The sequence below is a fragment of the Sulfurimonas lithotrophica genome (assembly GCF_009258225.1).
Taxonomy (GTDB): Bacteria; Campylobacterota; Campylobacteria; order Campylobacterales; family Sulfurimonadaceae; genus Sulfurimonas; species Sulfurimonas lithotrophica.
On the sequence record NZ_CP043617.1, the window covers coordinates 340401 to 571086 of the forward strand.

227 protein-coding genes, 2 tRNA genes and 6 rRNA genes (2 of these 235 only partly in view) are annotated in these 230686 nt (G+C 33.3%); 167 read left to right on the top strand and 68 right to left on the bottom strand.

All coding sequences use genetic code 11. The features are described 5' to 3' along the window. Positions 1-294 carry the final stretch of a primosomal protein N' gene (locus FJR48_RS01845; protein ID WP_152306477.1) on the top strand. Its footprint begins 1551 nt before the window's first position, so only the last 294 of its 1845 coding nucleotides appear in the window; its start codon lies off the left edge, out of view; its stop codon occupies positions 292-294. A gap of 8 nt (positions 295-302) precedes the next feature. Continuing rightward, positions 303-1145 (top strand): esterase-like activity of phytase family protein, encoded by an 843-nt coding sequence (locus FJR48_RS01850; protein WP_152306478.1) that lies wholly within the window; start codon positions 303-305, stop codon positions 1143-1145. Here FJR48_RS01850 and trpA read toward each other — a convergent pair. Together trpA and FJR48_RS01860 are read right to left on the bottom strand one after the other, a co-directional pair. Further along, positions 1142-1882 (bottom strand): tryptophan synthase subunit alpha, encoded by a 741-nt coding sequence (trpA, locus tag FJR48_RS01855; RefSeq protein ID WP_152306479.1) that lies wholly within the window; start codon positions 1880-1882, stop codon positions 1142-1144. The two genes, FJR48_RS01850 and trpA, sit on opposite strands and share 4 nt — an antisense overlap. Further along, positions 1879-2283, bottom strand: coding sequence for an Hpt domain-containing protein (locus FJR48_RS01860; RefSeq protein WP_152306480.1), 405 nt, complete (start codon positions 2281-2283; stop codon positions 1879-1881). The genes trpA and FJR48_RS01860 overlap by 4 nt, the downstream gene beginning before the upstream one ends. A 57-nt stretch (positions 2284-2340) precedes the next feature. On the opposite strand from FJR48_RS01860, the gene panB reads away from it, so the two are divergent. The 4 genes from panB to FJR48_RS01880 are packed head-to-tail and all read left to right on the top strand — an operon-like array spanning position 2341 to position 5367. Beyond that, on the top strand, positions 2341-3132 hold the full coding sequence (panB, locus tag FJR48_RS01865; protein WP_152306481.1) for a 3-methyl-2-oxobutanoate hydroxymethyltransferase: 792 nt from the start codon (positions 2341-2343) through the stop codon (positions 3130-3132). Positions 3133-3139: 7 nt separating this feature from the next. Then, positions 3140-3319 (top strand): hypothetical protein, encoded by a 180-nt coding sequence (locus FJR48_RS01870; RefSeq protein WP_152306482.1) that lies wholly within the window; start codon positions 3140-3142, stop codon positions 3317-3319. Beyond that, entirely contained in the window at positions 3320-4330 is a 1011-nt protein-coding gene (gene ruvB / locus FJR48_RS01875) for a Holliday junction branch migration DNA helicase RuvB (RefSeq protein ID WP_152306483.1), read from the top strand. After that, positions 4327-5367 carry an AI-2E family transporter gene (locus FJR48_RS01880; RefSeq protein WP_152306484.1) on the top strand — a complete coding sequence of 347 codons (1041 nt, stop codon included), beginning with the start codon at positions 4327-4329 and terminating at the stop codon, positions 5365-5367. The genes ruvB and FJR48_RS01880 overlap by 4 nt, the downstream gene beginning before the upstream one ends. Positions 5368-5604: 237 nt before the next feature. Here FJR48_RS01880 and FJR48_RS01885 read toward each other — a convergent pair whose 3' ends face one another. After that, positions 5605-6492, bottom strand: coding sequence for a lipid A biosynthesis lauroyl acyltransferase (locus FJR48_RS01885; RefSeq protein ID WP_152306485.1), 888 nt, complete (start codon positions 6490-6492; stop codon positions 5605-5607). Between the two features lie 116 nt (positions 6493-6608). Between FJR48_RS01885 and FJR48_RS01890 the strand changes: the two genes are divergently transcribed. From FJR48_RS01890 to FJR48_RS01920, 7 genes are all read left to right on the top strand, one after another. Continuing rightward, positions 6609-7517 (top strand): PDC sensor domain-containing protein, encoded by a 909-nt coding sequence (locus tag FJR48_RS01890; RefSeq protein WP_152306486.1) that lies wholly within the window; start codon positions 6609-6611, stop codon positions 7515-7517. Further along, positions 7514-8134 carry an imidazole glycerol phosphate synthase subunit HisH gene (hisH, locus tag FJR48_RS01895; RefSeq protein WP_152306487.1) on the top strand — a complete coding sequence of 207 codons (621 nt, stop codon included), beginning with the start codon at positions 7514-7516 and terminating at the stop codon, positions 8132-8134. Before FJR48_RS01890 ends, hisH begins: the two co-directional genes overlap by 4 nt. Positions 8135-8242: 108 nt before the next feature. Further along, entirely contained in the window at positions 8243-8953 is a 711-nt protein-coding gene (hisA, locus tag FJR48_RS01900) for a 1-(5-phosphoribosyl)-5-[(5-phosphoribosylamino)methylideneamino]imidazole-4-carboxamide isomerase (RefSeq protein WP_152306488.1), read from the top strand. Between the two features lie 75 nt (positions 8954-9028). Then, complete coding sequence (locus FJR48_RS01905) at positions 9029-9403, top strand: response regulator (RefSeq protein WP_152306489.1); 375 nt, start codon at positions 9029-9031, stop codon at positions 9401-9403. Further along, complete coding sequence (locus FJR48_RS01910) at positions 9403-10236, top strand: 50S ribosomal protein L11 methyltransferase (RefSeq protein WP_152306490.1); 834 nt, start codon at positions 9403-9405, stop codon at positions 10234-10236. The genes FJR48_RS01905 and FJR48_RS01910 overlap by 1 nt, the downstream gene beginning before the upstream one ends. After that, positions 10237-12201, top strand: coding sequence for an ATP-dependent zinc metalloprotease FtsH (ftsH, locus tag FJR48_RS01915; RefSeq protein WP_152306491.1), 1965 nt, complete (start codon positions 10237-10239; stop codon positions 12199-12201). Further along, entirely contained in the window at positions 12191-12814 is a 624-nt protein-coding gene (locus FJR48_RS01920; RefSeq protein WP_152306492.1) for a phosphatidylserine decarboxylase, read from the top strand. The genes ftsH and FJR48_RS01920 overlap by 11 nt, the downstream gene beginning before the upstream one ends. Here FJR48_RS01920 and FJR48_RS01925 read toward each other — a convergent pair whose 3' ends face one another. Together FJR48_RS01925 and tpx are read right to left on the bottom strand one after the other, a co-directional pair. Next, on the bottom strand, positions 12815-15148 hold the full coding sequence (locus tag FJR48_RS01925; RefSeq protein WP_152306493.1) for a tetratricopeptide repeat protein: 2334 nt from the start codon (positions 15146-15148) through the stop codon (positions 12815-12817). A 75-nt stretch (positions 15149-15223) separates the two neighbouring features. Then, complete coding sequence (gene tpx / locus FJR48_RS01930; RefSeq protein ID WP_152306494.1) at positions 15224-15733, bottom strand: thiol peroxidase; 510 nt, start codon at positions 15731-15733, stop codon at positions 15224-15226. Between the two features lie 213 nt (positions 15734-15946). On the opposite strand from tpx, the gene FJR48_RS01935 reads away from it, so the two are divergent. Next, a complete protein-coding gene (locus FJR48_RS01935) occupies positions 15947-17947 on the top strand; it encodes a diguanylate cyclase domain-containing protein (RefSeq protein ID WP_152306495.1) in 2001 nt (666 codons plus the stop codon). A gap of 59 nt (positions 17948-18006) precedes the next feature. On the opposite strand, the gene serS is transcribed toward FJR48_RS01935, so the two are convergent. Beyond that, positions 18007-19257, bottom strand: coding sequence for a serine--tRNA ligase (serS, locus tag FJR48_RS01940; protein ID WP_152306496.1), 1251 nt, complete (start codon positions 19255-19257; stop codon positions 18007-18009). 10 nt (positions 19258-19267) lie between these two features. Beyond that, positions 19268-20179: a methylenetetrahydrofolate reductase gene (locus FJR48_RS01945; RefSeq protein WP_152306497.1), complete on the bottom strand. Its 912-nt coding sequence runs from the start codon at positions 20177-20179 to the stop codon at positions 19268-19270. Positions 20180-20230: 51 nt separating this feature from the next. Here FJR48_RS01945 and serB point away from each other — a divergent pair, with 51 nt between their 5' ends. Beyond that, on the top strand, positions 20231-20860 hold the full coding sequence (gene serB / locus FJR48_RS01950; RefSeq protein WP_152308352.1) for a phosphoserine phosphatase SerB: 630 nt from the start codon (positions 20231-20233) through the stop codon (positions 20858-20860). Further along, positions 20860-21189, top strand: a complete 330-nt coding sequence (locus tag FJR48_RS01955; protein ID WP_152306498.1) for a hypothetical protein — start codon at positions 20860-20862, stop codon at positions 21187-21189. The genes serB and FJR48_RS01955 overlap by 1 nt, the downstream gene beginning before the upstream one ends. Here FJR48_RS01955 and FJR48_RS01960 read toward each other — a convergent pair whose 3' ends face one another. Together FJR48_RS01960 and FJR48_RS01965 are read right to left on the bottom strand one after the other, a co-directional pair. Continuing rightward, positions 21190-22914 carry an OmpA family protein gene (locus tag FJR48_RS01960; protein WP_152306499.1) on the bottom strand — a complete coding sequence of 575 codons (1725 nt, stop codon included), beginning with the start codon at positions 22912-22914 and terminating at the stop codon, positions 21190-21192. Positions 22915-22969: 55 nt separating this feature from the next. Beyond that, positions 22970-25876 (bottom strand): PAS domain S-box protein, encoded by a 2907-nt coding sequence (locus FJR48_RS01965; protein ID WP_188108603.1) that lies wholly within the window; start codon positions 25874-25876, stop codon positions 22970-22972. A gap of 159 nt (positions 25877-26035) precedes the next feature. Between FJR48_RS01965 and FJR48_RS01970 the strand changes: the two genes are divergently transcribed. Next, on the top strand, positions 26036-28432 hold the full coding sequence (locus FJR48_RS01970; RefSeq protein ID WP_152306501.1) for a PAS domain-containing protein: 2397 nt from the start codon (positions 26036-26038) through the stop codon (positions 28430-28432). 39 nt (positions 28433-28471) lie between these two features. Here the strand turns inward: FJR48_RS01970 and rpsR are convergent, their stop codons facing one another. From rpsR to rpsF, 3 genes are read right to left on the bottom strand one after another with little or no spacing between them, the layout of a single operon-like run. Continuing rightward, entirely contained in the window at positions 28472-28735 is a 264-nt protein-coding gene (gene rpsR / locus FJR48_RS01975; RefSeq protein WP_152306502.1) for a 30S ribosomal protein S18, read from the bottom strand. Positions 28736-28763: 28 nt separating this feature from the next. Next, a complete protein-coding gene (locus FJR48_RS01980) occupies positions 28764-29339 on the bottom strand; it encodes a single-stranded DNA-binding protein (protein ID WP_152306503.1) in 576 nt (191 codons plus the stop codon). 42 nt (positions 29340-29381) lie between these two features. After that, positions 29382-29780 (bottom strand): 30S ribosomal protein S6, encoded by a 399-nt coding sequence (rpsF, locus tag FJR48_RS01985; RefSeq protein WP_152306504.1) that lies wholly within the window; start codon positions 29778-29780, stop codon positions 29382-29384. A gap of 240 nt (positions 29781-30020) precedes the next feature. On the opposite strand from rpsF, the gene FJR48_RS01990 reads away from it, so the two are divergent. Further along, complete coding sequence (locus tag FJR48_RS01990) at positions 30021-31013, top strand: divergent polysaccharide deacetylase family protein (RefSeq protein WP_152306505.1); 993 nt, start codon at positions 30021-30023, stop codon at positions 31011-31013. Continuing rightward, on the top strand, positions 31014-31793 hold the full coding sequence (locus FJR48_RS01995) for a DNA-processing protein DprA (RefSeq protein ID WP_241856085.1): 780 nt from the start codon (positions 31014-31016) through the stop codon (positions 31791-31793). A gap of 5 nt (positions 31794-31798) precedes the next feature. Here the strand turns inward: FJR48_RS01995 and queA are convergent, their stop codons facing one another. The 5 genes from queA to hemW form a co-directional block, all read right to left on the bottom strand. After that, positions 31799-32821, bottom strand: coding sequence for a tRNA preQ1(34) S-adenosylmethionine ribosyltransferase-isomerase QueA (gene queA, locus FJR48_RS02000; RefSeq protein ID WP_152306506.1), 1023 nt, complete (start codon positions 32819-32821; stop codon positions 31799-31801). After that, complete coding sequence (gene tatC, locus FJR48_RS02005; RefSeq protein ID WP_152306507.1) at positions 32818-33630, bottom strand: twin-arginine translocase subunit TatC; 813 nt, start codon at positions 33628-33630, stop codon at positions 32818-32820. The genes queA and tatC overlap by 4 nt, the downstream gene beginning before the upstream one ends. Further along, positions 33623-34030, bottom strand: coding sequence for a Sec-independent protein translocase protein TatB (gene tatB, locus FJR48_RS02010; protein WP_152306508.1), 408 nt, complete (start codon positions 34028-34030; stop codon positions 33623-33625). The genes tatC and tatB overlap by 8 nt, the downstream gene beginning before the upstream one ends. Before the next feature lie 62 nt (positions 34031-34092). Then, positions 34093-36249, bottom strand: a complete 2157-nt coding sequence (locus FJR48_RS12430; RefSeq protein WP_152306509.1) for a methyl-accepting chemotaxis protein — start codon at positions 36247-36249, stop codon at positions 34093-34095. 80 nt (positions 36250-36329) lie between these two features. Continuing rightward, positions 36330-37391, bottom strand: coding sequence for a radical SAM family heme chaperone HemW (gene hemW / locus FJR48_RS02020; RefSeq protein WP_152306510.1), 1062 nt, complete (start codon positions 37389-37391; stop codon positions 36330-36332). A 57-nt stretch (positions 37392-37448) separates the two neighbouring features. Between hemW and FJR48_RS02025 the strand changes: the two genes are divergently transcribed. The 6 genes from FJR48_RS02025 to folP all read left to right on the top strand — a co-directional run bounded on the left by FJR48_RS02025 (position 37449) and on the right by folP (position 43652). Continuing rightward, entirely contained in the window at positions 37449-39605 is a 2157-nt protein-coding gene (locus tag FJR48_RS02025; protein WP_188108604.1) for a bifunctional diguanylate cyclase/phosphodiesterase, read from the top strand. A 72-nt stretch (positions 39606-39677) separates the two neighbouring features. Next, on the top strand, positions 39678-40148 hold the full coding sequence (locus FJR48_RS02030) for an RNA pyrophosphohydrolase (protein WP_152306512.1): 471 nt from the start codon (positions 39678-39680) through the stop codon (positions 40146-40148). Continuing rightward, a complete protein-coding gene (locus FJR48_RS02035; protein WP_152306513.1) occupies positions 40149-41360 on the top strand; it encodes an aspartate kinase in 1212 nt (403 codons plus the stop codon). It abuts the gene before it with no gap. A 4-nt stretch (positions 41361-41364) separates the two neighbouring features. Further along, the gene (locus FJR48_RS02040; RefSeq protein WP_241856086.1) at positions 41365-41928 is read left to right on the top strand and encodes a HobA family DNA replication regulator; all 564 of its coding nucleotides are present in this window, start codon (positions 41365-41367) and stop codon (positions 41926-41928) included. Then, positions 41915-42523 carry a DNA polymerase III subunit delta' gene (locus tag FJR48_RS02045; RefSeq protein ID WP_152306514.1) on the top strand — a complete coding sequence of 203 codons (609 nt, stop codon included), beginning with the start codon at positions 41915-41917 and terminating at the stop codon, positions 42521-42523. Before FJR48_RS02040 ends, FJR48_RS02045 begins: the two co-directional genes overlap by 14 nt. Beyond that, complete coding sequence (gene folP, locus FJR48_RS02050) at positions 42513-43652, top strand: dihydropteroate synthase (RefSeq protein WP_152306515.1); 1140 nt, start codon at positions 42513-42515, stop codon at positions 43650-43652. The genes FJR48_RS02045 and folP overlap by 11 nt, the downstream gene beginning before the upstream one ends. Positions 43653-43654: 2 nt before the next feature. Here the strand turns inward: folP and FJR48_RS02055 are convergent, their stop codons facing one another. From FJR48_RS02055 to grpE, 3 genes are all read right to left on the bottom strand, one after another. Beyond that, complete coding sequence (locus tag FJR48_RS02055) at positions 43655-44668, bottom strand: cytochrome-c peroxidase (protein WP_152306516.1); 1014 nt, start codon at positions 44666-44668, stop codon at positions 43655-43657. 171 nt (positions 44669-44839) lie between these two features. After that, positions 44840-46732 carry a molecular chaperone DnaK gene (gene dnaK, locus FJR48_RS02060; protein ID WP_152306517.1) on the bottom strand — a complete coding sequence of 631 codons (1893 nt, stop codon included), beginning with the start codon at positions 46730-46732 and terminating at the stop codon, positions 44840-44842. A gap of 184 nt (positions 46733-46916) precedes the next feature. Then, positions 46917-47480, bottom strand: coding sequence for a nucleotide exchange factor GrpE (grpE, locus tag FJR48_RS02065; RefSeq protein WP_152306518.1), 564 nt, complete (start codon positions 47478-47480; stop codon positions 46917-46919). A gap of 196 nt (positions 47481-47676) precedes the next feature. Between grpE and FJR48_RS02070 the strand changes: the two genes are divergently transcribed. Further along, on the top strand, positions 47677-49968 hold the full coding sequence (locus FJR48_RS02070) for an EAL domain-containing protein (RefSeq protein WP_152306519.1): 2292 nt from the start codon (positions 47677-47679) through the stop codon (positions 49966-49968). Positions 49969-49972: 4 nt separating this feature from the next. Here the strand turns inward: FJR48_RS02070 and FJR48_RS02075 are convergent, their stop codons facing one another. The 7 genes from FJR48_RS02075 to FJR48_RS02105 form a co-directional block, all read right to left on the bottom strand. Continuing rightward, complete coding sequence (locus FJR48_RS02075; protein WP_152306520.1) at positions 49973-50545, bottom strand: ComF family protein; 573 nt, start codon at positions 50543-50545, stop codon at positions 49973-49975. After that, a complete protein-coding gene (locus FJR48_RS02080) occupies positions 50542-52470 on the bottom strand; it encodes an EAL domain-containing protein (RefSeq protein WP_152306521.1) in 1929 nt (642 codons plus the stop codon). Before FJR48_RS02080 ends, FJR48_RS02075 begins: the two co-directional genes overlap by 4 nt. Then, a complete protein-coding gene (locus FJR48_RS02085; RefSeq protein WP_152306522.1) occupies positions 52464-52895 on the bottom strand; it encodes a hypothetical protein in 432 nt (143 codons plus the stop codon). Before FJR48_RS02085 ends, FJR48_RS02080 begins: the two co-directional genes overlap by 7 nt. Next, positions 52896-54758 carry a TonB-dependent receptor plug domain-containing protein gene (locus tag FJR48_RS02090; RefSeq protein ID WP_152306523.1) on the bottom strand — a complete coding sequence of 621 codons (1863 nt, stop codon included), beginning with the start codon at positions 54756-54758 and terminating at the stop codon, positions 52896-52898. A 32-nt stretch (positions 54759-54790) separates the two neighbouring features. Then, the gene (gene lepA, locus FJR48_RS02095; RefSeq protein WP_152306524.1) at positions 54791-56581 is read right to left on the bottom strand and encodes a translation elongation factor 4; all 1791 of its coding nucleotides are present in this window, start codon (positions 56579-56581) and stop codon (positions 54791-54793) included. A gap of 10 nt (positions 56582-56591) precedes the next feature. Beyond that, complete coding sequence (locus FJR48_RS02100; RefSeq protein ID WP_152306525.1) at positions 56592-57518, bottom strand: ribose-phosphate pyrophosphokinase; 927 nt, start codon at positions 57516-57518, stop codon at positions 56592-56594. 70 nt (positions 57519-57588) lie between these two features. After that, entirely contained in the window at positions 57589-58425 is an 837-nt protein-coding gene (locus FJR48_RS02105; RefSeq protein ID WP_152306526.1) for a hypothetical protein, read from the bottom strand. A gap of 87 nt (positions 58426-58512) precedes the next feature. Between FJR48_RS02105 and rpmH the strand changes: the two genes are divergently transcribed. Genes rpmH through ruvX form a run of 7 tightly spaced genes read left to right on the top strand, consistent with a single transcriptional unit; the run spans position 58513 to position 63504 of the window. Continuing rightward, positions 58513-58647 (top strand): 50S ribosomal protein L34, encoded by a 135-nt coding sequence (gene rpmH / locus FJR48_RS02110; RefSeq protein ID WP_152306527.1) that lies wholly within the window; start codon positions 58513-58515, stop codon positions 58645-58647. Between the two features lie 14 nt (positions 58648-58661). Further along, the gene (gene rnpA, locus FJR48_RS02115) at positions 58662-58973 is read left to right on the top strand and encodes a ribonuclease P protein component (protein WP_152308356.1); all 312 of its coding nucleotides are present in this window, start codon (positions 58662-58664) and stop codon (positions 58971-58973) included. Next, positions 58954-59277 carry a membrane protein insertion efficiency factor YidD gene (gene yidD, locus FJR48_RS02120; protein ID WP_152308355.1) on the top strand — a complete coding sequence of 108 codons (324 nt, stop codon included), beginning with the start codon at positions 58954-58956 and terminating at the stop codon, positions 59275-59277. Before rnpA ends, yidD begins: the two co-directional genes overlap by 20 nt. Positions 59278-59285: 8 nt before the next feature. Continuing rightward, on the top strand, positions 59286-60914 hold the full coding sequence (gene yidC / locus FJR48_RS02125; RefSeq protein WP_152306528.1) for a membrane protein insertase YidC: 1629 nt from the start codon (positions 59286-59288) through the stop codon (positions 60912-60914). Beyond that, positions 60907-61788: a Jag N-terminal domain-containing protein gene (locus FJR48_RS02130; RefSeq protein WP_152306529.1), complete on the top strand. Its 882-nt coding sequence runs from the start codon at positions 60907-60909 to the stop codon at positions 61786-61788. The genes yidC and FJR48_RS02130 overlap by 8 nt, the downstream gene beginning before the upstream one ends. After that, positions 61769-63118 carry a tRNA uridine-5-carboxymethylaminomethyl(34) synthesis GTPase MnmE gene (mnmE, locus tag FJR48_RS02135; protein ID WP_152306530.1) on the top strand — a complete coding sequence of 450 codons (1350 nt, stop codon included), beginning with the start codon at positions 61769-61771 and terminating at the stop codon, positions 63116-63118. The genes FJR48_RS02130 and mnmE overlap by 20 nt, the downstream gene beginning before the upstream one ends. Next, positions 63118-63504, top strand: coding sequence for a Holliday junction resolvase RuvX (ruvX, locus tag FJR48_RS02140; protein WP_152306531.1), 387 nt, complete (start codon positions 63118-63120; stop codon positions 63502-63504). Before mnmE ends, ruvX begins: the two co-directional genes overlap by 1 nt. Here the strand turns inward: ruvX and rraA are convergent. Continuing rightward, positions 63501-63980, bottom strand: coding sequence for a ribonuclease E activity regulator RraA (rraA, locus tag FJR48_RS02145; RefSeq protein ID WP_152306532.1), 480 nt, complete (start codon positions 63978-63980; stop codon positions 63501-63503). The two genes, ruvX and rraA, sit on opposite strands and share 4 nt — an antisense overlap. Positions 63981-64073: 93 nt before the next feature. Here rraA and FJR48_RS02150 point away from each other — a divergent pair, with 93 nt between their 5' ends. Beyond that, positions 64074-64439 carry a thioredoxin family protein gene (locus FJR48_RS02150; protein WP_152306533.1) on the top strand — a complete coding sequence of 122 codons (366 nt, stop codon included), beginning with the start codon at positions 64074-64076 and terminating at the stop codon, positions 64437-64439. Between the two features lies 1 nt (position 64440). Here FJR48_RS02150 and FJR48_RS02155 read toward each other — a convergent pair whose 3' ends face one another. The 4 genes from FJR48_RS02155 to FJR48_RS02170 form a co-directional block, all read right to left on the bottom strand. Next, positions 64441-64746, bottom strand: a complete 306-nt coding sequence (locus FJR48_RS02155; RefSeq protein WP_152306534.1) for a c-type cytochrome — start codon at positions 64744-64746, stop codon at positions 64441-64443. A 61-nt stretch (positions 64747-64807) separates the two neighbouring features. Next, positions 64808-65989 carry a sensor histidine kinase gene (locus FJR48_RS02160; RefSeq protein ID WP_152306535.1) on the bottom strand — a complete coding sequence of 394 codons (1182 nt, stop codon included), beginning with the start codon at positions 65987-65989 and terminating at the stop codon, positions 64808-64810. Then, the gene (locus FJR48_RS02165; RefSeq protein WP_152306536.1) at positions 65946-66617 is read right to left on the bottom strand and encodes a response regulator transcription factor; all 672 of its coding nucleotides are present in this window, start codon (positions 66615-66617) and stop codon (positions 65946-65948) included. Before FJR48_RS02165 ends, FJR48_RS02160 begins: the two co-directional genes overlap by 44 nt. A 23-nt stretch (positions 66618-66640) precedes the next feature. Further along, positions 66641-66955, bottom strand: a complete 315-nt coding sequence (locus tag FJR48_RS02170; protein WP_152306537.1) for a hypothetical protein — start codon at positions 66953-66955, stop codon at positions 66641-66643. Between the two features lie 184 nt (positions 66956-67139). On the opposite strand from FJR48_RS02170, the gene glmS reads away from it, so the two are divergent. The 5 genes from glmS (at position 67140) to FJR48_RS02195 (ending at position 72787) form a co-directional block, all read left to right on the top strand. Beyond that, positions 67140-67553 (top strand): methylaspartate mutase subunit S, encoded by a 414-nt coding sequence (gene glmS / locus FJR48_RS02175; RefSeq protein WP_152306538.1) that lies wholly within the window; start codon positions 67140-67142, stop codon positions 67551-67553. Beyond that, positions 67550-68914, top strand: coding sequence for a methylaspartate mutase (locus FJR48_RS02180; protein ID WP_152306539.1), 1365 nt, complete (start codon positions 67550-67552; stop codon positions 68912-68914). The genes glmS and FJR48_RS02180 overlap by 4 nt, the downstream gene beginning before the upstream one ends. Continuing rightward, the gene (locus FJR48_RS02185; RefSeq protein ID WP_152306540.1) at positions 68911-70092 is read left to right on the top strand and encodes a glutamate mutase L; all 1182 of its coding nucleotides are present in this window, start codon (positions 68911-68913) and stop codon (positions 70090-70092) included. The genes FJR48_RS02180 and FJR48_RS02185 overlap by 4 nt, the downstream gene beginning before the upstream one ends. Before the next feature lie 3 nt (positions 70093-70095). Beyond that, positions 70096-71667 carry an AMP-binding protein gene (locus FJR48_RS02190; protein ID WP_152306541.1) on the top strand — a complete coding sequence of 524 codons (1572 nt, stop codon included), beginning with the start codon at positions 70096-70098 and terminating at the stop codon, positions 71665-71667. A 79-nt stretch (positions 71668-71746) separates the two neighbouring features. After that, complete coding sequence (locus FJR48_RS02195) at positions 71747-72787, top strand: hypothetical protein (protein ID WP_152306542.1); 1041 nt, start codon at positions 71747-71749, stop codon at positions 72785-72787. Between the two features lie 81 nt (positions 72788-72868). Here the strand turns inward: FJR48_RS02195 and FJR48_RS02200 are convergent, their stop codons facing one another. Together FJR48_RS02200 and FJR48_RS02205 are read right to left on the bottom strand one after the other, a co-directional pair. Further along, the gene (locus FJR48_RS02200) at positions 72869-73597 is read right to left on the bottom strand and encodes a hypothetical protein (protein ID WP_152306543.1); all 729 of its coding nucleotides are present in this window, start codon (positions 73595-73597) and stop codon (positions 72869-72871) included. Then, the gene (locus FJR48_RS02205; protein ID WP_152306544.1) at positions 73597-74241 is read right to left on the bottom strand and encodes a hypothetical protein; all 645 of its coding nucleotides are present in this window, start codon (positions 74239-74241) and stop codon (positions 73597-73599) included. Before FJR48_RS02205 ends, FJR48_RS02200 begins: the two co-directional genes overlap by 1 nt. Before the next feature lie 181 nt (positions 74242-74422). On the opposite strand from FJR48_RS02205, the gene ilvC reads away from it, so the two are divergent. Beyond that, on the top strand, positions 74423-75445 hold the full coding sequence (ilvC, locus tag FJR48_RS02210; protein WP_152306545.1) for a ketol-acid reductoisomerase: 1023 nt from the start codon (positions 74423-74425) through the stop codon (positions 75443-75445). Between the two features lie 134 nt (positions 75446-75579). Here ilvC and holA read toward each other — a convergent pair whose 3' ends face one another. Genes holA through FJR48_RS02225 form a run of 3 tightly spaced genes read right to left on the bottom strand, consistent with a single transcriptional unit; the run spans position 75580 to position 79279 of the window. Then, positions 75580-76545, bottom strand: coding sequence for a DNA polymerase III subunit delta (gene holA / locus FJR48_RS02215; RefSeq protein ID WP_152308357.1), 966 nt, complete (start codon positions 76543-76545; stop codon positions 75580-75582). Beyond that, positions 76538-78469, bottom strand: coding sequence for an RNB domain-containing ribonuclease (locus FJR48_RS02220; RefSeq protein ID WP_152306546.1), 1932 nt, complete (start codon positions 78467-78469; stop codon positions 76538-76540). The genes holA and FJR48_RS02220 overlap by 8 nt, the downstream gene beginning before the upstream one ends. Before the next feature lie 6 nt (positions 78470-78475). Continuing rightward, entirely contained in the window at positions 78476-79279 is an 804-nt protein-coding gene (locus tag FJR48_RS02225; protein WP_152306547.1) for an HDOD domain-containing protein, read from the bottom strand. A 113-nt stretch (positions 79280-79392) separates the two neighbouring features. Here FJR48_RS02225 and FJR48_RS02230 point away from each other — a divergent pair, with 113 nt between their 5' ends. The 3 genes from FJR48_RS02230 to purL all read left to right on the top strand — a co-directional run bounded on the left by FJR48_RS02230 (position 79393) and on the right by purL (position 82649). After that, positions 79393-79725 (top strand): hypothetical protein, encoded by a 333-nt coding sequence (locus FJR48_RS02230; RefSeq protein WP_152306548.1) that lies wholly within the window; start codon positions 79393-79395, stop codon positions 79723-79725. Positions 79726-79739: 14 nt separating this feature from the next. After that, positions 79740-80246 (top strand): GreA/GreB family elongation factor, encoded by a 507-nt coding sequence (locus FJR48_RS02235; protein WP_347402094.1) that lies wholly within the window; start codon positions 79740-79742, stop codon positions 80244-80246. Positions 80247-80432: 186 nt separating this feature from the next. Beyond that, a complete protein-coding gene (gene purL / locus FJR48_RS02240) occupies positions 80433-82649 on the top strand; it encodes a phosphoribosylformylglycinamidine synthase subunit PurL (RefSeq protein WP_152306550.1) in 2217 nt (738 codons plus the stop codon). A gap of 5 nt (positions 82650-82654) precedes the next feature. Here purL and FJR48_RS02245 read toward each other — a convergent pair whose 3' ends face one another. Then, positions 82655-82924 carry a hypothetical protein gene (locus FJR48_RS02245; protein ID WP_152306551.1) on the bottom strand — a complete coding sequence of 90 codons (270 nt, stop codon included), beginning with the start codon at positions 82922-82924 and terminating at the stop codon, positions 82655-82657. A gap of 206 nt (positions 82925-83130) precedes the next feature. Here FJR48_RS02245 and FJR48_RS02250 point away from each other — a divergent pair, with 206 nt between their 5' ends. Genes FJR48_RS02250 through FJR48_RS02260 form a run of 3 tightly spaced genes read left to right on the top strand, consistent with a single transcriptional unit; the run spans position 83131 to position 86829 of the window. Beyond that, entirely contained in the window at positions 83131-83400 is a 270-nt protein-coding gene (locus tag FJR48_RS02250; RefSeq protein ID WP_152306552.1) for a hypothetical protein, read from the top strand. Position 83401: 1 nt separating this feature from the next. Continuing rightward, a complete protein-coding gene (locus FJR48_RS02255; protein ID WP_188108605.1) occupies positions 83402-84853 on the top strand; it encodes a DUF3373 family protein in 1452 nt (483 codons plus the stop codon). After that, positions 84853-86829 carry an EAL domain-containing protein gene (locus FJR48_RS02260; RefSeq protein ID WP_241856087.1) on the top strand — a complete coding sequence of 659 codons (1977 nt, stop codon included), beginning with the start codon at positions 84853-84855 and terminating at the stop codon, positions 86827-86829. The genes FJR48_RS02255 and FJR48_RS02260 overlap by 1 nt, the downstream gene beginning before the upstream one ends. Here FJR48_RS02260 and FJR48_RS02265 read toward each other — a convergent pair. Next, complete coding sequence (locus FJR48_RS02265; RefSeq protein ID WP_152306554.1) at positions 86824-87771, bottom strand: 6-phosphofructokinase; 948 nt, start codon at positions 87769-87771, stop codon at positions 86824-86826. The two genes, FJR48_RS02260 and FJR48_RS02265, sit on opposite strands and share 6 nt — an antisense overlap. 92 nt (positions 87772-87863) lie before the next feature. Here FJR48_RS02265 and purH point away from each other — a divergent pair, with 92 nt between their 5' ends. Then, on the top strand, positions 87864-89402 hold the full coding sequence (purH, locus tag FJR48_RS02270; RefSeq protein WP_152306555.1) for a bifunctional phosphoribosylaminoimidazolecarboxamide formyltransferase/IMP cyclohydrolase: 1539 nt from the start codon (positions 87864-87866) through the stop codon (positions 89400-89402). Between the two features lie 51 nt (positions 89403-89453). Here purH and FJR48_RS02275 read toward each other — a convergent pair whose 3' ends face one another. Together FJR48_RS02275 and FJR48_RS02280 are read right to left on the bottom strand one after the other, a co-directional pair. Next, positions 89454-90623, bottom strand: a complete 1170-nt coding sequence (locus FJR48_RS02275; RefSeq protein ID WP_152306556.1) for a PepSY-associated TM helix domain-containing protein — start codon at positions 90621-90623, stop codon at positions 89454-89456. A gap of 34 nt (positions 90624-90657) precedes the next feature. After that, complete coding sequence (locus FJR48_RS02280; RefSeq protein ID WP_152306557.1) at positions 90658-92850, bottom strand: TonB-dependent receptor; 2193 nt, start codon at positions 92848-92850, stop codon at positions 90658-90660. A 304-nt stretch (positions 92851-93154) separates the two neighbouring features. On the opposite strand from FJR48_RS02280, the gene FJR48_RS02285 reads away from it, so the two are divergent. After that, the gene (locus tag FJR48_RS02285) at positions 93155-94036 is read left to right on the top strand and encodes a DnaJ C-terminal domain-containing protein (RefSeq protein WP_152306558.1); all 882 of its coding nucleotides are present in this window, start codon (positions 93155-93157) and stop codon (positions 94034-94036) included. Positions 94037-94045: 9 nt separating this feature from the next. Next, positions 94046-94423: a heat shock protein transcriptional repressor HspR gene (locus FJR48_RS02290; protein ID WP_152306559.1), complete on the top strand. Its 378-nt coding sequence runs from the start codon at positions 94046-94048 to the stop codon at positions 94421-94423. Here the strand turns inward: FJR48_RS02290 and FJR48_RS02295 are convergent, their stop codons facing one another. The 5 genes from FJR48_RS02295 to FJR48_RS02315 are packed head-to-tail and all read right to left on the bottom strand — an operon-like array spanning position 94424 to position 101044. Then, positions 94424-94993 carry a methyltransferase domain-containing protein gene (locus FJR48_RS02295; RefSeq protein ID WP_152306560.1) on the bottom strand — a complete coding sequence of 190 codons (570 nt, stop codon included), beginning with the start codon at positions 94991-94993 and terminating at the stop codon, positions 94424-94426. Between the two features lie 3 nt (positions 94994-94996). Further along, the gene (murA, locus tag FJR48_RS02300; protein ID WP_152306561.1) at positions 94997-96259 is read right to left on the bottom strand and encodes a UDP-N-acetylglucosamine 1-carboxyvinyltransferase; all 1263 of its coding nucleotides are present in this window, start codon (positions 96257-96259) and stop codon (positions 94997-94999) included. Positions 96260-96297: 38 nt separating this feature from the next. Further along, positions 96298-98670, bottom strand: a complete 2373-nt coding sequence (locus FJR48_RS02305) for a GGDEF domain-containing phosphodiesterase (RefSeq protein ID WP_152306562.1) — start codon at positions 98668-98670, stop codon at positions 96298-96300. A 2-nt stretch (positions 98671-98672) separates the two neighbouring features. Then, positions 98673-99212 (bottom strand): YfiR family protein, encoded by a 540-nt coding sequence (locus tag FJR48_RS02310; RefSeq protein ID WP_152306563.1) that lies wholly within the window; start codon positions 99210-99212, stop codon positions 98673-98675. Then, positions 99212-101044, bottom strand: coding sequence for a TonB-dependent receptor plug domain-containing protein (locus FJR48_RS02315; RefSeq protein ID WP_152306564.1), 1833 nt, complete (start codon positions 101042-101044; stop codon positions 99212-99214). The genes FJR48_RS02310 and FJR48_RS02315 overlap by 1 nt, the downstream gene beginning before the upstream one ends. 63 nt (positions 101045-101107) lie before the next feature. Between FJR48_RS02315 and FJR48_RS02320 the strand changes: the two genes are divergently transcribed. The 5 genes from FJR48_RS02320 to rsmD are packed head-to-tail and all read left to right on the top strand — an operon-like array spanning position 101108 to position 103682. Further along, positions 101108-101542: a hypothetical protein gene (locus FJR48_RS02320; RefSeq protein WP_152306565.1), complete on the top strand. Its 435-nt coding sequence runs from the start codon at positions 101108-101110 to the stop codon at positions 101540-101542. Positions 101543-101579: 37 nt separating this feature from the next. Next, positions 101580-102038, top strand: a complete 459-nt coding sequence (locus FJR48_RS02325; RefSeq protein ID WP_241856088.1) for a hypothetical protein — start codon at positions 101580-101582, stop codon at positions 102036-102038. Further along, a complete protein-coding gene (locus FJR48_RS02330) occupies positions 102032-102718 on the top strand; it encodes an exonuclease domain-containing protein (RefSeq protein ID WP_152306567.1) in 687 nt (228 codons plus the stop codon). Before FJR48_RS02325 ends, FJR48_RS02330 begins: the two co-directional genes overlap by 7 nt. A gap of 9 nt (positions 102719-102727) precedes the next feature. Beyond that, the gene (locus FJR48_RS02335; RefSeq protein WP_152306568.1) at positions 102728-103099 is read left to right on the top strand and encodes a hypothetical protein; all 372 of its coding nucleotides are present in this window, start codon (positions 102728-102730) and stop codon (positions 103097-103099) included. Then, on the top strand, positions 103089-103682 hold the full coding sequence (gene rsmD, locus FJR48_RS02340; protein ID WP_152306569.1) for a 16S rRNA (guanine(966)-N(2))-methyltransferase RsmD: 594 nt from the start codon (positions 103089-103091) through the stop codon (positions 103680-103682). The genes FJR48_RS02335 and rsmD overlap by 11 nt, the downstream gene beginning before the upstream one ends. On the opposite strand, the gene FJR48_RS02345 is transcribed toward rsmD, so the two are convergent. Beyond that, on the bottom strand, positions 103673-104557 hold the full coding sequence (locus tag FJR48_RS02345) for a GGDEF domain-containing response regulator (RefSeq protein WP_152306570.1): 885 nt from the start codon (positions 104555-104557) through the stop codon (positions 103673-103675). The two genes, rsmD and FJR48_RS02345, sit on opposite strands and share 10 nt — an antisense overlap. A 140-nt stretch (positions 104558-104697) precedes the next feature. On the opposite strand from FJR48_RS02345, the gene FJR48_RS02350 reads away from it, so the two are divergent. The 21 genes from FJR48_RS02350 (at position 104698) to ccoS (ending at position 126072) form a co-directional block, all read left to right on the top strand. Beyond that, a complete protein-coding gene (locus FJR48_RS02350) occupies positions 104698-105741 on the top strand; it encodes a flagellar basal body P-ring protein FlgI (protein ID WP_152306571.1) in 1044 nt (347 codons plus the stop codon). A gap of 11 nt (positions 105742-105752) precedes the next feature. Beyond that, positions 105753-106052: a rod-binding protein gene (locus tag FJR48_RS02355; protein WP_152306572.1), complete on the top strand. Its 300-nt coding sequence runs from the start codon at positions 105753-105755 to the stop codon at positions 106050-106052. An 81-nt stretch (positions 106053-106133) separates the two neighbouring features. Further along, positions 106134-106352, top strand: coding sequence for a flagellar biosynthesis anti-sigma factor FlgM (locus FJR48_RS02360; protein WP_152306573.1), 219 nt, complete (start codon positions 106134-106136; stop codon positions 106350-106352). A gap of 23 nt (positions 106353-106375) precedes the next feature. Further along, the gene (locus FJR48_RS02365) at positions 106376-106804 is read left to right on the top strand and encodes a hypothetical protein (protein WP_152306574.1); all 429 of its coding nucleotides are present in this window, start codon (positions 106376-106378) and stop codon (positions 106802-106804) included. Positions 106805-106814: 10 nt separating this feature from the next. Then, positions 106815-108701: a flagellar hook-associated protein FlgK gene (gene flgK, locus FJR48_RS02370; RefSeq protein ID WP_152306575.1), complete on the top strand. Its 1887-nt coding sequence runs from the start codon at positions 106815-106817 to the stop codon at positions 108699-108701. A 7-nt stretch (positions 108702-108708) separates the two neighbouring features. Continuing rightward, positions 108709-109506, top strand: coding sequence for an ABC transporter permease (locus FJR48_RS02375; RefSeq protein ID WP_152306576.1), 798 nt, complete (start codon positions 108709-108711; stop codon positions 109504-109506). Positions 109507-109515: 9 nt separating this feature from the next. Continuing rightward, complete coding sequence (locus FJR48_RS02380; protein WP_152306577.1) at positions 109516-110547, top strand: AI-2E family transporter; 1032 nt, start codon at positions 109516-109518, stop codon at positions 110545-110547. Positions 110548-110584: 37 nt separating this feature from the next. Then, a complete protein-coding gene (locus tag FJR48_RS02385; protein ID WP_152306578.1) occupies positions 110585-111154 on the top strand; it encodes an anthranilate synthase component II in 570 nt (189 codons plus the stop codon). Further along, a complete protein-coding gene (locus FJR48_RS02390; protein ID WP_152306579.1) occupies positions 111151-112341 on the top strand; it encodes a hypothetical protein in 1191 nt (396 codons plus the stop codon). Before FJR48_RS02385 ends, FJR48_RS02390 begins: the two co-directional genes overlap by 4 nt. Positions 112342-112430: 89 nt before the next feature. After that, positions 112431-113762, top strand: coding sequence for an ATP citrate lyase citrate-binding domain-containing protein (locus tag FJR48_RS02395; RefSeq protein ID WP_152306580.1), 1332 nt, complete (start codon positions 112431-112433; stop codon positions 113760-113762). A gap of 9 nt (positions 113763-113771) precedes the next feature. After that, positions 113772-115586 (top strand): citrate/2-methylcitrate synthase, encoded by a 1815-nt coding sequence (locus tag FJR48_RS02400; RefSeq protein WP_152306581.1) that lies wholly within the window; start codon positions 113772-113774, stop codon positions 115584-115586. A gap of 103 nt (positions 115587-115689) precedes the next feature. Further along, positions 115690-116358, top strand: coding sequence for a type II secretion system protein (locus FJR48_RS02405; protein ID WP_152306582.1), 669 nt, complete (start codon positions 115690-115692; stop codon positions 116356-116358). A 363-nt stretch (positions 116359-116721) separates the two neighbouring features. Beyond that, positions 116722-118234: ribosomal RNA gene (locus FJR48_RS02410) — 16S ribosomal RNA — on the top strand. Positions 118235-118373: 139 nt separating this feature from the next. Continuing rightward, positions 118374-118449 (top strand) — tRNA-Ala (locus FJR48_RS02415). Positions 118450-118646: 197 nt separating this feature from the next. Next, positions 118647-121538, top strand: a 23S ribosomal RNA gene (locus FJR48_RS02420). A gap of 114 nt (positions 121539-121652) precedes the next feature. After that, positions 121653-121768 (top strand): 5S ribosomal RNA (rrf, locus tag FJR48_RS02425). The 16S, 23S and 5S rRNA genes sit together here with 1 tRNA gene alongside, the layout of an rRNA operon. A gap of 111 nt (positions 121769-121879) precedes the next feature. After that, entirely contained in the window at positions 121880-122467 is a 588-nt protein-coding gene (locus FJR48_RS02430; protein ID WP_152306583.1) for a D-sedoheptulose-7-phosphate isomerase, read from the top strand. 3 nt (positions 122468-122470) lie between these two features. Next, on the top strand, positions 122471-122983 hold the full coding sequence (gmhB, locus tag FJR48_RS02435) for a D-glycero-beta-D-manno-heptose 1,7-bisphosphate 7-phosphatase (protein WP_152306584.1): 513 nt from the start codon (positions 122471-122473) through the stop codon (positions 122981-122983). Next, complete coding sequence (locus FJR48_RS02440; RefSeq protein WP_152306585.1) at positions 122977-123459, top strand: asparaginase domain-containing protein; 483 nt, start codon at positions 122977-122979, stop codon at positions 123457-123459. Before gmhB ends, FJR48_RS02440 begins: the two co-directional genes overlap by 7 nt. Then, positions 123452-125842: a heavy metal translocating P-type ATPase gene (locus FJR48_RS02445; protein WP_277872381.1), complete on the top strand. Its 2391-nt coding sequence runs from the start codon at positions 123452-123454 to the stop codon at positions 125840-125842. The genes FJR48_RS02440 and FJR48_RS02445 overlap by 8 nt, the downstream gene beginning before the upstream one ends. Positions 125843-125856: 14 nt before the next feature. Beyond that, positions 125857-126072: a cbb3-type cytochrome oxidase assembly protein CcoS gene (gene ccoS, locus FJR48_RS02450; RefSeq protein ID WP_152306586.1), complete on the top strand. Its 216-nt coding sequence runs from the start codon at positions 125857-125859 to the stop codon at positions 126070-126072. 59 nt (positions 126073-126131) lie between these two features. Here ccoS and FJR48_RS02455 read toward each other — a convergent pair whose 3' ends face one another. Further along, positions 126132-126416, bottom strand: coding sequence for a c-type cytochrome (locus tag FJR48_RS02455; protein ID WP_152306587.1), 285 nt, complete (start codon positions 126414-126416; stop codon positions 126132-126134). 157 nt (positions 126417-126573) lie between these two features. On the opposite strand from FJR48_RS02455, the gene FJR48_RS02460 reads away from it, so the two are divergent. After that, the gene (locus tag FJR48_RS02460; RefSeq protein ID WP_152306588.1) at positions 126574-127173 is read left to right on the top strand and encodes a YfaZ family outer membrane protein; all 600 of its coding nucleotides are present in this window, start codon (positions 126574-126576) and stop codon (positions 127171-127173) included. Here FJR48_RS02460 and FJR48_RS02465 read toward each other — a convergent pair. After that, entirely contained in the window at positions 127157-128422 is a 1266-nt protein-coding gene (locus tag FJR48_RS02465; protein WP_152306589.1) for a glycosyl hydrolase, read from the bottom strand. The genes FJR48_RS02460 and FJR48_RS02465 overlap by 17 nt on opposite strands. 75 nt (positions 128423-128497) lie before the next feature. On the opposite strand from FJR48_RS02465, the gene FJR48_RS02470 reads away from it, so the two are divergent. The 18 genes from FJR48_RS02470 to FJR48_RS02555 are packed head-to-tail and all read left to right on the top strand — an operon-like array spanning position 128498 to position 145764. Next, entirely contained in the window at positions 128498-129613 is a 1116-nt protein-coding gene (locus FJR48_RS02470) for a capsular polysaccharide export protein, LipB/KpsS family (RefSeq protein WP_152306590.1), read from the top strand. An 18-nt stretch (positions 129614-129631) separates the two neighbouring features. After that, on the top strand, positions 129632-130522 hold the full coding sequence (rfbA, locus tag FJR48_RS02475; protein ID WP_152306591.1) for a glucose-1-phosphate thymidylyltransferase RfbA: 891 nt from the start codon (positions 129632-129634) through the stop codon (positions 130520-130522). 1 nt (position 130523) lies between these two features. Continuing rightward, positions 130524-131099, top strand: a complete 576-nt coding sequence (gene rfbC, locus FJR48_RS02480; RefSeq protein WP_152306592.1) for a dTDP-4-dehydrorhamnose 3,5-epimerase — start codon at positions 130524-130526, stop codon at positions 131097-131099. Then, the gene (gene rfbD, locus FJR48_RS02485) at positions 131092-131958 is read left to right on the top strand and encodes a dTDP-4-dehydrorhamnose reductase (protein ID WP_152306593.1); all 867 of its coding nucleotides are present in this window, start codon (positions 131092-131094) and stop codon (positions 131956-131958) included. The genes rfbC and rfbD overlap by 8 nt, the downstream gene beginning before the upstream one ends. Further along, a complete protein-coding gene (gene rfbB, locus FJR48_RS02490; protein WP_188108606.1) occupies positions 131958-132974 on the top strand; it encodes a dTDP-glucose 4,6-dehydratase in 1017 nt (338 codons plus the stop codon). Before rfbD ends, rfbB begins: the two co-directional genes overlap by 1 nt. Next, positions 132964-134421, top strand: coding sequence for an MBOAT family O-acyltransferase (locus FJR48_RS02495; RefSeq protein ID WP_152306594.1), 1458 nt, complete (start codon positions 132964-132966; stop codon positions 134419-134421). Before rfbB ends, FJR48_RS02495 begins: the two co-directional genes overlap by 11 nt. Positions 134422-134431: 10 nt before the next feature. Further along, complete coding sequence (locus FJR48_RS02500) at positions 134432-135502, top strand: hypothetical protein (RefSeq protein ID WP_152306595.1); 1071 nt, start codon at positions 134432-134434, stop codon at positions 135500-135502. Then, positions 135495-136577, top strand: coding sequence for an alginate O-acetyltransferase AlgX-related protein (locus tag FJR48_RS02505; RefSeq protein WP_188108607.1), 1083 nt, complete (start codon positions 135495-135497; stop codon positions 136575-136577). Before FJR48_RS02500 ends, FJR48_RS02505 begins: the two co-directional genes overlap by 8 nt. Continuing rightward, a complete protein-coding gene (locus tag FJR48_RS02510) occupies positions 136570-137652 on the top strand; it encodes an alginate O-acetyltransferase AlgX-related protein (RefSeq protein WP_152306597.1) in 1083 nt (360 codons plus the stop codon). The genes FJR48_RS02505 and FJR48_RS02510 overlap by 8 nt, the downstream gene beginning before the upstream one ends. Next, on the top strand, positions 137645-138688 hold the full coding sequence (locus tag FJR48_RS02515) for a hypothetical protein (protein ID WP_152306598.1): 1044 nt from the start codon (positions 137645-137647) through the stop codon (positions 138686-138688). Before FJR48_RS02510 ends, FJR48_RS02515 begins: the two co-directional genes overlap by 8 nt. Continuing rightward, entirely contained in the window at positions 138666-139517 is an 852-nt protein-coding gene (locus FJR48_RS02520) for a hypothetical protein (protein ID WP_152306599.1), read from the top strand. Before FJR48_RS02515 ends, FJR48_RS02520 begins: the two co-directional genes overlap by 23 nt. Further along, positions 139514-140572 carry a hypothetical protein gene (locus tag FJR48_RS02525; RefSeq protein ID WP_152306600.1) on the top strand — a complete coding sequence of 353 codons (1059 nt, stop codon included), beginning with the start codon at positions 139514-139516 and terminating at the stop codon, positions 140570-140572. The genes FJR48_RS02520 and FJR48_RS02525 overlap by 4 nt, the downstream gene beginning before the upstream one ends. A gap of 40 nt (positions 140573-140612) precedes the next feature. After that, on the top strand, positions 140613-141011 hold the full coding sequence (locus FJR48_RS02530; protein ID WP_152306601.1) for a sugar 3,4-ketoisomerase: 399 nt from the start codon (positions 140613-140615) through the stop codon (positions 141009-141011). Beyond that, positions 141008-141517 (top strand): acyltransferase, encoded by a 510-nt coding sequence (locus FJR48_RS02535; RefSeq protein ID WP_152306602.1) that lies wholly within the window; start codon positions 141008-141010, stop codon positions 141515-141517. Before FJR48_RS02530 ends, FJR48_RS02535 begins: the two co-directional genes overlap by 4 nt. Positions 141518-141520: 3 nt before the next feature. Beyond that, positions 141521-142621, top strand: coding sequence for a DegT/DnrJ/EryC1/StrS family aminotransferase (locus FJR48_RS02540; protein WP_152306603.1), 1101 nt, complete (start codon positions 141521-141523; stop codon positions 142619-142621). Further along, complete coding sequence (locus FJR48_RS02545) at positions 142608-143507, top strand: glycosyltransferase (protein WP_152306604.1); 900 nt, start codon at positions 142608-142610, stop codon at positions 143505-143507. The genes FJR48_RS02540 and FJR48_RS02545 overlap by 14 nt, the downstream gene beginning before the upstream one ends. Then, positions 143443-144471 carry a glycosyltransferase family 2 protein gene (locus tag FJR48_RS02550; protein WP_152306605.1) on the top strand — a complete coding sequence of 343 codons (1029 nt, stop codon included), beginning with the start codon at positions 143443-143445 and terminating at the stop codon, positions 144469-144471. Before FJR48_RS02545 ends, FJR48_RS02550 begins: the two co-directional genes overlap by 65 nt. 9 nt (positions 144472-144480) lie before the next feature. Then, the gene (locus tag FJR48_RS02555; protein ID WP_152306606.1) at positions 144481-145764 is read left to right on the top strand and encodes an O-antigen ligase family protein; all 1284 of its coding nucleotides are present in this window, start codon (positions 144481-144483) and stop codon (positions 145762-145764) included. Here FJR48_RS02555 and FJR48_RS02560 read toward each other — a convergent pair. Next, positions 145750-146580: a glycosyltransferase gene (locus FJR48_RS02560; RefSeq protein ID WP_188108608.1), complete on the bottom strand. Its 831-nt coding sequence runs from the start codon at positions 146578-146580 to the stop codon at positions 145750-145752. The two genes, FJR48_RS02555 and FJR48_RS02560, sit on opposite strands and share 15 nt — an antisense overlap. Positions 146581-146649: 69 nt before the next feature. On the opposite strand from FJR48_RS02560, the gene FJR48_RS02565 reads away from it, so the two are divergent. From FJR48_RS02565 to waaF, 6 genes are read left to right on the top strand one after another with little or no spacing between them, the layout of a single operon-like run. After that, a complete protein-coding gene (locus tag FJR48_RS02565; protein WP_152306608.1) occupies positions 146650-148257 on the top strand; it encodes a glycosyltransferase family 2 protein in 1608 nt (535 codons plus the stop codon). After that, positions 148247-148993, top strand: coding sequence for a glycosyltransferase family 2 protein (locus FJR48_RS02570; protein ID WP_152306609.1), 747 nt, complete (start codon positions 148247-148249; stop codon positions 148991-148993). Before FJR48_RS02565 ends, FJR48_RS02570 begins: the two co-directional genes overlap by 11 nt. After that, positions 148990-149898 carry a glycosyltransferase family 9 protein gene (locus tag FJR48_RS02575; protein WP_152306610.1) on the top strand — a complete coding sequence of 303 codons (909 nt, stop codon included), beginning with the start codon at positions 148990-148992 and terminating at the stop codon, positions 149896-149898. The genes FJR48_RS02570 and FJR48_RS02575 overlap by 4 nt, the downstream gene beginning before the upstream one ends. Positions 149899-149917: 19 nt before the next feature. After that, complete coding sequence (gene rfaD / locus FJR48_RS02580) at positions 149918-150928, top strand: ADP-glyceromanno-heptose 6-epimerase (RefSeq protein ID WP_152306611.1); 1011 nt, start codon at positions 149918-149920, stop codon at positions 150926-150928. Further along, a complete protein-coding gene (gene rfaE1 / locus FJR48_RS02585) occupies positions 150928-152343 on the top strand; it encodes a D-glycero-beta-D-manno-heptose-7-phosphate kinase (RefSeq protein ID WP_152306612.1) in 1416 nt (471 codons plus the stop codon). Before rfaD ends, rfaE1 begins: the two co-directional genes overlap by 1 nt. Next, positions 152344-153282 (top strand): lipopolysaccharide heptosyltransferase II, encoded by a 939-nt coding sequence (gene waaF, locus FJR48_RS02590; protein WP_188108609.1) that lies wholly within the window; start codon positions 152344-152346, stop codon positions 153280-153282. Here the strand turns inward: waaF and waaC are convergent. Further along, positions 153266-154258 (bottom strand): lipopolysaccharide heptosyltransferase I, encoded by a 993-nt coding sequence (gene waaC / locus FJR48_RS02595; protein WP_241856089.1) that lies wholly within the window; start codon positions 154256-154258, stop codon positions 153266-153268. The genes waaF and waaC overlap by 17 nt on opposite strands. A 74-nt stretch (positions 154259-154332) precedes the next feature. On the opposite strand from waaC, the gene FJR48_RS02600 reads away from it, so the two are divergent. Continuing rightward, complete coding sequence (locus tag FJR48_RS02600) at positions 154333-156045, top strand: ABC transporter ATP-binding protein (protein ID WP_152306614.1); 1713 nt, start codon at positions 154333-154335, stop codon at positions 156043-156045. A gap of 6 nt (positions 156046-156051) precedes the next feature. On the opposite strand, the gene FJR48_RS02605 is transcribed toward FJR48_RS02600, so the two are convergent. Next, on the bottom strand, positions 156052-156552 hold the full coding sequence (locus FJR48_RS02605; protein WP_152306615.1) for a transcriptional regulator, SarA/Rot family: 501 nt from the start codon (positions 156550-156552) through the stop codon (positions 156052-156054). A gap of 100 nt (positions 156553-156652) precedes the next feature. Between FJR48_RS02605 and FJR48_RS02610 the strand changes: the two genes are divergently transcribed. From FJR48_RS02610 to rrf (FJR48_RS02665), 12 genes are all read left to right on the top strand, one after another. After that, a complete protein-coding gene (locus FJR48_RS02610) occupies positions 156653-157891 on the top strand; it encodes a TolC family protein (RefSeq protein ID WP_241856090.1) in 1239 nt (412 codons plus the stop codon). Next, a complete protein-coding gene (locus FJR48_RS02615) occupies positions 157891-159009 on the top strand; it encodes an efflux RND transporter periplasmic adaptor subunit (RefSeq protein ID WP_152306616.1) in 1119 nt (372 codons plus the stop codon). Before FJR48_RS02610 ends, FJR48_RS02615 begins: the two co-directional genes overlap by 1 nt. Before the next feature lie 10 nt (positions 159010-159019). Further along, on the top strand, positions 159020-162148 hold the full coding sequence (locus tag FJR48_RS02620; protein WP_152306617.1) for an efflux RND transporter permease subunit: 3129 nt from the start codon (positions 159020-159022) through the stop codon (positions 162146-162148). A 178-nt stretch (positions 162149-162326) separates the two neighbouring features. Continuing rightward, a complete protein-coding gene (gene rpsP / locus FJR48_RS02625) occupies positions 162327-162554 on the top strand; it encodes a 30S ribosomal protein S16 (RefSeq protein ID WP_152306618.1) in 228 nt (75 codons plus the stop codon). A 1-nt stretch (position 162555) separates the two neighbouring features. Continuing rightward, positions 162556-162792 carry a KH domain-containing protein gene (locus FJR48_RS02630; protein WP_152306619.1) on the top strand — a complete coding sequence of 79 codons (237 nt, stop codon included), beginning with the start codon at positions 162556-162558 and terminating at the stop codon, positions 162790-162792. 5 nt (positions 162793-162797) lie between these two features. Next, positions 162798-163331 (top strand): ribosome maturation factor RimM, encoded by a 534-nt coding sequence (gene rimM / locus FJR48_RS02635; RefSeq protein WP_241856091.1) that lies wholly within the window; start codon positions 162798-162800, stop codon positions 163329-163331. Next, positions 163332-164036 carry a tRNA (guanosine(37)-N1)-methyltransferase TrmD gene (gene trmD, locus FJR48_RS02640; RefSeq protein ID WP_152306620.1) on the top strand — a complete coding sequence of 235 codons (705 nt, stop codon included), beginning with the start codon at positions 163332-163334 and terminating at the stop codon, positions 164034-164036. Continuing rightward, on the top strand, positions 164026-164385 hold the full coding sequence (gene rplS, locus FJR48_RS02645; RefSeq protein ID WP_152306621.1) for a 50S ribosomal protein L19: 360 nt from the start codon (positions 164026-164028) through the stop codon (positions 164383-164385). Before trmD ends, rplS begins: the two co-directional genes overlap by 11 nt. Positions 164386-164896: 511 nt before the next feature. Beyond that, a 16S ribosomal RNA gene (locus FJR48_RS02650) occupies positions 164897-166409 on the top strand. A 245-nt stretch (positions 166410-166654) separates the two neighbouring features. Further along, a tRNA-Ile gene (locus tag FJR48_RS02655) sits at positions 166655-166731 on the top strand. A 335-nt stretch (positions 166732-167066) separates the two neighbouring features. After that, a 23S ribosomal RNA gene (locus FJR48_RS02660) occupies positions 167067-169962 on the top strand. Between the two features lie 114 nt (positions 169963-170076). Then, a 5S ribosomal RNA gene (rrf, locus tag FJR48_RS02665) occupies positions 170077-170192 on the top strand. A gap of 11 nt (positions 170193-170203) precedes the next feature. Here rrf (FJR48_RS02665) and aat read toward each other — a convergent pair. From aat to FJR48_RS02685, 4 genes are read right to left on the bottom strand one after another with little or no spacing between them, the layout of a single operon-like run. Beyond that, positions 170204-170884: a leucyl/phenylalanyl-tRNA--protein transferase gene (gene aat / locus FJR48_RS02670; RefSeq protein WP_152306622.1), complete on the bottom strand. Its 681-nt coding sequence runs from the start codon at positions 170882-170884 to the stop codon at positions 170204-170206. Next, positions 170866-173046 carry an AAA family ATPase gene (locus FJR48_RS02675; RefSeq protein ID WP_152306623.1) on the bottom strand — a complete coding sequence of 727 codons (2181 nt, stop codon included), beginning with the start codon at positions 173044-173046 and terminating at the stop codon, positions 170866-170868. The genes aat and FJR48_RS02675 overlap by 19 nt, the downstream gene beginning before the upstream one ends. A 1-nt stretch (position 173047) precedes the next feature. Further along, positions 173048-173347 carry an ATP-dependent Clp protease adaptor ClpS gene (locus tag FJR48_RS02680; protein WP_152306624.1) on the bottom strand — a complete coding sequence of 100 codons (300 nt, stop codon included), beginning with the start codon at positions 173345-173347 and terminating at the stop codon, positions 173048-173050. Continuing rightward, positions 173347-174582: an aminotransferase class I/II-fold pyridoxal phosphate-dependent enzyme gene (locus FJR48_RS02685; RefSeq protein ID WP_152306625.1), complete on the bottom strand. Its 1236-nt coding sequence runs from the start codon at positions 174580-174582 to the stop codon at positions 173347-173349. Before FJR48_RS02685 ends, FJR48_RS02680 begins: the two co-directional genes overlap by 1 nt. Positions 174583-174632: 50 nt before the next feature. On the opposite strand from FJR48_RS02685, the gene bioD reads away from it, so the two are divergent. The 17 genes from bioD (at position 174633) to dxs (ending at position 192911) form a co-directional block, all read left to right on the top strand. After that, positions 174633-175292, top strand: coding sequence for a dethiobiotin synthase (gene bioD, locus FJR48_RS02690; RefSeq protein ID WP_152306626.1), 660 nt, complete (start codon positions 174633-174635; stop codon positions 175290-175292). A 22-nt stretch (positions 175293-175314) separates the two neighbouring features. Further along, positions 175315-176193 carry an aspartate carbamoyltransferase catalytic subunit gene (locus FJR48_RS02695; RefSeq protein ID WP_152306627.1) on the top strand — a complete coding sequence of 293 codons (879 nt, stop codon included), beginning with the start codon at positions 175315-175317 and terminating at the stop codon, positions 176191-176193. Further along, positions 176180-177118 carry an aminodeoxychorismate synthase component I gene (locus FJR48_RS02700; RefSeq protein ID WP_152306628.1) on the top strand — a complete coding sequence of 313 codons (939 nt, stop codon included), beginning with the start codon at positions 176180-176182 and terminating at the stop codon, positions 177116-177118. Before FJR48_RS02695 ends, FJR48_RS02700 begins: the two co-directional genes overlap by 14 nt. Positions 177119-177131: 13 nt before the next feature. After that, complete coding sequence (locus FJR48_RS02705; protein WP_152306629.1) at positions 177132-178448, top strand: sensor histidine kinase; 1317 nt, start codon at positions 177132-177134, stop codon at positions 178446-178448. A 361-nt stretch (positions 178449-178809) separates the two neighbouring features. Beyond that, the gene (locus tag FJR48_RS02710; protein ID WP_152306630.1) at positions 178810-179790 is read left to right on the top strand and encodes a transaldolase; all 981 of its coding nucleotides are present in this window, start codon (positions 178810-178812) and stop codon (positions 179788-179790) included. After that, the gene (locus FJR48_RS02715; RefSeq protein WP_152306631.1) at positions 179787-180986 is read left to right on the top strand and encodes a type IV pilus twitching motility protein PilT; all 1200 of its coding nucleotides are present in this window, start codon (positions 179787-179789) and stop codon (positions 180984-180986) included. Before FJR48_RS02710 ends, FJR48_RS02715 begins: the two co-directional genes overlap by 4 nt. 69 nt (positions 180987-181055) lie before the next feature. Next, a complete protein-coding gene (locus FJR48_RS02720) occupies positions 181056-181592 on the top strand; it encodes a 50S ribosomal protein L25/general stress protein Ctc (protein WP_152306632.1) in 537 nt (178 codons plus the stop codon). A gap of 2 nt (positions 181593-181594) precedes the next feature. Continuing rightward, positions 181595-182155, top strand: a complete 561-nt coding sequence (gene pth, locus FJR48_RS02725; protein WP_188108640.1) for an aminoacyl-tRNA hydrolase — start codon at positions 181595-181597, stop codon at positions 182153-182155. A 22-nt stretch (positions 182156-182177) separates the two neighbouring features. Next, complete coding sequence (locus FJR48_RS02730) at positions 182178-183242, top strand: LptF/LptG family permease (RefSeq protein WP_152306634.1); 1065 nt, start codon at positions 182178-182180, stop codon at positions 183240-183242. A 114-nt stretch (positions 183243-183356) separates the two neighbouring features. Beyond that, on the top strand, positions 183357-184562 hold the full coding sequence (gene lysA, locus FJR48_RS02735) for a diaminopimelate decarboxylase (RefSeq protein WP_152306635.1): 1206 nt from the start codon (positions 183357-183359) through the stop codon (positions 184560-184562). A 4-nt stretch (positions 184563-184566) separates the two neighbouring features. Further along, positions 184567-185346 (top strand): HAD-IIA family hydrolase, encoded by a 780-nt coding sequence (locus FJR48_RS02740; protein WP_152306636.1) that lies wholly within the window; start codon positions 184567-184569, stop codon positions 185344-185346. Further along, a complete protein-coding gene (gene pheA / locus FJR48_RS02745; protein ID WP_152306637.1) occupies positions 185343-186431 on the top strand; it encodes a prephenate dehydratase in 1089 nt (362 codons plus the stop codon). Before FJR48_RS02740 ends, pheA begins: the two co-directional genes overlap by 4 nt. Then, positions 186421-187518 carry a histidinol-phosphate transaminase gene (hisC, locus tag FJR48_RS02750; protein WP_152306638.1) on the top strand — a complete coding sequence of 366 codons (1098 nt, stop codon included), beginning with the start codon at positions 186421-186423 and terminating at the stop codon, positions 187516-187518. Before pheA ends, hisC begins: the two co-directional genes overlap by 11 nt. Before the next feature lie 15 nt (positions 187519-187533). Then, positions 187534-189252 carry a flagellar basal-body MS-ring/collar protein FliF gene (fliF, locus tag FJR48_RS02755; protein WP_152306639.1) on the top strand — a complete coding sequence of 573 codons (1719 nt, stop codon included), beginning with the start codon at positions 187534-187536 and terminating at the stop codon, positions 189250-189252. Positions 189253-189255: 3 nt separating this feature from the next. Continuing rightward, entirely contained in the window at positions 189256-190281 is a 1026-nt protein-coding gene (gene fliG / locus FJR48_RS02760; protein ID WP_152306640.1) for a flagellar motor switch protein FliG, read from the top strand. A gap of 3 nt (positions 190282-190284) precedes the next feature. Beyond that, positions 190285-191091, top strand: a complete 807-nt coding sequence (gene fliH, locus FJR48_RS02765; protein ID WP_152306641.1) for a flagellar assembly protein FliH — start codon at positions 190285-190287, stop codon at positions 191089-191091. Positions 191092-191096: 5 nt separating this feature from the next. Next, on the top strand, positions 191097-192911 hold the full coding sequence (gene dxs, locus FJR48_RS02770) for a 1-deoxy-D-xylulose-5-phosphate synthase (RefSeq protein ID WP_152306642.1): 1815 nt from the start codon (positions 191097-191099) through the stop codon (positions 192909-192911). Here dxs and pgeF read toward each other — a convergent pair. Continuing rightward, on the bottom strand, positions 192908-193606 hold the full coding sequence (gene pgeF / locus FJR48_RS02775) for a peptidoglycan editing factor PgeF (RefSeq protein WP_152306643.1): 699 nt from the start codon (positions 193604-193606) through the stop codon (positions 192908-192910). The two genes, dxs and pgeF, sit on opposite strands and share 4 nt — an antisense overlap. Positions 193607-193634: 28 nt before the next feature. Here pgeF and ovoA point away from each other — a divergent pair, with 28 nt between their 5' ends. From ovoA to FJR48_RS02790, 4 genes are read left to right on the top strand one after another with little or no spacing between them, the layout of a single operon-like run. Next, positions 193635-195737, top strand: a complete 2103-nt coding sequence (gene ovoA / locus FJR48_RS02780) for a 5-histidylcysteine sulfoxide synthase (RefSeq protein ID WP_152306644.1) — start codon at positions 193635-193637, stop codon at positions 195735-195737. Continuing rightward, entirely contained in the window at positions 195734-196921 is a 1188-nt protein-coding gene (locus tag FJR48_RS02785; RefSeq protein ID WP_152306645.1) for a PatB family C-S lyase, read from the top strand. Before ovoA ends, FJR48_RS02785 begins: the two co-directional genes overlap by 4 nt. Further along, positions 196914-197144 carry a hypothetical protein gene (locus FJR48_RS12260; protein WP_241856092.1) on the top strand — a complete coding sequence of 77 codons (231 nt, stop codon included), beginning with the start codon at positions 196914-196916 and terminating at the stop codon, positions 197142-197144. Before FJR48_RS02785 ends, FJR48_RS12260 begins: the two co-directional genes overlap by 8 nt. Beyond that, the gene (locus FJR48_RS02790; RefSeq protein ID WP_241856093.1) at positions 197145-197558 is read left to right on the top strand and encodes a pyridoxamine 5'-phosphate oxidase family protein; all 414 of its coding nucleotides are present in this window, start codon (positions 197145-197147) and stop codon (positions 197556-197558) included. It abuts the gene before it with no gap. Here FJR48_RS02790 and FJR48_RS02795 read toward each other — a convergent pair. Beyond that, on the bottom strand, positions 197555-197734 hold the full coding sequence (locus tag FJR48_RS02795; protein ID WP_152306646.1) for a uracil-DNA glycosylase: 180 nt from the start codon (positions 197732-197734) through the stop codon (positions 197555-197557). The genes FJR48_RS02790 and FJR48_RS02795 overlap by 4 nt on opposite strands. A gap of 60 nt (positions 197735-197794) precedes the next feature. On the opposite strand from FJR48_RS02795, the gene FJR48_RS02800 reads away from it, so the two are divergent. The 3 genes from FJR48_RS02800 to FJR48_RS02810 are packed head-to-tail and all read left to right on the top strand — an operon-like array spanning position 197795 to position 199841. Continuing rightward, on the top strand, positions 197795-198487 hold the full coding sequence (locus FJR48_RS02800) for a dUTP diphosphatase (RefSeq protein WP_152306647.1): 693 nt from the start codon (positions 197795-197797) through the stop codon (positions 198485-198487). A gap of 11 nt (positions 198488-198498) precedes the next feature. Beyond that, positions 198499-199071, top strand: coding sequence for an ATP-binding cassette domain-containing protein (locus FJR48_RS02805; RefSeq protein WP_152306648.1), 573 nt, complete (start codon positions 198499-198501; stop codon positions 199069-199071). A gap of 11 nt (positions 199072-199082) precedes the next feature. After that, complete coding sequence (locus FJR48_RS02810; RefSeq protein WP_152306649.1) at positions 199083-199841, top strand: DUF481 domain-containing protein; 759 nt, start codon at positions 199083-199085, stop codon at positions 199839-199841. Here the strand turns inward: FJR48_RS02810 and crcB are convergent. The 7 genes from crcB to FJR48_RS02845 are packed head-to-tail and all read right to left on the bottom strand — an operon-like array spanning position 199838 to position 204967. Beyond that, positions 199838-200227 (bottom strand): fluoride efflux transporter CrcB, encoded by a 390-nt coding sequence (gene crcB / locus FJR48_RS02815; protein WP_152306650.1) that lies wholly within the window; start codon positions 200225-200227, stop codon positions 199838-199840. The two genes, FJR48_RS02810 and crcB, sit on opposite strands and share 4 nt — an antisense overlap. Beyond that, entirely contained in the window at positions 200196-200894 is a 699-nt protein-coding gene (locus tag FJR48_RS02820) for a lysophospholipid acyltransferase family protein (RefSeq protein WP_152306651.1), read from the bottom strand. The genes crcB and FJR48_RS02820 overlap by 32 nt, the downstream gene beginning before the upstream one ends. After that, a complete protein-coding gene (locus FJR48_RS02825) occupies positions 200872-201993 on the bottom strand; it encodes a hypothetical protein (RefSeq protein ID WP_241856096.1) in 1122 nt (373 codons plus the stop codon). The genes FJR48_RS02820 and FJR48_RS02825 overlap by 23 nt, the downstream gene beginning before the upstream one ends. After that, on the bottom strand, positions 201993-202667 hold the full coding sequence (purQ, locus tag FJR48_RS02830; RefSeq protein WP_152306652.1) for a phosphoribosylformylglycinamidine synthase subunit PurQ: 675 nt from the start codon (positions 202665-202667) through the stop codon (positions 201993-201995). Before purQ ends, FJR48_RS02825 begins: the two co-directional genes overlap by 1 nt. Beyond that, on the bottom strand, positions 202668-202910 hold the full coding sequence (purS, locus tag FJR48_RS02835) for a phosphoribosylformylglycinamidine synthase subunit PurS (protein WP_152306653.1): 243 nt from the start codon (positions 202908-202910) through the stop codon (positions 202668-202670). It abuts the gene before it with no gap. A 14-nt stretch (positions 202911-202924) separates the two neighbouring features. Next, a complete protein-coding gene (purC, locus tag FJR48_RS02840; RefSeq protein ID WP_152306654.1) occupies positions 202925-203638 on the bottom strand; it encodes a phosphoribosylaminoimidazolesuccinocarboxamide synthase in 714 nt (237 codons plus the stop codon). A 6-nt stretch (positions 203639-203644) separates the two neighbouring features. After that, complete coding sequence (locus FJR48_RS02845) at positions 203645-204967, bottom strand: S41 family peptidase (RefSeq protein ID WP_152306655.1); 1323 nt, start codon at positions 204965-204967, stop codon at positions 203645-203647. A 188-nt stretch (positions 204968-205155) separates the two neighbouring features. On the opposite strand from FJR48_RS02845, the gene FJR48_RS02850 reads away from it, so the two are divergent. From FJR48_RS02850 to nosD, 12 genes are read left to right on the top strand one after another with little or no spacing between them, the layout of a single operon-like run. After that, positions 205156-205941: a cytochrome C gene (locus tag FJR48_RS02850; protein WP_152306656.1), complete on the top strand. Its 786-nt coding sequence runs from the start codon at positions 205156-205158 to the stop codon at positions 205939-205941. Positions 205942-205947: 6 nt separating this feature from the next. Then, the gene (locus FJR48_RS02855) at positions 205948-207159 is read left to right on the top strand and encodes a nitrous oxide reductase family maturation protein NosD (protein WP_152306657.1); all 1212 of its coding nucleotides are present in this window, start codon (positions 205948-205950) and stop codon (positions 207157-207159) included. 2 nt (positions 207160-207161) lie between these two features. Next, positions 207162-207902, top strand: a complete 741-nt coding sequence (locus tag FJR48_RS02860; protein ID WP_152306658.1) for a 4Fe-4S dicluster domain-containing protein — start codon at positions 207162-207164, stop codon at positions 207900-207902. Continuing rightward, a complete protein-coding gene (locus tag FJR48_RS02865; protein WP_152306659.1) occupies positions 207877-208488 on the top strand; it encodes a c-type cytochrome in 612 nt (203 codons plus the stop codon). The genes FJR48_RS02860 and FJR48_RS02865 overlap by 26 nt, the downstream gene beginning before the upstream one ends. 1 nt (position 208489) lies before the next feature. After that, positions 208490-208969, top strand: coding sequence for a c-type cytochrome (locus tag FJR48_RS02870; RefSeq protein WP_152306660.1), 480 nt, complete (start codon positions 208490-208492; stop codon positions 208967-208969). 9 nt (positions 208970-208978) lie between these two features. Continuing rightward, on the top strand, positions 208979-209884 hold the full coding sequence (locus FJR48_RS02875) for a NapH/MauN family ferredoxin-type protein (RefSeq protein WP_152306661.1): 906 nt from the start codon (positions 208979-208981) through the stop codon (positions 209882-209884). Between the two features lie 2 nt (positions 209885-209886). Next, positions 209887-210525 carry an ABC transporter ATP-binding protein gene (locus FJR48_RS02880; RefSeq protein WP_152306662.1) on the top strand — a complete coding sequence of 213 codons (639 nt, stop codon included), beginning with the start codon at positions 209887-209889 and terminating at the stop codon, positions 210523-210525. Continuing rightward, complete coding sequence (locus FJR48_RS02885) at positions 210512-210958, top strand: hypothetical protein (RefSeq protein WP_241856098.1); 447 nt, start codon at positions 210512-210514, stop codon at positions 210956-210958. The genes FJR48_RS02880 and FJR48_RS02885 overlap by 14 nt, the downstream gene beginning before the upstream one ends. Further along, positions 210958-211785: an ABC transporter permease gene (locus tag FJR48_RS02890; RefSeq protein WP_152306663.1), complete on the top strand. Its 828-nt coding sequence runs from the start codon at positions 210958-210960 to the stop codon at positions 211783-211785. The genes FJR48_RS02885 and FJR48_RS02890 overlap by 1 nt, the downstream gene beginning before the upstream one ends. An 8-nt stretch (positions 211786-211793) precedes the next feature. After that, entirely contained in the window at positions 211794-212264 is a 471-nt protein-coding gene (locus tag FJR48_RS02895) for a nitrous oxide reductase accessory protein NosL (RefSeq protein ID WP_152306664.1), read from the top strand. 1 nt (position 212265) lies between these two features. Continuing rightward, entirely contained in the window at positions 212266-212790 is a 525-nt protein-coding gene (locus tag FJR48_RS02900; RefSeq protein WP_152306665.1) for a PAS domain-containing protein, read from the top strand. 9 nt (positions 212791-212799) lie between these two features. Further along, positions 212800-214014: a nitrous oxide reductase family maturation protein NosD gene (gene nosD, locus FJR48_RS02905; RefSeq protein ID WP_152306666.1), complete on the top strand. Its 1215-nt coding sequence runs from the start codon at positions 212800-212802 to the stop codon at positions 214012-214014. 1 nt (position 214015) lies between these two features. Here nosD and FJR48_RS02910 read toward each other — a convergent pair whose 3' ends face one another. Next, positions 214016-214453 (bottom strand): nitrous oxide reductase accessory protein NosL, encoded by a 438-nt coding sequence (locus tag FJR48_RS02910; RefSeq protein WP_152306667.1) that lies wholly within the window; start codon positions 214451-214453, stop codon positions 214016-214018. A gap of 103 nt (positions 214454-214556) precedes the next feature. Here FJR48_RS02910 and FJR48_RS02915 point away from each other — a divergent pair, with 103 nt between their 5' ends. The 5 genes from FJR48_RS02915 to FJR48_RS02935 are packed head-to-tail and all read left to right on the top strand — an operon-like array spanning position 214557 to position 218390. Beyond that, on the top strand, positions 214557-214994 hold the full coding sequence (locus tag FJR48_RS02915; protein WP_152306668.1) for a hypothetical protein: 438 nt from the start codon (positions 214557-214559) through the stop codon (positions 214992-214994). A 9-nt stretch (positions 214995-215003) separates the two neighbouring features. Then, positions 215004-215666 carry a Crp/Fnr family transcriptional regulator gene (locus FJR48_RS02920; protein WP_152306669.1) on the top strand — a complete coding sequence of 221 codons (663 nt, stop codon included), beginning with the start codon at positions 215004-215006 and terminating at the stop codon, positions 215664-215666. Continuing rightward, positions 215663-216628 carry a hypothetical protein gene (locus FJR48_RS02925; RefSeq protein ID WP_152306670.1) on the top strand — a complete coding sequence of 322 codons (966 nt, stop codon included), beginning with the start codon at positions 215663-215665 and terminating at the stop codon, positions 216626-216628. Before FJR48_RS02920 ends, FJR48_RS02925 begins: the two co-directional genes overlap by 4 nt. Position 216629: 1 nt before the next feature. Further along, positions 216630-217712 carry a PAS domain-containing sensor histidine kinase gene (locus tag FJR48_RS02930; RefSeq protein ID WP_152306671.1) on the top strand — a complete coding sequence of 361 codons (1083 nt, stop codon included), beginning with the start codon at positions 216630-216632 and terminating at the stop codon, positions 217710-217712. Between the two features lie 3 nt (positions 217713-217715). Then, positions 217716-218390: a response regulator transcription factor gene (locus FJR48_RS02935; RefSeq protein WP_152306672.1), complete on the top strand. Its 675-nt coding sequence runs from the start codon at positions 217716-217718 to the stop codon at positions 218388-218390. Here FJR48_RS02935 and FJR48_RS02940 read toward each other — a convergent pair. After that, entirely contained in the window at positions 218377-220074 is a 1698-nt protein-coding gene (locus tag FJR48_RS02940) for a nitrite/sulfite reductase (protein WP_152306673.1), read from the bottom strand. The two genes, FJR48_RS02935 and FJR48_RS02940, sit on opposite strands and share 14 nt — an antisense overlap. 133 nt (positions 220075-220207) lie before the next feature. Between FJR48_RS02940 and FJR48_RS02945 the strand changes: the two genes are divergently transcribed. The 4 genes from FJR48_RS02945 to FJR48_RS02960 are packed head-to-tail and all read left to right on the top strand — an operon-like array spanning position 220208 to position 222633. Continuing rightward, positions 220208-220651, top strand: a complete 444-nt coding sequence (locus tag FJR48_RS02945; protein WP_152306674.1) for a low molecular weight protein-tyrosine-phosphatase — start codon at positions 220208-220210, stop codon at positions 220649-220651. Positions 220652-220662: 11 nt separating this feature from the next. Next, complete coding sequence (cysK, locus tag FJR48_RS02950; protein WP_152306675.1) at positions 220663-221592, top strand: cysteine synthase A; 930 nt, start codon at positions 220663-220665, stop codon at positions 221590-221592. Beyond that, complete coding sequence (locus FJR48_RS02955) at positions 221582-222178, top strand: aminotransferase class IV family protein (RefSeq protein ID WP_152306676.1); 597 nt, start codon at positions 221582-221584, stop codon at positions 222176-222178. The genes cysK and FJR48_RS02955 overlap by 11 nt, the downstream gene beginning before the upstream one ends. Continuing rightward, positions 222172-222633, top strand: a complete 462-nt coding sequence (locus tag FJR48_RS02960) for a hypothetical protein (protein WP_152306677.1) — start codon at positions 222172-222174, stop codon at positions 222631-222633. The genes FJR48_RS02955 and FJR48_RS02960 overlap by 7 nt, the downstream gene beginning before the upstream one ends. A 6-nt stretch (positions 222634-222639) precedes the next feature. Here the strand turns inward: FJR48_RS02960 and FJR48_RS02965 are convergent, their stop codons facing one another. Then, the gene (locus FJR48_RS02965; RefSeq protein WP_152306678.1) at positions 222640-223542 is read right to left on the bottom strand and encodes a LysR family transcriptional regulator; all 903 of its coding nucleotides are present in this window, start codon (positions 223540-223542) and stop codon (positions 222640-222642) included. Positions 223543-223668: 126 nt separating this feature from the next. Between FJR48_RS02965 and FJR48_RS02970 the strand changes: the two genes are divergently transcribed. The 9 genes in view from FJR48_RS02970 to FJR48_RS03010 are tightly spaced (at most 59 nt apart) and all read left to right on the top strand, a layout consistent with a single transcriptional unit that may run on beyond the window. After that, a complete protein-coding gene (locus tag FJR48_RS02970) occupies positions 223669-225717 on the top strand; it encodes an ATP-dependent helicase (protein ID WP_152306679.1) in 2049 nt (682 codons plus the stop codon). A gap of 7 nt (positions 225718-225724) precedes the next feature. Beyond that, positions 225725-226549, top strand: coding sequence for a tRNA pseudouridine(55) synthase TruB (truB, locus tag FJR48_RS02975; RefSeq protein ID WP_152306680.1), 825 nt, complete (start codon positions 225725-225727; stop codon positions 226547-226549). Further along, positions 226543-226773, top strand: a complete 231-nt coding sequence (csrA, locus tag FJR48_RS02980) for a carbon storage regulator CsrA (RefSeq protein ID WP_152306681.1) — start codon at positions 226543-226545, stop codon at positions 226771-226773. Before truB ends, csrA begins: the two co-directional genes overlap by 7 nt. A gap of 3 nt (positions 226774-226776) precedes the next feature. Beyond that, complete coding sequence (locus FJR48_RS02985; RefSeq protein ID WP_152306682.1) at positions 226777-227544, top strand: 4-(cytidine 5'-diphospho)-2-C-methyl-D-erythritol kinase; 768 nt, start codon at positions 226777-226779, stop codon at positions 227542-227544. A gap of 59 nt (positions 227545-227603) precedes the next feature. Next, positions 227604-228056 carry an SsrA-binding protein SmpB gene (gene smpB, locus FJR48_RS02990; protein ID WP_152306683.1) on the top strand — a complete coding sequence of 151 codons (453 nt, stop codon included), beginning with the start codon at positions 227604-227606 and terminating at the stop codon, positions 228054-228056. Next, positions 228056-228886, top strand: coding sequence for a peptidoglycan metallopeptidase Pgp3 (pgp3, locus tag FJR48_RS02995; RefSeq protein WP_152306684.1), 831 nt, complete (start codon positions 228056-228058; stop codon positions 228884-228886). Before smpB ends, pgp3 begins: the two co-directional genes overlap by 1 nt. Further along, on the top strand, positions 228886-229512 hold the full coding sequence (locus FJR48_RS03000) for a tetratricopeptide repeat protein (protein WP_152306685.1): 627 nt from the start codon (positions 228886-228888) through the stop codon (positions 229510-229512). The genes pgp3 and FJR48_RS03000 overlap by 1 nt, the downstream gene beginning before the upstream one ends. A 3-nt stretch (positions 229513-229515) precedes the next feature. Further along, positions 229516-230238: a Nif3-like dinuclear metal center hexameric protein gene (locus tag FJR48_RS03005; RefSeq protein WP_152306686.1), complete on the top strand. Its 723-nt coding sequence runs from the start codon at positions 229516-229518 to the stop codon at positions 230236-230238. A 13-nt stretch (positions 230239-230251) separates the two neighbouring features. Beyond that, positions 230252-230686 carry the 5' portion of a zinc ribbon domain-containing protein gene (locus FJR48_RS03010; protein ID WP_152306687.1) on the top strand. Its footprint extends 279 nt past the window's final position, so the window shows 435 of its 714 coding nt (coding positions 1-435); the start codon lies at positions 230252-230254; its stop codon lies beyond the right edge, outside the window.

The following is a 230686-nucleotide window of genomic DNA, read 5'->3' on the forward strand; positions in this document are numbered from 1 at the left end:
AAAATATACAGAGAGGGCTTATATCCACCGTATAAAAAACTCTCACGTCTGCTTTTTAGCCATAAAAACGGTGCAAAAGCACGTGAATCTATGGAAGAGGTATTAGATAGTTTAAGAGATTATAATGGAATAGAAATAGTCGGATTTGGTAAATGTGCAATAGAAAAAATAGCAAATAAGTACCGTTTTGAGATACTGTTGCGTTCAGATAAAAGCACAGATTTAATAAAAGCTATCAGTAGATGCAAAAACGACTTATGTGAGGTGGATATGGACCCTATAGAGTTCGGATAGGATTAGTTATGAGAATATTTTTAATTTTATTGACTTTCACTTTATCTCTTTATGCAACACATAGTTTAAAAGTACTTGATATTTATGAATATAAAAATAAAGATATAAGAGAACTCTCGGCACTTGCATATGATGGAAATATACTTTATGCTTTAAGTGACTATGGGCAGTTGCATCATTTTAAATTAGATATTAAAAATAAAAAGATAAAACTCTCACTTGTAAAGAGTTTTAAACTTAGAAATAAAAAGAATAAACCCTTAAAAAAGAAAGAAAGTGATGCCGAGAGTTTAGTTTACAAAGATAAAAAATTATATATATCTTTTGAGAGAAAGCATAGGATAGATGCTTTTACTTTAGATGGCAAAAAAATCAAAAAATTAAAACTAAATGAAGAATTGTTAGACAAAGATAAGTATAAATCAAAAAACAAAGGTTTAGAAGCTCTGGCATACAGTGAAAAATACGGCTTTATAACAGCCCCAGAGGCTCCGTTTATAGATAACGGGACACATATACTATATACGGTAGATAATAGCTTCAAAATAAAGAAAAACGGATATATAACCGCCTTAGAGTTTATGAGTAAAAATAAGCTTATAGTTTTGGAAAGAGATTTTAATAATCTAACGAGAAGACAGCTTATCACCATTAGTCTTGTAAATTTGAAAAAATGTAATTTTGGTAAATGTAAAAAGCAGATTTTAAAAGTATTTGACAGTTACAAAGATAAAAACGTCGATAATTTTGAGGGTTTGACGAAGCTGGATAATAACTTGTTTTTAATGGTAAGTGATGATAATGCCAATTTCCTTCAAAAAACACTGTTCGTGCTTTTTGAAGTTGATTAAGAGTTAATCTCGTTTTTTATAACACGAGCCAGTTCTGAACACTCTTCTATTTTTTTTGTGTAGTTAAGATTCTCTTTTAGTAAGATATCTATAAATGCACTCCCTACAATTACACCATCAGCACCATGTACTTTATCTTTTGCAGTTTTTGCATTTACACCAAAACCTACATATACCGGTGTTTTTGTGTATTTTTTTATAGAGCTTAAAAATGGTTGCAGATCTTCTGCTTTGCCACTACCTGTTATACCGGTATATGCAACCATATATATAAATTTTTTTGCATCTGCTACGACTTCTGCAATTCTCTCTTCTGTATCTGTAGGTGCTACAAAAGAGATGTTTGCCAAGTTGTTTTGTTCAAATAAATCTTTGTATTTTAAAGCCTCTTCATGCGGTAAATCAGGAATAATTAATCCATTTATACCCATTTCACTTGCCTCTGGAAGAAGCTTGGTAAGATTTTGTTGGTAAAAAGAGTTAAAATAACCCATCCATAAAGTATCTACTTTTGGTGCTACTTCACGTGATATTTCTCTAAGGTGTTCAAATTTAAATCCAAGTTCAAGAGCTTTATGGTTGGCTTTTTCTATTAAAGGTCCATCCGCCACAGGATCAGAGAAGGGTACACCGAGTTCAAGCGTATCAACACCACTCTCACCTAGGGCTAAAGATAAATCTATACTAAAAGATTTTTCAGGATACCCTGAAGTTATATATGCTACTAAATTTTTCAATTATCATCCAAGTCAGGTATTTTAAGTAGAGAATATTTTACGCGAGTAAGCTCATTGTCGTTTTTTATATCTTCTTGCCAATCGGCAAAGATATCGCTGATTTGTAAAAGCCAGTTAAGAGTTTCTTCACTAATCGGTTTATCTTTTTGTCTTAGCTCTTCTAACACTTCTTCTACAAAAGTAGAGAGTCTTCTCATAGGTTCAATTTCTAAGAAACCAGAAGCTGATTTTATGTTATGAAACACACGAAATAATTCATCTATACTACGTTTATATGTATTAGGTTTTGAAAGGTCTATTATCATCACTTCCATACTCTCTACCATCATAGTATAATGGTCATAAAACTCGTCAACTACTTCGTAATCAAAATTAGAATCTAAGTGACTTCTTATCCCCATAAAATATTTCTCCCATTACTTAACCAAATTGTATCAGTTTTTGGTTAAAATACGTTTATGAAGAAAAAAATGACAATAACATCGATTAAAAAATCAAAAGGTAACAAACCTTTAGTGATGGTGACTGCTTATGATGCACTTTTTGCCAGACTAATAGAGCCATCTGCAGATATAATACTTGTCGGAGATTCATTAAATATGAGTTTTGCCGGTAAAAGCGATACTCTAAGTGCTACACTTGAACAGATGATTTATCATACAAATGCCGTCTGCATGGGTGCTGAAAATAGTTTTGTAATATGCGATATGCCGTTTGGAACTTATGTAAACAAGGACGATGCTTTAAAAAATGCTATTAGAGTTTTTCAGGAGACTAATGCAGACAGCGTTAAAATAGAAGGCGGTGTCGATAAAGCTGAAATTGTCAAGCATCTAACAAGCAACGGCATCGCGGTTTGTGGGCATATAGGATTATTGCCTCAAGCTTTTAGAAGTGAAGGCGGTTATAAAATCAAAGGTAAAACCGAAGAAGAAAAACTATCTCTTATAGAAGATGCAAAAGCCATTGAAAAAGCGGGTGCTTTCTGCATCGTTATAGAGGGTGTAAAAGCTGATGTTGCCAAAGAGGTTGCAAAAAGCGTGGATATACCTTTAATAGGTATAGGTGCCGGTGTAAACGTAGATGGTCAGGTACTCGTATTTTCGGATATGTTAGGGTTGTTTGAAGAGTTTACGCCTAAATTTGTAAAAAAATATTTAAACGGTTCTACTCTTGTAAAAGATGCTATCAAAAACTATAAACAAGAGGTAGAAACAGGTGCGTTTCCACAAGATATACATACTTATTAAGCTTTGCATGGCTATATTTACTTTAAACATTATTACGGGTTGTACAAAAATGGCATATGACACTTTGCATAATGTTTCAAAAAAACAATGTTACGATAATCCAAATTTTGAAGAGAGACAAGAGTGTATTCGCAAGTATGAAGATATGAACTATGAAAAATATCAACGAATATACAAAGAGAAATAGATGGATAGATTAGTAGAGATTGAAAAGTTTGATACCGAAGAACAAAGTGAGTTAAGCCTTCGTCCTGATGCATGGAATGAATATATAGGTCAGGATAAAATCAAAAAAAATCTTGACGTTTTTATAAAAGCTAGTAAAAAACGCTCAGAGGCACTTGACCATGTTCTTTTTTTCGGACCTCCGGGACTCGGAAAAACTACTCTGGCTTTAATCATAGCAAACGAGATGGAATCAAATATAAAAGTAACGGCAGCTCCCATGATAGAAAAAAGCGGAGATTTAGCTGCGATTTTAACAAATTTGGAAGAGGGCGATATCCTTTTTATAGATGAGATCCATCGTTTATCACCTGCAGTTGAAGAGATACTTTACTCATCTATGGAAGATTTTCGCATAGATATAATTATAGGAAGCGGTCCCGCTGCACAAACCGTAAAAATAGACTTGCCAAGATTTACTTTAATAGGTGCTACTACACGTGCCGGTATGCTCTCAAACCCGCTTCGCGATAGGTTTGGAATGAATTTTCGTCTGCAGTTTTACAACAACGAAGAGTTGGCAAAAATAATCTCTCAAGCTTCAAAAAAACTAGATCGTGAGATTATACACGAAGCAGCAATAGAGATAGCAAAAAGAAGTAGGGGCACTCCACGTATAGCATTGCGACTCTTAAAACGTGTCAGAGATTTTGCAGATGTTGCTGATGAATTAAATATAGGGCATCATAGAACAAAGTTTGCTTTAGATGAACTTGGAATTAACTCTTATGGATTTGACGAGATGGATTTAAAGCTTTTAAAACTTCTTGTAGATGCAAGGGGAAAGCCTATGGGACTTAGTACAATTGCGGCAAGTTTGAGTGAGGATGAAGGTACGGTTGAAGATGTATTGGAACCATATCTTTTGGCAAACGGATTTTTAGAACGCACGGCGAAAGGGCGTAAAGCCACAAGAGCCACTTATGATGTTTTAAATATGGACTGGGTAAGCGAAGAAGGAACTTTATTTTGAAACCACAATATTTTGTAGCTATATTATTTGCTACATCGCTTTATTGGATGTATCTTTTGTATGCACCTTTTTTACTGAGCATCACGATAGCTGCACTTTTAGCAATTTCAACTTCAAATATTCAAGATTTTTTTGAAAATAAAACAGGTTCCAAGTTTAGTGCTGCATTGATTTCTAGTATATTACTTGGCGTATTGTTTTTTGTTCCCCTTGGATACTTTTTGGCTACTCTTACTATAAAGTTAAATACACTTGATCAAATTAGCGTAAAAAATCTTGAGAGTTTTATTTTAAATTTTATGAATACCCCGCCTCCGTATTTAGAGTTTTTACAACCGTATATACAAGAAACGATAAGCGATATAGACGTAAAAGGTATAACGTCTAAGACTATCTCTTTTGCAGGCAGTATCGGTGCTTTCTCCGCAAGCTTTTTGAAAAATGCTTTTTTAGTGATTGTTTTTTATTTTTTTGCTCAATATAACGGTGAAACTATAGTGGAGTATTTAAAAAGAGTTGTACAAGTATCGGTCGAGGAAGCAAATACCCTCACAAAAGAACTCTCTTCTGTTATGAGTGTTGTGTTTTATTCTATTATTATCAATGCCATGTTTCAAGGAGTTCTTTTTGGTGTAGCTATATCCTTTTTTGGATATGATGGAATTTTATTTGGGATAATGTACGGATTTGCTTCTCTTATTCCGGTAGTCGGCGGGACACTTATGTGGTTTCCGTTTATGATGTATGAATTTTATTTGGGAAATAATTTTAATGCTTTTTTTATAGCTCTTTATTCAATTATTATGATATCTATAATTGCAGATACGTTTATAAAACCGATAATTATAAAAGAGATAAATAACCGTCTTTTAAAAGAAGACGATACTAAGTTAAATGAGCTTGTTATTTTCTTTGCAATAATCGCAGGTCTTGCGACTTTTGGGTTTTGGGGTATGATTTTAGGACCTGCAATTACGGCATTTTTTCTAACTATTCTTAAAATCTTTGAGGCACGTACGGCTGATTGTGCCACTTAGTCCAGCGCATGGAATATATTTCGTAGAAATATGTTCACGGGAGCTGAAATAGACTAAGTGGTATTCGGATAAGAATATTGAAGATTCCCTTTTAATATACTCACGGGAGCTTGTAAAAGTTAAGGGGTATTCGGCCAACCAAGTGAATGAAAGCAAAGACAAAACACCTAAAGGTGTACATCTAAGTCTTCTTATAAGCTCCCGTGAGCATTTTATTTAAAATGCTCCATACGCTTATTACTTAGATGCATAAATTTCCGGATAATCCGTTTTAAAGCGTCTGTGAATCCAAAACCAAAACTTAGGTTCTTTCTCTATCAAAGAGCCTAACCAGTCGGCTTGAGCTTGAGTTGCTTTTTGAATATCGGCTGATTCATCATCTGTTTTTTCTACTTTTATCTCATCAAAAAGCATCAGTGTATAATTTTCTTCATCATCCGTTCTTATAGTTACAGGAATAATTGCGGCATTAAATTTTCTAGCTAAATATGCAGGAGTTGGAGTTTGTGAGATTTTTTTACCCATAAAGTCAACTTCAACACCCTCTCTTTTATTTAGGTTAGTATCTATTAAAATACCACTGCCTTTTTTCTCTTTTATGTATCTAATAAGCGGTTTAATAACTTTTGATTTTTCAAGATTTATATTTCCAAATTTTGCACGACCTTCCAGTAACCACTCTTGCATTGTCGGATTTTTCATCTTCCTATAAACTGCTACGATAGGCTCTATAAAAGCTCCTATACTAGCCCCGCCTAACTCCCAAGAAGAGTAATGAGTAGTTACATATATAACGGCACGTCCTTCTTTATGAACTTTTTCTACGGCTTCTATATTTTGTATTTTAACTATTTTTGAGAGCTCGTCTTTTGACATATGTCTTAGTTCCATTACATGATGAAAGTTCAGTAGTAGGTTTTTAAAACTGTATTTTGTAATCTCTGTTTTTTCTTGCTCTGAGAGTTTGTTTGAAAAAATAAAATTCAAGTTATCAAAAGATACTTTTCTGTATCTTGAAGATATATAATATCCCAGAGTTCCAAGAGATGTAAAAAACCATTTTCTAACTTTTCTCGGAAAAAGCATTAAAAAACTCTCAAATACTAAAAAAATTTTATAACCCATACGCTAAAAACCTATTTTTTAATCGAATTATATCATTAAAACTGTTGTCAGTAGCTTTTTTTAATACCATTTTGCTATACTTCCAAGTATATATAATATACAGGGATTAAAGTATCATGGTTGCATCTGATATTCAAAATTTTTCAGAAGGTAGAACAAAAGCAAGAGCTTATTTTTGTTACCTTTTTTCCAAAAATATTCCAAATCGTTTGCCTTCGCTGAGTGTAGATATGATAATGCCCCGCCTTTTAAAAATAAAGGCAGATTTGGGTATAACAGAGGGTGTTTACCTACTTGACTATAAGGGTGTTCAAGTTACACCTACTTTTACTAAAAAAGAACAAATAGATGAGGATATTGGTTTAATCAGAGCTGATCGTGCATATTATTATCGTGCAGTCAGAGAGGCACGTTGTACTATTACCGACCCTTATCCGTCTTTAATAACGGGTGATTTGTGTATAACCGCATCTCAACCAATATATGATGAAAACGGTGATTTAAAATATGTAGCATGTTTAGATATGTCTTTGGATGAGGTTTTGAAAATATCTCAACAAAACTCTAATGACATATTTTTTGCAAAATTATTTAAATATTCATACGGAACATTTGCTTTTGCTCTTATTGCAATATCTATGTTACTTTTTTTTAAAGGTTTGACAAGTTTCTTTATTCATGAGATTACACCTTTTCACTTTAAAATAAAAGATGTTTTTGAAGCCACTATTCTTTTAACTTTGGCACTGGCGATATTTGATCTTGCCAAAACTATTATTGAAGAAGAAGTTTTAGGACGTATAAAAGATACATCCACTTCAGGTACTCATAAAACAATGGTTAAATTTATAGGTTCGATTATTATCGCTTTATCGATTGAAGCATTGATGCTTGTATTTAAGTTTGCCATAACAGATCCAAGTCAGCTTTTATACTCGGTATATATAGTCGGCGGAGTTGGAATATTATTATTTGGTCTGGCATTTTATATTAAATTTACAAAAGATAAAGAGACTCTTATATGAAACAAAATATAGCTATAGTTGATTATAATATGGGAAATTTGGCAAGTGTTCAAAATGCACTGAGTAAATTAGGACAAAGAAGTGTAATTGAGAGCGATCCTGAAAAATTTTTAGAGTATGATAAGTTAATACTTCCGGGTGTAGGTGCTTTTGGCGATGCAATGGAGCATTTACATGAACGTAATATGATAGATGCAATTAAAGCATATGCCAAAAGCGGAAAATATATGTTTGGCATCTGTTTAGGGATGCAACTTCTTTTTGAATCGTCTCAGGAATTTGGAAGCAATGAGGGCTTAGGACTTATAAAGGGGCAGGTAGAAGCTTTTAATACTAAAAAGTTTAGCGAACCTTTAAAAGTACCTCACATGGGATGGAACAGAATGTTTACAAAAGAACACCCTCTTTTTAACGGTTTGGATGACAACCACTATTTATATTTTGTTCATTCATTCCATGCAGTATGCGATAATGAAGATGATATTATAGGTCGTACTGTATATGGTTATGAGTTTACATCTAGTGTGGCAAAGGACAATGTACTGGGGATTCAGCCACACCCTGAAAAAAGCCATAATAATGGTTTAAAAATACTAGAGAATTTCATTAATTTGTAACGCTATCGGAAGTAAATTCCTATTAGCTACGTTAACACTGGATTCACTTCGGCAGTGAGCCCTCGCCACTAGTGGCTCTAAAAAAGATACTTAAAGGACAAAACAGATATGACACTTTACCCGGCAATAGATTTAAAAGATGGAAAAGCAGTTCGCCTTACAAAAGGTTTGATGGATAGTGCAAAAATATACTCAAACGAGCCGTATGAGCTTGTAAAAAAATTTGAAGATATGGGTGCCGAGTGGGTGCATTTAGTTGATTTAAACGGAGCATTTGCAGGTGAGCCTAAAAATTTAGAACAGATTATTAAAATTCGTCAAAACTGTAATGTAAAACTTGAACTTGGCGGCGGTATCCGTGACGAAGCCACAATTCAAAAGATGTTAGAAATAGGAATAGACAGAGTTATACTGGGTTCAATCGCAGTTAAAGACTCACAATTTGTAAAGGATATGGCGGCAAAATATCCGATAGCAGTAGGTATAGATGCAATAGACGGTTATGTAGCGGTTGAAGGTTGGGGTGAAGTGAGTGAGATGAAGGCAACTGATTTGGCACGTGAGTTTGCAAATGCTGGTGTTGAGGCAATTATATGTACAGATGTTGGAAAAGACGGTACTTTAAGCGGTGTAAATGTTAAGTTTACCGTCGATATTGCCGATGCTAGTGGTGTGAGTACTATTGCAAGCGGCGGTGTTAAAGATGAAAGCGATATAAGGGCACTGATAGATACCAATAAAGTAGATGGTGTTATAATAGGAAAAGCTTATTATGAGGGTACATTAGACTTGCCAAAGATGTTTAAACTGCTTGATTAATAGAAAAAAAATAAAAAATTTGTTATCATACAGATAATAAATTTTGCAAAATATATATAAAAAAAAGGATTTTAGTTGAAAATACTTGTTGTTGATGACAGCTCTACAATGCGTCGTATTATTAAAAACACTTTAGCTAGACTTGGATACAAAGATGTTTTAGAAGGTGGTGACGGTGTTGAGGGTTGGGACGCTATGAATGATAATCCGGATGTTGAAATGTTAATTACCGACTGGAATATGCCGGAAATGAATGGTCTTGAACTTGTAAAAAAAGTTCGTGCGGACGAGCGTTTTGTAGATTTGCCTATAATTATGGTTACAACAGAGGGTGGTAAAGCCGAAGTTATCACTGCACTAAAAGCCGGTGTTAATAACTATATTGTAAAACCATTCACACCACAGGTTTTAAAAGAAAAACTTGCAGCAGTAATGGGTGTATCTGATTAATGCAAGAGAGCTATTATGAGCTCACGATATCCGTATCTTCTCATCATGAACTTTTTTCTGACTTTTTAGCCGATACCATTCCCGTCGGCTTTGAAGAGACGGAAAATGGTTTTATAGTTAGAAGCGAAGATGACCTTCAAACTATAGCTTGGGGAGTTGAACAGTTTGCTCAAGCGTTATCAAAAGCATTATCGTTAAATATAGAATGTGAATGTAAACAACAAAAACTAAAAGCAAGTGATTGGGTAAAAGAGTATCAACAAAGTATAAAACCTATAGAGATAGATAAGTTTTATATACATCCGACATGGGATGAGCCTAGCACCGAGCATATAAATATAGAGATTGATCCTGCTTTAGCTTTTGGAACAGGGCATCACCCTACAACAGCTTCATCTCTTCGTGCAATATCAAAGTATGTAAAAGAGAATGACAGAGTTATAGATGTAGGTAGCGGAAGCGGAATATTAGGTGTTGGAGCCATTAAGCTTGGAGCGAGTGTAGATGCATGTGATACCGATCCCGTATCGGTTGAAAATACCTTGGAAAATGCAAAATTAAACGGTGTAGAGTTTAATAGAGTTTGGGAAGGTTCGTGTTCACTTGCAAACGACCAATATGATGTTGTCGTAGCAAATATTGTTGCGGATGTTTTGACTTTTATAGCAAAAGATTTAAAAGCAGCCTTAAAAGATTCAGGTGTATTAATACTATCAGGTATTTTAGATAAATATGAAGATAAAGTTATAAAATATTATAAAGATATGAAAGTAGTTCAAAGAATAGCCCAAGAAGAGTGGGTAACAATAGTTTTACAAAAGGAAAATGCATAGATGCAAAATAATAAAAAGAGTCCAAAAAATAATCCGAATAATTTTTTTAATCAAAATCCATTAATAACTTTTGCAATATTCTCTGTTGTAGTTATTTTACTGTTTAAAGCGTTGGTAGGTGAAAACAGTTCTATGGAGGGACAAACCGGTTCAAAAAGAACCCAACAGGTTTCATACTCTGAATTTAAAGAGTTGGTATCAAATAAAACATTAAACAAGGTTGAGATAGGACAGACTTTTATAAGAGCTAAATCAACCGACGGTACACTTTATACAACCAGAATCGTAAAAGGTGATACGGAATTAGTAAAAGAACTTGATAAACAAGGTATAGATTACAGCGGATTTAGTGAAACAAACTGGTTTACGGAGATGTTTGGATGGTTATTTCCGTTTTTAATCATTATGGCACTGTGGATGTTTTTTGCAGGACGTATGCAAAAAAGTATGGGTAACGGTATCCTTGGTATGGGTGGAAGTAAAAATATGGTTAATTCCGAAAAGCCTAAAACCAAGTTTGACGACGTAGCAGGAGTCGAAGAAGCTAAAGAGGAAGTTCAAGAGATTGTTGACTTTTTAAAGCATCCTGGGCGTTACGTTGAGATTGGTGCAAAAATCCCTAAAGGTGTCCTTTTAGTCGGTAGTCCCGGTACAGGTAAGACACTTTTGGCTAAAGCAGTAGCAGGTGAAGCAGATGTACCTTTTTTCTCGGTAACGGGTTCTAGTTTTATAGAGATGTTCGTAGGTGTCGGTGCTGCACGTGTTAGAGACTTATTTGAACAAGCAAAAAAAGACAGCCCTAGTATTATATTTATCGATGAGATAGATGCTATCGGTAAAAGTCGTGCTGCAGGCGGTATGATGGGTGGAAACGATGAACGTGAACAAACTCTGAATCAGCTTTTGTCTGAGATGGACGGTTTTGGTACGGATACTCCGGTTATAATTTTGGCAGCTACCAATAGACCGGAGACACTTGACCAAGCACTTATGAGACCTGGTCGTTTTGATAGACAAGTTTTAGTTGACAAACCTGATTTTGAAGGTCGTATCAAAATACTAAAAGTTCACACAAAGGGTGTGAAGATGGATGATGATGTTGAGCTTGAAGAAGTCGCACGTTTAACTGCAGGTTTGGCAGGAGCAGACTTGGCTAATGTTGTAAACGAAGCCGCACTACTAGCGGGTCGTAAAAACCAAAAAACAGTTAAACAACAAGATTTATTTGAATCGGTTGAGCGTGCACTTGCAGGTTTAGCTAAAAAATCACGCCGAATAAACCCTAAAGAGAAAAAAATAGTAGCATACCATGAAAGTGGTCATGCCCTACTTGCAGAGACTACAAAGGGTGCTAAACAAGTATCTAAAGTCTCTATTGTACCTCGCGGTTTAGCAGCTCTTGGTTATACACTTAATAAACCTGAAGAAGATAAGTTTATGATGCAAAGACATGAACTTTGGGCTGAAGTAGATGTGTTATTAGGCGGTCGTGCAGCGGAGCAGGTTTTTATAGGTGAGATATCAACCGGTGCCGGAAACGATTTAGAACGTGCAACCGATATTATTAAATCTATGGTTCAAACTTACGGTATGACTGATGTAGCAGGACTTATGGTTATGGAAAAATCGCGTCAGTCATTTTTAGGTCCACAAGGTGGCAGTAGTCGTGAGTACAGTGATAAACTAGCTCAAGATGCAGATGAGTTTATAAAAGCATCTCTGGATGAGCATTATAAAGCAGTAGTAGCTAGGCTTGAAGAGTATCGCGGTGCTATTGAAGATATGGTTAAACTTCTTTATAAAAAAGAAAACATTACAGGTGAAGAGGTTAGAAATATAATACTTGACTTTGAAAAAGAAAACGGTATTGAATCAAAAGTTCAAGAGCATATCAATGAGATAGAAGATGAACTTAAAGAAGACGCTTCTATGAGTGAAAAAGAAAGTAAAGTCGATGAACAATAATCTATTTCCGATTTCTAAAGAGGGTTGGAGTTATATTGGATATTCAGTAGCACTGTTTTTAGTGCTTGGTTTTTTTGATTTAGAATTTTTGCAGTTTTTTTCTTTTTTATTAATTTTATTTTTTCTTTACGTATTTAGAAATCCCGAACGAGAGATGCCTGCATTTGAAAAGGGCGGTGTTGTCAGCCCAGTAGATGGTAGAGTGACAGATATACACGAAGATACAAAAACTACGCAAATTACCCTAGAGAGTAACTATCTCGACGTATCCGTACTTAGAGTTCCTATAGGGTCTGTAATATCAGAGATAAAAGAACAAAAAGGTGCATCTCTATCTAAAAACTCTTTAAAATCAAAGTTTTTAAACGAGCAATTAAACATCTCATTTGAAGATTCCCAAAAAAGAGTAGTTAATGTGTCTCATGTCGTAAATTTAAATTTTTTAGGTGTCTTACATTATTTAATAAACTCTCAAAAAGTAATTCAGGGTTCTCGTTACGGTGTAATGTTAAAAGGTACTACTGTAGTTTCAATACCAAAGAATTCAAAAGTGAATGTCCAAATCGGTAGTGAAATAAAAGCTTGCGAGAGTGTTATAGCTTATCTTTCTTAGCTAAATCTGCCCTAATGTCTTTTGCAAATATAGTTTATCGGTATCTATATCAAAAGTGAAGTATTTTGATCTAAATCCGCTATCTCCAACCATATTTAATTGAATGGAAGCTCCTGCATTATTTTGTGTCTCTAGGTATAATAAACCTAGTGCATAACGACTTTGTTTAAAAGTTTTGTTTTTCATTTTAGATAATTCCAAAAGTGCTATTGCATTCGCATTATGTCCCGCTGCCGTAGAAGCTACCGCACCTAAAAACAGCGTGTAAGAATCTCTAACTTTTAAAGTGTCGATAAGGTTGTTATATAGAACGTAAGATTCCTCATAAGACTTATCATATAAAGAAGCTAGAGCTAATGCACTTGTCAATTCCTCCGTATTTTTTCTTGTAGTTTCCAGTTCATCACGAAGTATTTTTCTTACAAAATATAGATTACCGGTAATTAAACTTTGTTGTATGTAGAGTTGTCTTGTAATAAACGGACCGTAAAATAAATCTTTATAATTAAAGTTTTGTTTTTTAAGATACTTTAAAACTTCAAATGCATATTTTTTTGGTTTAAGTTCATTAAAGTGAGTATCTATATACATAATTTGCGGCAGTATATCGTTTGGAAAGAGTGTACTCAATGTGGTGGTAGCTTTCTTTGCTATTGCCTTGTTATTCAAGTCGTCTGCTATTATTGCTTCAAGAGCCAGATATATAGGTCTTTGTTTATAATCGTGATACAGCCAGTCGGATGCACTGGATGAGTTGTTGTTGCTAATAAACATAAGTGTTTTATAAAATTGAATCTCTTCGGAATCATTTTCCAACAATATAGATTCTTTTAAAGTGTTTAAGAGTCTTTTTTTATCTTTATCAAGTAAGTCCGCACATAAAGAGGCATAGATTCCGGAGAGATAATTTTTTGCATCCAGATGATATGATTTTAAAAAATGTTGATATGCATTTGTAATATCACCCATTTGTGCATAAGTCAAAGCTAGATTATAGTGTAAAATAGAGTGTCTAGGCTGGATATTTACGAGGTTTTGAAGCTTTTGGTTAGCATCTCTTAAATCAAACGACAATGCCATTTTTATAGCTTGCACGATGCCTTTGTTAACACTTGATGTAGCTTTACTTCTTTTAAGATAGTTTTTTGCACTGTGGACATTATCTATATATATATTCGTATTTCCTTTTCTAATATAATCAATTGTACTGTTGGCATTAAAAATCTTATATGGAGAGAAATAAAATATTTTATGATACTTTATTAGATTACTTTTTTTGATATCCTCTTTGTAGCTAGCCTGGGCTTTTTCTGGATCAAAGAGTTCATCTTTTAGTTTTACTTTTATAGGATAGGGTTTATACACCTCTTCGGGGAACATATCGGTCGTATTTTGAATAAGTTTTCCCGCAGATGTAACACGACCTGATTTTAGATATATATAACTAAGTGCCAATGCCGATTTAACGGGTTCGATATTATTACTTAAGGCTTCTTGTATATACTTTTCAGCCAAGCCTATATCACCTATTCTTCCGTATAACAAACCTAAAGAGAGAGAGTCTTCTTTTTCATAATCTTTCTCCAGTTCCTCAATAGCTTTAAAATTATTATTGTACAGTGCATTTATTTTGGACTTTAAGTGTTTTTGTATATTTGGATACTCATCTGTTGTAGGATTATTCAGTGCACTTAAGGCTTCAAAATAGTTGTTTTTATAGTACTGAATCAAAGCATAGTAGTATGAATAAAGAGGTGATTTGTTTTCTGAAGGAAGATAAGCGTATGCTAAATTAATATAGTAATCAAAACTTTTTTTATTGTTCATATGAAGTGAACAAACAGCGGCATTTATAGCACTTACGCATCTTTTTTCTCCATTTTGTATAGCTTTGGAGAATGTTTTTAGGGCAGTATCGTACTGCTCGTTTTTAAGTTGTGCTACACCTAAGTTGTATTGCGAAATCGATTCACTGAATTGTGCTATTTTTTCATACAGATGCAAAGCTTTTGCTTGTGAGCCGTTTTCATATAGATAAGCAGCTTTGGCTATCATGTTCTCAAGCTCGCTCATCTCTAGATTTTGCTTTTTGTCTTGGTTATCGTTAAGTTTTTCTTCGATGGAGTCAATCGAATATTTTTGAACTTCTTCTTTTTTATCTGATGAAAATATTAGGATAAGAGTGACTATAATAATGACGATTAAGACGGCACTGATTGCGGAAAAAATAATTATCTTTTTCTTTTTATCCGAATCGTCGGATTCTTCTTGTTTTAGACTTTTGATTACATCATCGTCTTCTATGATAATTATTTCTTCTTCAAATTCAGCCATCACTTACCTTATTTTAGTCCTGTACTTAGTTTGATAAAGCAAAATTAGTGCCAAATTATAGAAAAAGTATCTATACTATCTGGCTTGTTTTATAGCCTCTAGTGCTGCTTCATAGTTTGGTTCTGCCGTAACTTCAGGGACAATCTCTTTATATACGATTTTTCCGCTTCTATCTATAACAAAAACTGCTCTTGCACTTAAGCCTTTTAGTTTATTATCATCCATTAAAACACCGTAGGCACGACTTACTTCTTTATCCATATAGTCAGATGCTACACTTAAATTCTCAATACCTTCGGTTGAACAAAAACGCTCAGATGCAAAAGGCAAATCCATAGAAACGACAGTCGTTTCGCAAATATCAAGATTGTTAACATCTACGTTAAATCTTCTGGTTTCTGCTGCACATGTATCCGTATCTAGTGAAGGAACCGTTATAAGAAGTTGAACTCTGTCTTTAGCTCCGCCTACTTCTACCTCGTTTAAATCAGTCCCTATAGCTTTGGCTATCGGTGCATTATCACCTACATTTATTTCATTTCCTGCTAGTTTTACTTCCGTACCTTTAAACATTGTCATCTGCATATTTAAACCTTTTAAAAAATATATTATTTATATTAACATTATTTTTACTTGTAACGATTAAGAAATATAAAAGTTTAAAATTTTTTTGTGTAAGTGAGTAAATTTTCTCTATGGCGGATACATTCTTGATGTATTATTAAACTTAAAAGAAAATTAAACTACTTTGCATTATAATGTAAAAGTAAGGAAGAGTATTTTTTTAAAAGAGCAGCAGTGGATATAAAACAAAAAGTAGCACCGAATCTATATAAAATAATCGACACTATAGAATCAGACAGAGTTAAAATAGCCGATGAATGGATGAAAGTAGAGACGGTAGCCGATATATTTAAAAAATATAAAATCTCTATAAACAAGTTCAAAGAGAAATTTGCCGTAAAAATTATTGAGTATTTTATATCCGTTGTAAGAGAGGAAAAAGAAGCCGGCGACTGTCCGATTATGACCAAGTTTGTAAATTATATGATTGATAAAAATATTACCCCTAGACAAGTTTTTCAAATATGTATGGGAGTAAGAAAAGCATTAAGGGTTTATATATTTAACAAAGATTTTACTTTAGAAGAAACACAGGGGATACTAACTGAGACAGCCGATTTGTTTGATGCAAATCTAGCAGGTGTTTTAGATATCTTTACCTCTCTTTATGAAAAACAACAACAGCTCATAGTAGAATCGCGTGAGAGACAAAATAAATTTCAGGAATTTTCTAAAATAATCAACTTTATTCATTCTAAAATAATTATTGTTAAAGACGGAAAAATTGTTACGGCGAACAAATCGTTTTTTGAATTTACAGGGACATCTAACTTGGATGAATTTTATGAAGTTTTAAAATATGAACAGATTAAACATGAAAAAGATAGTAAAGAAAAATTTACCCTAAGCAATATAGATGATTGGCTCGAAGATGCATGTAAAAAAGACAACTCTTTTAATGTAGATGTGTATCATCAAAAATATCAAAAACTTTTTACCTATAATGCCAGAGTAACGGAACTGCCGGGCAAAGAAGTAAAATATATTATCAGTTTTAACAACATATCAAACTTTATAGGAGACAATGAGAAACTTAAAATGTCTCTTGAAAAAGATAAACTGACAGGTTTATATAATTATGTAAAATTTGAGAGTTTACTAGGTAATTCAAGAATACAAAACCAAGACGGTAAAAAAAGTGCACTTGCAGTTATAGATTTGCCTGATTTAAAAACATTAAATGCAAAAGGCGAAACTAAACAGTGCTCGGACATTATTGTCCAAACTGCAAATAAAATAAAAGACTTCGTAAGTAAAGATATACAAGTTGCCCGCGTGCAAGATTGTAGATTTGCTTTATATATACCTATGAACACTAAGCAGTCTTGCTATGATTGGTGTTTTTCTTTATTTAGTAAATTAAATCAAGAAAAGCATCGAGTTACCTTTGCCTTGTCTTGGTTTGATACATCAGAAGATGAAAATGTTTCACTCCTTAACGTATTTAGTTTAATAGAAAAAGCAAATAAATCTATAAAGAAAAAAATATTTACCGATTTTGAAGGCATTAGAGAATCAGAATTGTTAGAAGATCAGGAAAAGTTTGTATCTGCTATAGATAAATTAAAAAAAGTAAATATGATAATTTACTATAAAGAGTTGCCTATAGTCAGTAAAAATACGCTTTTACATAAAGATTCCAAAAGTGTATCTTTTCATATCTCTAAGAAACAGTGCGTAACTATACGTGAAGATTCAAAGGTATATTTTCATTTAGAAAATATAGGTGATGTAGAAGCTGAGATAAAAGATTTTGACGTAGTTAAAAACGAAATGGCTATCCATAATTTCAGAGTAGCAAAAAGCTCGCCTATTCATAGAACTATGTTTAGGGTTAGAGCAGAAGAACAAGATGTTAAAATCATTCCTGAGGATGATGACATAATTTATTCTACATTGCTGGATTTAAATATAAAATCAATGGCTGTTTCAATGAAAAGAAAATATGATATCTCCGTCGGTGATAAAATTCAGATAAAAACCGTATTGAGTATCGATAAAAAGCCAAATAATATTAAAGCTTTAGGTGAAGTTATTAAAATAGAAAAAAATAAACAAAATAAAAAAGTAGTTATAGAGTGTAAGTATGATTCTCAGACCGAAAAAGCTATTAGCAGTTATATCTCTATTCGTCAGATGCAAATTGTAAAAGAGATACAGTGTGTTGACACTTAATGACAGATGGAGTTTTAAAAATCTTCTATTTTAAAAACTTCATATGCCACTTAAAATTACTAAATACCTAGATAAGGTTTCAGTACCTCTGGAATATTTATGCTTCCGTCTTCGTTTTGAAAGTTCTCCATTATAGCTACTAGTGTACGACCTACTGCTAAAGATGAACCGTTTAATGTATGTACGAAAGTATTTTTTTTACCGTCTTTAAAACGTATCTTCGCACGTCTTGCCTGGAACTCTCTTGTATTTGAGATAGAGCTTATCTCACGGTAAGTGTTCTGACCCGGAAGCCATACTTCAATGTCTGTAGTATGTGCAGCTCCAAAACCTAAATCACCGGTACATAGGTTTACTAAACGATGAGGTAATTTTAGTGCAGTTAGTATATCGGATGCAGTTTGAACCATTTCATCAAAGATTTTCTCACTCTCGTTTGGATGAGATATAGCTACAAGTTCAACTTTATGAAATTGGTGTTGGCGTATCATACCGCGGGTATCACGTCCTGCAGCTCCTGCTTCTTTTCTAAAACATGATGTATATGCAGTCATCTTTTTAGGAAGTTCATCTTCACGTAAAATCTCATCTTGGAAAAGATTAGTTACGGGAACTTCTGCCGTTGGGATTAAAAAAAGTTCTTGATCTTGCATCTTATATAAATCATCTTCAAATTTTGGAAGCTGCCCGGTACCTTCTAATGCCGTACGGTTTACTATAGCAGGTACACTTACTTCATCAAATCCTCTACTTCTGTTAAAGTCAAGCATAAAGTTTATAAGTGCACGCTCTAATCTTGCACCCATGCCAAACTGAACAGAAAAACGGCTAGTTGCAAGTTTAACACCGCGCTCGAAATCTATCCAGCCGTTTTGTTCAGCTAACTCCCAGTGCTCTTTCGGAGTGAAGTCAAACTTTCTTGGTTCAAGAACTTTTTTTAACTCTACATTATCTTTCTCGTCTTCACCGTCCGGTACATCATCGTCCGGCATATTTGGAATAGCCATAGCAAGACTCTCTAGCTCTTCTTGACGCTCTCTTTGAATTTCGAGTGCATCTGCTATTTTTAGTTTGTTCTCATCTAGTTTAGCTTTAAGCTCAGCTATATCGCGACCCTCTTTTTTGTATATCGGGAACTCTTTACTCATAGCATTTTGTGCAGCTTGTAGTGTTTCATAAGCTTGTTTAGCGGATTTTAGATGCTCATTTTTTAGTTTTAATTCTTCCAAGAGTGTAGCATCTACACCTTTACGAACAAGCTTTTTACTTACTGTATCAAAATCTTTTTGTAATAGTTTTAAATCTATCAATTTCTATCCTCTATATTAATATATCTTTAGCAATTTTAAATTGGTTTGCAGTCATCAGATGCATCTTCGGATGCAACTCTTTTAAGTCTTCAAAAAGTTTTTTACTAAGCTCAAATCCTACTTTATACTCTTCACTCTCTCCGCCTTTTGAAGCAATACGCAATTTTTCTATCCATTCATCGGGTACGTTTATACCCGGTACGTGGGCGGATAAAAACTGTGCAGTTCTTAATTTTGTTATAGGGAACAGTCCTAAAACCAGTTCAGCTTTTTTATGCTCTAAACAACATTCATTGTTTGCTTTTTCAATCAGGTCAAGAAGTTGTTTTGCACTTTCTACGTCGTAAACAGGCTGGCTGATTATTCCAAGCGCACCGTGTTTAATCTTCTTTTGCATCTTCTTTTGAAGAGTTTTCGGGTTTTTTGCATAGCTGTTTATAACAGCAAATGGGTATATCTCTTTAGGTTTTTCTGCAAAAGGTTTTCCCGCATAACTCATACCGGAATTAAATGCACCTATCATCTCAAGTAAAAGTGTGCTATCACCTTCAAATACCCCTTTTACGTGAGGTTGATCAGAAAGATTTGCAGGATCACCCGTAAGTGCTAAAATTGCGCGTATATCTACTTCATTTGCAGCTAGTAAATCCGACTGAAGTGCTATTTTATTACGATCACGCATACTCATCGTAGCAATTACGGGTTTATTAAATCTCTCTTGAAGCATCTTAGCTGCAAAAAGGGAGTTGTATTTCAGTTTTGCAAGCGGGTTGTCGGTCGTGCTAAATCCATCCACATACTTGTCAAGTTCCAACTCGGCTATTTTATCTATAGTCGGATTAAAACGGGCAGAATGACCGGGTGTTGTTTCCAGAGTTATATATGTTGAATTTTTAAGTTTATCTATTAGTGTATTAAACAAAAACAAGTCCTATACTTGATATAATTGCATTATTATAACAAAAGGTACTATATAAATATGTTGAAATTAGCAGTATTTGATTTTGATTCTACGCTTATGGACGGTGAGACGATAGATTTTTTCGCAGAAGAATTAGGACTTGGCGAACAAGTAGCGCACATAACCGAAGAGGCAATGAGCGGAAGACTTGATTTTTTTGAGTCTCTTCAACAAAGAGTTTCTTTATTAAAAGGGCTTGATTTCTCGGTTGTAGAGAAAATATCTCATAATCTTCCGTATATGAAAGGTGCAAAGGAGACTATAGCCGAGCTTAAAAAACGCGGTATGACCGTTGTTTGTTTTTCCGGCGGGTTTAGAACGGCAACTTCTTATGCAAAAGATATACTTGGTTATGATGCGGATTTTTCGAACGCACTGCATGAAAAGGATGGAAAACTTACAGGTCTTGTGGGAGGTGACATGATGTTTAACTTCTCAAAAGGCGATATGTTGGTTCGTCTTCAAAATATTTTGGGTGTAAGTGAAGAGGAAACTCTTGTGTGTGGTGACGGTGCAAATGACTTAAGTATGTTTGCACATGCAGGTACGCGCGTGGCTTTTTGTGCAAGAGAGATACTTGAACGTGAAGCAAATATAATCATAAAAGAGAAAGATTTAACAAAAATTTTGGAGCAAATATAATGAGTGAATCAGTACTAGATAGTTCTGTATGGAGACAATATAACAAAGATAACAGCTTTAGAGAGAAGCTTGCAGAGTTTTGTGTTATGGATGAGACAGAATTTATAAGTGACGATAAAGAACTGTATGCAGTTATGAAATCAAAACTTACAAAAAAAGAGTTAAAACTTTTTGCAATGGATAGTGCAGGTATGTCGGAAGCAGAGTTATGTAAAAGTTTTTCTTATAACGAAGAGGAACTTGAAAAAGCGAAATTTAAACTATATAAAAAGCTAAAACAGGATAAAACCCGTCTTAGTTTTAGAGCTACTGCAATAGACGAAGAGTAGTTATTTTTTCTCATTTAAAATTATTTTAAATGAGACTCTTCTTGATTTTTCTCTATCTTCCATATTATCAAGCATTATTTTTTTTGAAAATCCGTAACCGCTACCTTTAAAAACGTCGCCTAAGTATTTTTGCAGTTTTTCAGTTTGATTTTTAAAGATAAAACTCATTGTAGCATATGCTCTGTTCATAGAAAGTTTTTCGTTTTTAAGGAAGTTTTGCGAGAAACCTACATTGCCCCATTCACTTGATGTGTGCCCGTTTATTTCTAAGGTATCTACCATATCCTGATGCTTATGTAAAAAAGGTATCAGCTTATTTGAAAACTTTTTTAAAAATATTTTTTGAATTTTGTTTAGTTCATATTCGGATACTTTAAAAAGTAGTCTTTTATCTAAAAGTTCTATGGTCAAATCTTTTTTTATTCTTATCTTATTTGTATTTATCTCATCTGAAAAAAGCTGACATAGTTTTTCGTAAAACTCATTTGTATTAGATGCTATTTGTGCTATGGATGCATCGCGGTTTAATTTCAGAATCCACATATTTGATTCTTGAGAATTTTTAGAGGTATGGATACCTGCTGCGGCAATTTGAGAATTATTTAAAATTACAAGGGAGTTTAATAAATCAAAATTATCATCACCGTAATGTTCTTGATAGAGCATATTTAATTTTGAATCAAACATCATAGCAAGTGCGTCGGTATTAAATGTATCTTTAACATAACCGACACCTACGATTCCTTCATCGGAAAATTCTTGTATATCCAGAAGTGCCGAGCCGTATAGCGTATATATTTTTTTATCGGATAAAATATTTTTATTTATATCAAATTTTAGCAGTCTGACCTGATCTTTGTTTAATTCGTTTTTATATGAAAGGGAGAGTAAAAAGTTTTTATCGCGAAGTTGTATGATTTTTCTAGGTGTAACTGTAGGGTCATCATTATATTGTTTTAGCCATACTTTATCTCCGTTTTCATCAATACGCATAAGCATTAAATTTTTGCCGCTATTTTGCATAGTCTGAGCGACTATGATTAATGAACCGTCATTTGCTTCAACACCGTCTATCCCGATGTCGTCAAATTCCGTTCCGTATTTCTTACTCCAAAGTTTATAGCCGTTTTTACTGAATCTTGTTACATATATATCGCTCATACCAAGACCCGTGTTAAATAACGGATCGTTAGAATCTCTTGAAGTCGCTGACGTACCGATTGCTAAAACACCGCCGTCTCTTAGCTTAACAAGTGTTTTTAACCTGTCTAAATTTTTTGTTCCAAATATTTTTTTAAATATAATATTTGCATGGGCATCCAGCTTTAGAAGTATAAGCTGACCATCCATCGTATGACCGCCGACATAGTAGCCGTTAGCAGGTGTCTTAACTAAAGATACGGCTTCTGAAAAACTTGATAATGATTTTGTTTTATCAAGTAAGATATTTGCACCGGCATCTACTTTTATAAGCTGCATCTGAGTTGAATGTGCACTAGATACGCTTTCTAAATAGTCAAAAGCATTAGTATATCTATTTGTGCTATTGGAACTTGTTTTATAGTTTTTGACAAAACCTACCGCACTTATGCTGCGATCGTAATCTTGGTCTATATCTAATAGTTGATTATTGAATGCTTTATCGATAATAAGTGAATACTCAGAGCCTTTTGCAAAAGCAAAGCTTGATAAGAATAATATAGCAAAGATAAAAAGTAGTTTCATGTATAGGCTTTTTTATCTATTTTAAAAGCAATTAATATTCCATCTATATATAACTTTATTTTTCTTTTAAATAAAGTTGCAGTACACCTTGTATATCTTTCTCCGTATAGGGTTTGCTTATATAATCGTCCATTCCTGTATCTAAAAACCTTTCTTTGTCATTGGATAAGGCATTTGCGGTAACGGCAATTATGGGAGTTTTTTCCAAGTTTTTCTCTTTTTCTATGATTCTTATCTGTTTCGTTGCTTCTATACCATTCATATTCGGCATATTCTCATCCATAAAAATAATATCGTAATGTTTGTCTTTAAACATATTTAGCGCTTCTATGCCGTCATTTGCTACTTCGTAAGTTATATTTGATTCTTCTAAAATCATACCCAGTAATAACTGGTTGGTTTTATTGTCTTCTACAATTAATACATTGGCTTTAAATGAAGAGACTTTTGATTTTATTGTATTTTTAACTGTATTGTTTATAGCTTCTTTACATAGCGGCGCAGATATTTCAAATGAAAAGGTACTCCCTTCCCCAAGAGTACTTGTAACATTAAGTTCACCGTCCATTAAAGCAAGCAGTTTGGATGAGATAGACAGTCCTAATCCTGTCCCTCCGAATTTTCTTGTGATTGAACTGTCTTCTTGGTTAAATGCGTTAAAAATTTTATTTAGGTTTTCTTTTGCTATACCGACTCCCGTGTCCTTTACACTGCATTTTAATTTTTTTGTTTGCTCTATATATTCTACTTCTAATATTATCGTACCGTTTTGAGGGGTAAACTTTATCGCATTACTTAATAGATTAAAAATAATCTGATTAATTCGTATAGGGTCTATAATAAGACATTTTGGCAGATTTTTATCGATATTGAAATTTAGTTTTTGCTCTTTTTTTAGAGTTAAAATTTCAAAAAGCGATTTTAATTCATTAAGCAATTTTTTAAGATTGGAAGGATGAGCTTCAATATCCATTTTTCCGCTTTCTATTTTTGAAAGGTCAAGTATGTCGTTTATAATATTTAAAAGGTTTTTACCCGAACTTGTTATTATCTCAAATTGCTCAAGACGTTTTGAATCTTTCTCATTTTTAGATAATTGTTCTACAAAACCTAAAATAGCATTCATAGGCGTTCGTATTTCATGGGACATATTTGCTAAAAATTCGGACTTTGCACGATTTGCATCTTCGGCATCCGTTTTAGCCTGAATTAGCTCTTTTTGTATTTTATTGCTTTGTGTTACATCCCTTGCACTTGCTACCAAGTGTTCTCCGTCTGGCATCATGGCTATGGACATATTCACCGTGACTATTTTGTTGTCTTTTCTTATACATGATTTTTCTATATTTGTTATATAGCCTTTTTTTACAACCTCTTTTATAGCCTCTTTAGTTTTTTCAACATCTTCTTTAACACTTAAACCTATACATGATTTTTTAAGAAGCTCTTCACGTGTATAACCGCTTATTTCTAAATATGCATCGTTAAAATTTAAAAAGTTCGTATCTAAATCTAAAATAGCCAAAGCATCTTTAGCCGTGTAAAAAATTGTCTCCACTTCTTCTTTTTGCTTTTGTTGAGTAGTGATATCTGATATATAACCTAAAAAATGTGTAGTTTCACCTTTTTTATTTTTTGATAACACGGTATAGTCAAGTATCCATTTTACAGAACCGTCTTTTGCAATAATCCTATAGGGTTCATGTTTAAAAAAACCTTCTTTGTTGTTTACATTATCTTTTACTTCTTTGCTGACTCTAGCTAAATCATCCGGATGTATGCAATCGGCATAAAGAACATCAGATGACAAAAAATTATCCCTTGAATAACCGAGCAGTTTTGTTACACTTTTAGAAACATACTCTATACTCCAGGATTTATCATTTTTCCATCTAAATAACACACTGTCACCGGTATCAAAAAGAGATAATAAATTTTTTTGTTCCGTGTTTACGATATCGCTTTTTTCTATTGCAACTTCTAGTTGATTTAGTGTCCTTAAAATCTCTTTTTCATGTGTTTTTATCAATAAAAAACCGATAGCCAGTAAGAATATGGAACTAAAGACTATAATTGAAGTAAAGTTAATATAAGTACCTATAAAATCATTATACTTTTCTGTTATATCGATTAAAAACAGTATTCTTCCGAGTTCTTTTTCAGAAACATCCCTAAGAACTTTGTTATAACTTATATAAACCTGATTATCTGTTTTGATCCACTCTGTTTCAGTTGAATTTACCAGCTCTGAAAAGTTATTTGGAATTTTATTTGTCTTATATACGATATATTGTTTATCCGTAGTATGCAGTTTTAATAGTTTCTTTTTAATAAATTCTGCCGAATTAGTAAAAATGGACTTGTTGATTGCATAATAGATTTCAACGTCAAGTTGATTAGAGAGTGTTTGGGTTATTTTATCTATTTCTTTACCGATTTCGATAAATCCTATAAGTTTAGAATCTATTATCCACGGATGCACGACACGTAAAGTATAGTTTTTTTTAAGACCGAATTCCAAACCGTGAAAAGGAGTTAAGTTATTTTTGGCTTGTAAAAAGGTATGACGTTTTACTATATCACCGTTGCGGTATTTATCATGTACGCGTAATAAGACTTTTCCGTTTGGTTTTAAAAAATAAAAATGGGTAATGTCATTGTTTTTATTTATATTATCAAAAATAGGTTTAGCAAGTGAAAATAGCTTTTCTTTATCATCGGTAACAAAAGGTTTAACAAATTCACTTTTATTTTTAGCCAAATGAATGATACTGTTCATCATTCCAGCTTCAGATTGTATATATCTTGTAAATTCTATATTGTATTTTTTTAGTGTATGTATTGTCTCGTGTTCAATTGCATTTTTTTGAAAATAATAACTGCTGATTAAACCCAAACCGCTTAATAAAATAACGATAAATGTCAAAATAACAAAAGCATATTTTGATTCTTTTACAGCCATATTTCCCCATTTCCATAGCAATAATGATAATCTTACAACATTAATAACGTATTTTAACATATTGTTTATTTAAAAAAATTTATTAACGACAGTAAGATTTTAATATAAAAAAATTGTAGTATAATACATTAAGAAGGATAGGGGAAAATAAATATTATTATGAAATTTTTTGCTAAAAGTTTGTTGAATTTTGATTCTGTTAATAAGCTCAACAAAGAATTGGAAGAAAAAAATAAAGAATTAAAAAAACTTACACAACGACTTGATTATGCTTTAAAAGGTAGTACAGACGGTTTGTGGGATTGGAATATAAAAACTTCCGAAGTTTATTTCTCGCCACAATGGAAAAGTATGCTCGGTTTTTCAGAAGATGAAATAAGCGGATCTCTAAAAGAATGGGAAGATCGTATTCATCCTGATGATATAAAAAACGTATATAAAGATTTACAAAAGCATATGGATGCCAAGTCGGATCGTTATGTGAATGAGCATCGAGTATTATGTAAAGACGGCAGTTACAAGTGGATTCTTGACCGTGGTAAAATAGTCGAATATGACGAAGACGGAAAACCATCCCGTATGACCGGTACTCATACCGATATCTCCAAACAAAAGAAATTCGCACAAGAGCTAAACAACCAAAATATTAAACTTGAAATACTAACTAAAGAACAAAATAGCCTACTTTCCCTTTTTGATAAAGGGGATTTAACACTTTTTAAATGGAATAACGATGCAAAATGGAGTATAGAATATGTATCAGGAAACGTAAGTAAACTTATGGGATATACAAAAGATGAGTTTTTATACTCTAACGTCGTATATTCTTCGTGCATCCATCCCGATGATTTGTCATATGTTTTTGAAGAAGTTCAAGATGCTATAAAAAATAATATGGATTTTTTTAAACATAATCCGTATCGTGTCGTAACCAAAAACGGTGATATTAAGTGGGTACTTGATTATACCGTTACACAAAAAAATAAAGATGGACAAATCACACATTTTATAGGTTATATTTCAGATGTTACCGAGCAGAAAAATACCGAAGATAATTTTAGAAACTATATGGTTTTAGCATCTGATGCTATACATGTATTGAATGAAAAAGGAGATGTTGTTGAATGTAGTCACTCTTTTGCAAATATGCTTGGTTATACATATGAAGAGGCACTGAGACTAAATGTAAAAGACTGGGATATTAATTTTAAAAATGATGAATTAGTAGCTAGAATAAAACAGTTTATGAGTGACCCTCAAACTTTCGATACTAAACAAAAGCGAAAAGACGGTGTAGAAATAGATGTACAAATAAATGCAAAAGGTATTGATATTAACGGCAAAAAGTATTTATATGCATCTGCACGCGATATTTCCGAACGTAAAAAACATGAACAAGAGATTATCATAGCCAAAGAAGTCGCCGAAGAAGCAAACCGCTCAAAGTCCGAATTTTTAGCAAATATGTCCCATGAGATACGCACCCCTATGACAGGGATACTAGGTTTTGTAGAGCATCTCTCAAAATCAGAACATAATTCTGAACGCATTAAAGAGTTTGAAGCAATTAAAAATTCCGGAGAAACTTTACTGCATATTATAAACGATATCCTTGATTTTTCTAAAATAGAAAGCGGAAAAATGGATATTGAATTTCATCCTTATAATATTCAAAACCTAATTGATAATACCAAAGCCATATTCGATGAACTGGTAAAAGATAAAAAAATTCACTTTGAAAAAAATATAGATAAAAATCTTCCCGAATGTATCATAATGGATGAGACACGGCTTAAACAGATTATTTTTAATTTGCTTAGCAATGCAATTAAGTTTACATCCCAAGAAGGAAGTGTAAAACTTCATATAAAATATTTGCAAGAGAAAAACATGATGTACTTCAGCGTAAGTGATACCGGAATAGGTGTTGCCAAAGAGAACGTCGAAAAGATATTTGAAGCTTTCGGACAAGAAGATACATCTACAACAAGACGTTTCGGCGGAACCGGACTCGGTCTGTCAATCTCTCATAAACTAGTAGGTATGATGGGAGGAGAACTAAAAGTAGAGAGTAAATTAGGTAAAGGAAGTAAATTTTATTTTGAACTGCCTGTAACGGTATGTGAAAAACAAAGTCAATTTGAAAAAGATAGTTCGACAAATATGTCAAAGACTCAAAACTTCTCAGGACATATACTGGTAGTTGAGGATAATAAAACAAACCAAATGCTTATGAGTATGATTTTAGATGATTTTGGTATAACGTATGATATTGCAAATGACGGAGTTGAAGCAATAAAGTGTTACCAAAAAAATTCATACGATATAATTTTAATGGATGAAAATATGCCGAATATGAACGGTATAGAAGCAACTAGGCAGATTCGGATTTTAGAGATGGAGAAAAACCTAGACTCAACGCCTATTATTGCTGTAACGGCTAATGCCATGACTGATGACAGACAACGTTTTATAGATGCAAAAATGGATGATTATATCAGTAAGCCGTACACGGAAAAAGATATTAAAACTGTTTTGGAAAAGTATTTGATTTAATTTTAAAAGCTCCCTAAAGTCAGGGAGCTATATGAGAACTTATTTTAAGTTCTCAAACGGTGCAGTTACAACTGTTTTACGAGTTACCGTATATGGAACAAGTGCTGCCGCACGAGCTCTTTTGATTACTGTAGCTACCATATCTTGGTGACGTTTGCAGTTACCTGTTAAACGACGAGGCATGATTTTGTATCTCTCAGATAATGAAAAACGCAATCCTGCTACATCTTTATAATCTATGAAGTCAACTTTTGCTTCACAGTATTTACAATATCTTTTTTTGTATTTTCTTCTTTCTGCCATGATTTTATCCTTAATTATTTATATTTTTCTAAAACGGAATCTCATCTTCATCGATGTCGATCTCAGGGACTTGATGAGCATTTGGCATCTGTTGTGCAGGCTGCCCATATGGCTGTTGTTGCTGCTGCCCATAGCTTTGTTGTTGCTGTGGCGGTTTGTTGTAGTTTTGTTGTTGCTGCTGTTGTGGTGCTTGATAGCTTTGTTGTTGTTGTGCAGGTTGAGCATATGTCTGCGGTTGTGTTGCATTATCTTGTGGATATGCATTTGCCGAAGGATTGTCACCTTTGCTATCTAGCATCTGCATAGTTTCAACTACAACAGAGTGCTTGCTTCTTTTTTGTCCGTTTTGATCAACCCACTGGTCAAAGTTAAGTCTGCCCTCAACAAGAATTTTACTTCCTTTGCGAAGATATTGATTAGCTATTTCAGCCGAACGTGCAAAAAAAGTGATGTCTACAAAACAAACCTCTTCTTTTTTTTCGCCGTTACTAGTATATTTGCGAGAAGTAGCTATTGCAGTGTTTGCAATACCCATACCGCTCTGAGAGTATCTAAGTTCAATATCGCGTGTTAAGTTTCCTACTAAAATAACTTTGTTAAACATGAGTTTCCTTTTAAATTAATGCTTTATAAATAAAGCTACTTATTACTCTGCTGCCGCTTCAGTTTCTTCAGCTTTAGGTGCTTCTTCTGCTTTAGGTGCACTTGCTTTAGTCTGAGCTTTTTTAACCATTTCGTTCCATGCAGCTACTTCACGGTTAGTATCATACTTGATAGTAACAAAACGAAGTAAATCTTCATTTAAACGAAATCTTCTTTCGATTTCAGAGATTGACGAAGGCTCTGCCGAGTAATAAATAACCTGGTAAAATCCACGTTCTTGTTTTTCAATCGGGTATGCTAATTTTCTCATTCCCATATCATCAGTTGTAGCTATTTCGCCACCGTTTGAAGTAATAACTTCCTGGACGGCTTTTAAGCTTTCTTGAATCTCTTCTGCTGTTAATGTCGGTTTTACGATTACTAAGTTTTCGTAATTTCTCATGTGAGTATAGTCTCCTCTTGGTATTTGCCTTATAGGCTTAATGTTTCCCTTTCGGTTTAAAATATATCATCTGTTTTTATGATACAAAGAGAAAGGAACTCGCAATTATACCCAAATATACTTAAAAGAGTATGATGATAATTTTATACTTTAACTAAATATATCAATTTGCAATATTTATATTTATGTTTGGGCTTTTTTGATATAGTTTTAAAAACTTAAGAAAAATATAGAGATTATATGACAAAAAGAAAACACAAAAAAAGTAAAACAAAATCACATTTTCTTACCTATATAGCATGGACCTTGGCTTTTGTAACCGTTATTTTAGCTTCACTGGCAATAGGTTACTACGTAGGTTTTAGCGACGCACAAGCCCAAACAAAAAAACAGCTTTCGCAAAAAGAAAAAAAACGTTTGGCTCTTTTAAAAAAACTTGACGAAGCAAATGTAAAAGAGGGTACAAAAAGTGTAAACGAGAGGTTGAAAGAGGTTTTAAAAAATGTACAAAATATAGATGCTACACATGAATACGATTCAGATGAACTTGCCAAACCCCCTGTAAGAAAAAAAATTATAGCTACTACGCAAAAACCAAAACTTGCGATTATATTGGATGACGTTTCGGTTAGAACTCAAGTAGATGCTATAAAAAACTTGAACTTGCCTCTAACTATGAGTTTTTTACCTCCTTCAAAGGCAAGACCAAATTCGGCAAGGTTAGCTAAAAAAGAGCCGTTTTATATGGTGCATCTGCCGATGGAAGCAATGAGTTTTACAAAAGAGGAACCTTTTACCTTGCGAGTTGATGATTCACAGTCTAAAATTTCTAATAGAATCCAAAAAGTAAAAGAACTTTTTCCTAGGGTAAAATATATAAATAATCATACGGGAAGCAAGTTTACTTCGGATGAAAGAGCCGTAAATAAGCTTGTTTATGAACTTAAAAAAAGAAATATATACTTTGTAGATTCACGTACAATAGCAGATACTAAAGTTCCTAAAGTTATGAAAAATTACGGTTTAAAATATGTAGGTCGTGATGTCTTCTTAGATCACCATTCAGACAAAAAATATGTAAAAGGTCAAATCAAAGAAGCGATAAGAATAGCAAAAGAACACGGAACGGCAATAGCAATAGGTCATCCACATAAAAATACTCTCTTAGCAATATCTGAATCAAAAGCACTTTTTAAAGACGTAGAACTGGTTTTGATTGACAAGGTGTATTGATTGCAGTTAGTTAAGGGAGTCGTAAAAGAGTTACAAAGTATGAAAAAATACCCAAAGGAACTCTTTTATGATGGAGACCTTGAACTGCTAAAAAAAACTAAAGTCTCAATCGTAGGAAGCAGACGACCTTCTAAATATTCAAAAACTCAAATTAACTCTCTTGCTTCTAAACTTTCAGATATCGGTGTATGTGTTGTAAGTGGCGGTGCTATGGGTATAGATGCCGTGTCTCATCAAGGTGCGGGTGCACAAAATACAATCTCTGTTTTACCGTGCGGAATAGACGTAAGATATCCAAGCGTAAATAAAAATCTTTTAGACTCTATAGCTAAAGAGGGATTGCTTTTATCGCAGTTTGTGTTAGGTGAAAAAGCACGCCCGTATAGCTTTGTTTTAAGAAACGAAATAGTTGTAGCACTAGGCGATGTTTTGATAGTAGGTGAAGCGGATGAGGGTAGTGGAACTATGAGAAGTGTCGAGTTTGCTTTGGAGATGGGAAAAGATATATATGTACTCTCACACAGAATAGGGGAGAGTAAAGCTACAAATAAACTCGTACAAGAGGGCAAGGCAAAAGCTATAACAGATATAGATGAATTTGTTTATTCTTTATATCCTGATGCACAAAATAGTGCTCATTCAAATACAGATGAGTTTTTAGAGTATTGTGCTAGTAACCCAAACTATGAAGAAGCTGTAGCAAAGTTTCCAACTCGTATTTTCGAATCGGAACTATCAGGAGAGATTCTTATAAAAGACGGTAGGATACTGCTTAATTAAATATGTTATAAAATCAACATAGCATCGCCGTAAGAGTAAAAACGATATTTTTCTTTTATAGCTTCAGCATATAATTCTTGTGTTTTTTCAACTCCAACAAATGAAGCTACAAGCATCAACAGTGTTGATTTTGGCAGGTGAAAATTAGTAAGCAGATGATTAACTCGACTTGGTTTATTGTTCGGATGCAAAAATAGATTTGCTTCACCTCTTTGAATTTTTCCGTGCTTGGCATAAAACTCGATTGTACGAGTAGAGGTGGTTCCTACACTTAAAACCGGTATATCCGAATCTAATATCTCTTTAGCCGCATCTGAAATATCATAATACTCCGAGTGCATCGGATGCTGTGTTATCACATCTACATCTACGGGTTTGAAAGTTCCACTACCTACATGAAGAGTCACATATGCATATTTATGCTTTTTACATATACGCTTATGTTGTTCGGGTGTAAAATGAAGTGATGCCGTAGGAGCTGCAACCGCACCCTCATTAGACGCAAATACACTTTGATATTCATCTTCATCGCTTTTATCATCTTTTCGGTTTATATAAGGCGGTAGCGGGACATGACCTATTTTATCTATTATAGGAAGTAAATCCTCAAATCTTAGCTTTATATAGTTTTGGTAAAACTCAACCACACGACTTCCGTCATCCTCTAATTTTATAACTTTTGCAACTAAATCATTATCGAATAAAATCTCTGTTTGGGCTTTTACTTTTCCACGAATATATACGTTTATATTATATGCATCTAACGGACGGTTTATAAGAAGTTCTATCTTACCTCCGCTTGGTTTATGACCGTATAGTCTTGCTTTTATTACTTTTGTATCGTTAAATATAAGTGCACAGTTTTTTGGAATATATTTTTCGAGTTCATAAAAGTATGTATGGATTATTTTATCTGTTTTTCTGTTATATACTAAAAGTTTTGCATGGTCTCTCGGGTTTGCGGGATGGCTTGCTATGAGTTCATCAGGTAGATAAAAATCATAGCTGGAGGTTAAAAGCGGGTCTATTTTTTATCCTCCAAACCAAGTATTTCGGAAAGACTTTCATCATCTTCGCCTTCATCCTCATTTTCTTCCTCTTTTGGAGCAGGATTTACCAGTCTTACTATAAGTATTGAAAAACCGTAAAGGATTATAAGCGGACCTGCCATGAGAAGTTGAGTTAAAACATCAGGAGGTGTTAGAAGTGCAGCGACTATAAATATGATTACGATAGCATATTTAAAAAACTCTGCCATTTGACGGTCGTTAATCATTCCAAGTAAGGCTAAAAAGTATGCAAATATAGGAAGCTCAAATGCTAAACCAAATCCAAACATAATTTTTGTAAAAAAACCTACATAATCTTCTATATTTATAAGCGGAGTAAATTTAAAAGAACCAAAGGTGATTAAGAAGTCAAATCCAAAGGGAGTAACTACATAGTAGGCAAATAAAACACCAACGGCAAACATGCTTGTCCCGCCAAATATGAACGGAATAATCATCTTTTTTTCATTTGCATAAAGACCCGGCGCTATAAACATCCAAATTTGAGATAAGATTATCGGTAGTGCTCCAAAAATTGCCGCAAAAAATGCTACTTTGAGTGCTACAAAAAAAGCTCCTCCAACTTGAGTAGTCGTAACCATACCATCAGCTGCGTGAACCGATTTTTTCCCGACTTCTATAAGTGCTTGGTTTAGCGGTTCTATCATCCAATTTAAAATCGGTTCATGGAAATAAAACATTACAAAAAACATAACTATTAAGCTACCTACGGATATTGCAAGTCTTTTTCTAAGCTCAACCAAGTGAGGTTTTAAATCATCAAACATCGTTATCTTCTTCTATTTTCTTTTTCTTTTTTTTATCAAAAGTGACTTTTTCGGCTTTTACACTTTTTTTAGGTTCTTTTTTAGTCTTATCATCTTCATCGTCACCTAAAATATCATCGCTTAGATTAGATAGAGTTGTCCCTATTTTGGAAGTGTCGGTTACACTCTCAAGCTCGTTAGATGCTTTTAAAAGCTCTTTTTTGTAAGCAAGTGCTTCTTCTTTTATATCTTTTACGTTCATCTCTTCTTCTAAAGAGTCCCTGACATTATTGATAGTTTTTTTTGCATTTCTAAAAAACTTAGCAACTTCTACCATTGCAGACGGTAGTTTATCAGGACCCAAGAAGAGGATTGCAATCACGCTAATTATGAGTATCTCTGTAAAACCCATTCCAAACATGTAAAACCCTCAAAAAAAATTTCAAATAAATAATGCGAGATTTTATCTAAAGAATGATTAAATTATGCTTCTTTACCCATTTCATCCAATATATCAAATAACTCTTTTGACGTTTGTTCCGTTTCTTTAAAAGATTGAATTATCTTGTCTGCATTTTTTATTAAACCATCATCTATGTAAGAAGGAACACTTCTTACTTCATCATGGACAAGTTTATGTTTAGCATCTATCTTAGAATAAGCATTAGTGTGTCCAAATACTTCTTTCCCGTCGCTTACATACCATTTACCGAATCTACAGTTTGTGTGTTCGCTAAATTCAAATGAATGGTCATCTTTAAACACGGCATCGTAACCGTTTAGTTTAAATACTACATGGTCAAGTTTTGCAAGGTTTAAAAACATTTGATTAGAGATTAGTTTATTTCCTATCTGTATATCTTTAGCACCATCGACTAGATTTTGCAAGTTAGAGTTAAACTCTTCTAGTTTATCTAAAGATATAGTTATTTCATTGTCCATTTGTTCAGAAAACTCTTGCATAGAAGATGAGTTTTGTTTTAAGAGATTTATATTTACTTCAACCTCACTTGTAGCTTTTTGAGTGCGTTCTGCCAGTTTTCTTACTTCATCTGCAACTACGGCGAAACCGCGACCGTGTTCACCCGCACGGGCTGCTTCAATAGCGGCGTTTAATGCAAGCAGGTTTGTTTGGTCGGAAATCTCTTTAATTAGGGATATTACATTTGTAATTTCATTTACGCTGTTGTTTAACTGATCTGAATTTTCTCTGCTTTCTTGCATCTTATGGGAAATATTTTGCAGTGAGTCACTCATTTGCGATGTTGAAACTTTAACATCTCCGACTATAACTTCCGTTTGTGCATTTTTTTCATTGATTTTATCAAGACTGTCCATATTTGAAGCTAAGCCGTTTTGAACACTGCCAACACCGTTTATAGCACCTTCGTTTAGGAGTTCGGTCAAGCTAAGTGTTAATCTGTTTGCTTCAAGCTTTTCTTGTGAATCTTTTGTAGCACTCTCGGCTTTGCTCAAAGCTTCATTAGCCTCATTGATGGCAGAGTTTGCAATACTTATAGTTTCATTAGCCGCTCTTTGGATGGAACTTATCTCATCATTTCCGTTTATAGATATATGTGAATTAAAATTTTTGTTTTTTATAATGTAGTCAAGTTCATCTTTAAATACCGATATCTTTTTTACAAGTTGATTTGCCAGTGAAAATCCAACACCAAAAATTGTTATGATTACGATTATATTTAGTAAAATAGAAAATATAAGATCGTTATATGCCTTGTCTTGTAAAGTATGGATTTGTTTAATTACACCGTCACTAAGATGGTTTTCAACTTTTTTAAGAAGGTTTATTTTGTTTGTAATCGTGTTGAACCAATACATTGAATCAATATCGAAACCGCCGTTCATTTTCTCCAGTGCAATCTCTCTCATTCTCTCAACTTCATCTACATCTTTGCCCACTAAAGTTTGTTCATAAAATGAGCTGTTTTCTTTTGTAGCTAAAAATAAAAACCTACCCATATATGCTTCTTGTTCACTCATAAGCTTTACAAATTTCGCATAAAAGCCTTTTGGGTACGAATCTTTTGCAAAAGTACCGCTCATAACGGCTCTTTCAATTCCCGCTCTTTCTTTTGAATAAAGATAGTTGATAAAAGCATTTAAATCCCTTGACATATCTACGTCCCTGCTCATTTTTGCAATAAAAGCTACAGTGTCTAAAAAAGCACCGTTCATAGGCGTGTAGTAACCAACTGTCTGCGGAACATTGTAAGCAAGTGAACTAACACTTTGTCTAGTTTGTTCAAGCTTTGATAATCTATCTAATGCATCTTGAAGCTGAGTATTAAACGCTGCGGAATAGTTATCCAAATCAATAGTTTTTAGATACTCCAGCATCTCTTTTTTTGTTGCATCGGTATCTTCTCTTATACTTTTTAAAGTAGAAGAAAATTTAGCACCTTTTGAACCTACAAATCCTGCACTCGCTCCCCGTTCTTTTTGAGTGTTGTGTATCATATTCGAAATTTTTGTAGCAAGTATGGTCGTTTTTTCGATTTTATCAAGATTATTTACTTTCTGGTAAGCATCAAAACTCTTAATAGTCAAAAGAACAGCAATAATTATAGTTGGAATTGCTACCAATATAGCCATTTTTGTTTTTATAGATAAGTTGTTCATCTAAAATCCTTTTTTAAAAAGCTACAATTCTATCAGATTATATTAAGATTTGATTTGATGTGGGTCAATTAGTATAAGTTTTAATTATTGAAGTCTGTCAAGAAAATGGCAATTTCGTCTGCTAGCAGAAAGTTGGGATTATAGTAGGTATTTGAATTGAAAATCAGTTTATTTTCTTTTAGAAGTATATTTGCTTTTTGAATCTCTTTGTGTGTCAATATATCTATATTCACACCTATTAAAGATCTAAATCCTAAAAATATTTTTTCAAATTTTATATCTTCATCACTTAAAAACTCATCCTTAATATTAAGCGGATTTTTTATATATTCGTCTATATCTGATGTGGGATAAAACCTTTTATTACCTTTTTTCCCGACGGCTCCGCTTCCAAGACCAATATAGTCTTTATATCTCCAGTAGCCCATGTTATGTTTGCTTTTATATGAACCGAAGTTGCTAATTTCATATTGTTCAAAACCATGTTTAGATATCTCGCTAAACAACCATGTTGTTAAATCTAAGTTCTCTTTTGACATTTGCGGTTTATTCTCAAATGCAGTGCCTTCTTCTATGGTTAAAGCATACGCACTTAAATGGTTTATGGGAAGTTTAAAAGCTTTATCTATATCTTTTTGAAGCAACTCTTTTGTATCGCCTGCTGTTGCATATATCAAATCAAGGGAGATATTTTTAAATCCGAGTTTTGATGCAAGTTTTATAGCTGTTTTTGCTTGGCTGGAATTATGGGCACGGTTTAAGAGTTTTAGTTTCTCATCGTTAAAACTTTGCACCCCGAAACTAAGACGGTTTACACCAAGAGTGTTCATCCCTTCTAGCCATTCGTGAGTTGCGGAATTCGGGTTTGCTTCACTGGTTATCTCTGCATCTGATGCTAAATAAGGTTTTATCTTTTTAAAAAGCGGTTCATAAAGTTTCGGACTCAAAGTTGACGGTGTGCCACCGCCTAAAAACAGTGTTTTGAGGGAATTTTTTTTAATATCGAATCTTTTTAGTTCAAAATCGAGTTGACTTAAAAGAGCATCTACGTATTTTTGTTTTAAGTGAAACTTGTCAACATAAGAATTAAAAGCGCAGTAAGAACATTTAGAGTCGCAAAAAGGGATATGGATATATAACATACTTGAAATTATATCTTCTTTTTATGATAAAATATGTTTAAAAAAATAGGGTATTTGATGTCGTCAAAAAGCAGCACCCACAAAAGTTTAGCTATACAAGATCAAAAAAATTCTCTTTTTGACAAGTATATTCTTACCTGTATGTTAGACAAAAATGGGTTTATAATAGATATCTCAAAAGCTTTTTTAGAGTTTTTGGGTTATAAAGAAAGGGATGTAAAAAATCAAAAATATAGGTTTTTGATTAGTAAGTATGCAAACGAAAAAGTTATAGACGAGATAAAAAAGACGCTAAACAGCGGTTTTACGTTTAACGGCGAAATAAAAAGCAAAAAGAAAAACTCTGAAGTTTTTTGGGCAAATATTACAATAAGCCCGTTATATGACGAAGATAGAAAAAAAATAGCATATATGTGTATATTAAGTGATACTACGCATGAAAAGAAACTTCAAGAACTCTCAATCACGGATTCCATAACCGAGTTTTACAACAGAAATTATTTTGATATTTATATGAAAAAAGAGCTTTTAAACTCAATAAAATCAGGGTATATTTTTTCTTTAATTTTATTAGATATAAATTGTCCAAATCCTAATAATGTTAGTTACGGAGTTTTGGAAGAAGATAAGGCGATATCAACTATTGCCAACGTTTTAAGAAATAATAAATATGTTAAAACAAATCCAGTCTTTAGATTAAGAGGTGAAGAATTTGCCGTTATTGTAATAAATGAAAACGCAGGTTATATCAGAGCACTCGTTGAGAGTGTTTTTGAGTCTATAACGACATTGCAAATCAAATCCGCTTTCAGTGAAATCGGTAAAAATATGACAATCTCAGGCGGTGTAGTAAGTATAGATACGGCATTAAAAAACGTAAGTTCAATCGAAGTACTCGATATTGCCGAAACAAATCTTCTAAAAGCAAAAGAGCAGGGAGAAAATAAAGTCGTTTACGATGTTGAAGATCTTGATAAAAAGAAAGATGAAAAAGATACAATCTCAATACTTCCAAACAGAGAGATGCTTATAAACGATTTGGTTCATTTGGATAAACACTCGATGCTTATTCTTCTAAGACTAAACCATATAAACTCTTTAAAAAGTATATATGGAATAAACGGTGTAAGCAAAATTGTTTCTTCAAAGATAGAAGAGCTTCAGGATATCTTACTAGATAATACGGCAACGCTTTATAGTTTAAACCTTCAAGAGTTTGCAATCTTGGTTACGGATGAAAAACTTTTTGATAAATACTTCTCTTTAATTAAATATTCCGTTTTAGAAGATACTATGATAACTTTATCTGCATTTGAAGAGAGTGATGCCCCGATAGTAACTATGAGTGCGGGTATAGCTTACGGGATTAAAAACATACTTCACAATGCCGACGTAGTATTGCAAGAAGCACTACTTAGAAAACAAAGTTATTTAATATATGAAGATTCCCGTGACGTAATTGATAAAGAAGTTGAATCTATAAACAGAATGAAGGTATATAAAAAAGCACTAGTTGATGGTGCGATAGTACCTTACTTTCAGCCTATAGTAGATTCTAAAACGGGTGAAATTATAAAATATGAAGCATTGGCAAGGCTAATAAGCAATGACGAGGTTATATCTCCGTACTACTTTTTGGAATCATCAAGAGAAGATAAGACTTTTGAAGCATTTTCCCGCCAAATGATGCAAAAAGTTTTTAATGTATATTCAAAAAATGATATAAACGTGACTATTAACGTTACATACGAAAATCTGATATCGGATGATATGATAAAGTATATAAAAAATAGACTTGATAAATACGGTGGAGACGGAATAACTTTTGAGATATTAGAATCAGAAGAGATTAAAGATTATAAAGTTGTTGAAAAATTTATATTAATGGCAAAAGAGTACGGATGCAATATTTCAATAGATGATTTTGGCTCGGGGTATTCAAATTTTACAAATGTACTCTTGTTAAATATAGATTATATAAAACTAGACGGCTCTTTAATTGAAAAATTAAATAGCGATGAAAATGTTTTGAATGTCGTTAAGTCTATTATTGACTTTGCAAAGGGTGCAAATATGAAAACGATAGCTGAATTTGTAAGTTCAAAAGAACTCTCGGATAAGGTTGTAGAACTCGGAATAGATTATTCTCAAGGGTATCATTTCAGTGAACCTAAGAGTCCCGCAGAGTTAGGTTTGGCTTACGATAATATTTAGTATATATAAAAGTATAATTTAGTTTTAATTGCTTTTTTTGTATAATCGCATTAAAAATTAAAGCGCAGATACATGAGTAAAAAAGATTTATATCGTCCAAACGTAGCTATGATAATCGTCTCAAACTCTTATCCGGAGAAAAAAGAGATTTTTATAGCACAAAGAAATGATTTATCTGATGTTTGGCAGTTTCCTCAAGGTGGAATTGATGAAGGTGAAGATATAGAGGAAGCTCTTTTTCGTGAACTTGAAGAGGAGATTGGTACAAAAGAGGTAAAAATCGTTGCCGAGTATCCGGAATGGCTCTCATACGATTTTCCAGATAGAATAGCAAAAAAAATGAAACCTTGGGTAGGACAGAAACAGAGATATTTTTTAGTAAAACTAAAAAAGAAAGCTGAAATAAATATCCATACCAAGCATCCGGAGTTTAGCGATTATAAATTTGTCGGTATAGACGATGTTCTTCATTTGAGTGCATCGTTTAAAAAAAATGTATATGAAAAAGTTATAGAGTATTTTAAAGATGAGGACTATTTATAAATGGTGATAGTACAAAAATTTGGCGGTACAAGTGTTGGAGACTTAGATAGAATCCAAAATGTTGCTAATCGTGTAGCAAAAACAAAAGAAGAGGGACACGATGTAGTTGTAGTAGTTTCGGCTATGAGCGGAGAGACGAATAAGTTAGTTGGTTATGCCGAACATTTTTCTCAAAATCCTAGTAAACCGGAGATGGATATGCTTTTAAGTTCGGGCGAGCGCGTAACTGCATCTCTACTATCAATCGCACTTCAAGAGATGGGTTATAAAGCTTGTGCGATGACGGGAAGAAAAGCAGGGATATTAACAGATAACCTGCATACAAAAGCCCGTATCGAAGAGATAGATCCGGAAGTTATGAACTCTAGTCTAAAAGAAGGCAAAATAGTAGTCGTTGCAGGTTTTCAAGGTGTAAACGAAAACGGAGATGTTACGACACTGGGGCGCGGTGGAAGTGACCTCTCAGCCGTTGCAATCGCAGGTGCGCTTAAGGCAGATTTATGTGAGATATATACAGATGTTAGCGGTATTTTCACAACTGACCCGCGTATCGAGCCAAAGGCTAAAAAACTTGAAAAGATATCATATGATGAGATGCTAGAACTTGCATCTTTGGGTGCTAAAGTTCTTCAAAACCGTTCAGTTGAACTTGCAAAAAAACTAAATGTAAATCTTGTAACAAGAACAAGCTTCTCCGATGAAGAGGGGACTTTAATAACTAAGGAAGAAAATATTATGGAAAAACCGTTGGTAAGTGGAATAGCTTTAGATAAAAATCAAGCTCGTATATCTTTAATAGGTGTCAGTGACAGACCTGGTATTGCATCTGATATATTTACCAAGTTGGCAAAGGCTGAGGTAAACGTAGATATGATAATACAAAATCGTGCACACGGCGGAACCACAAACATAGATTTTACCGTGCCTAAAGGTGACTTAAACGATGCCAAAGAGGTTGTAGGAGACTTCTTAAAAGAGGGTGATTTAGAAAACGATGTTTACAATGAAAATATTTGTAAAGTATCAGTTGTAGGCGTGGGTATGAAATCTCATGCAGGTGTAGCTGCAAAGGCATTTCAAACTATGGCAAATGAAAATATAAATATAAACATGATATCAACGTCTGAGATAAAAATATCTATGGTTATTGATGAAAAGTATGCGGAGCTTGCCGTTCGCGGTCTTCATGATGCATATGAGTTAGATAAGTAGTTTTATGTCTATAGAAGATATTGCAGATTTTGCTCAATGGAGTTTAGATACTATCCGTAATGAAGGAGCTACATTTTCTTGGCTTGAAGAGCTTAGATTTGAATGGACCCCTGCAACATCTCTTGCTTTGGAGCAAATATTAGACGGAAAAACCATAGTATTAATCACGGATGCAAAAAGAAGATGGTTTCAAGAGTATATTTTAAGTAATATTAACTCGGCAAAACTTGAACGCCCACCCATACCTATTATAAATATAGATTCGCTTTATAGACATTACAATGATGTCAGTGGCGGCGATATGATAGATATTATAGAAGATATGGTAAATCTTTCTTTAAAAGGAAAATACTTTTTTTGGTATATCGGTAGCGGTGACGATAAACGTGCCGATATAGCAAAGAGAAAAGACAACAGTTACTTTTGGATTTTCGATGAAGATTATGCAAATAGCTTTAATCTTAAAAGTTACGACAAACACTTAGATATTAAACTACTTCAAGTTTATCGCCTTTTTGAGCTTTCATTAAACGGTGCGATGTTTGGAGAGGTAGATGTCTCCAACTAAAGGGCATATCCTTATATCTACGGATATACAAAAAGAGTTTGACAAATTTCAGGTTAAACTTCAGCCAAATAGAGTTATCGGTTTTGTTGAAGATGTTTTTAAATTAGAACACGCAAAAGCCGTAGTAGCCGAAGCTTATATAAGTGAAAGCCAAACAAAGTACCTGATTCTTGGTTCAAAAAGTTTTGGAATAGAAGCTCAAAATTCACTTTTAAAAGTTTTAGAAGAACCTCCTAGAAATATTGAGTTTATTATTATCTCTCCGACAAAATCAAATCTGTTACCTACGGTTCGTTCGCGTCTTCCGATAATTAAAGGCGATATATCCCATGAATCGGTAGAATTTGATATAAATCTCTCAAAAATAGAATACGGTGATATATTTGCTTTTTTAAAATCAAATGCCAGAATTTCAAAACCGGATGCAAAAGAGTTGGTAGAGGCTATATATCATAGAGCTACGGTAGTAGATATGCTTATACTAAATGAATCACAGCTAAATAATTTTGACAAGGCATACAGGTTATTAGAATTAAATTCTCGTCCTCAAAGTGTTTTAGCATTTATATTAATGGGGTTTATACATGCATCTTGAAAAATTAAACACAAACACAAATATAGTTAAAGTTCTAAAAGATTTAGATGTAGATGCAGGAGGTATAAATATACTTTCTGCAAAATCACAGATGCATCTGATACTTGTAAAAGATTTACACGTTGGAGCTGCAAATATTTTAAAACAAGATGCACTAAGCGTAGGTGCTGATTTGGCAGTACCGCGTGGCACGGTTTTGGCAAAAACACCGAGGGTTGATTGTTTACTTATAGCTACGAAAAGCCAGATGCAAAAGTTAAGTAAAAAAGAGTTGGCACAACCTTTTGGCTTAAAAGAGTTGGCAAAAAAACTATCTGAAATTATAAATGTCAAAAAATCTAAAGATGTTGAAATAATGGGTGTTATAAATGCCAACGATGACAGTTTTTTTAGCGGTAGTAGATTTAGTGAAGTAGATGCTGTTACTAAAATTGAGCGGATGATTGAAGATGGTGCTAAAATCATAGATATAGGTGGCGTAAGCTCAGCTCCAAACTCGCAAATAGTTGGTGTGGAGGAAGAGTTAAAACGGGTTGAGGGTATTTACAAGCTTATATATGAACACAAGCTTTATGAAAAGGTCAAGTTCAGTGCCGACACTTATGAACCTGAGGTTGCCAAGAGGGCAGTAGAGAGCGGTTTTAATATTATAAATGATATTACGGGTTTACAAAATGATGAGTTATGCAAAATTATAGCTTCTTATGATGCACAAGCTGTCCTTATGCATATGCAGGGTAACCCTCAGACTATGCAACAAAACCCAAAGTACGAAAGTGTTTTAGACGATGTTTATAAATTTTTTAAAGTGAGGATTCAAAAAGCCGAAAGTTTTGGTGTTAAAGATATTATCTTAGATGTGGGAATTGGTTTTGGTAAAACTTTGGAGCATAATATATCTCTAATCAAAAATTTAGAACATTTTTTGACTTTAGAAAAACCTCTTTTAGTCGGAGCATCCAGAAAATCTATGATAAATAAAATATACCCGTGTGAAGTAGATGAGCGTTTAGCGGGAAGTTTGGAAATTCATATGGAGGCAGTTAGAAACGGAGCATCCGTTATACGTGTACATGATGTAAAAGAGCATGCACAGGCTTTAGCCGTGCATACCGCTTTAAACTTTTAAGTTTATTGCATATCCGGTTTAGGCGTACTTGCTGTACGTGCTGGAAGTTGAGGGTAGGCAATATCAGGTTTTTTCCCTGTTAAAGAATTTAAAAATGTTGCTATTGATTCAGCCTCTTTATCACTGATATCTTGACCAAGTTGGATTCTTCCCATCTCTATAACTGCTTCTTTTACACCCCAGATAGCACCGTTGTGAAAATATGGAGCAGTCTCTACGATGTTTCTTAAAGTAGGAACTTTTACGTGACCGTTTTTGTTACCTCTAAAATCACCGATATCACGGTGTTTATATTTTGCAGTAACCTCAAATACATTCATATCCTGACCAAGTCCAACGCCGTTATGACAAGTAGCACAACCTTTGTCTATAAAAGTTTTAAGACCCGCTTTTTCAGCTGAGCTTAGAGCTTTTTCATCACCGTTTAAAAAATCGTCAAATCTTGACGGAGTTACAAGCGTACGCTCAAATGTAGCGATAGTATCCGTAATTTTCTCAAATGTGATTTTTACGTCTTTACCGTAAGCAGCTTTAAATTCTCCTACATATTGAGGCATAGAAGTTACGGTATTTACAACATGATCTTTAGTAGCTGCCATCTCAGGGTGAGCTTGTATAGGACCTTGTGCTTGTTTTTCTAAACTAGGGTCGCGACCGTCCCAAAATTGAGCAGAGAAAAATACCGAGTTATAAACAGTTGGAGAGTTTAGATGATGCGGATTTGCAGTCCATTTATGTCCTACTGCGGCGCTTACACCGTCAGTTCCTCCTGTTGCAAGGTTATGACAAGTATTACAGCTGATAAGATTACTCTTAGAAAGACGTGGATCAAAATACAGTTTTTTACCAAGTTCAACTTTCATGGCTGTAATTGGATTGTTTGGATTATCAATCAACTTATTTAACTCTTTTTTATCGTTTGGAATAGGTTTTAAACCTGCATCTATAGCTTGTGTCGCTAAACCAGAACCCATCAAAAGAGATGCACTAACCAATGTTAAAGCCAATGTTTTCATTTTTCTACCTTATATGTTTTATTTACTAGAATTATAAGAAAACTATCCTTAAAGGATAATTATTATTATTTACTACTTTATTGGTAAACAATAATTAGCATAATTTGATTTTTATAGTTTATTTAAAAAGTTTTGATTGTTTTAAAAGAGGGGGTGGCTGAGAGAGTAAAACTACTCTATCTCAGCATCGATAACGTCATCGTCATCTTTTTTCTTAGCTTGGTCAGCTTGACCTTGCGCTTGGTCACCGCCAGCTTGTTGTTTGTACATCTCTTCAGTTACTTTGTGGCTAGCTTCAGTAAGAGCTTTAACTTTCTCTTCTATTTGCTCTTTAGTAGCAGAATCATCTTTTAGTACATCTTTAAGTTCAGTGATAGCAGTCTCAATTTTAGCTTTTTCCTCAGCTTCAACTTTATCACCCATATCTGTCATAGTTTTTTCAACCTGAGCAATAAGTGCATCTGCTTGGTTTTTAAGATCAACTAGTGCTTTTCTTTCACCATCAGCAGCTTTGTTTTCTTCTGCATCTTGAACCATTTTGTTAATCTCTTCTTCACTTAGTCCTGAGCTTCCGGAGATTGTGATTGACTGAGATTTTCCAGTACCTTTATCAGTAGAAGAAACTGTTAAAATACCATTTGCATCGATATCGAAAGTTACTTCAATTTGTGGTACACCACGTGGAGCTGCCGGAATATCACCAAGTTCAAATAGACCAAGTGATTTGTTGTCTTTTGCAAACTCACGCTCACCTTGAACAACTGAGATTGAAACAGCCGGTTGGTTGTCTTCTGCAGTTGAGAATACTTGAGATTTTTTAACAGGGATAGTAGTACCTTTTTCAATGATTTTAGTAGCTACACCGCCTAAAGTCTCAATACCTAGTGATAATGGAGTAACGTCTAGTAAAAGAACGTCTTTAACGTCACCTCTTAAAACACCACCTTGAATTGCAGCACCTGCAGCAACAACTTCATCAGGGTTTACACCTTTGTTAAGTGCTTTTCCACCGAAGTATTTAGAAACTGCTTCTTGAGCAGCAGGTACACGAGTTGAACCACCAACCATGATGATCTCTTTGATTTCATCATTGCTTAGGTCTGCTTCTTTCATCGCTATTTTGATATGCTCAATTGTTTCATCGATTAATGAAGAGATCATACCTTCAAATTTAGCACGAGTCAGTTTTACAACTAAGTGTTGTGGACCTGCATCAGTCATAGTGATAAATGGTAAGTTAATCTCTGTTTCAGTAGAAGAACTTAACTCTTTTTTAGCATTTTCAGCTGCATCTTTAAGACGTTGAAGAGCCATTTTATCGTTTTTAAGCTCAATACCGTGAGAGTTTTTAAACTCAGCATTTAAGAAGTCAACGATTTTATTGTCGAAGTCGTCACCACCTAAGAATGCATTACCGTCAGTTGAAAGAACTTCAAAAGTACCGTCAGATATCTCTAAAGTAGTAACGTCAAACGTACCACCACCAAGGTCATATACAAGTACGTTTTCTTCACTTTTACTATCTAAACCGTATGCTAGTGCAGATGCAGTAGGCTCATTGATAATACGAAGTACGTTAAGACCTGCAATAGTACCTGCATCTTTAGTAGCTTTACGTTGTGCATCATTAAAATATGCAGGAACAGTAATAACCGCATCAGTTACTGCAGAACCGACATAACTCTCAGCATCTTCTTTTAATTTTGCTAAGATTTTCGCTGAAATCTCTTGCGGAGTATATACAGTACCAGCTACATCAACAGCTGCCATACCGTCTTTGTCAACGATATTGTATGTTACTTTGTCATGTGCCTCTTTTGCATTTTCCTCATTCATCATAAGACCCATAATTCTTTTAATAGAAGTGATAGTCTTCTCAGGGTTTGTGATAGCTTGACGTTTTGCAGGATCACCAACTAGAGTTTCACCTTTATCAGTAAATGCAACAACTGACGGAGTTGTGTTTTTACCTTCTGCGTTTGGGATGATTTTTGCTTCACCACCTTCATAAACTGCAACACAAGAGTTTGTTGTTCCTAAATCTATACCTATTACTTTACTCATTTTTTATTCCTTTATTTATTATTTATTTTGTCGTAAAAGGAACAAGTCCCTTTTACTTTCGCTTGCCGCTATGGCACTAAAGCTTGACACTTTCGTGTCAGACTTTTAATTAAAATTGTTTTGTTAATACGCTGAAATTTTATCAACATATTAAATTAAGTTCTGCCACTTAAGTGGCACAAGGTTAATTCGCTACTATAACCATCGCTTCGCGAAGCGGGCGATTTTTATATTTGTAACCTGTTTGGAAAGTTTGAACTATTTGTCCACTTTCAACTTCATCGCTATCCATGCTCTGAACTGCATTATGGATGTTTGGATCAAACGGCTCATCGTGAGATACCATTGTCACGCCATGTTTTTCAAGTTGAGTCAAAAATTGTTTATGTGTTAACTCAATACCTTCTTTTAGCTTATCAAAAAGTTCAGCTTTATCCGCATCGCTCTCAACTGATTTCATAGCACCGTCAAGTGCATCCATAACCGGTATCATATCTTTAGCAAACTTTTCGTTGGCATATTCCACCGCTGTATATTTTTCACGTTCTAGTCTTTTTTTAATATTTTCAAAATCTGCATGGACACGTGCATAAGTGTCTTTTAACTCTTGCAGTTCTTTTTGAACCAATTCAAAATCGTTACCTATGATATCTTCATCTGTCTCAGATTCCTGAGATATATCCGTAACTTCTTCTTCTATTTCTTGAGGTTCTTTTTGAATCTCTTCGTTTATTTCTTCTTTAGACATAATTGTTAAATTTACTCCTATTTAAAAAGATAACATCATTATGACATATGAGTGTAACAATGTCAAGTATGAATTAAATATAATTATGAAGATTAATTGAGTCATATAGACTAAAGTGTCAATGAAAATAAGATTAAATTATTTTTAAAGACACTTTGGATAACATATTTTGTTGAATAATATAAAGGTAGTTAGTGTGTTTAATAAAAATTTATTTGTTTTAATAACAGGAATCTTTTTACTAATTGCTATCAATATATTTTATATCAACTCTTCAATTTCACAAAATCAAAATATACGAGATAATGTAATCTTAGAAGAGGTACAAAGCGTAAGCGCTTTTTTTAAAAGTTTTAGAAAAACATATCAAGATATTTTTGTTGAACAACATATTAAACTAACAGAAGAAAATATACAATTTTTACCCGTAAGGACTTCAAACAAACTAAGTCAAAACCTCTCTGATTTTTTGAATGCAAAAATTATTTTAAGAACGGTATCAGACAAACCGAGAAATAAAATAAATCAGGCAAACGAAAAAGAAATCTCTGTTATGAAAGAGTTCTTGGATAAACCTGAAAAAGAGTATATTTTAAATCATAATAACTATATATATAAATATTATGAACCGCTTTATATAACAAAGAACTGTTTAAAGTGCCATGGAAGTAAAGAGGAAGCACCTAAAATAATTAAAGAAAATTATAAAGAAGCTTATAATTATGAACTTGGTGATTTGCGTGGTATTATAAGTTTTGAGATAGACAAGCACTCATTGATGAGTGTATTAGAAAAAGAAAATCAAGTATCTATATTTTATATAACTGCCAATATAATAATATTGACTACTATTATTGCTTTTTTATACTACAAGATGTATAGAAATAATCAGAAAAATGAAAAGGTTTTAACTCTTAAAAATAATTATTTAGAGAGAAAATACATAGAATTTTCACAGTTTTTAGAAGCCGTAGGACAAAGTGAAATTTTGTCAAAAACAGATTCAAAGGGCATCATAACTTACGTAAATGACAAGTTTTCGGAAATAAGCGGATATTCAAAAGAGGAATTGATAGGACAGTCCCATAATGTTTTAAGACATCCGGATGTAGATGATAAAGTATATAAACTTATGTGGAGCACCATCACGCATAAAAAAGTTTATAGAGGAATTTTAAAAAATAAAAGAAAAGACGGAACTTCTTATCATGTAGATTGTACCATAGTTCCTATTTTGAATGAAAACTCAGAAATAAAAGAATATATAGCTATGAGGCATTATGTTGAAGATATGATGAATCATACTAGTATGTTGTTGGATATTTTAAAATCTTCTAAAAATTTAGTGTTAATGCTAGTTAAATTAGATAGGTATGAAGAATTAGAAGAATTTTATACAAAAAACATTACAGATATAATCGAAAATAAATTTATGAGTAAATCGTTGGCATTTTTGCCTCCAAATTCAGGTTTTAGAAGAACTTTTATGTTAGGAAACGGTGAGTTTGCTTTTATACAAGAAGTTAAAAGTGAAGATAAGGATTTTCTTGAAAAATTACAATCGACAATAGCCGAATTTCAAGAAAATGTTAAAAAAACAAAGTTTATCGTAGAAGGTTATAAATACGATCCTGAAGTTATAGTTAGTTATGTAATCGGTTCTGAAAACTTATATGAAGATGCAAAACTAGGCTTAAAATATCTTGTAAAAAATAGATTGTCATTAGTAGAAGCAAAAGATTTTTTAAATCAGAGTAGAAAAGCTTCACAAAAAAATATAGATGTAATAAATATGATTAAAGAAGCATTGGAAAATAAAAAAGTAGTTTCTTATTTGCAACCTATTATAAATAACAGGACAAATAAAATAGATAAATATGAATCTCTTGTTAGAATAATCGACAATAAAAATAACGTAATAGTACCTTTTACCTTTTTAGAAGTATCTAAAAAAGGTGGTTATTATGATTTGATTACTCGTGTAGTAATAGATAATGTTTTTAATTTTTTAAATACAATGGATGAAAAAATATCAATAAATTTTTCTTATTTGGATATAGCCAATAATGAAACTTTGGAATATTTTTATGAGAAACTTGAGAACTGTAAAAAATGTAAAAATCTAATAGTCGAATTATTGGAAGACGAAAGAGTTAAGGATTTTAAAGGACTTGAAGACTTTATATTTAAAGTTAAAAGCAGCGGTGTTCAAATAGCTATAGATGATTTTGGAGAAGGGTACTCTAATTTTTCCAGATTATTGAGATTTCATCCTGATATTATAAAAATAGACGGAAGTCTGATAAAAAATATAAATCAAAATGCTCACAATAGAAATGTAGTTGAAACTATAGTAGCCTTTGCAAGAAAAGAAAAAATTAAAACCGTGGCCGAATTCGTGCACTCAAAAGAAGTTTTGGATGTAGTAAATGAGATAGGCATAGATTTTTCACAAGGTTTTTACCTAGGTGAACCAAGGGCTGTATAAATATTTATTTTAGAGAGGAATCGGCAAGAGTTAGGCAAAATACGGTATTTATATCTTTTTGTTTTAAAGCATTTATAGCCTGAGTTAAAGTCGAACCTGTCGTGATAATGTCATCAACTAAAATTGCCTCTTGCATAGTGATGTTCTTAAGCTCAAAATTTCTGGGATTAGCCAAACGGTACTCTTTACTTTTGCCAGAATAGCTTACATCGTTTTTAGCTTGTAGTTTATTAAAAAGAGGTTTTATATTTGTACTTTTTAATTGATTGTTAAGTATAGCGGTATGTGAATATCCGCTTTTGCTATTGTCATCAATGGCTATTGAATAAAGAGGATATGAAAACTCAAATTCTTCGGCAAATTTTCTAAAAGAGTTCTTTGCCAATATATTATATATATAGTATCCCGCATCCGTATGTTTTGTATGTAAAAGATTTTTTATATCGTTATATTTGTAAAAAGATATAACTTGTGTATTTTGAATTTTTCGTTTGTATATTTGTGGTTTTAAAAAGTTTTTTTGGCAGCTTTTACATATATGTGCGAAAGATAAGCTCTCACACAATATACATCTCATATAGAGTCTTTTACGCTTTTGCTAAATAAAGCTTCTTTGGTTATAAGTTTTTCTGAAGGTTGTGCAATATAGTAACCTTGCATATAATCAACCCCCAACTCTTTAAGTTTTTCATATACCTCTTTAGAGTGTACAAACTCTGCGATTGTTTGCATATTTGCTTCTTTCGCAAAATGTACAATACTCTTTACAACTCTAAAATCTTTACGGTTTTTGTCTATATTTTTTACTAAAGAACCGTCTATTTTTAAAAAATTTGCTTCTATATCCAAGATGGTTTTAAAGTTTGAGTAACCGCTTCCAAAATCATCTATAGATACTTTGGCGTTAAAACTGTGTAATAGATTTATTTTTTCTTTAAAAAGAACTATATTTTCTATATCGTCACTCTCAAGTATCTCAAAAGTAACCCTAGAAGCAAGATTTGGGTTAGCCGTAAATGTTTCTGTTATAGTGTTTTCAATATCTTCGTTTATAAGGTCTGAAAAATTTATATTTATACTGACGGACTCTTTTGAATCTTTAAACTTATCAAATACGACAGAGAGAATTCTTTGCGTTAATTTATAGTGTATGTTTGTATGTTTAAGTCCAGGAAGAAAGTATATCGGAGGTATGATTTCATCATTTTTATCTATTATTCTAACCAAAGCTTCATATTTTATTATATTTTTAGAGTTGTGATCATAAATAGGTTGGTAAAAACATATAACCCTATTATCATAGAGGGCTTGTTTTACAAACTCTATATCTATCGATTTTGATAGTATCGTACTATCTGATGTTTCATTATAGTTAATTATTCGGTTTCTACCCTCTTTTTTTGCAATATAGAGCATTTTATCTGCTATTTTAATAGCTTCATTTAAATTTTTTTCTTTAGCAGGGTTATCATAAACCCCTATAGATATCTGCATATCTATTTTATTGTTTTCATAGGAAAAAATATGAGAGTGTATATTTTCTCTTATACGTTCACATATGTCTGATGAGATATTATTTGAGTATCTATTATGTATAAGAAGTAAAAACTCTTCACCGCCGTAACGAATCAAAATATCGATATCTCTGATAGAACTTTTAATTATCATCGTAGTCTGAGAAAGGATGAAGTCTCCTGCTTTATGCCCGTAAGTATCATTTATTAGTTTAAATCTATCCAGGTCTAACATAGCTATAGAATAGTGATTTAGATTTAAGTTTGGAGATATTTCCTGCAAATAATTTCTGTTGAATGTTTGTGTTAAAGGGTCTGTAAATATTTTTTTCCTGGTAATAAAATAATGAAAAATTTGCATAGCCGTCATAAGCAAGAGTAAAAATGTAAAAATAATTAAGATAACAAAAAAGGTCTCAATAGGTTTAACAAGTTGTAAAATTGTTTGTTGAATTTTTGTAGTTATATCTACACTTAATATTCCTATTACCTTGCCTGAACTTTTTATCGGATAAAGGTAAGTTAAATAAAGGTTCTGCATATTGGATTGTCGAATAACTTGTGGTTTTGATTGTTTATAAAGTAAATTATATTTTTCGTTAAATACGTCAAATTTTTGATAAAAATCCGCCTTGTCTTCTTTTGAAGCATCTAGTAAAAATCTAAATCTATTTCGTTCGTCTTTGTATAATAGATATATGTATTTTAAATTAGGTGTTAAAAAAAGAGATATTTTCTGTTCATAATCTTCTCTTGTTTTTTTATCGGATAGCAGATTAACGAGATCGGCTTCTGTTTTAATAGCGTTGTTGTTAATTATATCTTTTTCTATGTTTTGAAGCACATAGCCGACATTTTTTATTTTATTGTCTTCTATGCGATAAAATATATCGTTTTGGGCTTGCTTTATATAAACGTATATATAGATAAAAAAGATACTTAGAAAAATAAGTAATAAAAATAAAAAAAACTCTTTTTTCTTTACCATACTTTTTCCTCTAAGTATGATTTTAAGCCACTGGATATCTTAATGGATTGTTTTTGTATCCTAGGTTTTAGTATTACAATGTTGGGTCTTCCTTTTTTCCAAAAAAACGCTCCAAAACTTTGTGGTATTTGTGATAAAAGTTTATAATCTAAAACAAATATAGCTTTTGATGAACACTCTTTAGGCAGTTTATTTTGGTTTTGTAAAATTATTATATTTGCATAAATGCAATTTGGCGTAGTTTTTAGTGAACTGTTTTGAGATAATGTATTTAGAATATTTTTATTATCGCTCCATACTCTTGTCTGTTCATTTAAAGATAACTTGCCTATAATTCTCTCAAGTATTTTTATACGAATATTATCTGCTTTATCCGAAGCTAATCCGAGAGTTAATAAAAAGATGCAAGTAAATATGATTTTCATCTAAAAAGTATGCTCCAAAGTTAATAAAGCCCTTCTTTCCATAACAGGAACATTTACTCCGTTTATGGGTACTTCATGTGCTTTGTCTAAAAGGTTTTCGCCTTTTAGCTTTATCTCAAAATGTCTGTTAGGGGTATAGATTATTCCACACGAGTAATCATATCCCGCAGGCATATTTATTCCTTCAACAGAAATATATTTAGGTCTATAAACCAACTCATTATATATGTCGTATTTTCCAAGTTTGTTAAAAAGTTGAATAAGTCCGCCTTTTTCCGGACTAAAATATTTTTTACCTGTTATTTTATGCCATTCGAGAATGATTTTATTGTTAATATCAAATATATGTTCAACTCTTATATAGTTTCTTTCAAAGCTGCTTTTTTCATTTATGTTGATAAATTTTTTTAACACGTTATTAAAAACTATCGGGTTGTCCGCTTTTGCATAACCGCTACTTAGTGTTAAGGTCGTATCATTATATTTATAAATTATTTCCGCCGTGAGAGTTTTGTTTTTTATGCTTTTAAGTTCCGGATTTGGATTGATGTTAGGGGAGAAAGTCTTTTGTCTAAATGTAGGGTACGAATAAGACTTTATGGCAAAGAGCTTAAATGTTAAATCTTTTAAAGGAAGGGTTACGTAACCTAGCCTTAAAATATCCTCTGTCGAAGATTTTGCATTTTTATACTCATACCTGTCAACTTTTGCACTAATTGTTAAAAGGTTGTTCTCGTTTAGATTATACAAATACTCCATATATGCCATATATATGTTTTGTTGTTTTGGCTCCCAAGAAGTTCCGAAACTTACAAAGTCTCTTTCATATTTGTTTACATGAAAGTTGTTTTGTTTAAATTGTGTACCTATAAATAATTCACTATTTTCAAAGTTAAAATTTTTTTCTAATATTGCGCTATAAACATTACTCTCTATATTTGTTTCTAAATGTCTTGGCATACTGCCATCTGGCATCCAAATACCGTTTGCATCTTCATTTAATACATCTAACTCTTCATTGGAAAAGCTAAGGGTAAAATTTATACCGTTTTTAAAATGTTTGCTTGTTTGAATATAAAAATTTTGTGCATCTACATTGTTGTTTGTAGGGGTGTTTCCAAGTCCGCTAAATAAATCATATTTTTCTTTAGATGCACCAAACTCAATATCGTAAGATTTATCTTTTGAAAATTTAAAATAAACCTGACCTCTAACGTCGTCTCTTGATAAATCAAATCCGTTAGTTTTATAAGTTTCGTAATTATTTTTAGATATATCTATATTTGTTAAGTAAGAATATTCATCATTATTTGTTGCATCTATAACCCTGAAATGAACACTTTCTCTCGTATCAACCGATATTTGTGCAGATGTTGCATTTTCACGGGATGGGTCTTTTGTATATAGTTTGATTATCATACTTCCGGGTTCATTACCGAATGTAACGGAGTTTCCGGCTTGATAAACTTCAATATGGTCGATAAAATATAGGCTCATCTTTCCGTATTGTGTCAGGGCATTGCCAAGGGTAGCAGAATTTAGTTCATGAGAGTTTAAAAATATTTTGATTGGATTCAATCCAACCTGAGAAGCGCCGCTTTTTACAAGAGTCGTCATCCCTGTTTTCGTAGCTTGCAGGTTAAACATTCTGATAGTTTTTAAAACATCGTTAAGTGTATATGCCTGCATCCTGTCCAAGTCTTTTCGTGAAAAAAGAATCAGATGCCCGGCACTCTCTTTTTTTGTTTTATGATAAAGGGAGCTTGAATTTTCATACTGACCAAGCAATTCATCAAGCATTGCATCTTCAGCCAATAAAGAAGTCGATAAAAAAACCAATAAAAAAAATACCCTTTTTTTCATACAACCTTCCTTATGTTATGTTTGTATCTTATCTAATCCATTTTTAAAACAGACATAAACGCCTCTTGTGGGAGTTGGACTTTTCCGATAGATTTCATACGTTTCTTACCGGCTTTTTGTTTCTCAAGTAGTTTACGTTTACGGGTAATATCACCGCCGTAACATTTAGCGGTCACGTTTTTACCCATAGATTTTACGGTCTCACGTGCAATTACTTGATTTCCTAATGATGCTTGAACGGCTACTTCAAAAAGTTGACGCGGGATTAACTCTTTCATATTTTTTACAAGTGTACGACCGCGAGAAAGTGCAGAACTTCTTGGTACTATTACACTTAGTGCATCTACGACTTCTCCCGCTACTTTTACATCGAGTTTTACCAAATCACCCTCTTTAAAGTCTGTCGGTTCATAATCAAAAGATGCATAACCTTTAGATATGGACTTTAGGGTATCGTAAAAATCAATTACTATCTCATTCATCGGTAAAGAGTATTCAAGCATCACGCGTTCTTCGTTTAAGTATGTCATCTTATCTTGGATACCGCGTTTATTGATTAGAAGTGTCATAATATTTCCAAGGTATTCGCTAGGTGTTATAACGGTTGCTTTTACATACGGTTCTTCGATGCGCTCTATTTTTTGAACTTCAGGTAATTCAGACGGATTTTGTACTTGAACCATATCTCCGTTAGTTAGATACACGTCATATACAACCGATGGAGCAGTCGCTATTAAATCAAGGTTAAACTCACGCTCAAGACGCTCTTTAATAACTTCCATATGAAGCATACCCAAGAATCCTACACGGAATCCAAAACCAAGAGCGATAGAAGTCTCCGGTTCGTAAGATAAAGAGGAATCGTTAAGTTTGAGCTTGTCGAGTGCATCACGAAGCTCTTCAAATCTGTCCGTATCTATCGGGTATAATCCCGCAAATACAAAAGGTTTTGCAGGTTCATAGTCTCCAACAGGTTCCGCGCATGGATTTTTTGCATCTGTAAGAGTATCACCAACGTTTACGGCACCTACGTCTTTAAGTCCAAGTACAACAATACCAATCTCACCGCTTTTTATAGAATCTGTTTTTATTTTATGAATCGGATGCGGATACATCAAGTCAAGAACCTGATGCTGTTCGTTGTTACTCATAAGTTTAACCAGCTGACCTTTTGAAATCTCACCGTCAAACACACGAACAAGTGCAAGTGCTCCAAGGTATGAATCAAACCAGCTATCATATATAATAGCTTTTGTCGTAGCATCAGGGTCTCCAACAGGAGCAGGAATTCTCTCCACTATAGCATCTAAGAGTTCACGGATACCTATACCGCTTTTTGCAGAGGTTAAAACTGCATCCGTGGCATCTATACCAATAGCTTCTTCTATCTCTTCAGCTACACGCTCAGGTTCGGCAGCAGGTAGGTCAATCTTGTTTATTACGGGAATAAGTTCCAAATTGTTATCAAGTGCCAAGTAAACATTCGCAATAGTTTGTGCTTCAACACCCTGAGCTGCATCTACAATTAAGAGTGCACCGTCACTAGATGCTAATGATTTACTTACTTCATATGAAAAGTCAACGTGGCCCGGAGTGTCTATAAGGTTTAAGATATAAGGCTCGCCGTCTTTTACATAGTTTAAACGAACCGATTGAGCTTTAATAGTAATACCGCGTTCTTGCTCAATATCCATAGTATCCATCATCTGGCTTCCGAGTTCACGTTCCGTTACGCTTCCGCACTCTTGGATTATTCTATCGGCAAGTGTTGATTTACCGTGATCGATATGTGCGATGATCGAAAAGTTTCTAATATTTTTCAAATTGTTCCTCTTATGCAAAAAGACTGTTTACACTTTCATTATGATATACACGACGAATTACTTCAGCAAACAGCGGAGCTACCGATAGTACGTTTATTTTTTTATGAGGTTTTGTTACAAGAGTGTTTGTAATGATTAACTCATCTAACTCACCGTTTTCTAAATTATCATATGCTTTACCGCTAAGTACACCGTGAGTCGCACATGCCATAACAGATGTAGCACCTTTGTTTTTTAGTGCAGATGCGGCTTTTACCATTGTTCCTGCAGTATCAACCATATCGTCTATCATGATTACGTCTTTACCAGTTACATCACCGATTATGTTCATAACTTCACTCTCGTTTGCTTTTTCACGACGTTTATCGACTATAACCATATCCAAACCCATACGTTTTGCAAAGTAGCGTGCACGGGCAACACCACCGATATCAGGTGAAGCTATGATAGGGTTTTTTAGGTTTTTACTTTTTATATAATGTTCAAACGTAATTGAGCCGTATAAATTATCAACAGGAATATTAAAAAAACCTTGAATTTGACCTGCGTGTAAGTCTATAGTTACGACTCTGTCAATACCTGCAGTTTCATACATATCTGCAACAAGTTTTGCAGTAATTGGTACACGCGGAGCAGCTTTACGGTCTTGTCTTGCATATCCATAGTAAGGTACGACTGCAGTGATGCTAGAAGCAGATGAGCGGCGAAGAGCATCTGTCATAATAAGCAGTTCCATTAAGTTATCGTTTGAGGGTGCGCCTGTTGATTGCACTATAAATACATCACGTCCGCGTACAGATTCGGCAATTTGAACGGAAATCTCTCCGTCGCTAAACTTTTTAACATCAGCATTTGCCAAAGGCACATCTAAAATTTGGCAAATCTCATTTGCAAAATCAACACTTGCACTACCGGCAAAAATTTTATAACCACGCATTGGTTTTTCCTTTTTATGGATAAATTAATTTCGCAATTATATAAAAAAAGTGCTGATTATTTTGTTAAGACTAAAATTTATAGTATAAAAACATCATATAGTTTTTTAATTTTGATTTGGACTGTTCATCATAATCACGGTAGTCTTTTTTAATGTAGGATAATTGAAATGACATATTATACGAGAACTTATATAGTACAGACAGAGATAAAGAGTTTTCATAAACTTCTTCATAGTTTTGTATAGTTAAACCATCGTCGTGAAGTGCAAAAATATGATCTTTAAACCAGTATTCAAAAAGAGTTTGAAAATTATTTTTATTATGAGTTATTGATAGGGCATAAGTAGAGTAGTCTTTTTTAATCCCCCCTACATTTGAATCGGGTGATATCGAATCAAAAATTATTTTTGTATAAAAATTTCCCATTAAAGACTTATAATCGCCAAATGAAAAACCTATATATGGAGATACTTGTATTACAGATTTTACGTAAGTATTGCTGTAATGTGAATATGAAAGGTTTGTGCCAAGAGTAAATATACGAAGTTCTTTGTTTAAGCCTACAAGTATAGAAGATATACCGTTATACTCGCTATTTGAAGAGTGTATAAGATTTATCGCCGTGTATGCATTTAGATTGTTCTTATTATAAAAGTCGTACTTAGCCGCAAAGCTTAATTGTGAAAAGTCACTTAGGTTGCTATCGGATGAGTAGATTGTTTTTTTGTTTTCTAAGACCGCTTTAATATCTTTTGATTTAAAGTATATACCTAAATTGTAAGCTTTGTCTTTATCTGAAATGTAATAGTTTGTAGAACCGATAAACGGACTTAAAGTGTTTTCTTTTGCACAAATATTTGTATATAATAAGACTAATAAGATGCTAAAAATTGTAATTTTGTTCATGCTTGAAGTATGACGAAAAATCCCTTAACCGCTCTTTAAGTAAGTTTTTTGTATTATTTCGGACTTAATTTTATACAAGGATATGGCATGAAAAGAACATACCAACCTCATAACACGCCAAGAAAGCGTACTCACGGGTTCAGAAGTCGTATGGCTACAAAAAATGGTCGTAACGTATTAAGCCGTCGTCGTGCTAAAGGTCGTAAAAGATTGTCAGTTTAGGCGGATTTGACATCCTGAAACAACATCGTGAGTTTCAGTTTGTTTACAGAAAATCAAAAGGTACACATTCAGATTCTGTTGTACTTTTTCACCTCAAACAAGAAGGTGTAAAAAAGATAGGCTTTACGGCAACTAAAAAAATAGGTAATGCCGTAGTGCGAAATCGAAGCAAAAGAAGACTTAGGTCTCTTTTTGTAAAATATTCACCTTCACTTCAAGACGGCTTTTATGTATTTGTAGCCAAAGCAACCACATCTCAGATTCCAGCAAAAAATCTCCAAAACGATTTTGAAAAAGTATTGTCCCGTGCGAAGTGTTTTACTTAAAATTCTCTGGCTTTATCAAAAGTTTTTTACCCTTATAGGGTATGGCAGTTGCAGATACTATCCAACTTGCAGCGAATATGCTAAAATAAATTTCGAAAATAATTCACTTTTAAGTGCTTTTTATAACACTTTTACTAGAATACTAAGGTGTAATCAACTTTTTGAGGGCGGCATTGAATATCCGGAGCTGAATAAGCTGCGTTTAAAGCCTAAAAAAATGGGGATTAAATCTATAAAATATTGGTTGGTACCAAATAAAAAAAACCGTTTTTATATTATAAAAAATTTTTCATATAAGGGATAAATTTAATTATGTTTGACAACATGACTCCAAACCAAAGACTGATGAGTGCCGTACTTTTATCAGTTATTTTTTTCGTAGGCTATACGGCAATATTTCCGCCAAAGCAAGCAGAGGTTACTGAAGCAGAAGCTAAAGTTAAAACACAAGTTCAAACAAAAGCTGCGGCTCAAACAACACCTAACACTACAACACAAGTAAGTCAAAATCCTTCGGGACATGAAATAAGTGCTCAAGATAAAATAGCAGCTAGTGAATCCAGTAATATTTTAACGGTAACTAACCATGATTTTATTTTAAAAATGGACACATTGGGACGTATATCTTCTATGGAACTTTTACAAGAAAAGTTTAATGACAAAGATGGAAATCATGCCCAGATTATTCCTGTAAGCGGTGTTAAACCTTTATACGTAAGATTTTTAGACGAATCTTTAAATAACGAAGCTATGCAAACACCTTATACTGCGTCAACTTCAAAAATAGAACTCTCTGAAACACCGCAAAAAGTAACATTGACTCAAAAACTATCTAGTCTTACGGTAACAAAAGAGATTACTTTTTATAACGACGGTCACTACGATATAAACGTAAATTTATCTCAAGACAAAAGATACTTCATCTATTTAGGACAACGTCCTCAGCTAACAGAAAACATGATGACTGTTCACGGGGCTATGATCTATACCGGAGATGATTTAGTAACTATTATAGAAGACGGTGAAGCAGAAGGTCGCAAAAACTTTACCGATGTTAAATTAATCTCTGCATTTGATCAATATTCGGCAACTATTATGTACGGTTTTTCAAATGAGACAAACATTGTCGTCGAACGTGACCGTGATGACAATCCTGTCGTATATTTTGATGCATTGCAAAATATGAGCTTTAACGGTTATATTGGACAAAAAGAGTTTAAAACACTAAAAAATATTAATCCGATGCTGACTAATGCCATTGAGTACGGTTGGTTTACTTTTGCATCTAAGCCCTTATTCTCATTATTGTCATGGTTACACGGAATCTTTGGGAACTGGGGTTGGTCAATCATAGCACTTACTATTTTAGTAAGAATCGTTTTATATCCTTTAACTTACAAAGGTATGGTGTCGATGGCTAAACTTAAAGAGATAGCACCGCAGGTTAAAGAGATTCAGGAGAAATACAAAGGCGATCCTCAGCGTATGAATGCTGCCGTTATAGAGTTTTACAAGAAAAAAGGTGCAAACCCTCTTGGCGGTTGTCTGCCTATGCTTCTTCAAATCCCTGTATTTTTCGCAATCTACCGTGTACTTTTAAATGCGGTTGAACTTCAAGGTGCCGAGTGGGCATTATGGATAGATGACCTTTCACGTATGGATCCTACATTTATTCTGCCTATTTTGATGGGTGCATCTATGTATTACCAGCAAAAACTTACACCTACAAACTTTACAGATCCGATGCAAGAAAAAGTTATGAAGTTTTTACCGGTAATTTTTACTGTTTTCTTTGTTACATTCCCTTCAGGCTTAGTTCTTTACTGGTTTGTAAATAACTTATTCTCTATTGCTCAGCAGTTTATAGTGAATCAACAAATAGCAAATGCTAAAGATGCACAAATAGCTGCCCATAAATCTAAGGCAAAGAAAGATGATTAAAATAGAAGCATTAACGCTTGAGGAAGCTTATTCACAAGCGGCTACAAAGTTAGAATGTTCTGTTACCGAATTAAAAATCGAAGTTGTCCAAGTTCCCTCTAAGGGTTTACTTGGATTATTTAAAAAGCCCGCAGTTATAGTAGCGGCAGTAGATACACAAAAAATATCTTCAATATTAGAGAAAAACGAAAAACCTAAAGAAACCCCTAAAAAACAAAAAATAAAAAAAGAAAAAAAACCTCAAGAAACTAGCACTCATAATATTTACAATGACACGATTATGCCGGAATCTTTTGTTAGTACTCAAGATGAAGAGTATGATGAAGATTATATAGATGATGAGATAGATGAAGAAGCTTATGAAGAGATTATAAAAGAAGCTGAAGAAGAAAATCACGAACAAACTATGGACATTAATGAAATTGTAGATGAAGTAAAAAGTGATATAAACAAGCTTTTTGAAAGTATATGTTTTGATATTGACGAGATATCTGTCAGTGCATATGACGACAATACTCTTCTTATAGAGTTTACGGGTACGGATGCCGCACTTTTAATCGGTAAAGAGGGTTACAGGTATAAAGCTCTTTCATACATGATATTCAATTGGATAAATGCGAAATACCAAGTCGGACTTCGTTTAGAGATAGCAGAATTTTTGAAAAATCAAGAAGAGTCCGTAACACGTTATTTAGAAGGTGTACATGAAAATGTAGATCGTGACGGTAGGGCACAGACTAAGATACTTGACGGTGTCCTTGTTCAGATAGCTCTTAAAGAGTTACGCAACTCTTACCCTGATAAATACGTAGCTATCCGTACAACACGTGATGGATTAAAATATATCATAATAAATGACTACCACAACAACTGATACGATAACTGCCATTGCAACGGCAAACGGTATAGGCTCAATAGCAATTATCCGCATAAGCGGTGATGAGGCTTTGAGCATAGCCAAAAAACTCACTCATAAAAAAGACCTTACTCCAAGATATGCCACTTTAACAAATGTTTATAACCATGAAGATGAGTTAATTGATGAGTCTATAGTCATATATTTTAAAGCTCCTTTCTCATTTACTGCCGAAGATGTTATAGAGATTCAGTGTCACGGCGGATTTATAGTAGCTCAAAGCATCTTAAAAGCAGTCCTTGCATCAGGAGCTCGACTTGCAGAAGCGGGAGAGTTTTCAAAACGTGCATTTTTTAACGGCAGAATAGATCTAAGTGAAGCAGAAGCGATAGCTCAACTTATAGAAGCTAAAAGTGAAGATGCAGCCAAGATTTTAGCTAAGCAGATGAAAGGTTCACTTAAAGAGTATATTGAGCAGATTCGTGATGAGATTATACATATACTTGCTTATTCTGAGGTTAGCATAGACTATGCAGAAGAAGATTTGCCTGAGGATTTGATAGAGCAGATAAAAGATAGACTAAATTCTCTAAAAGATTCACTCTCTAAAACACTCTCTGCTAGTAAAAGCAGGGAAGGGCTGATGCAGGGTTTCCGCGTAGCTATTGTAGGTAAACCAAATGTCGGTAAAAGTTCTCTTTTAAACTCACTTCTTGCATATGAACGCGCAATTGTGAGTGATATAGCAGGTACTACGCGTGATACTGTAGAAGAGCAGTTAAAGATAGGTACGCACCTGATACGCATCGTAGATACTGCTGGAATTCGTGAAGCCGATGATGAGATAGAACGCATAGGGATTGAGAGAAGTTTAGAAGCTATTAATTCCTCTGATATAGTAGTGGCACTTTTTGACAACTCTCGCGAGATAGATTCTGAAGATGAGAAGATGATAGACCTTATAGAGACTCACTCAGAAAACAAAAAAGTTATTTATGTTAAAAACAAGATAGATTTAGAAGCAAAATTTCCGCAGGGCAAAATAGCCTTTGATTTGGAGCTAAATACTAAAAGCGGAGTTGAAGAGTTAGTTGAGTTGTTAAAGTCTTATATGGATACAACAAACTCATCTGATGAGATGATGCTAATCTCTCATCGTCAAATCTCTGCTGTAGAGAATACAATGGCTAATATAGATGAAGCCTTTATGCCTCTGGAAGATCAAGAGTTGGAGATTTTCTCATTTCATTTAAATGAAGCCGTAAAAGAGATGGCAAGCATCACACGCCCTTTTGAGAACGATGAGATGCTGGATAAGATGTTCGGCTCTTTTTGTTTAGGAAAATAATGAAGTACCTTGCAATAGATTTGGGTCTTAAAAGAATTGGTCTTGCGTATTCAGCTCATGCCGGCATTGTAACTCCGCTTCCTGCCATCATACGTAAAAATCGTAACCAAGCCAGTGATGAAGTAAAAAAAGCTATAAAAGAGTGGGATATAGATGCAGTAGTTATCGGAATCCCGATTGGTGGAGGCAGTGAAGATGAGATGCGCCGCAGGGTAGAGCACTTTATGAATTTAGTAAATTTTGAAGGTGAAGTATATTACCAAGATGAAGCAAACTCATCACTTGAAGCAGAAGACTTGATAAAGGGTGAGATGAGACATCTAAAAGATGGCAGAATAGATTCTATATCTGCCATGATAATACTTCAAAGGTATTTGGGAGTTTAAACCAAAGGACTCTCTGTAACTATAATTCCGTCCGTATCTGCATAGATATAATCCCCATTATCAAAACTGGCACCGCCAAAGGTCAGATGCACACCTCTCTCACCTTCAGTTGTAGGGATATACTTGTGCGGACAAGTCCCGAGTGCATAAAGTGCAACGGGAATATCTTTTATCTGAAAAGTATCACGGATATAACCATTTACAATGATACCAGCATAGTTGTTCTGATGAGCAAACTTCATTAGATTCTCACCTACAACCGCAAAGTATTCCTCTCTCACATCTACAACTACTACTTTACCCGTACCGTCTTCATCACGAAGAATTTTTATAAGCTCAGAATTGTTTTTATCCAGTTTTACAGTTACAACTTCACCTTTACATTTTGATGCCCCGCCGTAATTTTTAAAGTCGGGATTTAGCGTTATAACCTTATCGAAATGTTCATCACAAATATCTGCCGTAAAAAAGTCCATATATTTTGCCTTATAAATATTTATATTTCGTATTATAACCTGATTTTTACTTAGACTATGTCAAACTCTGTTTAAAAAATTTGGCGGTAGAAAATGACGGAAGTATTAGAACTTACAGATAAGACTTATCCCTCTTTTATAGAGGACACAAAAAAAGTAGTATTTATAGATTTTTACTCAGAGACTTGCGCACCGTGTCAAAGTCTCTTAACTATTCTGCCTTTGTTAGCCGAGCACTACCAAGATGAAGATGTAGTTATAGCAAAGGTAAATAGTGAACTAAATCCAAAACTAAGTGCCAAGTTTATGGTAAAAAGCGTGCCTTTGACTTTAGTGATAGGTCAGGATAAGATGGTAAAAAAAGCCGATGTGGGTTTAAAGACTATAGATGCATATGTAAAAATGATAGATAAAGCCCTGGGAAAAGACCTAGGACTTTTTGCCAGATTGTTCGGCTAGCTTATTTAGACTCTATATATTTAGCTAAAGATTTGATTTGTTCGTCATTTAAAGTAGCTACCTGACCTTTCATAAGAGCTTTCATAGGCCCTCCGTAACTTCCGTCTTTGTAACCTTTTAGAGCAGCTTCTGTTTTGCTTGCTTGCCAACCTTTAATAACCTGAGATTTACCTAAAGCTTTTTTCTCGGCATTCATCCCGTGACAGCCTGCACATTTTTTAAATATAGTTGCTCCGTCTGCTGCAGCTAAACTTGTTAATGAACCTATTAGTGTCAGTCCTAATATAACTTTATTAATTGTTTTCATTTTGTACTCCTTTGTTGTTATAAAAGAAGTATAGAAAATAATTGTGGAATGATTGTGAAACTTACCAAGATATAGTAACTTGCGTGTATTTGTCAGGTTCGGAATCTATTTTTATACTTAAATCGTACTCGTCACATATCATTTTTACGATATTTAGACCTATTCCAAATCCGCCAACTATCTTATCAAATCTTGCGTATCTATCAAACATCAAGTTTATATTTTCTTGTTTGATACCTTTCCCGCTGTCTATAATAGATAATTTTCCTTCATCTAGTTTTATATAGATAGAGCCTCCGATTTTATTGTATTTGATAGCGTTTGACAATATATTATCAATCAGTTTTGAGATTTTTTTTTCATCTATGTTTAAAAAAATATTTGGATTTAACTTTGTCGTAACTTTTATCTTTTTTATATTTGCTAAGATGTAAAAGTACTCAACTCTTTGTTCGATTAAATTTTTTAAATTTATATCTTGGTTATTTGAGATAACCTTGTTGTTAAGTATCAAAAAGCTTAAATCGTCATATATATTGGAGATGGTTTTTGTACCTATCTCTATTCTGTTTAGAATTTTTACTAGATATTTGTCTTCTATGTTCTCTTTGTCTATAAGTTCAATATTTGTCATAATTGTACTAACGGGAGTATTTAGCTCATGTGTAGTGTCTTTTATAAAAGTATCTAGCAAATGCAGTGCATCTCTCATAGGTTTTAAGAATAGTTTTAGTAAAAAGTAACCTATAACTATCATAGCTGTAAAAAAAACTAAACTGTATATGATGATATTTTTGATTGTAATTTTTAGCCACTTTTTATCATCTATAATCTCTACCAAAACATAATGTGTATTTAGGTAGTACTCTTTTGGATTGGTCATATAGCGAATAGTTTTGTTTATAGTATCTGTTATTTTGGTAAGTGATTTTATGGGTTTTTGTGCATTAGAATATAAAAGTTTGTAGTTATCTGCATAAAGAGATACTTCGTAATTTTTGTCTTTTAATAGTTTTGAAATATTTGCATCCGTTCCTTTTAAATCACTTATAAAATGATTCGTGTAATCACTTAAGAGTACACTCCTTTGCGAAGCTGCCAGTTCTTTTTGAAGCTTGTAGTATATGGATGCAGTTAGGAGCAGTATGACAAGTGTAAAAAAAATGTAAAGAAATAAAAACCTAAAAAGCGTTTTCTTTTCACTTTGAGGTAAATCTATATCCAAGCTTTTTAATACTGACAATTTTTTCCTTTCCCAAAAGTTTTCGCAAGTTTTTTATGTATGTGCGAAGTGCACTCTCACTCACCTCTTCATCATAATCCCAAAGTGTATCATATATGGTCTCATGGGTTAAAGTCTTCTCTTTGTTTTGTAAAAACAGTTTTAAAAGTTTTGCATCTTTGTTGTTTAACTGTATCTCTTTGCCGTCTATATTTAAGATGTCATTTGATGTGTCGTAATAGATGTTTGAATCTACTTCTACTTTTGTGTCAGATATATGAAAAAATTCCCGCTTTAATATGCTCTCGACTCTTAGCTTTAACTCTTTTAGTGCAAACGGTTTTCGTATGTAATCATCACAACCGCTCTCATATCCGCTTTCCAAATCTGCCATTGAGTTAAGCGATGTTATGAAAATGGCAGGGGTAGTGTTGTCTTGCTTACGGATAGTTTTTAAAATCTCAAAACCGTTGATGTCAGGAACATTTACATCTAAAAGAAGCAAGTCAAAGTTGTTCTCATAGATGGCATCGAGTGCATCGTTACCGCTAAAAACAGAGACTATCTCATAATCTAAGTTTTCAAAGTAATCAACAACGGTCTCGTTTAAAGCTATATCATCTTCAAGAAGCAGGAGTTTCTTTTTCATAGCTTAATTGTAGCGAAACTATATTATTTTTGTTTTTTTAATCCTTCTTTTTCCATGCAATCATATATAATTTGGTAGTCTTTATCTTTTTTTTCTTTATTTATTTTTAGTAATTGTTTTCTAGCTTCACCTTTCGCTCCTGACAAACTTACTGCGTAACCTCTAGCTTTTTGATCTTCGTTAATAGCATAGATTCTATCATCAACTTGACATTTTTTAGTAGCTTCTTTTACTTTGTTTTCTTTTGGAATAGAATTATCTAAATTAACCCACGTAGTTCCACATCCAGATAATCCCAAAGCTATAGCACAAAGCATAACTAGATTTGTATTTTTCATATTTTTCCTTTTTGAACAATTTTAATTAATATTATATATGAGTTATCTTTATATAATATTAATTAAAAGAAAACAAAAAATATTTATTTTAGTTATTATAATATTTTTTTTAAAGCTACTAACCAAACTTTTACAACAATTTCGCTATCCTTGCAATTATAATTATATACAGGCAATAAAACATATGAAAGTAGTAACAGGGGTAGTTGGAAACGACATACACGTGGTAGCCAACAGACTTATAGAACTCTCTTTGGATGCAAGGGGTTTTGAGGTTTTTAACTTAGGTGTAAACACATACCTAGAAGAGTTTTTTGATGCAGTGGTTGAAACCGGTGCGGATATTCTTCTCATATCTTCATTAAACGGTGAAGCGGAAGGTTGGGCAAGAGAGGTAAAACTTCTAAAGTCAAAGTACAAAACACTTGATGATTTGGTAATGGTCATAGGCGGAAACTTGGTGGTAGGTACTGCAGATGCAGACGTAATAGTTCCAAAATACAAAAACTACGGTTTTGATTTAGTATTTCATCAAGTGGATTTAAATACGGGACTTGACACTTTAGAAGAGTTTATAAAAGAGAGACAAGCTTCATGAATTTATTGCAAGAAGAACGTAAAATAATCCTCTCAAACGAACACGTTGACAACTTTGACTTTGCCGAGGTTGAAGAGTTTGTAAAAAATGCGAACAAAGAGCTTTTTATATCTCATCATTTTGCCCAAAAGAAAAAGATGCTTGTTCAACCTCGCGGTGGATTCCCGACATATAAAAAACAGTTTGCACTAAATGAGTTTTTTGTAAATGCAAATGTTGACGTACTGCCACTGACTATTGACTCCAACACACGTCTTAACGATTATGCTACTGCTAAAAAGATGCTTCGTTTAAGTGAAGAGAGTGAAGTAGATATGTTAAACGGTTATCCGCTTGTAAATCATGGTTACCGCACAACTAGAAAGATGGTTACTCACTTTAACAAGCCTGTGTCACTTCGCCACGGTACACCTGATGCAAGACTGCTTATAGAGACTGCCATAGCATCAGGTATTTTTGAGATTGAGGGCGGACCTATTACATATCTACTGCCGTACTCAAAAAACTTCCCTCTTGATAAAGCATTCCTTTACTGGAAGTATGTTGAGAAAGTATGTGCTAACTACTCAAAACTAAACCTGCCTATAAACCGTGAGTCTTTTGGACCTCTTACGGCTACACTTGTTCCGCCTGCCATAACCATAGTTATTCAACTTTTAGAGATGCTTCTGTCTTTAGAAGAGGGTGTTAAGTCTTTCTCTGTTTCATTTTCGCAAACGGGTTCTATGAACCAAGACATAGTTATGGGACATGTTATCAAAAAGATGGCTAAGAAATATGCAGAGTCTATAAACTGCGGTGACGCTACCATCAACTTAGTATATCATCAGTGGATGGGAGCTTTCCCGACTAACAAAGATTTTGCAGAACAGCTTATAAATATGTCAACCGTTATAGCATCTATGGTCGGAGCTGATAAAATCATCACTAAAACACGTGAAGAAGCTTCGGGTATCCCTACAAAAGAGGCAAATGCAAAAACTGTTGCAAATACTCAGTACACTCTTGGCATCTTAAACGGTCTTCCAAATATAAAAGATGAAGAGGAAGAGGAAATTTTAACTCTTGAAGTCGAGGCTATTATGGAAGCTGTGTTTAACGACTCAGCCGATACCCTTTGGAGAAAAGTGTTTAACTCTATCAAAAACGGGACAATTGACGTGCCTTTCTCGCCGCACATCATCAACCATAACGAGATGATAACAATACGTGATACAAATAAAAATATCCGCATCATTAAACGCGGGAACGTGCCTATACCTGATAAGTGTTTTGAATATGAAAAATCAAAATGTGACTTGAGTAAAGATACTACAAGTATAGTTAACGATATTATCCACGATATAGGGATTATGCAATGAGTCAAAATAAACTTTTAATAGATATAGGAAGTACGTATTTCAAAGTAAGTACACCACAAAGTATTGAACAGCATTTTCGTGATTTTAACAAAGATATACATGATGACTTGACTCATAAGTGTGGTGATGTTATAAAAGGTTTTAACAAAGAGGACGTATATATCTGCTCATCTGCAAACGGTGGTTTAAGTACGCTTATTATCGGTCTTACAGAATCATATTCGCTTAAGTATGCTAAAAACATAGCTTTTAACTCGGGTATAAACATCATCGAGACTGTTATGTATCAAAACATAGAGGAGTACTCACTTCCTAGTGACTTGATAGATGTAGTAATCATTGTCGGTGGGATTGATTCAAAAGAAAATATTTTCTCCACTCCGCTTTTTAACTACTTAGAGAACTTAAAGTACTCAAATATAGTTTATGTAGGAAGTGAGAAAGAGGCGGATAACTTAGCAAAAAATATAGAAAACCTAGTAATGCTCCCAAATATCATAGATGACAAACTTCATATTATTGAAGAGAATCTAAAAGAGTACCTTACAAATCTTTACCAAGCAGATATAGAGGGAAAAGAGGATATAAAATCTCTTTATGATATTACTTCTAATCAGATATATTCTACTCCGTATATCGTAAATAAAACTCTGCCGCTTATAGATGCAAACTTCTCAGTGGTCGATCCGTTTATACTTATAGATATCGGTGGGGCTACTACCGATATTCACTACTCAAAAGATTTAGTGGATGAGAACATAGTGACGGAAAACGAGTATGACAGACTTGTGTTTAAAAAACTTGGTGTTTACAAGTCAAAAGAGTCCTTGATTTTTGCAGCTAAAAACAATGAGTTTACATACGAGTTACTAACGCATCTAAAAGTTACTGAAAACATCTTTGAAGAGTCAAGCGAAAAAGCACTTAAAGTTTTAATGCAGTTAGCAATCTTTTTAGTACTTACAAAGATGAGCCACTATAAACAAGCATATGTAAACCTGAAACTACTGTCTATAAATTCAATAGTTTTAACGGGTGGAATTACAAAGGTTTTAAATGACGATGAGGTAGCTGATATCATCTCATTTTTTTACAAAAAGATTTTAAATTCAGAACATAACCCGACTGTCGTAATGGATAAAAACTACGATATTTGGACACTGGCAAATAAAGGATAATTCATGAGTATTAATTGTATAAGAACATTGATAGAAGATTCTGCTCGTACACATGCTGATAAAACAGCCTTGGTTTTTAATGAAAAGAGCCTAAGTTATGCTGAACTTTTTGCTAAGGTTAATCAAGTAGCTTTATATCTTAGTGAGTTAGACCTACCAAAAGGCTCACGTATAGGTATATACTCAAATAAAGGGATTGAGCAGGTTATCGCAATACTTGCTATTTTATCAACCGACTATGTTTTAGTTCCACTTACCAAATTGCTTAAGCCTGAACAGGTTGAGTACATTATCAACGACTGTGATATCAAATGTATTATAACAGACAAACTAAAACTGGAAAACATAGAAGAGATAGACTTTAAGGGTAAGATAATATCTTATGAAACAACATCTAGCGATATTCCGTCGTTTGACGAGATTTACAAGTACTACAACAAACCGTATGTATGTGACATAAACGGACATGACAATGCAGTTATAACTTACTCATTTGGTTTAACAGGTACTCCAAAAGGTATAGTTATCTCACACAGAAATCTTATCGATTCTGCACGTGTTGTTACTCAGTACTTAGATATAAATGAAGACGACGTAATATCAGGGCTTTTGATTTTCAATCTTGATTATGGTCTGAACCAAATCTTTTGTTCACTTTACAGACGTGCAACTTTGGCACTTCACAGATTCATTCTTCCTGATGACTTTTTTAATCATATAATAGATGACAAAGTTACGGTACTTCCGTTAATGCCTATAAATATAACTAAAATATTTGATGAAGATATGGGAAGAGCTCCAAGCAGTGAATTATTAGAGAATGTAAAAACTATAACTTCATCTGGCGGAAACGTAACTAAAAAAATGATTCAAGATTGTAAAAGAACATTTGTTAATGCCAAGTTTTACTCTATGCACGGTCTGACTGAAGCGTTCCGCTCAACTTATCTTGACCCGAGCCAGATAGAGATAAGACCTGATTCTATCGGTAAGGCTATACCTGATGTTGAACTATATGTTATTAACGAAGAGGGTAAGGAATGTGCACCTCGCGAAGTCGGTGAGCTTATCCACAGAGGCGGTTATATCTACAAAGGTTTTTGGAACGCTCCAAAAGAGAATGCAGAGAGATTTAAATCGGTTAATATTTTAAAAGATGTAGTTAACCTCGAAGGTCAGCTTACTGATGAGCTTGTTGTAGCATCTGGGGACTATGTATATAAAGATGAAGAGGGTTATTTTTATTTTGTATCTCGCCATGACGATATGATAAAAACAAGAGGTTTTCGTGTATCGCCGCTTGAGATAGAATCGGTTGTAGTTAAAAACTTCCCATTAATAGAACAGTGCGTAGTGTTCTCTATAAAAAATGAAGAGATAGAAGAGGAGATAGTATTAGTTTACTCGGCAAAAAGCGAGATAGCTCCAAAAGAGCTGCTTTTTGAGCTTAAAAAGCATCTGGCTTCATATATGCTACCTGGAAAAATAATATATAAAAAATCACTTCCACTTGTTCAAAGTGATAAAAACAAAGTAAATGTTGAAGAGTTAAAAAAAGAGTTGACAAACTCATAAAATTATTTTTGTTATTTTTTAAGTTTTTATGATAATATGTTTCTCAAATAAATACTTTAGAAAAGGAAAAGCTATACAAATGAAAAATTTATTATTGATTATTGTTTTTATTACATCTTTATTATTTTCAGGTTGTACAATGAAGCAAGATAATTTAGAAGTAAATTATAATGCAGTTAAGAACTATAGATTACCTGTTGAGGTAACTGATAATGAAACCCTTGTGTATGTAATTAGAGATAAAGCATTTACAGGATCAGCATGGAGTGTGTGGATAGGTTTAAATGACAAAATTATTGCATCCTTAGATGCTGGTGAATACACTTATTTTAAAGTTAAGGATGGTATTAATACAATCAATACGGTATTAATGAAGCATGGGCGTAATTATTTTGCATTAGATAAAAAAAGGGATAAACCTGTATTCATTAAATGTAATATTGCAACTGGAAAATTTGAAGAAATCGCTTCTGACTTGGGTATGACATACATATCTAAATATAAGGAAGTTAAACTACTACCAAAACCAAAACCAAATGATGGTTACGATAATGGGAATATTAATTTAGCTATGTATAGTAACCTTAATATGATGATTGAAAACAATGAGAGCATCAAGCCTGATCAGAATCATGGTGTTTTAACTTTTATAAGATCTTCTGATCGTTTTAAAGTTTTAAATTATTCAATCTGGGATGATAACGGTATTGTGTGTAATCTTGATACAGATAGCTTCTGTAAGATAAGAGTTCCTAAAGGAAAGCATTTTTATTATGTGTTTAGTGAACGTTCATATGTTTTGGAGGTGGATGTTGAATCAAATGAAAATTACAATGTGAAGTTAGATATTGGTATGGGGTGGGCTGCTGCCTATACAAAGCTAACGCCTTTAAATGAAAATACTAAGCTCTATAGGAATATTACTGAAGTAATTGGAAGAGATTTGGTAAGTAGTAGGGAAATAACTAAAACGAAAGTAATTAACTTTAAACAACTAAGGTTGAGAGAACCAATAGATGATGGTGTTAAGTTTAGAATTTCAAAAGGATTAAAAATGATTAATAAAACCAAACAAGCTGTATTATCCGGTACTAAAGAAACTAAAAAATTTGTTGAATAAAATTATATTAATAGTAAAGATTTAAAACTTTTTATATTTACCAGAGTTATAAATTCAAAATGAGAAATAACTCTCAGCTTCTTAACTTTTTCCCATTATATAAAGGTTGCAGCTTTTGTCTGCTACCTCGGTAAAACGCTCTTTTAACTCCCTGTCAAAAGTTAAAATAAATACATTAGTATCTTTTGAATTTAGTTTTTTAAATCTATTTAGCAGTATATTGTCTGCGACATTTTTACCATGCTCACATTTTACAAAGTTAAATGACTCCAGTGTTTTGCCGTAGTCGTATAGATTTGCCTCCCATTCCGCTTTTTTTAGATACAGAGAGTCGGGATTTGCCGCCATATAGATGTTGTTGTCTCTTATATTATATGGTTCTATTATGTCTGTAAATATCGATGAAATAGATGAAAAGTTTTCTATATCCCAAAAAAGGTAAGACCTGTTTGCTTTAGTCTTTTGTTCTTTATTTATGAGCTTTAAACGTTTTTTGATATTAAAGTGAGTGTGGGCATTGTCGTTTATAAATAGTATAGAACTTTTAAGTTTTAAAGCATCTGAAGTTTTAAAGCCTAGTATCTCACCAAGCTCTATATAAAAGTTTATATTTTCAAGTTCACACTCTGCTCCGCCTTTTTGGTAAGACTTTAGTTGATTTAGCTTTTGTTTGTTAAAGAGCAAATGCACACCCATTTTTTCATGGTTTGCATATGCCTGTTTTACTCGAAAGAAAATATCTTTTGCGTATTTGTTGTCCGGTATTTCTATTTTACCGCGAAATTTATGTTCTATTTTTATATCTGTCATTATACTCCAAAAAATTCAGCCGCTTCTAGCTCGTCATCCTCTAAATTTTCTTTTGCATAGTCTTCATCTTCTGCCATAAGTTTTTTTATTGCATTTTGGCAGTAACTGTAAAGAATCTCTTTTGCTTGCTCATTGTCACTTAAAAAGCCAAGACCGCTGAACTGGTAAGGTTCCTCTTGTTCTATACACAACATTATACCATCACATTTTTCTTCGAGTACTTCTACAAGTGAACGATAGTTAATATTAAACTCCGTTGCATGCCAACCTATCTCTTCAAGATCTTTGTTAGAAAATTCGGCTACACCGTCTGCAGTCGTATCATCGTATGAAGCATTTTGTTTGTTGAAGTCTATAATTGCCTGCCAATTTGAAAATGCTTTTATAAGGATACGTTCACCGTCTTCAACTATTTTATAATACTTTCCAAATAAATCATCTAAAGATTGAGATGCATTTGGATTTAGCGGGTTTGCATTTTCTTTTTCAAGCGTACCTTTAAAAATTACGGCTTTATTAGTAAAAGGTTCGTATTCAACTTTTCCGCCTACATCTATTGTAAAGGGCTTGTTAGAGTTTATAGCGTTTAGTAAATTCGTCTTGTTTACAACTATAATCTCTTTAAAAAGATTAAATTTTTTCATAATTTTCCTTATGTAGCTATATTAAATTTATGAGTATTATAAAACTTTTTGCTTATTTTGAGTATAATGCCACAAATTTTTTGAGTAGTTAAGCTCAAAATAATATTGCATACTTTCATGTGATGTAAAAAAGATGAGGGGTAGCCTTCATTTTGTTAAATAAAATTAAGGAAATACAAAAATGGCATTAAATGTTTACTATGACAAAGATACTAGCCTAGATCTAATCAGAAGCAAAAAAGTTGCAATGATAGGTTTTGGTTCTCAAGGACATGCTCACGCTGAAAACTTAAGAGATTCGGGTGTTGAAGTATGTATCGGTTTAAGAAAGGGTGGTTCATCTTGGGCTAAAGCTGAAGCTAAAAACTTTGAAGTTTTAACAGTTGCAGAAGCATCGGCATGTTCAGATGTTGTAATGATTCTTTTACCGGATGAAAACCAAGCTGAGATCTACAAAAACGAAATCGAGCCAAACTTAAAAGAGGGTGCTACTATCGCTTTTGGTCATGGTTTTAACATTCACTATGGTCGTATCATTCCAAGAGCTGACATCAATGTTACTATGATTGCTCCTAAAGCTCCAGGACATACTGTACGTTCTGAATTCGTTCGTGGTGGTGGTATCCCGGATCTTATCGCTGTTGGTCAAAACCCATCAGGTAACACTAAAGAGTTAGCACTTTCTTATGCATCTGCTATCGGTGGCGGTCGTACTGCAATCATCGAAACTACATTCAAAGATGAGACTGAGACTGACCTATTTGGTGAACAAGCTGTTCTTTGTGGTGGTACTGCAGCACTTGTTCAAGCTGGTTTTGAGACATTAACTGAAGCTGGTTATGCTCCAGAGCTTGCATACTTCGAGTGTTTACACGAACTTAAACTAATCGTTGATTTAATGTTCGAGGGTGGTATCGCTGATATGAGATACTCAATCTCTAACACTGCTGAGTATGGTGACTATGTTTCTGGTAAACGTGTTATCAATGCTGAATCAAAACAAGCTATGAAAGATATTTTAAAAGAGATTCAAGACGGTAGATTTGCAAAAGACTTTATCTTAGAAGGTCAAGCAGGTTATCCTCGTATGAATGCTGAGCGTAATAATGACCAAGAGTTATTAATCACTAAAACCGGTAAAAAGTTACGTGAAATGATGCCTTGGATTTCGGCAAATAAAATTGTTGACCAAGACAAAAACTAATTTCTAAAAAATTAAAATAGCGACGAATCTGCTTCGTTGCAACTAGGCTCACATACTTCAAGTATGCTTCGCCTAGTCACGCCTCACATCTTATAATTATTCTTTTATTTTAAAATTTATTTTTATTGATACAGTTATAGAAGATTTTGAAATTTTATTAGGGTTGAGAGTAAGATGGCATTCTTATCAACACCTTTTGCACTTTTCATTTTTAGTTCTGCATCCAGTAGCAGTTCATGTAGTTTGTAGTATGTAGTTGGTTTGAATTTTAGTGATAGTTCGGCTTTTTCTTTAACAACAAATGCAGGAGCAGGGTAGCCTAAAATCTCTAAAGCATTTGGTGCGCCGTTTACACGTATGTAGATGTTAAACATATATAGCTGAGTTATATATGCCGTTATCTGAGTTAAGATTCTTATTTCGTCTTCACCATGCTCAGTTAGGTTTTTAACATCATCTTTAAACTCTTTTTTGTTTATAACTTTTTTTATAAGTTCATCTACGTTTATCTCTCCAAGCCCGTAAACAAGTGTATCTATATCTTTAGTGCTAACGGCTGTATCAAAAACTCTAAATTTATCAAGTTCATTTATAGCTAGTGAAATGTTTGAATTGTGTATATTTAAAAGATGTGTAATTGAGTAGTTATCTATATTTACGTTTTTTTGTTTCGCTATTTGAGATATTAAATTTACCGCTTCGCCGTGTTTTGGATGAAAAAATCTTACAGCCATTGTAGCTCTTTTTGAAAAACCTTTGGCATAAGTTTTGTTGTCATCTCCTAAATAGGCATATATAAAGATGTTATTTTGATTTTTTTCGCAGTAATCTACAAGGGTTTCCAAATCTTTTTTAGGGACTTTTTTTTCGCTTTTTATAACTAAGATGTTTCTATCTCCAAAGAGAGAAGCCTGAGATAGATGTGCTTTTGCAGAATTAAAATCATACTCATCATGGTAGAATTTTAAAACAGATGCATCTGCGACGTTTGAGAGTAGTTTTGTATAATGCTCTATTAAAAATATACTCTCTCCAAATAGTACGAAACTGTTTGATAAGGTATTATTTTGTATATGTTTGTCAAACTCTGCTTTATACATCTTCACTCACAACATTTACATAAATTTTTGCTTTTGGGATGTCAACTTTATCTATCTTAACTTTTACGTCACTAAAAAGAGGTATATGCTCACTTGATGTTACATAAAGCCTTGCACCTATTATTTCATCATGCAAGTCTGCTTTTAGTTCAGGATCGATTCCGCTTATACGTGCCGAATATACTTTCCCTATACGCTCATTTGCCCAGCGTGCGTATTTTCTATCCATAAAGTCAATCTCTATAGTACTCGCCTCACGCTCTTTTTGAGAGATTGTAACTGCTAGGGATTCTATGTTTCTAAGAACGTATGAACCTTCCTCTGTATCACCTCTTTTAATAGCTTTTAACAGTCTATGAACTATAAGGTCTGAGTATCTTCTAATAGGCGAAGTAAAGTGTGTATATGCCTCAAAACCTAAGCCAAAGTGACCAAGGTTAATCGGTGAGTATTTAGCCTGCATCTGTGAGCGGATAATAAGAGTATCGACTTCTGTCTCTAAACCCATTACAGAAGCTTGGTCTCTTATCCCTTCTATAGTTTCTTTAGTTGATTCTTTTACTTCAACAAATATACCTACACCTGCTAACTCTTGGTAGAGTTTTTGAAGTTTACTTTGGCTTGGACTTTCGTGAATACGAAAGATGCCGCGATCGAACATAGACGCAGCTGCCTTGTTTGCTAAAAGCATACAATCTTCTATTAACGAGTGAGAGGGTGTTTCATGAGCATGTTCGGTTGATACTATACCGCCTTTTTCGTCGATTTCCATCTCTATCTCAGTTGAGCGAAAATCATAACCGTATTTTAAACGCTCTAACTTAAGTGCGTCAGTGACTTCCCTTAGTTTAGTAATCCATTCGAAGATTTGCTTTTCTTTATCGTTTTTGGCTTCTAACTTACCTTCAAAGAATGCATCTATCTCTTCATAGTTAAAGCGTCTGTCAGAATGTATAATAGCTTCATATACATCTGATTTTATAACTTCTAAACTCTCTAAATCCAGTTGCATCTCAAATACGTATGAGAGTCTGTCCACATGTGGTTGAAGTGAACATAGTGTCTCACTAAGTTGACGAGGTAGCATCGGGATTGAACGGTGTGGCAGATAGATAGAGAAACTTCTATATATTGCCTCATTGTCCAAAGCCCCAAAAGGTTTTACATACTCACTAACATCTGCTATTGCCACATAAAGTGTTGAGTTTTTATCATCCCAATATATAGCATCGTCAAAGTCTTTTGCAGTTACGGGGTCTATTGTACAAAAAGTGAAATCTCTTAAATCTTTTCTATCGGGATAGTAACTTGCATCTACCTCTTCAAAAGAGCGTGCTATCTTTAAAACTTCTTCATCAAATTCATCGTGTTTGTTAAACTGGGCAAGTACTATTTTTTCATCTACGAGAGGGTCGCTCATATTTCCAAGAGACTCCATGATAGTCCCGTCATGGTTGTTTATTTTAAATACTTCGCCGATTTCAAACTTATCTAACTCTTCTTGACTCAGTTCCACTCCTGCCGGATGCTCTGTTTTTATATCAACCAGAGATTTTTTTGAATCTTTTTGAATTATATATGCAACACTGTAACTCTCGGCACGTCCTACTATCTCGACTATTTTTCCGTTTGGTTTGCCGCGTTTGCCTAAAATTCTTTGAGCAATGACCAAGTCACCCTCACGGGCATTTAAAACATCTTCGATAAAAAGGTCGCGTGTTTGTTCTCCTATTACGGTTAAGTATGCCGTAGAACCTTGAGTAAGTTCTAATGTCCCTGCACGATATTTTGAGTGAAATTTGTAAGTTTTGTCTTTTTTCGTGATATATTTTTTACTTAAAAAATCTTCAACAGTTTCAAGTTCTTCTTGGGTGATGTCTAACTCACTCAGTCCGTGAGTGAGTCTTATAAGTAAAGATTTCAAGTTAGTTTAGTTTGTAGCACTCTCAAGAGCCGTTTCAAAACTTTGCATATCTAAAGCATATTTAGTTACAAGATTTTTGGCAGCTTCTATACTCTCCGGAGTTGCAACACCGCTTATAGGTATAGCTACACGAACAACTTGTAAGATTCTAGCAGCTTTTTGATCTTCCGGGTCAGCTTTTTCAGGATTTTGACAATTGCCTATAACATTAACAAGGCCATCTTCGAATTTCCAAAGTTTAAAGATAGTTGAACTAACTTCAGGCGTGTTTGCACCGATAACTTTTTCCTCTGCAGCCTCTACATCCTGAAGCTCTTTTAAAGCATCTCTAAATTCAACCTCTTTCTCCTCTGTCATTATTTGTTGAGCTATAATAACTTTACCTATCTCTACTAAGAATGCCGCAGGTGAAAGAATCCCCATAAGTTCATTTTCTTTTCTCATACACCATGCTGTTACAAGGGCGTGTTGTCTTTTTGAGAGTTCTGAGAACATATCGTTTGTAATACCGTATGTTGAAAGGTCCAAGTTAAAACTTTTTTTGATAATAGATGCTAAAGCAAAGCCGCGAACAGTCCCCATTCCAAATAATCCGACAGCTTGGCTAATTGCGTTGATTTCACGAGAGAAACCGTATAGAGGAGAGTTGGCAGCTTTTAAAATATCAGCCGTTAGTAATGGATCTTTTTCTAGTATTTTAACCATATCGTTAAAGCTAGAATTTGGATCTTGATAAACCGCTTCAATCTGCATAGCCGATTCCGGCAATGGAGGAAGTTGTTTAATCTTTTTTAAAATCTCTTCAGTCATGTAAACCTCTTTAGTGAGTTATATACGTAATTATAGTATATGCAAATAAATTAATACTGAATATTTACAAAAAATTGTTATGATTTTTATCTAAAAAGATTTAAAGGACTTAGATGCAGTTACAAAGAGATGCAATGTTAAAACAACTAGGTTATGTACCTAATGAAGCTTTGTTGACTCAGCTTCAAAGAATAGAAGAAAATACAAGCGGGTACAAAAAAATACAAAAGCACATTATGGACTTGCATGATCATCTAAAAGTTGACGGTTCATTCGTTGCTTTATCAAACTCTGAAGACTATTTTAAAGTAAAAGTCGAAGCTTCTTCAGAAGAATTAGCCGAAGAAGCTCACAAAAAAATTCAACATTTCAGCGATAAGTTTAAAGTAAAAGTAAATAAATTAGATAATAAAGAGACTTATTATATTTTAGGATTTGAAAAATAAAAGAGCCTATCAGTATAGAGGGTTATGACCTGCTGACAAAAGAGTTTAAGTTTTTGCTAGAGGTACATAAACCCGCTGTAGCATATGAAAAAAAGATAGCGGCAGATCAAGGTGACAGAAGTGAAAATGCCGAATATCACGCCGCTAAAGAGAAACTTCGTTTTATAGATAAAAGACTTTTTTATCTAAATTCTATGATAGAAAAAGCTCAAATAATAGACCCGTCCTTAGCACCCCACGATAAAGTCAGATTTGGTAGCAGTGTAAAGCTTATAGACCTTTTTAGCGATGCTGAGGAAATTTATACGATTTGCGGTGTATTAGAAGCGGAACCCGAAAACGGACTTATTTCTATCCATTCACCGCTTGCCCGTGCTATGCTTGGACGCCAAGAAGGCGATGACTTTAAAATCAAACTTCCAAACAGCGTAAAAGAGTACGAAATAGAGGAAATTTTTTATAAAAATATATTTTCTTTGAAAAAAAATATAAGAGATGAAAAGGACTTCACTTTTCATTAAAATAATTTTTACCACCTTTTAGATATAATTCGAACTTAAAACTGAAAATTTACTCATAAAATCTCAAAAAATTTATTTTTTGTAGCTTTAGGGGGTTGTAGGGACATCTGTCCCTGCCACTAATAACGGGCTTTGCTCGTTATAGTGTATAAAATCAGTAAAAAACTCAAAATTTAGGATCCAAAAGTGAGCCAACAATTACCAGATATAGATACACAGTTAGCTAACCATAAATTAAGCCAAGACGATTATAAACATATAAAAGAGATTTTAGGTCGTGAACCGAATCTTGTTGAACTTGGTATTTTTTCAGCTATGTGGAGTGAACACTGCTCATATAAAAGTTCAAAAGTACACTTAAAAGGTTTTCCTACTGAAGCACCGTGGGTTATTCAAGGTCCGGGTGAAAATGCGGGTGTAATCGATATCGGTGACGGTTATGCAGCCGTATTTAAAATGGAGTCACATAACCACCCTAGTTTTATTGAACCTTATCAGGGTGCAGCTACAGGTGTCGGCGGAATTATGCGTGATGTTTTTACGATGGGTGCAAGACCTGTTGCATCGTTAAATGCACTTAGATTCGGTAATGTTTTAAACGATGATAAAACTTCTGCTCATCAACGTTATTTGGTACGTGGTGTAACTGAAGGCATCGGTGGTTACGGTAACTGTATGGGTGTGCCTACTATCGGTGGTGAAGTAAGTTTTGATGAGTGTTATAACGGCAATATTTTGGTAAATGCATTTAACCTAGGAATCGCAAAAAGCGATGAGATTTTTTACGGTCGTGCCGATGGTATCGGAAATTCTGTAATGTACGTCGGTGCTAAAACGGGACGTGACGGTCTTGGCGGTGCGGTAATGAGTTCTGATAGCTTTACCGAGGAGTCAAAATCACTTCGTCCTACCGTTCAGGTAGGTGATCCGTTTACTGAAAAACTTTTACTTGAAGCTTGTTTAGAACTTTTTAAAACTGACTATGTTGTAGGTATCCAAGATATGGGTGCTGCGGGTCTTACATCTTCATCTTTTGAGATGGCAGGTCGTTCCGGAAGCGGTATGATTATGCACTTAGACAAAGTTCCAGCCCGTGAAGAGGGTATGGTTCCGTATGATTTTATGCTTAGCGAATCGCAAGAGCGTATGCTTGTATGTGTTAAAAAAGGAAGTGAGCAAAAAGTTATAGACATCTTTGAAAAATGGGATCTTGATGCTGCTACTATAGGTGAGGTTACGGATACAGGAAATATGGAACTATTTTGGCACGGTGAAAAAGTTGCAGATGTCCCTGTTGACCCTGTATCCGAAGAAGCTCCCGAACTTAACCGTCCTATGAGCAAACCGGCTTATCTTGATGAGATAAAAGACGTTACTATAGATGATTTTGATAAAGTATCTAATCAAGATGCATTTGAAAAACTTACCAAGTCTATGGAAGTTGTAGATAAATCTTGGATATATGAGCAATACGACTCAATGGTACAAACAAATACCGTAAAAAAAGGCGGTATGCTTGATGCATCTGTTATTCGTGTAAAAGAGAACGGTAAAGCTCTTGCTATGAGTTCTGACTGTAATGTTCGTTACTGTTTCATAGACCCAAAAGGGGGCGGAGCTGCTGCTACAATCGAAGCAGGGCGTAATGTTGCAATGAGTGGTGCAAGACCACTTGCTATTACAGATTGTCTTAACTTCGGTAACCCTGAAAATCCGGAAGTTATGTGGCAATTTGGTCAGGCATGTGAGGGTATTAAAGAAGCATGTGCCGAACTTAACACTCCTGTTATCGGCGGAAATGTTTCACTTTATAATGAAACAAACGGTGTATCTGTATTCCCGACACCTTCTATTGCAACTGTAGGTGTAAATGATGATGAAAATAATGTACTTATGTCAAGCTTTCAAGATGAAGGAAACGCTTTATATTTAGTCGGAAAAAGCAAATCTGAATTTGGCGGAAGTCTTTATATGAAAGAGATTTGCGGAACTGTAGCAGGCACGCTTCCTGAAATTGATTATGAAAAAGAGCTTGCCCTTTGGGAACTTGTAATTGATGCAAATAAAAAGCATCTACTAGAATGTGCTAAAGATGCATCCAGCGGTGGTGTAGCAATAGCACTGGCAAAAATGTGTGCAACTTCAGGTATGGGTTGTGATGTAGAGATGAGTGTAGAAGATGAACGTGATATATTTGCAGAGTCTATGAGCCGTGCCATTATAGAAGTTAAACCTGAAAACTGTGAAGCTTTTGAGGCTATGTTAGATGAAGCAATGGCTTGTGAAAAAATAGGAACAGTTGGTGGAAATACAGTTCGTATTAACGATGTATCTATGAGTATAGATGAGCTAAAAGATAACTACTTTAATACATTTAAAAGAGTGATTGAGAGAGACCTATAGTCTTCTCAATCCATCTTTTTTAAATACTTAAGCATAATTGCTATAAAAACTCCTGCAAAAATTGCCCCGTAAATATTAAAAACACCACTAGCATAGTACTGAGTGTATAGTGAAATCGGTATATAAGTTATATACAGATAAACAGCAAATTTTTTCATAAGCAGTAAACCTATAGCCGTTGCCAAAGAGAGCAATGTTATAACAATTGAAAAATAGTAATACCAAATTATTACATTTGAACTCTCGGTAGCCTCAGTGAGACTTCTTAAACTCATAAAAAATCCAAGAAGCATAAATATAGAAATTATACTAATAGGTATAGGTCTTTGGTGGTTTAATGTTTTATCTAATAAATTCATAATGTAATTATATTAACATAGTCATATGTTTGTCAAAAAAATTGCTAAAAAAGTAATCTTAGCCTCTAAATAAAGCACTTTTAAGCATGTATTTAATAATAATTTTGTAGTATAACGAACATATGAAAAAAAGAATTATTTTAAACCACTTAATATTATTTATATTATCAATTAATTTATACGCAAATGAATCGACCTCATACTTAGCAAAAAGTTTAAACCTATATGCAGGTACAAAAGCTTCTATCCAATGGGAGAGGATTTTTTCCAGCGAGAGAAGACTCAAGAGGTATAAGCTGGATAAACTTAGTGTCAATGAATTGGGTAAACTGAAAAAATATCTTATAAAGCATGCTGCCGATTCAAAGCAGCCTGTTGTTCCCGGACTGTAAAATGATAAAAAAAATATTTGCGAGTATGCTTTTTGTTACTTTTTCATATGCACAAAATAATGTAAATGAAAAGATTGAACAACTAGAACTTCAAATCAAAGAGTTAAAAAAACAAACAGCTGCAAATACTGCTGATTTAAATGAATACATTCCTGTTATTGAAGCCAGCGAAACGCAAAGTTTATTGGATAAATTAGACTTTTTACCCGAACTTGAAATTCGTATGGATAAGATGGATTATAAACTTGGAAAGATTGAGGGTGAAAATACTACAGCTGATTATCCAGATGGATTAAATCAACAAAGAAGAGATGAGTTTAAAAAAGATTTTGACCCGGCGGTAGCTGTAAAATTTAAGTTGAATTTATTTGGAGATATAAACAAATATACAAAGTTTAACGGTAGGTTTGTATTTACGATGTCCACGCAGTCTCATCAAAGACTTTGTATTCTTTCGCGTGATATTAAGTCTGTTTCATCTTCAAGCGGATTTGATTTAGATCGCGCATATATAGATTTTACTCCGAATATCGGCTCAGACTATGCATTTACTTTTAGTTTCGGTGTACTTCCTACAACGGGCGGTACTCCAATGAATTTTGCACTCAACACTGAGAGAAAATCTATGTTCCCTGCACTCGTTTTTGATATGGATACATACGGTCTAATAGGTACTCAAAAGTTGGGAAGCAATAATTTTTTTAGAGTTATAGCCGCTAAAGCATACACCTTAAATCCTAGTATTTACCCTTATCAGTGTAATCGTGAAAATATAGATAATGCAAATATACTCGGTGCATATTACGATACTAAATTTAAGCTGTTTAGCGGAGAGAGTCTGCTTTCTTTTGGTGTAAATTATTTAGGTGATTTTAAAGCCCATCCATATCTTGGTCCCGATGTAAATGCCGATGATGCAAATATATTGGGGGATATATTTACATACGGGCTTGGTTTGGATGTTAGAGACTTGTTAAATGACAAGTTGACATTTTTTATTCATACGGCTATTTCTAATCCGGATGCTAACGGAAAAATTGATGATTATCAAATTGTTAATGTTGCAAACGGCACTACAATAAGAGGAACTATCGGGTTTTCAGAAGCTGATTATGCAAAAGGTACTATGTTAAAAAAAGACGGTTATTCTTTTTATGTCGGTATGAAATATAATATAAATGATAATTTTAATTTCGGTGCAGAGTATAATCAAGGGAGTAAATATTGGTTTTCTGCTACCCAAGGTGCTGAAGATATGTACAATAAACTGGCAACAAGGGGAAATGTTAGCGAGGTATATGGTATTTATAAATTTCATAAAGATATATTCGCAAAACTAGGGTTTATGTACACAAATGAAGACTATACGGGTAGCGGATGGCACTTTGGTAAACCTACTAAAAAAGATGCAACGCAAAAAGTATCTTATCTATCTATAAAAGCCGAGTTTTAGTGTTAGAGTTAAAAAGTAAAATATATCTACTGTTGATAAGCAGTTTTATACTTCTGTTTGTATCACTTGCTTATTCTGTAAAAAACATCAGTTCAAACACGAAAATAATCTCCGAAATTGAAAATAAATATTTAAACCTATCAAAAAATATTCAAAAATTAAATCTCAATATAGAAGAGAAACAATCAAATGTACTCCAAAGTATATTGTTAGGTAAAAAACCTCAAAAAAATCATACACATTTAGAAGCTATTGTAGATGACATATATGAGATGATAAAATTTGATTTAAGATTGAAAAATCTTTTACAGGATAAATTGCTTGTACTAAAAAAACGTCTTGTTTCATATAAAAGTGTAGAAGTAAGCGTAATAGAATCTTTAAACAGCAAATACAAAGAAGATTTAGAAGATGCCATTATAGGTTACAATGAAGTAACTAAAGGTTTTACAGAAGATGTAAGTGAAGTTGAACAAACTATACGCTCAATAATTAAAAATACGATAGTTGAATTAAGAGAATCAAACTCTTTGAGTCAAATGATGGTAATTACTTCATTTTTAATTACCCTTATAATAGTTATATTTTCCGTTTTAAAATTAAACTCTTTGCAAAATAATCTATCAAAAGAGTTAAAAAGATCTTCCGAAGCGGAGGAAAAACAGAAAAACTTGCAAGAACAACTGCTAAAGTATAATGAAAATTTAGAAAATGAGATAACAAAAAAAACAAACGAGTTGTATCAAAAAGTTTACACCCATTTTTTAAGCGGACTTCCAAACAGAAATAAACTGTTAGAAGATTTTCAAATATATGATTTTTCCATGGTAGCTCTTTTAGATATAGATAAGTTTCAAAAGTTTAATGATGTTTACGGCGAAGAGATGGGTAATCTTGCATTACAGGAGACTGCAAAGTTTATAGAAGATTTTATAGATATCGAAGGGGCAAATATATACCACGTAAGCGGTGATGAGTTTGTAGTAGCAGTCCAAGAAAATACAAATATAGATAAAGACAGATTTTTACACAGTATAAACCATTTTATAAATATATATAAAAAGAATATTTTTGATATAGGTGAACATAGACACTCTTTTGTTATGAGTGCAGGTATATCGTTTTACGGTGCTAAAAAGATGTTGGCATTTGCTGATATGGCACTAAAAGATGCAAAAAACAGAAATCAGCATGTATCGGTTTTTAGTGAATCCAAAGAGATAGAAAAAAGACATAAAGATGATATAGAGTGTAAAAACCTACTTTTAGAAGCGTTTAAAAATGACGGTATTATCTCATATTTTCAGCCGATATCACCTATACAAGATCCTTCATTAGAAACAAAATACGAATCTCTGGTAAGAATTAAAAAAGGGGAAGATATCATTACTCCTCATACTTTTATAGATGTTGCAAAACAAAATAAAGTGTATTATAAACTTACCAGAAAAGTTTTTCAAAATACGTTAGCTACTATAAAAAAATATAAAATACCTTGTTCTCTAAATATATCGGTGGTAGATATAGAAAATGAAAGAACGGTAGAAAATATCTATGAGATGATTGATAATTTTAACTATAACAATCTTTTAACCATAGAGATATTAGAAACAGAAGAGTTTAAGGATTATGACGTAGTATATAAGTTTTGCCGAAAAATACGTTCATACGGCATAAAAATAGCACTTGATGATTTTGGAAGCGGTTATTCAAACTTTACCCATATACTTAACTTACCTATTGATTTCATAAAAATAGATTCGTCTCTCATATCTAACATCGACAGGGACAAACAGTCTCAGATTATGGTTGAGACTATTGTCGGTTTGGCTCAGAAGATAAACGTTAAAACTATTGCAGAGTATGTATCTTCCAAAGAGATATTGGATACTGTAAAAAAACTAAAGGTAGATTATGCCCAAGGTTTTTATGTCGGAAAGCCTGAAGATATATCTAAGTACTGTTTTAATTTATAAGCTTTTTATAAGCTCAGTATCTAATCTATATGGCTTTGTAACTTCATCTATATTTTTATAAACAAAACCTTTTTTCGTATAACATACTACACTCTCGTTTTGATTTTTTAGTAGTGCATCTACTGCATAATTTACAAACTTATATGCCATTAGTCTATCGTAGATGCTGGGATTCCCACCACGTTGCATATGACCGAGTACATTTACCCTTGCTTCCATACCTATTGTTTCTTCAAACCATTTAGCTATCTCTGAGGAGTCTTGTTTTATACCCTCTGCGACTATAGCTATAAAGTAAGTTCTTCCATCTTCAATCTCTTTTTTAAACTTTTTTTCGTAGTCTGCCAAGTTATACTCAACCTCAGGTATCAAACACATCTCCGCACCGCTTGTAAGTGCCGTGATTAAAGCCAGATATCCGCAGTCTCTTCCCATGGTCTCAATTACAAATGCCCGCTTAAAGCTTGATGCCGTATCGCGAATAGAATCGATAGCTACTTTTATAATATTTAGTGCAGTATCTACTCCAAGACAATACTCCGTGCCGTTTATATCGTTATCTATAGTAGATGGAATACCGCAAAACTTGATGCCGAAGTCTTTATAAAATTGATGAAGTCCGCGAAATGAACCATCACCTCCTAAAACTACAAGTGAATCTATACCTAAGTTATCCAGATTTTCTTTTGCGACTTTGCGATACTCATATTCTAAAAATCTTTTACTTCTTGAACTACCTATTTTTGTTCCGCCGCGAGTGATAATGCCCGCTACGTCTTTATATGTAGCTTCTTCTATATGGTTATCAATCAGACCTTCATAACCGTTATATATAAAATATGGTGTGATATTTTTACTTTTTGTATATTCAACAAAATGTTTTAAAGCGGGGTTCATACCCGATACATCTCCACCTGAACACATAATCGCAATATTTTTCATTTTTATATCCATAATCACTAATTAGCTTAGTTTACCATTTTATAAACTAGGTTTAGATAAAATTTCACAATTTATTTCCCACAAGGTCACAGATGAAAAAAAGAGCATTGGTAAGTGTTAGCGATAAAGAGGGCGTGGTTGAATTTTGTCAATCACTTGTAAAGAATGGTTTTGAGATAATCTCAACTGGAGGTACTTACAAAAAATTAGTAGATGCCGGTATATCTGCTATTGAAATAGATGAGGTAACAAAGTTTCCCGAGTGTTTTGAAGGACGTGTTAAGACACTAAATCCATATGTTCATGGTGGAATTTTACATCGTCGTGACAAGCAGTCGCATCTTGACCAGGCAAAAGAGCTTGGTGTTGAAGCGATTGATTTGGTATGTGTAAATCTTTACCCGTTTAAAGAGACTATTGAGCGTACTGATGATTTTGATGATATTATTGAAAATATCGATATCGGTGGACCTGCAATGGTTAGATCTGCGGCTAAAAACTTTGACTCTGTAATGATCGTTACTGACGTTAGTGATTATGCTAAAGTAATAGATGCAATTGAAAATGAAAAAAATACTGTCGAGTTCAGACGTAGCTTAATGATAAAAGCGTATGAGCATACAGCAGCATATGACTCTATGATAGCTAACTATATGAACTCTCGTTTCAATGAAGGTTTTGGCGAGAAACAATTTGTAGTCGGAAACAAAGTTATGGATACCCGTTATGGTGAAAATCCTCATCAAAAAGGTGCACTTTACGAGTTTGACAAACACTACTCGAACAACTTCAAAACTCTAAAAGGTGAAGCTAGTTTTAACAATCTAAACGATTTAAGCGGTGCTGTTAAAATCGCTTCTGCTTTTGGAGAAGAGAATGCCGTATGTATAACTAAACACGGTAACCCTTGTGGATTTGCTATAAAAGATAATTTACTAGACGCATATACGGAAGCTCTAAAATGTGACCCTGTATCTGCATTTGGCGGTGTTGTTGCTGTAAATGGTGTTGTTACAAAAGAGCTTGCCCAGATGATGAATGAGATATTCTTAGAAGTTATCATTGCCGGACGTATAACTGAAGAAGCTCAAGAGGTTTTTGCTGCAAAAAAACGTATCAAACTATTTGAGATGGGAAGTGACAGACTTGTACTTGCAAACGATGCAAAAGACTTTAAACATATTGACGGCGGATTTGTTTTCCAAGATGCCGATAAAGTTGGAGCAGATGAGGTTAAAAATGCAAAACTTGTTTCTAAAGTAGCTGCAGATGCACAGGATATGAAAGATTTAGAGATAGCATATAAAGTTGCATCTCTTACAAAATCTAACTGTGTAGTATATGTTAAAAACTCAGCCATGGTAGCTGTAGGTATGGGTATGACGAGCCGTGTTGATGCAAGCCAGTGTGCACTTAAAAAAGCTAAGGAAATGGGACTTGACGTTACAGGTGCTGCTCTTGCATCTGAAGCATTTTTTCCATTTCGTGACAGCATAGATGCAGCTGCGGCAGCCGGTGTAAAAAATGTAATTGAACCTGGCGGAAGTATCCGTGATGATGAAATCATTGAGGCTGCTAACGAATTCGGGATGAGTCTTTACTTTTCAGAAGTTCGCCATTTCCTACATTAGAAAACAAAAAATTTAAATAGCGACGCATTTTCTGCGTTGTTATTTATAATATCAACTTCTCTGTTTTAAAAGCTTCAAATACTTTACTCTTTTTTTTCTATACCAAATTATAGTTCCTGTTATTACCAATAGTAAAGTTACAACGCCTGAAGCAAAGACTAATAATCGACCAGCCATACCAAAAGCCTCACCTGTATGTAGAGGAAATTGCCAATTAATAAATGTTTCACCCGCTGACATACTTTTAGGAGATTTTACTTTAATAATCTCTCCGTTATATTGATCTATCCATACGACACTTTTCCCTTTTGACTTTCTAACTTCTCCCTCTTGACGTTTATAGATTCTATATGTATCTTGTTTTTCAATAGGCAACCCTATAGCCATTAATTTTGCATCAGGGAATATTTTATTTGCACTTAAGAGAGCTTTTTCTACAGAAATAGGACTATCATTTAATAGTACTTTTGATGTTATACTTTTTGAAGAATCTTCAATAGGAGAAAAAACGTTTACAACAGGCTTAAAATATTGGGGATAGACAATATATACTCCTGTAAATGTAACAACAAATACAATAATTAGACTGTACACACCGCTAACTCTATGCAGATCAAAATTAAACCTAATAGGATTGGCATCTTTTTTTATACTTAGTGCCATTTTAAACTTTCTATTTTTAGGCCACCACAAATATAGTCCCGTTATAGTAATTACTAGCCATAATATTCCTGCTATACCTATAATATTTCTTCCTAAACTTCCCATCAAAAGATAAGAATGAAGTCCATGCATAGTTTTAATAATATGTCTTCTCTCAAGTCCATACTTACTATGGTTTCGCTTTCCTAAAACTTTACCGCTAACGGGATTAACCATAACTTGATACCAATTATATGAACTACAGCATTTATATTTTTGTGTATTTATACTATCTTTTGCTACTTTAAACCACACTATAAATACATCACCTGGCTCTTTTGGCGGGTGAATAATTGCTGAATGTTTATTGGGATATACGCTTTTGGCAACTTTTAAAATCTCAGTTGCAGATTTATACTCACCTCTTGTAGATACGCTTAAAATATCAGGATTAAGAATTTTGTCTAATGCTTCATCAAAAACTATTATACTTCCTGTGATTCCTACTATACCAAGAATAATTCCAAGAAAAAGACTTAAATATAAATGAACTTTTACAAAAATATTTCTTATTTTCATTTTTTACAATCCTTATTTGAGCTATTGTTCAATCTTAAAATTTAAATCTTAATTCACCGTATATAGTTCTACCCGGTGTTAAAGTATTTTGATAATAATCAGTATCAAATATATTATTTACAGATACGGAAGCTTTTAAGTACTCCATTATTTTATAACCGAGAGTTGCATTTAAAACAAAATAAGATTCATATGCACCATATACATTTTTTATAGTGTCTGAATTATCTTCTTTTGTGTATAGTGAATCAACATATGAACCTATTATAGATCCGTTCCACAAAGTATTTTTTCCTATTAGACCTATATTGTATTGTCTTTTGGGAGTATAAGTTAGTTGCTTACCTACACTTGTAGGTCTAGAGTCATTTTCAAGCATTTTTGTTTTATTGTATGTATAGTTTGCAAATGTACTTATATTATCAGTTATTGCTTGCTTAATCTCAATTTCAAAGCCTTTTATTTCTGCTTTACCTGCATTTCTTTTTTCATTCAAAGTAGAGTTGACATCTGTGGAGTACATCATATCTTTTAAAATATTTTCATAGTATGTAGCTTTAATATGAGTAGCCGTAGTAAATTTTTGTTCAAAACCAAGTTCCCAAGATGTAACTGTTTCAGGTTTTAGAGTTGGGCTTGCTTGAACTAATTTTGCACCGGAGTAATATGATGAATACATATCGCTTAGAGATGGTGCCCTGAAAGCTTTACCCCACGAAGTCCTAATTGTAGTACCTTTTTTTGGTAGATAAACTAATGATACTTTTGGACTAAATGCTGAATCATCTCTTTTATTATAAGTAATATAGGCATCGTTTATATAGTCATTAAATTGACCTTTTGTTTCCCAATAATCATATCTTCCACCTATATAAGCTATTAATTTATCTGTAATATCTATAGTGTTTTGTATAAAAAATGCTTTTAGTGCACTTTCTCCGTTGTTTTCTCTTTGCAGGCTTGTTTTACTATTATAATCATTCCAGTTTGCTAATGTATATATATCTTTTTCCAATTCACTGTCAGTAATATCTATACCCATCGTAATATAATTATAATCACCTAGCGGAAAGTTTAACTGTGCCGATGCATATATTTTTTTGTTTGGTATATCTGTATATGTACCTGGGCCACCAAATGTATATGCACCGCTCTTTTGAGAAACATACCAATAATTATATGCACCATAGCTTGCTTTCATATCTAAATCTATAGTATCGTTAAAGGTATCTTTATAATTTAAAGTTAGTTTGTCCGATTCTTCACCGTTTGGACCAAATAAAAAATCTTTTTCAGAAAGAGTAGTTTCCTGTGTAGCATCAAGTTGAACACTCCCTGTATATACAGGGTTTCCACTAGTATCATGCAAGTATGTATTGAAACTATTATATTCAGTTTCATATTCATGGTGGTTATAATCGACAGATATTTTTGCCGTATTGCTTAAAGAATAGAATAATTTAATTCCTGCATTATCTTGTTCCCAAGATCTATCACCTTTATCACCTACTATATATTTTTGAGAACCTGTAGATGTCGTAGTTACTTTTTGCCCGCTAACGGCAGTTCCACTTACTCCTGTACTCGGTGTCTTTAGGACAAGATCACTAATATATCCGTTACTTTCTTTATGACCATAATTTATGCTGATACCTAATTTATCCGATAATTTATCTTTATATGAGAACTCTGCATTTTTATAATCGTTGCTTCCATAACCACTCTTAATTATAAACTCTTGCTTTGTAGGTTCTTTTCGTATTATATTTATAACACCGCTCATAGCACTACCACCGTACAATGATGAAAAAGGGCCCTTTACAACTTCTACTTTTTCTATGTCATCTATTGGGACACTAGACCAATTGACACCGGATGAGAAGGCATTGTTGATAGACACGCCATCAACTAAAACTGCCGTTCTAGAATATCCGGAAATACCCCTTAGAGAAACTGTATTTGCCCAACTGCTAGGGAGATGATCTCCTTTTGAACGTACAAAAACTCCTGCTACATCATTTAGTGCTTCATCTACTCTTTCTATCTGTTTGTTCTCTATTTGTTCTGAACTTATGATTTCGGTACTTGCAGGTGCTTCTGAAGTTTTTATTGATGTTTTTGTAGCCGTTACTGATATATCGCCTAAATTAACCGAATCTGCGTGTAGTGGATTTAGTATAATTGCAGTTGCAACCATAGATAAACTTATGCCATTTGCTTTTACCATTTTTTTCTCCTGAATATATGTAGTAAAAAGGCACCAAGGTATATAATATTATGATTGATTTAAATAAATATGATAAAATAACTTCGGTGCTAGTCGCCATTCCTTACCTATGTAGTCGCCAAACTTAATTTTAGGTAAGGAATTTTAAAGTTTCAATTATAATAAGGAAGTGTTAATTTTGTATTAACTGAAATTATTCATTACTTCGTTATTTTTAACTACACCTTGATTGACATCCACTCAACCTTTATGATATAATAATACTTAAACTAAACAATTATAAAATATATTAGGAACTATAAAAATGGCAAAATCATTATATGAAACTTTAGAAGTATCTGAAAATGCTAGTGAAGCTGAGATTAAAAAAGCATATAGAAAACTGGCACGTCAGTATCATCCTGATGTAAATAAAGACAAAGGTGCTGAGGATAAATTTAAAGAGATAAATTCTGCTTACGAAATACTAAGCGACAAAGAGAAAAAAGCTCAGTACGATCAGTTTGGCGACCAGATGTTCGGTGGACAAAACTTTCACGACTTCACACGTTCACACGGTGGTGCAGGCGGAGCTGACTTAGACGAAATATTAAGACAGATGTTTTCAGGAGGCAGTTTTGGCGGAGGCTTTGGCGGCTTCGGCGGCGGAAATCCGTTTGGAAGTGGTTTTGGCGGTGGATATCAAGAACCAAACTTAGATCTTGAAACATCGGTAACCATCCCTTTTTCCGTCAGTATTTTAGGTGGATCTCACTCTGTATCTGTGCAAAACGACAGGTTTGATATAAAGATACCCGCAGGCGTAAAAAGCGGTGAGAAGATGCGTGTAAAAGGAAAAGGGCATTCTCAGGGTGGGCGTAAAGGTGATTTATTTTTAAAAATAAACGTAGCTCCCAATCCAGAGTATGTCAGAGACGGCGATGATTTAATCAAGACTTTCGACGTACCTTTAAAGGCCGCACTTTTTGGAGACAAAGTATCAATTCAGACTTTGGAGAAAGAGATTAAACTTAAAGTACCTCAAAATACTAAAAACGGACAAAGCTTCCGTGTAAAAGAGATGGGTGCAATGAATAGAAAAACAAATACCCGCGGTAACTTGTATTTAAAAGCAAACATAGTACTTCCAAATGTTGATAACTTGGATGCTGATTTGGTTAAAGAAATGAAAGAAAAACTTCCATAGGAGTAAGATATGATACATCAATACGACGAACCGGTTTACTTAATTAGTGTTGTAGCGAAGATATTAGATATACATCCTCAAACTCTCAGGCAATACGAGAGGGAGAACTTAATTTGTCCTTCCCGTTCAGGTGGGCGTATAAGGATGTATTCTCAAAGAGATATTGATAAGATAAAATTGATTTTAAGACTTACACGTGAATTAGGTGTTAATTTAGCAGGTGTTGATATTATACTTAGACTTAAAGATAATGTTGATGATATGGAGACTGAAATAGCACAGTTAAGACATGAACTGCAAAAGTCGAGAAATGCACACTCCGTATCACCCGATAAAGCACTTGTTACGAAAAAATCTATTTATGAGATGATAATCTTTGAAGACTAGCTACTTCTTTCTCACAACTATAGATTGTTTCCTCATTCTGTAGAGCTCGTTTGGCTCATTATCAAACTCGTCATACTCTAAAACTTCAAAACCTTCATCAAAAAAAGTTTTTAATTCATCTGCTTGGAGTAAAAAGTCAGGATTAGAATCCGGTTTTGTATTTGATGGGTGATGCATATATGTCTCAATAATCATAAAACCGTTTTTGTTTAGCGCATCTGATAGTTTTTTGATTGCAGTTCTGTCCAAATAGTTACATTTTACAATTAAATCATATTTTTTTTGAGCTTCAAAGTTATCTAAATCTATCTGTTTTGTAGTTATATTTTTAATTTTGTTAGCAGATAAATTTTCTAAGGCTACCTCAGATATATCGTATGCATCTACGTTAAATCCCAAACTTGCCAAATATATAGAGTTTCTTCCGTTACCCGATGCAAAGTCAAGTGCCTGCGTACCGTTGAAATAATTTGAGAATTTTACAAGCTTTTGACTTGGCTTTCTTTTTTGTAATAACTTGGGAGTATCTAAGTATTTTTTATCCCATTTTGCTTTATCTTTTAAAGACATATATTACTCTTTTAAACGTTTTATATCTACACCGACATCTTGAAGTTTTTTCTCTAAAGATTCGTATCCGCGGTCTAAGTGGTAAATACGGTGAACGTTTGTAGTACCCTTAGCTATCATACCGGCTAAAACTAATGCACTAGAAGCTCTTAAATCGGTCGCCATAACATCAGCACCGCTAAGCTTACTTTTACCTTTTATGGTGGCTGTATGACCGTTTAAGGTTATATCTGCACCCATACGTTGCAATTCACTGACATGCATAAAACGATTTTCAAATAATCTTTCTTCAATTATAGAAACCCCGTTTGCTTGCGTAGCCAAGGCTAAAAACTGGGCTTGCATATCTGTGGGAAATGCAGGATATTCTTGAGTTACTATTTTTGTCGGTTTGATCTCTTTTGCAGGAGTTATTGTTATAGTCGTATCAGTAGTTTTAATACCAAATCCCATCTCCTCAAACTTCGATAAAACAGCACCCAGATGCTTAGGTTCTGCGTTTGTAATAGTAAGTTCTTTATTTAAAATAGCTCCTGCACAAAGATATGTACCTGCTTCGATTCTATCGGGAATAACTGAAAAGTCAACCATATCTATAAGTTCTCCGCCGTTACCGTGTATTTTTAATACAGCCGTACCGATTCCTTCAATCTCTATACCGCTTTGGTTAAGGATTTCACAGAGTTGGACAACCTCAGGTTCACGTGCCGCATTTGTTATAGTCGTAGTGCCGTGTGCTAAAGCCGCAGCCATTACAATATTAGCCGTACCAGTTACGGTAATTTTGTCAAAAATAATTTCACAAGCTTTAAGACCCTCTTTAGCCCTTGCTTCTATATAACCGCTTTTAATCTCTATTTTCGCACCCATTTGTTCTAATGCTTTTAGATGCAAGTCAACAGGTCTTTGACCTATAGCACAACCACCCGGAAGTGAAACTTCACAGTGCCCGAATCTGGCTAATATTGGACCAAGTACAAGTATCGATGCCCTCATAGTTTTTACAATATCATAGGTTGCTTTTGTTTGAGTTAGTTTTGAAGTGTCTATCTCAACACTGTGTAAGCCTTTCTTACATTTTGCACCTAGGTTTGAGAGTAGCATTAAAAGAGTATTTATATCGGCTACGTTTGGCAGGTTGCTTATGTTAACATTGTTTTTAGCTAAGATGGTTGATGCTATAAGAGGTAGTGCTGCATTTTTAGCACCAGATATTTTTATTTTTCCGTTGATTGCAGATGAGCTTTGCAGTTGTAAATAATCCATTGTTCTCTTTTACGTTAAATAATTGTTGAGATTATATCTTAATTAGTGTTATACGTTTTTAAAAAGTTTATAAACTCATCTTTTGCTATAGGTTTTGAGTAATAATAACCTTGCAGTTCGTCACAGTTCATATCCGTCAATATATCTGCATGTTCTAAAGTTTCTACACCTTCGGCTACAGTTGTAAAGTTTAAAGTATGTGCCATATTTATAATAGTGTTTACTATACTTTTATCATCATTGTCTATCGTCATATCCAATACAAAACTTTTATCTATTTTTAATGTGTTGATAGGAAATTGTTTTAGATAAGAAAGTGACGAATAACCTGTACCAAAATCATCAATCGCTATAGAGACGCCTGTCTGTTTTAACTGATGCAATACTTCTAATGTTTTAGAGATATTTTGCATAGAGATGCTCTCGGTTATTTCAAATTCCAACTGCGAAGGATGCACATCATATTTTTCTATAGCTTTTTGGATTGTTCCAATCAAAGAGTTATCCGTGAACTGTTTTGCAGAGAGGTTTATAGCAACTTTTATAGTCCCGTATCCTTTTGAATTAAATTCACTGAGGTCTTTGATTGTTTTTTCAATGATTTTATTCCCGATAGGTATGATAAGCGCACTCTCTTCGGCAATATCTATAAATTCATCAGGATATATAATACCTTTTTTGGGATGCTTCCAGCGTACCAATGCTTCACAGCCGGAGACAAAACCGTCTTGTGCTTTTATTTTTGGTTGATAAAAAATCTCAAAAGCTTTTTCATCATCAAGGGCTATTCTTAAATCTTTTTCTACCTTAACAAAGTTTTTTATTTTTGCATACATTTTATTATTAAAAACTTTATAATTATTTTTATCGGCCTTTTTGGCTTCATACATTGCAGTGTCTGCATTTCGTATGAGCTTATCAATATCAAGTGCACTGTCTGGATATATGGCTATTCCTATGCTCGTACTAATTAAGAGTCTATGAAAGTCTATCTCATGTTCCCCTTGTAAGGAATCAAATATCTTTTTTGCTATTTTTTGGGCATCTTCTTCAGATTGTATATCTGTTAAAAGTATGGTAAATTCATCACCGCCTACTCTGGAAATCGTATCGTTTTCTCTCAGTATAGAGCTTAATAGTTTTGCTACATGAATTAAAAGCTTATCGCCTACTGAATGACCGAGTGTATCGTTTACTATTTTAAAGTTATCCAAATCTAAAAACATAATAGCTATTTTATTTTTATGTCTTTTGGCATTTGATATAGCAGATTTTACTCTGTCTTTAAATAAAATTCTGTTTGGCAAATTGGTTAAAGAATCATAATAGGCAAGACGTTCAATCATCTGTTCGTTATGCGTATCTTTTGTTATATCTACCGTAACGGCGGTAAGTTTGATATCTCCGGATGATTTTTTTCTTACTTTACCTTTAGTTCTCACATAAGCAATTTTGTTATTGTGTAGTTGTATTCTGTATTTGATATTAAACACGGAACCTTTTTCGATAGCATTGTTTATGGTATTTAAAACATCATTTAAATCATCTTTATATGTTAAGTTTAAAAAACTGCTAAATGTCAGATTAGATTTTTTTTTGATACCTAAAATTCTATAAATCTCATCACTTAAATTTAGTTTGTTTGTAGTTACATCGTATTCCCATGAGCCTACACTTGCAATACGTTGAGCATCATTAAGGTGTTGTTGTTTTTTTGAAAGCTCTTGTGTTAAAGCCGAAGAGTGTTCAATATAAGATATTAGATTCTCCACCATAATATTTGCCGATTTGATGATTGAGCCTATTTCATCTTGTGAAGTTGCTTTTACATTTAGTTTTTTCGGTTCATACGGGTTAAATTCATTCATCGAATGTGCAAGTTTTGAAAGAGGTTTTAAAGATTTTAATAAAAAGATACTAATCAATACTAATGATACTATAAAAATAAAACCGCCGATAACTGCCATTTGATAAAATTTTTGCATCTGAATATAATATGATTCACTTGAATAAAGAAGAGTTAGCTTTCCTATAATGTTTGAGGTTGAAGGATCAATCAAGTTTACTTCAGATGAGAACTTACTAAAGTCGGTACTTATCTTTTTATGTTGCTTGTAGATAGAATCTTGTTTAAGTTTATCAGATTCGATTTTTATAAGTAAAACATTTTTGTTTTTAAGCTGTTCTTTACATATCTCATCGATTGAATCGTTAAAACCGTAACTCAGATTTAAAGATATTTGAGGGGAGATACTCCTTAAAACAATATCTATCTTCTCGTGGATAACATCTTCATAGTTTTTAGAAAATGTATTTTTAGCTATTGTATATCCAAGTGTTATAAATATGGTTGAAGTTAAAATCAGTAAAGATACCGTTTTAAAACTCAGGGAATTTAGCTTAAACCTCATAGCTACTTTTTATATACTTTTGATATGCTTAGAAGTACCGGTTTAAAACTTATTCCTGATCTTTTAACGGCTTTTAAATTAACTATAGGTTTAACCTTTTTACCAACATCTATGGATATCATTGCACCGTTTTCCAAGTATTCTTTTTCAGATGCAAATGTCACGGCATCGCATTTTCTGTATTCGTTTATTATATTGTTTATATTTTTCTGGGATGATGGAAATATATATAAAATATTTGTTGTTTCTTTACACTTTGTAAATGTATCGTAATTTATAAAATCTATTTCTATCTCATATCCGGATATACCGTTTGGATATTTTGATTCTATCGCTTTTTTTAAAAACTTCATGTCTTTATAGCTGTTTTTTTCATATGCAATCGTAATATTAATTTTGTTGTTTATAATTTTATATTCAATATTATGTTCAAGCAACAATACCTTTGGCATAATAGTAGCATGAATATCTAGTAGAGAGTTATCGATTGTTTTTGAAAATAAAAAACTATAAAATAAAAAAATACTTATAATAACTTTCATTAAAATTCCATAGAAGCTTTAATTAATGCTACCCTTGCAGCATCTTTGATAGGATTTGTCTCATTATGAGCACTATCATAATATATTATACCAGAATTAAACATATTTTTAACAATGAGTTTGATGTTTATATCTTTATAATTATAAGAGATAGATTGATCGAAAATAGCTTCATTATCCATATCTTTGGAGTTTGTATATCTTAGAGTAGAACCAAACACTAAACCAATCTTGGAAGTGTAAATTAAAGAAGCTGTTGTTAAAAAGTTTGCTACATAGTCGATTCTATGATTATATTTATCTTTAGCATCGCTGTAACTGGATACTAAGCTAAACTCAATATTATGAACAGGATTGTATGATAAATCGAGTTCTACACCATGAATATCGAGTTCGGATTCTTGAGAATAAACTCCTGCTATACTTTGAATATAATCTTCTATCAGCATATGATAGGTGTTTAGTGAAATTCTGCCGGAGGATTCATATTTATATACAAGACCAAATTCTATGTTTTCGGACACTTCGGCTTTTAAATTCGGATTTGCATTCAGTCCGTATAACTCTGTCCATGAAGGTGCTCTAAAAGCTTTTGCATATTTTAATTTAAAACTCATATCCTCGTTAGCTCTATATACAAGCCCTAAATCTGGAGAAAAATTGTCTCCAAAATCGGAATAGTCGTCATAGCGTAAACCTAAAGAAATGTTTATATTGTTTGTTAAGAGATAATTATTTAAAACATATGCAGAATATATGTCTCTATCTAAATTCGGTAATACGATATTTGACTCTGTAGGGTGTCCGTACAAGCCTGTTTTTAAACTATTATTATGTTTAAAATTAGCACCTATTAAAAATTCATTTCCTTCTATTGAAGTATTTACTAATTCAAAGTTGGTATTATATGTCTCTTCTTCAAAATCTGATTTTAAATATATACCTGCATTAGCTTCTATTATTTGAGAGTATTTATTATAATTTAGAGTGATTTTTAAATCGTTATTGTCTGAAACAGATGAGCTATATTTTAGGTTTGAATAAAAAGCTTGGTTCGTATTATCATAATTATTTTTATTGGTATCTTTTATATTAAATACTCCATAAGCGTTACCTCTGGTAGAATCTTTTATTCTAGCATTAAATTCAAAGTCGTAAGCTTTAAAGTTTAAACCTGTAGAGTAGTCGTTAAATCTTTGGTCACTCGAATCTATCTCTTTGTCGTTTTCTTGATAGTAAGCATCTACTGAGAGTTTATAGTTTTCTTTATATATATTAACTCTTGCCCCGCCTTTGCCGTATTTATAACTACCGCCGCTTAGAAATATCTCATTGTTGTCTGTCGATGAGTCTTGACTAGACTTTGTAATAATATTTATCACACCGCTAATCGCACCTGAACCATGTAAAACACTGCCCGGACCGCGAAGAACCTCTATTCTTGATATCAGCTCTATAGGAAAATCTAAAAAGTAGTAAAATGAGCCGCGATAAGCGTTGTTTATTTCAACACCGTCTATCATAAACTTGACTTCGCCTTTTGTTATCGAGCCTCTGAAAATTACGCTTTTTGTTCCGGTTGATTCTTTTGAGAGTTCTATGCCGGGGATATATCTTAAAGCTTCATAAACATTGTCAACTCCAAGTTTTTGTAGTTTTTTTCCTTGCAATACATTTATTAAAGACGTAGTTCTGTCTCTGTTTAGTTTAGTTTTTGCAGCTACTTGATTTACTTGATTTAAGCTTTGTAAAAAATCATCTTCTATATTAATTGTTTCATTTGCTAAGATTGAGGTAGCTAAAAATGCAATAGCATATTTGAAATAGCGCATAACACTCCCCTTAAATAAATTATGATAATATTGTACATTATTAAATATTAATTTAGGTATAAAATGAATTCAGCCTTAGATAGACTAAAAAATTTAACAAATAAAATTTCATCTTATGAAAAAGTTAGAAAAGATAACCTCTCAGAGCTAAGAATATTATTTAAGGATATAGGGATTTGTGAAAAAGTTGATTTATTTGAAGATATATTTGAATTTAAAGCTATTAACCTCTCTGGTGCTTCTCTTTTAGAAGAAAGTTTAGGTGAGATTAAAAAAGGAAAATATCTTCAAATTTTAGCAATAGCATATGATAAAGAAGCCAGTGTAAAAAGTAAAAATATCTCTTTGGGTTACTATGGAAAGAGTGAGAATGTCGATAAAGAACTCAAAGATAAGATAGTGGAATTTATAATTCGTTATAGATTTGAGAAAAGCTTTATGACACTAGAACATTATAACGGAATGTTAAGTACATTTAAAAAAAATGAAGATGAATAAGTTTTACTTTTTTTTATGGATGAGGTGGGCTTTACATTTGAGTCTAAACAGCATCTCTTTAGCTGTTGTAATAACATCGGCAATAACATTTTTGACATATGCAAAACTTGGCTTTGTTGAAATAAACTCTGAAGTGTATAAAGCGCTTTTAGATATATTTAAATTTTATTTTTCAATAGTTTTTTCTATATCTTTGTTGTTTATACTTTTTAGAAGTATTAAATATATTTTTAACCGGTGCATCTATGGATATGAACTAAAACTTTTAAGCTGTGATAAAAAAGATGTCATTGAAGTTATAGGTTATGGCGACTTGGTAAAAGTATGGAGAAAATGGTTTATGCTGTTAATTTGGTTGGTTGCTGTATGTATGATAGTTACATTTTTTAATTTTTTTAATATATATGCCATATATATTTCAATTTTAATCAGTGGGTATTTCTCTTTTATTATTTTAATATCCAGATGCAAAAAAGTGAAAGTGATTAGATGCTGATATTTTTAGACACCGAAACTACAGGACTTGAAAAGTCCGATAAAATAATCTCAATAGCCCTTATAGCAGTTGAAGAGGGTGAGACAATCTTCAAAGAAGATTTGGTAAACGAGGGTAAAAAAATCCCTCCAAAAGCATCAAGTATTAATCATATAACAAATGAGATGATAAAAAGCAAACCTGCCTTGAGAGAAAGTGAAACTTTTAAATTTTTGGAGTTAAATAATCTATATGATACTACATTGATTTCACACAATGCCAATTTTGACTTGGAGATGCTAAATACAAATGCAGGTTTTTCATGGCAGGGAAAGATAATAGACACACTGCGTACATCTAAGCATCTGATGAGTGAGTGTGAAGAGTTTTCTTTGCAGTACTTAAGATATGAGTTAAAACTATATAAAAAAGAAAAAGAAAAAATAATTCCCCATGATGCACTTAGCGATGTCAGAGTTACAAAGCTGCTGTATGAAACTCTTTTAGAGTTAGCATCTGAAGATGAACTAGAAGATTTGAGTACAAAAAACGTACTTATGCAAAAGTTTGAATTTGGAAAATATGCAGGTCGTTATATAGAAGAGATTAGCATGATTGACAGGGGATATTTGGAATGGATGCTAAATAATATTATGGATTTAGATGAAGATTTACGCTATAGTATCAAATATTATTTATAGGAAATATTATTGAGAGTAGCAGTAGAGTGTAAATCACCGCTTTTACAAAAATCGTTAGAGACCTTTTTAAAAAAATATTTAAGCTCAAACAAACAGTGTGACATATTGATTCGTGACGAAGAATGTTTAGGTGATGAGAGATGCTTTTTTATAGGGACTAAAAACGGTGCAGACCTTCTAAAACCTTTTTCAAAGTCGCAACTGATTTTAGCCCTTGAAAATAGATATAAAACACTTGATAAAACCGAGCAAGAACCTGTAGAAGAGTTTGAAGTAGAAGAATCGATGAACTTTGAGATACTGCAAAAACGTATAGAGTTTCTAACGAAAAAATACCAAGAAGATATTATAAATTCAATTAAAGCATTTTATGAGAAGTAATAAAAGTAAAAAAATAACAAAAAAAATAATTGCAGGTGAGTTTAAAGGGAAAACTTTAACTATACCGTCTAAAACAACGACAAGGAGTTCTAAAGCTATAGTTTTAGAATCTTTTTTTAACACTATACAGTTTGACATCATAGATGCAAATTTTGTTGAGGTGTTTAGCGGAAGCGGATCAATCGGTCTTGAAGCTTTAAGTCGCGGAGCTAAACAAATATATTTTATGGAACGTGACAAAGATGCACTTAAAATACTAAAGCAAAATATATCTTTAACGGATCCTGATAGATGTGAAGTTTATGGCGGAGATAGTTTTTCAAATATAAAAAGCATCATTAATATTTTAAAAAGTAAAAGTGAAGATGCATATTTTTATATAGATCCGCCTTTTAGCATACGTGAAGGAATGGAAGATATATATGATAAAACAATTGAGTTAATAGCTAACTTACCAAAAGAGTGTGTCAAACTAATTATAATAGAGCATATGTCAGGTTTGGAATTAGATAAAAACATAAACGGGTATGAACTGCAAAAGTCTAAAAAATTCGGAAATACTACGCTTAGTTATTATTTATAAATTACAACTTTGTTTCTACCGCTTTCTTTAGCCTCGTATAAAGCGTCATCTGCTTCTTTTAACATATGATCGAAATTTCTGTGTAGATCATGTTTTAAAGAGGTTAAACCAAAGCTTGCACTTACTTTTATATCTCCCGGGTTTGCATAATTTATTTTCATTCTGAGTTTATTGGCTTTATCAAAAGCATCTTTGATTGTACATCTGTCAAAGATTACTACAAACTCTTCGCCACCGTAACGTGCGACTATGTCCTCTACTCTAATACTTTTATGAAGTATAGAGGCAATTGCTTTTAAAACTTCATCCCCGATCATGTGACCGTAGGTGTCGTTTATGTTTTTAAAATGATCGACGTCTATAATCGCTATACATAAATCTTCATTATGTCTTATAGATTTTGAAAAGTATCTGTTTCCCTCTTCAACCAATTTATGTCTGTTATATATTTCGGTTAGTTGGTCGTGCGAAGCTCTAAATATAAGTTCATCTTGTTGATGCTTTAAAGTTATATGAGTATTTACTCTTGCTTTTACGATAATAGGACTTATAGGTTTTGTAATATAATCTACAGCACCGTTTATCAATCCTCGCTCTTCATTTTTAATATCGTTGTGACCGGTTACGAATATTACGGGAATATTTTTTGTTTTGGAATCTTTTTTTAAAAATTTTAAAACTTCAAATCCATTCATATCGGGCATCTCGACATCTAGCAAAATTAAATCCGGTATTGGTTCAGTATGTGTCATTTTAAGTGCACTTATACCGTCAGATGCATATTTGACTTCATATAAATCTTTTAAGAAAGAACCTAAAATTTCCATATTTGCGTGCACATCATCTACGATTAGAATGGTTTTATTATTTCTCATATAAAACTCCGTATTATTGTTTACATCATAGCTGAAAACTTATTTAAAATAACTTAATGTAAAACAATATGTTAATTATAGTTTTCTAAGATTTGTTGGAATAAAGATTGCTTTTTGTTTTGATACTAAAGGATTGATTTATGAGAACAATAATATTATTTTTACTTCTCGCAACTACTATTTATGCAGCAAAAATAAATGATGTCGCAAATATTGTTGGGGTAAGACAAAACCATTTAATAGGATATTCACTGGTAGTAGGTCTTAAAAAAACGGGTGACGGTACTACTTCTAAATTTACTCTTCAATCAATCGCAAATATGCTTAAAGCAATGAATATAGATATGAAACCTATTGATATAAAATCAAAAAACGTTGCCGCAGTTGTTGTAACGGCAAACTTAAATCCTTTTTCAAAACAAGGTGATAAGTTTGATATTACGGTATCTTCCATCGGTGATGCAAAATCGCTTGAAGGCGGAACGCTTTTAATGACTCCTTTAAAAGGGGTGGATGGACGTATATATGCTCTTGCACAGGGTCCAATAAGTATCGGAGGTAGAAATACCAGAGGTGGAGGAGAAACACATCCTACGGCAGGACTTATATATGAAGGTGGATTTGTTGAGCGAGAGATAAATATTGATTTATATAATCAAAAATATGTAACTCTTTCTTTAAAAGAATCTAACCTTAAAAACTCTGTTAGCATCCAAAAAGCCATCAACAGTTTTTATAATACTCAAGTTGCCGTAGCTATGGATCCACGTACTATAAAGCTAAAAAAACCGGAAAATAAATCTATGATAGAGTTTTTAGCCGAAGTCCAAGATATTGATATGGATTACAATGCAAAAAATAAAATCATAATAAACGAGAGAACTGGAACTGTGATTGCCGGTGTTGGAATAAATATAAAACCTATTATTATGACACACGGTGATATAACTATAAAAATCAAAGAACAAGATAGTATAGATGCACCCGAGGGGTCTATGAATGTTGATAGTGATATGGCTATAGGTTTAAATGAAAATGAGCTATATACAAAAAAAGGTACGACTACGGTAGCTAATCTTGTACGTTCATTACAAAAGTTGGGAGCTACGCCTAAAGATATCATTGCAATTTTAGAAGCGATGAAGAGTGCAGGTTCTATATCTGCAGAATTAAAAATTATATAAAGGAGGGTATTGTGTACGGTTCTAATACAGTAGCATTAAATGCTTCTTTGATGGCAAAAGACAATGTTCCAAACATAGATAAAAATTCTGATGATGCCAAAATTAGAGAACAAACAGATGCTTTTGAATCTATTATCTTAAAAATGCTTATGGATAATGCTATGAAAGATCAGGAAGATATATTTAGCAGCCAAAAAGATCCCGGCGACAAAATATATAAATCTATGTATAGGGAAGAGCTTGCTAAAGCTAGTGCAGGGGGTTTTGGGTTTAGTCAAATGTTATTTGATTATTTAAGTGAGAAAAGGTAAAAATTTACTTGATAAATTTTGTAATTTGTCGATTTAGTTGTATATGGGAATACTCTTTTGGGTATTTATAAAGGACAAATTATGATTTCTCAAGTTAAAAGTGCCGTTGTAGGTGCTTATACAAATAATACAAATGAAGGGAAACGTTCGGATAGGACGGCTTCTCAAAAAGCGGAGGCTAGTATATCTTCTCAAGGAGATACTAGTAAGATAGATCAGATTAAAAACGATATAGCATCTGGTCAATACAAAGTTAATTTAGAAGCTCTTTCTCAAAAAATAGCGGATGAATTACTTTAAAAATTAAAGAGTAGGGGTTTAAAATGTTGTCTCATCATTTACAAGGTGCATTAACTGATTTAAAAGATATTATAAATATAACAAAGTTGGATATAGATGATATTAAAGAGGCTAAACATGATCCCCAATTTGAAAGACTGTCGTTAAAAGAAGAAAAAATCAAGAATTTTGAATCAAAAAAAGCGATGATTGACCATGAGATATCCTCTTTAATGAGTAAAAATCCCGATGCAGATTTACCTAATCTTCTTAATGAAGAGCAACATAAAGCACTTGGTGAGTTGAAAGTTGAACTATCAAATTTGAGAGATATAAATAAAAAGTATGCAAAACTCGTTTTAACTGTTAGTAATTTATACAATACGTTTTTGGAAAGATTAGTTCCAACTGAGATGGATGGATATGAATCAAAAGCTTCTAAAGATTCATCCATATTGCAAGTAAGGGTTTAAGGGGTAAGTTATGCCATCAATTTTTAATACGCTCCATATAGGATACACAGGACTTAATGCTTCCCAAGCAGGAGTAAATACAACTTCGCACAATATATCAAATGCAGAGTCTGAAGGTTATACTAGACAAAGAGTCGTTACAGCGGCAGCAACACCTATTTACTCAAGAGAAGGTCAAGTAGGAAACGGTGCAGATATTCAAACAATTAAAAGAATATTTGATAATTTTGTATTTGATAGATATACGGATATATCTGCAGATAAAGAATATGCAGATTTTTCTGAAACAACCTTAACCGAGCTTTCAACATATTTTCCCGAAATTGAAGGCGTGGGTATTAAAGCTGATTTGGCTGAATACTACAATATGTGGCAGACACTGGCAGATAATCCTGATAACGATGCCATAAAATTATCTGTTGCACAACAAACCGAGATATTGACAAAAAATATTAAAGAAACGCAAGCCAGAGTAATATCGCTACAAAATCAAGTAAACGATCAGCTTGTAGTTAATATAAATGAGGTAAACGACTTAGCGGAACAATTGGCAGAAATAAATGGAGCTATTGATGTAGCCGAAGCCGGCGGGAAATACGTTGCAAATGATTTAAGAGATAAAAGAAACGTAATAGAGGAGAGTTTATCCCGTTTGATAGGTTCAACAGTAAACGTCGGACAGTTACAGTCAAATATTCAGATTGATAGTTCTTCAAACACGGTAAGCGGTAGTTATACATTAAGTGTAAATGGATTTAATATAGTAGATGGATCGACATTTCATAAAATTAATGTAGAAAATGATGATAATCCAAATGGTTTTTATGAATTGTCATACGAAAGACAGGATGGGGTTTTAATCCCTATGGATTCAGAGATAACTGGCGGTAGAATAGGTGCTATATTAGACCTTCGCGGTAAGAGTGATATCCGTTCAAACAATGGAGTGCCTACAGACGGTATTTTACAAAAAACTGTTTCGCAGTTAGATGCTTTTGCCGCTGAACTTATCGAGGCTACAAATAATATTTATGCTCAAAGAGCTACGGACAAGATGACATCTAATGAGATAGTATTAAACCCTAATAATTCTTTGGTTAATTCTGATATTGGTATAAAAACAGGTGCTTTTAATATTAACATATACGATATCGATGGAAATATAGTAGCAACTAGAGAGATAGATATAGATGTAGCAACTTCTATGACCGGAGTAGCCGGATCAAACTCTATACAAGGACAAATAGAAGCTAATGTAGATGATAATGCTGATTCCAGCGGTATTAACGATATAGATGATTTTTTACAGTTTAATTGGGTTACGTATAAAAGCGGCGATAATGCGATGGAACTTTTTATGGATCCGGCAATGGTCAGTAAAGGCTATAGTTTTGCTATTGAAGATAAGCTAAATGAAACAAACGATTTTAGCAGCGGTACAAATTTCGCCGGTGCACTCGGTATGAACAGATTTTTTGACGGTACGGATGCGAGTGATATAACTCTAAATTTTAATTTAAAATCAAACCCAACTAATATATTTGCAGGAAAGACACCTGCAGCAGGAGATGCAAACCTTGCACTTGATATAGTTCAACAACAATTTGAAGAGTATGAGTTTGAAGTTGGAAGAATTAGTTATGAGACTACAATGTACGGAATGTTTGACCTTACGGCAACAGATGTAGGTACCGAGACTAACGCAGCTATATTATATAATGAAACAATTACTGCAAAATATAATGCTACGGAGCTAGAATACCAGTCAGTCTCTAAAGTAAGTATAGATGAGGAGATGACGAACTTAATCAGATATCAAACATCCTATGGTGCTGCTGCAAAAATTATAACAACGGTTGATCAGATGATGCAAACACTTCTAGGTATTAAACAGTAAAGTATTTATGCCAAAATTTAGCATAGCGGTACTTGTCGGTATTTTTTTATTCTCTTTTTTAGGGGGCTATTTTTACAGTCTCGATCCTTATACATTGTATTCAGATAAAATATTATTAGAACCTTCATTAACGCATCTTATGGGTACGGATAGATTGGGAAGGGATATTCTTGCACGAATTATAGAGGGTGGAAAAATATCTTTGACAATCGGTGTCGGCAGTGCACTTATAGCATCTCTTATAGGACTGTTTTTAGGTTCAATCGCAGGATATCTTAGAGGAAGCGTAGATAAAGCTTTTGTAGTTGTAGTTGATCTATTTTTAACATTTCCCACTTTCTTTTTACTTTTGGCACTTGTGAGTTATGTTAATGCATCCGCATGGGTTTTAATAGTAATAATATCAATAACAGGCTGGATGACTACGGCTAGGCTGATTCGTTCTGAGAGTTTTAAAATTACATCTCAACCCTATATTAAAATACTGAATATAGCGGGTGTTTCAAGACTAAAAATATTGTTTAAATATTATGCCCCTATTTTAGCACCCATATATTTTGTAAGTTTTACATTTGGTGTAGGCGGTGCAATTTTAGCCGAATCCGGTCTTAGTTTCTTAGGACTTGGTATTGTAGCACCTCAAATGAGTTGGGGTACAATACTTAGCGGTGGAAAAGATGTGATAGAAATAGCCTGGTGGGTTAGTTTCTTCCCGGGCTTTATGATATTTTTGGTTACTTTTTCTCTTATAAATATATCAAATTATCTTCAACAACTTACAAACCAAAAACAGATTCAAAATTAAGGTAAAACAATGGAAAAGTATAAAGTAGGTTACTCCTTTATAGTAATGGCAAGTGTTGTGATTGTGTTAGCCGGTATAAAAAATGCATCAGAGATTGTTATCCCGATTTTATTAGCTATGTTTTTGGCTATTATACTATCCCCTGCATATGATTTTTTTAGAAAAAAAGGGTTGCCTGATGTTGTTTCACTCATTTTGGTTATGTTGTTTTTTACAATATTTCTAAGTCTCGTGGCTAGTTTGCTCGGTTCTTCCGTAGATGAATTTAGCTCAAATATAGATTTATATTCTCAAAGGCTTACGGGATATTTCCAGGATATAAAGAATTTTGCTTTAAGTATAGGAGTAAAATTACCAATAGATGAACTTTCATCAATCAGTTCGAAACAGATAATGTTGTTTGCAACAAGTATACTAAAAAGCATGAGTTCTGTATTTACAAATGGGTTTATAGTTCTTTTTATACTTATTTTTATGTTATTAGAGTCTAACCATTTTATTGAAAAAATAAGTTATGCAGATAGTTTAAGCTGGAGTGTTAATCAGATAAAAGAGATTGTTTCAAAAATTAAAGAGTATATGGTGTTAAAAGCAATAATATCAGTTTTTACGGGCTTTGTAATATGGATTGCATTACTTTTAATAGGAACAGATTATGCATTTTTATTGGCAGTATTGGCTTTTTTATTAAATTTTATACCAAATATAGGTTCAATTATAGCGGCTGTACCTGCAGTGTTGCTAACTTTGGTTCAGCTTGGAGCTATAAGTGCTGTTTTGGTAGCAGGGATATATTTGAGTGTAAATATAGTGATAGGGTCAATAGTTGAACCAAAGGTTATGGGAAGAGGCTTGGGATTATCTTCTTTAGTTGTATTCTTATCCCTTATTTTTTGGGGATGGCTTTTAGGTGCTATAGGTATGTTGTTGTCTATACCTTTGACTATTATTGCAAAGATAGTTTTTGATGCAAACGAAAAAACAAAATGGATAGCGATTTTACTTGGTACGGGTAAATATTTAAAAGAAGAAAAGTCTTAAATTAATAATATCAGTCCAAATGTGATATACTTCGAGCATGATTTTAATGATAGATAATTATGATAGTTTTACATATAATATTGTGCAATATTGCAAAGAATTAGGTGCTGATCTGAAGGTTATTAGAAATGATGAGATGAGTGTGAGTGAAATAGAAGCACTTAAACCTGAAAAAATCATCATATCTCCCGGTCCTGCTTCGCCTAATGAAGCAGGTGTAACGTTAGAGGTAATTGAATACTTTAAAGATAAGCTCCCAATTTTAGGAATTTGTTTAGGGCACCAAAGTATAGCTCAGGTTTTCGGAGGTGATGTAGTACGTGCCAAAAATATGATGCACGGTAAAACTTCTACTATGAAACAAACTGGTAAATGTGAAATTTTTAAAGATCTTCCTAATGAGTTTATAGCTACAAGGTATCACTCTCTTATAGTAGATAAAAATACAATACCTGATTCAATTATACCTACCGCATATTCTACTGACGATGAAGAGATTATGGCACTAAAGATAAAAGATAAAGATATATACGGTGTACAGTTTCATCCGGAGTCTATTATGAGTCAATACGGTCATGAAATGATAGGAAACTTTTTAAAACTATGAAATATAAAATCATCTTCCTTTTAATATTAGGGCTAGATGCATTAAATTTAATCTTTCAAACTTCTCAAATATCTATCTCATATAGAGAATCGTTGATTCTTTATGGAGATATTTCTCTGTTACAAATAATTATAAAATCAAGTATGTATATATTTGGACATAATGATTTTTCTCTTAGATTACCTATGATATTTATCCATTTATCAAGTGTAATTTTACTTTTTAGTATATCAAAGCATTACATCAAAGAGTTTGGAAATAGGCTTTGGTTAGTATTTATATTTGTGTTATTGCCGGGTGTTTTAAGTTCTGCATTGGTTGTAGATGAAGCAGGACTTATTATATTTGGACTTTTATTATTTATTTGGCTTTATTTAAATAACTTGAAAAAGTTATATTATTTATTATTGGTATCATTCGTTTTTTTAGACAACAGTTATATATATTTATTTTTAGCCCTTAGTATGTATGGAATACATAATAAAAACAGAAATTTTTTTATTTTTAATATGATTGCATTTTTTATCTCAATATTACTCTTTGGAGTAGATGCACACGGATCTCCAAAAGGACATTTCTTAGATTCTTTAGCTTTATATGCGGCAATTTTTTCACCAATAGTTTTTGTGTACATGGTTTTTGTATTATATAGACGACATTTAGATAATAAACGAGATGTGGTATGGTTTATATCAACAACAGGTTTTATAGTATCTGTGATTTTGTCTTTTAGACAAAATATTCAAATAGAACATTTTGCTCCGTATTTGATAGTAGCATTACCAATAGCTGCACAAAGTTTTATAAGTTCGTATAGAGTAAGACTAAAAGAATTTAGAAAGACTTATAGGATGATGTTCCAAGTATCTTTGGCATTACTTTTATTAAACACTATTGTCGTTATATTCAATAAAGAGTTGTATAAAGTCTTAGATAGGCCAAAGATACATTTTGTATATAAATTTCATATAGCCAAAGAATTAGCCCAATCGTTAAAAGACGATGGTATATCATGTATAAATACAAACTATAAAATGCAGAATAGATTATACTTTTATGGTGTTACTAAATGCGACAAATATAAACTTTCTAAAATAAAGAATAATCCAAATAATATTAAAAATGTAACAATAAGTTACAGAAATAGACCGATATATAATATATATGTTACCAAAATAAACAAATAACAAAACTATCCCTATCTTTATATTAATAAAAGATATGAATTTAATAAGAGTATGTTAAAATTCAGCAAAATCAAATATAGGGAGTTGCAATGGCTCAAAAAGCGATACGCGAATATGACGGTAAAGCACTTTTCTCAAAACAGTGGGGAAATTATTTTAGTGGATTTCATTATGGATTCAAATCTGTTCTAGTTACAAGTGGAGCAGAACTTTTAGCAAAGGCAGAAGAGCATGGTTTTGAATGGTTAAAACAAGAACCGCTAGTTGCAAAACCGGATATGCTATTTGGTAAACGCGGTAAAAATGATTTGGTACTTTTTAAAGATGCTAAGCCAGGTGATGTATCTTTAGAAGTAGCTGCAAAATGGATTGATGAGAAGATGTCTCATACTACAACTCTGTTAAGCGGTCAGCACGGTACATTAACACACTTTATTGTTGAGCCGTTTACTCCACACTCACAAGATCAAGAGTACTATATCTCTGCTACATGTGTCGGTGAAGACGATGTACTTTATATGTCAGCTGAAGGTGGTATGGAAGTTGAAGAAGGTTGGGATGAAAAGGTTAATGAAGTAATTATCCCTATAGATATGAGTGACGCAGATATGGAGCACGCTATTAAAGCAAACGTACCTTCTGATATCCCTGCAAAGAACAAAGAAAGTTTTATCTCATTCGCAATTGCATTTTTTAAATTCTATAGAGATATGAATTTCGCATACTTAGAAATTAACCCTATTGTTATGTTAGAGAACAATGATATGGCTATTCTTGACCTAGTTGCAAGACTTGACGATACAGCTGGATTCTTAATGAAAGATACATGGGGTGATATTGAGTACCCTACAGCATTCGGTATGGAAGATCAATCTCCTGAAGAAAAAGCCATTGCAGTAGCTGATAGTAAATCCGGTGCTTCATTAAAACTTACTATTCTTAATCCTATGGGGAGAGTTTGGACTATGGTTGCAGGTGGTGGTGCATCTGTTGTTTATGCAGACACTATTGCAGATTATGCAGAAGCAAACGGCGGTAGCGTAGCAGATTTAGCTAACTATGGTGAGTACTCAGGTGGTCCGACTACGGGAGAGACAAAGTTTTATGCTGATACCGTAATTGATTTAATGACTCGTCATAAAGATTCAAAAGGACAAGATAAAATTTTAATCATCGGTGGAGCTATTGCAAACTTTACAGATGTTGCAAAAACATTTACAGGTATAATCCAATCATTTGAAGCAAATGTAGATAAAATGAAAGAACATAACACTAAGATATATGTTCGTCGTGGTGGACCTAACTATGAAAAAGGTTTAAAAGATATTAAAGAAGCTGCTGACAGACTAGGTCTTTATATAGAAGTTTATGGACCGGAAACTCACGTAACTGACATTGTACGTATGGCACTAGAGAAGTAAGGGAAGAAAATGAAACAATTATTTACAAAAGATACACAAGCAATTTTTTGGAACAATAACAAGACTGCTATCCAAAGAATGTTGGATTATGATTATACAATCAAAAGAGAAACACCATCTGTTGCTGCTATTGTAGCTCCAACTAGCGGAAACAAGTTTGAAAAGTTTTTTTATGGTCCTGATGAGATTATGATTCCTCTTTATAAATCAACTGCAGATGCTAGAAAAGAACATGCTAATGCTGACGTGCTTTTAAACTTTGCATCATTTAGAACTGCTTATGATGTAACTATGGAAGCAATTGAAATCGGTGGATTCTCTTCTATTATGGTAACAGCTGAAGGTATTCCAGAGAGATTAGCAAGAAAAATGAATAATACTGCTCGTAAAGCAGGTGTTACAGTAATTGGACCGGCTACTGTTGGTGCAATCAGCCCGGGCGCATTTAAAATTGCTAACGTTGGTGGTACGATTGAGAACATTGTTAACTCTAAACTACATAGATGTGGTTCATGTGGACTTGTAACTCGTTCAGGTGGTTTATTTAATGAACTTTCTAACATTATTGCTATCAATGCTGACGGTATCGCTGAAGGTGTAGCTATCGGTGGGGATAGATTTGTTGGTTCTGTTTTTATTGACAATATGTTAAGAATGGAAAAAAATCCAGATGTTAAATATATGGTGCTTCTTGGTGAAGTTGGTGGTACTGAAGAGTATAAAATAATCGAAGCTATAAAAAATGGTCAAATTACTAAGCCTGTAATCGCTTGGTGTATCGGTACTATTGCTAAGCACTTCTCAACTGGCGTACAATTCGGTCACGCCGGTGCATCTGCTAATGCTGATGCTGAAACAGCAGCTGCAAAAAATAAAGCAATGGCTGAAGCCGGTATATTTGTACCTGCATCATTCAATGATTTACCGGCTAAAATCAATGAAGTATATGAGAAATTAAAAGCTGAAGGTACAATTTCTGAAATCGCTGAGCCAGAGATGAATGTATGTCCTAAAGTAAGACGTTCTAAACAATTTATCTGTACTATTAGTGATGATAGAGGGGATGAAGCTACATATGCAGGTTTCCCAATCTCTTCAGTTGCTACTCCGGATACCGGTAAAGGTATCGGTGATGTTGTTTCACTATTATGGTTCAAAAAACAATATCCAAAATGGGCTACTGACTTTATAGAAACTGTTATGAAAACTGTTGCTGATCACGGTCCGGCAGTATCAGGTGCTCACAATGCTAAAGTAACTGCTCGTGCAGGGAAATCTGTTGTTGAATCGTTAGTAACTGGTCTTTTAACAATCGGTCCAAGATTTGGTGGAGCAATTGACGGTGCTGCTGAGCACTTTAAATATGCTGATGATAACAATATGACTCCTGCAGAGTTCTTAAATCATATGAAAAAACTTGGTATTCCAATTCCAGGTATTGGTCACCGTATTAAATCATTAAAGAATCCTGACTTACGTGTTAAAGGTTTAATGGAGTATGCAGCTGAGCATTTTCCATCAACTCCACTTTTAGATTATGCTAGAACTGTTGAGCAGTTAACTACATCTAAAAAAGAGAATTTAATCCTTAACGTTGACGGTACTATCGGTATTTTAATGGTGGATATGTGGAGAGCTTTAGGTTATTCCGAAAATGAAATAAATGATTTTATATCTTCAGGTACATTAAATGCATTCTTTATAGTTGGTCGTTCAATCGGTTTCATCGGTCACATTTTAGATGAAAAACGTCTTGCAATGCCAATGTATCGTCACCCTATGGATGATATACTTTATGACGTTCAAAAAGCTGAAGAGATATAATTCAGCAATTAAATAAGATGGATTTTCCATCTTATTACCTCCAATCTCTTTTTATTCTTTTATATTTATTTTAAACCAAATTTTTTTTTGATATACTAATCGTATGAGAAAAGCTTTTACATTATTAGAATTAGTATTTGTTATCGTTGTAATTGGTATATTGGCAGCTGCAATTATTCCAAGAGTTAATACCGATAGACTTCATGAAGCTGCAATTCAAGTTGTTTCACATATACGTTATACTCAGCATCTAGCTATGAATGATGATAAATATGATGATACAAATCAAAGCTGGTATAAAGGACGATGGCAGTTTCAATATAATACAAATGTCGGAACTATACAGTGGCCATATACAATATATAGTGACATTTCACATACTGGAAATGCAAATGCAAATGGAGAAATAGCTGTAAATCCGTTAAATAAATCTAAGCTATTAACTGGTGGTGCAGCTGGGTTTATTATAGCTGGAAATTCTAGAAGAACTGAAAAGATGGCACTAGGTGATACTTATGGTATTAGCAATATGAATTTATCTGGAGGGTGTGCAGGTGTAGCCCAAAGAATATCATTTGACCATATGGGTAGACCGATGAGAGGTAATCCATCTAGTCTTGTTTCAGCATATGAGACGACAAGACTGATACCATCTAATAATCCTTGTATTTTAACATTAACTAGCTCTGAAGGAAATGTATCTATTAGAATAGAGGGAGAAACGGGCTATACATGTATATTAGATTCAGCAGGAAATTGTTTGGTTAATTAAGTAAATTTTATATATTTAACATCAATAAAAAAATCTTTTTGCATTTGTTAAAATCCTAAGCGGTCTTTAAGTAAATTCCTCCTATAATTCCCATCCACAAACGGAAGCAACCTAGAGTTTAGGTAAAAGCTGAAGACGTTTGAGATCATTGAAAACTAAGTAAGTGAACTAACTAACAACTAATAAAGAAATTAGTTAACGGTTTTAAAAAGTTTACTTTATAAAACACAATAACAACAACCGTCTATTCTATAAATACCCGGTATTTATAGCAATAGATACTTTACGTGTATATATTATATATAGTATATACATAAAACAAAGCCAAAGATTTTGATCTTGGGCTATGGAATCAAGCATTCAATTATGGAGAGTTTGATCCTGGCTCAGAGTGAACGCTGGCGGCGTGCTTAACACATGCAAGTCGAACGGTAACAGGAGGAGCTTGCTCCTTGCTGACGAGTGGCGCACGGGTGAGTAATATATAGTTAATGTGCCCCAAAGACTAGGATAGCCACTGGAAACGGTGATTAATACTGGATAAGCCTCTAAATCAAAAGATTGCGAGGAAAATGTTTTTTCGCTTTGGGATCAGACTATATCCTATCAGCTAGTTGGTGAGGTAAGAGCTCACCAAGGCAATGACGGGTAGCGGGTTTGAGAGGATGATCCGCCACACTGGTACTGAGACACGGACCAGACTCCTACGGGAGGCAGCAGTGAGGAATATTGCACAATGGAGGAAACTCTGATGCAGCAACGCCGCGTGGAGGATGACGCATTTCGGTGTGTAAACTCCTTTTATATGTCAAGAAAATGACGGTAGCATATGAATAAGCACCGGCTAACTCCGTGCCAGCAGCCGCGGTAATACGGAGGGTGCAAGCGTTACTCGGAATCACTGGGCGTAAAGGACGCGTAGGCGGGTTGTCAAGTCTGATGTGAAATCCTATGGCTTAACCATAGAACTGCATTGGAAACTGGCAACCTAGAGTATGGGAGGGGCAGATGGAATTAGTGGTGTAGGGGTAAAATCCGTAGATATCACTAGGAATACCTAAAGCGAAGGCGATCTGCTGGAACATAACTGACGCTAAGGCGTGAAAGCGTGGGGAGCAAACGGGATTAGATACCCCGGTAGTCCACGCCCTAAACGATGAACACTAGTCGTCGGGATGCTTGTCATCTCGGTGATGCACTTAACAGATTAAGTGTTCCGCCTGGGGAGTACGGTCGCAAGATTAAAACTCAAAGGAATAGACGGGGACCCGCACAAGTGGTGGAGCATGTGGTTTAATTCGACGATACGCGAAGAACCTTACCTGGCCTTGACATTGATAGAATACTGTAGAGATACGGTAGTGCCCTTCGGGGAACTAGAAAACAGGTGCTGCACGGCTGTCGTCAGCTCGTGTCGTGAGATGTTGGGTTAAGTCCCGCAACGAGCGCAACCCTCGTCCTTAGTTGCCAGCAGTTCGGCTGGGCACTCTAAGGAGACTGCCTTCGTAAGGAGGAGGAAGGTGAGGACGACGTCAAGTCATCATGGCCCTTACGGCCAGGGCTACACACGTGCTACAATGGGGCGTACAGAGAGTTGCGATACCGCGAGGTGGAGCTAATCTCTTAAAGCGTCTCTCAGTTCGGATTGTTCTCTGCAACTCGAGAGCATGAAGCTGGAATCACTAGTAATCGTAGATCAGCAATGCTACGGTGAATACGTTCCCGGGTCTTGTACTCACCGCCCGTCACACCATGGGAGTTGATTTCACCCGAAATCGGAATGCCAAACTGGCTACCGCTTACGGTGGAATTAGCGACTGGGGTGAAGTCGTAACAAGGTAACCGTAGGAGAACCTGCGGTTGGATCACCTCCTTTCTAGAGTAAGAGCAACTATTCGTTTAGTTGGCTCAGAAAAGTTCTCACGAACTAATTAGTTGTTAGAATGTTGCTTACTTAGTTTTCAGTGATCTGTGATCATTGAAGATACAATCACAAAAAAAGTTTAATCAGTTATGGGGAATTAGCTCAGCTGGGAGAGCGCCTGCCTTGCACGCAGGAGGTCAGCGGTTCGATCCCGCTATTCTCCACCATTAAAATTAACTTTTTATGTTCATTTAAAATACAATTGTTAAAGTCAACAACTATAGTTAAAGAAACTAGTTATAGATAATTTATTAGATATAACGATAGGTCAATTTAATTATAACAACTAAATAACTACAATAATAAGATTACTGACTTGTTTGAGGTATTAAAGTACATTAAACAAGGTAGTGAAGCGAATTAGAATAAAGATATTAAGGGCCATAGGTGGATGCCTTGGCTAGTAGAGGCGATGAAAGACGTACTAGGCTGCGAAAAGCCTCGGGGAGCTGCCAAGAAGCTTTGATCCGGGGATTTCTGAATGGGACAACCCGGCACGGTGTGAATCGTGTCACCCTTCGGGGGGCGAACTCAGGGAAGTGAAACATCTCAGTACCTGAAGGAAGAGAAATCAATTGAGATTCTGGGAGTAGCGGCGAGCGAAACTGGAGTAGGGCGCATACATTTAGCACATTAGTTAGCTGAACACTCTGGAAAGTGTGAACATAGAGGGTGATATTCCCGTAAGCGAAAACTTTTGTGTGGAACTAAGGTATGGAACGAGTAGGACGGAACACGTGATATTTTGTCTGAAAATGGGGGGACCACCCTCCAACCCTAAATACTACTACTAGACCGATAGCGAACAAGTACCGTGAGGGAAAGGTGAAAAGGACTGCGGTGAGCAGAGTGAAATAGAACCTGAAACCTATGGCTTACAATCATTTGGAGCACTATTATATATAAGTGTGACAGACTGCCTTTTGCATAATGAGCCTGCGAGTTGTGGTATCTGGCAAGGTTAAGCGAACGCGAAGCCGTAGCGAAAGCGAGTCTTAATAGGGCGAATTAGTCAGATGCTGCAGACCCGAAACTGAGTGATCTATCCATGAGCAGGTTGAAGCTGGTGTAAGAGCCAGTGGAGGACCGAACCCGTAGGCGTTGAAAAGTCTTGGGATGACTTGTGGATGGGGGTGAAAGGCCAATCAAACTCAGTGATAGCTGGTTCTCTCCGAAATATATTTAGGTATAGCGTCATGTTAGAACCCTGTAGGGGTAGAGCACTGAACAGGCTAGGGCTGCTTACCGCGGTACCAAACCTTATCAAACTCCGAATACTACAGGGGAATCCATGGCAGTCAGGCGTAGGGTGATAAAATCCTATGTCGAGAGGGGAACAACCCAGACTAACAGCTAAGGTCCCAAAGTTTTATCTAAGTGGAAAAGGATGTGGAGTTGCTGTGACAACCAGGAGGTTGGCTTAGAAGCAGCCATCCTTTAAAGAAAGCGTAACAGCTCACTGGTCTAGCGATTCTGCGCCGAAAATATAACGGGGCTAAGATAAACACCGAAGCTTTAGATTTACACATTAGTGTAAGTGGTAGGAGAGCGTTCCATTCAGCATCGAAGGTATACCGGTAAGGAGTACTGGAGCGGATGGAAGTGAGCATGCAGGCATGAGTAGCGAGAAAAGAAGTGAGAATCTTCTTCGCCGAAAACCCAAGGTTTCCTACGCGATGCTCGTCATCGTAGGGTTAGTCGGGACCTAAGTCGAGTCCGAAAGGGGTAGACGATGGCAAATCGGTTAATATTCCGATACCGACATTACATCATTTGAGTGATGGGGGGACGCATAGAGTTAAACGAGGTCACTGATGGAAATGTGGCTCGAAGGGTGTAGGATGTTAAGTAGGCAAATCCGCTTAACGTGTATCCGAGACCTGACAGGCATTTCAATCTCTTCGGAGAGCGAGATGAATCGTTGATACTGTCGTGCCGAGAAAAGCCTCTAAACGAGATGTAATGTTGCCCGTACCGTAAACCGACACAGGTGGGTGAGATGAGTATTCTAAGGCGCGTGGATGAATTATTGTTAAGGAACTCTGCAAAATAGCACCGTATCTTCGGTATAAGGTGTACCCTAATTGTTAGAAGACTTGCTCTTCAAAGCAACTACGGGTGGCAGCAAAGAGTCCCTCCCGACTGTTTACCAAAAACACAGCACTCTGCTAACTCGTAAGAGGATGTATAGGGTGTGACGCCTGCCCGGTGCTTGAATGTTAAAAGGATTGCTTAGCTTTGCGAAGGCATGAATTGAAGCACAAGTAAACGGCGGCCGTAACTATAACGGTCCTAAGGTAGCGAAATTCCTTGTCGGTTAAATACCGACCTGCATGAATGGCGTAACGAGATGGGAGCTGTCTCAACAATAAATCCAGTGAAATTGTAGTGGAGGTGAAAATTCCTCCTACCCGCGGAAAGACGGAAAGACCCCGTGCACCTTTACTATAGCTTGACACTGCTATTGGGATATTCATGTGCAGGATAGGTGGGAGCCTTTGATTATATGACGCCAGTTGTATATGAGGCATCCTTGAGATACCACCCCTGAATATTCTGATAGCTAACTCGCTGCAGTCTATCCTGCAGGAGGACAATGTCTGGTGGGTAGTTTGACTGGGGCGGTCGCCTCCTAAAAAGTAACGGAGGCTTACAAAGGTTAGTTCAGAAGGGTTGGAAATCCTTCGTAGAGTATAATGGCATAAACTAGCCTGACTGTGAGAGAGACAACTCGAGCAGAGACGAAAGTCGGTCATAGTGATCCGGTGGTTCTGTGTGGAAGGGCCATCGCTCAAAGGATAAAAGGTACGCCGGGGATAACAGGCTGATCTCCCCCAAGAGCTCACATCGACGGGGAGGTTTGGCACCTCGATGTCGGCTCATCGCATCCTGGGGCTGGAGCAGGTCCCAAGGGTATGGCTGTTCGCCATTTAAAGCGGTACGCGAGCTGGGTTCAGAACGTCGTGAGACAGTTCGGTCCCTATCTTCCGTGGGCGTAGGAACGTTGAGGAGATTTGACCCTAGTACGAGAGGACCGGGTTGAACGTACCACTGGTGCACCAGTTGTCCTGCCAAGGGCATAGCTGGGTAGCTACGTACGGATGTGATAACCGCTGAAAGCATCTAAGCGGGAAGCCAACTCCAAGATGAACGTTCCCTGAAGTACGCTTGAAGACTACAAGCTTGATAGGCTGGGTGTGTACGCACGGTAACGTGTTTAGCTGACCAGTACTAATAGTACGATCGTCTTTTTTTTAAGCTTCACTACCTTGTTTAGTGTATTAAGTTGCTGTTGACTTTAACAATTCTATACAAACAACTTATACAATCAAATATAAGTACATACTACGATGTATTTATACTTGATTGTCTAGGTGGCAATAGAGAGAGGGAAACGCCTGGCCCCATTCCGAACCCAGAAGCTAAGCCTCTCATCGCTGATAATACTTGTCCTTTCAGGATTGGAAATGTAGGTCGCCGCCTAGTTGATCAGTTTCTTACTTTTTATTAAATTATTTCATTGAATTTTATTTCACTTAATACTTTTTACTAATATTATTTATGCTATTATTTTATATATTTTAATTAGGTATATTAATGAAAAATTATATTAAAGAGCAAATTAAACTTTCTTACGAAACAAAACAAACTATTTATAAAGATGAAGAATTATTAGAAAAAATAGTTGATGTAGCACAAAAATGTGTTGAACTATATAGGACAGATAAAAAGACTATATTGGCAGGTAACGGCGGAAGTGCAGCCGATGCACAGCATATAGCTGCTGAATTAGTCGGTAGATACGGATTTGATAGACCTTCTATTCCTTCTTTAGCACTAACTACAGATACGTCAAACCTTACTGCAATAGGAAACGATTATGGATATGATAAAGTATTCTCAAGACAATTAGAGGGTATGGGTCAAGAAGGGGATATATTTATAGGTATATCTACTTCAGGAAATTCTAAAAATATTTTAAATGCTTTTGATTCTGCAAAAAAGAAAAATATTTTAACTGTAGCGCTTGTCGGTAAAGATGGAGGTGAAATGGCTAAAAAAGCTGATATAGCTTTAGTAATTCCATCTGATTCCACTCCTCGTATACAAGAATCACATATATTAATTGGTCACATATTATGTGATATTATAGAAAAAGAGACATTTGGAGACGGTGTAAATTAGTAAATGGTTAAAGCACTGTTTTTAGATCGTGATGGGGTAATTAATGTAGAGAAAGATTATCTTTATAAAATAGAAGATTTTGAATTTATAGATGGCATCTTTAAGCTTTGTAAATATTATTTAGAATTAGGTTATAAAATATTTATTGTTACAAATCAAAGTGGTATAGCACGCGGTTATTATACAGATAATGATTTTAATATTTTGACATCTTGGATGCTTGAGAGGTTTAAAAAAGAAGGTATAGATATATCAAAAGTTTATTACTGTTCCCATCATCCTAATATATCTGTGGAATGTGATTGTAGAAAGCCAAAGCCAGGAATGTTGATTCAAGCTGCCAAAGAGTTTAATATTGATTTGCAACACTCTATTATACTAGGTGATAAAGAAAGAGATATAGAAGCAGGCTTAAATGCAGGACTTCTAGAGACATATTTATTTGATGAAAAAAGTAAAATTAAAAATTCTAAAGCTACTAAAGTTATACAAAAGTTAGAGGAATTAATATGTTAATATTAAATACGGGCGGTACTTTTAATAAAAGATATAATTCATTAAACGGTGAACTAGAAGTACCGTATGATTCTAATTGTATAGAAGAAATATTGTCATCTGTAGAGGCTAATTATGATATGGCAGGTGTTATTTTTAAAGATTCTCTTGATATGGATATAAACGATAGAAAAATGCTTGCATCTATTATAATGGAATCAAAAGATGATAAGTTTTTAATTGTTCATGGGACAGATACTATTGATGAAACAGCTCATTTTTTAAGTGAAATATTTGATGATAGATTGATTGTATTAACAGGAGCTATGAAGCCATTTGAGATAGATAAAGTAGAAGCTTCATTAAATCTGGGTATGTCAATAGGGTTTTTAAAAGCAAAAAATGAATTTGGTGTTTATATCTGTATGAACGGCTATATTGAAAATTGGGATAAACTAAATAAAAATAAAAAATTAGGAAAATTTGAACTTGTCTGAAAAAGTAGCTTGTAGTCATTGTCATTTGGAATTTGATGATGAAATGATGATAAAAGAGGGTGATTTACACTTTTGTTGTAATGGATGCCAAGGTGTATATCACTTGCTAAATGATGAAGGTTTAGATAGTTTTTATGATAAAGCCGGCTCTACAAAACTTGCACCGCCAATGCATCAGTTAGATGACAGTTCACATTTTGATTCTCCGTCTTTTTATGAGCAGTATGTTAAAAAAGATGCTGATGGCTTTTCTATAGTTTCTCTTATTATAGAGGGCATACATTGTTCTGCTTGTGTATGGTTAAACGAAAAAGCCCTGCATAAGATGGAGGGTGTAATAGAAGCAAATATAAATTTTACGAACAACAAAGCAACGATAGTATGGGCTGATGATGTTGTAAAACTCTCCAAAATTATTGAGATGATTCGCTCGATAGGTTATAACGCCTTTGCCTATGATAGTGCAACAGGTGAAAACTATGCAAATAGGGAGAGAAAATCATATTATTTAAAAATGGCAGTTGCTATTTTTGCTTCTATGAATATTATGTGGATAGCCGTTGCACAGTATGCAGGCTATTTTACTGGTATTACACAAAATGTTAAAACTATATTAAATATTGCGGAATGGATATTGGCTACACCTGTACTGTTTTACAGTGGTTGGGTCTTTTTTAAGGGTGCTTATTACGGTTTAAAAACTAAAGTCGTAAATATGGATTTGCTAGTCGCTACAGGAGCATTACTAACATATATATATTCAATATATATAACTTTAATGGAGGTTGGCGAAGCATACTTTGATAGTGTAAGTATGATTATTACTTTTGTGTTAATAGGAAAGTTTTTAGAGGTACTGAGTAAAAAAAATGCTGCGGATACATTAGACTCTATAGGTAAAAATATTCCAAATGAAGTTAAAGTATTTAAAGATAATACTGTTATTTTGAGTAAGCTTGATGATGTAAACGTGGGAGATATAATAGTAGTCGGAAGTGGAGAAAGAGTTCTTTTTGACGGAAAAATTGTTAAAGGAAGCGGAAACTTTGATGAATCAAGTCTTACAGGTGAGAGTGACCCAATATATAAAGAAAAAGGTGATAGTGTAATTAGTGGAACAAGTAGTATAGATGCAGATATATATTTTGAAACAACCAAAGATTTTGAGCATTCAACACTTTCAAATTTAGTGACTTTACTTGAAAATGCTATAAATAAAAAACCTCAAATACAACAAATAGCCAATAAATTAAGTGAACATTTTTCTACGGTTATTTTAGGACTTTCTTTTATAACTTTTATAGTTTGGTGGTTATGGCCACATAGTTTTGAAGTGGCATTTATGGTCGGTATATCTGTAATTATTATAGCTTGTCCATGTGCATTGGCTCTTGCCACACCTGTTGCAACATTGGTAGGTCTTAGTCTAGGAGCTAAAAAAGGAGTTCTTTTTAAAGAAGCTGCATTGCTTGAAACAATGGCTAAAGTCGATACTCTTGTTTTAGATAAAACCGGTACTTTAACTATGGGTAAACCTGAAGTAGTAAATGAACATATATATAAAGAATTTGACAAAAGTATTCTTTATTCACTTGTAAAAAATTCAAATCATCCAATATCAAAAGGTATAATTCAGTATTTATCTGAAGAGAATGAGATAATATTTGATGAGTATAAACAAGTTCCGGCAGCGGGCATTGTTGCAAAATATAAAAATAAGAAGGTACTTGGCGGAAATATTAAATTAATAGAAGATAACAAATTAAATGCAGATTTTGAAAGCCAAAATAGTGTTTTTTACTTTGCTATCGATTCGGATATAATGGCTGTATATGAACTTAAAGATAAAGTTAAACCGGATGCAAAAGATCTAATCTCTGAATTAACTAAAAAAGGTATTAATAGTATAATATTAACAGGTGATAATGGTAAAATTGCAAAAAGAGTAGCTGATGAAGTCGGTATAAAAGAATATTACTATTCTCAAAATCCTAAAGAAAAATCAAAATTTATAGATAAGCTGAAAAAAGACAATAAGACTATAGTAATGGTAGGGGATGGTGTGAACGATGTACTTGCTCTTGCTCATGCAGATATATCAATTGTTATGGGTAGCGGTAGTGATATAGCTATTGATGTTAGTGATGTGGTGCTTTTAAATGATTCATTAAAATCACTATCAGATGCATTTAAAATCTCTCGTACTACGTTTGGTCTTATTAAACAAAATTTGGGTATATCATTGGTATATAATGCCATAACAATTCCGTTAGCTATGGCTGGTTATGTAATACCTCTTGTAGCAGCTATATCTATGAGTGTAAGTTCACTATTGGTTGTCGGTAACTCTATGAGAATTAGATACAAGTGGCAAAAATCATAAGAAGGAGCTCTTAAATGGATGATTGGGTAATAGCTATGATGCTTGGTGCGTCTATATTTTTAGGTGCAGTCGCACTATTTGCTTTTTTATGGGCTATAAAAAACGGGCAGTTTGACGATGAAGAAAAATTTTTAAATGCTGCTAAGTTTGATAATGAAGATGATTTAAACGATGCTGTAAATATTGAACGTAAAAAGGAAGAGTTAAAGAAAAATTATAGACCTGAATAGATGTTTATTAAGTAGATAAAATCAAACTACCTTATCGGTAGTTTGAAAAAAAAAGTAAATTATTTACCGATAGTTTGTGCGAAAGCTTCTAAGTCAGCATCAGAGTATTTTGCAACTTGACCTTTCATAAGACCTTTCATTGGACCACCGTAAGTACCAGCTTTATAACCTATAAGTGCATCAGCAATCTCTTTATGAGTCATCTCAGCTACATTTTTAGATTTACCAAGAGCTTCTTTACTCCAGTCTTGTCCGTGACAGCCTTTACATGCACCAGCATTAACGCCAGCCATTAAAGCTGTACAAGCACCTAAAGCTACGATAGCAGTAGTTATTTTTTTCATTTTTATTCCTTAAGATAAATTATCGAAAATATTATAGTGGGTTAAGTCTTAAATAATATTGAATAAAAAATAAAAAATTATTTATTTAAAAGATGAACATAATTATGGAATATATATTGCTTTTTTATGACATAATTGATACAAATGAAGGACAAAAATGTTAAAAAAAATATCTTTGCTTATTTTAGGATTTAGTTGTACTTATGCTATGCATACGGCAGAATTAAATATAAATGAATATGATTTAGAAGCCGGTTTGAAGTTAGATATAGGTCAGTTCAACGAGATGGTTGAACCAAATACCACTTTTATAGGAATTGATTACTTAAAAGCTGATAGAAAGAATTCATCTCATAATAATATCGACAGATATGTCAATATTAACTTTATGATAGAACAAGAAATTCAAAATAGCGGTTTTAAAGTTGGTTTAGGTGTTAAAGGAATTTATACAGGCTTGGGAAAAGCAGACTTCAGAAGTCTGCCTATAGGTGCGGAAGTTTCATATAAACTTCCATTAAATATTGCTACTCCAATAGGATTTAAAGCAGAGGGTTACTACGCTCCTAAATCACTTAGCTTTTCCGATGCAAACGGTTATGTTGAATATAGAGCAGAAGCTTATATACAGCTAATGGATAGGGCTTCAGTTTATGTTGGTTATAGAAGAATAGATACTGAATATGATTATATGAATATAATATCTGACGTAACATATAATAAATCTATATATTCCGGTATTAAGTTCTCGTTTTAGTTTTAATATATACGTATATAGGAGATGGACCTATTTGTAAGGTCTGATCTTCTATTTTTTCTCCATCTTTAGAATAAACATCAAAATTATTCTCTTTATGAATAGTTGTTGGTTTTAACGACCAATGTATTTGAAGTAACTCCTCATCAACCAAACATTGAAAAATATAGTGTTGTCGATTTATATCAAGCCTTAAAAATTGTGCATTTTTTAAATTTTTTATCATAGTTTTGTATGTTTTAAAAGCGGGGTATTTTTTTATACTATCACGATTGTCAACCAAGCCATAGCCCGGTGCTATAAGCTGATGCCAAGATAGTGCATCTACTTGCTGGGAAGCAAGAGCTAAAAGATAGTAGCGCAGCATATAATTAGCATAACTCTCTAAGTCTATACACTCTTTTTCACTTGTCGGTGCATAGGGAGCCGTATTTGATATAGGCCAGTTTATTTCTGTAAGGTATAACTCATGTTTTGTTTTTGGGCTCAACCAAACCATTGTACTAAGAAGAGCAATCTTGTCAGATGCATTAAAACCCAGTTGCATATTTTCAGGTGCACCGCGTCTATCAACGTACAACAAAGCAGATATTCCGTCATATTTGTATTTGAAAAAATTAAATAGTGTATGGGCTGTAAAATGGTATTCAAAATCAATAACTCCACTACCGATTAGCTTTAATTCAGGATGCTTTTGTTCTTTTAAATCATAAGCGGTTTTAAAAAAAGCGTTATATTCATCTACACTAAAGAACCCCCATTTCGCACGATTTATAGTTGTGCCGATTTCATAAATATCGACTTTATTTCCAAGCTTTGAAAAAATTAATTCAAGATTATTTCTAAAAAGTTCTAAGCTTTCTACATTTTCTCTGTCTTGCATTATTTTTAGCGTAATTTTTTCATCCTGAAAATTTAATATAAATTCTTTTAAATTATCCAAAGTGTCTATTTCCCATAACTTTAGGCGAATAAGAATATGCTTAACTCCAAGTTCTTTTACTAGTTTTAGAGTTTCTGAAGGCTCTCTCTGATAATCAACGCCTAAACAAAAAAATGAACTTGTATCTATTTTCTTATTTTTAACAAAAGGCATCATAATTAAAGAGATGGGAAATACAAATAAAGATATGATAATTGTTTTTAGAATAGACGTTAAATTTTCCCTTCTTTTGATTTTTTTATAGGCTTTGTCTTTTAAGGGGTATGGTTGATCGGAATAGTTATCCCATATGTACGGTTGTTTCATAAGGTTAATTGTAGCATTTTTTAGATAAAATGCTTCGCAAAATAGAAATAAGATAATAATCTCAAGGAATAACATATGCATAATAATGCGACAATACTTTTATTCGCATTTAGAAAAAGCCATATAGGTTTTCTTAATAGAATTGTTAAAGACAGTAAATTAGCAGAAAATTTTAAAGTATTGTCGACAAGAAACTTAATATTTCCATCTTTGATTGGCATATCAAATTTAAAAAATATAAATTTTAAGTTAATTTGTGAGTTTGCAACAAAAGAGTTTTATGCTAAAACTAATTTAAAATTTCCTAGATTCTTAGTTTATAATTTTTTTAAAATTATGGCTTATGTAAACTATTTTCGTTATTACAAAGCACTTAGTCAAGGATATACTAAAATGCTTTTATGGAACGGTGGAAAATTTAGACAATTGATTGCTATAGAGATTGCAAAGCTCAAAGGTATCCATGTGTATTATTATGAAAACGGTTTACTTCCAAATACATTAGTTTTGGATCCAAAGGGAATTAATTTTGATAATAGTGTACCAAGAAACAGAGAATTTTATGAAAGTTATAAAAATAATAAAGAATTACCACAAGAACTTGTTCCAAGAGCTACAAGGCATATAGAAAAATTTAATAGCAATAATGTTACGGAATTACCTTTAGAGTATATATTCGTACCGTTTCAAGTTGATTATGATACACAAATACTTAAAAATTCTCCATGGATTGAAAATATGAGAGAACTTTTTAATGTAATAGAAAATTTAGCTAAAAATTCACAATATAACTTTGTGCTAAAAGAGCATCCTTCAAGCGGTATAAATTATCCTGATTTACATACTAGAGCCAAAAATATTAAAAATGTATCATTTCAAAACGGATATTCAACACAAAAATTAATCGAAAAAAGTTTAGCAGTTATTACAGTAAATTCTACAGTCGGGATGGAGTCGTTACTGTTCAATAAAAGAGTCATAGTGTTAGGAAACGCTTTTTATACTATAAAAGGTATTACATATCCGGCTACATCAGAAAAAGAACTTTTAGAGATAGTCGGTCAGCTTGAAAAATTAGAGTTTGATGAAGAATTAGTAAGAAAATTTTTAACGTATATAAATTATGATTATCTAATTTCAAACGATGATAGTGTGTATAGAATATTTGCAGAGTATTTACTAAAAAACTAAGATAAAGGAGAATTGTATATGAAAGGAATAATACTAGCAGGAGGTAGCGGAACAAGATTGTATCCAATAACAAAAGGTGTGTCTAAACAACTTGTGCCGATATATGATAAACCGATGATCTATTATCCACTTTCAGTTTTAATGTTAGCAGGAATTACTGAAGTTCTTATTATATCCACTCCTACAGATTTACCAAGGTTTGAACAGCTTCTGGGTGATGGTTCAGATATAGGGATGAAGTTTAGTTATGTTATTCAACCAAGTCCGGATGGACTAGCACAAGCTTTTATTTTAGGTGAAGAGTTTTTAGATGGTGAAGATGCATGTTTGGTGTTGGGCGATAATATTTTTTACGGTCACGGATTAACCGAACTTTTGGCTCAGTCTGTAAAAAATGCTAAGGAACAAAATAAGGCTACTGTATTTGGATATTATGTAAAAGACCCTGAGCGTTACGGTGTAGCAGAATTTGATAATAACGGAAATGTTACTTCTATAGAAGAAAAACCAAAAGACCCAAAAAGCAATTATGCAGTAGTAGGATTATATTTTTATCCAAATGATGTTGTAAAAAAAGCTAAAGATGTTAAACCATCAGACAGAGGCGAACTGGAGATTACTACTCTAAACCAAGATTACTTAGAAGAGAATAGACTTAAAGTTGAACTAATGGGGAGAGGATATGCATGGCTTGATACCGGAACTCACGAGTCATTACTTGAAGCTAGTCAGTTTATCCAAACGATAGAGAATAGACAATCTTTAAAAGTGGCATGTATAGAAGAGATAGCATATGAAATGGGATATATTTCAAAAGAAAAGCTTTTAGAATTAGCTGAACCTTTAAAGAAAAATCAATATGGACAGTATTTGATTTCAAGAGCTAATCAACCTAGAAGGATGCAGTAGAATGAAGTTTACAAGGACGAAAATTCCTGAAGTTGTTATAGTAGAACCGATGGTTCACGGAGATGATAGAGGATACTTTGTTGAGACTTTTCGTGCAGATAAACTAGAAGAGTTTCTAGGGTATAAGATAAACTTTTGCCAGGATAATGAATCAAAGTCTTCAAAAGGTGTCTTAAGGGGACTACACTACCAATTAGCTCCTGCTGCACAAACTAAATTAGTACGTGTAATTCAAGGAAGAGTCCTTGATGTGGCAGTAGATATAAGAAAAGGTTCACCAACTTTTGGAAAACATGTAGCAGTTGAACTATCCGCTGAAAATAAAAAACAACTTTTAGTACCACGTGGTTTTGCTCATGGATTTGTTGTACTTGAAGATGATACAGTATTCGCATATAAAGTTGATAACTACTACAGTCCTGAAAATGACAGAGGTATAGCTTTTGACGATGTTGAAATAAATATTGATTGGAAAATAGCACATAGTGAATTAAACCTTTCAGCTAAAGATAAAGTTCAACCAAAATTAGATGAAGCGGTTGATATGTTTGAGTATGGTGTAAATTATTATGCATAATATTTTAGTTACTGGAGCTAATGGACAACTTGGTTCAGAGATAAGGGAGTTATCCTCAGATTATGAGAATAATTGTTTTTTTACAGATAGAAATGAACTGGATATTTCAAATTTAGAAGCTGTTAAAAATTATGTAGATAAAAATTCAATTGATGTTATTATAAATTGTGCTGCTTATACGGCTGTAGATAAGGCAGAAGATGATGAAAGTAATGCAGATGCAGTCAACAATGTAGCTGTAAAATATTTATCTCAGGTTTCAAAAGATAGAAATATAAAACTTATCCATATATCAACTGATTATGTATATGACGGAAAAAATTACAAGCCATACACTGAAGATGATATTGTAAATCCAAATAGTGTATATGGAAAAACAAAACTTGCCGGTGAAAAAGCTATGCAAGATATCAATCCGTCAAATTCAATTATAATTAGAACATCTTGGGTATATAGCAGCTTCGGAGCAAATTTTGTAAAAACTATGCTTCGTTTAGGTAAGGAAAAAGAACAACTAGGTGTTATTTTTGATCAAGTAGGAACTCCAACTTATGCGAAAGATTTGGCAAAAGCTATATTAGAGATTATTCCAAATATAAGTAATGAAAAAGTTGAAATATATAACTATTCAAATGAAGGTGTATTAAGCTGGTATGATTTTGCAAAAGAGATTATGCGAATGGCAAAACTAGATTGTAAGATTAACCCGATAGAAACTAAAGAGTATCCGACACCAGCGACTAGGCCACATTTTAGTTTACTTAATAAATCAAAAATAAAACAAACATTTAATATCACCATACCTTACTGGAAAGACTCTTTAGATGAATGTTTAAAAATTATGGGAGAAAGAAAATAATGAAATCAATATTGTTAACAGGGACTGCAGGTTTTATAGGGTCAAATTTCGTACCTTACTTTTTAGAAAAGTATTCAGATTATAAACTTATTAATCTAGATCTTTTAACTTATGCAGGTAATTTGGAGAACCTAAAAGAGTGTGTGGATAACCCAAGATATAAGTTTATTAAAGGTGATATATGCAACCGTGAATTAGTAGAGTTTATATTTAACGAATACGATATTGAAGGTGTTATACATTTTGCAGCAGAATCTCATGTTGATAACTCTATTAAAAATCCGGGAGTATTTATAGAAACAAATGTAAACGGAACTTTTACACTTATAGACGTAGCATATAAATACTGGATGGAAAAACCTTTTACATATAAAGAAAAATATAAGAAATGTAGATTTCATCATATATCAACTGATGAGGTATATGGAACTCTAAGTGATGATCCAAAAGATCTCTTTACTGAAGAGACACCATATGCTCCAAACTCTCCTTATTCAGCTTCTAAAGCATCTAGTGATATGGTAGTTAGATCTTATCAGGAAACTTATGGATTAAACACTGTTATTACAAACTGTTCAAACAATTACGGTCCAAAACAACATGACGAGAAACTTATTCCTACAATTATAAGAAAGGCATTAGCTAATGAAGCTATCCCAATATACGGTGACGGTAAGAATATTCGTGATTGGTTATATGTTCTTGATCATTGTAAAGGTATAGATAGAGTTTATCATACAGGTAAAGAGGCGAATGTTTATAATATAGGTGGACGTAATGAGCGAACAAACCTTCAAATAGTAGATAGAATATGTACAATACTTGATGAAAGAGTTCCAAAAGAAAAATCATATAAAGAATTGATTACTTTTGTTGAAGATAGAGCTGGACATGACAGACGTTATGCCATAGATGCAACAAAGTTAGAAAATGAGTTGGGCTGGAAAGCTGATGAAAATTTTGACACAGGAATAGTTTTAACTATTGATTGGTATTTGGAGAAATATGCTATTTAATTCACAAGAGTTTATCTTTTTATTTTTACCTATAACATTCTTTTTATATTTCTTTTTATTAAACAGAAGGTTAGTTGTAGGTGCAAAGGGATTGTTGGTCTTTGCATCATTGTTTTTTTATAGTTGGTGGAATATAGCTTATCTACCTATCATTTTAAGTTCTATGCTTTTTAACTATGTAGTCGGAAACAGTTTAAACGAAAATTTTTCTAAAGTAAAAGTTTCTAAGAAACTATTGCTTGGTGTTGGTATAGCTGCTAACTTATCATTACTTGGTTATTTTAAATATGCCGATTTTTTCATAAGCAATTTTAACTTGGCATTTGATAGTAATATGGATTTATTGCATCTAGCACTACCTCTTGCAATCAGTTTTTTTACTTTCCAACAAATAGCTTATCTTGTAGATAGTTACAGGGCTGAAACAAAAGAATATGATTTTTTAAATTATGCTCTGTTTGTTACTTTTTTTCCTCAGTTAATTGCAGGTCCGATTGTACATCATAAAGAGATGATGCCACAGTTTGCATCTAGATGGAACTTGGTTAAGAACTATAAAAATATAGCACTAGGTTTATTTATATTCTCAGTTGGTTTATTTAAAAAGGTAGTAATTGCTGATAAGTTTGCTATTTGGGCAACGGCAGGATTTGATAAAGCAGAGACATTAACTCTAATAGAAGGATGGGCTACATCACTTTCATATACATTTCAACTGTATTTTGATTTTAGCGGTTATACAGACATGGCAATAGGTGCTGCACTACTGTTTAATATAAAACTACCTATAAACTTTAACTCTCCATATAAAGCAAAAGATATACAAGACTTTTGGAGAAGATGGCATATTACACTATCAAGATTCTTAAAAGATTATATATATATCCCACTAGGAGGAAATAGAAAAAGTAGCTTTAGAACATATAACAACCTTATGGCTACATTCATACTTGGTGGATTATGGCACGGTGCAGGATGGACATTTGTGTTTTGGGGATTCTTACACGGTGCAGCTCTAGTAATACACAGAGCATGGAAAAGCTTTGGTTTTACAATGAATTCAATACTTGCTTGGTTTATAACATTTAACTTTGTAAATATAGCATGGGTGTTCTTTAGAGCAAAAGAGTGGGATGATGCTATCAAAGTCTTAAAAGCTATGGCTGGTTTGAGTGGGATTGAATTCTCAACTAAATATGCACAGAAGCTATCATTTTTAAGTGACTATGGTGTTACTTTTGGGCAGTGGTTACATAATATAAACGGCTCAAAAAGCATATCTTGGATATTTATAGCTTTATTAGTTGTTCTTATAGCTAAAAACTCTATGCAATTGCGTGAATCATTTAAACCTAATAAGTGGTACTTAATATTTAGTGTATCAATGGCTTTATATGCTATTTCAAATTTGAATAAATTATCAGAATTTTTATATTTTAATTTTTAATGGATAATAATTGAAAACATCTAAAAAGTTTGTATATATTTTCTCATTAACATTAGTCTTTTTTTTAATGTTTAGTTTTTTTACATATCACAAGTATGTTAAGTATGTAAACCCGACTGATTATGTCATTGGTGATTTGGTTAGAATGTCTTATCATAAAGGATTGGCTTTACCTAGATATAATGAATTTAATTTATCAAAACGACATATACACTATAATGATTATAAAAAACAGAATGTAGATATGATTACAATTGGTGATTCTTTTAGCAATGGGGGAGGAGGAGGTTTAAATAGATACTATCAAGACTATATAGCCACCTATAACGAGCTTGATGTTTTGAATATTCCTCAATTGTCTGGAACAAATAGTTATTTGGAAACAGTTGTTTTGTTATGTAATAGTGGATGGTTGGAAAGAAAAAAAATTAAATATGTTTTAATTGGATCTGTTCAAAGATTTGTGATTGACAGATTTGCAAAAGATATTAATTATGATTTAAATACTGATGCAAATATTGATCAAGAAATAATTAGTTCATATGACTCTTATAATCCAAAAGATGAAGATAAACAACAAATTACTTTTATAAATAATTTAAATTTAAATGCTTTAACATACAATTTAAATTTTCTTGTTAAAGGGTATGGTAAAAACAAGAAGTATTATATAGAAAAGTTAAATAATGATTTTTTTACTTCTGAAATTAAAAATGAACTACTTTTTTTCTATGATGATATTCGAGTTTTAAAAGATGAAACACTAAAAAATATTAAAAAAGTCAATGATAACTTCAATAATTTAGCTAAATTACTATCAAATAAAGGGATAAAATTGTATTTTATGCCATCAGTAGATAAATATAATTTGTATAGTCGTTATATAACCAGCAATAAATATACTCAAAGTGTATTATTTGAAGAATTGAGAAAACTACCAAAAGAATATATCTTAATAGATACAAAAAACATACTATCTAAAGAAATAGAGAGTGGTGCAAAAGATATTTTTTATCCAGATGAAACACATTGGTCATATAAAGCAAGTAAAGCAATTTTTAAGAGTGTTAAAATTGAGTAATTATAAAAAATATGTTTATATATTTTCACTGCTATTTCTTTTTAGTATTGGCTTTCATTTAACAGTTTGGAATGTTATATCTAAAAAGGTACTCTTAACTGATAAACAAATCTATAGAGGTGATTTAGGTCGTACATCATTTAAAGTAGATAGCATCAACTCAAGGCCTTCTTATTTGGTAAAAGAAGCTAGAAATTTGCCTAAAAAGCATATAGTGTATAAAGATTTAAAACCTAGAGAAACAGTTGATGTAATCACTATAGGAGATTCATTTGCAAATGCTGCCACTCAGGGAATTAATCCATATTTTCAAGATTATATTGCTACATATAATGACTTTAAAGTACTAAATATACTTCCCCATTTTGGAAATTTTATAGAAACTATAGCTGTTTTTTACAATTCAGGATTACTTGATGAACTAAGCCCTAAAGCTATAGTTATAGAGTCTGTTGAAAGATTTTGTATTCCTAGGTTTATCTCAAAATTAGATTTGTCTAAAAATATAGATAAAAGCAGACTAAAAAAAATTTTAGCAAAAGGTATAAATTTTTATCAAACTAAAGATCCATACATTAGTTTTATTAATTCTCAAAATTTTAGAGCCGCAAGTTTTAATATACAAAGAGTATATAATAACTACGGAAATTATAAATTTGCTATTTTATCTCCAATGAAAAGAGACTATTTCAGTACTAAAGACTCTAACACCTTGCTATTTCACAGAGAAGATATTGAAAATAATTATTTAATTACAAACGAGAATATACAGAGTTTAAACAACAATTTTAATAAGCTTGCCAATAAACTTAAGAATAAAGGGATAAAACTTTATTTTATGCCGGCAGTAGATAAATATAATTTATATGAGCCATATATTGAAAACAACAGTTATCCAAAGAGTCAATTTTTTGAAATTTTAAGAGGGTTACCTAAAGAATATGAGTTAATAGATACAAAGGCTATACTTTCACAAGAGCTAAAAAAAGGTGTAAAAGATTTATATTATGCAGATGATACGCATTGGAGTTATAAAGCCAGTGAAGCTATTTTTAAAAAGGTAAAGTTTGAATAGATTCAAAAAATATAGCTTTTTATTTGTACTATTTGTTTTAATAAGTGTTTTGTTTCATACTGTTGTTTGGCATATGATCTCAAAAAAAGTACTTTTGGTTAATGATGATCTATATAATGGTGACTTGGGGCGAATTTCTTTTAAAACTGACAGTATTTATCCTAGGCCTTCTTATTTGGTAAAAGAAGCTAGAAATTTGCCTAAAAAGCATATACTGTATAAAGATTTAAAACCTAGAGAAACAGTCGATATAATCACCATAGGAGATTCCTTTGCAAATGCTGCTACTCAGGGAATTAATCCTTATTTCCAAGATTATATCGCTACATATAGTAATTTAAAAGTGCTAAATGTTTTACCATACTTTGGGAATTTTATAGAAACAATTGTAATTTTTGATAATTCAGGATTACTTGATGAGTTAAAGCCAAAAGCTATTTTAATAGAGTCTGTTGAGAGGACTTCGTTGCTAAGGTTTGGAGTAAAACTTAATTTTGATTTATTTATGGAAAAAATAAAATTGGTTGAAAAACTTAAAATTCAAAAAAACTCATATGTAATGAAAGATAATATGATAAATTTTATTAATAATCAAAATACTACTGCATTGTTAAATAACATAGAAATAAAACTTAAAAAATATAAGAAGTATGATAAATTGTCTATGGTTAAGTTAAACAATGATTTTTTTAATGTAGATGATAAAAATTCTTTATTGTTTTATAATGAAGATATTGACGGAATAAATATAACAAGTCAAAAATCCATACAGAGTTTAAACAACAATTTTAATAAGCTTGCCAATAAACTTAAGAATAAAGGGATAAGACTTTATTTTATGCCGGCAGTAGATAAATATAATTTATATGAGCCATATATTGAAAACAACAGTTATCCAAAGAGTCAATTTTTTGAAATTTTAAGAGGGTTACCTAAAGAATATGAGTTAATAGATACAAAGGCTATACTTTCACAAGAGCTAAAAAAAGGTGTAAAAGATTTATATTATGCAGATGATACGCATTGGAGTTATAAAGCCAGTGAAGCTATTTTTAAAAAGGTAAAGTTTGAATAGATTCAAAAAATTTTCGAAATATTACATATATATCTTAATATTTATATTTTTGACTATAATAACTACAAATTACATGGTTGATCCATATCAGCAATATAGAAAAGCTTCTTTCTACACATTTTTAGTTAAAAATGAAAGGTATATCAACCCCGGTCTAATAAAGCATTATGAGTATGATTCATTACTAATCGGCACATCTATGGTCGCAAATTTTAAATCAAGTGATATTGAAAAAAAGCTTGGATTTAACAAAGTTTTGAAAGTACCGACTTTTGGGGGAAATATTTGTGAACAAGTAGAGACAATAGAATTCGCCCAAAAGTATAAAAAGATAAATAATATTTTGTTTGGATTAGACTTATATTCATTTAGCGGGTTTAACATACCGACAAATATAAAAGAAGATTTTCCTAATTTTTTGTATGATGATTCTGTGTTGAATGACTCAAAGTACCTATTTAATACAAGAGTTTTTACTAGATCTTTAAAGTCAATAACAAAAAGATATGATGAGAAAAAAATATCTGAACAATTAGATAATTTGTATGAGTGGCAAAGTAAATATGAAGCAATGTTTGATGGTGGAAACAATGCAAAAACAAACTATTTGTCACAAGTTAATAGATATAAGTCTTTTAGACATTATTATAAGTTTGAAATATTAAAAGATAATTTTAATAACTATCTTTTACCTCTCATAGAATCAAATAAAAATATAAATTTTTATTTCTTTTATCCTCCATATTCGATTTTATATTATAAGTTAATGCAAAATGCTGGATATTTAGAAGAGTATTTAAAGTTTAAGTCATATGTATTTTCGATTATGAAAAACTATAAAAACATTAAACTATATGACTTTCAAAGTGAAGATATAGTTACTTGTAATTTAGCTAATTATAAAGATATTACACATTATCATCAGCGTATTAATTTATGGATGCTAAATAACATGAGAATGAATACTTACTTAGTATCTAAGGATAATATTGATAAAATGATAAATAAACTTAATGAACAAGTTCAAAGATATTAGCGGAGACTTTATGGAATATGATGGTTTAGATGTTATCGAAATAGATAGTATCGTTTCTGATAAACTTTTTTCTATGTGTACGCTTGTATCCAATATAGATGAATACAAGTTGTTGTTGGATTCTGCAAAAAAAGCCGGTTTTAATAATGATAATACAGAGTTTATATATATCGATAATACGCAAGATAATAAATATGATGCTTATGATGGTTTAAATCAATGTTTAAATAAAGCTAATGGAAAATATTTGATTTTGGTTCATCAAGATGTAGAGTTCAAATTTGATAATATTGAGGTTTTAACAGATAAAATTAAAGAAATGAACGAGGTTGATCCTAAATGGGCAATTTTAGGAAATACCGGTTATGATATTAATGATATAAATACCCAATACACAAGAATTACAGATCCTGGACAGCTTGATGTACATAATGGACCTTTCCCTGCAAAAGTATCGTGTCCCGATGAAAATATTATGATTGTTAAGAATGAATTGAATTTAATGTTTTCTAAAAACATAGGGCATTACCATCTCTACGGTGCAGATCTTTCGATGCAGGCTCAGATGCAAGGATATCATACATATGTAATAGACTTTCACATACTACATAGAAGCGGTGGCTATCCAAACAAAAGCTTTTACGATACAAAATACAGAATGATTAAACAGTATCAAAAAGCATTGGAAATGAGGTTTTTTCGTACACCTTGCAGTCCTTTATTTCTATCTAGTTTTGGAGTATTAAATAAAATAATGAATTCAAAAGCAGTTTACAGCTTGAAAAAAAGAATAGATTCTTTAAGATATAGTAAAAAGCACTGTGAATGAACAATAAATATAGGTCTTATATTGTAAATTTTATAGCCTACATTAGCATCTTTTTAGGTTTACTAATATCGTTTAATATATTTATTGACCCTTTGTGGATGTTTACACATAAAAATTTTTTAAATAGTAAACAAATCGATTTTGATGAACGTGAACAAAAAACAAATTATATCAATTCTAATAGTATAAAAGATTTTGATTCAATCTTACTAGGTAGCAGTAGAAGTACTTTTATAAACCAAAATAGTTTTGCCGGTATGAAAGTTTATAACTATGCCGTCAATAGTATGTATCCCACTGAGTATAGAGAATATATAAATTTTTTTAAGGATAAAGTAAATAATGAATTAAAGTATATAATATTGGGAATTGATTTTTTTGGTACAAATAAAAAATTTCCTATAAATTTTAATAAACCGTCTTTTTATTTAGACAGAAGTAAGTCTATATTTTATAAATTTAAGAACTTATTATCATATGATATGTTTGAATTTTCAAAAAAAAATATTAAAAATTATTTTTATAATAAAGAGCTTATATATTATGATAGAAATAATATAAAGTACCATGATATTGTAGATGAAGCTACCAGAAAAACAAGATTTAAAATGACTTTGTTAAAGCATATAAATGATTTTAAAGATAAAAACTATGAATATAATGAAAATTATATTCAAATTTTTGAAAAAATAAAACAAGAAAATAAAAATTCTAAGTTCGTTGTTTTTACGCCACCAGTTACAGCGGATTTATTAGTTGCTTTAATTAGAGATACTAAAAGATATGATGAATATAAAAGATGGTTATATGATTTGATTTATACATTTGACAAAGTTTATCATTTTATGGATATAAACAATATGACAACTAATTTATTAAACTATCCGGATGATGATCATATGTATCCAAAGCATATCAATACAGTGGCAAAAATCATTAGTTCAGAAACTAATAAAAAAGATAATTTTGGAGTGCTTTTGGATAAAAATAATGTTAAAGAATATTTAGATGAACTTCAAAAAAAATTAAAATACTATGAAGTTAGGTATGAATAATTTTTTAAATTTGATAAAATTAGTTTGATAAAGGATTCGTTTGTTAGGAAAAATAATAGATTTTAAAATAAATGGAGATGATAGAGGTTCATTAATAGCTATAGAAGAAGGTTATAATGCACCTTTTGAAATTAAAAGAGTTTATTATATATTTGATACTAAGCTGGGAGTTGAGCGTGGATTTCATGCACACAAAAATCTTAAACAAATAGCAATAGCCGTAAAGGGAAGTTGTACATTTGTTCTTGATGATGGAAATAAAAAAGAAGAAGTTACTCTTACAAACCCAAATCAAGGTCTTTATATAGAAGGTTTAATATGGAGAGAGATGAAAAACTTTAGTAAAGACTGTGTTTTAATGGTAATTGCTAGTGAACATTATGATGAAAATGATTATATAAGAGATTATAATGAATTTTTAAAAGAAGTAAATAAATGATACATAAACTAGCTGATGTTCAAAGTGAAAATATTGGAACTAATACATATATTTGGCAGTTTTGTGTTATATTAAAAGAAGCTATCATAGGAAATAATTGTAATATCAATGCAAGTGTTTTGATAGAAAATGATGTGAAAATAGGTAATAATGTTACTGTTAAAAGTGGTGTTCAAATTTGGGATGGTATTACTTTAGAGGATAATGTTTTTATTGGTCCAAACGTTACTTTTACAAATGATTTTTTACCAAGAAGCAAACAGTATCCAAGTGAGTTTTTAAAAACTGTTGTAAAAAAAGGCTCATCTATCGGTGCAAACAGTACTATTGTAGGTGGAATAACTATAGGTGATTATGCTATGATAGGTGCAGGAAGTGTAGTAACGAAGAATATCGGTATGCAAGAACTTTGGTACGGAAACCCTGCTAGACATCAAGGATATGTTTGCAGATGCGGACAAAAATGCAATAAAGAATTAATTTGTGATGAGTGTAAAGGAAAGTAGTTAATGATACCTTTTTTAGATCTAAAAAAAATAAACAATCAATACAGAGATGAACTTGTTGAAGCTTGTGCAAGAGTTATAGACAGCGGATGGTATATCCAAGGGAATGAGTGTAAAGAGTTTGAATCAAATTTTGCAAACTACTGCGGTAGTAAATATGCAGTAGGTGTAGCAAACGGTTTGGATGCTTTGATTTTAATTTTAAGAGCATATAAAGAGATGGGTATTATGAGTGATGGTGATGAAGTTATAGTTCCATCAAATACATATATAGCTTCGATTCTCGCAATAACGCAAAACTCTTTAGTCCCTATATTAGTCGAGCCGGATATAAATACATACCTGATAGATGCAAATAAAATAGAAAAAAAGATCACACCAAAAACAAAAGCTATAATGCCTGTGCATCTATACGGTCAGACATGTGAGATGGATAAGATAAACTCTATTGCAAAAAAGTATAACCTCAAAGTTATAGAAGATTCTGCACAAGCTCACGGTGCTTATTTTAAGGATAATAGAGCCGGCAATCTCGGAGATGCAAGTGGATTTAGTTTTTATCCCGGGAAAAATCTAGGTGCTTTAGGTGATGGAGGAATAGTTACTACAAGCGATAAAGAATTGGCTGAAACTGTAAGAGCCTTGGGAAATTACGGAAGTCATAAAAAGTATGAAAATTTATACAAAGGCATAAATAGCAGACTTGACGAGATGCAGGCTGCAATGCTCGGTGTAAAATTAAAATACTTAGATAATGAGATAAAAAATAGAAAAGAAATAGCAATGTACTATTTAGAAAATATAAAAAATAGTAGTATTGTTTTACCGACTGTTAGAAAAGAAGATAATCACGTATGGCATGTATTTGTTATACGTTCAAGTGATAGAACAAAGTTGCAAAAACACCTATTAAAGTATGATATTCAAACATTGATACATTATCCTATTCCACCGCATAAACAAGAAGCATATTCCGAATGGTCTAATGAACAATATCCTATAAGTGAACAAATACATGACGAAGTATTAAGTTTACCTATCAGCGGTGTACAGACTATGGAAGATACAAAAAAAGTAGTGGATGCGATAAATGAATACAAGTAATCCGCTAGTAAGTATAATTATCCCTTTTTATAATCATAACGATTATATTTATAAAACTCTTGATTCTGTTTTGGAAGATAAATATTCAAATAAAGAAATAGTAATTATAAATGACGGTTCATCAAATCCGAATGATAGTAATATAACAAAGTGGATAGATAAGAATTCAGAAATAATAAAGATAAAATATATCAAAAGAGAAAATAAAGGCTTGACTAAAACTTTAAATGAACTAATCTCATTAGCAAAGGGTAAATACATCTTATTATGTGCAAGTGATGATTATTTAATTAATAATACTATTAAAAGTAGAGTTGACATTCTGGAAAATAATCCTGACAAATATTTATTGTTGTCAGATGCAATCGTTATTGATGAAAATAATAATATTATATATGAAAGTAGTCTTTTTGATTTATATAAGGGTAAAAAAGAAAATTATTTTAATGATGATGGATTAAAAACAGAAATCACATCCAATTGGTCAGTTGCTGGTGCTACGCATTTAATAAGAAAAGAGTTGTATGATCTAGTTGGACTATATGATGAAAATCTGTTAGTTGAAGATTATGACTTCTTTTTAAGAGTTGTTGCACGTGATTTTATTTTATATTATGATGAAAAAGTATCAGCATATAGAAGACATGAAACAAATGTTTCAGGTGATATTCTAAAAGAGTTGAAGATGTTTAAAGAGATTAAAAAAGTAGTTCTTAAAAATTTGTATTTGTTTGATGATAAATACAAACATAAACTATTGACAGTAGTAGAATATTATGAAGATAAAATGAAAAATTATTATTTAAGAAACTTTATAAGAATTGCTAGAAAAAAAACAAAAAGACATAGAGATAAAGTTAAAAAAATATTTAGAAAGAAGAAGTAAAATGATATCTATTGCAATGTGTACCTATAATGGGGAAAAGTATATAAACGAGCAAATAGATTCTATTTTAAATCAAACGTATAAAGATTTTGAACTTGTAATAACGGATGATGGTTCAACTGATAATACAATAGATATTATAAAAGAATATCAAAAGAATGATGAGAGAATAAAGCTTTATAAAAATGAAAAAAATTTAGGTTTTATAAAAAATTTTGAAAAAGCGATTTCTTTATGCAGTGGTGATCACATAGCTTTAGCTGATCAAGATGATTCTTGGAAAAAAAATAAGTTGGAAGTTTTTATTAATGAGATTGATGAAAATATTTTAATATATTCAGATGCTATATTAATGGATGAGGAGTCAAACCTTGTCGATAATGCAAAACAATTGGTACGTCCGGAAAACAATTTAGTATCAGGAAGTAACAACAAAGCATTTTTGCTTACAAACTGTGTATCTGGTAATACAATAATGTTTAAAAGAGAACTTATAAAACATATATTGCCAATACCGGAAAATATAAGTTTTCATGATATATGGATTGCTTTTGTCGCTACATCTATAAGTTCAATAACATATACACAAGAGAGTATGACATATTATAGAAGATATCCTGAACAAGTAACAAGTACAAGAGTTAAAAACTATAAAGGTTTTTTTGATAGGTTAAACAAAAAAACAAACATAAGAGTTGACAGAGCTAAAGTAATAGCAAGAGACTTGAATACTATGCTTAGTTCCGGATTATTTACAAAAGATGAAGATAAGTATTTGGTTAAATTACTTATAGAACATTATAAAAATTATGAAAATATTTTTTACAACAAAAAACTACATAAATATTTAAATAAGTATAGAGATGAAGTATTTGCAATATACAGGACAAAAAAAAGAACGAAACGTCTAATTAGAACCTGTATAGGGCTAAAGTTACATAAATTAACTTGTTTTGTCGCTTAAGGATATAAAGTGTTCAAAAAAATATTAGATTTAAAAGTACAATATCAAGACAAATATATCTTAGCAGCAAATTATTTATTTATTGTATATGCATTTTTTTTACCGATATATGCAAAACCTGTAAAAACAATTTTTGGAATGGTTTTAGTTCTTTTTTTATTATCTGGAAATATAAAAGAAAAACTACTGTTTGCTTTTAAAGACAAGGTTGTTCAAGCATTTTTATTATTTGTTTTAGTGCATTTAATATGGATACTTGGTTCTGAAAACTTAGAGATGGCTGTATTCAAGTTAAAGGAACTAAAATATGTACTATATATGATAGTTTTCATAGCAGTTATAAGAAAAGATTTTATATATAAAATATTAACCGGATTTTTATTAGGTATCTTTTTTAGTGAAATAGTAAGTTATCTTATGCTTTTTGACATAAGAATACCATATCTGGTTTATACTGGATATGGTGTGAATGTGCCTTTTATGGAAACGTTTACTCAATATAGTACTGTACTTTCAATATCGTTAGGAATATTATTGTATGGAATTGTCACAAAAAAGCAAAAATTATGGGTAAAGATAATCTATGTAATGTTTTTTATAAGTGCATCTAGTAATATCTTTATAATCCAATCTAAACTTGGATATGGACTATATGCTATTTCTATTTTAACTGTTACTGCAATGATAATGATAAAGTATAAAAAGTACTTTATGCTACCTGTATCATTAGTATTGATTTTTGGAGGATATTTTATAGCATATAATACAAGTGATATTTTCCATAATAGAGTAAATGATTTTTTTAATCAAACAGAAGCTGCTATTGATAAGCAAAATTATTATACTTCCACCGGTGCAAGAGTTGGATTTTATGTATATTCATATGAGATTATGAAAGAAAATTTTTTATTTGGAGTCGGTGCCGGTGATCATATAGGCGAGTTTAAAAATTACGTAAAAGAGCATGAAACAAATAAAAAAAATATTCACAGTATGTATGAAAATACGAAAAATGGTGAGTATGCCAGTTTACATAGTGAATTTTTGGATAATACTTTACAGTTTGGAATTATAGGATTATTGGTTTTTCTAAATATATTTTATCAGCTTTTGAGATATCCGTATGATGATCACTATATGAAAGTTGTTCAAATTATTTTTATAGTGATATTACTTAGTGTATCAAGTGTTAGTTTAGTATTTTTATATGCGAAGTTAAAGAATATATTTATATTTTTATCGGCATTGACTTTGATGCATTATCATAATGAAAAACGGCTAAAGCTTCTTTAGACCGTTTTTACAGATAAACTCTTCATTATCCCATTTTTTCTTCATAATTGCATTATTCGCATTAACGTTTTCACTATTCCAGCTTCTTGGATGATATAAATGAAATGTATTTGCAAGGTATCTTACACTTTGTGAATCTATCCCGAAGTGCTGAAATCTCCATGTTAGGTCTATATCTTCTCCAACGGACGGTGTAGTATAGTCTTCATCAAAACCGTTTATATATTCCAAATCTTTTTTAAAGCACGAAAAGTTACAGCCGATTATCATTGGGCGTTTTTTATTAAGTTTTTGTTCTAACGAGGAGCCTTTTTTCAGTTTTATACCTTCTTCAACATGTCTTGCTTTATCCATTGCTAAAAAAGGTAAAAATAATCCAAATAATTTTTCAACTATATAAGGATTTAGATATCCTTTTCTAATAAGATTAGAAAAAAATGGACCTAACTCTACGCGTTTGCCACATAATATTCGACTATGAGTAATAGACTCTACATGTTTTTGTACAAAGTCACTGTAAGGGATAATATCTCCATCTATAAAGATAAGATACTCACCTTTTGATTCTTTGGCAGCACGGTTTAAGGCTATGTTTTTTCTCCAACCGGTATCTTCTTGTGTTAAATGCTTTAAGAGATTTTTTTCTTTATATGGGGCTAAAAACTCACGCATCTCTTCTGATTCACAATCTTCAGAAATAATTATTTCAAAATTTTCATGTGTTTGGTTTAATAGACTATCAAGTATAAGTTTAAGTGCTTGTGTATCTTTGTATACAGAGACTATGACGCTAACTGAAATATCATTATAATTCAACATAAGCCTTTTTTAGGATGGATTTTATCATTAATTAGTTAAAATGCCACTTTATATTATGGAGAGTTAATGGTATCTATTATTTCGGTTAATTATAATAGCTCAGATGAAACACTTGATATGGTCAAAAGTGTAAGGGCTAATACAAAAGTAGAATATGAATTAATCATTGTTGATAATGCTTCAAAGGATAACGAAGTAAACAAATTAAAAATTTTAGAAAACGATAGTGATATTAAACTTATTTATAGCAAAAAAAATGTCGGTTTTGCATCCGGAAATATGTTGGGTGTAGAAAAAGCAAATAAAGACTCAAAATATTACTTCTTTTTAAATAATGACACACTTTTGATCAATAATGTAGTTGACACTTTATATAAAACTTTAGAACAAAACAGTGATATAGGTCTGGCATCTCCACAGCTATACGATGAAAATGAAAAAAGAAGTACGACTTTTAGAGAATTTCCAAGTGTATCTGAGAAGATTTTCGGTAAAGGTTTTAAACGTTTCGTGTCTTTAAGAAAAATATATAACAATAAAAAAGAGTATAAAGATGTTATAGACGTAGGTATAGTCAGTGGTGCATCTATGTTCTGCAGGGCAAAAGCATTTAATGAAATCGATGGACTTGATAAAAACTTCTTTTTATATTGTGAAGAAGAAGACCTTTCTCAGCGTTTTCACGAAGCAGGGTATAGAGTCTGTTTGGAACCAAGAGCGAAGTTGATCCACCTTTCAGGAGTAAGTACAAAAAGAAACTTTTTAATAGAGAGGGAATTTTTAATCTCTTACTTTTATCTTTTAACAAAGCATCTGGACCATTTGATGGCATTTATTTTAAAACTGCATATTACATTGAAGTATCTGTCTAAAATAAATAAAGATGTCGTAAATAAACAGTTATTTTGGTTTTGTTTAGAATTTAATAAAGATATGTATAGTTTAAAACACGATATGAATACAAAATATCTTGACTTTTTTAAATCTATAAAAGAACATTTTAAAACTTCAACAAACTCTATACATAAAGCAAGAAATGAGATAAAAGTAGTTTCATACAATGATGAAGAATTTGTTATAAAGTCATTTAAAGTCCCACATTTTATAAATAAGATAGTATATACTTTTTTTAAAGATTCAAAAGCAAAAAAATCATATGAAAACAGTGTAAAGATTATAGATTTTGTTCCAAAACCGATAGGTTATATTGAATTTAAAAAATATGGACTGTTAGAGGACAGTTATTTTGTAAGTAAAAATTTCAAATATGACTTGACAATAAGGGAACCTCTTTTAGATAAAAACTATGAAGATAAAGAGCGTATTTTCAAAGAGTTTGCACTTTTTACGTATAAACTTCATGAGAGAGGTATTTTTCATCTTGACTATAGTCCTGGCAATATTTTAATTAAAAAAGAAAATGATAGTTATATTTTTAAAGTAGTTGATATTAACAGGATGCAGTTTAAAAAACTAAATCTGAGTGAGAGGTTGTTAAATTTTTCTAAGCTTTGGGCTAAAGATGAGGATTTAAAAATCATTGTAAAAGAGTATGCAAAGATTATAAATGAGGATGAGACTATGTGTATAGAGGTTGCTTTGGATTATTCTCAAAAACATAAAGATAAAAAGAATTTCAAAAAAAGATTAAAAGGGCAGAAAGTTGTTGATTAGTGTAGCTATAATTGCCAAAGATGCAGAAAAAACTATTGCTAGTACTCTAGAGAGTCTAAAGGTGTTTGAAGATGTCGTTATATATGATAACGGTTCAACAGATAATACAAAAAGTATATGTAAAGAATATGAAAACGTTAATTATGTAGTTGGAGAGTTTAGTGGTTTTGGTCCTACAAAAAACAAAGCAGCAGAGTTCTGTAAACATGATTGGATATTATCTTTGGATGCAGACGAAGTGTTAACGGCAGAATTTATTGAAGAACTTAAATCAATTGACTTAAAAGATGAAAATGTCTATACGATAAACAGGGTGAATTATTATAAAAAACAAAAAATTACTCATTGTTGGGCGAATGATATCATCGTAAGGGTTTATAATAGAAAAAAGACTGCTTTTAACGATTTGCATGTACATGAAAAAGTTATTAATGAAGGTTTTAATACAGTAGGTTTAAAAAGTGAAGTAAATCATTTTCCATATTCTACAGTTACGGATTTTATAATTAAACTGGACAGATATTCTACTATTTTTGCCAAAGATAATGCTGGTAAAAAATCATCTTCTCCATTAAAAGCTATACTAAATGCTAAATTTTCTTTCTTTAAAACATATATTATAAAACGCGGTTTTTTAGACGGTTATGCAGGGTTGGTAATAGCATTTTCACATATGGCTACAAACTTTTATAAATATATAAAACTATATGAAGCAAACAAAGAGTTAGAAAAATGAGAGTATTGGTTACCAGACACGATAAAATAGGTGATTTTATTACATCCTTGCCAATGTGTAAAATATTAAAAGATCAAACAGAACATAAGATAGTGATGCTGGTATCTAAAATCAACTATGACTTGGCATCAAGGCTTGATTTTATAGATGAGGTAATTGAATATACAGATGATGTATTTGAGCTCTCAAAAAGAATAAGAGAAAAGAATATAGATGTAAGTATAAGCGGATATATTGAGAATAAACTTGGAATCGCTTTAATTATAGCCGGTGTAAAAAAAAGAATAGCACCCGCTACAAAGATAGCACAAATCTTTTTTAATGATACACTAAAACAAAGAAGAAGTGAAGTCAAAAAAACTGAATGGCAATATAATTTAGACTTGGTGAAGCACTTTGATGAGAACCTGAAACTTGATTTTCAAAGACCTCTTTTAGACACTAAGAAAAAACGTGAGAATATAACTATGTTCCATGTAGGTAGCGGTGGTAGCAGTGATGGAAACTTATCTTTAGACGATTACTTGAAACTTGCAAAGATTGCATCTGAAAAATCAGAAGTGGTTTTTACATTTGGACCTGATGATATTGAAGACAAAGAGTATATAAAAAAACACTTGGATTTTGAAGCAAATATAAGAGATGATTTTAAATCTATTTGGGATTTGACAAACTTTATATCTACATCTAAAATCTTTATAAGTACTTCAACAGGACCAATGCATTTGGCAGGTTTGACAAATACAAAAACTGTATCATTCTTTGGAGCAAATCTATTTGCATCAGCTAAAAGATGGTCAACTATAAGTGATATAGAACTTCAAAATAACTTTGAAGTTCCTGCAGACTATTCGAATGAACTTTATCAAGATATCCAAAAGACGCTTTTATCTAAAATAAGTTAAAAGATAGTATAATCGCTTTATGAAATACAACGACATAGACTTTAACAATAAAACAGTTCTTATCACTGGTGGTGCGGGTTTTATAGGCTCAAATTTGGCATTTTATTTTCAAGAAAACTATCCAAAATGTAATATAGTAGTTTTAGATAGTTTTAGAAGCGGTGAAACACTTAGTAACGGAAATCTAAAGAGCTTTGGACATTTTAAAAACCTTTTAGGTTTTAAAGGAAAAGTTATCAGCGGAGATATCAATGATAAATCTTTACTTGCATCTATAAATGAAGAGTATGATTTTGACTATATCTTTCATCAAGCTGCTATCTCTGATACTACTGCATCTGAGCAAGATTTGATGATTCAAACAAATGTAAATGCTTATGAAGATCTATTAAAAATAGCGATTAAACATAATGCAAATATGATCTATGCATCTAGTGCCGCGACCTATGGAGACAGTGACAGGTTTGAAGTTGGGTTTGAACAGCCAAACAATGTATATGGTTTTTCAAAAGTTATGATGGACAATATTACATACAAATATATTGAACAAGGTGTAGATATCTCCATAGTCGGTCTTAAATATTTTAATGTTTACGGTCCAAGAGAATACTTTAAAAATAAGACCGCATCTATGGTTGTTCAGTTTGGTCATCAGATATTAAACGGACAAACGCCTAAACTATTTGAAGGAAGCGATAAAATTTTAAGAGATTTTATCTATATAGATGATATTGTTCAGGCAAATATATTGGCGTGCGAACCTAAAAAAAGCGGTGTGTATAATGTCGGTACGGGAAAAGCAAGAAGTTTTGAGGATATTGTAAATATACTTCAAAAAGAGCTTGCAATAGATAACGGCAAAGAGTATATTCCAAATCCTTTTGTTGGTCAGTATCAGTTTTTTACAGAAGCAAATATTGACACTACAAAAGAAAACTTGGGTTATAAGCCAAACTATGAAATGGAAGATGGAATTAAGGCATATTTACCTGAAATCAAAAGACTATTCGATGTTGAGGTTAAAAAATAATGCATAACTCTCCTAAGGTTTTAGTTGTAGGTGATTTGATGATAGATCACTATCTTTGGGGTAGTGCAAACCGTATATCGCCCGAAGCGCCTGTTCAGGTTGTAGATATTGACAAAGAGACAACTGTCCTCGGCGGTGCAGGAAATGTTGTAAATAATTTAAGAGCACTTGGATGTGAAGTTAGTGTAATATCTGTCGTTGGTGATGATGATGTCGCACATGAATTAAAAAGCATGTTAGATGCGATAGATACAAAAAGTTATTTAGTTAAAGAAGATGAAAGAAAAACTTCTAAAAAAAGTCGTATTATTGCATCACATTCACAAGTAGTTCGTTATGATAAAGAGTCAAAAGAGAATATTACTAAGAGTTCTGAATCTGAGGTTTTGAAAAATTTCTCGACTCTTTGTGCGGAAGTTGATATTGTTTTATTATCAGATTATGGTAAAGGTGTTTTAACTACCTCTTTGACAAAAGATATTATAAACATTGCTAAATCTAAAAATAAAAAAGTATTAGTAGATCCAAAAGGACTTGATTATTCTAAATACAGCGGAGCCTACCTTTTAACTCCAAATAAAAAAGAAGCACAAGAAGCAAGCGGAATTAATATAACTGATGATAATTCCTTAGTAGATGCACTTAAAAAACTAAAAGATGTAGCAAAACTGGATATCTCTTTAATTACTTTAAGTGAAGATGGAATCGCAATATTTGATGACAAGCTTATTATGCGTCCAACTGTTGCACGTGAGGTATATGACGTGACAGGTGCAGGTGATACTGTCCTTGCCTCTCTTGGATATTCACTTGCCTCAGGGAAAGATATAGTTTCCGCTTTAGAGTTTGCTAACCTGGCAGCCGGTGTTGTTGTTGGAAAGCTTGGTAGTGCCACTGCAACGATAGATGAGATAGAACACTATAGAGCCAGTATAAATAAAACTAGTATAGATGCACACATTAAGAGTTTTGAAGAGTTAAAGATTCAAGTTGAGAGACTTAAAAAACTGGGTAAAAAAATAGTTTTTACAAACGGTTGTTTTGACATACTACATCGAGGGCATGTAAGTTATCTGGATATCGCAAAATCTTACGGTGATGTGCTTATTCTTGGACTTAATTCAGATGCAAGTGTTAGAAAATTAAAAGGTGAATCTCGTCCTATAAACTCTGAAGAGGATCGTGCATTCGTTCTCTCAGCTTTAGAGAGTGTGGATTTTGTAACTGTCTTTTCAGATGAGACACCGTATGAACTTATTAAGATGGTTGAGCCTGACGTACTTGTAAAAGGTGGAGACTATGAAGGCAAAGAGGTTGTAGGTAGCGACATTGCACGTGAGGTAAAACTTGTTCAGTTCGTAGATGGAAAAAGTACCACGAAGACTATTGCTAAAATCCAAAGTTGTGAGTGTTAATTGAAGATATTTATTGAAATTCCTACTTGGCTTGGCGATGCTGTAATGACGACGCCTGCTATAGAGAATATCGTTAAAACATATCCGGATGCTAAGTTAACAATATACGGCTCATATGTATCTACAAGGTTGTTTTTACACCATCCAAGTGTAGAGAAGATTTTTATTGACGAGTCTAAAAAAGAGGGTTTTAGATATTTAAACCTTTATAGAGATGCAAAAAAAGTAGGCAAGTTCGATATAGCTCTGAGTTTTAGAAAAAATTTTACTACCCAGTACCTGCTTTTCTTTTTAGGTGTTAAAAAAAGATACATATATAAAAGATATACAAAAAAAGAGATACACCAAGTCTTACGTTATAACGTTTTTATAAATAAAAGTTTTGAGATTCAAACGACTCCAGGTAAGTTAAAGATATATGGTTACGAAAGTGAAAAATCAGATAAAAAAATTTTAGGTTTAAATCCGGGTGCGACTTACGGGAGTGCAAAGCGTTGGTACCCTGAAGAGTTTGCTAAAGTAGCTATAGAGATGTCAAAAGATTATGATATTGTAATCTTTGGCGGGCCTAACGAAGATGAAATAGCGGCAGATATTGAAAAACTGCTTGTAGATGCAGGTGTGAAAAATTATCAAAACCTAGCTGCTAAAACAAGTGTTGAAGAGTTAATAAGCGGTATATCAAAGTTAGACTTGTTTGTCACAAACGATTCTGGGCCTATGCATCTGGCAGCTACATTTGGAGTTCCTACGGTTACTATATTTGGACCGACCAAATATACAGAAACAAACCAGTGGATGAATGAAAAAGGTGTTATAGTTACAAAAGATTTGGATTGTGCCCCATGTATGAAACGTATATGTCCACTAGGGCATCATAACTGTATGAAACTTATAAAAGCAGATGACGTGCTGGAGAAAATTAGAGAAGTTCTCTAGCTATAGAACATATTTCATAAGAGTCTATCTCTTTTATAGAATAATCTTCTTTATTTAGTTTGTATGGATTGACTTTAGAAGGTGATTTTACAACTTTGTTTATATCAGTAATATAAACTCTACTGATTGGAGTTGGTCCAAATATTGTTATAGAGGGTATATTCATAGCCCATGCCATATGTGTCGGACCTGTATCGTTTCCTATAAGTAGATCACATTGAGCTATTAATGCTTTTAAAGTATTCAAATCTGTTCTTGGGACAAGTGTTGCAAAATCAGAGTGTTGCTCTATATATTCACCGTCCTTTTTTTCCTCTTCACTACCCCAAATAACTAATATATTTTCTTTTAATTCATTTGCAATTTCTACAAATTTTTCTTTTGGGTAGTTTCTTGAAGGCCAAGTTGAGCCTATTACGAAGATTATATTTTTTTTCTCTTTACTTAAGTAGTCATAAATAATTTTATTTTCATTCCTATAAAATAAAAACGGCTTTTTTTCAAATATATCTTTACTTGTTATTCCTAAGTTTAGGGATTTACTTACAACTTGGACATTTCTATCTATTGTGTTTGCATCATATGGCATATTGATTTTATGTTTGTAAAAAAATGAAGCGATGCCTTCACGTACACTGTCTTTGTCAAAACCGTAAACATCACCTTTCATAAACTTAGTGATCAATGCCGACTTTAAAAGCCCTTGCATATCTATGATATAGTCATATTTTGGAAGTGATTTTATTATTTTTATTTGTTCTGTCAAATCAGATATTTTTTTAGTCTTTTTAAACTTTTTTAATTCAACTTCTATAATTTTATGAATATCATTGTTGTCTTTTAAAATGGCTGACATAGATTTTTCTACAATCCAGTCTATTTCAGATTTTGGATAAATATTTTTTATAAACTGTAGCACGATTGCACTGTGAACAATATCACCCATTGCGCTAAGCCTGACTATAGCTATTTTCAAAAAAAACTCCATATAATTTTAGGAATTATAGCAAGTTAACTTTTAACTTGGATATATAGTGTAAAATACGACTTATGAAAAAAGTTTTAAAAAGATATTGGCCATTTGTTAAAGAGTATAAGTTTTATTATTTTTTGGTGTTTATCGGAATTATTTTAACCGTTAGTGCAACTGCAGCGACAGCTCATATAATGAAACCCCTTATGGACGAGATGTTTATTGAGAAAAAAGAGGAGATGTTATATCTTATTCCTATAGGAATGATAGTAATTTATTTTGTTAAAGCTATAGGTAGATATATTCAATCTGTATATATGCAGTATATAGGTGTACATATCGTAACTAGATTTCGCGAGATGATGCTTGAAAAAATGATATCTCTTGATATGATGTATTTATATTTAAACCGTAGCGGTGAGTTGATTTCAAGAATATCAAATGATATAAATAGAATTTTATATTTTGTATCAAATATGTTTCCAGAATTATTAAGGGAGTCACTGACAGTTGTGGCACTTATAAGTTATACGATATATTTAAATCATACTTTAGCAATGTATGCATTAGTTGTAGTACCGTTAGTAGTTTATCCATTGATAAAAATTGCTAAAAGATTGAAAAAATATTCTCATAGGATGCAGAATAAAAATGCAGACGTAACAACCAGACTTACAGAAATATTTAATAATACAGAAGTGATAAAGGCTAATGCAACTGAAAAATATGAAGTTCAACGCTTTAGTGAGCAAAGTTGGGAATATTTTAAAATACATATGAAATCTGTTTTTGTCGGTGATGTAGTACCGCCTGTAATGGAAGTTTTAGGTGCCAGTGGACTTGCAGCTGTTATTTTTATCGGTGGTAGAGAAGTTTATGACGGTAATATGACAGTCGGTGAATTTACTGCGTTTTTAACAGCTGTGGGACTTATGTTTGATCCTATTAAAAAAGTTGGTGCTATCTATACAAAAATTCAAGATGCTTTAGCTGCAAGTGAGAGAATATTTGAAGTTTTAGATACTAAAAGTCGTATTACGTACGGTAATGTAGAATTATTGGATAATATCAAAACAATAGAATATAAAAATGTAACCCTTAAGTATGAAGACTCTTATGCATTAAATAACGTAAATATTAAAATAAGTTCGGGTGAGAATATAGCATTGGTCGGAGACAGCGGTGGTGGAAAATCGACTTTTATAAATATGCTTCTGCGTTTTTTTGACCCGGACAACGGGCAAGTTTTAATCAATGATTTGGATATAAAAGAGTATGAAAATACTTCTTTAAAGCATCATATGTCTTTAGTAACTCAGCGTATATATATATTTCAAGATACTTTAGCGGCAAATGTAGCTTATGGTTGTGAAGAGATAGATGAAGAAAAAGTTCATGAAGCTTTAAGACTTGCAGATGCCACAAAGTTTGTTAATGAACTTGAAGATGGAATAAATACACAAATGGAAGAGTTTGGTGCAAATCTTTCAGGTGGACAGCGTCAACGCGTAGCTATCGCTAGGGCGATATACAAACATTCGTCGTTGTTACTCTTTGATGAAGCTACATCTGCTTTGGATAATGAGAGTGAAAAGAGAATTCAAAAAGCTTTGGATGAATATACAAAAGATAAGATAACCATAACGATAGCACACAGGTTAAGTACGATAAAACATGCCGATAAAATCTTGGTTCTACAAAAAGGAGAAATAGTAGCATCCGGAACTCATAATGAATTATTAGAGAGTAGTGATATTTATAAAAGATTAGCGGGTCAGTTAGAAGCTTAAACTAGTTTATTCTCTATCGTGATCACCTAGTGCATGAAAGAGTGAGTCGGATAATCTTTTTCTATCTTTTTCGTTTAAATGTATAAAAAAATTCTCTTCCAATTCAATAACCTCACTTAAAGATTTTTCCACAATATTTTTTCCTAAAGGTGTAAGTTGAACAAGTTTACTTCTTTTATCTTCTATATTATCAAGTCTTTTTATAAATTCTTTTAGTTCTAGCTTTTTTAATACCTTTGTCATACCTCCTGAAGAAAAAAGTAGTTTTTCATACAGTTTTGTAGGGGTTAAAGTGTGCTTTTCGTCTTTGCAAGAATATAAAGAAGCTAATACGTCAATTTCGCTATTTGAGAGATTATATTTTTTACTTAAAAGGTTCTCAATCTTAGTCAAAAGTTTTTGAGATAACATAATCAAAGGCAAAGTTACATAGCCTATGTCACTCTTACTACATATATGGTCGTCATCCTTGCTATCAAGGTGTAATTTTAATTCATTAGCATTCATTAATAGAATTATACAATTTTTTTACTTAGAAAAAATATATCTTTCTAGAAAGATATATTTAAGAAGGGCTATGATACTATTGCAGACTTAAAGGAAAAAAATGATAAAAAAACTATATTTAATATGTGTCATTCCTTCTTTTGTTTTTGCTCATACCTTAAATGAATTAGTAGAAATGTCTTTTAATAACAAGCTGATAGAATCTTCAAAAATGAATATCGAATCAACTCAATATGAGTATGAAAGTGTTAAAGCAAAATATCTACCTCAATTATCGCTTGGGGCTAAATATCAGTTGACAAATAAGGAAACATCAAGTGTAGCGGATAATATAAATGTTTTATATGCAGAGGTTGATTATAATATATATGACGGAGGAAAAAGGGAAAACACTTTTGATTCATATGAATCGGATATCTTAAGTGCTAAAGAAAATCTTTCGGATTTAAAAAACAAAATAGCTCTTGAAGTTGTTAACTACTATTACAGTTATATGTCTTTGTCTTCACAAAAAGAGGCAAAACTTAAACATATAGAGCAACTTCAAGCCCAACATCAAAGACTTCAAAAGTTTTTAGAAGCAGGCAAAGTTACTAACGATGAAGTAGATAAAATTGTATCTAGAGTACAAAGTGCAAATGTAAATTTACATGAGATAGAATTAAATATACAAACAATTCTACATAATTTAGAATATTTAGTAGGTAAGAAAGTTAGTGTTACCGGTACTTCAAAGATAGAAGAGTATATTGAACAAGAAGATAACGGAATTCGATCGGATCTTAAGGCTTTAAAATTAGATACCGAAAGTTTACTATATAAAGCTAAAGCTCAAAAAAGTGATTATTTTCCAAGTCTTAATATTAATGATACTTATTATAGATATGATTTGAACTATAAAACTCTGACATATAACGGGCTTTCTGATGAATACACTCAAAATCTAATATCTTTAAACTTGTCTTGGAATATTTTTGGATTTGGTACAACAAAAAAAGCTTATGAATCAGCTTATAAAAAATATACCGCTTTAAAGTCAAAATTTGAATATGAAAAAAATAAAGCAAGTGTAGATTTAAAATTAGCAAAAAAAGCTTTAGAAATCGGAAAACTTAAAATATTATCGGCAGAGGCTGCTTTAAAAGCGGCAGACAGTACATATGTAACTATTAAAAATAAATACCAAAACGGTTTAGTAGATAATGTTGCTTATCTTGAAGCTTTAAGTGAAAAATATTCGGCAATCAGCCAATTAAAAGATGCAACTTATGACTTAGAGATAAAAAAAACAAATATAATATACCACAGCGGTAAAAATATAGAGGAGTATATAAAATAATGAAAAACCAAAAGAGAATACTAGTCTTATCAATCTTGTTAATTATCATGCCGGTGTATATATTAGCCGCTGAAGAGAAAAAAGCTATGCCAGCACCAAAAGCAGACATATATATAGTCCCTGAAGCCAAGGATATTCAAATAGATTTAAAATATCCGGCACAAATAAAATCTTTTAAGAATGTAAAAGTTTACTCAAGAGCGTTAGGTATATTGGAAAAAAAACTTTTTAAAGAAGGTCAAATTGTACAACAGGGAGATTTGCTTTATAAAATAGAAGACAAACTGTATGAGGCTAAAGTTCAAGCTGCAAAAGCTTCCGTTGAAATGAATCAGGCAGTTTTAAACAATGCAACACGTAATTGGGAGAGAATAAGTAAGTTATATAAAAGTAAATCCGTAAGTGATGAACAAAGAGATGAAGCCCTATCGGAATATGAAAATGCACTATCTGCACTGGCTTTGGCAAAGGCACACTTAAAACAAGCTCAAATTGACTTAGATTATACATCTGTAAAAGCACCTATTACAGGAGTGGTTGGACTTAAAAAAGTTGATATAGGAAACTTAGTTACCAATGAACCCCCGAGTGAATTAGTTAGTATAACTCAAAACGACAAGGTTTATATCGATTTTTCTATGCCTATGAGAGATTATGAAAATATTAAAAATAACCTTTGGTCAATACCCGAAAATGGCAAAATACAGGTTGCAATAAACCTTGATGGAAAAGAACTACCACAAATAGGTGTGGTAGATTTTATAGATGTTAATATAAATCAAGCAACTTCTACTCTAAAGATGAGAGCAATAGTAGAAAATCCGGAAAATACATTGATGCCTGGGAATTTTATAAGAGTTGCATTAAGGGGAATTTTACAAAAAAATGTTATTACTATTCCTCAAAAAGCACTTTTACAAAATCCTATGGGGACTATAGTTTTTGTGGTTGAAGAAGGTAAAGCAGCAGTAAGACCTGTCATAGCAGGAAGAGAAAGCAATGATAAATATATTGTTGCAGGCGGTATGTTAAAGAGTGGAGATAAAGTTATAGTAAATAATTTTTTTAGAGTAAAACCGGGACAACCTTTAACTGTAGATAAGATAATTAATAAATAAGGGAAAATATATGTTTTCAAAGTTTTTTATAAATAGGCCCATATTTGCCACCGTCGTATCTATTTTAATAATTTTAGCAGGAATTATATCTATAAACATACTTCCTGTAAAAGAATATCCTGCAGTTACACCTCCGCAAATTAATGTACAAGCTACATATCCCGGAGCGGATGCAAAAACATTGTCTTCGACTGTTGCAACAACTTTGGAAAATGCAATAAACGGTGTAGAAAATATGACATATATTACTTCTACGGCATCTCCAAGCGGCATTCTTTCAATGAGTGTTATGTTTGAAGTCGGAACAGCTGTAGAACAAGCTAAAGTTGATGTTAACAATAGAGTTCAGCTTGCTTTATCTAAACTTCCTACAGAAGTTCAAAGACAAGGTATAAGCGTAAAAGAACGCTCACCTGATATGTTAAAAGTAATTGCATTTACATCAAAAAATGAAGTCCATGACACTACATATATATCCAACTATTTAACCGTAAACGTAATAGATGATATAAAAAGGATAAAAGGTGTCGGTGAAGCGATGGTATTTGGTGCAAAGGATTATGCAATAAGAATTTGGATAGATCCTCAAAAGTTGGCTTTTTATAGTTTGACAGCAGATGATGTAACATCAGTTATAAGAACTCAAAATAACCAATATGCAACAGGGAGTATAGGAAGAGAACCTATAAAAACAGTTACTCCATTTACTTACTCTATAACTACGGAAGGTAGGTTAAAAACAGTTGAAGCTTTTGAAAATATTATAGTTCGTTCAAATGAAGATGGTTCAACTCTTAGAGTTAAGGATTTAGCGCAAGTTAAACTTGGAGCCGATTCTATTAATACTGTAGGACGTTATAGCGGTGATCCAATGATACCTGTTGGTATTTTTTTATCTCCTGGAGCGAATGCTCTTGAAGTATCTGCTGCTTTGGATAAAACACTAGAAGAGCTTTCAAAAAATTTTCCGGAAGACATTAAGTATAAAATACCTTATGATGCTACACTTTTTGTAAAAGAGTCTATAAAAGAGGTTATTAAAACCCTTGGTGAAGCTATTTTGTTTGTAATAATACTTATATATTTGTTTTTAGGAAATGTTAGAGCGACTTTTATTCCGGTTATGGCTATTCCTGTTTCGGTAATAGGTACTTTTGCCGGATTATATGCGGCAGGCTTTTCAATAAACTTATTGACATTGTTTGGGATGATTTTAGCAATCGGTCTTGTTGTTGACGATGCTATTATTGTTATAGAAAATGTTGAAAGAAATCTAAGAACTAAAGACTTAAAAGTTAAAGATGCAACTATTGAGGCAATGAAAGAATTAACAACACCTTTGATAGCTATTATATTAGTCTTGTCTGCCGTATTTATTCCTGCAGCACTTACGGGTGGTTTTAGTGGAGTTATGTACAAACAATTTGCAATTACGATAGTGATGGCTGTTGTTATTTCAGGAATTGTGGCATTAACATTAACCCCTGCATTATGTGCTATATTCTTAAAACAACATGAACCTGAACCTATTTGGCCAATTAGAAAATTTAATCAGTTCTTTGATTGGTCTACAAGAATTTTTATCGGTATAACAAAACAAACTATACGATTGTGGTTTTTTTCTTTGGCTTTATTTGCTATTTTGATTTATGCAACTTACTCCATTATGAAAATTAATCCAACAGGATTAGTCCCTACGGAAGATAAGGGTATGCTGATGGTTTTAACATATATGATGCCAGCAACGTCATTAGGAGAATCTAAAAAAATAACTGCAGAAATAGAAAAACAACTTTTAGCAAATCCAAATGTTATAGGAACAGGTGCAATAACTGGTATCGATATAGCTACATTTGCCTATAAAACAGATGCTGGAATTATGTTTACAAAGCTTAAACCTTGGTCTGAAAGGAAACTACCTGAACAGAAATCACAAGCACTTGCAGGTCAATTTATGGGTCAATTTATGATGACTAGTAAAGAAGCATTTGTAGTCCCTGTTAACCCACCTCCAATAATGGGTATGAGTACTACCGGTGGATTTGAAATGTGGATACAAGACAGAACAGGCGGAAGTTTACATACTCTTAATAAATATACGAGTGAAATAGTTGCTAAAGCAAGTCAAGATTCAAGACTTAGTGGTGTAAGAACTACATTAAATACTAATACACCGCAATATAAACTAAGTGTAGATAATGATAAGGCAAAAGCTATGAATATATCAATTGATTCTATATTTAATACAATTCAAAGTACATTTGGACAAGGATATATAAATGATTTTAATTTATATGGAAGAACATTTCATGTAAATATTCAATCGGATTCACAATACAGAGCCACAAAAGAAGAATTTAAATCTGTTTATGTTAAAACTAAAGATAACAATCTAGTTCCACTAAGTGAACTAACAAGTTTAGATAGAGTTGTAGATGCAAGTGTAATTGAGCGTTTTAATATGTTTAATGCTGCAAAAGTGACAGGGAACCCAAATATTGGCTATGCTTCTAGTGATGCGACAAAGGCTATAGAAGAAATAGCTGAAAGTGTTTTACCTGAAGGCTATACTATAGCATGGTCGGGAACTACATTTCAAGAAAAAAAGCTTGAAAGTGAAGGAAATTATACATCTTTATATGCAGCTATATTCGTATTTTTAATTCTTGCGGCACTTTATGAGAGTTGGAGTATTCCTTTAGCTGTAATTATATCCATTCCTTTTGCAATATTCGGTGCAGCTCTCGCTGTCTTTTTACGTGGACTTGAAGCTGATATATATTTTCAAGTAGGGTTAATAACCTTAGTCGGGCTATCGGCAAAAAATGCTATATTGATAGTTGAATTTGCTATGGATAAATTAAAAAACGGTATGAATTTGTTGGATGCAACAATTGAAGCTGCTAAATTAAGATTTAGACCTATAGTTATGACATCGTTAGCTTTTATTGTAGGTACTTTACCTTTGGCTATAAGTAGTGGAGCAGGTAGTGCCAGCCGTCATATAATAGGTACTACAGTTGTCGGTGGAATGATAACAGCAATGGTTATCGGTGTTTTATTTATTCCATTGTTTTTTTATATTGTTCTTAAAGTAAAACAAAAAATATTAAAGACCAATACAAAACTTGATATTTAAATTTTTTTTTGATACAATTCGACTATCGTTTTGGCTCTTGAAATAATCCCTCTGTGATTAAGAGCTGTAGTCGCTTTAAGCGATAAACGCCAAATGGCGGTAAGAGGCACAATAAAACTACATATATTTTATTCTGCAGAAATACCCCCAATACTATTTTATAATTAGGAAACTAAAAATGACAGTAATTAGACTTACTCGTATGGGAAGAAAAAAACAACCTTTTTATCGTATAGCGGTAACAGATAGCCGTAAACGTAGAGATGGTGGTTGGATTGAGTTAATCGGACACTATAATCCAATGAATGATGAAAAAACTCTTGTAGTTGACAATGAAAGACTAGACTACTGGTTAAGCGTTGGTGCTAAAATGAGTGACCGCGTTAAAAAGATAACTGGTCGTTAAGATGATTAGTGAATTTGTTGCACAGTTTGCTAAACTTATAGCAACTCATCCAGAAGATGTTAGAGTTGAGTTAACTGAAGGCAATGAAGTTACTGAAATTGTACTTTTTGCCAATCAAGCTGATATAGGTAAGCTTATTGGTAAAGAGGGTAAAATGATTGGTGCTATAAAAACTGTTATCTCAGGTTGTAAAGCCAAGGATGGTATGAGTTATCGCATCAATGTTGAGGCTGTGTAAATAGCTTGAAACAGTCTGATCTACTTTATATCGCTACAATCGGCAAGACAGTCGGTTTAAAAGGCGATATGAAACTCCACATAAAATCTGATTTTCCAGAACAATTCAGAAAAGGTGCGTCTTTTTATATAAATGAAAAAGATAAACTAACTATTGATAGTATAAACTTTGAAAGAGGTTTAGTTAAGTTCGAAGGCTATTCTACACCTGAACTTGCAAAAAAACTGACAAATAAAAATCTTTATACTACTTATGAACAAACAAGAAAAGATTGCCGTCTTGAAGAAGGCGAAAATTTTTGGTTTGACATAATAGGTTGCAAAGTGTATGAGGAAGATGAGCTTTTAGGTGAAGTTAAAGAGTTGGAACGCATATTAGATGTAAATTACTTATTAATTAAAACAGATGAGAAACTTCTAGAGCAAAAAAAAGCAAAAAGCTTTTTAGTTCCACATAGAAAACCATTTTTAATCTCTATAGATGTAAATGAAAAAATCATTAAACTAAATGGTGCAAAAGATATTTTAGAAGCTTCATAAATGAAATTTACATTTGTAACACTCTTCCAAAATATTATTGAAGGTTATTTTAGTGATTCTATATTGAAAAGAGCTATTGATAGTAATATTATAAATATAAACTATTTAAACCCAAGAGATTATTCTACAAATAAACACAATAAAGTAGATGATACAGCTGTGGGTGGCGGAGCTGGAATGGTTATGAATCCGCAGCCTTTATATGACTGTTTGGAAGATTTGAAAAATAAAGATAAAAATGTACATATTGTTTTTTTAACTCCTGTAGCAAAGCAATTTAAACAAAATGATGCAAAAAGATTATCAAAAAAAAGTCATATAGCGTTTGTTAGCGGAAGGTATGAAGGTATTGATGAACGCGTAATAGAAAGCTATGCTGATGAAGTATATTCTATTGGTGATTATATTTTAACAGGTGGTGAATTGCCGTCAATGGTAATGTCCGATGCTATTGCCAGAAATATAGATGGAGTTCTAGGTAATAGTGAATCACTAGATATAGAAAGTTTTGAAACATCTCTTTTAGAGGCACCATCATTCTCTAAACCGGCGAATTTTAAAAATAATTATGTGCCTAAAGAATATCTAAAGGGAAATCATAGTAAAATTCGCTCACTAAAAATCGCCTTGTCTGAATGTAAGAGTAAATTTTTCAGGCCGGAGCAGCTTAAAAAGCATATAATAAGGACATCTTATGAGAAATAAGTATATTGAAAACTTTGAAAAAGCACAAACTGTTGAAAAAAATATTCCAGATTTTCGTGCGGGTGATACTGTAAATTTAGCAGTAACTATTAAAGAAGGTGACAAAACTCGTGTTCAGGCATATGAAGGTGTATGTATTGCAAAACGTGGTCAAGGAACTGGTCAAACTATTACAGTTCGTAAAATTGGAGCTAACGGTGTAGGAATTGAGAGAATCTTCCCAATTTACTCTGATTCAATTAACGAGATTAAAGTTGTTCGTCGTGGTCGTGTTCGTCGTGCGAAACTTAACTATCTTCGTAACCTTGCTGGTAAAGCAGCTCGTATTAAAGAACTAAGAAGCAAATAAGCTTCTTGGTTTTATACATACTTATACCTTAAAATTCTTTCTTAAATATCTTCAACCTTAAATTACCAGTAACTTTTTTCTACTAAAAAACGCATAACTGCAACAATTATATTTATTAAAATAATTTTTGTAAAACATAATAAACTAATTTATAAATAATAAAATGTATACAAAATTTGATTCTTTCAACATTTGTTAAAATCCTAAGCGGTCTTTAAGTAAATTCCTCCTATAATTCCCATCCACAAACGGAAGCAACCTAGAGTTTAGGTAAAAGCTGAAGACGTTTGAGATCATTGAAAACTAAGTAAGTGAACTAACTAACAACTAATAAAGAAATTAGTTAACGGTTTTAAAAAGTTTACTTTATAAAACACAATAACAACAACCGTCTATTCTATAAATACCCGGTATTTATAGCAATAGATACTTTACGTGTATATATTATATATAGTATATACATAAAACAAAGCCAAAGATTTTGATCTTGGGCTATGGAATCAAGCATTCAATTATGGAGAGTTTGATCCTGGCTCAGAGTGAACGCTGGCGGCGTGCTTAACACATGCAAGTCGAACGGTAACAGGAGGAGCTTGCTCCTTGCTGACGAGTGGCGCACGGGTGAGTAATATATAGTTAATGTGCCCCAAAGACTAGGATAGCCACTGGAAACGGTGATTAATACTGGATAAGCCTCTAAATCAAAAGATTGCGAGGAAAATGTTTTTTCGCTTTGGGATCAGACTATATCCTATCAGCTAGTTGGTGAGGTAAGAGCTCACCAAGGCAATGACGGGTAGCGGGTTTGAGAGGATGATCCGCCACACTGGTACTGAGACACGGACCAGACTCCTACGGGAGGCAGCAGTGAGGAATATTGCACAATGGAGGAAACTCTGATGCAGCAACGCCGCGTGGAGGATGACGCATTTCGGTGTGTAAACTCCTTTTATATGTCAAGAAAATGACGGTAGCATATGAATAAGCACCGGCTAACTCCGTGCCAGCAGCCGCGGTAATACGGAGGGTGCAAGCGTTACTCGGAATCACTGGGCGTAAAGGACGCGTAGGCGGGTTGTCAAGTCTGATGTGAAATCCTATGGCTTAACCATAGAACTGCATTGGAAACTGGCAACCTAGAGTATGGGAGGGGCAGATGGAATTAGTGGTGTAGGGGTAAAATCCGTAGATATCACTAGGAATACCTAAAGCGAAGGCGATCTGCTGGAACATAACTGACGCTAAGGCGTGAAAGCGTGGGGAGCAAACGGGATTAGATACCCCGGTAGTCCACGCCCTAAACGATGAACACTAGTCGTCGGGATGCTTGTCATCTCGGTGATGCACTTAACAGATTAAGTGTTCCGCCTGGGGAGTACGGTCGCAAGATTAAAACTCAAAGGAATAGACGGGGACCCGCACAAGTGGTGGAGCATGTGGTTTAATTCGACGATACGCGAAGAACCTTACCTGGCCTTGACATTGATAGAATACTGTAGAGATACGGTAGTGCCCTTCGGGGAACTAGAAAACAGGTGCTGCACGGCTGTCGTCAGCTCGTGTCGTGAGATGTTGGGTTAAGTCCCGCAACGAGCGCAACCCTCGTCCTTAGTTGCCAGCAGTTCGGCTGGGCACTCTAAGGAGACTGCCTTCGTAAGGAGGAGGAAGGTGAGGACGACGTCAAGTCATCATGGCCCTTACGGCCAGGGCTACACACGTGCTACAATGGGGCGTACAGAGAGTTGCGATACCGCGAGGTGGAGCTAATCTCTTAAAGCGTCTCTCAGTTCGGATTGTTCTCTGCAACTCGAGAGCATGAAGCTGGAATCACTAGTAATCGTAGATCAGCAATGCTACGGTGAATACGTTCCCGGGTCTTGTACTCACCGCCCGTCACACCATGGGAGTTGATTTCACCCGAAATCGGAATGCCAAACTGGCTACCGCTTACGGTGGAATTAGCGACTGGGGTGAAGTCGTAACAAGGTAACCGTAGGAGAACCTGCGGTTGGATCACCTCCTTTCTAGAGTAAGAGCAACTATTCGTTTAGTTGGCTCAGAAAAGTTCTCACGAACTAATTAGTTGTTAGGATGTTGCTTACTTAGTTTTCAGTGATCTGTGATCATTGAAAGATATAGATGTTTATCTTATAGGGATTTTTGCTTTAATCGAGGTGGGTTCTTGAACGAATGAGGAGTATAGTTAGACTATATGACGAATGAGAGAAAGGTTCCAACGAAGAAAAAAGAAAAAAGCACATAAGAAAGAGGGCCTATAGCTCAGCTGGTTAGAGTGCACCCCTGATAAGGGTGAGGTCCCAGGTTCAAGTCCTGGTAGGCCCACCATTTTTGGAAATTTGCACTTGATAAGCTTGCTCACATACTTAAAGTATGCTTCGCAATCTTCTCAAGCACAACTTCCACAAAAATACTAAAGATTAAAAAGTTTAATCCAAGTCTTAAATATTAAGATTTAGATTAGACTTTTATGTTTAAAGTCTTGTTCATTTAAAATACAATTGTTAAAGTCAACAACTATAGTTAAAGAAACTAGTTATAGATAAATTATTAGATATAACAATAGGTCAATTTAATTATAACAACTAAATAACTACAATAATAAGATTACTGACTTGTTTGAGGTATTAAAGTACATTAAACAAGGTAGTGAAGCGAATTAGAATAAAGATATTAAGGGCCATAGGTGGATGCCTTGGCTAGTAGAGGCGATGAAAGACGTACTAGGCTGCGATAAGCCTCGGGGAGCTGCCAAGAAGCTTTGATCCGGGGATTTCTGAATGGGACAACCCAGCACGGTGCGAATCGTGTTACCATCTTCGGATGGGGCGAACTCAGGGAAGTGAAACATCTCAGTACCTGAAGGAAGAGAAATCAATTGAGATTCTGGGAGTAGCGGCGAGCGAAACTGGAGTAGGGCAGTTAGTAATAGCATATTTGTTAGGTGAAGGATCTGGAAAGTTCCAACATAGAGGGTGATATTCCCGTAACCGAAAGCATTTATGTGGTACTAGGCTAACGAACGAGTAGGACGGAACACGTGATATTTTGTCTGAATATGGGGGGACCACCCTCCAACCCTAAATACTACTACTAGACCGATAGCGAACAAGTACCGTGAGGGAAAGGTGAAAAGGACTGCGGTGAGCAGAGTGAAATAGAACCTGAAACCTATGGCTTACAATCATTTGGAGCACTATTATATATAAGTGTGACAGACTGCCTTTTGCATAATGAGCCTGCGAGTTGTGGTATCTGGCAAGGTTAAGCGAACGCGAAGCCGTAGCGAAAGCGAGTCTTAATAGGGCGAATTAGTCAGATGCTGCAGACCCGAAACTGAGTGATCTATCCATGAGCAGGTTGAAGCTGGTGTAAGAGCCAGTGGAGGACCGAACCCGTAGGCGTTGAAAAGTCTTGGGATGACTTGTGGATGGGGGTGAAAGGCCAATCAAACTCAGTGATAGCTGGTTCTCTCCGAAATATATTTAGGTATAGCGTCATGTTAGAACCCTGTAGGGGTAGAGCACTGAACAGGCTAGGGCTGCTTACCGCGGTACCAAACCTTATCAAACTCCGAATACTACAGGGGAATCCATGGCAGTCAGGCGTAGGGTGATAAAATCCTATGTCGAGAGGGGAACAACCCAGACTAACAGCTAAGGTCCCAAAGTTTTATCTAAGTGGAAAAGGATGTGGAGTTGCTGTGACAACCAGGAGGTTGGCTTAGAAGCAGCCATCCTTTAAAGAAAGCGTAACAGCTCACTGGTCTAGCGATTCTGCGCCGAAAATATAACGGGGCTAAGATAAACACCGAAGCTTTAGATTTACACATTAGTGTAAGTGGTAGGAGAGCGTTCCATTCAGCATCGAAGGTATACCGGTAAGGAGTACTGGAGCGGATGGAAGTGAGCATGCAGGCATGAGTAGCGAGAAAAGAAGTGAGAATCTTCTTCGCCGAAAACCCAAGGTTTCCTACGCGATGCTCGTCATCGTAGGGTTAGTCGGGACCTAAGTCGAGTCCGAAAGGGGTAGACGATGGCAAATCGGTTAATATTCCGATACCGACATTACATCATTTGAGTGATGGGGGGACGCATAGAGTTAAACGAGGTCACTGATGGAAATGTGGCTCGAAGGGTGTAGGATGTTAAGTAGGCAAATCCGCTTAACGTGTATCCGAGACCTGACAGGCAGAACAATCTCTTCGGAGAGCGTTTTGAATCGTTGATACTGTCGTGCCGAGAAAAGCCTCTAAACGAGATGTAATGTTGCCCGTACCGTAAACCGACACAGGTGGGTGAGATGAGTATTCTAAGGCGCGTGGATGAATTATTGTTAAGGAACTCTGCAAAATAGCACCGTATCTTCGGTATAAGGTGTACCCTAATTGTTAGAAGACTTGCTCTTCAAAGCAACTACGGGTGGCAGCAAAGAGTCCCTCCCGACTGTTTACCAAAAACACAGCACTCTGCTAACTCGTAAGAGGATGTATAGGGTGTGACGCCTGCCCGGTGCTTGAATGTTAAAAGGATTGCTTAGCTTTGCGAAGGCATGAATTGAAGCACAAGTAAACGGCGGCCGTAACTATAACGGTCCTAAGGTAGCGAAATTCCTTGTCGGTTAAATACCGACCTGCATGAATGGCGTAACGAGATGGGAGCTGTCTCAACAATAAATCCAGTGAAATTGTAGTGGAGGTGAAAATTCCTCCTACCCGCGGAAAGACGGAAAGACCCCGTGCACCTTTACTATAGCTTGACACTGCTATTGGGATATTCATGTGCAGGATAGGTGGGAGCCTTTGATTATATGACGCCAGTTGTATATGAGGCATCCTTGAGATACCACCCCTGAATATTCTGATAGCTAACTCGCTGCAGTCTATCCTGCAGGAGGACAATGTCTGGTGGGTAGTTTGACTGGGGCGGTCGCCTCCTAAAAAGTAACGGAGGCTTACAAAGGTTAGTTCAGAAGGGTTGGAAATCCTTCGTAGAGTATAATGGCATAAACTAGCCTGACTGTGAGAGAGACAACTCGAGCAGAGACGAAAGTCGGTCATAGTGATCCGGTGGTTCTGTGTGGAAGGGCCATCGCTCAAAGGATAAAAGGTACGCCGGGGATAACAGGCTGATCTCCCCCAAGAGCTCACATCGACGGGGAGGTTTGGCACCTCGATGTCGGCTCATCGCATCCTGGGGCTGGAGCAGGTCCCAAGGGTATGGCTGTTCGCCATTTAAAGCGGTACGCGAGCTGGGTTCAGAACGTCGTGAGACAGTTCGGTCCCTATCTTCCGTGGGCGTAGGAACGTTGAGGAGATTTGACCCTAGTACGAGAGGACCGGGTTGAACGTACCACTGGTGCACCAGTTGTCCTGCCAAGGGCATAGCTGGGTAGCTACGTACGGATGTGATAACCGCTGAAAGCATCTAAGCGGGAAGCCAACTCCAAGATGAACGTTCCCTGAAGTACGCTTGAAGACTACAAGCTTGATAGGCTGGGTGTGTACGCACGGTAACGTGTTTAGCTGACCAGTACTAATAGTACGATCGTCTTTTTTTTAAGCTTCACTACCTTGTTTAGTGTATTAAGTTGCTGTTGACTTTAACAATTCTATACAAACAACTTATACAATCAAATATAAGTACATACTACGATGTATTTATACTTGATTGTCTAGGTGGCAATAGAGAGAGGGAAACGCCTGGCCCCATTCCGAACCCAGAAGCTAAGCCTCTCATCGCTGATAATACTTGTCCTTTCAGGATTGGAAATGTAGGTCGCCGCCTAGTTGATCAGTTTCTTATTTAATAATTTCCCAACTATGTTCTAATTTATCTATATTTACTTTATAGAGTCTATCTAAAAAATATGTCCTTGCTACTTCTTTAGCACCTAGACTTTTAAGATGTTCAGTCGGTACTTGACAATCTATAAAATCATATCCCCATATTTTTAAATGTTTGACTAGAATCGCATATGCAGCTTTTGAAGCATCACTTACATCTGCAAACATAGATTCTCCACAAAAAACTTTACCAACAACTATGCCGTATAAGCCACCCACTAATTTATTATCTATATAACTCTCAATAGAGTGTGCTAAACCCATACCGTGTAACTCTTCAAAGGCTTCAATAATATCTTCTTGTATCCAAGTTCCTAACTGCTCTTTTCTATTTATAGTTCCGCATCTGCGAATTACTTGTGAAAAATTTGTATCAAACTTATATTCAAATTTTTTCATACTTTTTTTAAGTGAGCGAGATAGTTTAAAATCATCTAACTCCATTATTAGTCTAGGATCTGGTGACCACCATAAAATTGGTTCACCTTTGTTATACCATGGAAAGATACCGTTTTGATATGCTCGTATAAGTCTGGAGGGATTTAAATCCCCTCCCCAAGCCAAGATGCCGTCTTCATTGGCATCTTCTGGATGAGGAAAGATAAGTGAGTATTTATTTAGTTGAGGGATTTGCATTTTATTGTTAATTTACCCTTTAAGCCTACTTCTACAACTCCACCATTTTTTAATTTGCCAAACAGAATCTCATCGCTAAGTTTATTTGTAATATTATCTTGAATATATCTTTTTAACGGACGAGCACCCATTTCAGGAGAATATGCTTCTTCTGCAATAAACTCTTTTGCCGCATCAGATGCTTTTATTGTTATTTTCTTAGATGCCAGTTCATTATTTAGCTCATTAATAAATTTTTCAACAATACCTTTAACTGTGTCAAGTCCAAGTTGAGAAAATTCTACAATAGCATCCAAGCGGTTTCTAAATTCAGGTGTAAAGAATGATTTTAATTCTTCATTTGCAGATATAGATGAATCTTTATTAAATCCCATAACGCTTCTTGCATTTGCCCCGATATTTGAAGTCATAATAAGTATTACATTTTGAAAATCTGCTTTATAACCGTTGTTGTCCGTCAAGGTAGCATTATCCATAATTTGCAGTAAAATATTTATTAAATCTGGATGTGCTTTTTCTATCTCATCTAAAAGTAAAACAGTATATGGATGTTTTTTTATAGTCTCTGTCAACAGTCCACCCTGCTCAAATCCAACATATCCAGGAGGTGCACCGACTAGACGCGAAAGTGCGTGTTTTTCCATATATTCACTCATATCAAAACGCTCAAAGTTAATACCAAGAGTTTTACTAAGAGATATTGCAAGTTCAGTTTTACCCACACCTGTCGGACCTGAGAATAAAAATGAAGCTATCGGTTTATCGGCAGGTGTAAGACCTGCTTTTGATATTTTTATAGCTTTTGAGACTTCAAAAACTGCATTGTCTTGTCCAATAACCTGTTTTTTCAAATCATCTTCAAGTGATGCTAAAACTTTTGTTTCATCTTTATCAATTTTAGAACCGCTTATTCCGATAATTTTAGATATTGTAGCTTCTATATCGCTAACACCGACCTTGGTTTTTGCTTTTTTGAGAAGATGAAATGATGCTGCAGTTTCATCTATTAAATCTATGGCAACATCAGGTAAGAATCTGTCTGTGATATATCTTTTAGACAATTCAACGGCACTCTCTAAAGCTTTTGTCGTATATTTTACATTATGATGTTTTTCGTATTTTTCTTTTAGACCTTTAAGTATTTCTATACTTGTTTCAATAGAAGGTTCATTAATATCAACCTTACTAAAACGTCTGCTTAGAGCTTTGTCCTTCTCAAATCCGTTTCTATACTCGGCAAAAGTAGTAGCACCCATACATCTAAGCTCTCCAGATGCAAGAGCAGGTTTTAATTGGTTTGCAGCATCCATAGTACCGCTTGTAGCACCCGCACCGATAAGTGTATGAATCTCATCTATAAAAAGAATGGCATTTGGATTCGATTTTAACTCATCCATAACACCTTTTAGGCGTTTTTCAAAATCACCTCTGTATTTTGTACCTGCAAGCATTGCACTTAGATCAAGTGCAAACAGGTCAGCTTCTTTTATAATATCAGGAACTTTGCCGGCAACTATATTTAAAGCCAGACCTTCAGCTATTGCAGTTTTACCAACACCTGCCTCGCCTACAAGTATCGGGTTGTTTTTTTTCCTTCTGCAAAGTATCTGTGTAACTCTCTCAATCTCGTTTTTACGTCCAATTACGGGATCAATTTTACCTTCCTTGGCTTTTTGTAACAAATCGATTGAGTATTTGCTTAGAAAACCTTCTTCGGCTTCTTTTATATCTTCTTTTACATTAGTATGGGAGATTATTTCTAAAATATCCAGTTTTGATATATTATATTCTTCGAGCAGTGTATGTGTAAAAGTATTTTTCTCTTCAAAAAGCGCTGCTATCATATCACCTATATCTGCAGAGTTTTGACCTGCACTTTGAATGTGTCTAACCATCGAATCAACTACGCGTGAGAGAGCTGCACTCTCATACGGTTCTATATTAATATTTTGTGGAAGAGGGTCAATATTTGTAGTGATATATATTTTTAAAAGTGAACGCATCTTCTCTACATCTCCACCGCAGGCGAGAATGATATACATACCCTCATCCGAAGCTAAAATCTCATAGAACAAGTGTTCTATGGTCAAATACTCATGTCTTAATTCTTTTGCAAATATAATCGAGTTTTGTATAACTGTATTTAGATTTGAACTTATCATTCTATTCCTCCTCTATAATACATTTTAGCGGAAAATTACGCTCTTTAGCACGTTTATGAACAGTTAATACTTTTGTTTCAGCTATTTCATAAGTATAGATGCCACAAATACCTTTGTCTTTTTTATGTACATCAAGCATAATAGCTTCAGCTTGTTCATAAGTTTTGTGAAAAACATTCATTAAAATATCTATCACGAACTCCATAGATGTATAATCATCGTTTAAAATAAGAACTTTATATCTCTTTGGAAACTTAATTTCAATCTCATTTGATAGTTCATGCTCAGTATGTGTACCCATTACGCGGCCGCCTTTATAAAATCATCTATAATATCTTGTGGATTTTCTAATCCTATAGATATACGTATTAAACCTTCAGTTATTCCTAGGAATTTTTTTTGTTCTTCATTAAAATCACTGTAAATAGTTGAAGCCATATGAAGCGCAAGTGTACGATTATCACCTATATTTGCCGTCAGTGTAGCAATCTTTGAGTTATTTAAAAATCTAAACGCATCTTCTTTTGTACCCATATCTATAGTTAATAGTGTACCGCAACCTTTTGAAAAAAGCTTTTTATATTTAGAATTTTGTTCACTAGATGCTAGAGATGGATGGTTTACTTTTATACCTGCTTTAGATAACTCTTTTGCAACTATTTCAACACTTTTAACAATTCTATCCATTCTAAGTGTCAATGTTTCAAGCCCAAGCATTGTTTGATAACTTGCATGAGCTGATGCACTCATTCCAAAATCTCTAAGTGCTCTTTTTTTTGCATTTGCTATTAGAGCCATTTTACCCATCTTATTTATAAACTTATGAACATCTTTGTATTTTTGTGTTTTAAACTTATCATCATTTTCATTTATGGCACGAAAGACTGTACATCCGCCAAGAGCCGATGTATTTCCGGAGATAATTTTAGTAGTTGAATATACAACTATATCTGCACCGAGTTCAAGAGGCTTTAGGCTAAGGGGTGTTATCGTATTATCCACTATTAAAACAACTCCGTATTTGTTTGCGATATTTGCGATTTTTTTAATATCGGGAAGTCTCATGTTCGGATTTCCTACACTCTCGCAAAAGATTATTTTTGTATTTTCGTTTATCGTATTTTCAATTGCTTCTAGCTCATCAACATCAAAAAAATGTGTTTTAATTCCAAATCGTGTTAGTGTTTCAGAAAATAGTGAATAAGTCCCGCCAAATAATCCTCCTATAGATATAATCTCATCCCCCATAGACAAAAGACTCATTGTTGCAAGAGTTACAGCACTCATTCCACTGCTTGTTGCTACGGCACCGATTCCACCGTCCATCTCTGCCATTACATTTTCAAGTTTTGCAGTAGTAGGGTTGCCCATACGCGAATACAGAGGTTTTTTTACACTCCCGCTAAAAATACCTTCAGCAGTATCTGCATCTCCATAAGCAAAAGATGCAGATGAAGTGATAACAGGACTTACAGGGCCCTCTTTATTCCCTATAGTTTGTACAAATTGGGTACAATATTCTTCAAAATTGTTCATTTTTTAATAACCTTTAAATAATGCAAGATTATAACAAATTAGAGATAACTATGAATAAAAGAATTTTTATTACTGCTACAAATACAGATATCGGTAAGACTTATACTACTAAGCTACTTTTGAGAGAGTTTGCATCTCGTGGACTTAGGGTTGGTGTTATAAAACCCGTTGAGACAGGTGTAGTAGGCGGTGTCTATTTGGATGGAGATGAGCTTTTAAAAAAAGTACAAGAGTTAAACATTGAGTTTGAAGATATTAAAGTTGAGGATATCGTGCCAATCTCTTATAAACTTCCTGCTGCTCCCTTTGTTGCATCTAATGCACAAAAATTTGATTTTAAAACCGTAGATGCAAAGGTGAAGCTTTTGGAAGATAGATGTGACGTACTTATCTTTGAAGGTGCCGGTGGATTGCTTGTACCTATTGATGAAAACAATATGGTAGTTGATTTAATAAAGTATTATAAAGCTTCTGCTTTGCTAGTAACACACTGTTCACTTGGATGCATCAATGATACCTTGCTCTCAAAAAAAGTACTGGATGATTTAGATATTAAACATACGGTGGCGTTTAACTGTAGAGAAAGCGATAGCAGTTTTAAAGATGTGAGTGAACCTTACTTTAATAAAATAGGTTTTGAAGTTTTAAAGGTTTCTGAACAGATAGACAAAATTTGTGATGTATTGTATAATTTGCAAAATAAAAATTGATGAGAAATAGACAAGGTATAAATTGAAACATTTGACTAGAACTGATGATTTTACAAAAGAAGAGATAGAAGAACTTTTAGCAGATGCAAAAAAGTTTTCGGACGGGAAATTTCATAGAATTTTAAAAGATAAAATTATTATCACTCTGTTTTTTGAAAATTCTACCCGTACAAAAAGCTCTTTTGAGATAGCGGCAAAACGTTTAGGTGCTGAAATCGTACACTTGGATGTTGCTAAAAGCTCAACTAAAAAAGGTGAAACACTTGTCGATACGGCAATGAACCTAGATTCAATGGGTCCCGATGCTATTATAGTTCGTCATCAAAATTCAGGTGTTCCAAAAATACTCTCAAACCATACAAAAGCTTCTATAATAAATGCGGGTGACGGTGCTCATGCACACCCGACTCAGGCATTGCTTGATTTATATACTTTAAAAAATCATTTTAAAGACTTAGAAGGTAAAAAAATAGCAATAGTGGGAGATATAAAAAACTCACGCGTAGCCAACTCAAACATAGAACTTTTAGGTCGTTTTGGCATGGAAGTTATACTTGTAGCACCTCCGCACTTTTTACCAAAAACATCACTTCGTACAACTCACTATATAAACGAAGTTATAGATGAAGTAGATGCTATCATGAGTCTGCGTACCCAGACTGAGCGTCACTCTTCACAAAGTTATGCATCTTTAAAAGACTATGCGAGTGATTTTTGTATAACTGAAGAGTTAGTAGGTGAGAGAGACATTATACTTCTGCATCCGGGTCCTGTTCATAGAAATATCGATATAAGCGATGCTATGCTTGAAGATGACAGATGCAAGGTACTAGAACAGGTAAGTAACGGTGTTTTGATGCGTATGGCAGTTCTTAAAAAATTGATAAATGATGTGGGATAAGTTAAACTCTCTAGGAAAAGATAGAATACCTTTTTTATTTATAAGTGATTTTGAAGCAAAAGAGCTGATAGTTATACCGCTTGATGAACTCTCAAAACATGATGTAGAATACAGCATAAATGAAAACTATGAGTATCAAAGGCACAGAAGCGAATTAAAAAAAACTCTTATAAGTTTTGATAAGTACAAAGAAAAATTTGACTATGTGCAAGAAAAGATCAAAAACGGTGATACATATCTTTTAAACTTAACAGCCCAAACGAAAATAGATACGGATTTAACTTTAAAAGAGATTTTTAAACTCTCAAATGCTCACTATAAACTTAGATATAAAGATGAGTTTGTATGCTTTTCACCTGAAAAATTTGTTCAGATAAAAGATAATACTATCAGTACTTTTCCAATGAAAGGTACAATTGATGCAAGTGTACCTCAGGCACAAAGCGTCATTTTGGCAAATGAAAAAGAGATGGCTGAGCATATTATGGTGGTTGATCTTTTAAGAAACGATTTAAGCATGGTAAGTAAAAATGTCAAAGTTAAAAAATTTCGTTATATCACAACTATAGACGCAGGCGATAAAAAACTGCTCCAAGTTAGTTCACATATAAATGGTGAGCTTGAGAATGAATGGCATGAGAATATCGGTAATATTTTAAAAAAACTTTTACCCGCAGGCAGTATAAGCGGTACACCAAAAAAATCTACTTTAGATATAATAAAAACAATTGAAGATTATGAACGCGGTTTTTTCAGTGGAGTGTTTGGAATCTACGACGGAGAATCACTTGACAGCGGTGTAATGATACGCTTTATTGAAAAAAATAAAAACGGATATGTTTATAAAAGTGGTGGGGGGATAACACTCGATAGCGACTCAAAAAGTGAGTATAAAGAGCTATTGGATAAAATATATCTACCTTAAGGATATGTAACTAATGATAAATGTATGGAATGACTTTTATACAAGCGGTATGAGTTTTGATGATTCAGAATTAGAACTCAAAGCCAGGTATCAGGTTGTCAATATCATTTTACTTCTTTCTATTTTGGGACTTTTGTTTGGTATTTTAGGAAATATCATAAGGGGTATAGACGGCTATATATTAATAGAATTTATTTTGATTTTAAGCGGATTTATAATGATATACCTGATTAGAAAATCAAAAAGATTTTTTAATCCTGTAATGGAGATTTTGTCTTTTGAATATAGTATTTTTTTCGTTTTTTTAGTACTTTTTAGCCCTATAGAAGATATGAAACACGTATGGCTTTTTACATACCCTTTAATTATTTTGAATTTACAAACACCTCAAAAGTCAAAATATTGGCTTTCTTTTGTAGTTTTTTTACTTATTTTTGCAAATTTTCAACCTTTTTTTAAAATATCAATTAGCTCATACCAAACGATATATATAATTTTTGTTCTTGTGTTAGTTAGTCTGATTACTTATTTTTATCAGAGAAAAATGATGGATGCAAGAGAAGTGATTATGCAGCAACGAGTTGTACTTGAGAAAAGGTATAACGAACTTTTAAAAAAAGACAAGATGCTCTCAACCCAGTCTAAGCAAGCCGTCATGGGAGAAATGATGAGTATGATAGCCCATCAGTGGAGACAACCTCTCTCAACCGTAACACTTTTAATCTCAAATCTGCAGTTTGGCAAAATGTTAGGAAATGAAATAAGCTCTCAAAAACTTGACAGCACACTCAATGAGATTAGCAGTACCTTGGTATATCTATCTGAAACTATTAATGATTTTCAAACATACTTCCATCCAAATAAAATAAAATCAAAAGTTGAAATTCACGAAGTTTTAAAAAAAGCCGTAAACTTTGCAAAACCAAGAGCCAATAGGAATAATATAGAGATGCTTATAAATAAAGAGACTGATATTGAATCGGTTACATATGAAAATGAACTAATCCAAATTATATTAAACCTTATAAATAATGCAATAGATGCACTTATAAATAAAGATACTCAAAACTCAAAAATAACTATAAGTGCTAAAAATGTAGATGATATGATTTATATCTATGTAAAAGATACCGGAGAGGGAATAGCCCAAGAACATATAGACAAAGTTTTTGAACCGTACTTTTCCACAAAAGGTAAGAACGGTACCGGTTTAGGACTATATATGTCTCAAATTATTGCTCAAAAGCAGTTTGACGGTGAAATAAGTGTAAGTAGCTCAGATGTCGGAGCTACCTTCTTAGTAAAGATAAAAAAAGACGTAAATTTTTAGATCATGTTTATAAGTTTTTTTATTGCCGTTTGTAACTTTATACTTATAGAGATATTTGCTTCAACATCTTACGTATTTTATTTTATACTACTTTTTTTCTTTGTATATTTTTGTAGTTTTAAAGTAAAAATCCATCAGGTTTTTATTTATGTAACAATTATTTATATATCTGCAAACTTTTTTAGCAATGAAATCTTTGAGTTTTTTTTATATTTTGATATTTACAATTATTATATTTATGTTGAAAATGAGATAATTATTATATTAAGTCTAATACATATATTTTTGTTAAAATATGTATCTTATTATTTTGATTTAAAAAAAATGGGTTATAATTTAATAAAAAAATAGGACTGTTTATATGTATATAGAAGACTTAAAATTTTCCCTTTGGGCTGATTTTATAGAGAGGGATTTTTTAGATAAAGGCTTTAGAGAACTGATAGAATCAAAAACAATAAACGGTGCCACATCAAATCCAGCAATATTTAAAAACGCTATTTTAAACTCACCTGCTTATAAAGAACAAGTAGCTACATTAAGCGAACTTAGTCCAAAACAAAAATATGAGGCTGTAGCGATATTTGATATAAAAAAAGCTGCAGATATATTAAGACCTTTATATGATAACGATGATGACGGATATGTAAGTATAGAGGTTGACCCTTATCTTTGTGATGATGCTGAGGGAACTATAGTTGAAGGTAAAAGACTTTTTGCAGAAATTGCACGTCCAAACGTTATGATAAAAGTTCCTGCTACAGATGCCGGATATATAGCAATGGAAGAGTTAGTATCTTGTGGTATCCCCGTAAATGCTACGCTGATTTTTACAAAGGAACAAGCCGTGTCTTGTGCCAAAGCTTTTGAAGCAGGAGCTAAAAGAGGAGAAGGTGCTGTTGATACCGTGATTAGCGTATTTGTTAGTCGTGTTGACAGAGCTATAGATGCAACACTGGCACAAAAAGGCGTAGATGTAGCGTTAAGCGGAATTTATAACAGTGCGGATATATATAATGAAGTTGAAAAACTTGGAATTCAAAAATGTCGTACACTTTTTGCAAGTACGGGTGTAAAAGACGATTCTCTTCCTCCACATTATTATATTGAGAATCTATTGGCTTACAACAGTGTAAATACGGCCCCTATAGAAACTATTGAAGCGTATGTTCAAATGGGACTTAAAGATAATGCACTCCCTATTTCAGATAATGTTATAAAAGAACATTTTTCTAGGGTAAAAGAGGTAGGTATTAATATGGATGAGGTATATGCTAAACAGATATCAGACGGTTTAGATGCATTTAAAGTTGCATTTAAAGATATATTGGAGAACTTATGAGCGAAGAGATAGATTTTAGTCAATATGATTTTAAATTAAGAGATAAGATAAATGATTATCTAAAAAAGATGATTGCATTTGGCGGAAGTGATTTACACGTAAAAGCAAAGTCTGTGGTGCGTGCCAGAAAAGACGGTAAGATACACCAGTTTCCAGGTTGGATTATGTCAACGGATGATTCAAGAACTTTGGCAAAAGAGATACTTAAAGGTGATTATATGAAATTCACCAAGCAAAAAGAATATGACACCGTTCATAAATTTAATGAAAAATATAGCTTTCGTGTAAACTTTTTTTTCCAAAAAGACGGAGTTTCTGCTGTTTTTAGGATAATTCCGACAGAAATCCCTCCTCTAAAAGATTTAGGAATGCCTTCTATAGTGAGTTCCTTTGCAAATAAAGAAAGAGGTCTTGTTCTTGTAACGGGTGTTACGGGTTCCGGTAAGTCAACTACTCTTGCATCTATAATTGACTTGATCAACAGAACAAAATATAAACATATTATTACGATAGAAGATCCGATTGAGTTTACCCATAAAGACAGACTCTGCATTGTAAATCAACGCTCTGTAGGAAAAGATACACTCTCTTTTAAATCGGCGTTAAAAGCGGCACTTCGTGAGGATCCTGATATTATATTAGTAGGTGAGATGAGGGATCGTGAAACTGTAGAGTTAGCACTTCATGCTGCAGATACTGGACATTTAGTTTTCTCAACTCTACATACAACTGATGCCAAAGAGACGGTTAATCGTATAATATCTTACTTTCCCGTTGATGAACAACAACGTGTTAGATTATCTTTATCAAATGTTATTCAAGGAGTTATCTCTCAAAGGCTTATCCCGACTGAAGATAAAGACGGTAAACCTACAGGACGTCGTGCAGCTATGGAGATAATGGTTCGTACGCCTACCATTGAAAAACTAATTTTAGAAAACCGTGATAACGAGATACCGGACGTGATTGAAGCAGGACGTGATTTGTACCATTCTCAGACTTTTGACCAGTCTATACTTGATTTATATAACGAGGGTGTTATATCTAAAGAAAAAGCAAAAGATTATGCTACAAGTGCATCTGACTTAGAACTTAAAATGAGTGGATTAAGTAGTGGAAAAGTCGATACTAATCAGGCCGATAAGTACAAAAAAGAAGACTTGACACAAGATGATGATATTTTTGATTTAAAATAAAAAATAATTTAACGCATATTAAAGTTTTATTTTGATAAAATTCCAGACATTTTTTATTAAGGATTTAATATGTTAGAAGGTATTATTAGAGAGAGTACTGGGAAGAAAGCTGTAAAAGCTCTTCGCCGTGATGGTTATCTAATTGCCAACATCTACGGAAAAGGTTTAGACAATGTTAACGCTGCGTTTAAATCAAATGAATATATCCGTACTGTTCGCAACAAAGATTCTATTGCATTCCCGGTAAAAGTTGACGGAAAAGAATTAAATGTTGTTGTTCAAGCATATGAGTCTCACCCTTTAACAGCTGAATTGTTACATGTTGATTTAATGGTAGCACAACCGGGTGTAGTTACACACTATATGGTTCCAGTAAACCCTGTAGGTACTCCGGTTGGTCTTAAAAACAAAGGTCTTTTAAATGTTGCTAAACCACGTTTACGTGTAAAAGCAGCTATCGAAGCTTTACCAAATACAATCGATATCAATGTTAATAACTTAGATGTTGGTGATGCGGTTATGATTCGTGATTTAGCAGATATTGAAAATGTTAAATTCACTGATGATGGTCGTGTATCAGTTCTAAGTATGATTAAAGCTAAGTAATAATCATGCTCATAGTCGGTCTTGGAAATCCCGGGGCTAACTATGAACAAACCCGCCATAATATTGGATTTATGGTAATAGATGCTCTAATTAAGCGTCAAAATGCTACAAAACAAAGCTCATCTAACTTTGATGGAGAGCTTTTTAAATTTTCAAATCATTTTTTATTAAAACCCCTTACATTTATGAACCTCTCAGGCATCTCCGTTGCTAAAGTAAAAAAATTTTATAAAGTTGAAGACGTAGTTGTAATACATGATGATTTAGATCTGCCTTTTGGAACACTCAGATTTAAAAAAGCAGGTGGACACGGCGGGCATAATGGACTAAAATCAACAGATTCGCATATAACGAAAGAGTATATAAGGGTACGTATGGGTATCGGTAAACCGGAACATAAAGGGGAGGTAGCCTCTTATGTGTTAAGTGATTTTAATTCTGAGGAACAAGAACATTTAGATAAATGGATTTCCCAAGCTTGCGAAGCTATAGAATATTTGTTAGGAAATTCGCTTGAAGATGTAAGTTCTAAACATACAATTAAAAAATTTCAGCTAAAATAACTTCAAATAAACTAGGATACTGATGTTAGCTTTTAAGTATATTTCATACCACTTTTTAAAATATTTTTTTATTATTCTTTTTGCATTGGTACTTTTCTCAGTTGCTTTTGAATATACATCAAAGTCTGTAAACACTCTGGAATCGGCAAATTTACTTTTGATTTTTTTAGTATATAAAAGCTTTTTTGCAATAGATATGCTTTTACCTATATCGCTTATATTTGCAATGATATCTACAAAGATACTCCTTATACGTTCCAATGCTCTTGTATCATTCTATTCACTTGGTTATTCAAGAGTTCAAATTTTAAAACCTTTTGTCGTTGTCTCGGTTATTATCACAATTATATATATATTGTTGCATATTAGTTCTTCTTTTTCACGTGCAAATGAACATGCAAAAAATATTGAAGACAATTCCGAATACTTAAGCCCGACACGAGATTTGTTTTTCTCATATAAAGAAAAATTTGTATATTTTTCAAAAATGATTCCTCTTCAATCGCGAGCAGAGGGCATCAGGGTGTTTACTGCGACTAAGGGAAGCTTAAAAGAGGTAGTTGTAGCAAAAAATGCTGTTTATGAAGATGGTTTTTGGCACATTAAAAAAGCAGATATCATAGTTAAACCCGATGATTTGAGTTTTAATTCTCCGGGTATAAAAGTTAGTACGACTGAAGATTTGAAAATATTAGAAGGTTTTAAACCAAAAATTTTAGATCAAGTATATGAGGGAAAGGTTAATTTTACTATCGGTGATGCTATAGAGGCATTACTCATTTTAAAAGATGAAAATGTGAATATAGATACTATAAAAGGTTCTTTGTACAAAATAATAATTCATCCGTTTTTTGCTCCGTTTTTAGTTATAATAATTTTCTTTTTTGTACCCATTAGTGCAAGATTTTTAAATGTATCGTTATTTAGTTTTGGAGCTATAATAGCTACGCTTATGATATGGGGGATTATGTTCACACTCTCAGAATTTGCAAAAAACAAGACTATTCCCTCAGAAATCGGTATAGTTTTGCCTGTATTTATCCTCTTTATAATATCTGTTAAACAGTGGCGTAAATACGCAAAGTAAGAAAGTATAAATAACTTGACCTCTAAAAATATTAAAGTGTAGTTTTACTTTCATAACAAAACAATAAGCACTTTTTGGATAAAATATCTCAAAAATATATTTGGGATAATATTAATGGATTTTAAGACAATAGCAAATGAGTATAAAACACCACTATACGTGTATGATTTAGACCACATGACTAAGCAGTATGAAAAACTAAAAGAAGCTTTTCGCGGTCGTAAAAGTATAATGGCATATGCTGTAAAATCAAATTCAAACCTAAGTGTCGTTAAACATTTTGCAGATTTGGGAAGCGGAGCCGACTGTGTATCTATAGGTGAAGTTCGTCGTGCTTTGGCTGCAGGTGTAGCACCATATAAAGTTTTGTTTAGCGGTGTGGGTAAAAATGACGATGAGATTCGTGAAGCGATTGAATCAGACATCCTTTACATAAATGTAGAGAGTGAAGCTGAACTTGGACGTGTTGAACTTATAGCAAAAGAGTTGGGAAAAGTATCTAGAATCTCAGTTAGAGTAAATCCAAACATTGATCCAAAAACCCACCCTTATATCTCTACAGGATTGCATGATAACAAATTCGGAGTAGAGATAGATGTAGCAAAACGTATGTACATTAAAGCAAAAAACTCTGAGTTTCTTGATCCGGTTGGTATACACTTTCACATCGGAAGTCAACTGACAGACCTAAAACCGATTTATGAAGCAAGTGAAATTGTTGCAGATATGGTAAGAAGCCTGCATGCTATAGATATTGAGCTCAAATTTTTTGATATCGGCGGAGGTCTTGGCATCCAGTATGATGATGAGAGCACAATAGAACCGTATGATTATGCACAGGCAATTTTAGGTACTCTAAAAGGTTTAGATATTACTGTTATTTGTGAACCGGGAAGATTTTTAACCGGAAATGCAGGGTATTTTTTAACAAAAGTACTTTATGAGAAACAAAACGGCGAGAAACGATTTGTAGTGGTTGACGGAGCTATGAATGACTTGGCTCGTCCGAGTTTGTATAATGCTTATCATAGAATTGAAGCGATTACGGATAATGACGGTGAAGTAAGCAAAGCTGATGTTGTAGGACCCGTATGTGAGAGTTCGGACTTTTTTGCAAAAGACTGTGAGTTACCGATGCTAGAACATAACGATCTTCTTGTCGTTCACTCTGCAGGTGCGTACGGTTTTGGTATGGGGAGTAATTACAACACTAGAAACAGAAGTGCCGAAGTTGCCGTAAAAGGCGGTGAAGTTAGGCTTATTCGTAAACGTGAGACTTATGAAGACTTGATAGCATTAGAAAAAGACCTTTTAGGATAATAGTTTGTATTTCATAGATGTTCAAGGTACTTTAATAAGCGATGAAGATAAAAGCCCAATCAATGGAAGCATAGAATTTATTGATTTTTTAAATAATAAAAAAATCCCGTATATGGTTGTTACAAACAACACTAAAAAAGCTTCATCAGATTTTTATAACTTTTTAAATGAGAGTGGTTTTAATTTTTCATTTGATAAATATCTTGATCCTTTGATGCTACTTGAATCACGTGTAGAAAAAGACTCTGTAGCAGCTTATGGAGCAGAACAGTTTTTAGAAACTTTGCAAAAAATGGGATACAAATTTAATTACGAAAATCCTAAGACAGTATTGGTGGCTATAAAAGAAGATTTTAACTCTGAAGAATTTGCCCAAATGATAGACTTTTTACTCTCAGGAGCAAAACTTGTTGGGATGCATGAGACTTCAATCTATGCTAAAAATGGCAAACGTTATCCAGGTGTGGGTGCTGTTTTAAAACTTTTAGAATTTGCTACAAGTGTAAGTTACGAGGTGATAGGAAAACCGAGTTTAGCTTTTTATGAAGAGGGTTTAAGTGCTCTTCGTAAACAAAATTCTACAGCCAAATATTCAGATATAACTATGATAAGCGATGACGTTAAAGGTGATTTAGGCGGTGCAAAAGAGCTTGGGATGAAGTCTGTATTTGTAACTAGTGGAAAATATAGAACAGCAGATGAAATAGTTCCATTTTTGCAAGAAAATCTAAAGCCGGATGAGATATATGCAGATATGGCTGAGATATTGGAGAAGATAAAATGAAAACCCTTGATGATTGTCGTGTAAAAATCGATGAGTTGGATGACAAACTTTTAGATATTTTAAATGAACGTATGAAAGTAGTTGAACGTGTAGGCGAGATAAAACATGAGAGTGGCGGTGCTATATACAGACCTGAACGTGAAAAAGCTATTATAGAACGTTTGGCACTTAAGAGTAAAAATGACGGAGGTTTATTAAATAAAGCTGCAATTGAAGCTATGTTTTTAGAGCTTTTTGCAGTATCACGTAACCTTGAACTACCTGAACGCATAGCATATCTGGGACCTGAAGGTAGTTTTACCCATCAAGCTGCAGAGAGTCGTTTCGGTGCTATGAGTGATTATATGTCACTTAGTTCTATATATTCGGTTTTTAAAACTTTGGAAGCAAAACGTGCAAAATTCGGTGTAGTGCCAATTGAGAATTCACGTGATGGAATAGTCGGTGAAACACTTGATTTATTGGCAAAATCATCTGTAAAAATAGTAGCGGAACTTTATATGCCGATACATATGTCCTTTGCGACAAAATCTAAAGAGTTAAAAGATATTAAAAAGATATACTCCAAAGATAAAGGTTTTGGGCAGTGTCGAGAATTTTTAAATGAACATGGACTCTCGGATGCTGAATTAATACCTGTTGAGAGTACCGCAAAAGCTGCAATATTAGCTAGTGCTGAGCCAAATTCTGCAGCTATTTGTTCCCATATAGCTGCAAAACTTTACGGAGTACCTATACTTTTTAACGATGTAGAAGATAACATAGGAAGTTCTACAAGATTTGTAATTTTAAGTGATTTTAAAAATGCAATGAGCGAAAATGATAAAACATCTATTTTTGTCCAACTAAAAGATGCCGTTAAAGCCGGTTCACTTGTTCATTTTCTACAGGACTTTGATGATGCAAATATAAATATGTCTAAAATAGAATCGCGTCCTTCAAAAGATAAAGAAGGATTTGGGTATTGGTTTTTTATAGATTTTTACGGACATATAGATGAACCTAGGGTTCAAGAAATTATAAAAAAACATGACGGAGAGATAACATGGCTTGGAAGTTATGTAAAGGGTGATAATGAAATTTAATAAACATATTGAAAATATTAAAACGTATGAGGGCGGAAAACCTATAGAGTTGGTAGTTCGTGAGTTTGGGATAGATCCTAAAGATGTAGTAAAGCTTGCTTCAAATGAAAATCCTAACGGATGTTCTCTAAAAGTTCAAGATGCCGTAAAAAACATAGTTGCAAATATGGCGCTTTATCCTGATGATTCTATGATGAAATTAAAAGCCGGACTCTCACGCCGTTTTGGTATGGATGATGAGAATATTATTATCGGTTCAGGAAGCGATCAGGTAATTGAACTTGCCGTATATGCTAAGACAAATAAGGAAAGTAAAATACTTACAAACGGTGTAACATTTGCTATGTATGAAGTCTATGCAAAACACGTCGGATGTGAAATAATAAAAACAACTTCAACGGATACACATGATTTAGAGCAGTTTTATACACTTTACAAAGAACACAAACCTGAAATAATTTTTTTATGTACACCTAATAATCCTACAGGAGATGCTAGCGATGCAAAAGAGATATTTGAGTTTATTTCAAAGATAGATTCCGATACTCTTGTTATAGTTGATGGTGCTTATATGGAGTATGCAAAAGCAAAAGATGCTTCTAAAGCAATTGAACCAAAAGAGTTGATTGATAAGTTTGACAATGTCCTTTATTTGGGAACCTTCTCAAAAGCGTACGGTCTTGGCGGTATGCGTGTAGGTTATGGAATTGCAAGATTAGATATAATAAAACAGTTATATAAGCTTCGCCCACCCTTTAATATAACTACCTTATCACTAGAAGCTGCATCAGTTGCACTTGAAGATGAAGAGTTTGTTAAAAATAGTATTGAAATGAATTTTAACGAGATGAAACGGTATAAAAATTTCGCAAATGAGCAAAAAATAGATATAATTGAGAGCTATACAAACTTTGTAACTTTATGTTTTGAAAAGCCAAAAAACTCAAGCAAAATAGCAGATGCACTTCTTAAGCGTGGAATGATTGTTAGGGATTTGAGCGGATACGGGATGAATGCTATCAGGGTAACTGTCGGTAAACCCGAACAAAACAGTAAATTCTTTGAGTTACTTGTAGAATATTTATAAAATAATGGGAAGTTGATGGATTTTAGTGCACTTTTTTCACAGTTAGTTGTTTTATATGCGAAGTTGACAAAGCAGCAAAAAATGATTATTGCAGCAGCTATTATAGGTATAGTTGCATTTTTAATTTTTTTAGTGGTATATACTTCCAAAAGTACAAAAGACAGTAAATACGAAGTCCTTTTTGATAAATTAAGCTCCTCTGATGCTGCAAAAGTTATTGAACAACTTGAAAAAGAAAATATCCCTTATAAACTTGAAGATAAAAATGTTATAAAGGTGCCAAAAGGTGTCGTTTATAAACAAAGAATATCTATTGCATCCATGGGTATTCCAAAAGATAACGGTGTCGGTTTTGAACTTTTTAACGAGCAAGAGTTCGGTGCTACGAGTTTTGACCAAAACGTAAAATATATGCGTGCCTTAGAAGGTGAACTCTCTCGTACTATTGAAGCATTAGCTCCGATTGAGAGTGCCGCAGTATCTTTAGCCCTTCCAAAAGATTCTTTATTTATTGAAAAGCAGATTGATCCGACGGCTTCGGTTATGGTAAGTATTGTTGAAGACAGAAGACTCTCCCCTAAGCAGATACGCGGTATAAAAAACCTTGTTGCATCTGCAGTTCCAAAACTAACAAGCGATAATGTTATGCTTGTCGATAGTGACGGTGAAACTTTGGGCGATGAAGACGAAATGGCTCAAATGAGTGAACTCTCTCAAGTTCAACAAAAATTTAAAAATAAAGAAGAGAAGAAAAAACAAAAGAAAATTATAGAAGTTATATCGCCTTTTGTCGGAGGGGAGCAAAAAGTTCGTGCACAAGTCACGATAGAGTTTGATTTCTCTATAAAAAATTCTACGAGTGAAACATTTGACCCTGAAAACGTAGTAAGAAGCGAACAAGTAAGTGAAGAATCACGTGAAGGTTCAACTCCTCCGGAAGTCGGAGGCGTACCTGGAACCGTAAGTAATATTGGACCTGTTGAGGGCTTAAAAAGCAACAACGTTACCGAAAAATATTCTAAAAATACGGGTACTACGAATTATGAAGTCGGTAAAACAGTTTCAACTACAAAAAGTCAGTTTGCCAGAATCAAGCGTATTACGGCAGCAGTTATAGTAGATGGAAGATATAAAAACAAATTTGACGAGGAAGGCAAAGAAACAGATGAAAAAGAATACGAGCCTTTATCTCAAACAGATTTAGAAGCACTATCTTCTCTTGTATCACGCTCAATAGGTATAGATGAAAACAGGGGTGATGTTATAACCGTTCAAAACTTGCAGTTTAAACGTACAAAAGGTATTGTTAAAGTTGATGAGATCAGTAAGTTTATGGAGTTCTCACAAACTTATCTTGCTCCTTTTTCAGGACTGTTCAAATATCTGTTTGTTCTTTTATTGCTTCTTATACTTTACAAAAAAGTTATCTCTCCGTTTGCAGAGCGTATGCTTGAGATAACAAAAGAGGAAGAGGAACTTGACAAACCTAATCTTGATATAGAAGACGATGAAGAAGAAGATCTTGTTGAAAAAGTTCAAGCAATGCGTAAAAAAGTTGAAGACCAACTTGGTGTCGGAGAGAACTTCAATGAAGACGAACTCAAATATGACGTACTGCTTGAAAAAGTAAAAATTATGGCAGAGGATGAACCTGAACAGATTGCGGCTCTTCTTCAAACATTGCTGACCGAAGAACAGACTTTGGCCGATATGAAAGAACCATCAAGGGGATAGCAAATGAATCTAAATCAAGTACAGCAGGCACAGTTTGATGAAATGAGTATAGCTGAAAAGATAGCTATCCTTTTATTGCAACTTGGGGAAGAAACAACTGCAACACTTTTTACGAGTATGAATGTCGATAGTATTACGGAGGTATCAAAATATATTGCAAGAGATAAGTCGGTAGATCGTGGGGTGGCAACTGCAATTTTAGAAGAATTTTATGCAATCTTTCAGTCCGGGCAATACATAACAAGCGGTGGTTTAGAATATGCAAGAGAACTTTTATATAGAACTTTAGGACCTGATGAAGCAAAGAGAGTTTTGGAAAAACTCTCAAAATCTATGCAGGAATCTCAAAACTTTTCTTATCTTTCAAAAATCAAGCCTCAACAGCTTTCTGACTTTATTATAAACGAGCATCCACAAACGATTGCCCTTATTTTGGCACATATGGATTCAACCGAAGCTGCAGATACTTTAAGCTTTTTTCCGGATGAGTTAAGAAGTGAAGTATCTATGAGGATGGCAAAACTCGGAGATATCTCTCCATCGGTTATTAAAAGAGTTTCTGCTGTGCTTGAATCCAAACTTGAATCTCTTGCATCTTACAAAGTCGAAGTTGGTGGACCGCGTGCAGTTGCAGATATCTTTAACCGTCTCGGTGCTAAGAGTTCTAAAGCTACTCTATCTCAAATTGAACAGCAAGATGAAGAACTTGCATCTATGATTAAAGAGATGATGTTTACTTTTGAAGATATATCTACTCTTGATAAGGGTGCTATTACCGAAATTCTTAAAGCGGTTGATAAAAAAGAACTTATGCTTGCACTTAAATCGGCTCCTGAAGAGCTTAAAGAGAAATTTATGTCTGCAATGAGTGAGCGTGCTCAAGAAGCATTCCTAGAAGAGATGCAGTTCCTTGGTGCTGTTAAAATGAAAGATGTTGAAGGTGCTCAACGTAAAATTGTTGAAACGGTTAACGGACTTGCCGAAACAGGAACTATTCAGATTGGTAACAATGAAGAGATGGTGGAGTAAACCTTGGCTAAAGTTATTTCTGAAAATAAATTATCAAAGCATACTATGGATAAATATAAATTTAAAGTATTCTCTATGAATGTAGGTAGTAATGAAGAGAATAAAGAACAAGTTGGTACTAGCTCTTTGCAAGAGACTTCTGCAGAGTCTAAAACCCAAGAGAAACAAGAAATACAAAACGTTGACTCAAGTTCTTTAAGTACTAATTCAAAAGATTCACTTATTGAATCTTTAATGAAAAAGACAGATGAGATGAGCTCTAACTTTATTAAGCTGCAAATGAAGTTAGAAAATATGAGTGACGAGCATAAGTTAGAACTTCAAAAAGTAAAAGACGAAGCATTTGAAAAAGGTGTTGAAGAAGGACTGGAACAAGCTAAAAAAAACCAAGATAATAATGTGGCAAATAGTTTAAATCAGTTTATAGCTTCGGTAGAGACTTTGGGACAAAGTGCAAAGGAGTTTGAGTCTGCATTGGAAGGTATAAAAAGTTCTTTACTTGAGGCAGCCTGTGATATAGCTAAAGAGGTTATCTCTATTGAACTCTCGGACAATTCTAACGAGATAGCTAAAGTACTCTCAGAAGAATTGATAAACGAGTTGCAAAGTGCTTCAAAAGTAAAACTAAAAGTAAATCCTAAAAATCATGGAGCTATTTCTGAAGCAGTCGGTTCAGACGAACGAATAGAAGTATTAGCTGATAATGCCGTAAGTGAAGGCGGTGTTGTTGTTTTAAGCGATGCAGGTAATATAGATGCACAGATTAAAAAAAGATTTGAAAGAGTAAAGAGGGCAGCGTTAAGCGAGTAATATATATGGATATAAAATCAAAAAATATTAAAGAATTAGAAACTGTTTGTAATGATATAAGAGAAAGAATTTTAGACGTAGTAAGCAAAAACGGCGGGCATCTTAGCTCAACACTAGGTGCGACAGAATTGATAGTAGCTATGCACAAGGTTTTTGATAGCAATAAAGATCCGTTTATATTTGACGTATCGCATCAATCATATGCACATAAACTTGTTACAGGACGATGGGATGAGTTTGAGAGTCTTAGAACATTCGGCGGTTTAAGCGGCTATACGAAACCTAGTGAGAGCGATGATGATTATTTTGTCGCAGGACACAGTTCCACATCAATCTCTTTAGGCGTAGGTGCGGCTAAAGGCATCGCACTTAAAGGTGAAACTGACAGCCGTATTCCGGTAGTTATGATAGGTGACGGTTCTATGACTGCAGGTATGGTTTATGAGGCTTTAAATGAGCTTGGTGACAGAAAATATCCTATGGTTATCATACTAAACGATAATGAGATGAGTATAGCAAAACCCATAGGTGCAATATCAAAGATGCTCTCATCGGCAATGGCAAGCCCTTTTTACCAAAGATTTAAAAAAAATACGGAAAGTTTTGTAGATAATTTTGGAGACGGTGCTAGATATATGGCTAAAAGGATGGAAGAATCCTTAAAGCTTATAACTCCTGGTATTATGTTTGAAGAGATGGGAATAGACTATATAGGGCCTGTTGACGGACATGATTTAAAATCATTAATTGAAACACTTGAACTTGCTAAAAAACTGAACAAACCCGTAATTGTTCATGCTCAAACTCTAAAGGGCAAAGGTTATGAGATAGCTGAGGGTAAAGAGGAGAAGTGGCACGGAGTTGGACCCTTTGATATTGAAAACGGAGCTTCATCTAAAAAATCATCTTCAAAATCTGCAACTCAGATATATACAGAATCATTAATGCATCTGGCAAAACAAAACGAAAAGATAGTCGGGGCAACTGCCGCTATGCCGAGTGGAACGGGGCTTAGTGAACTTATAGAAGCTTATCCAAACAGATTTTGGGATGTAGCAATTGCGGAACAACATGCCGTAACATCAATGGCGGCTCTTGCAAAAGAGGGTTTTAAACCTTTTTGTACGATATATTCTACATTTTTACAACGTGGATACGATCAAGTTATACACGATACCTGTTTAATGAATCTTCCTGTTGTATTTGCACTTGATCGTGCAGGTATAGTGGGTGAAGACGGTGAGACGCATCAGGGTGTTTTTGATATATCGTATCTACGTGCAGTTCCAAATATGACGCTTTTTGCTCCTAGGGATGAGAAAAGTTTTCATCAGGCTATGGCTTTTGCGGCCTCTTATGAGTATCCGTGTTCATTGAGATATCCAAGAGGTTCGTTTGTAGAAACAGACCTTCCTGAGTCTGAAGAGTTTAAACTTGCTAAATCGCAACTGTTGCGTTCATCAAAAGGAGATAAGCTCTTTATAGGTTACGGCGGGGGAGTAGGACGTGCATATGAAACGGCTAAACTTATGGATGAAGATGTCAGCATCTTGGATTTACGTTTTGTAAAACCACTGGATGCTGAGATGCTTAGAGATTTAAGCACTAAACATAAAAAATGGTATGTTTTCTCAGACAGCTCAAAAGCGGGCGGTGTAGGTTCTGCAATTTTAGAATTTTTATCCGATGAGAAAATACAAGATGTAGAGCTAGAGAGTTTTGAGTATGCTGATAAATTCATAACTCACGGAAATACAAAACTTGTTGAAGAGTCACTTGGTATATTACCTGAACAATTAGCCAAAAAGATTAAAGGCTAATTTAAAATAATTACTCCGGCAAACCTTCCCGTTTGTCCATCACGTCTATATGAGTAGTAGTTTTTGTCATTGCATGAACTACACTCATCTAAAAGTTTGATATTTTCATCCAAAACCCCATAATCACTTAGCTGTTTTAAAATTATTTTATTTACATCCAAATAAAAAAAGTCGTCTATTATTTTTACGGCATAATCAAACCCTAGTTCTTTTGCTTCAGCATCTATCTCACTTCCGACTTCATAACAGTTTTGACAGATGCTCGCACCTATATGAACTTTTATATTTTTTATATCCGAGGCATAGTTTTTAACAAAAACATCCAGTACGTTTTTAACTATATTTTTAAAAGCACCCTGACGTCCTGCATGAACCGCTGCTATAACTCCTCTTATCTCATCATAAAAAAGTAGAGGGCTACAATCTGCTACCATAACCATAAGAGGGATGTTTTTCTTATCTGTTATAAGTGCATCGCACTCGGGTGGATTGTTAAAGTTATTATCTTTATCTACAATATGTACGATATCGGAGTGAATTTGTTTCATATGAACGAGTTTATTAAAATCATAATTATGTTTTTTAGCTAAGTGTTTATGATTGTTTATTACACTATTCTTATCATCATTGACATGAAATGCTAGGTTACCGTCTTCTCTTGATGTGAAGAAAAATTTAGTTTGATATAATGACATTATTAATTGTACCGAAAAAGGGTTTGTTTTGAGTAAGTTAAGTATATATCCACTAACATTGCAGGGCACAGATATAGAAAAAAAGAGAGAAGAGATACTTGCGTATTTTCATAATACGTATAGTCTTTATGAGAAGATGTTTGAAGTTTTAAAGGATGATAGCGTCTTTTATAAAAAGAGTGAACCGACTCGTCATCCAATGATTTTTTACTTTGGTCATACTGCTACTTTTTTTATAAATAAACTTATAAATATGAAGATAATAGATAAACGGATAAATCCTGATTTTGAGTCTATTTTTGCCGTGGGCGTAGATGAGATGGAATGGGATGATATGGATGAAGCCAGATATAAATGGCCCCAAGTCTCAGAGGTAAAAGAGTATAGAAGTAAAGTAAGGGAATTAGTCGATAAACTAATCAGTGAAATGGATTTTAAGCTTCCTATTACTTGGGATAGTGATATGTGGATAATACTTATGGCAATTGAACATGAACGCATCCATATAGAGACATCAAGCGTATTGCATCGTCAGATGCCTTTAGAGTTTATTAAAAATGTAGATGACTTTAAAATATGTAAAGAGTGTAAAAATGTAGTCTCAAACTCACTTGTAAGTATTCCAAAAACAAGTGTTAATCTTGGAAAAGACAGAGATGATAAATACTATGGCTGGGATAATGAATACGGTATTTATAAAGAGGATGTAAAAGAGTTTAAAGCATCCAAGTATCTAGTTTCCAACAATGAGTTTATGGAGTTCGTACAAGAGGACGGTTATGAAAGAGAAGAGTACTGGTGTGATGAGGGTAAAAAGTTTTTAAAAATCACAGGGGCAAAACATCCACCTTTTTGGATAAAAGAGCAAGAAGGTTTTAGTTTCCGTACCCTTACAAAAAAAGTTAAGATGCCTCTTTCTTGGCCAGTTGAGGTAAACAACCTGGAAGCTATGGCATTTTGCAGATACAAATCTCAAAAAGATAAAATTAAATACACACTGCCGAGTGAAGCCGAATATGAAGCTATCTGCCAGTATGCAGGTGTAGATGATATACAGAGTGAGTTAAAAGCAAACCATAACTTTGGAGTCTCAAGCAGTGTATCTGTAAGCATCAATGAATTTAAAGCTAATAACGGGAGCATCTATGATGTAGTGGGAAATGTATGGCAACATTCACGTACACCTATAAGGCCGTTTGAAGGATTTGAGGTACACAAGGCATATGATGATTTTACAACACCTACATATGATGAAAAACACGCACTTATTTTAGGTTCGTCTTGGGCAAGCAGTGGAAACTTGATAATGAAAAAATCACGTTACGCTTTTAGAAGGCATTTTTACCAACATGCAGGTTTTAGATACGTGGAGACTCAAGCAGATGATTCAAAAAAAGAAAATATTTACGAGAGTGATGATTTAGTCTCTCAGTATTGTGAATTTCAATACGGCGATGAAAACTTTGGCATAAAAAACTTTGCAACATCTTGTGTCGAAAATGTTATTAAATATATGACAAAATCTAAAAAAGCACTCGATATAGGCTGTGCAACGGGTAGGGCAAGTTTTGAATTGACAAAGTTTTTTGATGAGGTGGAAGGGATTGATTTTTCTGCTCGTTTTGTAGGCGTGGGTACAAAGCTGAAAAAAGAGGGTTATATAGCTTGGAAGTCAAAAACAGAAGGCGATTTGTATGAACACAAAAAAGTAACTCTTGAAGATTTAGGCTATAAAGGCTTTGAAGAAAAAGTCACTTTTTGGCAAGGAGATGCATGTAATATCAAGCCGAATTTTACAGGCTATGATTTGGTACTTGCAAAAAACCTAATAGACCGTTTATATAATCCAAGACTTTTTTTAAAATCTATAAAACAGCGTATAAATCAAGGCGGAGTTTTAATGCTTACTTCACCTTACACTTGGCAGGAAGAATCAACTACTAAAGAGTTATGGCTAGGCGGATTTAAAGACTCTTTTGGTAAAGAGTGTTACACACTTGATGGGATAAAAGAGATTTTAGATGACGAGTTTGAGCTTTTAGAAGTAAAAGATATAGAGTTTGTTATAAAAGAGACTAACAGGAAGTTCCAGCATACCGTAGCAGAGGCTAGCATCTGGAGAAAAAAGTGAGTTATAGCTTTAAAAAGTCAGCTTGCAGAAAAGATACTAATGCAGAAAAATATAAACTAAGAGAGAAGCTTTTTGGGACTGAAGACGTAGAACCCGTATGGGTTGCGGATATGGATATAGATACACCGGATTTTGTCACAGATGCTATAAAAAAAAGGCTAAATCATCCCGTATTTGGTTATGAAGATATGCCAGAGAGTGCATATGAAGCTCAAATAGACTGGCTTTATAGACATCATGGAATTAAGTACGAAGTAGTTGATATGCTGTACTCTCACTCTGTTGTTGCATCTATGCATACTGCAATAGAAGCTTTTAGCAAAGTAGGGGATAAGATTATAGTTCAAACACCTGTGTATCCGCCTTTTTTTAAATCTGTAACACAGCTGGATAGAAAAGTTTTAGTTAATCCTTTAAAGCTTCAAGAGAATGGAATATATACTTTTGATTTGGATGATTTAGAATCACAAATAGATGAAAAAACAAAGATGATTTTATTGTGTTCCCCTCACAATCCCGTTGGACGTGTATGGAAGAGGGATGAGTTAGAATCTCTTTTAGAGATATGTCTTAAACACAATATTGTAATTTTTTCAGATGAGATACACTCAGATTTGGTATATGCTCCAAACAAGCATATCCCGTTTGCATCTATAAGCAAAAAAGCAAAAGATATTACGGTTAGTACCTTTGGAGTCGGAAAAACATTTAATATGGCGGGATTTGCAATAAGTACGGTAGCTATTGCAAATGAGGAGCTTAGAGATAGATTTTTAAAAGCATATTCTAAAGTACATTTTGCCCAGGGTGCATCACTCTCTCATGTGGCATTTGAAGCTGCATATAAAAACGGAGATGTATGGTTAAGTAAATTAAAAGAGCATCTGCGTAACAACTATACTCTTTTAAAAAAATTATGCGATAAATATCCTCAGTTTATAAAAATAACACCTATTGAAGCTACATATTTAGCCTGGCTTGATTGTAGAGGTATGGGTTTAAGAGATAAAGAATTAAGAGATTTTTTTATAAAAAATGCAAAACTCGGGTTAAATGCGGGAATTGCTTTTGGAAAGGCAGGAAGTGGCTTTATGCGCTTGAATTTTGCTCTCTCGTCTGATAAAATGTCAAAGGTTATTCAGCAGTTGGAATCTGCACTTAAAAATAGGAAAATAAATGGTTAGAAATATAGATTGGGGAGAATTCAAATCATATCGTGCTTCAAGCACAAAAGAACAAGATAATTTTTTAATGATGCTTGACTTTTTAAAAAGTTATTATAATCTTTACAGTGTATTTGATATATACGATACATTGGCAGGTGATGAAACCACAAAGATGATGTTAGATAAAAGAGATATAACCTCTCCTGAAGGTTTAGAATCTTATCTTTTTAAAGCCGTTTAATTGTCTTTAAAAAAAATAGAATCGTTTTTAGATGAGCATCATGTTCTTAGTCTTGCTACATCTTATAAAAATGAGTTAAGTGTTTGTAGTCTTTTTTATGCATATGAAAAAAACAGTTCGACTTTTGTAGTTGCAAGCAGTGAAGATACTACGCATATTCAACATATTTTAAAAAACAAACAAGTAGCAGGTTCTGTTGTTCTTGAAACAAAAAAAGTCGGTAAAATTCAAGGTCTGCAGTTTCGCGGTGAATTTGAGGTTTTGGAAGATAACGACTTAAAAAAACTCTACTTTAAAGCTTTTCCATATGCTTTGACTATGAATCCAAAGTTGTGGAAAATAAAAGCAAATTACTTTAAATTTACGGATAACACTTTGGGTTTTGGTAAAAAATTTATTTGGGAGAGAGACTAAGAACTTTTTGCGGGTTTCTTTTGTATAAACTGTGAACAGTCGCTTCCTGAGCTTTGAAATACTACTATTGATGGTAACTGTTGTGATTTAAATCCGTATGCCCTGCATCCATGAGGTTTACCGGCCTGCCAAGTTACAAAATAATATATACATCTTCTACAGTTGATTCTTTTCATAACCGAAATTTTATCATATTTAGATACAATTATTTTACTAAATTTAAAGGGCATATGTTTATGGATAAGATATTAATTATGTTACAACTTCAGAATCAACTAAACGATTCTACAAACGGTGAAAACTGGACAAAAGGTGTTACTAAGAACGGTAAAGTTATTAACTGGAAGAGATGCATCTATATGGAGTGTGCCGAGATGATAGACAGCTTCTCATGGAAACACTGGAAAAATATAGATGCACAGCCGGATTGGGATAACCTACAAATCGAAGTTGTCGATGTATGGCATTTTATTATCTCTTTAGCTATAGAGAACTACGCCCTTAATATGCGTGGCGGTGTTGAAGATTTGGGGATAAATATCTCAAATATGCCTAGTTTTAAAAAAATAGATACTTCCCATGACCTTTTTGCAGCCCAAGATGAAGTTATATCTAAAGTTGAGAGTATTATGTCGATAGTGCTCTCAAAAGATGAACTAGATCTAGATTTATTAATATCGGAATTTTTTGATTTAGTCCTTATGAGCGGATTGGATTTAAGTACATTATATAGATTGTACGTAGGAAAAAATATTTTAAATCAGTTTCGTCAAGATCACGGATATAAAGAGGGTACATATGTAAAAGTGTGGAACGGCGATGAAGATAATGTAATTATGAAAAAAATCTGGGAAGATGACAGTGATATAAAACCGGATGACCTTTACAAAAAACTATCTAAAATATATCTGGCATTTAATAAAAGTTAAGGGCTAATCTTTTGGAGAAAAATCTTATTGAAGTAAATAAACTCTCTTTTGGTTACTCAAAAGATAAGCTACTTTTTAAAGATCTTTCATTTACCCTGAAAAAAGGTCAAATAAAGGCTATAGTAGGACAAAGCGGTGCAGGTAAAAGTACACTTTTTGAGTTGATTTTAGGAAACTTAAAACCTTTAGTCGGAGATGTGAGTTGTGCTAAAGCATCAGAAGTATTTCAAGACCCTTACAGCTCTTTTCATCCAAGTTACTCTATACTTAACCAAATTAAGGACGTAGCATCTACAGATGATTTACAAATCCATTTAGATGTACTTAACCTTGAATACGAACTACTTTTAAAACTTCCGCATGAACTCTCTGGCGGACAGTTGCAACGTGCTTCAATACTTCGTGCAGTATTGATGAAACCCGATGTTTTACTTTTGGATGAGCCTACAAGTGCTCTGGATAATGTTATACAACTTGAAGTTATGAATAATCTTATAAAAAATCTGGACAAAATGGGGATGCTTTTAATAACCCATGATTTAGAGTTGGCAAAATGGTGTGCCGATGATATTATACAAATATAAAAAGGAAAAAAATGAAAATAAAACTGATTACACTTTTACTAATCTTTACAAGTCAACTTATGGCGTTGGTTTCAATACAGCCTGTAGAGATTGGTGAGCAAAAGGGAGTTTCGGGCGGGATTGAAATCGGACTTGAAACGAAACGAGGAAATACAGATAAGGACTCATATAAAGGTGACATAAAAGTTATGTATGACAGCAATGCCAGTTATCTAACATGGTTGGAAATATCCGGAGAATACGGAGAGGCTAATAATGTTGAAGATACAAATAAAATCTATGCGCATCTAAGATATATACATAAACTTACACAAGAGACTATAAGATATGAAGCTTTTTTGCAAACTCAAGAGGATAAGTTTAAGGCTATTGAGTATAGAAGACTAGCAGGTGCAGGTCTTAGATTTAAAATATTTAATACGCCCATAGGTGGAAAAGGTTACTACGGTCTTGGTGCTTTTTATGAAGACATAAGATATACAAACCCCGCTATAGATCCCGATGAGAGTGAAGTAAGAGTAAATACGTATCTTGCTTATGCTATAAACTTTTCAAAAAAATCATCACTTGCATATACACTTTATTATCAGCCTATTATAGATGAGTTCAATGATTATGTATTAACAAATCAACTTGAATTGACATTACAGGTATATGAGCAGTTATATCTTAAGTTTAGTGCTTCATATGATAGAGATTCAAGACCACCAAAGGGAATAAAGAAAAAGTACGATTTTACGCAAAGTACAACTTTTGTGTATAAGTTTTAAACTTTAAAAAAGTATTTTACTAAGTAAAAACCGCTTCCCGCCATTATAATAGTTCCAAAAGCATTGACACTTATGTTTATAAGTGCCAGTGTTATATAACCGCCTTCAAGTAAAAAAAAGCTTTCTATTGCAAATGTTGAGTATGTAGTCAGTGCACCTAAAATACCTGTAGATATAAAGGATTTTATATGCAGAGAAAAAACAGTAGTGTACATAAAATATGCTATAACTACGCCCATAATAAAACTACCGATTAGATTTACTCCCAGTGTACCAAAAGGTAAATCATGGGGAACTCTGTGTGAGATTACACCGTTTAGGTAGGCTCTAAGAACAGCCCCTATGAAACCGCCGCTACCTATGGCGAGGATTGTTTGCCAACTCATCGTCATATACCTTTTGCATTTTCTCTCTTAGATTTTTTAACCAGTCTTTGTCTGCTTTTTCTGCTACAAATGATTCTAAGTAAATAAGCTTTACACGTCCGGGTTTATAAAAATATTCTTTAATATTATAATACTTTGCACTCTGTATTATAACTACGGGTTGAACTCTAAGTCTGTATTTGTCCGCTACCATCTTAGCACCGACTTTAAAAGGAAGCATTTTGCCTTTTGTACTTCTTGTACCTTCAGGAAACATAGTTATGGTCTTACCGATATCCAAGCGACTTTTTACATCTCTTACCAATTTTACCAGAGATGTTTTATTTTCACGCTCAACAGGTATATCCCTAGGAAGTTTTAATGCATATCCGAAGAAGGGTATATCAAAAAGTTCTTTTTTCGCCACCCAAGCTAAATCTTTTTTTGTGGATGTTTCCATTATAGCTATATCCATATCGCTTTGATGGTTTAAAAGTATCATATTCGCTTCAGGATCTTCTTTCCCTTCTATTTCGACACTGAAAAACGTCCCAAGCCTTATTATCCAAGCAGAAATTTTTGGAGCCATAGGTTCCGGTACAAAATGAAATAAAAAAATTAATATCCCTAAAGATATAAAGATTATTATAGTTGCAATTAGCCAGCTAATATTTGCAAATATTTTCATTTTTTACCCATCCTATTTTATTGCTTTTTAGTTTTACTTTTACGAAACCTTTAGCTTTTCCTTCTTGTTGAAGATAAATTGTTTCTGATGTAGTTTCAAATATAGTACCGTTGCTAACGGGAAGTAAATAGATATTTGAGCCTTCTTCAATACACAAGTTTTTAGAAGGTGCAGATAAAAACGTGATGTAGGCTACTGGAAAAATCAATAAAATAGAATAGATATATTTTTTTCTCCATACAATTAAGATTAGCAATACAAGTGCTACACTAAGAGCAATAATCAGTTTTATTCTCTCTTTGGATTGATCTTTTGGTTTTAAATCTGTTTGTGTAGTAACTTTGTCATCATCGACTATAATAGGTATATGTATGTTGTTAAATCTGTTTTGCTCAAGATTAAAATATGAAAACTTAAAAGTCTCTACTTTTTTATCAACCACTACAAAGTAGGTAATTTTAGAGTCTTCTATAGATTCAATTATAGATTCAATCCCTTGTTTATATACATTTTTAAACTCAATATTTGCTATATCACATCTTTTAGCTTCGGCAACAAACACTATAATATTATGCAGATTGTCAAAGCTTGTTGTTTTGTACTCTACAAGTCCAAAATGTTCGGCAATTATGTTTGAGAAGTTGTTTTTTGGATTTAAGGTAATAACATTTAGTTTTTTACCTTTTAAAACAGTGCTTTCGTATTTATTATTCGGATTTGGTTCAATATATGCTTCAATATCAGGTAATCTCGCCCAACTTGAGTTAGCTAAATAGTAAAAGGTGTCGTAAAAATATTTTCCGTTTTCGACTCTGTAGGGTATTGAATTAAGAGATTTTAAACCGTCTTGATTGGAAAAATTATATTTTATTTGTTCATACTTATCTGTTGTAGAGAGAAGTCGTATAGTAATAGGAAATATTTCACCTTTTACTATACGTTTTGGCAGGTCTTCATAATTGACATATAAAACTTTTTCGCTTTGTATTTGTTGGGAAGTATTTGATTCAGGGAAACCAAACGGTTTGCTATAAGTATCAAACTCTTCTTGCGCAAACAAAGCGGCCAAGAAAAAAACAGATAAAAGTATAAGACGCATTACGCTTTAAAAAACCCTTCTAACATTTTAATACCGTCATCACTGCCTAATATTGTTTCCATGGCACGTTCGGGGTGTGGCATAAGACCAAATATGTTTTTTTCTTTATTGCTTATTCCTGCGATAGATTCAACAGAACCGTTAGGGTTAAGTTCATTGCCGTTTTCATCACAGTACGTAACTAAAATTTGATTGTTCTCTTTGAGTTCTTTTAAACCTTTGTCGTCTATATAATAGTTTCCGTCGTGGTGTGCTATTGGTATATTTACCACATCACCGTTATTTAATTCTTTTAAAAAATCATTGTCGTTGTTTTGTACTTTTAGATGGTGATGCTTAGATATAAAATGCAAAGATTCATTTCTTTTTAGTGCACCCGGAAGTAATCCTGCTTCCGTTAGAACTTGAAAACCGTTACAAATACCCAAAACTTTCCCGCCTTTAGATGCATACTCTCCAACTGCTTTCATAACAGGTGAAAATCTTGCAATCGCACCGCTTCTCAAATAATCACCGTAAGAGAATCCACCTGCAACAACAAGTAAATCTGTATCGGTAGGTACTTCTTCAGATTTATGCCAAAGAATTTCGGTAGATGCACCCAGTTTTTCAAATGCATATTGAGTATCATATTCACAGTTTGTTCCGGGAAATTGAAGAATTGTTACTTTCATTTAGTTTACCAGCTCTATCTCATAGTCTTCAATTACCGTATTTGCTAAAAGGTCTTCACACATTTGAGTTACTTCTTCTCTCGCTTTTGCTTCATCCGTATTAGATAGTTGCATTACAATCTGTTTACCGACTCTTACATCTTCAACACCGTTAAAATGCAATGAATCAAGTGCATGATGGACAGCTTTTCCTTGGGAGTCTAATACACCTGCTTTAAGAGATATGTTAATTATTGCTTTCATGTTTTTCTTTTTTCCTATTTATTTAATATTCTGTCTAATACTTGTTCATAAGCTACTTTTAGCCCGCCTAAACCTTGACGAAATCTGTCTTTATCCATTTTTTCACCGCTTTTCATATCCCAAAAACGACAATTATCAGGTGAAATTTCATCTACTAAGATTATATTTCCGTCTTTGTCTTTTCCAAATTCAAGTTTAAAATCTACTAAATTAAGACCTTTATCCGCAAAATAAGGGCGAAGAATATCGTTTACTTGCCTTGCCATACGGCGAAGCTTGTCAAGCTCGTCTTGATAATCTACTAAACCTAATATAAGTGCATGTTGATCATTTAATTTAGGATCGCCCAAATCATCGTTTTTGTAATCAAACTCAACTAAAGTAAAAGGTAAAACCTTTCCGTCTTCGATTCCAAGTGAACGAGTTAAGCTTCCCGTAGCGATATTACGAACAATTACTTCTATTAAAATCACGTCAACTTTTTTATGTAGCATATGGTTATCATCAAGCATCTTTACAAAGTGTGTCTGAATACCGTTTGCTTCTAAAAGTTTGAAAAGTTCCGTAGAAATTTTATTGTTAAGTGCCCCTTTACCGGCTTCACTTGATTTTTTCTCACCGTTAAAAGCAGTTAAATCATCTTTGAATTCCGATATTACCAAGTTTTCATCGTCTGTTAAAAATAATTTTTTAGCTTTTCCTTCATAAAGAAGTTCTCTTTTTTTCATCTTTTTTTATCCTTTCATGATTATAAGAGCTTTGATAATATCTACACTCTCTTTTAGTTGAATATCTTTGTTTAACATTTTTTGAGTGATAATATTTTTATCATCAATTTCTTCTTTCTTTTTAGATTCTTCTTTATCGTCTGTATTAACTTTTTCAAGTTCTTCTTGAAGATGTTTTTTCAAATCTGCTTCTTTAATCGAGAACTTATTTTCATTTGTTTTTACACTTCCAGAAAAAACTTCAATATCCGGTGTTACACCCACGGCTTGGATTGTACGTCCGCTTGGCAAGTAGTATCTTGCAATTGTTAATTTTATAGCCTCTTCATCCGTAATAGGCAATACGACTTGAACGCTCCCTTTACCGAAAGTTTTCTCGCCGATTACAACTGCACGTTTATGGTCTTGTAGTGCTCCGCTTACGATTTCGGATGCACTTGCACTTCCGCCGTTGACTAAAACTACTAAAGGTACATCACTGATAGTCTCGGAGCTTTTAGCTCTATATACTTGTTTATCCGAATCTTTTCTACCTTTTTGAGAAACAACTACACCGTTATCTACAAACAGGTCAACCAAACCTACTGCTTGGTCAAGTAAACCTCCCGGGTTATTTCTTAAATCAAGAATAATTCCCTTTGTTTTACCTTCATGTTTTTTTATAGCTTTTGAAACGTCTTGTTTAACTTTTTTATCAAAGCTTGTAACACGAACGTATAATATATTATTATCTATCGTTTTTGTATATACGGATTGAATCGTTATGTTTCCACGGACAATTTTTATCTCGATAGGTTTTGATTCGCCTTCACGGACTATGGTAATATCAATCGGTTCGCCTATTTTACCGCGCATAATTGCTACAGCTTCATCGATAGTCATATTCAAAGTGGATTCATCATTTATTTTTAAGATGATATCACCTGCTTGCAAACCGGCTTTATCGGCAGGAGTACCTTCAAGAGGTGCAATAACAGTCAATGCACCGTCACGAATACCTACCGTTATTCCAAGACCGCCAAATTCTCCGTCCGTTTGAACTTTTAAGCGTTTATAATCTTTAGCAATAAGATAGTTAGAATGTGCATCGAGATTTTGCATCATCCCCGCCAATGCTTTATCCATTAATTCTTCAATACTCACCTTATCTACATTGTACTGTTCAACAATGGATATTACTTTCGTAAATTTTGCCAAAGCCTCAAGCCTTGAAGCTTCTTTATTCTCTTCTTTACTTTTTGAATCGGCAAAAAGAGTAGTTGAAAACATCATTAAAAATGCAAGGGCTACACTTATAAAACCAATTGTCATAAACTTTTTGTTTTTCATTGGAAATCCATTTTAAATTTAGAAGAGATATTATAGTAAAAAGATGTTTAAATAACAATTACTTAGTAAATTTTTTAAATTTGCTATATTATAATATGTAATGACAATTATAGTAATTTGATATATCTCAATTTACTTTTAGATAAAAAGTGATACAATGCTTGCAATTAATTTTGTAAGGAAAACTAATGCATCCAAGTATTAAAAAAGCAAGAATATTTGCTACGTTGGCACTTCTGATTCTTACGTTCGCGTTTACGTTCCCAATGATTTCATTTAACGGTGTTTTAACACAGATTGATGAAGGTAAAGGCAATGAGGTATCGGCATTCAGTGCTAAAGTTTGGAATCTATATAACCAAGGAAGATATAAAAGTGTGACTACGCCAAAAGAGGCTAGAAACGACCTTGAAAAGATGATAGATACGGCAAGTGAAATAGGTGTAGCGTCTATGCCTATATGGGCAGTTTCTCTTGAAGCACCAAACTATCCTAAAGAAGCTTTCCCTGAAGGGATTCCGGTATTTTTTCACTTTGACGGCTATAGTGGAGAGGTACATGAAATGAACACGATTAACCACTATGTAGGAATGGATCCAATGTGGATCGGTGGTGTGTTTGAGCGTGAAATTGGTGCATATGCCTTACTTTTATTAACTTTAGGTTTTATATATTTTATAGCTTATGAGAACAAGTATTTAAACTATGCAATGTTAGTACCTGTATCACTACCAATACTGTTTATAGCTGATTATTCTTATTGGTTATATTGGTTTGGACACAATCTTCATGATTGGGGTGCTTTTAAAATAAAACCTTTTATGCCGACGGTTTTCGGTGATGGTAAAATTGCGCAGTTTACTACGCATTCATACCCTACAATCGGTTTTTACCTTTTAGTTGCTATCTCTCTTCTTAGCTTATTGGCTTTTTTCGCAAAACAAAAAGCTATGCGAGAGATGGAAGCCGAGTAATTTCTTATGATAAGACTATTTTTTATCTTATTATTTTCAACTCTTCTTGGAGCAAATATACTTCAAGAAGCTATTGATAATGCTCCTGTCGGGTCTATATTAAAACTTCCTGCAGGCGTGTATAAAGGTAAGATAACAATAGACAAACCATTAAGTATAGTCGGTAAAGAAGACGGTGTAATTATAGACGGTATGGGTGAGGGGACGGTTATAAAAACGGTTGGTTCAAACATAACGCTTAAAAACTTAACTATTGTTAATAGCGGAGACAGACACGATAAAATCGATTCGGCAATAACGATGACAAATGGTAAGCAATGTGAAATAAGTAATTGTACTATTAAAGATTGTCTATTTGGTATCGATATGCAAATGGTCTCCAACTCTATAGTTCAAAACAACTATATAAGTTCTAAAGACTTAGACCTCGGTCTTCGTGGAGACGGACTTAGAATATGGTATTCAAACGATAATATTATTAGAAAAAATTCTCTTGTAAAATCAAGAGATATGGTTGTATGGTATTCTCACGGTAATTTAATCGAAGAGAATTACGGTGAACACAACAGGTACTCTCTTCATTTTATGTATGCAGGTAAAAATATAGTTAAAAATAATAGCTATAAATATAACAGCGTAGGGATATTTTTTATGTATTCCAAGGATACCGTTGCAACAGGAAACGTAGTTAAAAGTTCACTCGGTGCTACGGGTATGGGTATCGGGCTTAAAGACGTCTCAAACTTTACTCTAAAAGAAAATACGGTTATATATTGTGCACAGGGAATTTACATAGATAGAAGTCCTTTTGAACCGGATACGAATAACTGGATAGAAAATAATAAAGTTTTGTATAATTCAGAAGCACTTCACTTTCATTCTTTAAGTGAAAATAATATAATTAAAAACAATCTGATAATGGGCAATATAGAAGATATTGTAAATGATAGCAGAGGGAGTAAAACAGATCAAAATGATATAGTTGGAAATTATTGGGATAACTACAGCGGATTTGATAGAGACGGGGATAATGTCGGAGACACCCCTCATCGTGTATATCAATATGCCGATCAACTTTGGGTGTACGACCCAAATGTAAAGTTTTTTTACGGTTCACCCGTAATCTCATTACTAAATTTTTTAGCAAAACTAGCACCTTTTACAAAGCCGCTTTTTTTACTAGAAGATGAAAAGCCAAAAGTTAGATTTGAAGGATAAACATGGCAACAATAAAAACCGATAGAAGAAAATTTGTAAAATACTCAACCCTAGGTGTTTTAGGATTGGCTATGGGTGCCGGTGTGTTTTTTAGTCCATACGGAAAAGTTCCGGAAAACAGGCTTAGACCTCCAGGAGCAGTCGAAGAGGATAAATTTTTAGCATTATGTATCAAATGTGGACAGTGTCTGCAGGTCTGTCCTTATCACTCTATAAAACTCTCGGATATGGCAAAAGGTCACGGTGTTGGAACTCCATACATAGATGCATCTGAGAGGGCATGTTATGCTTGTAGTGCAGTTCCATGTGTACTTGCTTGTCCAAGCGGTGCACTTGATCATCATTGTGAAAAACCTGAAGATATTGAGATGGGTATTGCATATTTAGAGCATCCGGATACTTGTTTAGCAATGACTAATACGCCTATCCCTAAAGGATATAATACTAAGATGCACGAGTTTACGAAAAATGTAACTAATGTAACTCAGTTGGAATTGGATTTACTAGAAAAACTTGATAGTTTTGAGGGCAAACAATGTACGCTTTGTGCAGATATGTGTCCTATACCAAATCCACTTAGTGCTATTGCTATGGTGTATGACAGTAGTGGTGATGGTAAGAAGCCTGAGATTTATGACGGCTGTATCGGATGTGGAGCGTGTGAGGAAGTTTGTCCGACTCAAGTTCCGTCGATTGTAATTAAACCAAGGGGTACATATGAACAGTATTATAAAAATGCATAATTTAATATATGCGCTGATTATTTCAACTATGATTATCGGATGTAGCGATAATAAGCAGACAGAAGAAAAAACTACACAAGTTAAACAAGCAAGTGCAAGCGGTATAGAGGTAGTGGAAAATAAAGATGCAAATGCTATAAAAGTACAAGAGAAAGCTCAAGATAAAAATCAGAGTAAATCATACTATTTTGATTACGGAATTAAGAGTGCTTACTCTGAAGATGCAAAACCGGCTAACAGCGACGCATCTGTTCGTGTTAAGCCAAGAACAAATATAGATGCGAACATGAACGTAAGAAGTCCGTATGAAAAAGTTCAAGTTAGTTTACTTGTTTCAAAGTTATCAAAAAAATTCATTGTTAAGTGTTCGGCTTGTCATAATGATTATGCAAACGGTGTTATCGGACCGTCTTTGTTACATAAAGATAGCGAGTATATATTTTCACAAATTATGAAATTTAAAAAAGATAAAAACTTAAATGTGCTTATGTCTAATTTGGTTGAAAATATGAGTGAAACCGAGATAAAAGAGATTGCGGATGAGATATATTCATTTAATAAAAAGATAAACGAGATGAGGAAATAATATGAAAAATACAGTAGTTGGAATTCTTACAATAATTATAGTGGCATTAATGGGCTTTGTAGCAACTGATGATGCAGTATATCACGGCGGTGAACACGGAAAAGTTATTGAGGATATGGGTAATAAAACCGTAAATGCTTCAAGCAGTACTGCACCGGAAGAAAAAGATGACAGAGAAAAAGAGAAAGAACAGCTAAAAGCACTTAGAGATAAAGCCGGAAATGCAGGAGCATTTAAAGTTTCCCAAGAGTATAAAAGTAAATGTGCATCTTGTCACGGTGTAAACGGTGAGGGTATTATGGGACCTAAACTATTTGGACAAAGTGCTGATAAGGTTTATAAAGATTTAGTTGACTTTAAAGCAGGCAGAAAAGAAAACTACATTATGAAAGGTTTATTGATAAAACTTGAAGAGAGTGATTTAAGAAGACTTGCAGATGAAATAGGTGATTTCCCTAATAGGGCTAAAGAAAGCAAATAGGAGGTAGTTATGGATAAGTATAACAACCGGGAGACCATTGCCAATAGTAGTTTTTGGTCAACTTTTTTTGATACTACTAGAGACGGAAAAAGAATTTTTAGTTATAGAATGAAAAGATGGATACTTGTAATATCTATCCATCTTTTCTTTTTCTTATCGTTTTTTATAGATTTACAAATGCTTGAAGGTACGTTAAACGGTTCTCGTTTTTTGGGCTTTCACATGATAGATATTTATACGACTATGCAACTTTTTTTAGCTACGCATGAAATGCCCGTAAATATGATAATCGGTACTTCTACTATTTTAATCGTATATGTATTAGTCGGTGGTAGAAGTTACTGCTCATGGGTATGCCCATACGGAATACTGAGTGAAATAGGTGAAAAACTTCACAATATGCTTGTAAAGAAAAAAATTATAAAAGAACGTAAATTTGATCAAAGAGTCAGATATATATTTTGGGCTATATTTTTAGTATTATCGGCAACAAGCGGTTACTTGGTATTTGAGACGTTTAACGTAGTCGGAATTTTAAGCCGTATGTTTGTATATGGTTGGACTGTTGCACTCTTATGGGTAGTAGTTGTATTTTTAATTGAAGTTTTTTATTCCCGCCGTGCTTGGTGTACATATGTATGCCCGATTGGAACTACTTATGGTTTTATAGGTAAAGTTTCAGCTTTAAGAATACAATGGAACGATAACTGTGACAGCTGTATGGTATGTCATGATGTTTGTTTTGAGCCGCAGGTTTTAGAGATTACTAAAGCGAAATATAAAAAACAGATTGAAGAAAAAAATATAACTGAACAGTATATTACGGGTGCAGATTGTACACTTTGCGGAAGATGTGTAGATGTATGTCACGAAGATGCCCTAAAATTTGATTTTAGATTAAAAAGTTTGGTGTAATTATGGTAAAAATATCTAATCTAACTAAGAAATTCGGCTCACACGTATCACTTGACAATATAAACTGTGAGTTTAAAAAAAACGACTCTATAGCCCTTATGGGCGCTAACGGTGCAGGTAAGACGACTCTTATCCGTTCAATGCTTGGATATTACCATCCGGATGCAGGCGAGGTTCTTATAGATGGATATAACCCGATAACCGATAGAACAAAAGTTTTAGAAAATATTAGTTTTGTTCCACAACTTCCTCCACCGATAAAACTAAGTATTGATGAACTTATTAATTATATTTCAACAAGTAGCGGCGTTGATAAAGATTTGATTTTAAATTATGCAAACGAGATGCAACTTGATTTAAAATCAAATATGTCAAAATCTTTTTTTAAACTAAGCGGCGGAATGAAGCAAAAATTGCTTATTGCGATATCTTTAGCTAAAAAAAGTGATATAATAATTTATGATGAACCTACTGCAAACTTAGATCCTAAAGCCAGAGATGATTTTTATAGGCTTCTTAAAGAAAATGAACAAAACAAAGTACTTCTATTTGTTACCCACAGACTTGAAGAAGTTCAAGAATTGGTTAACAGACAGATCTATATGGATCTTGGTAAGGTGGTATCGGATGAGAGAGTTTAAATATTATTTTTTTACATTTGTTTTATTGTTTTTAACAGCCTGTGATTCCGAGGTTAATTTAAATTTACAAAAGAACAAATGTCCCGAATGTCATATGAATGTTAAATATGCGGATGATTATAGTACGGAGATTAAAGTAAAAGGTGAAGACTTTTATTTTGACGATATCGGTTGTATGATAATTTATGCATATGAAAAAAATATAGATATAGAAAAATTTTTACCTAAAGTTTTTACAAAAGATACAAAAAAATATATACCGATTTTACAGGCAAAATATAAAATAGGCGATAATACACCTATGAGTTACGGTTTTGCAGCATATGAAAATGAGGGAGACGGTATGATATCATACGATGAAGTTGTACTTAAGATGCTTAGAGGTGAGCATATGGCTAATCCGAAAATTAGAAAAAAAGTGTTGGGACAATAATGAAAAATTTATCTTTAATTGCATATCTGGATCTAAAAGAATCTATCCGAGCCAGATGGTTTTTAATATATTCACTTGTATTTGGAGGTCTTATAGCTCTGTTTTTTATAGCAGGAGTTACTGAGAGTCAAGTTATGGGTTTTAGCGGACTTAGCCGCCTTTTACTTATGTATATACAAATAACTATAGTTATATTACCTATATTTATTTTAATCACGACGGTTCGTTCAATCTCAGGAGATAGGGATAATCATATTTTAGAATATATGCTTTCTTTTCCTATATCTTTAAAGCAATATTACTGGGGTAAAGTAATAGGAAGGTTTATTACTGTTTATCTTCCTGTTTTCTTTGCAATGCTCATTGCTATTATCTATGGTGCGACAATAGGAGCCGATATACCTTGGAGTATATTCTTCTTATATACAGGGTTGCTTTTTTCACTCTCAAGTGCATTTTTGGGTATAGCTTTTTTTGTGTCCTCTTTTGTTAAGTCGAGTGAAGTAGCATTGGGTATAGCTTTTTTTGTTTGGATATTTATGCTTGCGTTTTTGGATATTGCACTTATTTCACTGATGTTATCCCAAAGATTTAATGAAGAGCTTATAATCTTTATAGCACTTGCAAATCCGATGGAGATATTTCGTGTAGCTGCGATATCTTTATTTGACCCTGAACTAACAGTAATGGGTCCTGTTGCTTTTTATATTTTGGATACTATGAGTCAGGTTGTTTTTGTATTGCTCTCAATTGGGTATCCTTTAGTGTTAGGTTTACTTTTTGCCTATGGCGGATTTAAAATATTTAAGAAAAAAGACTTAGTTTAGGAGTATTTATGTTGAAAATTTTTGTTAGTTTAGCAATGTTTATAGGTTTGCTTAATGCTTATGAGATGGATTTTACAAAAGAAACGCAGGGGTTGGTAAGACATATAAAAATATATAAAGACCCAAAGTGGGCTTCTAAAATAGAACTTCAAAACGGTAAAAAAGTATTTTTTTGTTCACCAAAATCCATGTTTGAATTTTATTTTCGTCCGGGCAAATGGCATAATGTCGGAGTAAAAAGTGAAAAAGATTTTAAAGATATTTTGGTAACTGACCATAATACTTTGGAAATTATAGAAGCACGCGGTGCATTTTTTGTATACGGAAGTAGTGTCACAAGTCCTGCAGGGGATGATTTAGTTCCTTTTAACTCATATAAAGAAGCTAAAGAGTTCGCTGAAAAATATAACGGAAAAAGAGTTTTTGGATTCCGTGAAGTCAGTGATGCTTTAATTAGATTATTAAACGGAAGGATATAAAATGAAAAAACCAACTCCAATAGATGAAGAAATAGAGTTAGATCCTAAGAGATATATCGTAAGTGAAACGGACGAAAAAGGTAAAATTACTTTTTGCAATGATTATTTTAAAGAGATTTCAGGGTATAGTGAAGAAGAACTTATGGGCTCGCCTCACAATATAGTTCGACATCCGGATATGCCTAAAATCGTGTTTAAGCTTCTTTGGCAAACAATTTCAGCCGGTAAAAATATAAATGCAGTTGTTAAAAATATGGCAAAAGACGGAAGATATTACTGGATATTTACGGAATTTGAGATTCGTAAAGATACTGATACGGGAAAAATTATAGGTTATCATGCATCCAGAAAAAATATATCTAAACATGTATTAGCCGTTATAGCAGATTTATATGCAAAACTTTTAGAAATTGAAAAAACAGAAGGTGTGGATGCATCTGAAAAATATTTAATTAACTTTTTAAAAGATAAAGGCGATGATATAGAATTCGCTAATATAATGGAAGAGATTCATAAATTTTACTAGTAGTAAAGTGTGAAAAGTTTTCTTTTTTATATTTTTTTTATTACCGGTCTTCTTGCAAATCCTTTGCAAGAAGCAATTGACAATGCGTCTGCTTATTCAACAATAAAATTATCTCCTCAAAACTATAGAGGAAATATTATAATCAATAAACCTCTTACTATTATTTCTACAGAAAATGAAAAAGCTACAATACAAGGTAGTGGATTTGGAAATGTTATAAATATAAACAGCTCTGATGTTACACTAAAAAATCTTAATATATACGGTAGTGGAGATAAGATGTATAAGTTAGATTCCGCTATCTATATATCTAAGAGTTCAAATGTAAAAATAGACGGTTGCAATATTAAAGACAGTTTATATGGAATACATATGGAGATGGTAGAAAAATCTGTATTTTCTAATAATTATATTAGTTCAAAAAATCTACCGATATCCCTAAGGGGAGATGCATTGAAAATTTATTATTCTCATAATAATTTATTTAAAAATAATACTATTGAAAAGTCAAGAGACATTACTCTTGATTATTCTCATAATAATATATTTCAAAATAATATATTTCGAAATAATAGATTTGCTTCACATATTGCACTTAGTCGTAATAATCTTTTTAAAGACAATATTTATAAACACAACAGTGTCTCTATAATGCTTATGGGGGCACATGATACGAATGTTACGGGTAATACTATTAAAAGTTCCGACGGTGCGGCAGGAATAGGTGTTATGATAGGCGGTGTATCAAACTTTAGATTTGAGAGAAATACGCTAAAGTTTAATGCAAAGGCGATATATATAGAGTCCAAAGAAAAAGCAAAAGGTATGAAAAGATATATCTCCTATAACGATATCTCCTATAACGGCGAAGCTATACATTTTCATGTAGCTATAAAAGACAATACAATAACTCATAATAAAATATACGGTAATATTGATGATATAGTTAAAGATATAGACGGGCATTTTTCAAAAACGAATGTAGTCGAGTACAATTACTGGGATAATTATCAGAGTTTTGATGCAAATAAAGACAACATAGGTGATAAGCCGCATCAAGTGTACCAATATGCCGATCAGCTTTGGCACCATAACCATAAAATAAAGTTTTTTTATGCAAGCCCTATTATGAGCTTGATGAATTTTTTGCTGAAATTAGCACCTTTTATAGAACCAAACCTTCTAATGGAGGATAAAAAACCTATAGTAGAGATAGATAAGTAGTTTATTTTTTAGGTTTTAAAACCCTTTTATATACCTCGTTATAATCAATAACTTCTTCATCTTTAGGTATATTGACTTTTGACTTGTATGCAGAAAATCCAAATGCCATAGGTGTAATATTTTGCGTTGTATAAAAAGCCTCTCTTGCATCTATCCAAGAACCGTCTTTTACGTCGGTTATATATATTTTAGAACTCTCTTTTAGTTCCGGATGTTCCTCTTCAAACCATAAAATCATACAACCTATGTCGTCAAACATATAGGCTTTACCTTTTGAATCTTTAACTTGAACCGTATTGTGTCTGTCACTTACGACCATAACGCATCTAGCACACATATCTCTGTCCCAATGTACCTCAGAAACACCGTCATTTTGTTTTTCACTACAACCTAAAAATACTAGAAGTGAAAGTGTAATTATATAGTTTAATTTTTTCATAAATGAAGTATAACATTTTTACCTTTTTAAGAGTATTGATAAAAATCAAAATATAATAAGAAACTTTTAAGTATAATCATATTTATTTCAAAAAAGGTACAAAATGAAAAACTTATTTTTAATACTTTCTATATTAGTCTCAATAACAATTGCTGAAGAAACACCTACACGAACAGGCGAGTTTCCAAAAGAGCAGATGAAAATTCAGGCAAAAGAGATTGCTCAACGTGCAGCATATTCTATGAATGAAGGGCTTCCTCAAACTATTGACAAATATACAGAACTAATAAGTGTTAAAGCAGAAAATACTACTATGGTTTTTACCTTTGAGATTAATACGGGTGCCAAGAGTGACGAGGCAGTAAGAAAAGAGGATCACTCCAGAATGCAAAAAGCTGTAACCGTTGGTGTGTGTCAACAATCACAAAAGTTTTTAGAATCGGGCATAAACACTTCATATGTATATACAAGTGCAAAAACTAAAAAACTACTGTTTAAATTTGATATTTCTCAGGATAAGTGTAAGGGTCTTGTAAATTAAGGTAATATTTTGTCAATAAAAGAGATAGTGAAATCACTTAGCTTTTTTTCATCGCTAAATGATGAAGATGTTGAAAAAATATGTACTATTTCAACTTTACATAAATATACTACAGGCTATGTACTTCACTATGAAAATCAAGATAAAGATTCAATAGAATTTCTTGTAAGCGGACTTGCCAAAGCATATAAAATAGATAAACATAAAAATGAGATTTTTTTATATCATTTATCAAATGATTCTTTACTCTCAGATATTAATAATATATCGTCAGATACACTTACTTCTTTTTCAAACTTAGAAATGGCGGAAGACTCCGTTGTACTTAAAATCGATTATACAGAATTCAAACAACAGTTTTTAAACAGTAGAATATTATGCAGCGAACTTATGAATGAGATTATAAAACGCTCGGAATATATGCAAAATATATTTAATCGTGAATTTATCTTTGATGCAGTAACAAAAGTCGCTAAAATGATAGATGATGATTTGGATATGTTTAATAAGATAAAACGACATGATATTTCTTTAATATTAAATATACAACCGGCTACTCTATCTAGAGTCCTTAGTAGATTAAAAAGAAATAACATTATCAGTATTGAGCATGGAAAAATCGGAATTATCGATAAAGAGGAACTAAAAGCTATATATGAGGAGGTACTATGAAAAAAATTAAAATTGTTATCGCATTAATTTTTCTGCTTTCAATATTATTGGCAATTATTTTTAGTTATATTAATGAACAAAGAAGTGTTAGCAATAATTTCCTAAACGTAATCAATCAGCAAAAAGCATTTACCCAAGAGATAGCAAAAAATATTTTTTATATGTATAAAAATCAAAATGCATCGGATAAACAACTTGACGATTCAATTAAAAAATTTTTATCGAATATGCAAAATAGAGATAAAAATCTTAAATATATTGATTCTAAAGAGATAAGAGAACATAGCAAAGAAATAGCAGTTTTATGGAATAAATTTTATTTAGAAGTTCAAAATTTCAGGGATTTAAATAAGGTTACGGTTGCGTATTCGAATTTAATATTAGAAGAACTTGTAAATAAGATATATAATTTGAATTTAGACTTGGTAGTTGAATTTAATACAATGATAGATATTTATCATAAAGAGCTTGAAAATAATATATCTACTTATAGAAATATAGAGTACATCTTATTTTTAGTACTTGTAATTTGTTTAATATATCTTGTTAGTCAAGTAAAAGATTTAATAAAGTTTTTTCAAAAGTTTACTTCCGCATCAAAAAGAGTTATATCAAATGCAAGTGTTATAGGTATCAAAAAAATTGAAGAAACAAAAACGGTAGAGGATGTGGCTTCTGCAACCTATGCTTTTAATACATTGGTTGAAAAAATAGACACTTCAATATTAAATGCTACTAACTCCATAGAAAACACATATGCAAACCTCCATACTCTTGAGAACGATATAGAAAATTTTATAGAACTAATCAGTGAGATGCATGACGGAGAAGAGATAGATAAAGAACTTACAAAAAAAGAAGATATCCTTATCGAATCACTTGAAGAGTTAAATGTCTCTGCTGAAAATCTTAAAAATTTAAAAAGAGATTTTTTAGAGTTTGCAAATCAGAAGAGGGATTAAGATGCTGCAACAGTTTAAAGATGCCATTGAGAGTTCAAACATAATTTCTAAGACCGATACGAATGGAATAATAACCTTTGTAAATGATGAATTTTGCAAAATATCGGGTTATACAAAAGATGAACTTATAGGACAAAATCATAATATCGTTCGCCATCCCGATGTTGATAAGAACAACTTCAAAGAGCTTTGGAATACTATAAAAAATAAAAAGATATATAAAAGTACGGTTAAGAACTTAGCAAAAGACGGTTCCGTTTTTTATGTAAATACGACAATTATCCCTATTTTGGATGATAATGATGATATATTTGAGTATATAGCTATAAGGTATGATGTAACAAAAGAGATGTTTTACAAAGAGGAGTTGGAAAAAAACGAGGTAAAACAAAAGATTTTATTTGCCCAAGCAAGACATGCATCTTTAGGGCAGATGCTGGCAAATATTGCACATCAGTGGAGACAGCCCTTAACAGAACTCTCCCTTACGGTTTTTAATCTGAAAAAGAATGCTCTCTCAAAAGATGAAGAAGCTTTGCAAAAGTATTATGAAGAGAGTAAAAACATAATAAACTCAATGTCTAAAACTATAGAAGATTTTAGTAACTTTTTTACGCCAAACAGAGAAGTTGAACAGTTTGATATAAAACTTAGTGTAGATGAAGCGTTAGAACTTATGGATAACTCACTAAAGAGTTCCATGGTAGATGTGGAGTTTAGAATACAAAACGATTTGGAAGTTCTGGGTGTTGCAAACGAGTTGACGCAAGTAGTTCTAAATCTTTTAAAAAATTCTATAGATGCATTTGAATTAAACGGAGTGTTGATTCGTCAAATAGATATAACAATTAGAAGATTAAAAGATTCGGCGGAGATAGAGTTTAGAGATAATGCGGGTGGAATAAAAAAAGATATTGTCGATAGAATATTTGAACCCTACTTTACATCCAAGCATCAAAAAAACGGTACGGGTTTGGGGCTGTTTATGTCTAAGATGATAGTTGAACAATCTTTTGACGGTTCTTTGGATGTTAAAAGTAAAAAACATTACACGATTTTTAGTATAAAAATACCGACGGCGTAGTAGATGAGAGATAAAAAGTTAAAGACTCTAAAGGTTTTACTTGTAGAGGATGAACAAGCTATTGCAGAGCTTTTAAAGAGTGCAATCGGCGATAATTTTCGCTCGTTTATCATAGCAAACGACGGTCTTGAAGGTTATGAACTTTATAGTAAAATAACTCCGGATATTATCATCACGGACATTATGATGCCAAACTCATCAGGACTCGAATTAGCAAAAAAAATACGTTTAAACGATAGACTGATTCCCATAATTATTCTTAGTGCATTTAGTGAAAAGGAGAAGCTTTTCGGTGCTATAGATGCAGGTGTGACAAAGTATTTTACAAAACCGTATGATCCTGATGAGATACTTGAATATATTCATACTATTGCATCTGAGATACAAGAGAAGACCTTGGAGTTATGTGATGATTTTAGCTTTGATAAGAACAACCATTCACTTTACAAAGAATCCAGCTTTGTAAAGCTTAGTAAAAACGAGACAAGTTTTATTACATTGCTCGCTGAATCTTTGGAGAGACGATTAAGTTACGAAGATATAAAATCTTCTATGTGGGAAGATAAAGATGTAAGTGATGAGAGGCTTAGAACTTTTGTAAAAAGACTTCGTGAAAAAACCTCCAAAAATCTCATAGAGACTATTAAAGGTTACGGTTACAGACTTAACGAAAGTTAGTTCTCTCAATCGGTGGCTTGTAATTTGGGTCCTTACCCTCAATAGTCCATAACTCTTTTACTTTAAGGCTTATTGTCTTTCTAAAACCATCTTCATGTATTTCAAGCTCTTTAAAGTTGTCTTTTAGTAGTTTTTCTTCATCTTCTTGAGATATCTTTTTTGATTGTTTTGGTAGTGCTATAGTTTGTTTTGACTCTAAATTTGCCAGATGCCATAAAGACAAAAATAGTTCTGAATAGTTGTTTAAAATCTCTTTTGAATAAGTCTCAAAATCACTGTATCCGCTTTTTTCAAATAAAGAGATAATTAGTGTTACTACACTGTTAAGATGCACAAAAGGAACCATGGAAAAAAGCTCACGTCCTACACTTTTACCATCGGAGTGCTCAGCTCCTATAAAAATTCTACAACCACCGTCCGTGTCTCCAAAGTTATTTGTTTTAAGTCCGATAAGACCGATATCGGTATGGCGGTGTCTGCCACATCCTTTTGCACAACCTGAAAAACCTACAAAGATGGAATGTTTTTGAATTAAATCAAGTGGAAGGTATTTGGTTTCTTCTTTGATGCTCCAAACGGCATATGGACAAAGATTACCCGCACATGCTACTACGGTTGAGCTGTTTGAAGGTGAGATAAGAGGTGATTTTTTTTCTTTAAGCCCAAGTATATAGATGTTTTGGTCTATTCCTAATCTTATTTGTGCATCGTTCTTTGTTGCAAACTCTGCAATCTTATTCATCTCGTCTGCTGTAAGTTTTGAGAAATTTGTTTGATATACAAAAGCATATGTTCCGTCTTTAAGTTCTCTATATTCACTAAACTTACCTTTATTCAAAACAAGTTCACCGCTTGTTAAAAACTCTTTTTTATACTCATTTTGAATAAGTTCTTTTAGTTTATCTATACCAATATCTTCGATGAGGTAAATAAGCCTTGTACGAGAGCGTGAGTATCTTGAACCGTGAGTATAAAAAGTTTCGACAAAAGCTTTGAAAAAATCAAATACATCCTCTTTATGTAAAAATATATCCACATCTTGTGCAACATCTGTATTTTTTCCGCCCATATAGACATTAAAACCGAAAACTCCGTCTTTTTTTGCCAGTGCAAAGTAGATGTCGTTTGCAAAAAATGAGTTTACGTTTACCGAATTTCCGGAAATTCCGATAGATACACGGCGAGGAAGCATCCCTACATAACGAGGATTTTGTAGTATAAAGTCTTGCATCTGCTCGATTATAGGATAACACTCTATCTCACTCTCTGCTATTACTCCGTCATACGCATCCGTGACAATGTTTCTTATGTTATCCCCAAAACTCTGCCAAGTAGTAAGATTTAGCGAGTTGATGCGTTTATGAATCTCTAAAACATCATCCACGTATATATCGTGAAGTTGGATGCCTCCGCGGGCAGTCATAACTATGGTTAAATCATACTCTTTGACTATATCTGCAATAGCTTGAAACTCTTTAGTACCTATGCGACCACCTGCAAGACGGATACGAATTGTAAATTCATCTTCTAAAAAATCAGTCGTAAAAATACCAAAATCTTGAAGATAGAACCTGTCACCCTCACCAAGATTCTCAAAATCTAAATTTTCAAAATCTTTGTAATAATCTATAGGTCTAAGTCTAGCTTTGTATTTTTCACGTTTATTTAGTTTTTCATCTACCATATAACTGTCCTTTAATTTTATTATAACAAATGAAAATAATATTTATATTGATATATGTCATTATAAATATTAGTGCTAATCATGTTCAAATCTATATGATATAATTTCTCAAAATATAAAGAAGGCCACTTATTTGAAATCAATTATTTTTGTTTGTTTGGGAAATATTTGCCGCTCGCCATTAGCCGATGGCATCGCAAAAAAATATATAAAAGACAACGCTTTGGATATCAGTGTTGATTCTGCAGGAACAGGTAATTGGCATGTAGGTGAAAACCCATGCCCAAACTCAATCAAGGTTGCAAAGAACAACGGTATAGATATATCTGCTTTGGTATCAAGGCAAGTAACAAAAAATGATTTTGAAATTTATGATTTAGTTGTGGCACTTGATGATAATAACATGAATGATTTGACTGCACTAGGTGCAAAAAATATTGTAAAACTCGGTGATTATGGATTTTATGGAAAAGATGTACCGGATCCGTATTTTTATAACGGTTTTGAAGGATTTGATAAAGTTTATGATATGATACAAAAATGCGTAATAAACTTAATAGATGAATACACTAAGTAGAGGAAAAAATTATGGCTAATATTGCAAATGATGTAACTGAACTTATAGGAAATACACCTCTTGTTAGACTAAATAAGGCATCTCAAATAACTGGTGCAACGATTCTTGGAAAATGTGAGTTTATGAATCCGACAAGCTCTGTCAAAGATAGGCTTGGATTCAACATGATAAGACGTGCACAAGAAAAGGGTCTTATAAATGAAAACTCTACAATCATTGAGCCTACAAGCGGAAATACCGGTATTGCACTTGCAGCTAACTGTGCCGCACAAAATTTAAAACTTGTTTTGACAATGCCTGAATCTATGAGTATAGAGAGACGCAACCTGCTTAAAGCACTCGGAGCCGAGCTTGTTTTAACCTCGGCAGCTAAAGGTATGAGCGGTGCAATAGAAAAAGCCAAAGAACTTGAAGCCCTGACTAACAACTCTATTATCCTTCAGCAGTTTGAGAACGATGCAAATGCAGAGATACATGAACTTACAACCGCACGTGAAATACTGCGTGATACGGACTCAAATATAGATGCTTTTGTAGCGGCGGTCGGAACAGGCGGTACACTTACGGGTACTGCAAGGGTTTTGAAAAAAGAGATTCAAAATATTGCCGTATTTGCAGTTGAGCCAAAAGACTCACCCGTACTCTCAGGCGGAAATGGTGGTCCTCACAAAATTCAAGGGATTGGTGCAGGTTTTATCCCTAAGGTACTAGACACTTCCGTTTACGGTGAAGTTGTGCAGGTGAGTAATGAAGACGCAATTGAAACAGCTAAAATGCTCGCGCGTGAGGAAGGTTTACTTGTCGGAATCTCGGCAGGTGCAAATGTATGGGCTACGATGCAGGTAGCTAAAAGAGATGAATTTAAGGGCAAAATATTGGTAACTGTTCTTTGCGATACGGGTGAGAGATACTTAAGTACAGCACTTTTTAATGAAGAATGAATTTTTAGAGACCATAAAGATTTTAGATGCCAAAGTATGGCATCCGGAGTATCACCAAAAAAGGTATGAGAGTGTTTTAAAACATTTCGGCGTCTGTACATATAAAAAGCTTGAAGATTTTATAAAGCCGCCTAAAAAAGGTCTCTATAGATGCAGGCTAGTTTATACTCCAGAGGATATAAAAAAAATATCTGTCGAGTATATAGAGTATGAAAAAAAAGATATAAATACTCTAAAGCTTGTATATGATGATGAGATAGACTATCCGTTAAAATCTACGGACAGGTCAGAATTAAACAAACTTTATGAAAAACGTCAAGATGCAGACGACATACTTATAGTAAAAAAAGGATATTTAACAGATACAAGCATAGCAAATATTGCTCTTTTTGACGGTGAGTGGAAAACACCCAAATATCCGCTTTTAAAAGGTACTACAAGACAAAGATTGTTAGACAGCGGAAAAATTCATGAAGATGATATAAAAGTTCAAGATATAGGCAGGTTTTCAAAAGTTGCACTATTAAACGCTATGATAGATTTTGATATAATTGCAGATGAAAATATAAAGGATGTTTTTTGTTAGAAGATTTGATTCAAGACGAAGGTTTTGCAAAAGTTATGAAAAATAATATTGCGCAACTTATTGTCTATCTATTTGAAAAAGATAAAAATTTCGGAATACTTTGTAATATTTCCGATGTTGATTTTTCTCCAGAGTTGCCTGAAGAGATTTTGTCTCAGTTTCATAATATGACTCTGTTTTTTTTAGCCGGTTATACCTTTGAGACTGCAAGAATTGAAGCCGATAACTTAGTTTTTGAAGCAGGTTTTGGAGCAGATAATTTTGGTTCGGTCGTAAATGTACCTTTGCTTAGTATTGTTCAGATTATAATAGATGAACAGCCTGTGCTGATTAATCTTGCAAAATATAAAAAGAAAGAACAAGAAAGTACTACAAAAAAAGTTGATCAAGAGGGTGTAGAAAATTCTATGAATATGTTTTTATCAAATCCCGATAATGCTAAGTTCCTTAAATAAGGAACTTTATATTTTGTTTAAAGATAGTAAGTAGCTTACTACATTATCGACAAATGCGTCGTGTTTTCTATCTTTAGAGTAAGCTATATAGAACTTACGTTCCATTTTAAAATTTTTAAGTCTAGCACAATATAGTCTTTCCTGATCAACATCATCTTTAATAACGTGCCTACTCATAATAGATACTAAAGGACGCTCTGCATCTCTGTTTGAATGTAAAATAGCTTCTTTGATAGCTGTAGGAGATTCCATTACACTTACTACGTTAAAGTTGTTACACTGCACACCTATCTCTTCAAAAACTTCGGCAGTCAATCTTCTTGTATGTGAATGTTCATCACGGCAAATCCAATCAAACTCCATTAAATCTTCGCCTGTCAATTGTTTCTTTATAGGTTGGTTTGAAAAAACTACAAGCTCATCTTCAATCCACTCTCTATATATAATATCATCTCTAAATACAGGTGATTCTATTAGTGCTAAATCAATTTTTTTATCTTCAAGTGCATCTATAATGTTTGATGATTTATCAACGTTCATATGTACTTCGTTGTCTATTCTTTTTTTAATCTCAGCTATATAATTTGGAAGTACATAGTTACCGATAGCATTAGATGAGCCTATTACAAAAGTAAATTCTTTATTAATAATACTAATAAGTTCTTTTTCACTGTTTTCTATAGCTTTTTCTAATCTTTTTGCTATTCTATAAAGATCTTCTCCCTCTTTTGTAAGTAAGATACCGTTCTTTTTTCTTTGAACAATCTTAGTATCAAGATAGTCTTCAATGAACTTTATTTGTTGCGTAACAGCAGGTTGAGAGATACCGAGTTTTGCTGAAGCTTTAGAAAAACTCTTCTCTTTTGTTACCATCAAAAATGTTTGCAGTTTAGCAAAATCTTTTAACATAATAATTCCTATAAGTTTAAGTAATGATGAAATTATAACTCATTATTATAATAAAAGCAATATTTTTATTATAATTTAGAAAATTTTTGATATAATAAATAAAATTGAATGAATTTAGTGGGATATATGGAAAAAATTTTTGCAAGGCTTAATGAAGAACAAAGTATTGCCGTAAAAAACACGGAAGGACCCGTGTTAATACTAGCAGGAGCAGGAAGTGGAAAGACTACTACTATAGTCTCAAGGCTTGCTTATCTTGTTAAAGGTGTGGGAATTCCGGCTTCAAATACTTTGACCCTTACATTTACAAATAAAGCCGCAAAAGAGATGCGTGAACGTGCACTTGGCATGATGGAAGACGTCTCTTATCCTCCTCTTCTTTGTACATTTCATAAGTTTGGGCTTTTATTTTTAAAGTTCAATATCCACTTAATGGGTAGAAAAAATAACTTTGTCGTTATAGATACCGATGATAAAAAAAGAATAATCAAAAAAATAAACTCAGAAATTGCAACTCCGCTTATAGCAAGTGAGATATCAAGATATAAAAACTCACTTATGACACCTGATGATGCTTATAAGCAAGCCGAACTATATAACTATCAGCAAATAGCAAAAGTTTATGAAGAGTATGAAGCATACTTGGCAGAAAACAATCTTGTAGATTTTGATGATTTGATAGCTCTTACATATAAACTTTTAGAAGATAATCCCGAGTTAGCCAAAAAAACTAGTGAAAAGTACCAGTATATTATGGTAGATGAGTACCAAGATACAAACGAGCTACAACTTAAGCTTTTGCAAAAACTTTGTTCAACTCACAATAATATCTGTGTAGTAGGGGATGATGATCAGAGCATCTACGGTTGGCGCGGTGCTCATATAAGAAATATTATGGAGTTTGACCAGGATTTTGAAAATACCGCCGTTTTTAAACTTCAAAACAACTACCGTTCACGCGAGCCTATCTTAAAAGTTGCAAATGCTTTAATAGAACATAACCGTTCACGTCTTGGAAAAGAACTTAAGCCTACTCGCGGCAGCGGAGAAGATGTAGTTGTTTTGAATTCGCATGATGAGAGTGAAGAAGCCAGAAAAATAGCTACAAATATAACAAAACTTATAGACTCGGGAGTGAGTGCAAAAGATATAGCCGTTTTATATCGTGTAAATGTTCTCTCCCGTTCAATCGAAGAGGGATTAAACCGTGCAAGGATTAACTACAAACTTGTAGGCGGACAACGATTTTACGACAGAGCCGAAGTTAAAGATTTGATATCTTATATACGTGTTATCACGAACTTTAATGATGATTTTTCTTTTAAAAGAATTATAAACAAGCCAAAACGCGGTTTGGGTAAAGCTAGTGTGGATAAACTTGAACTATCTGCACATGCAGCCGAAAAGTCAATATTTGAGTTTATAAAAAGTTCAAGTGTTGCCGAGCTTGAAGCACTTGTAAGAAAGAAAAATGCAAAAACTCTAAAACAGTTTATAAAAGACATACAAAGCGTAGCAAAAGTTGCAGAGGAATCTACATATAATTTTATCGATGTATTAGAAGATACCTTTAGTCTAAAAGATATATATAAATCTCAACCGGATGAGCAGGAAAGAATCCTAAATATGGATGAGTTTTATGCACTTTTCCGTGACTTTATAAAAAATAATCCCGAATCTGGACTTGATGAGTTTTTGAACGAACTTACACTTCAAAGCGAACAAGATCAGGTTGAGGGTGAGAGCATCTATATGATGAGCATCCATGCATCTAAAGGTTTAGAGTTTGACCATATCTTTATAATAGGTATGGAAGAGGGCTTTTTACCTCTTGTGGGTGATGGAAGTGACTTAGAAGAGGAACGCCGTCTTGGTTACGTTTCTTTTACGCGTGCAAAAGAGAAACTTACATTGTCTCATGTAAGCAGTCGTTTTTACAAAGGGCGTAGAAGTGACTTGGAAAAATCAAGATTTTTTAATGAAGCCGGACTTTGTCAAGGGTCTTTGAAGCTAGAGAAAAATACGGCTTTTAAAAAGGGTGATTTAGTTCGTCATAAAATTTTTGGAACGGGACGTGTGCTTGGTGTGTCAAAAGCAGGGAAAGAGTTTAAACTAAACATCAATTTCGCAGGTACGAAAAAAGATATACTTGCATCGTTTATAGAACGTTTATAGGCCCTTTATGAACAGACTGTTTGTTGCATACAAACCATCAAATATCAGCTCCAATTTTTTCTTAAATAAATTAAAAAGAAAATATAATCAGAAAAAAGCAGGTTTTTCAGGTACGCTTGACCCTTTTGCTAAAGGAGTGCTGGTTATAGGTATGGGAAGTCATACTAAACTGTTTCGTTTTTTAAATAAAACACCAAAGATATACAGAGCTACACTTTGGCTAGGAGCTAAGAGTGACAGCTTAGATACAGAGATGATTGAACATATTGATGAACTAAATAGATTTAGTGAGGATGAAGTACTGAAAGCACTTAAATCGCTTCAGGGTGAGTTGGAGTATGAGCCGCCTATTTTCTCGGCAAAACGCATAAACGGACAACGTGCATATGATTTGGCACGTGCAGGCGTAGAGTTTGAGTTAAATAAAATAAACTCTACTATTTATGAGACAAAACTTATATCTTACTGCCACCCTTTTGTAACTTTTGAAGCTACGGTTAGCGAGGGTACATATATAAGAAGTCTTGGATTATTGCTTGCAAATAGGCTTGGAGTAGAATATGGAAGCTTAAGTATGTTAGAAAGACTGAGTGAAGGTCAGTTCTTTTATGATGATGAAAAAGCACTTGACATTAAAAAATCTTTGAATATTCCTCAAAATTTTTATGATGGAGATGAACAAAATATCAAATATGGAAGAGTTATTGCTTTAGAAGATATAAGAAACAAAAAAGACGGATATTATTGGATCGATAACGGTGATAATATCTCTGTAATAAATATAGAAAAAAGCAAAGTAAAATATGAGCTCGGTAGGATATATATATGTTAGTTTTAGCGCGTAAAGCAGAAGAGTCGATACAATTAGGGGATGATATAGTTATAAAAGTTATATCTATAGATAAGGGTGTAGTAAAGCTTGGCATCGATGCACCAAAAGATGTAAGTATTATTAGAACTGAACTATTAGAAGATGTAAAAGATTCAAATGTCGCATCATCAAAAGAAATTGATAATACTTTACTTACTCAGTTAAGTTCAATTATAAAAAAATAGTAGATGAAAATATATAAAGCGTATGCGAAAGTAAATACTTTTTTAAAAATTACGGGTCTTCGCGGAGATTACCATGAAATAATTTCACGTTTTATGAGAGTAGATGACCTTTATGACGAGCTTTCATTTGAGAAAAAAGATACACCAGACTTTAAAATAATAGGTAGTTTTTCTTGTACAACAGAGCAAAATACGATTTATAAAGCATATAATGAACTTTTAGAATATACAAAAAGTGAGTCACTAGACAAGCTGATGCAGACATATGCAGTTAAAGTAGATAAAAATATTCCCGCTTTTGCAGGTCTTGGAGGCGGGAGCAGTGATGCCGCAACATATCTTAAAATGTGCAACGAGGTACTGCATCTAAACCTTAGTATAAAAGAGCTTGCCGAGATAGGTTTAAAAGTGGGAGCGGACGTGCCGTTTTTTATTTACGGGTATGATAGTGCGAATGTCAGCGGAATAGGTGAGATAGTCGAGCCATTTGACGAGCCGCTTTTAAAGTTTGACGTATATACGCCAAATATTGAGATATCTACGCCAAAAGTATATAAATCATATAGAGATAACTTTTTTAATCCTATTAACTCCACAGAACTTCATAAGTTAAAAAATGCAACATCTATTGAGGTCTTGGAATCATATTCTCCAGAAGAGGCAAACGATTTATTCAACCCTGCACTTAAAGAGTATCCTAAGTTAAAAAAACATCAAAAAGACGAATACTACTTCAGCGGAAGCGGAAGTAGTTTTTTTAGAGTTATATAAGCTTTGCTATAATTGTATTTAAACAGTATTTAAAAGAATAAAGAGAGACTAAAAAATTTATGGGTGAACCATACGCAAAAAATAAAAAAGCATATCATGATTATTTTATAGAAGAAAAATTTGAAGCGGGCATCGTTTTAAAAGGTAGTGAAGTAAAAGGTATCCGTGCACGTCGCATAAATATGAAAGACAGTTTTATCCGCATCGATAACGGCGAAGCAGTTTTGTATAACATGCACATAGGAAGACTTGAAACTACTCACCATTTTTACGGACACGAAGAGCGTGGAAGCAGAAAACTTTTGCTTCATAAAAAGGAACTTGCAAAATTACAAAAAGCGGTTGAGCGTGACGGTTATACTATAGTGCCTTTGCAGTTATACTTTAATGCAAGAAACATAGTAAAGGTTCAAATAGCTATAGGAAAAGGTAAACAGCTACATGATAAAAGGGCTGATCTTAAAGAAAAAGATCAAAAAAGAGATATACAAAGAGCGATGAAGGATTACTAATGAGGGGATTATTTTTAGTACTATTTTTACTATCAAACCTATTTGCTTTTAGGTTTGACATATCAAATTCCGAGATAAAAAACGGTCAAACTGCACTTATAAAGTTTGCCAAAGAAGAAGGAGTAGAGTTTAAGTATATAAAGATAAAAGATAAAACGTATGAAATCTTTTCAAACTATGCATATGTTCCCATAAGCTATTATGAAAAACCGCAAACACTTAAAGTGTATGTTCATTATACTAAAAATAAAAAGCCCGAATCAAAACTACTATTTTTTAAAGTTGTTGACGGTAAGTACCAAAAAGAAACTCTAAGTGTAGATAACTCAAAAGTAAAACTCTCACAGAAAGATAAAAAAAGAGCTGCAAAAGAGTATGTTGAGGCTATGGATATATACAATTCTACTACGTCAAAAAGTTTTATTGATTCTGATTTTATAATGCCTTTAAATTCCAAAATCACAAGTGATTTTGGACGTGCCAGAATATTTAACGGAACATTAAAAAGCTATCACAGCGGTACTGATTTTCGTGCAAAAGTGGGTACACCTATAAAATGTGTAAATGACGGTAAAGTCGTACTTGTTAAAGACAGATTTTATTCAGGTGGATCTATTATAGTAGATCACGGGCAGGGTGTTTATACGTGTTACTATCATATGAGTAAGTTTGATGTTAAAAAAAATGAGTTGGTTAAAAAAGGTCAACTGCTTGGATTATCTGGTGCAAGCGGTAGGGTAACGGGGCCGCATTTACATTTTTCAGCTAGAGTTAACGGTGTACAAGTTGACCCTTTGCAATTTATAGAGTTAATAAATAAGGAATTATAATGAGCGTATTACAGTTACTGATGTTAGGTGCATCAGCTTTTTTTGCTTTTAAAATATATCAACATATTCAAACATTGGAAGATGATCAGAATATACAAAGAGAAGATTACGAACCTTCACAAGATGAAAAAGATGAAGACTATGCAAAAGCTATGAATACTTTTTCTCCGTATTCGGCAGAGGAGTTAGTTCAAAAAGCAGATGATGCTTATCAAAATGAAGATGAGCAAAAAGCATTAGCATTTTTAAGCGAGGCAAATCTAAAAGCACCTAATAATGCAGAGATACTTTTCAAACTTGGATTTATTAGTGCAAAAGTCGGTGACAACACTATGGCAATCAGATACTATAAAGAATCACTTGATGTAGATAAAGACGACGAATTTGTTCACAACTCTTTAGCAAGTGTATATCGTGCAGAAAAAGAATTTGCTTCTGCGAAGATGCATCTAAACGATTCCTTGTCTATAGATGATACAAATGCACTTACTTATTATAACTACGGTAACTTGATGATAGATATGGGTAATGAAGACGTAGCTCGTGAAATGTATGCAAAGGCTATAGAGTTAGACCCTGAGTTTAAAGAGGCAAAAGAAGAGTTGGAAAAACTGCAAAAAGATTAAGCCATGAAACTAAAAGATATATATGAAAAACTAGATGAACTCTCACCTTTTGAACTACAAGAAAAATGGGATAACTCCGGCATCCAAGTAGGTTCACCTAATCAAGAAATAGAACAAATTGTTCTAAGTATAGATGCAGATGCAGAGCTTTTAGAGAGTTTGAAACCTAACACACTTTTAATAACTCACCACCCTATAATTTTTGGTGGAATTACCGAGCTTAATTTTGAAACATACCCGTCAAACTTTTTAAAAACTATGATTGAAAAAAATGTTTCAAATATCGCGATGCATACAAATTTTGACAAAACTCATTTAAATAAATACGTAGCCGAGAAAATTTTAGGCTATAAAATTTTGGATGATAAAGAGTTTGTTATAAAATTTGAGGTTAATGAAGATTTTGATACTTTTGCAAAAAAAGTAGGTGAAAAATTCTCGCTGAAAAATGTAAAAAGCGTAAAATGTCGTGATTTTGTAAAAACTTGTGCTTTGACAACGGGAAGCGGCGGTTCTATGATTAAATATATTGACGCTGACTGCTTCTTGACAGGGGATATCAAGTATCATGATGCGATGGAAGCAAAGAGTATAAACTTGTCACTTATCGACATCGGTCATTTTGAATCTGAGTGCTTTTTTAGCGATATTTTACACAAACATTTGAAAGTTTTAGGTTTAGACGCTATAATTTCATCATCAAAGAACCCTTTTACATATATTTAATCGAAGGAGATTAATGAATCCGCACCTAAAACAACTAATAGACCTATCAATAGTTGATAAAGAGATAGATGCTTTTGAACCGCAAATTGAAGAAGCAAACGCAAGTTATGAAGCGGCTATCGCAAAAAAAGAGAGTATAGATAAAGATATTGAAAATTTAAGTAACGAAATTAAAGAAGAAGAGTTAAAAAAATCTAAAAACGAACTTCACCTGTCTGAACTTTCTCAAAAACTTGAAGATAACTCTAAAAAATCTAAAGAAGTAAAAACTGAACGTGAGATGAAGTCACTTCAACTTGAAGAAGAGATAGCAAAAGAACAAGTAACTTTTGCTAACGAAGAGATTGAGCGTTTAGAAAAAATCATAGATAATAAAAATGAGCAAATCGAAGCTGCAAAAACAGCTCTAGCTGAAATAGAAGCTAATTTAGAGTCTGTAAAAGCTGAC

Coding starts and splice junctions, on each gene's coding strand:
- FJR48_RS02045 (WP_152306514.1), top strand. CDS start 41,915: ATGTCTCCAACTAAAGGGCATATCCTTATATCTACGGATATACAAAAA.
- FJR48_RS02610 (WP_241856090.1), top strand. CDS start 156,653: ATGATAAAAAAACTATATTTAATATGTGTCATTCCTTCTTTTGTTTTT.
- purC (WP_152306654.1), bottom strand. CDS start 203,638: ATGAAAAAAAGAGAACTTCTTTATGAAGGAAAAGCTAAAAAATTATTT.
- FJR48_RS02540 (WP_152306603.1), top strand. CDS start 141,521: ATGATACCTTTTTTAGATCTAAAAAAAATAAACAATCAATACAGAGAT.
- FJR48_RS02075 (WP_152306520.1), bottom strand. CDS start 50,545: ATGAGATGTATATTGTGTGAGAGCTTATCTTTCGCACATATATGTAAA.
- FJR48_RS01980 (WP_152306503.1), bottom strand. CDS start 29,339: ATGTTTAACAAAGTTATTTTAGTAGGAAACTTAACACGCGATATTGAA.
- FJR48_RS02825 (WP_241856096.1), bottom strand. CDS start 201,993: ATGCGTCTTATACTTTTATCTGTTTTTTTCTTGGCCGCTTTGTTTGCG.
- FJR48_RS02700 (WP_152306628.1), top strand. CDS start 176,180: ATGATGTGGGATAAGTTAAACTCTCTAGGAAAAGATAGAATACCTTTT.
- FJR48_RS02705 (WP_152306629.1), top strand. CDS start 177,132: ATGATAAATGTATGGAATGACTTTTATACAAGCGGTATGAGTTTTGAT.
- truB (WP_152306680.1), top strand. CDS start 225,725: ATGAACAGACTGTTTGTTGCATACAAACCATCAAATATCAGCTCCAAT.
- rfaD (WP_152306611.1), top strand. CDS start 149,918: ATGAAATACAACGACATAGACTTTAACAATAAAACAGTTCTTATCACT.
- FJR48_RS02385 (WP_152306578.1), top strand. CDS start 110,585: ATGATTTTAATGATAGATAATTATGATAGTTTTACATATAATATTGTG.
- FJR48_RS02630 (WP_152306619.1), top strand. CDS start 162,556: ATGATTAGTGAATTTGTTGCACAGTTTGCTAAACTTATAGCAACTCAT.
- FJR48_RS02310 (WP_152306563.1), bottom strand. CDS start 99,212: ATGAAAGTTATTATAAGTATTTTTTTATTTTATAGTTTTTTATTTTCA.
- FJR48_RS02400 (WP_152306581.1), top strand. CDS start 113,772: ATGAAACAATTATTTACAAAAGATACACAAGCAATTTTTTGGAACAAT.
- FJR48_RS02800 (WP_152306647.1), top strand. CDS start 197,795: ATGGATAAGATATTAATTATGTTACAACTTCAGAATCAACTAAACGAT.
- FJR48_RS01965 (WP_188108603.1), bottom strand. CDS start 25,876: ATGGCTGTAAAAGAATCAAAATATGCTTTTGTTATTTTGACATTTATC.
- crcB (WP_152306650.1), bottom strand. CDS start 200,227: ATGAGTTGGCAAACAATCCTCGCCATAGGTAGCGGCGGTTTCATAGGG.
- FJR48_RS02520 (WP_152306599.1), top strand. CDS start 138,666: ATGAACAAGTTCAAAGATATTAGCGGAGACTTTATGGAATATGATGGT.
- FJR48_RS02615 (WP_152306616.1), top strand. CDS start 157,891: ATGAAAAACCAAAAGAGAATACTAGTCTTATCAATCTTGTTAATTATC.
- FJR48_RS02955 (WP_152306676.1), top strand. CDS start 221,582: ATGAAGAATGAATTTTTAGAGACCATAAAGATTTTAGATGCCAAAGTA.
- FJR48_RS02940 (WP_152306673.1), bottom strand. CDS start 220,074: ATGGTAGATGAAAAACTAAATAAACGTGAAAAATACAAAGCTAGACTT.
- FJR48_RS02865 (WP_152306659.1), top strand. CDS start 207,877: ATGAACAGTATTATAAAAATGCATAATTTAATATATGCGCTGATTATT.
- FJR48_RS02900 (WP_152306665.1), top strand. CDS start 212,266: ATGAAAAAACCAACTCCAATAGATGAAGAAATAGAGTTAGATCCTAAG.
- FJR48_RS02915 (WP_152306668.1), top strand. CDS start 214,557: ATGAAAAACTTATTTTTAATACTTTCTATATTAGTCTCAATAACAATT.
- FJR48_RS02620 (WP_152306617.1), top strand. CDS start 159,020: ATGTTTTCAAAGTTTTTTATAAATAGGCCCATATTTGCCACCGTCGTA.
- FJR48_RS02930 (WP_152306671.1), top strand. CDS start 216,630: ATGCTGCAACAGTTTAAAGATGCCATTGAGAGTTCAAACATAATTTCT.
- FJR48_RS02025 (WP_188108604.1), top strand. CDS start 37,449: ATGTCGTCAAAAAGCAGCACCCACAAAAGTTTAGCTATACAAGATCAA.
- FJR48_RS02875 (WP_152306661.1), top strand. CDS start 208,979: ATGGATAAGTATAACAACCGGGAGACCATTGCCAATAGTAGTTTTTGG.
- ccoS (WP_152306586.1), top strand. CDS start 125,857: ATGGATGATTGGGTAATAGCTATGATGCTTGGTGCGTCTATATTTTTA.
- rraA (WP_152306532.1), bottom strand. CDS start 63,980: ATGGACTTTTTTACGGCAGATATTTGTGATGAACATTTCGATAAGGTT.
- FJR48_RS02255 (WP_188108605.1), top strand. CDS start 83,402: ATGATAAAAAAAATATTTGCGAGTATGCTTTTTGTTACTTTTTCATAT.
- hisC (WP_152306638.1), top strand. CDS start 186,421: ATGAAATTTAATAAACATATTGAAAATATTAAAACGTATGAGGGCGGA.
- yidC (WP_152306528.1), top strand. CDS start 59,286: ATGTTTGACAACATGACTCCAAACCAAAGACTGATGAGTGCCGTACTT.
- FJR48_RS02440 (WP_152306585.1), top strand. CDS start 122,977: ATGTTAATATTAAATACGGGCGGTACTTTTAATAAAAGATATAATTCA.
- FJR48_RS02085 (WP_152306522.1), bottom strand. CDS start 52,895: ATGAAAATCATATTTACTTGCATCTTTTTATTAACTCTCGGATTAGCT.
- FJR48_RS02305 (WP_152306562.1), bottom strand. CDS start 98,670: ATGAGGTTTAAGCTAAATTCCCTGAGTTTTAAAACGGTATCTTTACTG.
- FJR48_RS01850 (WP_152306478.1), top strand. CDS start 303: ATGAGAATATTTTTAATTTTATTGACTTTCACTTTATCTCTTTATGCA.
- rfbA (WP_152306591.1), top strand. CDS start 129,632: ATGAAAGGAATAATACTAGCAGGAGGTAGCGGAACAAGATTGTATCCA.
- FJR48_RS02405 (WP_152306582.1), top strand. CDS start 115,690: ATGAGAAAAGCTTTTACATTATTAGAATTAGTATTTGTTATCGTTGTA.
- rsmD (WP_152306569.1), top strand. CDS start 103,089: ATGAGAAGTAATAAAAGTAAAAAAATAACAAAAAAAATAATTGCAGGT.
- FJR48_RS02525 (WP_152306600.1), top strand. CDS start 139,514: ATGAACAATAAATATAGGTCTTATATTGTAAATTTTATAGCCTACATT.
- gmhB (WP_152306584.1), top strand. CDS start 122,471: ATGGTTAAAGCACTGTTTTTAGATCGTGATGGGGTAATTAATGTAGAG.
- rfaE1 (WP_152306612.1), top strand. CDS start 150,928: ATGCATAACTCTCCTAAGGTTTTAGTTGTAGGTGATTTGATGATAGAT.
- holA (WP_152308357.1), bottom strand. CDS start 76,545: ATGTATAAAGCAGAGTTTGACAAACATATACAAAATAATACCTTATCA.
- FJR48_RS02715 (WP_152306631.1), top strand. CDS start 179,787: ATGAGCGAAGAGATAGATTTTAGTCAATATGATTTTAAATTAAGAGAT.
- cysK (WP_152306675.1), top strand. CDS start 220,663: ATGGCTAATATTGCAAATGATGTAACTGAACTTATAGGAAATACACCT.
- FJR48_RS02600 (WP_152306614.1), top strand. CDS start 154,333: ATGAAAAAAGTTTTAAAAAGATATTGGCCATTTGTTAAAGAGTATAAG.
- FJR48_RS02265 (WP_152306554.1), bottom strand. CDS start 87,771: ATGAAAAATATTGCGATTATGTGTTCAGGTGGAGATGTATCGGGTATG.
- FJR48_RS02345 (WP_152306570.1), bottom strand. CDS start 104,557: ATGAGAAATAATAAAACCATTCTAATCGTAGATGATGTGCACGCAAAT.
- FJR48_RS01870 (WP_152306482.1), top strand. CDS start 3,140: ATGGCTATATTTACTTTAAACATTATTACGGGTTGTACAAAAATGGCA.
- FJR48_RS02985 (WP_152306682.1), top strand. CDS start 226,777: ATGAAAATATATAAAGCGTATGCGAAAGTAAATACTTTTTTAAAAATT.
- FJR48_RS02730 (WP_152306634.1), top strand. CDS start 182,178: ATGTTAGCTTTTAAGTATATTTCATACCACTTTTTAAAATATTTTTTT.
- FJR48_RS02130 (WP_152306529.1), top strand. CDS start 60,907: ATGATTAAAATAGAAGCATTAACGCTTGAGGAAGCTTATTCACAAGCG.
- FJR48_RS02295 (WP_152306560.1), bottom strand. CDS start 94,993: ATGTCTTTAAAAGATAAAGCAAAATGGGATAAAAAATACTTAGATACT.
- rfbB (WP_188108606.1), top strand. CDS start 131,958: ATGAAATCAATATTGTTAACAGGGACTGCAGGTTTTATAGGGTCAAAT.
- FJR48_RS02290 (WP_152306559.1), top strand. CDS start 94,046: ATGATACATCAATACGACGAACCGGTTTACTTAATTAGTGTTGTAGCG.
- FJR48_RS01885 (WP_152306485.1), bottom strand. CDS start 6,492: ATGGGTTATAAAATTTTTTTAGTATTTGAGAGTTTTTTAATGCTTTTT.
- FJR48_RS02870 (WP_152306660.1), top strand. CDS start 208,490: ATGAAAAATACAGTAGTTGGAATTCTTACAATAATTATAGTGGCATTA.
- grpE (WP_152306518.1), bottom strand. CDS start 47,480: ATGTCTAAAGAAGAAATAAACGAAGAGATTCAAAAAGAACCTCAAGAA.
- FJR48_RS02855 (WP_152306657.1), top strand. CDS start 205,948: ATGATAAGACTATTTTTTATCTTATTATTTTCAACTCTTCTTGGAGCA.
- FJR48_RS02245 (WP_152306551.1), bottom strand. CDS start 82,924: ATGAGTTTAAGAAGTCTCACTGAGGCTACCGAGAGTTCAAATGTAATA.
- FJR48_RS02820 (WP_152306651.1), bottom strand. CDS start 200,894: ATGAAAATATTTGCAAATATTAGCTGGCTAATTGCAACTATAATAATC.
- lysA (WP_152306635.1), top strand. CDS start 183,357: ATGGATTTTAAGACAATAGCAAATGAGTATAAAACACCACTATACGTG.
- trmD (WP_152306620.1), top strand. CDS start 163,332: ATGAAATTTACATTTGTAACACTCTTCCAAAATATTATTGAAGGTTAT.
- FJR48_RS01920 (WP_152306492.1), top strand. CDS start 12,191: ATGAACAATAATCTATTTCCGATTTCTAAAGAGGGTTGGAGTTATATT.
- FJR48_RS02200 (WP_152306543.1), bottom strand. CDS start 73,597: ATGACAGATATAAAAATAGAACATAAATTTCGCGGTAAAATAGAAATA.
- hisA (WP_152306488.1), top strand. CDS start 8,243: ATGACACTTTACCCGGCAATAGATTTAAAAGATGGAAAAGCAGTTCGC.
- FJR48_RS01990 (WP_152306505.1), top strand. CDS start 30,021: ATGACAAAAAGAAAACACAAAAAAAGTAAAACAAAATCACATTTTCTT.
- FJR48_RS02470 (WP_152306590.1), top strand. CDS start 128,498: ATGCATAATAATGCGACAATACTTTTATTCGCATTTAGAAAAAGCCAT.
- ftsH (WP_152306491.1), top strand. CDS start 10,237: ATGCAAAATAATAAAAAGAGTCCAAAAAATAATCCGAATAATTTTTTT.
- panB (WP_152306481.1), top strand. CDS start 2,341: ATGAAGAAAAAAATGACAATAACATCGATTAAAAAATCAAAAGGTAAC.
- pgp3 (WP_152306684.1), top strand. CDS start 228,056: ATGAGGGGATTATTTTTAGTACTATTTTTACTATCAAACCTATTTGCT.
- FJR48_RS03000 (WP_152306685.1), top strand. CDS start 228,886: ATGAGCGTATTACAGTTACTGATGTTAGGTGCATCAGCTTTTTTTGCT.
- FJR48_RS02720 (WP_152306632.1), top strand. CDS start 181,056: ATGTTAGAAGGTATTATTAGAGAGAGTACTGGGAAGAAAGCTGTAAAA.
- FJR48_RS02710 (WP_152306630.1), top strand. CDS start 178,810: ATGTATATAGAAGACTTAAAATTTTCCCTTTGGGCTGATTTTATAGAG.
- csrA (WP_152306681.1), top strand. CDS start 226,543: ATGTTAGTTTTAGCGCGTAAAGCAGAAGAGTCGATACAATTAGGGGAT.
- FJR48_RS01960 (WP_152306499.1), bottom strand. CDS start 22,914: ATGAAACTACTTTTTATCTTTGCTATATTATTCTTATCAAGCTTTGCT.
- mnmE (WP_152306530.1), top strand. CDS start 61,769: ATGACTACCACAACAACTGATACGATAACTGCCATTGCAACGGCAAAC.
- rplS (WP_152306621.1), top strand. CDS start 164,026: ATGAGAAATAAGTATATTGAAAACTTTGAAAAAGCACAAACTGTTGAA.
- glmS (WP_152306538.1), top strand. CDS start 67,140: ATGAAAGTAGTAACAGGGGTAGTTGGAAACGACATACACGTGGTAGCC.
- FJR48_RS02280 (WP_152306557.1), bottom strand. CDS start 92,850: ATGGTAAAAGCAAATGGCATAAGTTTATCTATGGTTGCAACTGCAATT.
- rpsP (WP_152306618.1), top strand. CDS start 162,327: ATGACAGTAATTAGACTTACTCGTATGGGAAGAAAAAAACAACCTTTT.
- FJR48_RS02880 (WP_152306662.1), top strand. CDS start 209,887: ATGGTAAAAATATCTAATCTAACTAAGAAATTCGGCTCACACGTATCA.
- purQ (WP_152306652.1), bottom strand. CDS start 202,667: ATGAAAGTAACAATTCTTCAATTTCCCGGAACAAACTGTGAATATGAT.
- FJR48_RS02845 (WP_152306655.1), bottom strand. CDS start 204,967: ATGAAAAACAAAAAGTTTATGACAATTGGTTTTATAAGTGTAGCCCTT.
- flgK (WP_152306575.1), top strand. CDS start 106,815: ATGCCATCAATTTTTAATACGCTCCATATAGGATACACAGGACTTAAT.
- rpsR (WP_152306502.1), bottom strand. CDS start 28,735: ATGGCAGAAAGAAGAAAATACAAAAAAAGATATTGTAAATACTGTGAA.
- FJR48_RS02180 (WP_152306539.1), top strand. CDS start 67,550: ATGAATTTATTGCAAGAAGAACGTAAAATAATCCTCTCAAACGAACAC.
- FJR48_RS02970 (WP_152306679.1), top strand. CDS start 223,669: ATGGAAAAAATTTTTGCAAGGCTTAATGAAGAACAAAGTATTGCCGTA.
- smpB (WP_152306683.1), top strand. CDS start 227,604: ATGGGTGAACCATACGCAAAAAATAAAAAAGCATATCATGATTATTTT.
- FJR48_RS02365 (WP_152306574.1), top strand. CDS start 106,376: ATGTTGTCTCATCATTTACAAGGTGCATTAACTGATTTAAAAGATATT.
- ruvX (WP_152306531.1), top strand. CDS start 63,118: ATGAAGTACCTTGCAATAGATTTGGGTCTTAAAAGAATTGGTCTTGCG.
- FJR48_RS02320 (WP_152306565.1), top strand. CDS start 101,108: ATGAATTCAGCCTTAGATAGACTAAAAAATTTAACAAATAAAATTTCA.
- FJR48_RS02165 (WP_152306536.1), bottom strand. CDS start 66,617: ATGAAAAAGAAACTCCTGCTTCTTGAAGATGATATAGCTTTAAACGAG.
- rpsF (WP_152306504.1), bottom strand. CDS start 29,780: ATGAGAAATTACGAAAACTTAGTAATCGTAAAACCGACATTAACAGCA.
- FJR48_RS01910 (WP_152306490.1), top strand. CDS start 9,403: ATGCAAGAGAGCTATTATGAGCTCACGATATCCGTATCTTCTCATCAT.
- FJR48_RS03005 (WP_152306686.1), top strand. CDS start 229,516: ATGAAACTAAAAGATATATATGAAAAACTAGATGAACTCTCACCTTTT.
- FJR48_RS02810 (WP_152306649.1), top strand. CDS start 199,083: ATGAAAATAAAACTGATTACACTTTTACTAATCTTTACAAGTCAACTT.
- FJR48_RS02465 (WP_152306589.1), bottom strand. CDS start 128,422: ATGAAACAACCGTACATATGGGATAACTATTCCGATCAACCATACCCC.
- FJR48_RS02860 (WP_152306658.1), top strand. CDS start 207,162: ATGGCAACAATAAAAACCGATAGAAGAAAATTTGTAAAATACTCAACC.
- FJR48_RS02170 (WP_152306537.1), bottom strand. CDS start 66,955: ATGAAAAATACAAATCTAGTTATGCTTTGTGCTATAGCTTTGGGATTA.
- FJR48_RS02090 (WP_152306523.1), bottom strand. CDS start 54,758: ATGAAAAAAAGGGTATTTTTTTTATTGGTTTTTTTATCGACTTCTTTA.
- rfbD (WP_152306593.1), top strand. CDS start 131,092: ATGCATAATATTTTAGTTACTGGAGCTAATGGACAACTTGGTTCAGAG.
- FJR48_RS02795 (WP_152306646.1), bottom strand. CDS start 197,734: ATGAAAAGAATCAACTGTAGAAGATGTATATATTATTTTGTAACTTGG.
- FJR48_RS02460 (WP_152306588.1), top strand. CDS start 126,574: ATGTTAAAAAAAATATCTTTGCTTATTTTAGGATTTAGTTGTACTTAT.
- FJR48_RS02205 (WP_152306544.1), bottom strand. CDS start 74,241: ATGAAAAAATTTAATCTTTTTAAAGAGATTATAGTTGTAAACAAGACG.
- pgeF (WP_152306643.1), bottom strand. CDS start 193,606: ATGTCATTATATCAAACTAAATTTTTCTTCACATCAAGAGAAGACGGT.
- FJR48_RS02605 (WP_152306615.1), bottom strand. CDS start 156,552: ATGAATGCTAATGAATTAAAATTACACCTTGATAGCAAGGATGACGAC.
- FJR48_RS01860 (WP_152306480.1), bottom strand. CDS start 2,283: ATGGGGATAAGAAGTCACTTAGATTCTAATTTTGATTACGAAGTAGTT.
- FJR48_RS02250 (WP_152306552.1), top strand. CDS start 83,131: ATGAAAAAAAGAATTATTTTAAACCACTTAATATTATTTATATTATCA.
- fliF (WP_152306639.1), top strand. CDS start 187,534: ATGGATTTTAGTGCACTTTTTTCACAGTTAGTTGTTTTATATGCGAAG.
- purS (WP_152306653.1), bottom strand. CDS start 202,910: ATGAAAGCAATAATTAACATATCTCTTAAAGCAGGTGTATTAGACTCC.
- rfbC (WP_152306592.1), top strand. CDS start 130,524: ATGAAGTTTACAAGGACGAAAATTCCTGAAGTTGTTATAGTAGAACCG.
- FJR48_RS12430 (WP_152306509.1), bottom strand. CDS start 36,249: ATGAACAACTTATCTATAAAAACAAAAATGGCTATATTGGTAGCAATT.
- FJR48_RS02495 (WP_152306594.1), top strand. CDS start 132,964: ATGCTATTTAATTCACAAGAGTTTATCTTTTTATTTTTACCTATAACA.
- FJR48_RS02330 (WP_152306567.1), top strand. CDS start 102,032: ATGCTGATATTTTTAGACACCGAAACTACAGGACTTGAAAAGTCCGAT.
- rpmH (WP_152306527.1), top strand. CDS start 58,513: ATGAAAAGAACATACCAACCTCATAACACGCCAAGAAAGCGTACTCAC.
- FJR48_RS02380 (WP_152306577.1), top strand. CDS start 109,516: ATGGAAAAGTATAAAGTAGGTTACTCCTTTATAGTAATGGCAAGTGTT.
- FJR48_RS02910 (WP_152306667.1), bottom strand. CDS start 214,453: ATGAAAAAATTAAACTATATAATTACACTTTCACTTCTAGTATTTTTA.
- FJR48_RS02285 (WP_152306558.1), top strand. CDS start 93,155: ATGGCAAAATCATTATATGAAACTTTAGAAGTATCTGAAAATGCTAGT.
- FJR48_RS02390 (WP_152306579.1), top strand. CDS start 111,151: ATGAAATATAAAATCATCTTCCTTTTAATATTAGGGCTAGATGCATTA.
- folP (WP_152306515.1), top strand. CDS start 42,513: ATGCATCTTGAAAAATTAAACACAAACACAAATATAGTTAAAGTTCTA.
- FJR48_RS02155 (WP_152306534.1), bottom strand. CDS start 64,746: ATGAAAACAATTAATAAAGTTATATTAGGACTGACACTAATAGGTTCA.
- FJR48_RS12260 (WP_241856092.1), top strand. CDS start 196,914: ATGGTTAGAAATATAGATTGGGGAGAATTCAAATCATATCGTGCTTCA.
- FJR48_RS02105 (WP_152306526.1), bottom strand. CDS start 58,425: ATGAACAAAATTACAATTTTTAGCATCTTATTAGTCTTATTATATACA.
- ilvC (WP_152306545.1), top strand. CDS start 74,423: ATGGCATTAAATGTTTACTATGACAAAGATACTAGCCTAGATCTAATC.
- FJR48_RS02035 (WP_152306513.1), top strand. CDS start 40,149: ATGGTGATAGTACAAAAATTTGGCGGTACAAGTGTTGGAGACTTAGAT.
- FJR48_RS02225 (WP_152306547.1), bottom strand. CDS start 79,279: ATGACTGAAGAGATTTTAAAAAAGATTAAACAACTTCCTCCATTGCCG.
- FJR48_RS02850 (WP_152306656.1), top strand. CDS start 205,156: ATGCATCCAAGTATTAAAAAAGCAAGAATATTTGCTACGTTGGCACTT.
- FJR48_RS02565 (WP_152306608.1), top strand. CDS start 146,650: ATGGTATCTATTATTTCGGTTAATTATAATAGCTCAGATGAAACACTT.
- FJR48_RS02080 (WP_152306521.1), bottom strand. CDS start 52,470: ATGGTAAAGAAAAAAGAGTTTTTTTTATTTTTATTACTTATTTTTCTA.
- bioD (WP_152306626.1), top strand. CDS start 174,633: ATGAATAAAAGAATTTTTATTACTGCTACAAATACAGATATCGGTAAG.
- FJR48_RS02315 (WP_152306564.1), bottom strand. CDS start 101,044: ATGCGCTATTTCAAATATGCTATTGCATTTTTAGCTACCTCAATCTTA.
- FJR48_RS02895 (WP_152306664.1), top strand. CDS start 211,794: ATGTTGAAAATTTTTGTTAGTTTAGCAATGTTTATAGGTTTGCTTAAT.
- FJR48_RS02275 (WP_152306556.1), bottom strand. CDS start 90,623: ATGAAAATAAGAAATATTTTTGTAAAAGTTCATTTATATTTAAGTCTT.
- FJR48_RS01925 (WP_152306493.1), bottom strand. CDS start 15,148: ATGGCTGAATTTGAAGAAGAAATAATTATCATAGAAGACGATGATGTA.
- FJR48_RS02185 (WP_152306540.1), top strand. CDS start 68,911: ATGAGTCAAAATAAACTTTTAATAGATATAGGAAGTACGTATTTCAAA.
- FJR48_RS01970 (WP_152306501.1), top strand. CDS start 26,036: ATGAAATTTTTTGCTAAAAGTTTGTTGAATTTTGATTCTGTTAATAAG.
- FJR48_RS02395 (WP_152306580.1), top strand. CDS start 112,431: ATGGCTCAAAAAGCGATACGCGAATATGACGGTAAAGCACTTTTCTCA.
- hemW (WP_152306510.1), bottom strand. CDS start 37,391: ATGTTATATATCCATATCCCTTTTTGCGACTCTAAATGTTCTTACTGC.
- ruvB (WP_152306483.1), top strand. CDS start 3,320: ATGGATAGATTAGTAGAGATTGAAAAGTTTGATACCGAAGAACAAAGT.
- FJR48_RS02350 (WP_152306571.1), top strand. CDS start 104,698: ATGAGAACAATAATATTATTTTTACTTCTCGCAACTACTATTTATGCA.
- FJR48_RS02030 (WP_152306512.1), top strand. CDS start 39,678: ATGAGTAAAAAAGATTTATATCGTCCAAACGTAGCTATGATAATCGTC.
- FJR48_RS02535 (WP_152306602.1), top strand. CDS start 141,008: ATGATACATAAACTAGCTGATGTTCAAAGTGAAAATATTGGAACTAAT.
- aat (WP_152306622.1), bottom strand. CDS start 170,884: ATGCAAATCCCTCAACTAAATAAATACTCACTTATCTTTCCTCATCCA.
- purH (WP_152306555.1), top strand. CDS start 87,864: ATGAAAAAAAGAGCATTGGTAAGTGTTAGCGATAAAGAGGGCGTGGTT.
- tpx (WP_152306494.1), bottom strand. CDS start 15,733: ATGCAGATGACAATGTTTAAAGGTACGGAAGTAAAACTAGCAGGAAAT.
- dnaK (WP_152306517.1), bottom strand. CDS start 46,732: ATGAGTAAAGTAATAGGTATAGATTTAGGAACAACAAACTCTTGTGTT.
- FJR48_RS02040 (WP_241856086.1), top strand. CDS start 41,365: ATGTCTATAGAAGATATTGCAGATTTTGCTCAATGGAGTTTAGATACT.
- FJR48_RS01955 (WP_152306498.1), top strand. CDS start 20,860: ATGAGTGAATCAGTACTAGATAGTTCTGTATGGAGACAATATAACAAA.
- fliG (WP_152306640.1), top strand. CDS start 189,256: ATGAATCTAAATCAAGTACAGCAGGCACAGTTTGATGAAATGAGTATA.
- FJR48_RS02195 (WP_152306542.1), top strand. CDS start 71,747: ATGAAAAATTTATTATTGATTATTGTTTTTATTACATCTTTATTATTT.
- FJR48_RS02190 (WP_152306541.1), top strand. CDS start 70,096: ATGAGTATTAATTGTATAAGAACATTGATAGAAGATTCTGCTCGTACA.
- FJR48_RS02055 (WP_152306516.1), bottom strand. CDS start 44,668: ATGAAAACATTGGCTTTAACATTGGTTAGTGCATCTCTTTTGATGGGT.
- FJR48_RS02685 (WP_152306625.1), bottom strand. CDS start 174,582: ATGAACAATTTTGAAGAATATTGTACCCAATTTGTACAAACTATAGGG.
- FJR48_RS02100 (WP_152306525.1), bottom strand. CDS start 57,518: ATGCGTGGTTATAAAATTTTTGCCGGTAGTGCAAGTGTTGATTTTGCA.
- FJR48_RS02890 (WP_152306663.1), top strand. CDS start 210,958: ATGAAAAATTTATCTTTAATTGCATATCTGGATCTAAAAGAATCTATC.
- pheA (WP_152306637.1), top strand. CDS start 185,343: ATGAAAACCCTTGATGATTGTCGTGTAAAAATCGATGAGTTGGATGAC.
- FJR48_RS02150 (WP_152306533.1), top strand. CDS start 64,074: ATGACGGAAGTATTAGAACTTACAGATAAGACTTATCCCTCTTTTATA.
- FJR48_RS02545 (WP_152306604.1), top strand. CDS start 142,608: ATGAATACAAGTAATCCGCTAGTAAGTATAATTATCCCTTTTTATAAT.
- FJR48_RS02885 (WP_241856098.1), top strand. CDS start 210,512: ATGAGAGAGTTTAAATATTATTTTTTTACATTTGTTTTATTGTTTTTA.
- dxs (WP_152306642.1), top strand. CDS start 191,097: ATGGATATAAAATCAAAAAATATTAAAGAATTAGAAACTGTTTGTAAT.
- FJR48_RS02965 (WP_152306678.1), bottom strand. CDS start 223,542: ATGTTAAAAGATTTTGCTAAACTGCAAACATTTTTGATGGTAACAAAA.
- tatB (WP_152306508.1), bottom strand. CDS start 34,030: ATGTTTGGAATGGGTTTTACAGAGATACTCATAATTAGCGTGATTGCA.
- FJR48_RS02925 (WP_152306670.1), top strand. CDS start 215,663: ATGAAAAAAATTAAAATTGTTATCGCATTAATTTTTCTGCTTTCAATA.
- FJR48_RS02430 (WP_152306583.1), top strand. CDS start 121,880: ATGAAAAATTATATTAAAGAGCAAATTAAACTTTCTTACGAAACAAAA.
- FJR48_RS02675 (WP_152306623.1), bottom strand. CDS start 173,046: ATGATAAGTTCAAATCTAAATACAGTTATACAAAACTCGATTATATTT.
- tatC (WP_152306507.1), bottom strand. CDS start 33,630: ATGTTTGATGATTTAAAACCTCACTTGGTTGAGCTTAGAAAAAGACTT.
- FJR48_RS02455 (WP_152306587.1), bottom strand. CDS start 126,416: ATGAAAAAAATAACTACTGCTATCGTAGCTTTAGGTGCTTGTACAGCT.
- FJR48_RS02230 (WP_152306548.1), top strand. CDS start 79,393: ATGCAGTTACAAAGAGATGCAATGTTAAAACAACTAGGTTATGTACCT.
- FJR48_RS02935 (WP_152306672.1), top strand. CDS start 217,716: ATGAGAGATAAAAAGTTAAAGACTCTAAAGGTTTTACTTGTAGAGGAT.
- FJR48_RS01890 (WP_152306486.1), top strand. CDS start 6,609: ATGGTTGCATCTGATATTCAAAATTTTTCAGAAGGTAGAACAAAAGCA.
- FJR48_RS02360 (WP_152306573.1), top strand. CDS start 106,134: ATGATTTCTCAAGTTAAAAGTGCCGTTGTAGGTGCTTATACAAATAAT.
- FJR48_RS02575 (WP_152306610.1), top strand. CDS start 148,990: ATGAGAGTATTGGTTACCAGACACGATAAAATAGGTGATTTTATTACA.
- FJR48_RS02375 (WP_152306576.1), top strand. CDS start 108,709: ATGCCAAAATTTAGCATAGCGGTACTTGTCGGTATTTTTTTATTCTCT.
- hisH (WP_152306487.1), top strand. CDS start 7,514: ATGAAACAAAATATAGCTATAGTTGATTATAATATGGGAAATTTGGCA.
- murA (WP_152306561.1), bottom strand. CDS start 96,259: ATGGATTATTTACAACTGCAAAGCTCATCTGCAATCAACGGAAAAATA.
- FJR48_RS02680 (WP_152306624.1), bottom strand. CDS start 173,347: ATGGGTACACATACTGAGCATGAACTATCAAATGAGATTGAAATTAAG.